Genomic DNA, 227919 nt, shown 5'->3' on the forward strand with positions numbered 1-227919 from the left:
TGCATTGCGGATGACAAATACCGCTTCCAGCACAGCATCAATGGAGGCGACATTGCTGAAATGGTCAACACGCCACTCCAGGATATCGAAGTCCGCGTCACGATAGGCCTGCGCTTCCGATTTAACACTGGCGATATCTTTCCCCATCAGCGAGACGATGATTTTGGGAGCTCCTTCGCCAATCACGAGATTTTTTACGCTTACCGTTTTCATTCAGTACCTCTTATTCAACGGTCTTTCAGGCTTCGAAGCCCATGACGTGTTTCACGTATTCCAGCGGAAACTCTTTACCGGTCCACAGTTTGAACTGTTCAGCCCCTTGCCACAGCAACATGCCGTAACCATCAATGGTTTTGCACCCGGCTTGCTGCGCCTGTTGCAACAGTTTGGTGATATGCGGGTTATACACGCATTCGGTGACCAGCAGACCCGGACGAAGCAGGCTGATATCGCTGATGAGGCTTTGATCATCCAGCGGTTTCATGCCGATTTTGGTGCCGTTAGTGAGGATGTCTGCGGTAGCAAGGGCAGCGGCAAACGCTTTCTGATCCGCAAGGTCTGTCACGGTTACCACGCAATCGGTGTTTTCGTTGACGCGACGGGCAAAGGCGACGGCTTTTTCGAAGAAATCATCCCGGCGGTTAAACAGTTTAATCTCTTTCAGCCCTTCAATGGCACCTTGTGCGCCAATCGCGGTTGATGCCCCTCCGGCACCCAGCAGTACCATGGTTTTGCCTTTGATGTCGAAACCGCTCTCTTTGATGGCGCGGATATGTCCGGTACCGTCGGTGTTGTAGCCGCGTAAATAGCCATCATCGTTGACAATGGTATTGATAGCGCCAACCAGTTTTGCCGCCGGGGTTAATTCATCCACATACTCGCACGCCAGTTGTTTATTCGGCATGGAGACGCCGGTGCCGCGCATTTTTAAGGCTTTCAGCCCGGCAATGGCATTGGCGAATGTCGAATTATCGACTTCAAATGCCATATAGGTAAAAGGCAGCCCGGCTTTTTCCAGCGCCTTATTTTGCATTTCCGGAGACAGACTGTGCCGGATAGGGTAGGCCATCAGGCCAATCAGTTCATATTTTGCAGTTACATCCATCATAGACTCCTTGAATATTTATCGTGAACGGAAGCTGTTTTTTGAAAATACCGTTCGCCGAACCGCACATCGTTTTTAGGAATATTGAAGACGCGGTAGTAACGGACGAAGACAATGGCGGCGGTGAGGAAGGCCAGCAGTGCGAAGAAGAAATCCAGCAAGATGATGTACTGCAGTCCAATGTTAGAGAGATACCCGGTAATCAGCGGGATAATAAAATTCGCCAGCCCGCCCATCATCATGTAGACGCTGGTGACTTTGGCTTTGCTCTTCGGGAAGAACTCAGACATCACCGACACACCCAGTTGCAGGATGCCGCCCGCTGCGGAAAAGCCGATAACAAACGCACCGGCATTGCACACCAGTGGCGACGGGAACAAATAGATAACAGCTGCTGTAATAGCCGCCAGCCCGGCGTTAAAGACGTTGGCCCAGACAGGACGTACTTTTGTCTTCAACAGTGCGGCGAAGATGAACACGCACAGCAGCGATCCCATGCTGTAGTAAGAGATGGTTTTTAGGGCGTCGGCTTCCGCCATTCCGGCAAATGCCATGGCATATTTCGGCATCCATACCACGATGACGTAAAAGGTGGAGAAGGCTGCAACGCCGAATAATACCGAGGCAATGCCTTCCAGCCACGGCAGCGGTTTGCTGTTCATCTGCGGCAGCGCTTTGGCGACGCTGGCATCGACCTGCTGGCCGGGGAAGCGGCTTTTCAACAGCATCAACGTGATCAGGACAAACAGAACGCCGGGAATAATGACGCTATAGCCGTACCAGATATCATTAAGCAGCATGTAGCTGACGATCATTGGGTAGAGCATCTGCCCGAAAGAAACCATCGCTTTTACCAGAATCACCGCCGAGCCGGACGCTGTCGGAAAACACTCCATCAACGCCGGGTAGCCTCCGGTATCGAGCGCCGAGTTGGCGACACCGACGCAGACAGCCAGAACAAAAGCCACCATCAGGTTCGGGCTGGAGGGGATGCCAAAGAAAAAGAGCATATACAATACGACGCCCAATAAAATAACGGCCCGGCGACCGAACTTGTCGGAAATAACGCCAAAGAACAGAATACTGACCAGACGACCCAGACCGATGCCCGAAATTAAATAAGCAATGCCCGCATTGTTGGTGGAAAATTTCGCCGCCAGAGATGTCATATTTTGCGCCAGCGTAATAACGCTAATGCCGTGCAGGAAATAACTAAGATAGATACAGATTACCGCCAGGATAAATGGGGTGCTGAAAGCCTTATTCTGAGACATTTTTCACAGCTCCGTGCAGATTTTAAATTTTTTCTCCCGCAGCGCTTACTGTGATATCTGGCCGCGAGTTTAGATATTACTTTACGTTCTTTCAACATTCGGCCATACATAGTATGGCGCTTAATTTACCAGGTTTATTGCATGATAAAATGTGAAGTGAAATGGCTTTTATATCGTTCTGAACGCTATCAATTGTGTCGCTAAATAACGTCCGTATTATTTTGCACAAGCGCATCAACAATATTGCATCGGGAGGATTATTCGGCGACAGGTGCCATATTCACCGAGCGCCTGGATGCCATACGGCTGCGTAAACCAATAAAAAGTGCCAGCAGAAAACCGATAGCCGCAATGGCAGTATCAAACCACATAATATCAGCAATACTGTGCTCAGAGAGGCGTGCCGTTATTAATGGGATGGTAAAAGTAGCAATGCTTCCCGCGCTGTAATAAATACCGGTCGCTTTTCCTTTGGCGTAAGGAAAACGGGCGGCCATCAATGTCAGGCCAATTTGTACGACGCCACCTGCGGAGGAGAAACCAATAACAAACGAAAAAATCACCACCATCCCAACGCTGGGATGCAGACATACTGTCAGCAAGGCAACAAACGAGATAAAAGTGTACAGCACTAATAACGCCATGGTTCTGGCGGTTTTCCGTACCAGTGGAGCGGTAATGAAAACGCAGAGCAGCGAACCGCAGGTGTAAACGCTGAGCAGTTTGATAGACTCGGTATACGACATGCCGACAACAAACTGACCGTATTGTGCAAGCCACTGACTGATAAGGTAAAACGTGGTCATTGAGATATAGCCATACAATGTGTAGCTGGCCAGATCGATAACGGAGCAGTGGTGTTTAAGCGTGCTGTCTGCGACCGGTGGCGATTTGCGCGCACGGTGAGGGGGAAAGGTGCAGCGGAGTAAAAACAGGCCGTTGAGGATCATAATGGCGGCGGCAACCAGAAAGGACCAGCCGAACCAGATTTCCGCCCATACCAGCAGGCTGATGATCATCGGTAATAAAAACTGCCCCGCAGAAATAAACGCTTTGATCAGCACATTCGCCGTGCCGGGGGAACGCGGAAATGCTTCCATCAGGCTGGGATAGGTTCCTGCGTCGAGGAAACTGTTGGCGATCCCGGCTAAAAAGCCAAACGCATAAGCCACAACAATGCTGTGTGTGTTGATGATGCCGAAAAAAAATGCGAGATAGCAAAGCATGCCGAGAATAATAAATGGTCGACGGCCAAATTTGTCCGACAATATTCCGGAGAAGAGCAAAACGCTTAGCCGGCCAATACCGAGTGAGGAAATAACAACAGAAACTCCTGCTGCATTGGTCTGCCACTGGAGTTCGAGCGAAGACATATTGAGGCTCATTAAAATGACCCCCATGCCGTGCACCAGGTAATTCAGATAAAGACCCAGGGCAGTCGAGAGATAGGTGTTTTTCATTTTATTTACGGCGTGAAGGTGAAATGGAGCGTTGGCGGTGTCATCAGACAAACGTCTTTAGCACAGATGTTCCAGATCATGCGCATAGAGTTCGGCGGCCACTGACTGATAAACCTTCCAGTCCAGATAATCCCCATCATGATATATCGTCCGAAACGCAGCCAAATCCACAAAAAAACGCATCGTATTATTGCCAATGCGATTGTTTATTCGTTGGATGAGAGCGTTAATATGCGATTGCCTTTTTTTTCTCAGCGCCTGCAATTTTTCAACAATATCCGCTGGGATAGCTTTTTCTCCCTTTTCCCATGCCTGCCACTCTGCTGCCGTATTATCCGGTGCAATCCAGGTTGCGCACTCTTCAATGCTCATCGCGAGAATATGGCGTAATGCCTGTAATTCATATGCGTTCATAATTTAATTGCTTCATATAAAAACGATTGTGCATAAATAACACTATTGCGCAGATTGCGGATTGAACAGAGTCACACTATTTTGTGCAATATTATTTGTTATCGGTCTGTAAAGCTCCTGCCTGAATTCTGCTGTCTGCGTGGGCAAGTCGCATTTCGAATGAAACCCGACAGAGGTTGATGTCACCGTTGTCTTGTGCGCGTGCGATCGGGGATCACTTCCGCTGTTTGTCGCTCCTGCCCAGGTTTGCCGATCGGTTTCTCAATGATGAGCACCCTTAGCGTTACGCGTTAGTCGTGTTATGTGTAGAAATAATTCCGGATGATATTTTCCCATTAATTATTTGTACAATAAATAACATGGTGTCTGAGAATATGTTTAGCGTCATGATGGGCTGAGTAGGATTATTCCCTGTTTTTCCTTAATTATCTGCGATGTCAGGTAATAAAAATGAGAAATATCGTAGGTATTCTGTTTTTACACGATGTGATTATGATTCGCGAACCATTGCAACCATTTGTTTTTAATGGTTATTTTAAATTTATGGTTTCTGTAAATTCAGGGGTTATTGGTATTGATGTTGGTTATTTTAATAAGAAGAAAAAAGTCCGACATATAAATATCGGACAAGTCAAACAGGAGCGACAGTAAAAAATAAAGAAAGGAAGGTGGATAACAAACGAGTCAGGATAATTACACAGTTTTTGTAATAAGAAAACTAATTTTTTAGCCTTAAATAAAACTAAAGCACTTTGTTTTTTTTATTCTGTTTATTTTTACGAACTTCTTTGCACCAAAACAGGGCGAGCTGACGTGTGACAGTAAAATATATAAATAAAGCTGATATATCTTTAAAATTCATTTTCTGGGGATATGATGTGAAAGTAGTCACATTCGTATTGAAAGAAGCTTTTCCTTTTCACCCTTAACAGCGCGGAAAACGACATTATGGAAGATAAAGCGAAACGAAGTCTGGGGGGAAAGCTGGCGTTATGGGTTTTCTGGATTTTTTGTGTCTGGTTTATCTGGAGCCTGTTGAACGATATCTGGTTGCCTGGACCGCCTTCGGGCAACGCGAATGGCGCAAGGGGCGCAGCCAGCGCGGATGGGTTCAACAGCTTCAGCAGCGTACTGGTGCTTGGCGTGGTGGGAGCGATACTCGGCGCGATTGCCTGGTATACTCGCCCACGCGATCCTGATGCCTGAAGATGTTATGGTAATGACTTTTCATCGACAGGACGCACAATGAATTTATCTGACTGGCAACACCGTTTCGATAAATGGGTGACGCAACACTTTAATCATGCTGATGCAGCCCATGATGTGTCGCACTTTCGCCGGGTGTGGAAAACCGCGCAGACGCTGATGCTGGGGCAGCAGGTTGATGGGCTGGTGGTGCTGGCTGCCTGCTATTTCCATGACATTGTCAGCTTTGCGAAAAACCACCCGCAACGCCATCAATCCTCGGTACTGGCGGCGCAAAAAACCGCTGAAATTCTGGCCAATGACTTCCCTGATTTTCCCGCAGGCTCGGTGCCAGCCGTGCGTCATGCCATTGAAGCGCACAGCTTTAGCGCAGGTATCGCACCGCTCACGCTGGAAGCCAAAATCGTTCAGGACGCGGACAGGCTGGAATCGCTTGGCGCGATTGGTCTGGCCCGCGTGTTTGCTGTCTCCGGTTCGATGGGCGCGGCGCTCTTTGACGGCAACGATCCCTTTGCCGCAGAGCGGGAACTGGACGACAAAGCCTACGCCCTCGATCATTTTCGCTGTAAGTTACTGAAGCTGCCTGCCACCATGCAGACAGCAAAAGGGCGGGAGCTGGCTGCGCATAACGCCGATTTTCTGGTGCATTACATGGCGAAACTGAGCGCGGAACTCCAGGGCGATCATCAACGGATTGATGATGAGGTGCTACGGCGCTTTCGTACCTCAGCAACTTAAGGGAGAAAAGAGATGGCGGATGTTCATGACAAAGCGACGCGCAGTAAGAATATGCGGGCAATCGCTACGCGCGATACGGCCATCGAAAAACGGCTGGCCGCCTGCCTGCAATCGCTGGATCTGGCGTTTCGCGTACAGGATGCCGCGTTACCAGGTCGCCCTGATTTTGTGCTGGATGAGTATCGCTGTGTGATCTTCACCCACGGGTGTTACTGGCATCGCCATAACTGCTATCTGTTTAAGATTCCGGCCACGCGTACGGATTTCTGGCTGGAAAAAATCGGCAAAAATGTGGCGCGTGATGCGCGCGACTGCGCATTGCTGCTTGAACAGGGCTGGCGGGTGCTGGTGGTGTGGGAGTGCGCATTGCGCGGCAAGCTGAAACTGAGCGATGGGGCACTGAGCGAGCGGCTGGAAGAGTGGATCTGCGAGGGGCAACAAACCGCGCAGATCGACACTCAGGGGATTCATGCGATGGCGATTACTTCTCCACGCAAGGCGTAACAGCCGGGCGCGGCGGGAAGAGATATTTGCCCAGCGTCACCAGTACCACAGCCAGGATAATGATCCCCAGCGCCAGCCATTCAACGGAAGAGAGATGTTCGCCGCCAAAGCCCGTGCCCAGCAGTACCGCCACCACCGGGTTCACATAGGCGTAGCTGGTTGCTAATGCCGGTGACACGTTGCGGATCAGATACATATAGGCACTAATAGCGATGATAGAGCCAAACAGCGCCAGATAGCCGACGGCGAAAAAGCCGGACAGCGGCGGTATGGCGCTAAGGTGTTCGCCGCTCAGAGCTGAGGCGGCCAGCAACACGATCCCGGCGGCCAGCATTTCAATCGCGCCCGCCATCATCCCACCCGGGAGTTCAATCCGCGAACCGTACACCGAACCAAACGCCCAGCTTAGCGAGCCGATGAGGATCATGACTGCGCCCCATGGATTACCGCTCAGGTTTCCGCCGCTATTCAGCAAAATGATCCCCGCCAGGCCAATAGCAATTCCAGCCCACTCAAGCTTTCGCGTCGCGATACCAAAAAAATGGCTAAAGCACAGCGTAAACAGTGGTACGGTCGCCACGACGACCGCAGCGATGCCGGAAGGGACATTCTGATGTTCCGCCACCGTGACAAAGCCGTTACCGACAGCGAGCAGCAATACGCCAATCAGCGCCGCATTGAGCATTGGGCGCAGCGGCGGCAGTTTATGGCCGCTCAGCAACAGAATGGTTATCAGCACGATACCCGCAGATAAAAAGCGGATGCCAGCCATCATGAAGGGCGGCCAGCTTTCGACGCCGACGCGGATAACAAAATAGGTAGAACCCCAGATGATGTAGAGCGCAAACAACGCTCCAATAAGCGGTAAAACTTGCCTGAAACGCATAAACCACCACAACAAAAGATACGAGGCTTATAGTAAACGTCAAAACTATACGTCTTGCGAGTGGTTAATTCGGCAGAAGCTGTTAAATTTTTGTTGACACTATGGGGTGATTCTCGCCATAGATTTTTTACTGCATACTGCACTTTATTTAGTGATAACTCTGAAAAGGAAGAAATTTTGGCAGGAAGTAGTTTATTAACATTGCTTGACGACATTGCCACCTTGCTGGATGACATTTCCGTGATGGGCAAACTGGCGGCGAAGAAAACTGCCGGTGTGCTGGGAGACGATCTTTCGTTAAATGCGCAGCAGGTAACCGGCGTTCGCGCCAACCGTGAACTGCCGGTAGTGTGGGGTGTGGCGCGCGGATCGCTGCTCAACAAGGTCATTCTTGTGCCTCTGGCTTTGCTGATCAGCGCATTTATCCCGTGGGCTATTACACCGCTGTTGATGGTCGGCGGCGCGTTTTTGTGCTTCGAGGGTGTGGAAAAAGTGCTGCACACCCTGGCTGCTCGTAAGCATAAAGAGACCCCGGAAGCCCGGCAGCATCGGCTGGAGGCGCTGGCCGCACAGGATCCGCAGCAGTTCGAAAAAGACAAAATCAAAGGCGCTGTCCGTACCGATTTTATTTTATCGGCAGAGATTGTTGCCATCACGCTCGGTATCGTGGCCGACTCGCCATTGCTCAACCAGGTGCTGGTTTTATCGGGCATTGCGTTGTTGGTGACCATCGGTGTTTATGGCCTGGTGGGGATTATCGTCAAGCTCGATGACATGGGTTACTGGCTGGCAGAACGGAAAGGCGCGCTGGCGCAGGGGATGGGCAAAGGGCTGCTTGTTCTGGCTCCCTGGCTGATGAAGACCTTAAGCGTGGTCGGCACGCTGGCGATGTTCCTCGTTGGCGGCGGTATTGTGGTGCATGGCATAACGCCGCTGCACCATGCGATCGCGAATTTCGCGGCCGGTCAGCACGCGTTGCTGCAGACCCTGATACCGGTTATCGCTAATTTGCTGTTGGGATTCGCCATTGGCGCGGTGGTCGTGGCCGTCGTTAAAGGGGTTACGCATCTGCGTGGTGCGGCGAAGTAAAATCTCGCCGCAGTGATTATGCAAAACCCGCAAACTTCGTCTAATGTGAAAAAGTTTCGCCCTGATACAGGAGGCAGTGATGGTCTTTTTGGTCAGCGATGAAGTAATACCAAAAGAGGGTGGTCCGCGCATGATCGTTACCGGCTACTCCAGCGGTATGGTGGAGTGCCGATGGTATGACGGTTACGGGGTCAAACGGGAAGCCTTTCGTGAAGATGAACTGATGCCTGGCGATAGGCAAAGGGCACACGAGCAGGTGTAACCCAGTAGAAACGCCCGGCTATTGCTGGGCGTTTTTATTGTTCTCCATTCGACGCCAGTGCTAAAGATCGACTGCGGCTATACAGACTGAATTCCAGGGAGCTCGTGTGCGGCAGAACAGCGTCGTGAAACAACCGAGGTCGTTTATTACTCTGAAGCGTTATTTTCTCCCGGCACGGGTGGTTAACCTTTGCTTTCTGATTGTCATGGTGTGCTCCACGATTTTGACCTGGCGAGAAGTGATCGTCCTGCAAGGAGCTTACGTCGCCAGCCAGCGCAGCGAGCTGGAAAATGTCAGTAACGCGCTGGACATGCAAATGCAGAGTGGTGTGGATCGGCTGCTTTTTTTTCGCAACGGCATGCAGGCCGCGCTACAAACGCCGCTCGGTTTTAAAGTACTGAATAATGTACAGCAGGAGTTCGGACTCCGGCGCACACAGTCGCAGTGGCAAATCGGCCTTGATAATACGCGCACGCTGCCCATTTATGGCGTATCCGATTATTTTGTTAATCAAAGCGATCTCCTCAACCGTGATGATGAACGCTTACCTGCGGAACTGACCGCGGCGATGGAGCTCGGCTATCTGTTCCGTCTCTCCGCTAATGCTTCCATGTTGCCGCGCCAGGCGTATTACGTTTCTCGCGCCGGTTTCTATATCTCGACAAACCCGGTGGAGAGTGAAGAAAAGATCGTTCCGACCTATTATCGCCTGCTGATGCGCCCCTGGTTTCGGGGACAGCAACAGCAGGAAAATCGGGCCCGTGGCGTTCGTTGGTATACCGATCAGGCGCGCCAGGGCAGCGTAACACGCGGGTTCGTCGCTGCCAGCGTGCCGCTGGACTATCAGCAATATTGGTATGGCGTGCTGGTGCTGAGCTTTCCTATTAGCGATATCAATCGTTTATTGGTCGAAGCGCGTGAAGAGCAGGAAGGGGGGCAATATCTGCTTTATGACAGCAGCTTTAATCTGCTGACTAGCACGCTGACGGAGCAGGGGGCTGTATTTAGTGTGAATGAACGCAATCAACTGTTGGCGGATATGGAACGCGATACCCTCGGTGGGATCCATCTCGGTACTCGCTATGTTAGCTGGCAAAAGCTGAAACAGTTTGGTGGCGTACTGGTGCGTATTCACACGTTGCGGGAGGGGATAACCGGCGATTTTGGGCGTATCAGTATCGCACTGTCGCTGTTGTGGTTGCTCTTTACCGGCATGCTGCTGTTCTCGTGGGGGATTATCCGCAGGATGGTGAATAATATGTACAGCATGCAGAACACGTTGCAGTGGCAGGCGTGGTTCGATCCGCTAACGCGTCTGTATAACCGCGGCTCATTTTTTGAACGGGCAAAAACGTTATCCGAACAGGCGCGCGTGAGTAATCTGCCCTTTGCCGTTATCCAGTTGGATCTCGATCACTTTAAAAGTGTTAATGACCGTTTCGGTCATCAGGCTGGCGATCTGGTGCTCTCTCATGCTGCCGGAATAATCAGCAATACTATCGGCGGGCAGGATGTCGCCGGGCGCGTCGGCGGGGAAGAGTTCTGTATTCTGCTGCCGGGCAGCTCGCTGGAGCAGGCTGCCCGGGTTGCCGAGCGTATTCGCGCGCGAATCAAGGGGAAAGAGATTCTGGTACAGAAAGACACCACGCTGCGCATTACGGTGTCGCTGGGTGTCAGCGATGCCTCTGAGAACGGCGATTACGATTTCGAATCCCTGCAATCTGTTGCTGATAGCCGCCTGTACCGCGCGAAAAACAACGGACGCAATCAGGTTTGCTCTACGGACGGTGCGCCAAAGAAATGATCCATCCCTTCGCGCCAGCCTCCCGCGCCTTCCTGCATTGTGTGATAAACCCGCTCGGGTGAATCCTGACGCAATTGTACGCCCTGGCGATTGAGGCCTTTCACCACGATAGCGTAATCGACGCTATCAAGCAGCGGCGCATCGTTAGGGCCATCGCCGAGGCCAAGCGTTAACATGCGCTGGCCCCGGTAGTGATGATACTGGCGCGTGAGCCAGTTAACGGCCTGATCTTTTCCACTGCGTTCATCCAGAACGTGCCAGAAGCGCGCACCCTGTACAAAGCGCAGACCGAGTTGCTGAAGGGTTTGATCGAAGGCGGACATCGCCTCGTCGCTGTCACGCCAGATCAGCGTTTCTGACGCCTCCTGGAGACGCGCAAGGTTTGCCTGCGCCAGAGGTAAACCGGTCACGTCTGCCAGCATATGCTCATCCAGTTCGCCAAACGTAGTGAATTTCCAGCCATGCTGCTGGCGCAGCCGGGCCAGTACGCTGGCAATATCAGCATGGGGCGAACCGTTGATAATACGTGGGTAATCCTCATGATCCTGCCACTGCGCATCAAGCTGAATGACGGCGCCGTTTTCGGCAATAAACGGCAGTCCCTGCAGTTGCAGCAATTTCTGAATGGCCATCATCTCTGCGGCTGTTTTACTGCTGCATAAAATGACCGGGATTGACTGCGCGCGAAGGCGGGTAAGCCATTCTGCTGCGGCTTGCCACTCGCCGGTATGGTTATCAAGCAGCGTGCCATCGACATCGGTAAATACCAGTAAGGGATCGTCCAGACTCGGCATTTTCGGCTCCTTATCATTCGGAAAAGGGCAGGCGGCGGAAGTATTGTATCCAACAGAATACAGTTGTATTTCTAATTATTCGCCTGATCAATAATTCTTGTCATCGTCCGTTTTTGTCGATAAAGTTGCGCTACATCAGATTCCCTGGTGTACGAATTTTAAGTGCTTCTTGCGAAAGCAAGCTTTATCCCGGCCGTTTTACGGCCGGGATGTTTCTTCAGCGATTCGCTTCCGTAATGCTGAAATCATGGACATCCAGTTCAAATGCCTCCGCCAGTTCCCGCCAGGTATGATATTCGCGACCATCAACGCTGACGCGCTGGCCCTCTTCATCTTCGACCCGATGAACTTCGCTTTCGCTAATTTCATTAATGGCCGCCAGTAGCGCATCCACGTCAATATCGACGTCGCGCTTGACGGTATTGCTGTACTCTTTTGCCGTTTTCATGCTGTCACCTCGTTGCAATGCCGTTCTTAAGTATAGACGGTAGAAAAAATCGCCAGCTAAACGGCGGGACGCTGCCAGCTCCGGCGTTTTGTTCTACACTGGCGTAAATGCGACAGGAGGGTAAATATGAAGGTTAACGATCGGGTTACAGTCAAAACGGACGGGGGTCCACGCCGTCCGGGTGTGGTATTGGCTGTTGAAGCATTCAATGAGGGTACGATGTACCTGGTATCACTTGAAGATTACCCGCTCGGTATTTGGTTCTTTAACGAAAAGGACCACCCTGATGGGATTTTTGTCGAGCGAGTAGAATAATATTTCGCCCTCCTGCCAGGGAGGGTGAAAAAAAATACTACTTTCTAACGCATATTAACAAATATACCTGTCGTGACATTGTCGGTAAGACGTACGACATGGTAAATAACTTGTTTATTATGTGTTTTTATTTTTCTTTTTATATTGCCTTTATGTGATGATACCGTCTTGGCTTTGATATTCATCTGATCCGATATTTGGATCGTATCTTGCCCGGACATCCACATTTTCAACATGCTGGACTCTGTACGGCTCAATGAAAGCGTGGGTAAATTAATGGTTCCGACGCTTTTTTTCTCCTTACTCAGATAATCTCCCAGAATATTGTCCAGCGACTCAGGCTTGATTGATTTAGAACTAATCAATAAATTTTTACGGACCAAAAGATATTCATCGAAATGAATATTGGCTATCGCCATAAACACGATAAACAGTGTTCGGGGATGTTGATTAATGACTTGCTTAATGTGTTGACTGCTGCTTGGGTCATGGATAAAGCAGTCTTCATTAATAAACACCACGGATGGCTGAAGTGTGGCGCAAGCTGATTCGAGTTCATCAACTGTTTGTACATCGTTGATTTCTCGTTTTTTTACCCCCCGGCTCGTCAGATACCCTGTTAATCCCAACCGGGTATAACTGCATAAATCCATAATAATCGTTGACATGGCATACCCTCACTCAATGCGTAACGATAATTCACCACCCGCCAGAAGCTTCCGAAGCCATACAGGAAAAACTTAATATTACTGAGGTGCAGGATGAAGACTTCAGGCGAATCCACTATCCCGTAAAGTTACGTATAATTTGCCAGGAATCATCTCAAAGTAAAGTAAATGTTGTGTTCTGTGAGACGGCTAAAAACAAATAAGCCGCGCCAGATATATGTTGGAAGATGTTTTGCAAATTTCACTTTAGGATTATCCTTATAAAGACAATACCAAAGCTACGGATTAGTATTCTGCGGCAGTTCGCTGACAATTTCCGCTAACAGATTGAAAAACTCGCTGAATAATCGTTCACAGAAAGGTGCAAGCAACGGCATCATCACCGCCATCAGCAAAATACCTACGCTTAATGTCACCGGAAAACCAATGACAAACACCGATAGCTGAGGAGCCATGCGGTTTAGCAAACCGAGTGACAGGTTAATGGTCAGTAGCAGGGTGATAACCGGTAATGCCAGCATCAGGCCATTGAGAAAAATCATTCCCGCCGAGCGGGTTAGCGCCAGATACGCGTTACTGTTTACAGGATTGCCGCCGATAGGCAGCGTGTGGAAGGTGTCCACCAGCATGGAAATCAGCCAAAGATGTCCATTGAAGGTGAGGAACAGCAGCATCGCCAGCATATCGAGAATACGCGCCAGCACTGGCATGTTTAGATGGCTGGTAGGATCGACAAAGGTGGCGAAGGAGAGACCCATCTGCAGGCCAATCAGTTCACCGGCGGTACGGATAGTGGCAAAAGCAAACTGCATGGTAAAACCGAGCGCGACGCCAATCAGAATTTGCTGTAACGCCAGCCACAGCGCTGGTGGTGAAAAAATGGCGACATCGGGTGTTGGTGGCAGTGTCGGTGCGATGACTACGGTAATGACAATCCCCAGCCCAACTTTAATGCGACGCGGGATACGTGTTTCACTGAGGATCGGCGCGGTCATAATCAGCGCCATCACGCGCAGCAGCGGCCAGAAATACATACTGATCCAGTGGAGCCACTGGTCGCTGGTGACGTTCAGCATAAGCGGGTTTACCCGATGATATAAGGAATGTTGTTGAACAGGGTGCGCACATAATCAAGCAGCAAATTCAGCATCCACGGCCCGGCAACCACAATCGCGATAAACACGGCGATGATTTTCGGGATAAAGGAGAGCGTCATTTCGTTGATCTGCGTTGCAGCTTGCAAAATACTGATCACCAGACCCGTGATCAGCGCAACCAACAGCAGTGGGGCAGCGAGCGCGAGAGCCACTTTCATCGCCTCGGTGCCCATCATCATGACCGATTCGGGTGTCATGCTTTACTCCTAACTGTAAAAGCTTTGCGCCAGCGAGCCGACGAGTAATTGCCAGCCATCCACCAGCACGAAGAGCATCAGCTTGAACGGCAGGGCGATGGTCGCGGGTGGCACCATCATCATCCCCAGCGCCATCAGTACGCTGGCGATCACCAGGTCAATAATCAGGAACGGGATAAAAATCGTAAAACCTATCTGGAAAGCCGTTTTCAACTCACTGGTCACATAAGCAGGCAGCAAAATCCGCATGGGTACGGCTTCCGGCCCCTGAATGGGTGGCTCATTGGCGAGGCGGGCAAACAGCGCCAGATCGGCTTGCCGGGTCTGGCGCAGCATAAATTCACGCAGCGGTTGCGCGCCGCGTTCCAGCGCCACATCCACGGAAATCTTGTTTTCACTGAACGGCTGATAGGCGTCGGTATAAATCTTGTCGATAACCGGCGACATAATGAAAAAGGTCAAAAACAGCGCCAGCCCAAGCAGTACCTGGTTTGGCGGCGCGGAGGGTGTACCCAATGCATTTCGCAGCAGGCCAAACACAATGATGATGCGGGTGAAGCTGGTCATCATCAACAAAATTGCCGGCAGGAAGGTGAGGGAGGTGATAAACACCAGCGTCTGCACCGGCAGCGACCAGCTCTGGCCGCCGTTAGCCAGCGGCTGGCTAATAAGGCCGGGCAGTTGAGCGAAAGCGGCAGGTGTAACCAGCCATAAACCAGCCAGCACAAGGGGTAACAAACGGCGCATCAGGATCTCCCGGAACGCTTAAGCAAATTCTTCATCACGGACTGGAAATCCGCATTTTTGTCGTTCACGTCTTCACTTTCAGCAGGCGCAGGAGGAAGTTTGTGCAACAGGTTTATTTGGGTGGGAGTCACGCCGAGCACCAGACGTGCATCTTCAACATCGACAATCACTACGCGTTCACGCGTGCCGACAGAAGCGCTGGCCGTCACTTTTAAGCCCCTGGCGCCGGCGGTTTTGCCGCCAAAGCCGAGGCGTTTTGCCAGCCACGCGGCGACAAGGATCACCGCGATAATGCCAAACAGTGCGCCGCTGACTTGCAGCAGCGGCGAACCGGAAATGGCAGACGGTTGGGAAACCGTGGCCTGTGTTTTCATGCTCGGCTCAACGGCTCAGACGACGCATACGCTCAGACGGGGTGATGATATCGGTAATACGCACACCGTATTTATCGGCGACGACAACCACTTCACCCTGCGCAATCAGATAGCCGTTAATCAGGATATCCAGTGGCTCGCCCGCCAGCCCGTCAAGGGCGACTACGGAACCCTGCGTCAGACGCAGCAGCTCTTTAATGGTCATCCGCGTACGGCCGAGTTCGACCGTCAGCTTGACCGGGATATCCATAATCAGGTCGATATCCTGGAGATTGCCGCCAACATCACCGCCGCCAAGCTGCTGGAACACGGCATCAGCCGCGCTTTTACTGCCAGTCGAGGTTTTTTGTTCGTTCAACGCGTCAGCCCACAGATCGTCCACTGCTCCGTTGTTGTCATCGGACGGATTGTTCATATCACTCATTTGGGCTGTTCCTCATTCAGCGAATTCAAAATCGGGTTTATCAGGTGCTCTACACGTAACGCATATTGTCCATTGACTGTACCGTACTGGCTGGTAAGAACCGGTACGCCGTCCACATGAGCGATAATGCGATCGGGTTTATCAATCGGCAGCACATCGCCGGGCTGGAGCTTAAGTATCTGCGACAGGCGCAGGGGAATATCCGCGAAATTGGCAATCAAAGTCAGCTCGGAGTGCTGAACCTGACGCACTAAATTGTCACGCCAGTTCTGGTCTTCGGTGCGTGAGTTTTCCAGCGGCGGGTTCACCAGCATCTCGCGCAGCGGCTCTATCATGCTGAAAGGCAGACAGATGTTGAATTCACCGGTCAGGTTGCCGATTTCCACGTGGAACGGCGTATTGACGACGATATCATTCGGCGACGTAGTAATGTTGGTAAACTTAACCTGCATTTCAGAACGTACATACTCTACGTCCAGCGGGTTAATGGCCTTCCATGCATCACTGTACGCTTCAAGCGCCAGTTTGAGCATGCGGTTGATCACGCGTTGTTCAGTGTGCGTAAACTCACGGCCTTCCACTTTCGTCGGGAAGCGTCCATCACCACCGAACAGGTTATCCACGGCGATAAACACCAGGCTCGGCGAGAAGACAAACAGGCCGGTGCCGCGCAGCGGTTTCAGGTGGATCAGGTTAAGGTTGGTCGGAACGGGTAAGTTACGCGCAAACTCGTGATAGGGCTGAATGCGGATCGCGCCAACGGTGATATCCGGGCTACGACGCAGCAAGTTGAACAACCCCATGCGAAACTGACGCGCAAAACGTTCATTGATGATCTCCAGCGCTTGCAGACGCTCACGCACCACGCGGCGCTGGGTATTCGGGTCATAGGGGCGAATATCGCTATCGCCGCCCATACCCGGTTTCGGATCATCACTCTTATCGCTGTCGCCATTGAGCAGCGCATCGATTTCGGCCTGAGAAAGAATACTATCGCCCATGTCTTTACCGCAAAATGAAAGCTGTATAAAGAACGTCAGTGACTTCCTGCTTCGGCTGTCCTGGCACTAACGGCGTTGCAAGCGTCTCTTTAATCGCGGTAGCAAGCGCCTGTTTACCCTCATCGGTTGCAAGCTGTTGTGCATTCTGACGAGAGAACAACAGTAACAAGCGGCTACGCACTTCCGGCAAATATTCACTCAGTCTGGCGCGCGTTGCGTCATCGTGCAGACGCAGCGTAATGCCCACATACAGCACACGATCGGCATCGCCCAGGTTCACAGTAAAGGTGTCCAGCGCGAAGAAAACCGGCGCTGGCGGGGGCGGAGCTTCCGCTTTTGCGCTTGCCGCAGGTTTCTGTTGCATACGCCAGTAACTATAGCCAGCTGTGGCGCATGCCGCGAGGGTGATTAACACCAGCAGCGGGATCCAGATAGAGCGCTTACGTTTTTTATTAATAGCGGAGTCAGTCATTAGATACGGGCTTCCTGTTAGTACTGCTTATGAGGTGATTATCCCGTGTCCTGCGCGCGTCAAAGCGCGGAAAAGACGGGGATAATCATGCTACCTCTGGCGTTTAGGCAAAGATGTCTACAGCGCCGTTACCGCGAGCCACAGACTGTAAGCTTGCTGGCGTCACGATGGCTGTATCATCGTCGGAACCAAAAACATCGCCGGAACCCGAACGTGAAGCGTGTTGCTGCTGTGAGGCCTGCTGTTGCTGCTGGCCGGTGAAGCTTTCGCTGCTGATGCTGCTCTGCCCAAGCTGAATACCGCTTTCAGCCAGAGACGTACGCAGCGTCGGTAACGCGGCTTCCAGTGCCTGACGAACGTGGCTGTGCGCCGAAACCATTTGCAGCTGCGCCTGGTTATCTTCCAGCTTGATGGAGATCTGCACCTGGCCCAGATCTTCCGGATGCAAACGCAGTTCAGCCGTCTGCTGGCCCTGGCGAGTGAACAGCGTGACGTGCTGGCTGATATTCTGCTGCCATTCATGGCTACCCAGCGGCGCGCTGACAACCGGTGCCGCCACAGGCGTGCTGGCCTGAGCCGCGCTGGCGCTGGTGGTCACCGGCGCCACGCTAACCGTGGTGTTGGTGGTTTGCAGCGCATTGTCGCTATCTTTCTTCGTGGCGCTGGCCGCGGCCAGTACTGCGGCCTGCTGTGAATTGTCAGCCACCTGGAAAGGCGTGTTCGCGCCCGGATCATTCTTCGCGGCGCTACGTGATAGATCGGTATCGGCTGCGGTCGAGAGTGAGCTGCTGTTCAGCGCGCGGTTAGCGGCTGCGGCAACATCCTGCGTGCTGACGCTGGTCGATTTCGCCGTCGCGGAAGCACTCAGCTGCGCAGTTTGCTGATGCGGCAGCATCGCCATCAATGCACTGAGGCCTGCCAGTTCGTCATCGGTTGCATCACTCTTCTCATCACCGCTTTGCGCCGTTTTGTTCAGCGCGGCGAGAACATCGCTTTTCGCGGCAGGCGTCAGGCCAGACAAGAGTTTTTGCATATCAGCAGTGGTGGCCGTACTTTCCGTCGCCCCGGCGGTGACATCGCGTTTGGCAATCTGACGCGCAAGCAGATCCGCGAGTTTCTGCGCGGGCGTTTGCGCATCTTCACCGGTGGCTGCGGTCAGGTTGCCTTTCGCCAGCTTGCCGCTTGCCAGCGCAGCCTGTAAATCAGCAAGCGTCAGCGGTTCCCCGTTCTCCTGGGTTTGTCCCTGCGTGCCGGACATCGCGCCGGTAAGCAGGGCGAGGAAATCTTGTGCCGAATCGCCGCCCGCTTTGCCTGTCTGCGCGCTGGTGGCGGTATCGGATTCAGTTACTACCAGTTTTGGCAAGGTGATCATTCTATTTTCCTCAGGGATGCGCGTTGTGCAAACTCATCCATTTTTTTCTGATCGAGGCGGTTTTCCGCCAGTAATGCTGCTGCGCTTTGCCGCTCTTGCAGCGTTTGCCAGGCCTGTAAGCGCTGTTTCTTCTCTCGCCAGCAACCCAGAGCGATATCGACTTTCTCGTTCCATTGCATCAATTGCTTACGATGCTGATCGATGGCTTTTTCCAGCGTCTGAATAAATTGCTGATAATTTTGCCAGCGCTGATTATCAATGCCCTGGCTCATGTTGTTATTCAGACTGTTGCGATACTCATGCTGATAGTCGATCAGCATTTTCAACTGCTCTTCCGCCTGCTGGCAGTTGCGACGCATTTCACCCAACTTCAGTGCCGCGTCGTCAACCTCTTTCTCAGCCAGATCTTTTAGCGTCGTTAATGCGCTGTTTTGCGTCATAAAGTCAGCTCTCCACTACCTTATACTGTCGGGAAGATCAGCTCTAAAGACTGTATAGAATCTTCCCACCCGGCACGTTCGAAGATGCCCTGTTGCAGAAAGGCTTCAAGCTGCGGCCACAATGCAATAGCTTTATCCAGCATTGGGTCACTGCCTCGCGCATACGCGCCAACGCTCACCAGATCGCGATTTCGTTGGAAGCTAGACAGCAACTGTTTGAAATTCCGGACCCTTGCGTAATGTTGTTCAGTAATTAGCGCGGTCATTGCACGGCTGATGGAGGCTTCAATATCAATCGCCGGATAATGACCGGCTTCCGCCAGACGGCGGGAAAGTACGATATGTCCATCAAGAATCGCGCGCGCAGAATCCGCGATAGGATCTTGCTGGTCATCCCCTTCGGTGAGGACGGTATAAAAAGCGGTGATCGAGCCGCCGCCGTGAATGCCGTTCCCCGCACGTTCCACCAGCGCCGGTAATTTGGCGAAGACAGAAGGAGGATAACCTTTGGTTGCTGGCGGTTCGCCGATCGCCAGCGCAATTTCACGCTGCGCCATGGCATAACGCGTCAGAGAGTCCATGATCAGAAGCACATGCTGACCGCGGTCGCGGAAATCTTCAGCAATGCGCGTGGCGTAGGCAGCGCCCTGCATACGCAACAATGGAGAAACATCCGCTGGCGCGGCGATCACTACAGAACGGGCGCGACCGTCAGCGCCAAGGATGTTCTCGATAAAATCTTTAACTTCACGGCCACGTTCACCAATAAGCCCCACGACAATCACGTCAGCCTGGGTATAACGCGCCATCATGCCAAGCAGCACACTCTTACCGACGCCGGAACCGGCAAACAGCCCCATACGTTGACCACGACCTACCGTCAGCAGGGCGTTAATGGCGCGCACGCCAGTATCAAGCACATGCTCGATCGCCGTACGTTGTAACGGGTTAAACGGCGGCGTCATCAACGCGCCCGTTTCCCCGGTATCGGGCGCAGGCAGGCCGTCGAGCGGTTTACCTGCACCGTCGAGCACGCGTCCCAGCAGGGCAGGGCCGAGCGGCAACTGTTTGCTGCTCTGTAGACCATCGCCCACCGCACCGCGTGCATAAACGCGCGCGCCGGGCAAAATCCCTTCGACTTCTTCCAGCGGCATCAGAAACAGGCGTTGACCGTTGAAGCCGACCACTTCACTTTCCACTTCGTGGGTTTCGCCGCCTTCCTGACGTTCAATGATGCAGGTTGCGCCCAGCGGCAACTGCAAACCGGTGGCTTCCAGCACCAGGCCGGTAGCGCGGGTCAGTCGCCCGTAACGGCGCACAGAAGGGAGCTGCACCATTTTGGCTTCAAAGTTATCAAGCGTTGTCAGCCAGCGGGTCAAGCGCGCAGTCATCAAATCACTCCCGGCGCCGCCAGACGGCACAGTTCCTGCCAGCGCGTTGCAACGCTGGCATCAAGATCGCCTTCATCGGCGGAAACTTTACAGCCGCCCGGATGCAGCGTTGGGTCGCCGCGCAGACGCCAGCCGTGCAGGCTTAACGTCGCGCCCAGCATCTCTTCTACCCGTTGCAGATCGTCCGGGTGAACGCGCAGTTGCGGCTTGCCGCTGAACAGCGGCTCCTGCTGCAACAGCAGTTGAATCTGTTTGATCAGCGCACTGTTATCGACACAGGGCGTTTGTCCCAGCACCTGGCGAGCGGCTTCCAGCGCCATCTGCATCAGACGGGAGGCAATCACGCTGTCGAGCGCATCCAGGGTGTACTGGAATTCACTGACCAGTTGTTGCATCCGCGCATGAAGTGGAGCCTGCTGCTGGCGAGCCAGATTCAGCCCTTGCTCCTGGCCCTGCGCCAGCCCTTCCTGGTAACCGACATCGTGTCCCGCTTTACGTCCTTCCGCGAGTCCAGCGTTGTAACCCGCGTCGTGAGCCTGCATCTGGATCTGTGCCAGTTGCTGCTGCTGTTTTTGCTCCTCGGATAAGACGTCTTCTTCCTCGTCGGCGTCTTCTGATGCACTCTCGTTCATCAGCAGGGGAGCGAACTCGGCAGCCTGCGGGAGTGCCAGATCGTCCGGCGTCCAGACTTTCCAGGGCAATTCGTTAGACATAGGTATCCTCGCCGCTGCCAATTACCATCTCGCCGGTTTCCGCCAGACGACGAACAATAAGCAGGATCGCTTTCTGTTCGTTTTCCACCTGAGACAGACGCACCGGGCCACGGTTGGCGAGGTCGTCGCGCAGGATATCGGCAGCACGCTGGGACATGTTGCGCAGGAACTTCTCGCGCAGCGGCTGCTCGGCGCCTTTGAGGGCGATAAGCAGGGACTCGGAGTCCACTTCCTGCAGCAGGCGCTGGATACTGCGGTCGTCCACGTCCACCAGGTTTTCGAACAGGAACATCTCGTCGATAATTTTCTGTGCCAGTTCGCCGTCGAACTCGCGAACCGCAGTAATAACCGCTTCTTCCTGCTGGGTTTTCATCAGGTTGATGATCTCGGCTGCCGTTCTCACGCCGCCCATTTTGCTGCGTTTGAGGTTCTGGCCGTCGAGCAGGTTGTTCAGTACTTCGGTCAGTTCCGCCAGCGCGGCAGGCTGTACGCCGCCGAAGGTGGCGATACGCAGCATCACGTCATGGCGCATGCGCTCGTCAAACAGCGCCAGAATATCTGCCGCCTGAGAACGTTTGAGGTGCACAAGAATAGTGGCGATGATCTGCGGATGTTCGTCGCGAATAAGGTCGGCGGCGCTCTGCGGCTCCATAAAGTTGAGCGTTTCGATGCCGCTGGTGGTATCGCGGGTTTCGAGAATATCTTCCAGCAGGCTGGAAGCACGCTCTTCGCCCAACGCTTTGACCAGCACCGAACGCAGGTAGTCGTTGGCGTTGATGTTCAGCGCCGCGAACTGTTCCGCTTCGTTCTCAAACTCCTGCAATACGTCCATCAACTGTTTGTTGGAGATTTGACGCACGCTGGCCATCGCGGTACTCAGATGCTGAACTTCGCGGGCAGAGAGGTGTTTAAACACCTCTGCTGCGCGGTCTTCGCCGATGGTCATCAGCAAGATGACACTTTTGTCTGTTCCGGAAAGATTATTGCTCATGTTCGTTATTCATCCACTGGCGAATGACCAGCGCCACGACGCGCGGATCGTTATCTGACATTTCGCGAATACGCTGGCTCATCACTTCTGCGCTCAGGCGCTGGTTAGAACGACGCTGCTGGTTCACTTCGTCTTTACTCAGGCGAACTTCCACCGACTCTTCAATTTCGGCTCGTGCCTGTGCAGCTTCCTGTGCAGCTTTCGCTTCTTCCTGGCGGCGCACCAGTTGCGGACGGACCGCTTTACGCCACAACAGCCAGGCAACAATCAGTACCAGTAACCAGCGGCCTGCGGACATCAGCTGGTCGATAAACGACTGCTGCTGCCAGAACGGGAGCTGACCACCGATATCGTCCGTTGCGTTAAACGGCGAGTTGACGACGTTGAGGGTATCACCGCGTTTTTCGGTGTAACCCATCGCCTCACGGGTTAAATCTTCAATTTGTTTCAGCTGATCGGCGGTCAGTGCGGCCGTTTTACCATCTGCCAGCGTGCGGTAGTTCACCACCACGGCAACGGAGAGACGTTCAATATCACCGACATTCATCTTGGTATGACGAATGGTGCGATCAACTTCGTAGTTGTTGGTTTCGTTATGCGTGGTGTTGCGCGGCCCCACATTGCTGCTGTTCGCGGTGGAGGTATTGGTGCCTTGCTGACCTTGCGCATTCTGCTGGTTATTCTGCGTCGTGATCGGCGCACTGTTCGCTGGCGCGGGCTGGTTAGAGAGCGCCCCCGGAACACCGCCAGGATACTGGCCGCCAATCTGTTCGCTGGTGTTTACCTGGCGTGAACGCAGAACCGCCTGCGCCGGATCGCCGCCGTTCGGGCTGTACTGCTCTTCCGTTTGCTCTTTATTGGCGAAATCGAGTTGAGCGGTAACCTGCGCGTGTACGTTGCCATTACCGACGATAGGGCCAAGGATGGCTTCGATACGGCGCTGGATACGGCCTTCAACGTCAGCGGTATATTTCAGCTGGGCGTCGTTCAGATCGCGACCGGCTGTCCCGGCCTGCGTTAACAGACGACCGCCCTGATCAACGACCGTTACGTTACCCGGCGGCAAACCTGCCACTGCGCTGGAAACCAGATGTACTATCGCGCTGATCTGGCCGTCATCCAGGGCGCGACCCGGTTGAAGATTAACGGTGACAGAGGCGGAAGGAGATTTTTGTTCGCGAACAAACAGCGATGGTTTCGGCATGGCGAGGTGCACGCGGGCACTTTTCACCGGGCCAAGTGTTTCGATGGTGCGGGCCAGTTCACCTTCCAGCGCACGCTGGTAGTTCACTTGCTCGCTAAATTGACTGATACCGAATTTTTCCTGATCCAGCAGTTCAAAACCCACTGCGCCGCCTTTCGGCAGACCCTGTTGCGCCAGACGCAAGCGCAGTTCATGCACTTTATCCGCCGGAACTTCAATCGCTCCGTTGCCATCGGCAAAGCGGTAAGGGATATTCATTTGGGTCAACTGCGTGACAATGGCTCCGCCATCCTGGTCGGATAAGTTGCTGAATAACGTCCGGTAATCCGGGCTCTTGGCCCACAGCACCATAGCAACAACGATGGCGACGGCTGCTGCGGCGGCCACCATTAAAGGGATTTTGGGGTTCGCGCGTAAGCGGTTAAGCCACTCAAGAGATTTATTCTGCGGTGCAGTTGTTGCAGTCGCACTCATTGCGCACCTCGTAACTCTGGGTGGATGTTGTTATTTGAGTTGAGAAACAAAACAGACTCCCGGGTCGGCAAACTCGACATTTATCCATTAACATGGCAATGCCATTATTTGATGATTCCCAATTTTCTATGCGCCAAATAACCTGGTTTTTTGTCGCTATTTACCGCCATTATCTCATTGACAAGCTGTTAACCTTGTCCAGTATCAAACCATCCGGGGAAAAATAATGGCTATACAGGGCATTGAAAGCGTCATCAGCCAGTTGCAGGCAACTGCCGGCGTTGCGCGCAATCAGAGCGTGGAGAGCGAACCGACAATCAGCTTTGCCGGGCAACTGCATGCTGCGCTGGATCGCATCAGCGACACGCAAAACGCAGCACGTGTGCAGGCAGAGAAATTCACACTCGGCGAACCGGGCGTGGCGCTGAATGACGTGATGACCGATCTGCAAAAATCGTCCATTTCGTTGCAAATGGGCGTTCAGGTGCGTAATAAACTGGTGTCTGCTTATCAGGACATCATGAATATGCAGGTTTAGTTTTTGTAATTTTACGATTTGTTAGGTAGTTACAGGTCTAAGCTTGGCGCGTGAGGCATTGGTGGGCCCTATCAGACACTTTGAGTGCGCCTGAAATTGGAAAGTATACGAAGCCTTTTTAGATTGGATAATAGCAAAAAACCCACTCAGTTGGGCTTTTTGCTACAGGTCTGACGGGCGAGGGACTTCTATAGAGTTACTATTGATAACTTTCTGATAATAACTTACGTCACATACGTACTCGCATTTCCCGTTGTAATCAACAACGATCCAGACAATCATTCTTTAATGAAGAGCAGACTGTTACCGTGCAGTCTGCTGCATTAGCCCAGTACAGTGTCAGTATTGATGGCATCCTGGCCGAATGTGCTACTGTTATTTCTGTCCCTGCCTGTTCTGCATGGGTACGAATCGCCATCTACGGTACCAACATACCAACCGAGACAACATCCACTCATTTATAGCTCAGAAGAGCCTCTTTGAGAAATTTAAGGGAAAGTAACTGCTGGCTCTTAATCGGAGCCAGCATTGGCATTAAATAGGCATGCCATATTTAGCATTCATCTCTCTGTCTGGCAGAATTTTGATCTCAATATTCCTCGGAATCAATCCGTTTGATTTAAGTGTCTCAGAAATAGCTTTTCCACGAGTAACCGGAAAAGGCCAGTTATCGTTATCATCACCTTTAGGAACATGCAATTCCATGGTTCTCTGATTGGCATTAACCGCTGTTTTTACCTGGTCGATCATATTCTGACTTATCGCATTAGCCACGGCAAACGGGACATTGCCATTATGCGATTCACGCAGCGAATGATTCTGATCAGTAGTTTTGTTTACCAGACAAAGAACAACGATCGGCACGATGTAGTTCACGGGCTTGAATACAGCAATCAGATATCCGATACCTATGCTTGCGACGATTATCAGATACATGAATGTGCCCCACATAACTACAGGTCGTGCGGCATAGTTGGTGCTTGCTTTCGCGCAGACAAGAATAAGAGCTACTGTAGTAATAAGACCCGAAAGGATGCACACCCAGAACACATAACGACCATTATTCGATTTTTCGTCGCTACCCTTCAGCAAATATACCGCACCAAAAATAACTCCAATTGCCATTACCACCATGAATGTTCTTTCAGAAAGTTTAAGGAGAGACGCGAAGGCATTGATAGTCGCTGAAATATTCATGTGACCTTTAGTCATCATTTCAGCTCGTCCGCCATTCATTTCAAATACAGCAGATATAACCCACATAACAATAGTTACGACATGAAAAGGGTACGCTTTAATTGTCTCTATAATTTTGTATCTGCGGCTAATGAGCTCCACAAACACTATCACACCACACAGAATTGCGAGAAAAACGCTGGCAAATATATTTGAGAGAACACACAGATAAATCGCAAAAACTAGCATTCCTGCAGTCACCCGATTCTCGCTAACAACTCTCAATGCATGAACTTCTTTTCTAAGGAAGTAAATTGCAAGAGAGCCGTTAATTAGCGCCGGAACGATGTAATGGTAATAGCAGGTAATGTTCTGTTCCCATAGCAAATATGGGCTATTGTTGTCCAGTGTGCGGAACATACCGAATAAACAAAGCAGATAAAAAATGACAAGCAAAGAGCTTACGTAAGCAGAGAAGTCCATCTTCTCCCTGAGAAGCATATAAAATTGATACAGGAATAAAACAGTAAGAGAAGCGACTAAAATGGCTGTAATGTATGCAACAGATTGCAGGAAAGTGAATCCCAGCGGCATAATAATTGATGATGCAATATTACCAAACAAAGGAAATAATACTTCAGGCACAACCTTTGTCGGGTTAAAGCCACTCCATTGAGGATAAGCCTGACGTCCTAGAGAAAGGTTGAACCAGTCATCACCTGATATGATGGTTAAAGGGTGAATAGCTGTAAAAAAAACTGTGATAACAACAAAAACAAAAATAAATAAAAGCCACTTAAGCGACGTTTCATTGTTGAAGTTATAATTATTCATGGTTACCCTTATCGACCTCATTTCCTTTCAAATTGATGTTTTACGATGTAGCGCGGTCGCCCTTTAACCTCAATGTAAATTCTTCCGATATATTCTCCTAAAACTCCAACCCCTATCAGTTGAACGCCCCCAAGAAACAATATCGAAACCAGTATGGATGGATAACCGCGTACTGGATTCCCGAAAGCTATGGTGTCGATTATCATCCATGCACCGTATAAAAAAGAAAGCCCGGCTACAAAAAGTCCTATATATGTCCACATACGCAGTGGGAACGTAGAAAAGCTGGTTATCCCCTCCAGTGCAAGATTCCACAACTTCCAACCATTAAATTTTGACGTCCCGGCTATTCGCGCGGATCGCGCATATTCCACTACGTCAGTTTTACCTCCCACCCAGCTAAGCACGCCTTTCATGAATAAATTTCGTTCTGGCATGTATTTAATATTTTCCACCACTTCACGAGACATCAAGCGAAAATCTCCGACGTTTTCTTCGATCTGCGGGTTGCTGATTTTATTGTGAAGTTTATAAAACCACTCCGCAGTTTTACGTTTCATCCTGCCATCTGAAGAGCGATCGGAGCGCTTTGCCAGCACCATATCTGCGCCCGCTTGATACTTTTCAATAAGGTGAGGGATGACCTCTATAGGGTCCTGGAGGTCTACATCGATTGGTATTACTGCATCACCTGTCGCATAGTCAAGGCCTGCAAAAAGCGCAGGCTCTTTACCAAAGTTACGTGTGAATGAAAGAGGGGTAACCAGCGGGTCAGCAACAGCGAGCGCATTGATGATTGATTCAGTTGCATCATTGCTGCCATCGTTGATAAAGACTATTTCAATCTCATGTTGTTTTAGTCCTTCAAATTCACGCACCGTTTTATAGAAAATTGGAATGGTGTCCTCTTCATTGAAGACCGGAACGACCAACGAGATTTTCATTTCGTATTCCTAAAGACAATGAGTTTTGAATAAATAAAACCGCACGCCAGGCTAATGGCGGAAAAAGCAGCAAGTGTAATCAAAGGAGGTACTTTCATCATGTCTGAGAGGTAGCCAGTTAAGCCTGCCATGAACCCCATAAACAAAACAAACATGATATATCCTGAGGAAGTGGCCCTGGCCTTGAATGTCCACCTTGCATTTGCAAAGAAACTGAAGGTTACCGCGACGCAGAATGCTATAAGGTTTGCCGTCGCCTGAGTCATTGATGCAAAGTGGATTAACAACCCGAAAACAAGCCAGTGAATTGCTGTGTTTACCACGCCAACAGATACATAACGGCTAAATAGATTTAACATTATTTGAATAACTTACTTAGGCAGGCATTTTCCCTGGCTTTGTCATAGCTGTATTCCATCTCTGGCCACAGAAAGGTGGCCAGACACTTAAGAGCACCTTTTGCCTGATCATCCCTTGAACGGCCTGTGACCAGCAAAAAAACAGAAGATGCCAGTTGACCAGACAAACCAAGTTATTGATAAAGAGAGCAATCGATGCGTCCTTTATCAAGACATTGTGATTTTGGATAACCACTATAAATGATTTCTGACAATTCATTAAGCCCGTAGGAGACTTCTTCTTGATCTTCAGGCATTAAAAACGAAAGTTCTCGTTCCGCTTGATTACAATCCCCAGTTGCTAATGCTGCATGTATGTACAGTGTATCTGGCGGTTTTGATCATGCTGTGGCGTTCTGGCATTATCCCTGCGTTTTACCCGGTTATCCACGTTGAGCCTTCCGACCGTCGTGTTGTCACGACAGGCGAGTTTGTACGTCAGCTCGCCGCCGTCAATTTCAACGGGTCGCAGGCTCAGGCCAATGACTGGATCAAATCCATACGCACAATTTCCGCCATACCACTTCGCACAATGCTCAGGATAAGCTCTGGTTTATGTTCAACCCCAACGGAGCTGATCATGGGCTTCGTTTCTCTCATACAGGACAACATGTATTTTTTATAGGATGCAACCAACAGTTAATTAATGCGCTTTTCGTGTGGCATGGGGGCAACGTAAGAACCTCGCTCTGGCGGGGTTTTTCTCTATGTGCGGCGGCAGGATTTTGTGCGGGTGTTAAAACCGGTCGTTAAATGCCGACCGGTATCCACTGAGGTTGCTGATTTCAGGCGTAAGCAGGTTTGTCTTGCTTGAAGATCTTGCTGCAATGGGGGCACATCAGTGCTGAACCTTTCTGGACTCGGGTGAAGCTATGTTCTGACTGCATAGCGCAGTGAGGGCAGGTACATTTGGTAAGAAAGTTGCGATTGTTTTTTGAATCTTTCCGTGGTGGCATAGAGTAATTCCTGATGAATGGGCTGCAACAATACACTATCCCAATACATATAGCCCGTAATGATTTCCCTGCGGGCAAAACGCTGGTACGAGGAATTACCGTAGCCCGGCGCTGATAACCGGTAATCTCTTTGAATGAAAAATACTCACTGGCGTTGCACCGGCAAATATTATGTCGTGCCCTGGGTAATGAGCGGCCACCTTCCGGCGTGCTTTTCGTAAATATTTATCCCGCTGAAATAATTAATTCTTGCCCTGTCTTAATGATCTTTACAAAAAGCTAACTTCAATTGCATACACTAGCAGCCCTAAAATTAGCTGACGCGGAGGGCAACTATGTACCGTAAAACTTGCCAGATTGACACTATTCTGGCCGATCTTAATTATTCTGTTGATGCCCATTATGACTGGCTGGTGAATATGTTTTCCTGTGTGGTAAATAATGCCTTTGAACAGCCAGATATTATTTATCCGTACGCGCATAAACACTGTCGTGTTGGAACCTGGCTGCATCATCACCAACCGATGGGAGAGGAGGAATCTTCATGTATTCAGGCGATTAGCGAGGCACATATGCGCATGCATGACAGTGGTCGCCAGATGATGCTCGCCATCCAGAATAAAACCGTGACGGCCGAACATTTCACCGACTTTAAACAGCATCTGGCTCTGTTTTCCAGCGCGGTGACAACCTATAAAAGTTATTTATTAAATATGCGTAGCGGGATCGATATTCTCACCGGCTTGCCAGGCAGAAGAATGCTGGATGAAACATTTGTACAGCAATTAATACGCGCCCCGGAACAAAATATTTACCTGTTATTACTGGATATCGATCGCTTTAAAAATATTAACGATACTTACGGCCATCTGATTGGCGATAGCGTATTGCGCGGTCTCGCGCAGCTATTACGCGACGGCATCCGCGATGACGATAATGCGTACCGCTATGGCGGTGAGGAATTTATCATTTTGTTGCGCGCGCCATCTTATAAAGAGGCGTGCCTGACCGGGCTGCGGCTGTGCAATACCATTGCCGACACCACCCTGCATTGTGACGATCAAGCACTGCATATTACGGTCACCGTTGGGTTAACCAAAGTCCAGGCCAAAGAGTCACTGGACGAGGCGGCAAAACGTGCCGATGCGGCGATGTATCGCGGTAAGCAGACCGGGCGCAACCGCTGCATGTTTATGGATGAGTGGGGCGAGATCCACCATTTCGTCGGTTGAGCGTTATCGGCTGCTGGCTCACCGTTTGCAGGTGAGCCAGCCTGTTGCGTTACTTCTGAATCAAGTAGCGGATGGTCGGGCCATCCTGCTGGATATCCAGCACGGTATAACCGTGGTTGCGGGCATCCAGCGGAATGTTATTGATTGACTGCGGGCAGTCGCTCACCACCTCCAGAATCTCCCCTTTTTTGAGTTGTGGCATCGCTTCGAGCGTGGCTACCGCCGGATAAGGACAGGGTTCACCGCTCATATCGAGGCGGTAATCGGGCACAATGTTCATGCAGTCTCCTTCACGGGCGCCGGTGTTTTGCGGCGAAAGAAATGTTTTTCCCAGCCAATGACAAACAGCAGCGCGGCCAGTAACAACGCATAGGTCACCAGCAGGCCGCCGAGCGGGCCAAAGGTGTTCAGCAAGTTGATTTTATCCCAGTGGGTGGCGAGGGAAGGGGATAAGTCATCCCAGAACCAGGCCAGGATCGTCGAGCCGATAACGTTGCCCAGCCCGACCCACCAGTAATGCACCTGACCTTCGACTGCGCGGTACATCCAGCCGGTTTCACAACCGCCTGCCAGCACAATCCCGAAGCCAAACAGCAGCCCGCCGAGTACCGCATTCGGCCCGGCCCACATGATTTTGGGTTCCATCCCCAGTTGCACATAGCTGAAGATGCCGATCGCGCTCGCCGCCATACCAAAAATAATCGCTTTTGCCATCATGGTACGCCCGGTGATCCACATATCGCGGAATGCGGAGGTGAAGCAGATTTGCGCCCGCTCAATCAGTAAACCAAAACCGACACCAAACAGCATCGCCAGCCCCAGTTTCGGCTGATTCATCGCCGTCAGCAGCGCCCAGCCCACCATGCCGATAAACACCAGCATACCGATGCGGAAGCGGCGTTTTGCCTGCTCCGGTTTTTGTGTCAGCGGTGAAGCGGCAGAAACTTTCTGCATCTTTACCGCAATGCGGAACATGGGCAGCAGCGTAAAGCGCGCGCCGAACCATGAGCCAATCGCCGTGGCAACGGCAAAGAACCAGGCATGCAGCGAAAATTGTGGAATGCCAGTGAAGAAGGCGGCAAGGTTACAGCCCATCGCCAGCCGGGCGCCGAAACCGGCAATAATGCCGCCAGCAATGGCCTGGGCGATGCGAATGCGACTGTGCGGAAAACGTAGCTTGACGTTATTCGCCCACAGCGCGGCGGCAAAACAGCCGCCAAACATACCGATGATCATCATGCCATCAATACGCGTCAGCGGCGTGCCGTCCAGATGGATCAATTTGAAGTATCCCCACTCTTCTGTATGAACGCCCGCCAGTTGCAACAACTGGCCGCCCCAGCGGGTGAATTCGCCCGTCACCGCCCAGAAAGTGCCAGTGATGCCGAAATAGTAGGTGGAGAGAATACCGGCGGCGATAACGGCCGGAATCGGGGACCAGAAGCGAATCAGGAAACGCTCCTTAAAGGATTGCCATGACATAGTGAAAACCTCTGAACTCAGAAGGCAGTAATTAAAGAAGGCGAATGATACACGTGGCAAATGACAAACTAACGCAAAAAGGGCGTAAACCCTGGTGCAGATCAAACTTCTTCGCACCGGAGAAGGGTGGCGATGATAATGCTTTAATGCCACAATATTTTTTTCTTCGCGATCGGGATAAATAATGAAAAAGCGAGTGATTATTGGCGCGGCGCTACTGCTCAGCGGCTGCGTACAGGTGGATGATTACAACGCGGTGGTAAAACAGCCTGCACCGGCAGGTCTGGCGGGTTACTGGCAATCGGCAGGCCCGCAGAGCAAACTGGTCAGCCCGGAAGCAATAGCCAGCCTGATTGTCACGCCCGAAGGGGACACGCTGGATTGCCGTCAGTGGCAGCGGGTCATTGCCGTACCGGGCAAACTGATGCGTGATGGCAGCACGTTATATAACGTGACGCAAAAACGGGATATTTACCCGCTCGACCACGAAGGTAATACACTGGAATTTGATGGCATGACGCTCAAACGCGTCGATAAACCGACGGTTGAGTGCCAGAACGCGCTGACTGCCGCCGGGCTGGACATCAGCAAATAAGGTAGCGCCGGGTGCTACTGCCCGGCACATTACGTCCCCTTCCTTTTTTCCCTACGCAGATATCGCGGATGTTTGTGGATTTTACGCACGGGATCACGCCTGCATTGGCGACAGCCTGCATTTTTAGTGGAAGGTAAAAACTGGGGGGATAGCAAGGAAAACCCGTTGCCATGTTCCTGAGACTCGGGAAACAGGGGTAACAGGAGAGAACAGTGCGGGCGAGGTGTTTAAAACGTCACCCGCCTGTTCTGAGATTAGATCTCATTCGGGAAGAGTATATTTCCAGAGAGGCGTCCATATGTCGAATGCAGGTTATGTTGTCGAGATGTCTGTCTAACCAATGTCCGCAGTTCATCCATTCGTTCGTTTAACAGTTCTTTCAGCACAACTTCGTTATCCAGAATTTGCTTCAGCAGCGGCCGAATTTGCGCCTGCAACTGAGGCGCAATTTCTCCGGCATCCTGGAACTGTGCTAACTTCTCCACAGCGTTAATGTACTTCACTTCATGTTCGATGAGTTCGTCCCAACGCCCTTCCTTCGCGAGGTTAAGCATGGTGCGGCTGGCGACCAACAGCTGCTGATAGTGGTGGAGCAACCCGAGATTTGCTTCCATTAGTAAGTGTCCCGCGAGTTTTGATTATTGGGGCCAATTTCTTTCCAGGCATCAGCGATGTTGCTCAACAACTTCGATACTTCATCAATGGCGGAGAGGTCATTGTGGAGATTTGCCTGTAAAAGACGTCGTGTCATGTAGTCATAAAGACTGTCCAGATTTGCGGAGATCTCACCACCGGCTTCGTGATTAAGACCGGCCCGCAAGCCGTTGGTAATGATATTTATAGCCTGTGAAAGCGCCCGTCCTTTACCGGGAATATCTCCCTGCTCAATCAGGATCGCGGCCTTTTTCATGGCGCTCAAGGCGCCATCAAAAAGCAACACCACGAGTTGATGTGGGCTGGCACTCAGAACGGCGCTTTCCACGCCGACCTGGGCATAAGCCTGAGTTCCCGATTTCGTATACATGTCAAACCTCAACTGATGGTTTATGCACTCATAGCATTGAACTGCTGGGTCAAATAGTTACCGGTTGTCGTCAGAGAAGAAACCAGCTGACTTAAACTGGTGAACTGTGTTTTGTAACGCGCCATGGTTGCGGTGATCTGATCATTGACCTGGTCATACTGATCGGACAGCTGTTTCAGGGTTTTGTTGATCCCGTCGGTCGCATTCTGCACGGTACCATCGGTACCTAAAAAATCGTCCAGCAGGTTGCTTGCCTGCGTGGCGAAGCCGGTGGTTTTACCGTCGCCGGACAGGAAAGAGATCACGTCCGCTGACTTTTCATTCAACGCTTTATTAAGTTTGGTGCTGTCAACGGTCAGCTTACCGGTCGTATCCTGAGTCACACCCAATTGCGACAGAATGGAGAAGCTTCCTCCGTCACTCTGAGAGGACGACAACATAGAGCGCAGACGCGTCTGAATGTTGCGCAGCGTACCATCGCCCAGCAGGTCGCCGTTCGAGCTGTCCTGCGAATCACTGCCCTGATCCACTGCTGTATATTTGGTCTGGTTAGCAATGGTCGTTTGCAGCGAGTTGTAGGCATCAACAAACGCCTGAATCGCGTCGGTCATCGGCTGGTTGTCTTTGGTTACCGTCAACGTTTCCGGGCTGCCAACGTTGGTTTTATTCAGCGTCAGCGTGACACCTTCCGGCGCATCTGTAATCGTGTTGCTGCTGCGGGTAATTTCAATCCCGTTAATTTTCAGCTTCGCATCAGACGCAGCAACCTGCTGTGTCATCACGTTGCTCGCGCTGCTGGTATTCGTCGAGTCATAGCTGATGTACTGTGCCAGTTGCGTATCATTCGTGGTGATCGTCATCTGGTTAGCCGTACCGCTGTCACGTGAAGTCAGTGCCAGGTAATAGCTGTTGTCATCTGCTTTAATAATGCTCGCAGTTACGCTGCCTTGCTGTTTGTTAATGGCATCGCGAATGTCCGACAGACTGGTTTGATCGCTGTTCAGCGTCACGGTCATCGGATTCGTTTGCCCAGGCTGAGTGATCGTAATGGTACGAGAACTCAGGCTGCTGTCGCCTAAATCAGTATCTTTGCTGGCCACTTTCGGGCTGAGCAGAGATTGAGAAGCTGCCAGCGAAGACACCTCGACCGAGTAAGTTCCCGCCGCGGCATCATTGGCCAGCGTAGCAGTGAACGCGGTGTTAGTGCTGGATACTTTTGTCGATGCGATGCTTGACGTATCTTTCAGCGCATTAGCAGCAGTTTGCAGCTTAGTCAGGGAGGTTTGCACCACGCCCCAGGCTGTCAGCTTGGCTTTATACGAAGTCTGCTGAGTGGTAATTGGCGTCAGCTTTGTTTGTTCAGCTGTCTGCAAATTGTCATACAACGTGTTCAGATCCAAGCTTGTGCCTGCGCCGAGCGAACTAATACTTGCCATATCTTCATCCTTCAGTTTTAGACAATCACTGTGTGGATTATCGGCAGCGACTGCGAAAAGATTAGAGGTTTTTTTTTAAAGCAATGGCGAAATAAAGCCAAAGAATAGCGGGCAGTTTGTGGCTTTAAAAAATTAAAGTTTTTCTCTAAAGGTTGGTCAGTGACGGTCGATAACCTGGAAGACGGTAAGAACGCCGTAGGCAGATGCCTGAATCTGATAACTTTTTTATTTAAAGGAATTACATCATGGCTGTTATTAATACTAACACCCTGTCGCTGACGACTCAGAACAACCTGACCAAATCTCAGGCTTCTCTGGGTACCGCTATCGAGCGTCTCTCTTCCGGTCTGCGTATCAACAGCGCGAAAGATGACGCTGCTGGCCAGGCGATTGCTAACCGCTTTACTTCCAACATCAACGGTCTGACCGTTGCTGCCCGTAACGCCAACGACGGTATCTCCCTGTCGCAGACGGCTGAAGGCGCGTTGAGCGAAATCAACAACAACCTGCAGCGTATCCGTGACCTGACCGTTCAGGCGCAGAACAGCTCCAACTCTGCTTCTGACATCGACTCCATCCAGGCTGAAGTTAACCAGCGTATGGAAGAGATCAACCGTGTTACCACCCAGACCGACTTCAACGGCATCAAAGTGCTGAACACCGGTTCCGGCTCCAGCAGCTACAACTTCCAGGTTGGCGCGAAAGACAACGAAACCATCTCTATCAGCCTCAGCTCTTCTGATTCCTACAACCTGTACAACGCCACTGGCGCAACCTTCCAGACCACCGGTCAGACCATCAACGGTACTGCCCGCGCCACTGCGGCTGAAGGTTTCGACGTACTGAGCGGTACTGTAAGCTCCGGTGGTACTGTCGACGGTAGCCCGCTGGCAGATATCGATGCGGCAATCAAAGCGGTTGACTCCCAGCGCAGCCTGCTGGGTGCGTCCCAGAACCGTTTCGAATCCACCATCACCAACCTGAACAACACCGTGAACAACCTAACGTCTGCCCGCAGCCGTATTCAGGACTCCGATTACGCGACAGAAGTATCGAACATGTCCCGCGCGCAGATCCTGCAGCAGGCCGGTTCTTCTGTTCTGGCTCAGGCCAACCAGGTTCCGCAGACCATGCTGTCCCTGCTGCGTTAATCGCAAAATTAGTAATAAAGAAGGGCGCCGCTTGTCGGCGCCTTTTTTTTTTGCGTTAAAAACCTGGCGCCGCAAAAAAATAAAAAAATCGCTAAAGAGTTTATTACCCCCGTCGATAACAATTTTGACGGTGATGAAGCCGCTGGCGCATACCGGAATATAAATTTCTCAATGAAGGATAATTATCATGGCTGTTATTAATACTAACACCCTGTCGCTGACGACTCAGAATAACCTGACTAAGTCTCAGGCTTCCCTGGGTACTGCGATCGAGCGTCTCTCTTCCGGTCTGCGTATCAACAGCGCGAAAGACGACGCTGCTGGCCAGGCGATTGCTAACCGCTTTACTTCCAACATCAACGGCCTGACCGTTGCTGCCCGTAACGCCAACGACGGTATCTCCCTGTCGCAGACGGCTGAAGGCGCGTTGAGCGAAATCAACAACAACTTACAGCGTATCCGTGACCTGACCGTTCAGGCGCAGAACAGCTCCAACTCTGCTTCTGACATCGACTCCATCCAGGCTGAAGTTAACCAGCGTATGGAAGAAGTTAACCGCGTTACCACCCAGACCGACTTCAACGGCATCAAAGTGCTGAACACCGGTTCCGGTACCAGCAGCTACAACTTCCAGGTTGGCGCAAAAGACGGCGAAACCATCTCCATCAGCCTGGATTCTTCGGATTCCTACAACCTGTACAACGCGACAGGCGCAACAGCGTCTACCGGTGGCGTGGTTAACGGCAACGCACGTGCGACTGCGGCTGAAGGTTTCGACGTACTGAGCGGTACTGTTGATGCCACTGGCGGCACCAACGGCGGCCCGCTGGCAGATATCGATGCGGCAATCAAAGCGGTTGACTCCCAGCGCAGCCTGCTGGGTGCATCCCAGAACCGTTTCGAATCCACCATCACCAACCTGAACAACACCGTGAGCAACCTGACTTCTGCTCGTAGCCGTATTCAGGACTCCGATTACGCGACCGAAGTATCGAACATGTCCCGCGCACAGATCCTGCAGCAGGCCGGTTCTTCCGTACTGGCTCAGGCCAACCAGGTTCCGCAGACCATGCTGTCCCTGCTGCGTTAATTCGCAACGGATTAAAAAAGGCATCTTCGGATGCCTTTTTTTATGTCCAATCGTCAGATATAGCGCCTTTTCTACTGGCTGTTTTTCCTCTCGATCTTTCCTTACTCCCCCACAATATTGCATAACGACAGAAACGCCCTTTGATAGCCCCGGCCAACAGGCCCGGCGTGCTGAGGATGAGAGATGCGAAGCCTATTAATTAGCGTTGATAAATTTGACGCCTTTACGCCCCATACCAACGAATTACTCGATATTGCCGATGTGCTGCTGGCACAGAACTGGCGGGTAGATGTCATCACCAGTAGTGCAGGAAAGGCACTGAACGCGGAGATCGATCGCCTGAAGGCGACAGGGCGCTTTGGGTTGGTGACCGACCAGCAGGGTGAGCCAGACACGCAATATGATGTTATCTGGATCTATCGCGGTTTCTTCAGCGATAAACTGCTCGATGCGATCGCTACTGAACGTCTCCGCGGCGCGATGATTTTCCGCCATTTCAACGACTATAACGATCTCTATATTCCCTGGGGCGTGGCGCTGGAAAACCAGTTCGCAGCGCTGACGCTTGATCTCTCGCCGCGCACTTCCGCGCTGCTGCTGCAAACCGGTGTGGAAAGCACTCAACTGAAAAACTTGCCGTGGACGGTTCCGGCGCGTTTCAGCCAGTATGTGCGCACCCGCGAATCGTCGACGCTGGCGCGCGCAGTCTACATTGCGCCGAAAATGTCGGCGGAGATGTACGAAGTACAGCAGCGTGCCCGCGAAGCTGGCGTTCAGATAGACTGGCTGGATCTTAACCAGCAAGCGCAGCGCATCGATCCGGCCTGGCTGGAACACTATGACGTCGTGATCGGCAATGATGATAGCGTGGCGAAAGCGTTGACGCTGGGGATCCCGCTGTTCCTGGTGAACGAGGGCTATGTCGAAGGCTATCTGAACGACGCGAACGTCGCCCGCCATGAAGCCGAGCATTTCTGTGCGCTGTCGCTGCGCAACTGCCCGGATGCCGATGAGTGGGTTGAGATGCTGCAAAGCGGCTACGCCAGCGCACTGGCGTGGACTCAGGCGCAGCGCGCGGATCTGGCGGCGAAATGGTCGCTGGAGACCGCGCTGGATGCCATCGTAAATGCGCCGCTGGTAGCGAAGACACGCCAGCTTGATGAAAAATCCCGCTATGCGCTTAATTTTCACAGTAAAGCGGTGCTGGCACAGCAGCAAACCTCCGATTACTCCTTTACCCGTTGGCTGGACGATCGCCAGATCAGCGAAGCGCGGCGGGAAGCACTGCTCACTTTTGCCCGGGCGTACCCGGATAAAGCCAGCATTGGCGTGATTATCCTTGGTGACAATCAGGCCAGCGCACGCACGCGGGCGTCGGTGGAAAGCCAGTCGCTGACGGCCGTCAGTCTTGATGTGATTGCCGATGATACCGCATGGCCTGCTGCGGCCAATGCGCTGCTGCAAGCGCGTAGCGCCGAAGCGATGTTGCTGATCCCCGCAGGTTTTACGTTGCGTGACGACGCGCTGCTGCGTTTTGCTGAGCAACGTATGAACCAGCAAAATGCCGGGCTGTTTTACTGTGATGAAATGACGCGGGCGGAAAACGGCGAACCGGTATTCACCCTGCGTCCAGGCGTCAATATCGATCTGTTGCGCGGTGTGCCTTATATCGGTCAGACGGTACTTTTTTCGCGGGAAATTGCCTTGCAGGTGGGTGGATTCAGCGGTCATTATCCCCACGCGGCGCATATCGATTTGCTGTGGCGCTTTGTCGAAGGGCAGGGTGCAGGCGCCGTGGGGCGTGTGGCGGAAGTGCTGGTGGAAAACCCGCATCCGGTAACCCACTGGAGCGAGGCCGCAGACGTGGTCGCTGAATGCGAGCAGGCGTTACTGGCGCATCTGCAACGGCTGGGGATTAACGCCACGCTGGAAGAGGGATTAGCGGAGAACATTAAACGCCTGCGCTATCAGTGGCAGGCGACGCCGCTGGTGTCGATCATTATTCCGACCCGCGATCGCTTTGCGCTGCTGAAGCGCTGCATTGAAAGTCTGATGGAAAAGACCCTCTATCAGCACTATGAGCTGCTGATCGTTGATAACCAGTCGGTGGAGGAGGATGCCTGCCGTTTCCTCAACGATCTGGCGGCGCTGGGGCTCGATCAGGTGCGCATTCTGCGCTACGACGCGCCCTTTAACTTCGCTGAAATCAATAATGCCGCCGCGCAACAAGCGCGTGGCGATGTGCTGGTATTCCTCAATAATGACTGCGAAATTATCGACGGTAACTGGCTGGATGCGCTGCTTGAACATACGCTGCGCCCGGAAGTGGGGCTGGTGGGCGCGCGACTGGAGTATCAGGACGGCCGCATTCAACATGGCGGCTATTTAGTCGGCGTGCAGCACGGTGTTGATGTCGCCTTCGATGGCGCTGACGGGCAGAGCAATGGTTTTCAGCACTTTCTGAAAACGCCGCGTAACCTGGCTGCGGTGAGCGCCTCCTGCATGATGGTGCGTAAAGAAGTTTTCTTCTCCTTAAACGGCTTTACCCAGGAGCGTTATCCCCTCTATTTCGCCGATGTGGATCTGGGGTTGCGCGCGCAGCAGCAGGGATATCTCAATGTCTGGACGCCTTACGCCCGCGTGAAACATATGGGCGGCGCGACACGTTTATTCGGCAACAAAATTGGCGTGCAGGAGCGTCCGTTGTTGCAGGACTATACGACGCTGCGCGGTGAGTGGCAGCAGGGGTTACTGAATGAACCTTCGTACCATCCGCTGATGCAGAAGATGGGCAAAGCCTTCACGCTGAGCGCAAGTATTGCGCGGTTGCACCAGCCGCTGCCTGGCCGCCCATTGCCGGTGGTGTTAGCCCATCACATCAACTGGGTCGGTGGCGGCCATCACCGGGTGATGCAACCGTTCAAAGCGCTGGAACGCCATTTGATGATCGAAGGCGGGCTGACGAACACCATTCCCGGCCTGATGGAAGCGGCGCAAATGCGGCCGGATGTCATTCTGCTTGAGCTGATCACCGGCAGCCGCTTCCCGGATATCATGAAGCAGTTACGCGATGTCAGCGGCGCGAAAATCGTGCTGGAATATGATGATTACCTGCTGAACGTGCCGATGAAAAACGGTAACCGTCAGCACTTCCCGCCGCAGATGCTGAAAAACTTCCGCAAAGTGATGGACACCGCCGACTGGGTTGTCGTTTCTACTGCGCCGCTGGCTGAAGCCTACAGCCGGTTCCACAGTGATATTCGCATTGCGCAAAACCGCCTGGCACCGAATCAGTGGGATCACCTGCTCAGCGCCCGTGGAACCGGGAAAAAAGTGCGCGTCGGTTGGGCCGGAGGCAGCTCGCATACTGGCGATCTGGAGATCCTGTTGCCGCTGATCAAAGAGCTGGAAGGGCAGGTGGAGTGGGTGTTTATGGGCATGAAGCCGCGCAACGTGCTTTGCGAATTCCACCCCGGTGTACCGTTTGAAATGTACCCGGAGAAACTGGCCAGCCTGAATCTCGACCTGGCGCTGGTGCCGCTGGAAATCAACCAGTTCAACGAATGTAAGAGCAACCTGCGTTTGCTGGAGATTGGCACCTGCGGCGTGCCGATCATCGCCACCGACATTGAGCCTTATCGCTGCAATCTGCCGGTGACGCTGGTGGCGAACCGCTTTAAAGACTGGATGAACGCGATTCAGGCGTACATTCACGATCCGGCGTTGCGCGAGCGGCAGGGTGATGCGCTGCGTGCCGCCGTGCGCAGCGACTGGTATCTGCGGGATGCCGGGCTCGATGACTGGCGTCAGGGCTGGTTACCGGCCGACAAGTAAAAGAAAAGGCGCTGCGAAGCGCCTTTTTTGTTGCCATCGGCTGTTATGCCCGGAGAAACATTAATCCGGTAACCAGAGTTGCGCCTGGCGCAGCAGGCTTTCGCCGTTCCACATACCGTTTTCCAGCACGTACAGACGCAAATTATCGCCAAGTTGTGCCGCCATCGCCGCATCAAGCAGATGGTTTTCAATGGCTTCGCGCCAGCTTCTTGCGCGATTTTCGACGCGCGTAACGCCAGCAATGCTCTGTGTGCTGATGATATCGCTGCAAATCACCGGCACACCGCAGGCGCCATATTCAAGCAGACGTACCGGGCTAAGCGCCCGGTTCCACGGCGTATCGGCCAACGGTTCCACGGCGAGATCGAGATTCAGGCTGGCCAGCTTTTTCGCAAAATGCTGCGGGCGAACCTGGGCATGGAATTCGCTGACCCACTCCTGAAGGGAAGGCGGACAGTAACCATAGAACACCCATTCAACCCGATCGGCTAACTGGCTGACCAGTTTATGAATTAGCTCCAGATCGCCGGTATTCGCCGCGGTTCCGCACCAGCCGATGCGCGGTTTCTTACCCATGCCACGCTGGCTGGATAACCCCGACCATTGCTGTGGCGAAAGTAGCGTTGGCATCACGCGGATGTCGCTGTGCAGCCCTGCGCACTGTTCGGCCAGCTCGTTACTGGCGACGATCAGGCGATCCACATGCGCCAGCGTACCGCGCAGCGCGGCGAAAATATCCTGTGGCAGATCGTTACGTTCCTCGGCATTGACCGGTAAGCCAGGCAACCAGCAATCCAGATCGAAGATTTTAAACACCGATGCTGCCTGCGGCAGACGACGCAACCACTCCTGCGCGCCATCACTGATTTGCCGATGGACGATCAGTGCATCTGGCGCAAAACGACTGATATCGGTATAGGTGCTGGGATGATAATTAATTTGCCCTTCGACGACTCCCGCGTTATTCAGTAATGCTAACGGCGCATCGAGGCGCAACCGGCTGCCGGGCTGGCTTTGCAATGGAAAGGCGATCAAACGTGGCAACGGCTTCCAGTGCAACGGCTGCCAGCTTTTATTACTGCTGGCTTCAAACTGGAATCCCGCGCCATCCAGCGACAGATTAGGGTTATAGGCCGGATCGTTGGCGATAAGCGGCATCCATTTGGCGTACATGGCGTCCTGCTCGGCCATAAAGCGCTGGCGTTTTTTCTCCTGCACGGTCTTATCGACCTTCTTCTGGCTAACGCTGCCTTCGTGCATTACCAGTGCATGCGGTGTCCACACTGTCAGATAGCCCGCTTCACGCACCTTCAGGCACAGATCGACATCGTTATAGGAGACAGTGAAGTTCTCTTCATCGAGCCCGCCGACCTGTTCATAGACTGATTTGCGGATTAACAGACACGCGGCAGTGACCACGTTGTAATTCTGGTCAACCAGCAGACGATTCATATAACCGGCGCGGTTGTTTTCGCTGCCGATAAAGGGATGATCCGCCGGGCCACGCAGCCCCAGCACCACGCCCGCATGCTGGACTTTACCGTCCGGGTAGAGCAGTTTCGCGCCGGTGATCCCCACTTCCGGGCGTAACCCATGATTCAGCATATGATCCAGCCAGTTTTCGCTGATCACTGCCGTATCGTTATTCAGCAATACCAGATATTCACCACGCGCTTCCCGTGCGGCCATATTGTTGATAGCGGAATAGTTAAACGGATGCGGATAGCGCAATACGCGAATGCGTTCAGGATCGATAGTTGAGATCCCCTCCAGCCACTGCAATGCTTCCGGGGTCTCGCTGTTGTTATCAACAATCAGCAGTTCGTAATTCCGGTAACGCGTCTTCTCCAGCAGGCTGGTGACGCAGGTACTCAGAATAGTAAGCTGATCTTTGGTCGGGATAATAATCGAGACCAGCGGTTGTTGCTGATGGTTATAACGCAGGGCATACAGCCCCGGATGCGTAGCCACTACCGTACCCTGTGCATAGCCGCGATTGTGCAGATGCTGGGTTAAAATCGCCTGTTCTTCCGGTTGGCTGACCTGCACTGGCGGATGGCCAACCACAAACGGTTCCGGCAGATGACCAGCAAAGCCCATCCCTTTTTGTTCAATCAGACGAACAATAAACTCGAACTGCCAGGCCTGCGGATACGTCGGGTTAAACCCACCCGCTGCCAGAATCGCTTCACTGCGGAAAATCCAGTGGCGAGCCATCTCTGCCGGGTAGCTGAGCAGTAAATCGAGGTTGAAATCCGGGCGCATCGCCGTGGTGACAATTTCGCCGTTCTGCATGTAGAACTCATCGCCATAAATCGCATCGCAGGCGGAGGCGCCATCCAGCGCCAGATCGAACATCAGCATGCCGCTCTCAAGCAGCACTTCACCAGCATCCATGAACATCACCCAGTCAGACGGCTGGCTGGCGATGTACTGATTGATGATACCAATCTGATTATCTTGTCGCACGATGAGCGTCGGCGCAGGAAGAGCGGCGCTCTGCTCCGTGATGACCACCGGATTTAGCGTCAGCCCAAACCCGGCGTAGCGTTGCAGGCTTTGCAGTGTTGACGTGACAGCATCAGGATGATGTCCGTACTGCGAGATAAAAACGGTTAACGTTTGCTGCGTGTTGCGCGCCTGTTGGAAAGCTTCCACCAGCGGCCGGAACTGCGGTTGCAGGCGGCGTTCGTCGAGCCATTTGTTGATTTTGTTGCTGTAGAACCGGCGCACGGAGACTTGTAGAGAGTTATGCAGTGCATGCAGCAGGTTTTCCGTCTGGAAACGCTGCTCGCCGTGCATCAGCGCGACTTTGACCTTTTCATTCTCTTCTTTATTACCGCTGTACCAGCCCAGTTCTCTGACAATTTGCGGCATTCGGGTATAGGTTCTGTTAATGACATCGCCATATTTCCCGGTATGCACGAGCTGGCTACTCTGGTTCTCTGAGACGCGGAAAGCCGAGAGCGTTTCGGCGACAAAGGCCAGGTTGCCGAGGCGCAGTAACTTCAGATACAGCGTCATATCGGTCAGGAAGTAGAGATTCTCGCCGAGCAGGGTAAAGAGGTCATCACCGAAAGAGATCAGATCCTCGCGATAGCACAGCACGGAACTGGGCTCACCGATAAAGTTCACCGGATGGTCGGCGAAAAACTTCACCACGTCCGGACCATCGAGAATCACATCGGCGGTAAAAGGGAAGGCGGTCGCCGTAATATCGACCAGCGGGGTGCCATCTTCATCAACGCGAACACGACGCGCGGAAGCCATGCTGTTGCCCGGGGAGGATTCCAGCGCTGCAACGAGCCGGGTGATAGCGTGTTCGAACAGAATGTCATCATCGTAGAGAAACTTAATGTACTTACCGCTGGCCTGACGCACGCCAGCCAGCACGTTGCCTTCTTCCCATAAACGGACGCTATTTTTGGTGTAGTAGATAGGCGTTTTGGTCGTTAATGCATAACGCTCGCAGGTGAGACGAATGGTGTCGTCGTTACTGTCGTCATAAATAATGACTTCGCAATTTGGCCAACTCTGATTGAGCGCGCTGGCGAGCGTTGTCGCGAAGAATTCGGGCTTGTAAGTCGGGATAACGATACTCACCAAAGCGTATTCGTTCATTTTTTTTCCGTTATGCGGGCAGCAGTTTGAGCGCATCAACGCGCGATGCGGCAACGAGGTGATGACGGCCTGGTTTCTCAGGCGTGAAATTTCACGGATTTTCTTTATCTCGGCCAATAATAGCAAAGGGAGGCTGGTGTCTTGCGGGCTTAATTGGCATGGGAAATGCCCCTTGTTTACCCAATAGATTCACTTTGGTGCCTGTAACATCAAAGTCATCTCTGGCTTGTTCAGGTTCATTTTATGGACAATAACATCTTCGTCACCAGCCCTCTGTTGCCGCCTCTGGAAGAGTTTATTCCCTATCTGGAAAAGATTTGGCAGAACCGCATCCTCACCAATGGCGGGACATTCCACCAGCAACTTGAAGAAGCGCTGGCGGAATATCTGGGTGTGAAATATGTCTGTCTGTTCGCCAATGGAACGCTGGCGTTGTTGACGGCACTCCAGGCGCTGCGTATCACGGGTGAGGTGATTACCACCCCTTACTCGTTTGTCGCTACCTCACATACCTTGCTGTGGAATGGCCTGACGCCCGTTTTTGCGGATATCGACCCGCTGACCTACAACATCAACCCGGAACGCGTTGAAGAGCTGATTACGCCGCAGACGACGGCGATCATGCCGGTGCATTGTTATGGCGTACCCTGTGACGTGGAGAAGATCCAGCAGGTGGCGGATGTTTACGGCTTAAAAGTGCTTTATGACGCCGCGCATGCATTCGGCGTGAAGAAAAACGGCGTCAGCATCCTGAATCACGGCGATCTTTCGGTACTCAGCTTCCATGCCACGAAAGTGTTTAACACCTTCGAAGGCGGCGCGATTATCTGCCATGACGCGCGGACGAAGCAACGCATCGACTACCTGAAAAACTTTGGTTTTGCCGGTGAAACCCGCGTGGTTGCGCCCGGCATCAACGCCAAAATGAATGAAGTGGAAGCGGCATTCGGTCTGTTGCAGTTAAAACATATTGATCAGGCGCTGGCCGAACGCCAGGCGCTGTATCAGTACTATCTTGAGCTGCTCGATGGTGTTGCAGGGCTTAGCCTGCTTAACGTCCCCGATGATGTGATCTGGAACCACGCCTATTGTCCGGTGCTGATTGAACCTGAGTTTGGCATCAGCCGCAATGCGTTATATGAAGCGATGAAAAACGAAGGCATCTTAACCCGTCGCTACTTCTACCCTCTAATTAGCTCCTTCAGCATGTATCGCGGTTTTGCGACCTCACAGAAAGAGCATTTACCCTGCGCGAACGATATCGCTGAGAAAGTACTCTGCCTGCCGATCTACCCTGGGCTTACGCGGGAAGATCAGCAGCGTATTGTGGATGTTATCCGCCGTATGGCGCTCCCTGTCGCAAACAATGTCGCTATGATTTCTGCGGGGGGCATATGAGCCAGCCAGCAACGGCGATGATCCTCGATGCCGGATTTGCGTCGCTACCTTTGCAGCAGGTGGTCAAAGCTGCGGGCTTTACCACACTGGTGTGCAGCGGCAAAGCGCAGGATGCGGGGATGAAGTTCGCTGATATTGCGCATGTGCAGAATTACGCAGACGCAGACGCAGTGCTGGCGGTGGCGCGCGAACAGAAGATTACGGCGATTTTGCCCGGCGTAACCGATGTCTCTTATCTGACCGGTAGCCGCGTGGCTGCCGAACTCGGGCTGGCCGGTTTTGATACGCCGGACGTCAGCGACACGCTGTTTCTTAAAGATCGTTTCCGCGCCTGGGCAGAGCTGAAAGGCTATCCGATTCCGCGCGCGGTTAACGAACCGGAAGCGGCGCGTGATTTGCCTTTCCCGCTACTGGTTAAGCCGATTGATGCCTATAGCGGGATCGGTATTACGCTGGTGCGCGAGGCGGGCGCCTTGCCGCAAGCGGTTGACCTGGCACGCAGCGCTTCCCGTAATGGCCACTGCGTCATCGAAACCTTCTGCGAAGGCGCGTTATACAGCCACTCGGCATTTATTCGCGGCGGTGAGATTGTCTGTGAATTTTTCGTCGACGAATATTGCACCGTTTATCCCTGGCAGGTGAACAGCAGTAGCCTGAGTCTGACGCTCGCTGAAGCGATGCGCGATCGCGTCAGCGAATGCATGCAGACGCTGGTGCGGGAATTGCAACTCGTTGATGGCTTACTGCATACCCAGTTCATTGCCAATGAACACGATTTTTGGCTGATTGAGTTAACCCGCCGTTGCCCGGGCGATCTCTATTCGCGTCTGATTGAATTATCCACCGGTGAAGCCTATTCCGCCGGATTTGTCGCTCCCTTTATTGGCCGCGAATCCGCATTCAGTGTGCGTCGGCCCGAGCATCAACGAGCCATCGCCCGGCATACCATTTCCGGCGATGCTGAAAGTCACTTTGTTGGCTATTGCTTTGCTCCGCTGGCGGCGCGAATTATTGAGACTATCCCGCTGAAGTTACCCGGCGATCCTCTGCTGCCCGCGCCGCGCGACAGGGCGGGGCTGGTTTTTGCCGAGTTTGAGGATTTCGCCGAACTGGCGCGGCTGACGCCACAGCTCAAAAACTATTTTTCTTTTAAAACGATTTAAGGACTGGATTATGGCCAAGCCTTTGCGCCTTGCATTCATCGGTGGCGGTATCAATTCCGCTATCGGCATGACACATAAAATCGCCAGCCAGATGGACGGGCACTTCCAGTTGACGGCGGGATGTTTCAGCCGTGATGAAAGCATCAATCAGCAAACAGGAGCCGCCTGGGGGCTGGAGAATCACGCGATTTATCAGGATGCGCTATTGATGCTGGAAAAAGAGCATCAGCGCCTTGATGCGGTGGTGGTGCTGACGCCGACGCCTGCGCACCGCGACATTTTGCTGGCGTGTCTGGAGTATCCATTGCCGATCATCTGCGAGAAGGCGATGGTGGCAACGGTAGGTGATGCGCAAGAGATTCAGCAGCGGGTTGATGAGGTTAATAGCCCGTTGTATGTGACGTTCAACTATACCGGCTATCCGATGGTGCGAGAACTGCGCCAGCGCCTGCTGAGCGGCGGGCTTGGGCGAATTCAGCAGGTGATGGTCGAAATGCCGCAGGAAGGTTTTAGCCGTTGTCGCAATGATGGCAGCGTGACGTTACCGCAACTCTGGCGTCAAGTGGACGGCGAAATCCCGACGGTATCGCTGGATCTCGGGGTTCATGTGCACCAGTTGGTGGAGTTTCTCACCGACAAACAGGCGCTGGATGTTTACGCCGTCAACAGTACGTTTGCGCGTGTGCCGAACGTGGTGGACACCGTCAATATCATCTCACGTTATACCGACGATATGGTGTGTAACTACTGGTACGGTAAAGCCGCGCTCGGTTTTCGCAACGGTTTGCGGATCCGCATTTATGGTACGGAAGGCAGCGCCGAATGGTTGCAGATGGAGCCGGAGTATCTGCGACTCGCTGATATTCACGGCAATGTGCGTATTGTCGATCGCACGGCGGGTGATAACACCATTGCCAATCTGGATCGTTACTGCCGCTTTAAAGCCGGTCACCCGGCCGGTTTTATTGAAGCTTTTGCCAACTACTACTGCGATATCGCCGCCGCTTTGCGTGGCGAAGCAAACGGCTATGCGATTGGCTCTGCCACCGCATTGCAGGGATTGTCATTCCTGGAAAGCGCGAACAGAAGTGCGATTGCGCAGCAAAAAATAGTGCTGTGATTGGCCTTTTAACGTCGCCCTGAAATCGCTTTTGTGTATGCATAATTGGCAAAGGCAAAAGCGATTTATAGATATTATCGATGAAATAGAGTGAATGTCCGCGTGCCGGATGATGACCTGCGGGTTATTTAGCGCAAAAAAGCGGAGACATTTTTGTTCCGTAAAAGCGAGACGGTCGATTATGAAGCAATAAAGGCGAAACCATGTCCTGCTGGTTATACGCTTTATGGTCATAATATCATCGAGTTAGATCGTGCGATGCAAAGAGATTTGCCTGGGAATTACATTCTGACTGTCTGCTATGCCCGCATCGAATTAGATGTGCGAGTAGTAAGAATGGAGAAAGTATTTTGCAGGGTGAATACTCATTGATTGATAGAAATATCGTTACGCTTTACGCCGCGGAATTTTGCCAGAAAAACAAACTGCTGCTGTGTGAATTTTGTCATTTTCCCGATGGCATAAAAGCCATGACAACCAGATTGTTTTTTACGCTTCAGGGTGTGGATGCGCTAAGGGAGATTTCTGGTAGATCTTTTTCTACAAGCCCTTGTTTGTCAGAAGGTTTAGCATTCCTACAAGGTGATGAAGCGTACGTTTATTATTGTGTTGATGCTGGTGAGACGTTTCTGATGATACCGGAAAGCAATATGTTAAAAACGCAGCGAAAATTGTGGTCATTGGGGCGCAAGCAGAGAATTTTGTCGGACGAGCAAAACACCGGCGTAAATCACAAAAGTAAAAAAACGATCGCGATGTTTCAATTTATCTACAATATTTCAGATGATTATCGATTTTTCCTGCGCGGACACCATCCGGCGCTGGCTTTTGAGCGAGTATTATATGCATTGCCGTCGAAACGTGGGGCGTTATAAAGGCAAATAACCCCCCATTTCACCCACTATTCATCCGATTAAAACCACTCCAGAATCGGATAATCATGCCGATAACTCAATTAACGCAGGGCTGTTTATCGTGAATTCACTCTATACCGCTGAAGGTGTAATGGATAAACACTCGCTGTGGCAGCGTTATGTACCTCTTGTGCGTCACGAAGCATTGCGCCTACAGGTGCGATTGCCGGCGAGTGTGGAACTGGACGACCTGCTACAGGCGGGCGGTATCGGTCTACTGAATGCTGTAGACCGATACGACGCTCTGCAAGGAACGGCATTTACCACTTACGCAGTGCAGCGTATTCGTGGGGCGATGCTGGACGAATTGCGCAGCCGCGATTGGGTGCCGCGCAGCGTCCGGCGTAATGCCCGCGAAGTGGCGCAGGCCATGGGGCAACTAGAGCAAGAACTGGGGCGTAACGCGACGGAAACAGAAGTGTCGCAGCGCCTTGGGATTCCTGTCGAGGAATACCGTCAGATGCTGCTCGATACTAACAATAGCCAGCTTTTCTCCTATGACGAATGGCGGGAAGAGCACGGCGATAGTATCGAGCTGGTGACTGACGATCATCAACAGGAAAACCCGTTATTCCAGCTAATGGAAAGTAATTTGCGTCACCGGGTGATGGAAGCTATTGAATCTCTCCCGGAGCGTGAACAACTTGTCCTGACGCTGTACTACCAGGAAGAGCTCAATCTCAAAGAGATTGGCGCTGTTCTTGAAGTAGGGGAATCGCGGGTAAGCCAGCTCCATAGTCAGGCTATTAAGCGCTTACGCACCAAGCTGGGTAAGTTATAGGTTGGTGATCCTGCATCGCCCCTGGTAAATGCCGAACAACGCATTGACAACCAGGAGTTATCATGACGGTGCAGCAACCTAAAAGACGGCCTCTAAGCCGCTACCTTAAAGACTTTAAACACAGCCAGACGCATTGCGCTCATTGCCATAAGTTGCTCGACCGCATCACACTGGTCCGCCGGGGCGAAATCGTAAACAAAATTGCGATTTCCCGGCTGGATATGCTGTTGGATGAAGCGGCCTGGCAACAAGAGCAAAAAGAGTGGGTTGCACTCTGTCGTTTCTGCGGGGATTTGCACTGCAAAGAGCAGAGCGATTTCTTCGATATCATCGGGTTCAAACAATATCTCTTCGAACAGACTGAGATGAGCCACGGTACGGTGCGCGAGTATGTCGTGCGTCTGCGCCGGCTTGGCAATCATCTGAGCGAGTTAAACATCTCCCGTGATTTGCTCAATGAAGGGTTCCTCGACGAAAACCTGGAGCCATGGTTACCCGCGACCAGCACCAATAACTATCGGATCGCTTTGCGCAAATATGCTCAGTTTAAGACGCAGATGCGTTTTACGCCGATGCAAAAAATGGCTGTCGGCGCGAGATCTGATATATATTAAAAAAGAATAACATGTGGCGAGTCATTGCTTGTGATTACGTTTTTCCAGGCAATGCACTGCTGCAGCCAATTCTTTTATCGGGGTAACTATGAAACTAGCACTTCTGGGACGTCGGGCGCTGATGGCCGTTATGGCCGTCACGCTGGTGGCGGGGGTAAGCGCGAAAACATTCGCCGCAGAAAACCTGCTGAATAAAGTCAAAGAGCGCGGCACGTTGTTAGTCGGTCTGGAAGGCACGTATCCGCCGTTCAGTTTCCAGGGCGATGATGGCAAGCTGACTGGTTTTGAAGTGGAATTTGCCGATGCGCTGGCGAAGCATTTGGGCGTGAAGGCCTCTCTGAAACCGACGAAATGGGACGGTATGCTGGCCTCGCTGGACTCGAAGCGCATCGACGTGGTGATCAATCAGGTGACCATCTCCGATGAACGCAAGAAAAAATATGATTTCTCCACGCCCTATACCGTCTCTGGTATCCAGGCGCTGGTCAAAAAAGGCAATGAAGCGGGCATTAAAACCGCAGCCGATCTGAAAGGGAAAAAAGTCGGCGTTGGCCTGGGCACCAACTATGAAGAGTGGCTGCGCAAGAACGTTCAGGGCGTCGATATTCGTACCTATGATGATGACCCGACGAAATACCAGGATCTGCGCGTTGGCCGTATCGATGCGATACTGGTGGATCGCCTTGCAGCGCTGGATCTGGTGAAAAAAACTAAAGATACTCTGGCAGTGGCTGGTGATGCGTTCTCGCGTCAGGAGGCCGGTGTGGCGCTGCGCAAGGGTAATGAAGATCTGTTGCAGGCAATTGATGCGGCAATCGCCGATATGCAAAAAGATGGCACGATGAAAGCGCTGTCGGAAAAATGGTTTGGAACAGATGTGACGAAGTGATCGTTCCTCGTTAAAAAAGGCGCTTAAAAAAGCGCCTTTTTTATTTCATCTCTGTAAATGTGCATAATAAAAACAATACACAACGTTATCCGGTCTTCGGAGGTTTTATGTCTTTGCACAACCTGACCCGCTTTCCGCGTCTTGAATTTATTGGCGCACCGACGCCGCTGGAGTACCTGCCGCGCCTGTCCGATTACCTTGGGCGCGAGATTTTCATCAAACGTGATGATGTGACGCCGATTGCGATGGGCGGCAACAAACTGCGCAAACTGGAGTTTCTTGCTGCTGATGCGCTACGTGAAGGCGCGGATACGCTGATCACCGCAGGCGCGATTCAGTCTAACCATGTGCGCCAGACCGCCGCAGTGGCGGCGAAACTGGGTTTGCACTGTGTCGCGCTGCTGGAAAATCCTATTGGTACGAAGGCAGAAAACTATCTCAGCAATGGCAACCGCTTGCTGCTGGATCTGTTCAATGCGCAAATTGAAATGTGCGATGCGTTGACCGATCCGGCTGCGCAACTGGAGGCGCTTGCGACGCGGGTCGAGGCGCAGGGCTTTCGCCCGTATGTGATTCCGGTCGGCGGTTCTAATGCGTTGGGTGCCATGGGTTACGTCGAAAGCGCACTGGAAATTGCCCAGCAATGCGAAGGCGCGGTCGCGCTGTCGTCGGTGGTGGTGGCTTCCGGCAGTGCCGGAACGCATGCCGGGCTTGCTGTCGGGCTGGAGCAGTTGCTGCCGGAGGTCGAGTTAATTGGCGTTACCGTTTCGCGCAGCGTGGTGGATCAAAAACCCAAAGTTGTAACCTTGCAGCAGGCGATCGCCCACGATCTGGAGATCAGCGCGAATGCCGATATTGTGCTGTGGGATGAATACTTTGCGCCGGGTTATGGCATGCCGAATGATGAAGGGATGGAAGCCGTGAAACTGCTGGCGCGTCTGGAAGGGATTTTGCTCGATCCGGTCTATACCGGTAAGGCGATGGCGGGTTTGCTCGATGGCATTGAGCAGAAGCGTTTTAAAGACGATGGCCCGATCCTTTTCGTTCATACCGGCGGCGCGCCAGCGCTCTTCGCCTACCATCCGCATATCTGATCCGCAGGCAGCATTCTGATGCAAGAGAGCTTACAGCTAGTTATCGATTCCGCCCCTTATCTGCTCAAGGGGGCCGTGTTCACGCTGCAATTGAGTATTGGCGGCATGTTTTTTGGTTTGCTGCTCGGTTTTGTGCTGGCGCTGATGCGAATGTCGCCGCTGCTGCCGGTACGCTGGCTGGCACGCTTTTATATCTCGATTTTTCGCGGTACGCCGCTGATTGCACAGCTTTTTATGATCTATTACGGCCTGCCGCAGTTTGGCATAGAGCTGGATCCCATCCCGTCGGCAATGATTGGGCTTTCGCTTAACACGGCAGCGTATGCTGCGGAAACCTTGCGAGCCGCCATCTCGTCTATCGATAAGGGGCAATGGGAAGCGGCCGCCAGTATCGGCATGACGTCCTGGCAAACGCTGCGCCGCGCGATCCTTCCGCAGGCTGCTCGCGTGGCGCTACCGCCGTTGAGTAACAGTTTTATCAGCCTGGTCAAAGATACTTCGCTGGCGGCAACTATTCAGGTGCCGGAGCTGTTTCGTCAGGCGCAACTGATCACCTCACGCACGCTGGAGGTGTTCACCATGTATCTGGCGGCATCGCTGATCTACTGGGTCATGGCGACTGTGCTTTCCACGTTGCAGAACTATTTTGAAAACCAGCTTAACCGTCAGGAGCGTGATGCAAAATGAGTGCTATCGACGTTAAAAATCTGGTGAAAAAATTCCACGGACAAACCGTCCTGCACGGTATCGATCTGGAGGTACAGGAGGGGGAAGTGGTGGCGATTATCGGCCCTAGTGGGTCCGGTAAAACCACCTTGTTGCGCAGTATTAATCTGCTGGAACAGCCGGAAAGCGGGACGATCCGCGTGGGGGCAATCACCATTGATACCTCTCGATCTCCAGGCGAACAGAAAAAGGCTATCCGCCAGTTGCGCCAGCATGTCGGGTTCGTGTTCCAGAACTTCAACCTGTTTCCACACCGTACGGTGCTGGAGAACATTATTGAAGGGCCGGTGATCGTGAAGGGCGAAGCGAAAGAAGAGGCTTGTGCGCGGGCGCGTCAGTTACTGGAAAAAGTGGGGCTGAAGGGGAAAGAAGAGAGTTTTCCGCGTCGTTTGTCCGGCGGCCAGCAGCAGCGCGTTGCGATTGCCCGCGCGTTGGCGATGCGTCCTGATGTTATCCTTTTTGACGAGCCTACCTCTGCGCTCGATCCTGAACTGGTTGGCGAAGTGCTGAACACCATTCGCCAACTGGCGCAGGAGAAACGCACCATGGTGATAGTGACCCACGAGATGAGTTTTGCCCGCGATGTCGCGGACAGGGCGATTTTTATGGATCAGGGGCGCATTGTGGAGCAGGGGCCGGCGAAACTGCTGTTTTCCCAGCCGCAACATCCACGCACCCGGCAGTTTCTGGAAAAATTCCTGATGCAATAAACACGGCGCGATTCCGCCTGCCTGTTTGCTGAATTGCGTTAATTGACCTTAACCTAAATTTTTTTTGGGCGGAATTAATGGCGTGCCGATGCTGCGGCTATTTTTCGCGTATATCCCTGCAATTATCCAATAGCCGCGCAGTTTTTCCTGTAGGTTGCCAGCGTTAAATCCGGCAGCCTCTGCAACTTATTTCCACATTAGCCGATATTTTATATTTATAATTAAGTTTTATGTGTTAGCTTAATGTATACATAATAATGATTATTAAAACCAGGGGTATTACCGGTCGGTATGCAGGACAAAGAATTTTTTACCTGGCGACGCGAAATGATGTCGCGCTTCCAGGAGATGACAGCGGCTAAGGACGTTTATACAGAGTTACAGCGGCAGACACAGCTGCTGGAGTTTGATTATTTCTCACTGTGCGTTCGCCACCCAGTGCCCTTTACCCGGCCGAGGATTAGCGTTGAAACGACGTATCCGCAGGCCTGGATGCAGCAGTATCAGGCGGAGAATTACTTTGCCATTGATCCGGTGCTTAAAGCCGAAAATTTCATTCAGGGACATTTGCCCTGGAATGACAAGCTCTTCCAGGATGCGATGGTATTGTGGGATGCTGCGCGGGATCATGGCCTGCGAAAGGGGATCTCGCAGTGTCTGATGCTGCCTAATCATGCGCTGGGTTTTCTCTCGGTTTCGCGTAGCAGCCTGCTTGGTAAAATGATGCCTGAGGATGAGATTGAACTGCGGTTGCAGACGCTGGTGCAGCTCAGTCTGCTGGCGCTGACTCGACTGGAAGATCAGATGGTGTTGACGCCGGAGATGCGCTTCAGTAAGCGTGAACGCGAGATACTGAAATGGACGGCGGAAGGCAAGACCTCTGCGGAAATCGCCATGATTTTGTCGATCTCTGAGAATACCGTCAATTTTCACCAGAAGAATATGCAGAAGAAATTCAATGCGCCGAATAAAACGCAGATTGCCTGTTATGCTGCGGCGACCGGAATGATTTGATTATTCACTGCGACGAATCAGAAAGCAGCCGGCTGTCAGGTTACCTGCCAGCCGGTTTTTTATTACTGGCGGTAAGCTTGTTTAATTTGCTTAACAGTGCTGGAAAATACCGCTGCCTGAGCTTCATTTTCCATTTGTTCAATTTGCTTTTCCATTTTAATGATGACGCGGCCCGCATCCGCCTGGCCCATTGCCTGCAACATCAGCGTCAACAATGATTTCAGGCAAGCGACTTCCTGCGCCAGATCCTTTGCATTTTCAGCAGTGGAAAAATCAGGTGTGCTCAATTTATTTTCCTCGTTATGTAGCCGCGCCGTTGCGCGACGGTCACTGTCAAAGCGGCGGAGTATACCACAACCCGGCCAAAAGAATGCAGTGGTTGTTTTTTGATCGTTATTGTCTGGTTTATTAGATTAAACTTTTTGCAATGAATATCAGAATTTTCTATTAGCCAGGAATATATGTTTAAACCGCGTTTAAGCGTAGTTAATTGTTGTTACATGTTGCTCAGATAATTCTTGTGAAAGTAAAAGCCTTTTTGGCAACTTTATGAAAAATGCCGTTTAGACTTTCTTACGCAACGCCTTGAGAACATGGAAACACTTTCCACATCTTGTACAGCTTAATTTCCAGAAACGAGAACAAAATCGAAAAGTGCGGGTTATTTTACCTTTCATTATTGGGTGAAAAACCGTTAATATACGTTTAATTAGCTTTCAGCAGCGTTATCCCTCTTTTCGGAGATACTCCATTGATCAACGTACTACTTGTTGATGATCATGAACTGGTGCGCGCAGGGATACGACGCATTCTTGAAGATGTTAAAGGCATAAAAGTCACGGGTGAAGTCAACTGCGGTGAAGATGCCATCAAATGGTGTCGGGCCAATTCCGTTGATGTCGTCCTGATGGATATGAGCATGCCCGGAATCGGCGGCCTTGAAGCCACGCGTAAAATTGCGCGTGCTAACGTCGACACCAAAGTCATTATGCTTACCGTTCACACGGAAAACCCTCTGCCAGCGAAAGTCATGCAGGCGGGTGCAGCCGGTTATCTGAGCAAAGGCGCCGCACCACAGGAAGTGGTGAATGCCATTCGCTCTGTGCATTCCGGACAGCGCTACATCGCCTCTGATATCGCTCAGCAAATGGCACTCAGCCAGATTGAACCTGAAAAAACGGACTCGCCGTTTGCCAGTTTGTCTGAACGAGAATTGCAGATTATGCTGATGATCACGAAGGGTCAGAAAGTGAATGAGATTTCTGAACAACTCCATCTGAGCCCCAAAACGGTGAACAGCTATCGCTACCGAATGTTCAGTAAATTGAACATTCACGGTGATGTCGAATTGACACACCTCGCCATTCGCCATGGTCTGTGTAATGCGGAGACGTTGTTAAGTCAGTGACTGAAGTTTTCGATTCAAAAGCCTTCCTCAAAACGGTGACCAGCAAACCCGGCGTTTATCGTATGTATGACGCCGGTGGTACCGTTATCTATGTTGGTAAAGCGAAAGATCTTAAAAAGCGCCTTTCCAGCTATTTCCGCAGCAATCTTGCCTCACGAAAAACCGAAGCGCTGGTCGCTCAAATCCAACAGATTGATGTGACGGTAACGCATACCGAAACTGAGGCGCTGCTGCTGGAGCATAACTACATCAAGCTTTATCAGCCCCGCTATAACGTTTTGTTGCGGGATGATAAATCTTACCCGTTTATTTTCCTCAGCGGCGATACGCATCCCCGTCTGTCGATGCACCGCGGTGCGAAACATGCGAAAGGGGAGTATTTCGGCCCGTTTCCGAACGGCTATGCTGTGCGTGAAACGCTGGCGCTGTTGCAGAAAATATTCCCCGTTCGGCAGTGTGAGAATAGCGTTTATCGCAACCGCTCCCGCCCGTGCCTGCAATACCAGATTGGCCGCTGCCTGGGGCCGTGTGTCGCAGGGCTGGTCAGTGAAGAAGAGTATGCACAGCAGGTTGAGTATGTTCGCTTGTTCCTTGCCGGAAAAGACGATCAGGTGCTGACGCAACTTATCACCCGCATGGAGAAGGCCAGCCAGGCGCTGGAATTTGAAGAAGCCGCGCGCGTGCGCGACCAGATTCAGGCGGTACGGCGGGTCACGGAAAAACAGTTTGTCTCTAACACCGGCGACGATCTTGATGTTATCGGCGTGGCGTTTGATGCCGGCATGGCCTGTGTACACGTGCTGTTTATTCGCCAGGGGAAAGTACTCGGCAGCCGCAGTTACTTTCCCAAAGTGCCTGGTGGTACGGAGCTGGGCGAAGTGGTGGAAACGTTTGTTGGTCAGTTTTATTTGCAGGGCAGCCAGATGCGAACCCTGCCTGGCGAAATCCTGCTGGATTTCAATCTCAGTGACAGAACGCTGTTGGCCGATTCACTCTCTGAGCTGGCTGGCCGCCGGGTTAATGTACAGACTAAACCGCGCGGCGATCGTGCACGCTATCTGAAGCTGGCGCGCACAAACGCTGCCACGGCGTTGAGCACCAGGCTTTCACAGCAGTCGACCGTTCACCAGCGTCTGGCCGCGCTGGCCAGCGTGTTACAACTGCCGGAAGTGAAACGGATGGAGTGCTTTGATATCAGCCATACGATGGGCGAACAAACAGTTGCGTCATGTGTGGTTTTTGATACCAATGGGCCATTACGCGCGGAGTACCGCCGCTATAATATCACCGGTATTACGCCCGGTGATGACTATGCGGCAATGAACCAGGTCCTCCGTCGCCGTTACGGCAAAGCGATTGAAGAAAGCAAGATCCCTGACGTGATCCTTATTGACGGTGGCAAAGGGCAACTGGGGCAGGCGAAGGCGGTTTTTGCCGAGCTGGATGTTCCGTGGGATAAGCACAAGCCGTTGCTGCTGGGTGTCGCGAAAGGCGCCGATCGCAAAGCCGGGCTTGAAACGCTGTTCTTTGAGCCGGAAGGCGAGGGGTTTAGCCTGCCGCCGGACTCTCCGGCGCTGCATGTTATCCAGCATATCCGCGATGAGTCGCACGATCATGCGATCAGCGGTCACCGGAAAAAACGTGCCAAGGTGAAGAGCACCAGCTCGCTGGAAACGATCGAAGGCGTAGGCCCGAAGCGTCGCCAAATGCTGCTGAAATATATGGGTGGATTGCAAGGGTTGCTCAATGCCAGTGTTGATGAAATCTCAAAAGTGCCGGGTATCTCGCAAGGACTGGCAGAAAAGATCTTCTACTCGTTGAAACATTAGGGGCTCTGTAGCACCATAGAGCGAAAATTTACGGACAACAGACAGTTAACGCCACTATGCGATTGAATATTCCTACGTTGCTTACCCTTTTTCGCGTCATCCTGATCCCTTTTTTCGTGCTGGCGTTTTATCTTCCTTTTTACTGGTCACCATTCGTTTGCGCGCTCATTTTTTGTATCGCGGCGATAACCGACTGGTTTGACGGTTATCTGGCGCGCCGCTGGAATCAGAGCACCCGTTTTGGTGCCTTCCTCGATCCGGTTGCCGATAAAGTGCTGGTCGCTATCGCGATGGTGCTGGTGGCTGAACATTATCATACCTGGTGGGTAACGCTGCCTGCGGCTACCATGATTGCCCGTGAGATCATTATTTCCGCTCTGCGTGAGTGGATGGCGGAGATGGGGAAACGCAGCCGCGTGGCGGTATCCTGGATCGGTAAAGTGAAAACCACCGCACAAATGATGGCGCTGGTAGGGCTGCTGTGGCGTCCAAATATCTGGGTTGAATATGCTGGTATTGCGTTGTTCTTCGTTGCTGCCGGGCTGACACTGTGGTCAATGCTGCAATATCTGAATGCAGCACGTGGCGATCTGCTTGAACCTTGATCGTATCGTCGTAATTTTCAGCAAACGATCCGGGTTTTGAAAAATATCGTTGACTCAGTGCGTCAGGTAAGTAGAATGCAACGCATCGGAAGGCAGCGTAGCTCGCCAGAAGATAGCAAAATCAAGTGATTAGAACAAAACTTGATAATGCGGGAATAGCTCAGTTGGTAGAGCACGACCTTGCCAAGGTCGGGGTCGCGAGTTCGAGTCTCGTTTCCCGCTCCAAATTAAAGCATCGGCTAAAACAGCGGGTGCTGGCTGAAAAGCATCAAGATTCACGGCGCGTTAGCAAAGCGGTTATGTAGCGGATTGCAAATCCGTCTAGTCCGGTTCGACTCCGGAACGCGCCTCCAATTTCTTCCCGAGCCCGGATGGTGGAATCGGTAGACACAAGGGATTTAAAATCCCTCGGCGTTCGCGCTGTGCGGGTTCAAGTCCCGCTCCGGGTACCATGGGAAAAAAAGAATAAAATCAATGATAAGCAGTGTCGTGAAACCACCGAAAGGTGGTTTTTTTGTGTCTGTTTTTCAGCGCCGATACTATTACCGAATTCAAGCGAAGCGATTTACATTGCCTGCGAAAATATTCAAAGCGTAATTGCTTCAGGGATTCTGAAATAAAGTTTGCTGGCCGTTTCGATATCATCCACTGCACAAAAAACCGCACGAATCTTATCGCGCGGTTTTTTTTTCAGGTTCATCCCACTTCAGGTAGCAGACCGGCGACGATAAAAAACTGAATGACGATAACCGCAATGCCACAGGCGAAAATCAGGCACAGTATGGGTTTACCGCCGGGAACACGATAACTGTGTTGCGAATTATGCTTCCGGCTTTGCCAGGCCAGCATTGACGGTAACAGAAGTGCCAGCACGGAAAGCGCGACACCGGCATAGCCGAGCGCCATCACAAACCCGCGCGGATAAAACAGTGCAAAGGCCAGCGGCGGCAGGAAGGTGATCATTCCGCTTTGCAGGCGTCCGGCAGCATTGTTACGCCGCTGAAAAAGATCCGCGAGATAATCAAATAATCCCAGCGACACGCCGAGGAAAGAGGTCGCCAGCGCCAGATCGGCAAACAGATGAACTGCCAGTTCCACATGCGGTGAGGCCACCACTTCGCGCAATGCTTGCAGCAACCCGTTTAATCCTGCCTGGCTGGCCAGCAGCCCCATAAACGTTGACGAATCAATACTGCCAAGCGTTGCGAGCTGCCAGAAAATATAGGCCACCAGCGGAATGGCGCTGCCGATGATAAATATCTTGCGCAATTTGCGGATATCGCCGCCCATATAACTGACAATGCTCGGTACGCTACCGTGAAAACCAAACGAGGTGAAGATCACCGGAATTGCCGATAGCGCCAGTCCTTTTTCCAGCGGCATGGTCAGCAAATTCGCCTGGTGGACGTGCGGCATTAACAGCGCCAGCATCACCACGAGGAAGAGGAGTTTGGCGCTGAAAAGAAAGCGGTTAAACAGATCGACAAGCGAAGTACCAGCGCATACGACACCACCGGCAACAAGAGTGAACAGCAGCACACCGGCGACTGGCGAAAGCGCAACGTTAAACCACTGGCTGATGCTGGACGCCAGCAACTCTCCTGCGCCGCTGATGTACGCTGCGGTCAGCGCGTACATTAAGAACATCATACTGAAACCTGTTATCCACTGCCCATAGCGCCCAAGATAACGCCTCGCCAGCGAGCCCAGACCGGTATCGGCAGGAACATGCTGATAAACCTCCAGCAAGAGCAGGGCGGTGTAACACATCACCGCCCATAGCGCGATAAGTAACCCGAAAGTGGTGGCAAACCCAACGCCAGCTGCTGCCAGCGGCATTGCCAACATCCCTGCGCCGATCGTGGTACCGGCGACGATAAAAACACTCCCAAGTGTTCGATTCTTCACGCTTTCCTCTGCAATAAAACACACTACCAGCCTAAACTGCGGCGCAGATTAAGATAATTCAGTAGTTTCGTCAAACGACCGTTACATAGAGTGTAACGATACATTTACGGTGTTTTTTGAGCCATCTGTACAAACGAATTCTGATGGTGAAACTTTGCCCAAGGGGTTAAAGGAAGATGAGTGGAGCATCGAAAACGGTGAGTAGTTAACCGATCTCTTTTCGATCATGGCATCGTGCTGGAAACGGAAAACTATCGCTACTGCTGTCAGGCTGTAAATAAGCAGGACTGGTGCTGGACCAGATGCATGTAAACCTGTCTTAACGCAACATCTACAGATAATGTTGTGTTTATGATGCACCTTTTGTGAGGAGGATTTATGGCATCAATACATGGTCATGAAGTACTGAATATGATGATTGCATCAGGCGAACATTACACCACAGAGAGTCTCGCTGCGGCCATTACGGTCCGCTTTGGGGAAACGGCGCGTTTTCATACTTGCTCAGCAGAGGGAATGACGGCGGCGGAATTAGTGACCTTTTTAGCGGCGCGCGGAAAATTCATTCCGGCTGAAGAGGGGTTTTCCACTCACGAAAGTAAAATCTGCAAACATTAATAAAAACGGCGGTAAAGAGTATTATTTACCGCCTGCGTAATTAGTTCTGCGTATCCAGCGTCGCCAGTTCTTTATCGATGAAATACAAACCTTCGCCGCTTTTACCCGCCAGCGTTAATTTATCGATAACCGATTTAAACAATTTCTCTTCTTCGTGCTGTTCGGCAACATACCATTGCAGGAAATTAAAGGTTGGATAATCCTGAGAGGTCATAGCAACGTGCGCCAGTTCATTAATTTTCTGCGTGATCAGTTGTTCATGTTCGTAAGTGGCGCGAAACAGCACATCCAGCGAGGCATAATCAGCAACCGGCGACTCGATAGTATTGATGCGCGGCAGGCTGCCGGTATCCGTAAGGTAATCAAACAGACGCTGCATATGCGTCATCTCTTCCTGCGCGTGGCGGCGCAGGAAAGCAGAAGCGCCTTCAAAGCTGTGGTAGCTGCACCATGCGCTCATCTGCTGATAAAGCAGGGAAGAAAACAGTTCCAGATTCATTTGCTCATTTAGTTTTTCAATCATCTCTGCTTTTAACATGGCGCGGCTCCGGAAAATATAAAAATAGAATAGTGGAGCGGCCACTATAATTTGTTATTTAATTATTTGCAAAAGGTTAAATGAAAAAACATTTATTCACGAAGTGAATGAGAATAACACGCATTGCAGCGGTTAATTAAATAAATGAGAATTGTTTTGATTATTAATAAATGTGCAGGCCAGCATGATTGCTGGCCCGGCAATTACCAACTGCCCGTGGTATGGGAAAAGGCCATGCCGCGGCACTGATATTGAATAGTGACTTTTGTATTCATGCAAACCGAACCGCTGATCAGGCTACACGTTTCGATCGGTTGGCCGAAAGGCACTGCTGTAGCATAACCCATCTGCTGGCACTGTTTGTTAGCCGTTCCTTGAGCGGTGTATTGGTCGTAATTCGCGGTTTGCATCATCGACTGGTTATAGCTCAGACGCACCAGTCCACTGGTGGTATCGACACTGCTGACTTCCGCCTCTTTGGTGAGGGTACAGCCAGCAAGCAGGAGCAGCGAGGCGGCAACAAAAATTTTCTTCATGAAATCACTCTGATTCATTTTGGCATGTTCTCATCTTAACGTGCGGATCGGAGGGCAATCGGCAGAATAACCCGTGGAACTGGCGCTACTAATCGCGACGGTGAAACGACGGGGGAGTGATGCAAAACTGTGAACCCGCTTTTGATTTTTAAAACCATTTTTCATTAAATTTGAAAGTATGTTTGGCAGATAGTATGGTTTATCCAACCTTTGCTATCTGAAGCATGTTCACAGGAGATCAAAAATGAAAATTGCACTGATGATGGAAAACAGTCAGGCGGCTAAAAACGCCATCATTCTGAAAGAGCTGAAAGCCGTTGCCGATGAAAAAGATTTTCCGGTGTTTAACGTCGGCATGAGCGACGAGAATGACCATCATCTGACCTACATCCACCTGGGTATTATGGCGAGTATTCTGCTGAACGCGAAAGCCGTGGATTTTGTCGTCACCGGCTGCGGTACCGGGCAAGGTGCGCTGATGTCGCTGAACATTCATCCGGGCGTGGTGTGCGGCTACTGTATTGATCCAGCGGATGCGTTTCTGTTTGCCCAGATCAACAACGGTAATGCGTTATCGCTGCCGTTTGCGAAAGGTTTTGGCTGGGGCGCGGAACTGAACGTGCGCTTTATTTTTGAGAAAGCCTTTACCGGTCGTAAAGGGGAAGGTTATCCGCCGGAGCGTAAAGAGCCGCAGGTGCGTAATGCCGGGATCCTGAACCAGGTGAAAGCCGCAGTGGTTAAAGACAATTACCTCGATTCCCTGCGCGCCATTGACCGTGAACTGGTGAAAACGGCCGTCTCCGGCGAGCGCTTCCAGCAGTGCTTCTTTGAACACTGCCAGAACAAAGAGATTGAGGCGTTCGTTCGCGAAGTGCTGGCCTGATAAACAACCGCCGCAGCTGGCCTGGCTGCGGCGGTCTCTTTACACTTTTTTCTTCTGCGATACGGCGCTTCCGGCATCTCTGGTCAGGCGCAACGTATCAAACATGCCAACCAGGCAGATCAGCGCGATAAACACAAATGCCAGCCGGAAACTGATCCCTTCAACGCCAGTGAGATGCAGCCACTTACTGACATGTTCACCAATACGAATACCAATTGCACCAAGGGTGATACCCAGGCCGACAGCCAGTTGTGTGGCGGTACTGAACAGCGTATTGGCATAACTCATTTGTGGTGACGGAACATCGGCAAAGGCGAGGGTGCTGACGCCGGTAAACTGTACCGAACGGAAGACGCCGCCCAGGAACAGCACCACAAAGGTAAGCCAGACAGGCGTTGCCGAGGTAAGAAAAGCGCAGGCCAGCAGCGCCAGCACATTCAGCGCGCCGTTAATCAACAGCAATTTTTTAAAGCCCAGCCAGCGAATCAGCGGCGTCGTGGCGGGTTTGATCGTCAGGTTACCGGCAAATACCGCCAGCACCAGCAGCCCTGCGTGGAAAGGATCCATACCAAAACCGACCTGGAACAGTAGCGGCAGCAGAAAAGGGACGGCGCTTATTGATGCACGAAACAGCGAGCCGCCGTACATCGTCACACGAAAGGTCGGCACCTGCAGCGCATCCAGCCGGATCATCGGCCATTGCGCACGCCGGAAATGGCGCAAGGTAAAGGCCAGTGTTAAACCGCCCAGTATCAGCAACCCGCTGGTCAGCACGCCTTGCGGCTGCTCTGCGCCTAAATCCTCCATGGCATAAACCAGGCTGACCATCGCCACCGACGTGGCGATAAACCCCGGTAAATCGAACGGGCGCCGCTCCTCTTCACGAATATTGGGAATGATGCGCAGCGCCAGCAAAATCGCCATAATTCCCAGCGGCACATTAATAAAGAAGATCCAACGCCAGTCAGCGTAATGCGTAATAAATCCCCCCAGCGGTGGGCCGATGATCGGCGCGACCAGCGCGGGCCAGGTGAGCGTGGCGATGGCGGTAATAAGCTGATGTTTTGGCGTGGTGCGCAGTACGGCGAGGCGCCCAACCGGCACCATCAATGCGCCGCCAACACCCTGTAAAATACGCATGCTGACAAACATCTCTACGCTGGTCGACAGCCCACACAATATCGATGCCATGGTGAAGATAGCCAGCGCCATGGAAAAGACATTGCGCGCGCCAAAGCGATCGGCAATCCAGCCGCTGGCCGGGATCAGCACTGCAAGGGTAATTAAATAAGCGCTGATACCGATGTTCAGCGCAACAGCTTCGACACCAAACGTTTTTGCCATATCCGGCAGGGCGGTCGCGATTACCGTGCCGTCGATAAACTCCATAAAGAAAGCGCCGGCTACCAGTAGCGCAGCGGGAGAAAGACCTCCAGTCTTCCGCAAAAGGGTGCTTTCAATCATTGTGGATCTGCCATTTGCAAAAATAATTGAGAATACTAAAGAAAATTTTAGTGCGCTAACTGCAGGATTTATAACTGAATTTTTAACAAAGCTACTGCATTTTCATTTTTTGAAACGTGATTTCTATCACGTGATGGTTGATTTTTGTGATGGAGGTCATATTATGTACGCATTGAGACGTAACACCTGCATAACAAATCGCCGGAGCAAAAATGAAACTGCGTAAAATTCTGAAGCATATGTTTGAAACCTATTGCAAAACATTCAAAGACGTACCGCCAGGCGCTATGTTCTGATGATAAAAAAACCTGCTGAAGCAGGTTTTTTTATGCCTGTCGTCCGCCTGCCAGGCCTACTCATACACATGAATTCCCGCTACTATGGCGCACTTTATTTAAGGAGCGCCTATGTCACAGAATCTCTCCACCGACCAGGAACTGGTATCCGATATCGTTGCCTGTCAACTCGTCATCAAACAGATCCTCGACGTTATCGACGTCATCGCGCCGGTCGAAGTGCGTGAGAAAATGTCTCACCAGCTTAAGAGCATCGATTTTGCTACCCACCCGGCAGCGGCCGACCCGGTTACCCGCCGTGCAATCCAGAAAGCTATCGCCTTAATTGAACTGAAATTTACCCCTCAGGGGGAAGCTCACTAAGGACTCTGCCTGGCAGGGATGTGACGCAGCGGGAATTATGAAACGCTGTTTTGATCAACAATAACCCCACTTTAATCAACCCACCTTCAACGTAAGGAGTCGGACATGAAAAAAGTGGCGGTGTTGTTGGCGCCCGGTTTCGAAGAAGCAGAAGCGATTATCACCATTGATATCCTGCGTCGCTTAAATATTGAAGTCGAAACACTGGCCTGCGCGGAGTCCCGCGCGGTGGTCAGTTATCACGCTATCCCGATGGTTGCAGACAGCACGCTGGCAGAGCGTCAGGCAAAGCTGTATGACGCCGTCGTCTTACCCGGCGGGCCGCAGGGCAGCGTGAATCTGGCTGCCAGCAAAGCGGTGGTGCAATTTATTGAACAGCATGACACAGCCGGCAAGTTAATTTGCCCTATCTGTTCCGCTGCTGCGCGCGTGCTGGGCGGCAACGGCTTGCTGAAGGGCCGCCGCTATGTCTGCTCCGGCGATCTGTACGAAACTGTCAATGATGGTGAGTATGTGGACGCGCCAGTGGTGGAAGATGGCAACCTGATCAGCGGTAAAGGCCTCGGGCTGGCTTTCAATTTTGCGTTGACGATTGCTGCGCGTTTGCAGGGGGACGAAACTGCAGCGCGAGATCACGCCGATCATATCTACTATAGTTGGTGATTTTTCTGCCCGGATGCGCCCTGCATCCGGGACAAGGATAAGCTGGCTGATGTTATGGATTATCCTGCTTTTACCCTTTCTATTTGTCTGACAAAATCGGCTGTTTTTATGTGCTATATCGCTGAATTTATGTACAGAATTACTGTAATTCTGCGGTGTGATGCCGCTCTCCTATGGAGAATCAATTTCCCGCTAAAACTACTTCCAGCACAGGTGTCCAGGGATGCGCGGACTCTAATGCCTTGTTTTATTAACTTTTAAATGAACCGGTAATTATTTTTCCCTACATAAAAGAAAGCTAAAGCTGGAGTTTACCATGCACAAATTCACTAAAGCGTTGGCGGCCATCGGTCTGGCTGCCGTTATGTCACAATCCGCTATCGCTGAAACGATGAAGCTCGGGTTCCTGGTTAAACAGCCAGAAGAACCCTGGTTCCAGACTGAATGGAAGTTTGCCGACAAGGCGGGCAAAGATTTAGGTTTTGAAGTGATTAAAATCGCCGTCCCTGATGGTGAAAAAACGCTGAACGCCATTGATAGCCTGGCGGCCAGCGGCGCAAAAGGATTTGTTATTTGTACTCCGGATCCCAAACTGGGCTCAGCGATTGTCGCCAAAGCGCGGGGTTATGACATGAAAGTCATTGCGGTGGACGACCAGTTCGTCAACGCCAAAGGCGAACCGATGACCTCGGTGCCGCTGGTGATGATGGCAGCGAGCGAAATCGGCGCGCGTCAGGGTGAAGAGCTCTATAAAGAGATGCAAAAACGTGGCTGGAATGTGAAAGAGACCGGCGTCATGGCGATTACCGCGAACGAGCTGGATACCGCTCGCCGCCGCACGACCGGTTCTATGGACGCGCTGAAAAAAGCCGGTTTCCCGGAAAAACAGATCTACCAGGTGCCGACCAAATCTAACGATATCCCCGGTGCATTTGATGCCGGTAACTCCCTGCTGGTACAGCATCCGGAAGTGAAACACTGGCTGGTGCTGGGCATGAATGACAACACTGTGCTGGGTGGCGTGCGTGCAACAGAAGGCCAGGGCTTTAAAGCGCCGGATGTCATCGGTATTGGTATTAACGGCGTCGATGCGGTAAGTGAGCTGTCGAAAGCGCAGGCAACCGGCTTCTTCGGTTCGCTGCTGCCAAGCCCGGACGTGCATGGCTATAAAACAAGCCAACTGCTCTACAACTGGGTTACCAAAGGCGTTGAACCACCGAAATTTACAGCAGTAACGGACGTGGTGCTGATCACGCGCGAGAACTTCAAAGAAGAGCTGGCGAAAAAAGGACTGTAATTCTCTGTTGATTGTGCTCCCCGCTTCAGGCGGGGGGCCAGACGTACAATGAACTGCTTTACGGAGACGTTATGCAACAGTCTACTCCTTATCTCTCTTTTCGCGGCATCGGCAAGACGTTTCCCGGTGTGAAAGCGCTCAGTGAGATCAGTTTTGATTGTTACGCCGGGCAAATCCACGCCCTGATGGGTGAAAACGGCGCAGGTAAATCGACACTGTTAAAAATCCTCAGCGGCAATTACGCGCCAACCACCGGTTCGCTGGTAATAAAAGGTGAGGAAGTCACCTTCGCGGATACTACTGCAGCGCTGAATGCCGGGGTGGCGATCATCTACCAGGAGCTGCATCTGGTGCCGGAAATGACCGTCGCGGAGAATATCTACCTTGGCCAGATCCCGCACAAGAGCGGCATTGTGAACCGTTCGTTGCTGAATTACGAAGCCGGTTTGCAGCTTCAGCATCTTGGGCTGGATATCGATCCGCAAACGCCGCTGAAATATCTCTCCATTGGTCAGTGGCAAATGGTCGAAATTGCCAAGGCGCTGGCGCGCAACGCCAAAATCATCGCTTTTGATGAACCCACCAGTTCTCTCTCGGCGCGTGAGATCGACAACCTGTTCCGTGTGATCCGCGAGCTACGTAAAGAGGGCCGGGTGATCCTTTATGTCTCCCACCGCATGGAAGAGATTTTTGCGCTCAGCGATGCCATTACCGTCTTTAAAGATGGTCGCTACGTGCGCACCTTTACGGACATGCGGCAGGTCAATCATGACCAGTTGGTGCAGGCGATGGTCGGACGCGAACTGGGGGATATTTATGGCTGGAAACCCCGGGAATACGGGGCAGAACGCCTGCGGCTGGAGCAGGTTAAAGCGCCAGGCGTACGAACGCCCATCTCTTTAAACGTGCGCAGCGGTGAAATTGTCGGCCTGTTCGGGCTGGTGGGCGCCGGGCGCAGTGAATTAATGAAAGGCTTATTCGGCGGGACGAAAATTACCGAAGGGCAGGTCTTTATCGACGGTGAGCAAGTCAATATTACTAAACCGGCGCATGCCATCCAGGCGGGCATGATGTTGTGCCCGGAAGATCGTAAAGCGGAAGGCATTATTCCGGTTCACTCGGTGCAGGAGAACATCAATATCAGCGCCCGGCGCAAATACATTCGCGCAGGTTGTCTGATCAATGATGGCTGGGAAAGTGAAAACGCCGAACACCATATTCGTTCGCTCAATATCAAAACGCCTGGTGCGGAACAACTGATTATGAATCTCTCCGGTGGCAACCAGCAAAAGGCAATTCTTGGTCGCTGGTTATCGGAAGAGATGAAAGTCATTTTGCTCGACGAGCCGACGCGCGGCATTGATGTCGGGGCGAAGCATGAGATCTACAACGTAATTTACGCGCTGGCTTCCCGCGGTGTTGCGGTGCTGTTTGCCTCCAGTGATTTGCCGGAAGTGCTCGGCGTTGCCGATCGCATCGTGGTGATGCGTGAAGGGGAAATCGCCGGTGAACTGCTTCACGGTCAGTGTGATGAACAGCGGGCGCTGAGCCTCGCGATGCCGAAAGTTAGCCAGGCTGTCGCCTGAGTGAGGAGAAAATGATGTCATCTTTAACTACGTCCCGCGCACCGAAATCCTCGCTCAGCTTTGGGCGAATCTGGGATCAGTTCGGCATGCTGGTGGTGTTTGCCGTGCTGTTTATCGGCTGCGCGCTGTTTGTGCCGAACTTCGCCTCTTTCGTCAATATGAAAGGGCTGGGGCTGGCGATCTCAATGTCCGGCATGGTGGCCTGCGGCATGCTGTTCTGCCTTGCGTCCGGGGATTTTGACCTGTCGGTCGCGTCGGTCATCGCCTGCGCCGGGGTAACCACAGCAGTGGTGATTAATATTTCGGAGAGTTTGTGGATTGGCGTATTTGCCGGTTTGCTGCTCGGCGTGGTCAGCGGTTTTATTAACGGCTTCGTGATTGCGCGTTTGAAGATCAATGCCTTGATCACCACGCTTGCCACGATGCAGATCGTCCGTGGGCTGGCGTATATTATTTCCGACGGTAAAGCGGTCGGCATCGAGGATGAACGTTTCTTCACCCTCGGTTACGCCAACTGGCTGGGGCTGCCCGCGCCGATTTGGTTGACGGTTGCCTGCCTGATTATTTTTGGCTTCCTGCTCAATAGAACCACGTTTGGCCGCAATACGCTGGCGATTGGCGGTAATGAAGAAGCGGCCCGCCTGGCGGGCGTTCCGGTGGTACGCACGAAAATCATCATCTTTGTGCTCTCCGGTCTGGTCTCAGCGGCAGCGGGGATTATTCTTGCTTCGCGTATGACCAGTGGCCAGCCGATGACGTCGATTGGCTATGAGTTGATTGTTATCTCAGCCTGTGTATTGGGTGGTGTATCGCTGAAAGGCGGGATTGGCAAAATATCGTATGTTGTTGCCGGGATCCTGATTCTGGGCACCGTCGAAAACGCCATGAACCTGCTGAACATCTCGCCATTCTCACAGTATGTGGTGCGTGGTTTGATCCTGCTGGCGGCGGTAATTTTCGACCGCTACAAACAAAAGTCCAAACGCACAGTTTAAGCCTTAACGCGTAATTTTTAGACATAACCTTATAGTTTATCCCTCCACCTTACCAGCCGCTAATCCGGCTGGTAAGTCATGCTTAAAATGGCGAGCAGCGTCACACTGTCTATACTTACATGGCTAATGATAATGAGATGTTAGTGAAGAACGGCTCTCATCAAAGACTGTAAGGAGGAAACCAGGGTGGAAGACGCATTATCTGTACCGCCTCTCTTTTCCGGGAATTTTGCCTTTTTTTTCGATTTGGATGGCACCCTCGCTGACATTAAACCGCACCCGGATGATGTCTCTGTTCCGGACGCTGTGCTGGCCAGACTTTCATTGCTTGCTGAGATGAACAACGGGGCACTGGCATTGATTTCAGGGCGCTCAATCGCTGAGCTCGAGCAACTCGCCAAACCCTGGCGTTTTCCGCTGGCTGGCGTGCACGGGGCAGAACGCCGCGACATCAAGGGTCATACCGAACGGGTGACATTACCGGAAAATATCGTACAACCGCTGGAGCGTTCGCTCCGGCACGAAGTGGCATCGCTTCACGGCGTGGAGCTGGAAGCGAAAGGCATGGCATTTGCTTTGCACTACCGTCAGGCGCCGCAGCATGAAGACGCGGTTTTTGCACTGGCAAAGCACATGGTCGCGCGCTACCCGCAGCTGGCAATGCAGCCAGGGAAATGCGTGGTGGAGCTTAAACCGTCTGGCATTCATAAGGGAGCGGCCATTGCGGCATTTTTAGAGACACCGCCTTTTGCTGGCCGCATACCGGTTTTTGTCGGCGATGATTTGACAGATGAGCATGGGTTTAAAACCGTGAACGCGCTGGGGGGCGAATCAATCAAAGTTGGTGCTGGCGAGACGCAGGCAAAATGGCGTCTGGACAGCGTAAATGAAGTTTATCGGTGGCTTGAACGTATCACTGACCATCAACAAGAAAAACAACAGGCGCTAACAAACAGGAGAGATGGCTATGAGTCGCTTAGTCGTAGTATCTAATCGTATTGCTCCGCCTGACAACAAAAAGGCCAGCGCTGGCGGGCTGGCTGTAGGGATTCTGGGAGCATTAAAAGCCACCGGCGGGCTGTGGTTCGGCTGGAGCGGTGAGCTGGGGGACGAGGACCAGCCGCTAAAAAAGGTGACAAAAGGGAATATCACCTGGGCATCGTTTACCCTCAGTGATGAGCATTACGAACAGTATTATTCGCAATTCTCCAACGCTGTTTTATGGCCTGCTTTCCACTATCGACTCGATCTGGTCAATTACCAGCGTGAAGCTTGGGAGGGTTATCAGCAGGTCAATGCGCTGCTGGCGGATAAGCTGCTGCCGTTACTGAAAGAGGATGACATTCTGTGGATCCACGATTATCACCTGCTACCGTTTGCCAGCGAACTGCGCAAGCGCGGCGTGAATAATCAGATTGGTTTCTTCCTGCATATCCCTTTCCCGACGCCGGAAATCTTTAATGCCTTGCCGCCGCATGCGGAACTGCTGGAAGCGCTCTGTGATTATGACCTGATGGGTTTTCAGACCGAAAGCGACAGACTGGCGTTCCTGGATAGCCTGTCAATGAAGACTCGTCTGACCACTCGCAGCGGTAAAGAACATGTCGCATGGGGGAAAAATTTCCGCACTGAGGTTTACCCGATAGGGATTGAACCAGACGAGATTGCCAAACAGGCTGCCGGGCCGCTACCGCCTAAACTGGCACAGTTGAAAAATGAACTTAAGAACGTTAAGAACATTTTCTCTGTGGAGCGGCTTGACTACTCCAAAGGCTTGCCAGAGCGCTTCCTTGCCTACGAAACGCTGCTGGAGAAATTCCCCCAGCATCACGGAAAAATTCGCTATACGCAGATTGCGCCAACCTCCCGTGGCGAAGTACAGGCTTACCAGGATATTCGGCACCAACTGGAAACCGAAGCCGGGCGAATCAACGGCAAATATGGTCAGCTTGGCTGGACGCCGCTTTACTATCTGAACCAGCACTTTGACCGTAAAGTATTGATGAAAGTCTTCCGTTACGCCGAAGTGGGCTTAGTGACGCCGCTGCGTGACGGCATGAATCTCGTCGCGAAAGAGTATGTTGCGGCGCAGGATCCGGCCGATCCGGGTGTGTTGATACTGTCGCAATTTGCCGGGGCGGCGAATGAGCTGACATCGGCGCTGATTGTGAATCCTTACGACCGGGATGATGTTGCTGCGGCGATGGACAGGGCGCTGAGAATGCCGCTGGCAGAGCGCATATCACGCCATGCAGAAATGCTTGAAATCATTAAGGAGAATGATATCAACCACTGGCAGCAGAGGTTCCTTCGCGATTTAAAGCGCATCACGCCACGTAGCGCACAAAGCCAGCTACAGCATAAAGTGGCGACCTTTCCGAAGCTGGCTTAACGTCAGCGGCGCTCCTGCGACAGCAGGAGCGCTTCACGCTCCTAAAGGCACCAATAAAACATCCACTTCACTGGCATGAACGATGCTCTTTGCCGCACACGCTGCGCGGGCGAGGAACGTTTGATTGTGATTGCCGCAGACCACTAAATCGATGCCCTGTGTACGGCAGGTATGCAGAATATGTTCGCTTAATGCGCCTGATGCGATGAGCGCCTGCTCGATAGGGTATCCGGCCTCGCTAATGAGTTGATCCAGAAATTGTTGCGTCTCTTCCTGCAACACTTCACGGACATTTTCCATCATCGGAGCGGCAAGCTGGTTATAGAGTTCAGGATCGGAAGCTAAGGTAATAAGGGAGATGCGGGCATTGAAAGGGCGGGCAATATCAATGGCTTTGGCCAGTAAACGCCGGCTTTCGGGCGTCACCGCAACAGCGACCAGAAGATGAGCATATTGCATTTCTCACTCTCCACGACAAATCAATTTTTTCTCACCATTACTCTGTTTCTGAACTCAGTGCAACCCAGGATTATTGCGGGGATGTGAAGGTTATCATAAATATTCATTAATTATTCTTATGCTAAGACTTTAATGCATATTCCTGCATTTAACCGATTTTAAAATCTTATCTAAAATTTAAAGAATTTAAGATCAAATTGTTAAACTATCAATCATAATGACTAACAATTTTGAAATGATTGCCCATAGTAATTAATTAGCGACCCTGAAAGCTTAATTTGTTGTTTTATATGCTTTTTTGATTGTATATCTGCAATAGAAACGTTTTGGTAACGATGAATGTTGCAAAACGTCACTCCTCAGACCAGTTGATGGCTGGAGCCGCAGTTTTGCATGAGTATTCGGCCAAATGGAATAAAAAAAGCGACTGACAGAACAAAAAAGCATCAAATCACAAGCGGGACTGATAGATTTATTACCCATAATCCGTTAAATTTTGTGACGCAGATCACAAAAATTTCAAATTTTTGTCCGGGTCAGATTGTATGTGTCAGCACCTACGAGTACAGTTGCGTCGAATTAGGAAAAATCTTAGTTCTTTGTAAGAAATGATTAAGCGCGTATCAAGGCCATTACATTTGAGCGAAGTGCCGCGAGTGCGAGATCCTAAGTCAGTTATGCATTTAGCCTTTCTTTTTTATACCGGTTTTTTCCGGCGACATCACGGGGTGCGGCTCAGCCGCATAAGATACAAGTTGGTTATTCGGGATGGGAAAAATGCATACATCCGAGTTGCTGAAACATGTGTATGACATTAACTTGTCGTATTTGCTTCTTGCTCAGCGTTTGATTAGCCAGGACAAAGCGTCCGCAATGTTCCGTCTTGGCATTAACGAAGAGATGGCGAACACACTGGGTGAATTAACCCTTCCACAAATGGTGAAACTGGCTGAAACCAATCAGCTTATCTGCCAGTTCCGTTTTGACAATCACCAGACTATTACTCGTCTGACCCAGGAATCACGCGTGGATGATTTACAGCAAGTCCACACCGGGATTTTACTTTCAACCCGCCTGCTGAATGAGTCTTCACAGACCGGCGATGCGGCAAGAAAGAAAAGGGCTTAACCATGGGCGAGAAAAGCATTGTTCAGGAAGCCCGCGATATTCAGTTAGCAATGGAACTGATTTCGCTGGGTGCACGTTTACAGATGCTGGAGAGTGAGACACAGCTTAGTCGTGGTCGTCTTATTAAACTCTACAAAGAGTTACGTGGTAGCCCGCCGCCTAAAGGCATGCTGCCATTCTCCACTGACTGGTTTATGACCTGGGAGCAGAATATTCATGCGTCCATGTTCTGTAACGCCTGGCAGTTTTTGTTAAAAACAGGCCTGTGCAGCGGCGTTGATGCAGTCATCAAAGCGTACAAACTCTATCTGGAACAATGCCCTCATAACGATGATGGGCCGCTGCTGGCGCTGACTCGCGCCTGGACACTGGTTCGTTTCGTGGAAAGCGGAATGCTGGAGTTGTCTCGCTGTAATTGCTGTGACGGTAATTTTATTACGCACGCACACCAGCCTGTTGGTAGCTTTGCCTGTAGTTTATGCCAGCCGCCGTCCCGCGCGGTAAAAAGACGTAAACTTTCCCGGGATGCTGCCGATATTATTCCACAACTGCTGGATGAACAGATCGAACAGGCTGTTTGACCGAAACAGGTGGAAAACACTCCAGCAGCGGTGCAGTAATGCCGCTGCTTTTTTTTGCCTGAAATTCGGTTTAACCCTCTGAAATGTTTATCCCGAGCCTTAGTCATTAGCAGAAGGATGATGTCGTGCTTATCGTATTAGGTTACCTGGTTGTTCTTGGTGCAGTCTTTGGCGGTTATATGATGACCGGCGGAGAACTTGGGGCACTTTATCAACCGTCTGAACTGATCATCATCGGTGGCGCGGGGGTAGGTGCATTCATCGTTGGTAACAATGGCAAAGCGATCAAAGGTACGATGAAAGCCATGCCTTTGCTGTTTCGTCGTTCGAAATACACCAAAAGCATGTATATGGATTTGCTGGCTCTGCTTTACCGCCTGATGGCGAAATCGCGTCAGCAAGGGATGTTCTCGCTCGAAAGAGATATTGAGAATCCGAAAGAGAGCGAAATTTTCGCCAGCTATCCACGTATTCTTGCGGATGCGACGATGCTTGAATTTATTGTCGATTATCTGCGCCTGATCATCAGCGGCAACATGAACACCTTTGAAATTGAAGCGCTGATGGACGAAGAGATCGAAACGCACGAAAGCGAAGCCGAAGTGCCGGCAAATGCGCTGGCGATGGTGGGCGATTCGCTGCCCGCGTTCGGTATCGTTGCGGCGGTGATGGGGGTGGTGCACGCGCTGGCCTCCGCCGATCGTCCGGCGGCTGAACTCGGTGCGCTGATTGCACATGCGATGGTGGGAACCTTCCTCGGCATCCTGTTGGCGTACGGTTTTATCTCCCCGCTGGCCAGCGTTCTACGCCAGAAGAGTGCGGAAACCGCCAAAATGATGCAGTGCGTCAAGATCACCTTGCTGTCGAATCTTAACGGTTATGCACCGCCAATTGCGGTCGAGTTTGGTCGTAAAACGCTGTACTCCAGCGAACGTCCGTCGTTTATCGAACTGGATGAACACGTCCGTGCGGTCAGAAATCCTAACCAACAGACCACGACCGAGGACGCATGAAAAACCAGTCCCATCCGATCGTCGTAGTCAGACGAAAAAAACATAAAGGTCATGGCGGTGGAGCGCACGGCTCCTGGAAGATTGCCTACGCCGACTTTATGACGGCGATGATGGCGTTCTTCCTGGTGATGTGGTTGATCTCCATCTCCAGCCCGAAAGAACTTATTCAGATTGCGGAGTATTTCCGTACGCCGTTAGCAACCGCAATTACGGGTGGGCAGCGAATTTCAAACAGCGAAAGCCCGATTCCGGGCGGTGGCGATGACTACACACAGCAACAGGGCGAAGTGCAAAAACAGCCCAATATTGACGATTTGAAAAAACGCATGGAGCAGTCGCGGCTGAGTAAGTTGCGTGGCGATCTGGATCAGTTAATCGAAGCCGATCCCAAACTGCGCGCGCTGCGTCCGCACCTGAAAATCGATCTGGTGCAGGAAGGGTTGCGTATTCAGATTATCGACAGCCAGAACCGGCCGATGTTTAAAACCGGCAGCGCGGAAGTCGAACCTTATATGCGCGATATTTTGCGTGCTATTGCGCCAGTACTGAATGGCATCCCTAACAAAGTGAGCCTTTCGGGCCACACCGATGATTTCCCTTACGCCAATGGCGAAAGAGGGTACAGCAACTGGGAACTTTCCGCCGATCGTGCAAACGCATCGCGCCGTGAGCTGGTTGCCGGTGGGCTGGATAATGGCAAAATTCTTCGGGTTGTAGGTATGGCGGCAACAATGCGCCTTGCGGACAGAGGTCCGAATGAAGCAATCAACCGCCGAATCAGTCTTTTGGTACTCAACAAACAGACTGAAGAAGCCATTCTGCATGAGAATGCCGAAAGCGAGAGTGCGCCAATAAGCGCGATTACACAGCCAGAACCTGCGGTCGGAGCAGCACCTGCATCCACACCGGCGGCTCCGGCAACAGTTCCCACATCGCCACAAGCCAATCCGAGGTGATAGCGTGAGCATGGATATTAGTGATTTTTATCAGACATTCTTCGATGAGGCCGACGAGTTGTTGGCTGATATGGAACAACATTTGCTGGATCTGGTGCCTGAAGCGCCGGATTCGGAACAGCTCAACGCCATCTTTCGTGCGGCGCACTCTATTAAAGGAGGCGCAGGTACATTTGGTTTTACCATCCTGCAGGAAACCACACACCTGATGGAGAACCTGCTTGATGAGGCCCGGCGTGGCGAAATGCAGCTTAACACCGACATTATCAACCTGTTTTTGGAAACCAAAGATATTATGCAGGAACAGCTCGACGCTTATAAAAGCTCGCAAGAGCCAGACGCCGCCAGCTTTGAATATATCTGCAATGCCCTGCGCCAACTGGCGCTGGAAGCAAAAGGAGAGGTCGTTGCTGCCCCTGCAAATGGTGCAAAACTCTCCGTTGTGGATACTGCGCTGGAGTCCGAAACCGCTGCTGCGCCAGCTGCCGAAAGCGACGGCAAACTGCGCATCGTCCTGTCTCGCCTGAAAGAGAGCGAAGTTGCACTGCTGGAAGAAGAGTTGGGTAACCTCGGAACGTTGAGCGACGTAGTGAAGGGGACTGATACCCTGAGCGTGACGCTTGATGGCGGCGTCAGCGAAGACGATATTATCGCGGTATTGTGCTTCGTCATCGAAGCCGATCAAATTGCGTTCGAAAAACCCACCGCAGAGACAGCCCCCGCGCCTGCAGCAGTTGAAGCGGTTGCGCAAGTGGTTGAAGCGCCAGCGCCTGTTGCGGTTCCGGCGGAGAAACCAGCGGCTCCGGCGCTGAAAGCGGTCGCGAAAGAACAACCGGCAGCTCGTGAAAAACCGGCGCGTGCCAGCGAATCAACCAGTATCCGTGTGGCGGTTGAAAAAGTTGACCAGCTAATTAACCTGGTCGGCGAACTGGTGATCACCCAGTCGATGCTGGCTCAGCGCTCCAATGAGCTGGATCCGGTCACACACGGCGATCTGATCACCAGCATGAGCCAGTTGCAGCGCAACGCTCGTGACCTGCAGGAATCGGTGATGTCCATCCGTATGATGCCGATGGAATATGTCTTTAGCCGCTTCCCGCGTCTGGTGCGCGATCTGGCGAGCAAGCTGGATAAACAGGTTGAACTGACTCTGCAAGGTAGCTCGACGGAACTGGATAAGAGCCTGATCGAGCGCATCATTGACCCGTTAACGCACCTGGTGCGTAACAGCCTCGACCACGGTATTGAAACCCCACAAAAACGTGTCGAAGCCGGTAAATCGCCTATCGGTAACCTGATTCTTTCGGCGGAACACCAGGGCGGAAATATCTGCATCGAAGTGACTGACGACGGTGCTGGTCTTAACCGCGAGCGTATCCTGGCGAAAGCGATTTCGCAGGGAATGGCGGTCAACGAAAACATGACCGATGAAGAAGTCGGCATGCTGATTTTTGCCCCGGGCTTCTCAACCGCAGAGCAGGTTACCGACGTTTCCGGCCGCGGCGTGGGCATGGACGTGGTAAAACGTAACATCCAGGAAATGGGTGGCCACGTTGAAATAAAATCCAAACAAGGCTCTGGCACGACGATTCGTATCCTGCTGCCGCTGACGCTGGCAATCCTCGACGGGATGTCAGTAAAAGTGAACAACGAAGTCTTCATTCTGCCGCTGAACGCGGTGATGGAGTCGCTGCAACCGCGTGAAGAAGATCTGCATCCGCTGGCCGGTGGTGAGCGCGTACTGGAAGTACGTGGTGAATACCTGCCGCTGGTTGAGTTGTGGAAAGTGTTTGACGTGATGGGGGCGAAAACTGAGGCCACGCAGGGGATTGTCGTTATTCTGCAGAGCGCAGGTCGTCGCTATGCGCTGCTGGTTGATCAGTTGATCGGTCAGCACCAGGTTGTGGTGAAAAACCTGGAAAGCAACTATCGCAAAGTGCCGGGTATTTCTGCCGCCACCATCCTGGGCGATGGTAGTGTTGCGCTGATCGTGGATGTGTCAGCGTTGCAGGGGTTGAATCGTGAACATCGTATGGCGCACACAGCCGCCTGATTAAGTAGAAGGTATAAAACATGACCGGTATGAGTAATGTAGCAAAACTGGCTGGCGAGCCGTCAGGACAGGAATTCCTGGTATTCACTCTGGGCGATGAAGAGTACGGCATCGATATTCTCAAAGTGCAGGAAATTCGTGGCTACGATCAGGTGACCCGTATCGCCAATACCCCGGACTTTATCAAAGGCGTGACCAACCTGCGTGGCGTGATCGTGCCGATTGTTGACCTGCGCGTGAAGTTCAGCCAGGGCGACGTCGAGTATGATGACAACACCGTGGTTATCGTCCTGAATCTGGGACAGCGTGTGGTTGGCATCGTAGTGGATGGTGTCTCTGATGTGCTTTCCCTGGCATCGGACCAGATCCGCCCGGCGCCGGAATTCGCCGTCACCCTGTCCACCGAATACCTGACCGGCCTCGGTGCGCTTGGCGACCGGATGCTGATTCTGGTGAACATTGAAAAACTGCTCAACAGCGAAGAGATGGCGCTGCTGGACATCGCGGCAACGCACGTCGCGTAACCGCCATACAAGAGCGGATGACTCACCGGTCATCCGCTTTTTTTATACACTTTTTTGTCGGTTATTTTGTTTATCCTTCATTACCACTGGACAACGCGTCCAATTCTTCTAATTCGTTATTTTTACTGACAAAAAATACCTCTTTTACATAGTCGTTTGTTTTGCGATTTCTCAGTCATTAAACCGCTATCGGTGCGACATTAACGTTAACTGACTGCACCTTACAACGCAGACCACGCCGCTGCAGGAAAGATCGAGTGATACCCTGACCGCGAACATTGCATTTCAAGTTACTATTTAATTCCCTTTCGCAAATGTAAAGTTCCCTGGCCGCATGCCGATAACACCATTAAGAACATATCGAAAAGGTGTTGCATGTTGAACCGTATCCGCGTCGTTACTCTGCTGATGAGTGTGCTGGCAGTGTTTGCCCTGTTGCAGCTCGTATCCGGGGGACTTTTTTTCTCTTCCCTTAAGCAAAACCAGCAGAGTTTTGCTGCTTCTAATGACCTGCGTATGCAACAAACTGAACTGGGAAAAGCCTGGGAATTAATGCTGCAAACGCGCATCAACCTGAGCCGCTCGTCGGCGCGTATGTTGCTCGACCCAGGCAACCAGCAGAGCAGCGCCAAAACCGACCTGTTGAACAGCGCGAAAGCCTCGCTGGCGGAAGCAGCAAAACATTACGACGCCTTTCATAACATGCCATCGCTGCCGGAAATGGATGCGGCGCGGCAGGCGCTGGATGAGAAATATCGTACCTATAATGCTGCGTTGACGGAGCTGGTTCAGTTTCTGGAGAGCGGCAATATCAACGCCTTTATGGCGCAACCGACTCAAGGGATGCAAAACGCCCTCGGTGACGCGATGGCAAAATATGCTGCACTGAGCGACAGCCTCTACCGTAATGCCTGGGAGCAGAGCGTCAGCGATTACACCTTTGCGAAATGGCAGATGGCGGTTCTGGCGCTGGCCTTGCTGATTGTACTGACCGGCGTCTGGTATGGGATCCGCCGTATTCTGTTGTCGCCATTGTCATCGGTCATCGCTCATATCCGCGAAATCGCGGGCGGTAACCTGACGCATACACTGACGATTGCCGGTCGCAGCGAAATGACCGAACTGGCGCAAAGCGTCGATCATATGCAGAACGCGTTAATCGATACCGTTACCAATGTGCGCCAGGGTTCGGATGCCATTTACTCCGGCACCAGCGAAATTGCTGCCGGAAATAACGATCTCTCCTCGCGTACTGAAGAACAAGCCTCGGCGCTGGAGCAGACCGCTGCCAGCATGGAAGAGTTGACGGCGACGGTTAAGCAGAACGCTGACAACGCCCGTCAGGCTTCGCTGCTGGCGCAAAGTGCGTCGGAAACCGCCGAGCGCGGCGGTAAAGTCGTCGATGGCGTGGTGAAAACCATGCACGATATCGCCACCAGTTCGCAGAAGATCGCTGACATTATTGGTGTGATTGACGGTATTGCCTTCCAGACCAATATCCTGGCGCTGAACGCGGCAGTAGAAGCGGCGCGCGCCGGCGAGCAGGGGCGCGGCTTTGCCGTTGTTGCCGGTGAAGTTCGTAATCTGGCCAGCCGCAGTGCCCAGGCGGCGAAAGAGATTAAAACCTTAATTGAAGATTCTGTTTCCCGCGTGGATACCGGCTCAGTGCTTGTAGAGAGTGCCGGTGAAACCATGTCGGACATTGTTAACGCCGTCACGCGTGTTAACGACATCATGGGTGAGATCGCCTCGGCATCGGACGAACAGAGCCGTGGCATCGATCAGGTTGCGCTGGCGGTATCCGAGATGGATCGCGTCACGCAACAGAATGCGTCACTGGTACAACAATCGGCAGCCGCAGCCGCTGCCTTAGAAGAACAAGCCAGTCGATTGACGATGGCGGTATCTGCTTTCCGCCTTTCTTCTGTATCCGGCAAACCGGCGCAGCGTGCCTTAACTCCGGCAGCAGGCAGCGCTAAGACCCCGGCGCGGAGTCGCCAACTTGCAACCGGACAAGAAGATAACTGGGAAACATTTTAGCAGTTCTTAACCGCGGACATTTTTCCGCCAGATGGGGCGTTAATGTTTAATCGTATTCGTATCTCGACAACACTTTTTTTGATTTTGATTGTGTGTGGCATTTTGCAGGTCGGCAGTAACGGATTGTCCTTCTGGGCTTTTAAACAAAGCACATCGCATTTACAGGAAGTAGCGAACAGCAACCATCAACGCAGCGCGCTGATGCAAATTCGGGCCACGCTGCTTGAAGCGAGCACATTGCTGAATAAAGCGGGTACGCTCACGGCATTAAGTTATCCGCCGGATGATATTAAAGCTCTGATGACACGGGCAAAAGCCAGCCTGAAGCTGGCAGATGAGAAAGAGAAAGAGTTTCTGGGCATTGCCGCAATAACGCCTGTGGGGCAGAAATTGCAGGACGGGACGAAAGCGACGTATGCCGCATGGCGCAGCGATCTGGAGCATCAGGCCACCTGGCTTGAAAATAACCAGCTATCAGATTTTATGACCGCGCCGGTGAAGGAGTCGCAGGACCAGTTTGACGCGAATTTTAACGCGTGGGAAAAGCACATTAACGAGTTTGCCGAGCAGGCACGGCAGGACAGCGAAAGTAATTATCACCGTTCGGCGGCCATTTTTATTGCGGTGGTGATCCTTGCGGCGCTGATTACCAGCATCGCGCTGTTCTGGTCGCGCAAGATGATTGTTCAGCCGCTGGCGATTATCAGCAGCCACTTTGACAGCATCGCAGCAGGCAATTTGGCGCAGCCGATTGCCGTTTATGGGCGTAATGAAATTTCGGCGATCTTCGCCAGCCTGAAAAAAATGCAGGCAGCGCTGCGTACTACGGTCAGCGATGTTCGGCAGGGCAGTTATGCTATGCATACCGGTATTTCGGAGATTGCTTCAGGCAACAATGATTTATCGGCGCGCACTGAACAGCAGGCCGCTTCGCTGGCGCAAACCGCAGCCAGCATGGAGCAGTTGACCGCGACGGTCGGGCAGAACGCCGACAACGCGCGTCAGGCTTCCGGTCTGGCGCAGAGCGCGGCGGAAACCGCGAGAAAAGGCGGGCAGCAAACCACCAGCGTGGCGAGTACCATGCAGGAGATTGCCGGCAGCTCGCAAAAAATCGGCGATATCATCAGCGTGATTGATGGCATCGCGTTTCAGACCAATATCCTCGCGCTGAACGCCGCAGTGGAAGCGGCGCGTGCGGGCGAGCAGGGCCGGGGATTTGCCGTGGTGGCAGGGGAAGTGCGTAACCTGGCCAGCCGCAGCGCCCAGGCGGCAAAAGAGATTAAAGGTCTGATTGAAGAGTCAGTATCCCGTGTTCAGCAGGGTTCAGCGCTGGTGGATACCGCCGCGCAGACGATGACGGAAATCGTCCGCTCGGTGACGCAGGTCAACGACATTATGGGCGAAATTGCCTCTGCGTCGGATGAACAGCGTCGTGGCATTGAGCAGGTTGCGCTGGCGGTCAGCCAGATGGATCAGGTCACACAGCAGAACGCGGCGCTGGTAGAAGAGGCCGCTTCCGCGACCGATCAACTGGCAAACCAGGCGGATAACCTGACCTCGTTAGTGGCTGTATTTAAGATTGAAGAGCACATTGCATTACCCGAAGTGGCACCGCCCAAAGCCGTGCCTGCTGCATCCTGAAATTAACCTGGTTGAGAAGGCGCTATGACATCATCACTGCCCACAGGGCAAACGTCATCAATACTGCAACAGATGACACAGCGCCTGGCGCTGTCCGATGCGCATTTCCGTCGGATATGTCAATTGATCTACCAGCGTGCGGGGATCGTTCTTGCGGACCATAAACGCGACATGGTGTACAACCGCCTTGTTCGCCGTTTACGCACGCTGGGGTTGGATGATTTTGGTCGCTATCTGAGCATGCTCGAAGCGAACCAGAACAGCGCCGAGTGGCAAGCGTTTATCAACTCGCTGACCACCAATCTCACCGCATTTTTCCGGGAAGCGCATCACTTTCCGGTACTGGCTGAGCATGCGCGTAAGCGCACGGGTGAATACCGCGTATGGAGTGCCGCGGCCTCTACCGGCGAAGAACCTTACTCGCTGGCGATTACTCTTGCCGATGCGCTGGGCATGGCGCCGGGTCGCTGGAAAGTGTTTGCCAGCGATATCGACACCGAAGTGCTGGAAAAAGCACGCAGCGGTATTTATCGCCAGGACGAGTTGAAGACCCTCTCGCCACAGCAGATGCAACGCTATTTTATGCGTGGAACCGGCCCGCATGCCGGGCTGGTACGTGTACGGCAAGAACTGGCGAATTACGTCGAATTCACCACGGTGAACCTGCTGGATAAGCAGTACAACGTGCCGGGGCCTTTTGACGCAATTTTTTGCCGTAACGTAATGATTTATTTTGATAAAACGACGCAACAGGACATTCTGCATCGTTTTGCTCCGCTGCTTAAGCCGGACGGATTACTGTTTGCCGGGCATTCGGAGAACTTCAGCAACCTCGTGCGCGAGTTCAGCCTCCGTGGGCAGACTGTTTATGCGCTGAGTAAGGATAAAGCATGAGTAAAATCAGGGTGTTGTCCGTCGATGATTCCGCATTGATGCGCCAGATCATGACAGAAATTATCAATAGCCACAGCGATATGGAGATGGTGGCGACGGCGCCAGACCCGTTGGTCGCCCGGGATCTAATCAAAAAATTCAACCCGGATGTCTTAACGCTGGATGTAGAAATGCCACGCATGGATGGGTTGGATTTTCTTGAGAAATTAATGCGTCTGCGGCCAATGCCGGTGGTGATGGTTTCCTCGCTGACCGGTAAAGGCTCGGAAGTGACGCTGCGTGCGCTGGAGCTGGGGGCGATTGATTTCGTCACCAAACCGCAAATCGGCATTCGTGAAGGCATGCTGGCCTACAGCGAAATGATTGCTGAGAAAGTGCGCACCGCTTCGCGTGCGCGTATTGCTGCGCATAAAACGATGGAAGCGCCGGCGCTGCTGAAGGCTGGCCCGCTGCTCAGCTCGGAAAAATTGCTGGTCATTGGGGCGTCAACCGGAGGAACAGAGGCAATTCGTCATGTACTCCAGCCATTGCCGCTCTCAAGTCCGGGTATTCTAATCACTCAGCATATGCCGCCGGGCTTTACCCGCTCATTTGCTGAGCGTTTGAACAAGCTCTGCCAGATCAGCGTCAAGGAAGCGGAAGATGGTGAGCGCGTTCTGCCGGGACACGCGTATATTGCTCCGGGCGATAAGCATATGGAGCTCGCGCGTAGCGGGGCAAACTATCAGATTAAGATCCACGATGGACCGCCAGTTAACCGGCACCGTCCGTCGGTGGACGTACTGTTTCATTCGGTCGCGAAACATGCGGGGCGCAACGCCGTAGGCGTGATCCTTACGGGGATGGGCAACGATGGCGCGGCGGGAATGTTAGCAATGTACCAGGCGGGAGCCTGGACCATCGCGCAAAACGAAGCAAGTTGTGTGGTGTTCGGCATGCCGCGTGAGGCCATCAATATGGGTGGCGTCAGCGAAGTGGTCGATCTTAGCCAGGTAAGCCAGCAGATGCTGGCGAAAATCAGTGCCGGACAGGCAATACGTATTTGAACCAGGAGTAATTTTTTATGGCGGATAAAGAGCTTAAGTTTTTGGTTGTGGATGACTTTTCCACCATGCGTCGCATTGTGCGCAACCTGCTGAAAGAGCTGGGATTCAACAACGTCGAAGAGGCGGAAGACGGTGTTGATGCGCTGAACAAATTGCAGACCGGTGGTTTTGGTTTTGTCATCTCCGACTGGAACATGCCAAATATGGATGGTCTGGAACTGCTGAAGACCATCCGTGCCGATAGCAACATGGCTTCCATGCCGGTGCTGATGGTGACGGCTGAAGCGAAAAAAGAGAACATCATTGCGGCGGCGCAGGCTGGTGCAAGTGGCTACGTGGTGAAACCGTTCACCGCAGCCACCCTGGAAGAGAAGCTCGGTAAGATCTTCGAGAAACTTGGCATGTGAGGACCGGACTATGTTGCAACCTTCAATAAAACCTTCTGAAGAGCATTCTCCCAGCGACATTATTGCCCGCATCGGTAGCCTGACGCGCATGCTGCGCGATAGTCTGCGCGAGTTGGGCCTGGATCAAGCGATTGCCGAAGCAGCGGAAGCGATTCCGGATGCGCGCGATCGCCTGGATTATGTGGTCCAGATGACGGCGCAGGCCGCCGAGCGCGCGCTGAACAGCGTGGAAGCCTCTCAGCCTCACCAGGATGAGATGGAAAAAAATTCAAAAGCGCTGAGCAAGCGCTGGGACGAGTGGTTCGAGAACCCAATTGAACTGGCAGACGCCCGTGAACTGGTGACTGATACCCGCAAGTTCCTCGGTGAAATTCCGGGTCATACCAGCTTCACCAACGCCCAGTTGTTGGACATCATGATGGCGCAGGATTTCCAGGATCTTACCGGTCAGGTGATCAAGCGCATGATGGACGTTATCCAGGAGATCGAACGCCAGTTGCTGATGGTGCTGCTGGAAAACATCCCGGAGCAGTCTGCGCGCCCGAAACGCGAAAACGACAGCCTGCTCAATGGCCCTCAGCTCGACGCCACCAAAGCGGGCGTGGTGGCAAGCCAGGACCAGGTGGACGACCTGCTGGACAGCCTCGGCTTCTGATTTGTCGGCACATTCACCTTCAGACAGCCTGAAGGTGAAGTCAGCGAACCCACGAAAAAGGGAAGGGAAACCTTCCTTTTTTTATTGCAGGAAGATATCGCCCACTGCGAAGAGATTCGACAGCGCATGCAGCACTATTGGTATCAGCAGCCCGCCTGTCCCGAGCCGGACAACACACAACAGCGCAGAAAAAATAAACAACTGAATAAAGGTGAGCGGCGCCTGATATTGCATATGAATGGCGGCAAACAATAAAGATGTCAGCACAATACCGACTTGTTGCGGCACTTTTCCCCATCCCAGGCTGGCATTGAGCAAAAAGCCGCGAAAAATAATCTCTTCACTCACCGGGGCTATCAGACAGGCGGTGAATACCCACGCCCAACGGGTTAACCCCGTATACCCTTCCAGGGAGTCCAGCCACGGCTCAGGCTGCTGGAACAGCTTTTCCATTACCAGCATCGCCAGCAGCGCCAGCAGCGGCGCGGCAAGGTTTTGCCACGCCAGCGTGCCGAAAGGCAGCAGCCCGTCATAGTGCCTTCCGTAATAACGCCACAGCAGCAACGAGCAGGGGAGCAACAGGGCGCCATGCAGAAACGGGCCGTCAAGGCCATTTTGGTAAAGACGCATAAAACCCGGAATGAAAATAGCGAAATAGAACAGGCTGTAATAGATAACAAACGCCGCGATGCACACCGCAGTATGCGATGTTCGGTCCGATTGTGCTGGCATAAAAAGTCACGTCCGTGCAGGGTTATATGCGAAGTCGACCATTATAAAGGAGATTACCTGCAATTCTGTTCAGTCGTTAACAATCAGGACAGGCCGACAAAAAACGGTGTTTAGGCAGGATTTTTCACAGGGTATTGCTGTTTTGTCCTCGTTTCGGGCGCGTGGATGAATCCTGAAGGGCAATTCAAATGGCGAAAACCCCTTGTTTTTATGCCTTACTCTGCCCATTAGATACCCTTGACTCTGGCAATATGTTGTCAAACCCGTAATCCGTGGATGCAGGCCGTGGCCTCTGAAGACAACGAAGACAAAACAGAAGCCCCCACAGCGCACCGACTAGAAAAGGCGCGTGAAGAAGGGCAAATCCCCCGATCAAAAGAGCTGACATCACTGCTGGTGATGCTGGTGGGTGTTTGCATTCTGTGGTTTGGCGGCGAGATGTTTGGTCGACGGTTATCGATGGCGCTCTCTTCCGGGCTGCGCTTCGATCATAAAATCATCAATGATCCGGGGCTATTTGTTGGGCAGGTGATCATGATGCTGAAAACGGCGCTGATGGGGATGCTGCCGCTGTTGACTGGCGTGGTGATTATCGCGCTGATTGCGCCGGTAATGTTGGGTGGGCTGGTTTTCAGCACCAAGTCGCTGGCGTTTAATTTTTCCAAGCTCAATCCGCTGAGCGGTCTTGGACGTCTGTTTTCCTCCCAGGTTGGCGCTGAACTGTTTAAAGCGTTAATGAAAGCCCTGCTGATGGGCAGCGTCGCCGGGATATTCGTCTGGCATCACTGGCCGGATATGATGCGCCTGATGAGCGAATCGCCGTTAACCGCCATGGCCAGCGCCCTTAATCTGGCCGGGTTGTGTGCGCTGCTGGTGTCGCTGAGCATCATCCCGATGGTCGGTTTTGACGTTTTCTGGCAGATCTACAGCCATATGAAAAAATTGCGCATGTCACGCCAGGACATTCGTGACGAATTTAAACAGAGCGAAGGCGACCCGCATATCAAAAGTCGCATCCGCCAGATGCAGCGAGCCGCCGCTCGCCGCCGCATGATGGCCGATGTACCGAAAGCCGATGTGATTGTCACCAACCCGACGCACTATGCCGTCGCGCTGCAATATGACGAAAATAAAATGAGCGCGCCGAAAGTGGTGGCAAAAGGCTCCGGTCTGGTGGCGCTGCGTATTCGCGAGTTGGGTACGGAAAATCGCGTACCGATTCTGGAAGCACCGCCACTGGCGCGTGCGCTTTTCCGTCATGCGGAAATTGGACAGCAGATCCCAGGTCAGCTTTATGCGGCGGTAGCCGAAGTGCTGGCGTGGGTATGGCAGTTGAAACGCTGGCGACTGTCAGGCGGACAACGACCTGTTAAACCTGAGAATCTTCCGGTGCCTGAAGCGCTGGATTTTATGAACGAGAAGGACACTGATGGCTAATCTGGTAGCAATGCTGCGTCTGCCCAGCAATCTGAAATCGACCCAATGGCAAGTGCTTGCCGGGCCTGTGCTCATTTTGCTTATTTTGTCGATGATGGTGCTGCCGCTGCCGGCGTTTGTCCTCGACCTGCTGTTTACCTTTAATATCGCGCTGTCGATCATGGTGCTGCTGGTGGCGATGTTCACCCAGCGTACGCTCGAATTCGCTGCTTTCCCGACCATTCTGCTGTTTACCACTTTGCTGCGCCTGGCACTCAACGTCGCCTCCACGCGTATCATTTTGATGGACGGGCACACCGGTGCCGCCGCCGCAGGGCGCGTGGTTGAAGCCTTCGGCCACTTCCTGGTCGGCGGTAACTTTGCCATTGGTATCGTGGTGTTCGTCATCCTCGTGATCATCAACTTTATGGTTATCACCAAAGGTGCAGGACGTATCGCGGAAGTGGGCGCGCGCTTCGTGCTCGACGGGATGCCCGGTAAGCAGATGGCGATCGATGCCGACCTTAACGCCGGGATCATCGGTGAAGATGAGGCGAAACGCCGTCGTTCGGAAGTGACGCAGGAAGCCGATTTCTACGGTTCCATGGACGGTGCGAGTAAGTTCGTTCGTGGTGATGCCATCGCCGGTATTCTGATCATGGTGATCAACGTCATCGGTGGTCTGCTGGTGGGTGTGCTGCAACATGGCCTGTCGATGGGCGATGCAGCGGAGAGCTATACGCTGTTGACTATCGGTGATGGCCTTGTCGCGCAGATCCCGGCGTTGGTTATTTCAACCGCCGCGGGCGTTATCGTTACGCGTGTCAGCACCGACGAAGATGTCGGCCAGCAGATGGTTGGGCAACTCTTCTCGAACCCGCGCGTCATGTTGCTGAGCGCCGGTGTCCTCGGTCTGTTGGGGATGGTGCCTGGCATGCCGAACTTTGTCTTCCTGCTGTTTACCGCCGCGCTGCTCGGGCTTGCCTGGTGGTTGCGCGGACGTCAACAGGAGGCACCTGTCGACGCGGTACCAGTGAAAGCCCCGGAAAACACGCAGGCCGTAGAAGCGACCTGGAATGATGTGCAACTGGAAGATTCCCTCGGTATGGAAGTGGGTTACCGCTTGATCCCGATGGTGGATTTCCAGCAGGACGGCGAGTTGCTGGGACGTATCCGCAGTATTCGTAAGAAATTTGCTCAGGACATGGGCTTCCTGCCGCCGGTGGTACATATTCGCGACAACATGGATCTGCCGCCCGCGCGTTACCGTATTCTGATGAAAGGGGTGGAAATTGGCAGCGGCGAAGCCTATCCGGGCCGCTGGCTGGCGATTAACCCAGGTACGGCAGCCGGTTCGCTGCCGGGCGAGCAGACTGTCGATCCGGCTTTTGGTCTGGCAGCAATCTGGATCGAAAGTGCGTTGAAAGAGCAGGCGCAAATCCAGGGCTTTACCGTGGTGGAAGCGAGTACCGTGGTAGCCACGCACCTCAACCACCTGATTGGTCAGTTCTCGGCGGAACTGTTTGGCCGACAGGAAGCGCAGCAACTGCTTGATCGCGTAAGCCAGGAGATGCCGAAGCTGACCGAAGATTTAGTGCCGGGCGTGGTGACGCTGACCACGCTGCACAAAGTGTTGCAAAACCTGCTGGCGGAGAGAGTGCCGATTCGCGATATGCGCACCATTCTCGAAACGCTGGCGGAGCACGCGCCGCTGCAAACCGACCCGCACGAACTCACCGCGGTGGTGCGCGTAGCGCTCGGCCGTGCGATTACGCAGCAGTGGTTCCCGGGTAATGATGAAGTGCAGGTGATTGGCCTTGATACGCCGCTGGAACGTCTGCTGCTGCAAGCACTGCAGGGCGGTGGTGGCCTGGAGCCGGGGCTGGCCGACCGTTTACTGGAGCAGACTCAGGAAGCGCTGGCGCGTCAGGAGATGCTCGGCGCGCCTCCGGTGCTGCTGGTCAACCATGCCCTGCGTCCGTTACTGGCGCGTTTCCTGCGTCGTAGCCTGCCGCAGCTGGTGGTGATGTCGAATATGGAGATGTCCGACAATCGCCATATCCGCATGACCGCAACCATCGGGGGTAAATAATGCGTTATCTCATCCTGCTGATCGTCGCGCTGCCGTTGTTCGCCTGCGCGGCGGGTGAAGGTGCCTGGCAAGCCAGCAGCATTGGCATCCGGCTGGATAACCGGGGCGTAGCGGCGTCGTCACGGCCATTAGGGCCAACGCAGCCGGTCGATGGTCTGATAACGGAAGTCTCCTGGCGCTATGAGCTGAACGGCCCGACGCCAGCGGGATTGCTGGTGCGTCTCTGTTCGCAGACGCGCTGCGTGGCGCTCGATGGCCAGAGTGGTTCAACGCGAGGTTTGGCGGATGTACCCGCTGCTGAACAATTGCGTTTTGTCTGGGAAGTACCGGGCGGCGGGCGTTTGTGGCCGCCGCTGAACGTCCGCAGTAACCAGGTCATTGTGAATTACCGTCAGCCTGCCAAAAGCTAGCCGCTTCGCTGGCAATAAACTCAATCGCTTAGCTGTTTTTTTAGCCTTCGATCCCGCCATCAGAGCGGGATTTTGCTATCTGCCACTCATTTTTGACCACGCCTTTTGAAGCATTAGAAACGCTGTTTTATAAATCAGTGATGCGCGTATCGACACTCTTTGCATTTTTGCCAGTTACGCCTTTTTGCTGGCAGAAACAGAAAGGTTTCCTGTTGCACATCCTCTTACTTTAGCCGTGTAAGAAATTCCTTTGGCTAAGCCGGATTGTCAAAGGTCCCCAATAATGAACAGGGTTGACGGCAATGAAAACACGTAAAATTGGACTGGTTAATTACCTCGCCTACGGTTCTGGCGATTTTCTGGGAGCGGGCACGACCGCGTTGACCGCAGCATGGTTACTCTATTTCTACACAACCTTTTGTGGTCTGACACCGATCGAAGCGACATTTATCTTTGCAGCCGCAAGGGTGCTGGATGCAGTTGTGAGTCCGCTGATGGGCTTTTTGACCGATAACTTCGGTACGACCTGGCTGGGTAAGCGCTTTGGTCGCCGCAAATTCTTTATCCTGCTGGGTATTCCTTGTGTGTTCAGCTACTCAATCATGTGGGTAGGGGACATGAGTTTTTGGTATTACCTGCTGACCTATCTGCTGTTTGATGTGGTCTACACCATGATTCTGGTGCCCTATGAAACGCTGGTGCCAGAAATGACCGATGACTTCAAACAGAAAACCAAATTCTCCGGCGCGCGCATCTCAATGGCGCAAATGTCAGCGATTCTGGCGTCATTCCTGCCGGGGATCCTGTTGACGCATTTCGGCAAGGACAACCCGATCTCTTTCTTCTATGCCAGCCTGGTGTTCTCGGTAATGTGCGCGATGATGCTGACGTTTGTCTGGTGCTTCACCTGGGAGCGCCCGCGTGAAGAGTGGACAGAAGCGGCGCTGCGCGCGGAAGCGGAGAAGAAACATCTTACTCTCGGCCAGAGTCTGAGCCGCCTGTTTGTCGAACTGAGCTCAACGCTGCGTATCAAAATCTTCCGCCAGCACCTGGGCATGTATCTCGGCGGCTATATCGCGCAGGATGTGTTCAACGCCGTATTCACTTACTACGTGGTGTTCGTGTTGATGCAGGAAGCCTCGGTGGCATCCAGCCTGATGGGCACCATGGCGATATTCCAGTTCATTGCGGTTATCGCCATGATCCCGCTGTGTATTCGTTTTGGGCCTGCACCGTCTTACCGCATGGTGGTGGTGCTGTTCGGTCTGAGTGCCGCGTCTTACGCCGTGCTTTATTACACCGGTTTGAGCGATGTGTACTCGCTGTTGCTGCTGGTTTCTGCCGTTGCAGGGCTGGGGCGCGGCGGTATCAACTATGTGCCGTGGAATACCTACACCTATATCGCTGACATTGACGAAGTGGTCACTGGTCAGCGTCGTGAAGGGATTTTCGCTGGCATCATGACGCTGACGCGCAAAGCCTCGCAGGCCGGTGCGGTGATGCTGGTGGGGATCGTGATGCAGGCATCCGGCTTTGTCTCCGGGCAGAAAACCCAGGCGGCGGAAGTGAGCCATACCATTCTGCTGATCATGTGCTTTGGCACTATCGCCGTGCTGTGCTGCGGTTTCCTCGTTTCCTTGCACTTCAGGCTGAATCTGAAAACGCACAGCGTGCTGCGTGAAGAGACGGCAAAAATGCGCCAGAGCGGCCGTGCGATGCCGGAATGCATTACCCCGCAGGCGCGGGAAACGGTCGAGATGCTGGCGGGAATGCCATACGAATCCCTGTGGGGCAATAACAATATCGGCTATCTGAATCGTAATAAACCTGCCGCGCCCTCCCTGAAAGACGCGTCACTGAAATCGACTTACAACTGAGGTTAAGAATATGAAGGTTTGGCCTGTCAAACACAGCCCGTTACTGCGGCAGCCGGAGCGTTTTATCGCCCGTGATGAACTGAAGGCGTTGATTCGCAAGGTTACCCACAATCTGGTCAACATTCACGATACCAGTGGCGAATTTTTACTCCGGCTGGATGATGGCCGCGTGATTGACACCAAAGGCTGGGCTGGCTGGGAGTGGACGCACGGCGTCGGGCTGTACGGAATGTATCAGTATTACCGCCAGACCGGAGATGAGAGCGTTCGCGAGGTGATTGATAGCTGGTTCGCCGACCGTTTTGCAGAAGGCGCAACTACCAAAAACGTCAACACCATGGCGCCGTTCCTGACACTGGCGTACCGCTATGAAGAGACGCGCAATCCAACGTACTTGCCATGGCTGGAGAGTTGGGCGGAGTGGGCGATGAACGAGATGCCACGCACCGATCACGGCGGTATGCAGCATATTACGCTGGCGGAAGAGAATCACCAGCAGATGTGGGACGACACCCTGATGATGACGGTACTGCCATTGGCGAAGATCGGTAAACTGCTCAATCGTCCGGACTATGTGGAAGAGGCGGTCTATCAATTTCTGCTGCATGTGCAAAATTTGATGGATCGGGAAACCGGGTTGTGGTTCCACGGCTGGAACTACGAGGGGCTACATAACTTTGCCAAAGCGCGCTGGGCGCGCGGCAATAGCTGGCTGACCATCGTGATCCCGGATTTTCTTGAGCTGGTGGATCTGCCGGAAAATAACGCGGTGCGCCGCTATCTGGTGCAGGTGCTGAATGCGCAAATCGCCGCACTGGCGCAGTGTCAGCATGAGAGCGGGTTGTGGCATACACTGCTGGACGATGCCGATTCCTATCTGGAGGCGTCGGCTACCGCAGGGTTTGCCTACGGTATTCTGAAAGCGCTGCGTAAACGCTATGTCAGTGCTGATTATTCTGAGGTGGCAGAAAACGCGGTCAAAGCGATCGTTGGCAATATTTCGCCGGAAGGGGAGCTGTTGCAGGTTTCGTTCGGTACCGGCATGGGCAGTAATCTGGAGTTCTACCGCCAGATCCCGCTCACCTCTATGCCCTATGGTCAGGCGATGGCCATGCTCTGCCTGACGGAATATTTGCGTAAATATTTCTGAGTTCGTTATGCGTAAAATAAAAACCGCTCCTGCTTATGGTGAGCGGTTTTCTATCTGGAATAATCCGATCATTTTTTCATATTGCGAATAATTAATCTGAATGCAATTAATAAAAACATTCACCGTGTGAATAATGACATTATTTATTCGTTATTAATAAAAATGTGATTAAGCACACACTGTATGGATTCTGTATCGTCTACTTTTAATTTGTGTTTGAGATTTATCTAATACGTAAAACAAGGAGGTGGAAATGGGTGAAATAGTGGGTGGCTATATTATTGACCCTGCGGTGAACATCAATGAAAAGGGAATGACGAAAGATCAGGTATCCCGGTTTATAACGGCGTTTGAAGGGATCGTCGGAGCGAAATATTTGCCGCTAATGTATATTGGCAGTCAACTGGTTGCTGGCCATTTGTACGCTTATATTGCTCAACGCACTTTTATTCATTCCCAGTCAGTAGAGGTTTCCCTGGTCAAGGTCGTTATATATGAGTCATTTGACAATGAATTAGCTATCCACTCGATTAGTGAGATCTGAACCATATTATCGTCATGATAGTGATTGCTCTTTGAAATAAACATCCTGTTATTGTTAACTCTGTCATTTATTGTATATGCGCGTCTGTTCAATCTTAGCCAGATTGTAACAAACAGTCCGCCTCCGTTGAGGCGGACGATTTTTTTTACATTCTGTCGACGGTTTCAATACCCAGCGTATCCAGCCCCAGCTTCAGCGTTTTCGCCGTCAGCAGCGCCAGTTTCAGACGGCTGTTGCGCACCTCTTCATCCCCGGCGGAGAGAATCGGGCAGTGCTCATAGAAACCGGAAAACAGACCGGCCAGATCGTACAGGTAGGCGCACATCACGTGCGGTGTCCCTTCACGAGCCACAACATTCAGCGTCTCTTCAAATTGCAGCAGGCGGGCTGCCAGTTGTGATTCGCGCTCTTCGCCGATGGTAACCGGTGCATTCTCCAGCACGCTCTCTTCAAGACCCGCTTTGCGGAACACGGAGAGTACGCGCGTGTAGGCATACTGCATATACGGTGCGGTATTGCCTTCAAATGCCAGCATGTTATCCCAGTCGAAAACGTAGTCGGTGGTACGGTTCTTTGACAGATCCGCGTATTTCACCGCGCCGATGCCTACCGCGTTGGCCAGTTTTTCCAGCTCGTCTGCCGGCATTTCCGGGTTTTTCTCGGCAACCAGACGACGGGCACGCTCCAGCGCTTCGTCCAGCAGATCGGCGAGTTTCACCGTACCGCCAGCACGTGTTTTAAATGGTTTGCCATCTTTGCCCAGCATCATGCCGAACATATGGTGTTCCAGCGGCACGGAATCCGGCACATAACCGGCTTTGCGCACGATAGTCCACGCCTGCATCAGATGCTGGTGCTGACGGGAATCAATGTAGTAGAGCACGCGATCGGCATGCAGCGTTTCATAACGGTATTTGGCGCAGGCGATATCGGTGGTGGTGTAGAGGTAGCCGCCATCCTTCTTCTGGATGATGACGCCCATCGGTTCGCCTTCCTTGTTTTTGTACTCATCAAGGAACACCACGGTAGCGCCTTCACTTTCTACCGCCAGGCCTTTAGCTTTCAGGTCGGCAACGATGCCAGGCAGCATCGGGTTGTAGAGGCTTTCGCCCATCACATCTTTGCGCGTCAGGGTAACGTTTAAGCGCTCATAGGTTTGCTGGTTCTGACTCATGGTGATGTCAACCAGCTTGCGCCACATTTCACGGCAGTATTCATCGCCGCCCTGCAGTTTTACGACATAGCCGCGCGCACGCTCAGCGAAGGCGGCATCTTCGTCGTAATGTTTTTTCGCTTCGCGGTAGAAACCTTCCAGATCAGCCAGCGCCATTTCTCCGGCATTTTCCTGCTGCTTTAGCTCAAGATACGCAATCAGCATGCCGAACTGCGTGCCCCAGTCACCAACGTGGTTCGCGCGAATAACGTTGTGGCCGAGGAATTCCAGCGTACGTACGGAGGCATCGCCAATAATGGTTGAGCGCAGATGGCCAACGTGCATCTCTTTCGCCACGTTTGGCGCAGAGTAGTCAATCACAATGGTCTGCGGCTGCGGCTGCGTTACGCCCAGGCGTTCAGATTTCAGTGCCTGGTTAACTTCCGCGGCGAGAAATTCCGGCGCGAGGAAGATATTGATAAAACCCGGCCCGGCGATTTCAACTTTGTTGGCAATCCCGTCGAGTGAGAGATGAGACAGAACCTGCTCAGCCAGTTGTCGCGGCGCCATGCCCAGTTTTTTAGCCACTGCCATTACACCGTTAGCCTGATAGTCGCCAAACTGGACTTTTGCTGACTGACGAACCTGAGGTTCGCAATCGGCGGGCGCGCCTGCCGCGATCATAGCCTGACTGACTTTTTCTGAGAGAAGAGCCTGAATATTCACCGGGATACCTTACGTTTAGGACGCGACACATGCGGGCGCGTCCGGGTGTTCATTAAAGGCGGGAGTATACTGCAATTGCCCGTTGGCGTCAGCACCGCGTCGCGCGTGGTCTGTGCAGAAAATCATCCACCGGCGCGCAGAAAGCCTGGGAGTTGGTGAGCGTCGCATAACAAGGTAGATTATGCGCTTTGCGACGACATACGGGTACGGCTTATGAACAACTGGCAAGAAATTGAAGAGTTGCAGGATATTGTCGCGGATCTGCCGCGTTTTCGCGACGATTTGCAGTCGCTAATCACGCGATTAGGGCTGGCGATTGCGCCACTTCATGCCGACCATATTTCCCTGCGCTGCCACCAGAACGCCACGGCGGATCGCTGGCGACGCGGATTTGAACAGTGCGGTGAATTGCTGTCGGAAAATATCATTAACGGGCGCCCGATCTGTTTGTTTAAATTGCATCAGCCACTGCATGTGGAGCACTGGGCATTTACGGTGATTGAACTGCCGTGGCCGGGCGAGAAACGCTATCCGCACGAAGGCTGGGAGCATATCGAAATTGTCCTGCCAGGCGCGCCGGAAACCCTGAATGCCCGCGCGCTGGCGCTACTGGCTGATGAAGGGTTAAGCCAGCCGGGCATCGCCGTGAAAACCAGCTCGCCAAAAGGAGAACGCGAGCGTTTGCCAAATCCAACGCTTGCGGTAACCGACGGCAAAGTGACGGTGAAATTTCATCCGTGGACCATTGAAGAGATTGTTGCCAGCGAGCAGTGACGCTTGCAGGTGTGAGGGCGCGCAGATTCGCAATTATATAAGCGTGCCATGATGAACAAAGGGAGGAGCTATGGCCTTACTGGAAATCTGTTGTTACGGCGTTGATGACGCGGTGATCGCTCAGCAGCAGGGGGCAGATCGCATCGAGTTTTGTGCGGCACCGAAAGAGGGCGGGTTAACGCCTTCCACCGGTGCGCTGAAAAGCGTCCGTCAGCGAGTGACGATTCCGGTGCATCCGATTGTTCGCCCACGCGGCGGCGATTTTTGCTACCGCGCCGATGAATTTGCCGCCATGCTGGAAGATATCCGGCTGCTGCGCGAACTCGGTTTCCCCGGTCTGGTAACGGGTGTACTAAACGAAGACGGTCAGGTCGATATGCCGCGCATGCGGGAAATTATGTCGGCGGCGCAGGGGATGGCGGTGACCTTTCATCGCGCCTTCGATATGTGCGCCAACCCGCAGCAGGCCTGCGATGCGCTGGCAGAATTAGGCGTTGTTCGTATTCTCACTTCCGGCCAGCAGGCGTCAGCGGAAAAAGGACTTTCATTAATTAGGGAACTTAATGCCCGCTCTGGCGCTCCAATCATTATGGCCGGTGCTGGTGTGCGTCCGCAAAACCTGGAAATATTCCTGGCGGCGGGAGTCAAAGAGGTGCACAGCTCAGCAGGACGCTGGTTCGCGTCGCCGATGCGTTATCGCAATAGTGGATTATCGATGTCGTCGGATGCCCAGGCGGATGAATATGCCCGCTACGGTGTTGACGGCCCGGCAGTGGCGGAGATGAAGCAGATTATTGCGCTTCACCGCCCGTAACAGTTTTTACCGCGCATCATGTCGCCCAATATGATGCTTGCTCGTACCAGGCCCCTGCCATTAACAGGGGCCTTTTTTTATCTTATGGTTTACGGGCAATCAGTACGGCGCGCAGCGGCGCCGGATAGCCTTCGACGGTTTTCGTGCTGTCATGTGGATCGAGGAAATCTGCCAGCGATTCGGTCACCATCCACGGCGTCCGACGCTGCTCCTCGGTGCTGGTAACGCACATATCGGCGATACGCACATCGACAAAACCACACTTCTCAAGCCAGTTTTTCAGCGCCAGCGCTGAAGGAATAAAGTAGACGTTGCGCATTTGCGCATAGCGATCGCCCGGAACCAGAACCGTGTGTTCATCACCTTCAACCACCAGTGTTTCCAGAACCAGCTCACCCTCTTTCACCAGTTGATCTTTCAGTTGCCACAGATGCTCCAGCGGCGAACGGCGGTGATAAAGTACGCCCATCGAGAATACCGTGTCGAACGCGTTCAGCGCCGGAAGTTGCTCAATCCCCAGCGGCAACAGGTGTGCGCGGCGATCGTCGCCCAGCAGCTTACGTACCGCTTCGAACTGGCACAAAAAGAGTTGCGTCGGATCGATCCCGACTGCCAGCGACGCTCCGGCGCCAATCATGCGCCACAGGTGATAACCGCTGCCGCAGCCGACATCGAGGATGGTACGTCCGCGTAAGTCCGACAGGTGCGGCAGCACGCGATCCCACTTCCAGTCGGAGCGCCATTCAGTATCAATATCAATGCCATACAGAGAAAACGGCCCTTTGCGCCACGGCATCAGGTTACGCAGCAGCGTTTCCATGCCCTTGAGCTGACCGGCGCTCAGCGGCTCATCACTTTGCGCCGTCACGCCATTGAGCAGGTCCAGCTTTGCTGGCGTAAGCTGCGGCAGAAATTCGACCGCATTGTTCCACTGTTTAAACTGCCCGTGCAGAGCCTCGCGCTGCCAGGCGGAAATCTGCGGCGGCAGCGTGTCGAGCCAGTGAGCTAATGGGCCAACGGCAATTTGCTGATAAAAACGGCCAAACTCGATCATGCCTTCTCCGCTTTCAGTGCGACCAGCGAACCGAAGTTAAAGCACTGGAACCACAATTCACTGTGTTCAAACCCGGCGGTATGCAGGCGCGCTTTATGCGCCTCGACGGAGTCTGTCAGCATGACGTTTTCCAGCATGCTGCGTTTCTGGCTGATCTCCAGCTCGCTGTAACCGTTGGCGCGTTTAAAGTCGTGATGCATATTGAACAGCAGTTCGCCGACAGTGCTGTCTTCAAAACTGAATTTTTCCGACAACACCAGCGCACCGCCCGGATTCAGCCCCTGATAGACCTTTTGCAGCAGCTTCAGGCGATCGTCCGGCTCGAGAAATTGCAGCGTAAAGTTGAGCACCACCATCGAGGCATTTTCGATCTGAATATCGCGAATATCGCCTTCGATCACCTCAACGGGCGTCGGCGCTTTGTAGGCATCGATATGGCGACGGCAGCGTTCGACCATCGCCGGCGAGTTATCCACGGCGATAATTTTGCAGCCATCCTGATGAATGTTGCGGCGTACCGACAGCGTGGCGGCACCGAGTGAACAACCGAGATCGTAAACCTGCGTGGCGGGCTGCACAAAGCGCTCCGCCAGCATGCCGATCATCGAAATAATATTGGAGTAACCCGGTACGGAACGCTGGATCATATCCGGGAAGACTTCGGCTACCCGTTCATCGAAAGTCCAGTCGCCCAGGCTGGCGATAGGCGCAGAAAAAAGCGTGTCGCGGTGAGACATAGTGTAAATATCCGGGAAAACAAAGGGGCGTATTGTGCGCTAATGCAGGGAGAAAACCAACTCCCAGGGCATATACCACAGATTGGCCAGCACCATCAGCAACAGCGAACAAAACGTTGCGCCCATACCAGAACGACGCCAGCGAACCAGCCGGTGGTGGTATCCGTAATAATGCATCAGGCGGCCGACAATCAACATCAGCCCGCAGATATGCACCATCCAGGTTTCTGCGCCGTCCATCTCCATGAACAGCAATAGCAGCAGCGCGACAGGAATATATTCCACGGCATTACCATGGATGCGTATCGCGCTTTGCAGTTCACTGAACCCGCCGTCGCCATAACTGACGCGATACTGTGAACGCAGGCGGATAACATCAAAGGAAAACTTCAGCAGTAATAATGCACCCAGCACGGCGTAGAGCGCGCTAACCATACTAACTCCCTTTACGATGATGGCGATGGCTTCTCAATGATAGGTGCTTCACTCAAAAAAGAGAAGATTGCAGCGGCAGGGAAGGTGCCGCGCCAATAGCGGGGATGGCGGCGTAAAGATCCTGCCACAGCGTTTCAACCAGTTCGGGCGCCTGGGCGATATCCGGGGTATGCAGGAAAAGATACGGTGTGGTGGTTTGCTCCCATAGCGGCAGCTTTTCCAGCCAGGCGGCGAAAAGCTGCCGATTCTGCGCCATATTGTCGCTACCAATGAAGCGCACCATGGGATGACGGGCGGTGACCAGCGCATGTACCGGCACTTTCGGTTTTTTGCGCTGGGCTTCAATCACAGCTTCACTGTGCGCAATTGCGCTGTGCACCGGACGGCTGTCAAGGATCACGCGGTTGACGCCGCGGGCATGCAAACCCTGATTAAGGGCTTTTTCTTCTTCGCCTTTGGCGAAAAAGAGCGGGTGGCGCACTTCAACACCGTAGGTAAATTCCCCGGGAAGCGCATCAAGAAATGCCCACAGCGCAGGCAAATCGCGCGGTGAGAAAACGGCCGGAAGCTGTAACCAGTACTGGCCTATTCTCCCTGCTAACGGCGACATGCGGCTGAAAAACTCTGCTGTCAGATCGTCGCAATTTCGCAGCGCCGCCTGGTGCGAAATGGTGGCCGGAAATTTAAAACAGAAGCGAAAATCATCGTTGGTCTGCGCGTACCAGCGCGCGACGACCTCCGCTTTGGGAAGGGCATACAGCGTGGTGTTGCCTTCGACACAGTTGAAGTGGCGGGCATACGCCTCAAGACTGTCAATGCCAAGGCGCACCCATTTCGGGTGCGCCCATTGCGGCAGGCCGACATATATCATAACGCGCTGAGGATCTCGTCCGTGCTGCGCACGCGGCTGATCCGCGGGAAGATATTTTTCATGCTGCCCTGATGCTGTTCGGCATTCGCCGCGCTGCACGCATCTTCAGCAAGCACCAGCGAGAAGCCCAGTTCCCAGGCATTACGGGCGGTGGATTCCACCCCGATATTGGTGGAAATGCCGCACAGCACAATGGTGTCAATCCCGCGACGGCGCAGTTGCAGTTCCAGATCGGTGCCGTAAAAGGCACCCCATTGACGTTTGGTTACTTCGATGTCGCTCTCTTTTTTCCCTAACGCCTGCGGGTAAGTCCACCAGTTATCCGGCAACGCATGCCCGCCTGTCGCGGCATCAACCGGTTGTTTCAGCGCTTCGGCGAAATCAGCTGACCAGCCTACGCGCACCAGTACAACAGGCGCACCGTTGGCACGAAATTTTTCCGCCAGGGCAGCAGCGCGTTTTACCACGTCCTGTGCCGTGTGAGGACCACCGGCGAAAGGCAGGATCCCTTCCTGTAAATCGATCACTACCAGAGCGGTTTTCTCAGCATTGAGCTTCAGCATCATAACTCCTGAAAAATGAATGACGTCGGTGGATACCTTACGCGTTATGTACGCCAGCGCGGTGTGGAAATTTTGTTAAATTTTGTGAGAATGCGCAATAAGCGCGCAGCAAACGTGCGTACAGTCAGTAGCGGGCTTATCGTTGGTCAGAATTTCCAGTATAATAGCCCCCTTTTTTCATCCAGTAGTGACATACGAAAATAGCTGCCACCAGAATGCCTGCCGCGCAGGTGCCAGGTCGCGCGCAGCTAATTTAAGGGATATCTCATGCGTACAGTATATTGCGGGCAGCTCAATCAGTCCCATGTGGGACAGCAAGTAACGCTTTGTGGGTGGGTCAATCGTCGTCGTGACCTCGGTAGCCTTATCTTTATTGATATGCGCGATCGTGAAGGCATCGTGCAGGTGTTTTTCGACCCGGACCGTCAGGATGCGTTCCAGCTCGCCTCTGAACTGCGTAATGAGTTCTGTATTCAGATTACCGGTACCGTTCGTGCCCGTGACGCGAAAAACGTCAACAAAGATATGGCTACCGGCGAAGTTGAAGTGTTCGCCACTAAGCTGAACATCATCAACCGTTCCGACGTGCTGCCGCTGGATTCCAACCACGTCAACACCGAAGAAGCGCGTCTGAAATATCGCTATCTCGATCTGCGTCGTCCGGAAATGGCGCAGCGCCTGAAAACCCGTGCGAAAATCACCAGCTTCGTGCGTCGCTTTATGGACGATCATGGTTTCCTCGATATCGAAACGCCGATGCTGACGAAAGCCACGCCGGAAGGCGCACGCGACTACCTCGTACCTTCGCGCGTGCATAAAGGCAAATTCTACGCGTTGCCGCAGTCTCCTCAGTTGTTCAAACAACTGCTGATGATGTCCGGTTTTGACCGTTATTATCAAATCGTCAAATGCTTCCGTGACGAAGACCTGCGCGCTGACCGTCAGCCGGAATTTACCCAGATTGATGTCGAAACCTCTTTCATGACTGCGCCGCAGGTGCGTGAAGTGATGGAAGCGTTAGTGCGTCAGCTGTGGCTGGAAATCAAAGGTGTTGATCTGGGTGATTTCCCGATCATGACCTTTGCTGAAGCAGAGCGCCGCTATGGTTCTGATAAACCGGATCTGCGTAACCCGATGGAACTGGTGGACGTGGCAGACCTGCTGAAAGCAGTCGAATTTAAAGTCTTCTCCGGCCCGGCAAATGATGCAAAAGGTCGTGTTGCCGCGCTACGTGTGCCAGGTGGCGCACAACTTAGCCGTAAACAAATTGACGACTACGGCAAATTTATTGAAATCTACGGCGCGAAAGGCCTGGCGTACATCAAGGTCAATGAAGCGGCGAAAGGCCTGGAAGGCATCACCAGCCCGGTGGCCAAGTTCCTGAATGCTGATATTGTCAGCGCGATCCTTGAGCGCACGGGCGCGCAGGACGGCGACATGATCTTCTTCGGCGCGGACCACAAGAAAGTAGTTGCCGATGCACTGGGCGCGCTGCGTCTGAAGCTCGGCAAAGATCTGAATCTGACCGACGAAGCGAAGTGGGCGCCGCTGTGGGTTATCGACTTCCCGATGTTTGAAGATGACGGCGAAGGTGGTCTGACAGCGATGCACCATCCGTTCACCTCGCCGAAGGACATGACCGCTGCTGAGCTGAAAGCGGCACCGGAAGATGCGGTGGCTAACGCCTATGACATGGTGATCAACGGTTACGAAGTGGGCGGTGGTTCTGTCCGTATCCACAGCGGTGAAATGCAGCAGACCGTGTTCAGCATTCTGGGGATTAACGAGCAGGAACAGCGCGAGAAGTTCGGCTTCCTGCTGGATGCGTTGAAATATGGTACGCCGCCGCATGCGGGCCTGGCATTCGGTCTGGATCGTCTGACCATGCTGCTGACCGGCACTGATAACATCCGTGACGTTATTGCCTTCCCGAAAACCACGGCGGCAGCCTGTCTGCTGACCGAAGCGCCGAGTTTCGCTAACCCGGCCGCGCTGGCGGAATTGGGCATTGCGGTGGTCAAAAAGCCTGGCGCTGGTGAAGCAAAGGTTCTGGGGAACGAATAAGATGCCATTCAAGCATCCCGTTTCCGTGCTGGTGGTGATTTACGCGCAGGACACGAAACGGGTGCTGATGTTACAGCGACGCGACGACCCCGATTTCTGGCAGTCGGTAACCGGCAGCCTGGAGGCGGGGGAGAGCGCAACGCAAGCCGCTCTGCGTGAAGTAAAGGAAGAGGTCGAAATCGATGTTGTCTGTGAGCAACTGACCTTAGTCGACTGTCAGCGCACGGTGGAGTATGAAATCTTTAGTCATTTACGTCATCGCTATGCGCCGGGCGTAACGCACAATACCGAATCCTGGTTTTGTCTTGCGCTGCCCCATGAACGTCCGATTGTTTTTACCGAACATCTGACGTACCGCTGGCTTGATGCCCCCGCAGCGGCGGCATTAACCAAATCATGGAGCAACCGGCAGGCGATTGAAGAATTTGTTATTAACGCCGACTAAATTTCCCCGGAATTTTGGTTCTCAGGAAGGCGGCAAACCCGGACGTCGCCAGAAGCTTACTTCGGTGAGTGACTGGTGCGGATGGGCTGCCAACGCACCTGAGGGCTGAAAGGCGAAGGGAAATGGCTTTATTGGAGAGTTTTTTATGGCAGGTCACAGTAAATGGGCCAACACCAAACACCGCAAAGCAGCACAGGATGCCAAGCGCGGTAAGATCTTTACCAAAATCATTCGCGAGCTGGTTACGGCTGCCCGTCTGGGCGGCGGCGATATCGGTTCCAACCCGCGTCTGCGCGCGGCGGTGGATAAAGCGTTGTCCAACAACATGACCCGCGACACCTTAAACCGTGCTATCGCGCGCGGCGTGGGCGGCGATGACGACGCGAATATGGAAACCATCATTTATGAAGGTTACGGCCCTGGCGGTACCGCGGTAATGGTTGAATGTCTGAGTGACAACCGCAACCGTACCGTTGCCGAAGTGCGTCATGCTTTCAGCAAATGCGGTGGTAACCTGGGGACTGACGGTTCCGTAGCTTATCTGTTCAGCAAAAAAGGGGTGATCTCCTTTGAAGCTGGCGACGAAGACACCATCATGGAAGCGGCGCTGGAAGCCGGTGCTGAAGACGTGGTGACCTTTGATGACGGCGCTATCGACGTCTATACCGCGTGGGAAGAGATGGGGGCCGTGCGCGATGCGCTGGAAGCGGCTGGCCTGAAAGCGGACAACGCTGAAGTGTCGATGATTCCGTCTACCAAAGCAGATATGGATGCAGAAACTGCGCCGAAACTGCTGCGTCTGATCGATATGCTGGAAGATTGCGACGACGTGCAGGAAGTCTACCATAACGGTGAGATCTCCGATGAGGTTGCGGCGACGCTGTAATGTCGCTGACTAAATCACCCCTGGCCGGAGGCGCATAATGGCGATTATTCTCGGTATTGACCCGGGTTCGCGCGTCACCGGTTACGGTGTGATCCGCCAGACAGGAAGGCAATTGACCTACCTCGGTAGCGGCTGCATCCGCACGAAGGTCGAGGATTTACCGTCGCGCCTCAAGCTCATTTACGCAGGCGTGACGGAAATCATCACCCAGTTTCAGCCGGATTTTTTCGCCATCGAACAGGTGTTTATGGCGAAAAATGCCGATTCAGCGCTAAAACTTGGACAGGCTCGCGGCGTGGCGATCGTTGCCGCCGTCAATCAGGATCTCCCCGTTTTTGAGTATGCTGCCCGTCAGGTTAAACAGACGGTTGTCGGTATTGGCAGCGCGGAAAAAAGCCAGGTGCAGCACATGGTGCGAACCTTGCTGAAGCTTCCGGCCAATCCGCAGGCGGATGCCGCGGATGCGCTGGCGATTGCCATTACGCATTGCCATGTCAGTCAGAATGCCTTACAGGTGAGTAGTACGCGGCTTAATCTTGCTCGCGGGAGATTACGCTAACAAGCGCCAGTTAATGGCGCTTTTTTTATAATAACGAGCGGATTTTCTGCGCATCCTCTTCCTCCGATGGGTTATAAACCACCATCGTCAAATCGGGTTGTCCTTCAACAGAAAAACTCGAATATTCCAGCGACAACTTGCCGACATTCCCGTGCAGCAGAATTTTGGTGCCTTCTCCCATTCCGCCAATATCATTGCTTTGCCATAACTCGGCGAATTCAGGAGAGGCCGAACTCAGCTCTTCGACCAGAGGGCGGATCTCCGCCGACGCACCAGCACGGGTCGCATCGGCACGGAACGCCGCCACCAGATAGCGCGCTAACGCGTACCAGTCGCTTTGGGCTGCGCGAGCCTGCGGATTAAGGAAAATGCGGCGCAGAATATTGCGCTCCTGTGCGGGTAATGTGGGGTAATCGGATAGAACCACGGTGGCGGCTTTGTTCCATGCCAGCACATCCCAGGTGGCGTTACGGATCACCGCCGGGCTGATGGGCATACAGTCCAGCACCTTTTGCAGCCGTTCGGTCACTGTGCCGGTTGCTGCGTAATGTATGCCCGGTGCGCGCCCGAGAGCCAGATGAAAAACATGCTCCCGTTCTCGTTCGGAAAGGCGCAGCGCCTGGCAAATTCTGTCCAGCACTTCTGCCGAGGGTGTGCCGCCGCGCCCTTGTTCGAGCCAGGTATACCAGGTGGCGCTAATACAGGCCAGATGCGCGACTTCTTCCCTCCGCAGCCCCGGCGTGCGTCGGCGTGCGGTGTGAAATCCCAGCGCGTTGGGATCCAACTGCGCGCGGCGGGATTTCAGGTAACTGCCCAGATCTTTTGGCTGAGTAACGCTCTGCATCCTGTTAGTCCTTATACCACGATAAAGTCACTACTTTTCTCTATCACGGATATTTATAAGGATAACGGCGCGAGTCAACATCAGGAGGCACACGCATGCATGTTTTTCTGACTGGCGCGACCGGATGGGTCGGCGCAACAGTGGCGGCAGAGTTACTGGCCGCCGGACACCAGGTAAGTGGTCTGGCGCGAAATGCAGACAAGGCGCAGGCACTGCTTGCCGCCGGCGGGCAAGTGGTTCACGGGACGCTGGATGATCACGACGTTCTTTTTGCGGCAGCGGCAAAAGCTGATGCCGTGATCCATACCGCGTTTAATCATGACTTCTCGCGCTTTGCACAGAATTGCGCGCAGGATCAACGCGCAATTGAAGTACTGGGAGAGGCATTACTTGGCTCCGATCGTCCACTATTGGTGACGTCAGGGCTGGCAAGGCTGGTGCAGGGACGCCCGGCAACGGAATCAGACAAACCAGCCGAAGGGCCGGACTATCTTCGTCGTTCCGAACAGGCGGCACAGGCGCTGGCTGAAAAAGGCGTACGCACGGCGAGTATTCGCCTGGCACCCACCGTGCATGGCGTCGGCGATCACGGCTTTGTACCCATTCTGATCGCACTGGCAAAACAAACCGGCGTTGCCGCCTGGCCTGCAGAGGCGAACAATCACTGGGCGGCGGTACACCGCATTGATGCAGCGAAAGTCTACCGGCTGGCGCTGGAATGCGGCGCGACACAGTCGGTTTACCATGCGGTCGCGGAGGAGGCGATTGCCATGCGCGATATCGCCATTGCCATCGGCAAAATGCTTGGTTTACCAGCTGAACCGCGTGAAGCCGCACATTTCGGCTGGTTCGCTAATTTTTCGGCCGGGGAGATGTCAGCATCAAGCGAGCAGACCCGCCAGGTGCTGGGCTGGCAGCCAACGCAGCGTACGCTGTTAGCCGATCTGAGCGATGAGGCGTATTACGCCAATTCCTGAACCGCCCTCGCGCTTTTCTTTCTATATTCGGCTGGATATCTATCCAGCCTTTTTTTATGATACAGCATTACACCTTAGCCCATAGCGCAGGAGCGTCACGTGATAGGCAGACTCAGAGGCATTATTGTAGAAAAACAACCCCCGTTGGTTCTGCTGGAAGTGGGAGGTGTGGGTTATGAAGTGCACATGCCGATGACCTGTTTTTATGAATTGCCGGATGCCGGTAAAGAGGCGACGGTTTTCACCCAGTTTGTGGTGCGTGAAGATGCGCAGCTACTGTACGGTTTTAACAATAAGCAGGAACGCACGCTGTTTCGTGAGCTGATTAAAACGAATGGCGTCGGGCCGAAGCTGGCGCTGGCGATTTTGTCCGGTATGTCGGCACAGCAATTTGTTAGCGCCGTTGAACGAGAGGATCCGGCTGCGCTGATCAAACTGCCAGGTATCGGTAAAAAGACCGCCGAACGCCTGATTGTTGAAATGAAAGACCGCTTTAAAGGTCTGCATGGCGATCTCTTCACCCCGGCGGCCGATCTGGTTCTCACCTCTCCGGCCAGCCCGGCGACAGATGACGCAGAGCAGGAAGCGGTTGCTGCGCTGGTGTCGCTGGGATATAAACCTCAGGAAGCCAGCCGGATGGTCAGTAAGATTGCCCGCCCGGATGCCAACAGTGAAACCCTGATCCGTGAAGCGCTGCGCGCGGCGTTGTGAGGTAGAGGATGATTGAAGCAGACCGTCTGGTGGCCCCTGCCAGTACTGATGTGGAAGAGGTTGTGGATCGCGCTATTCGCCCGAAAATGCTCAATGAGTATATCGGCCAGCCGCAGGTTCGTTCGCAGATGGAGATTTTTATCCAGGCGGCAAAACTGCGCGGCGACGCGCTCGATCATCTGCTGATTTTTGGTCCTCCCGGCCTTGGAAAAACCACGCTGGCGAATATTGTCGCCAACGAATTGGGCGTTAATTTACGCACCACTTCCGGCCCGGTGCTGGAAAAGGCGGGAGATTTGGCGGCGATGCTCACCAACCTCGAACCGCACGACGTACTGTTCATCGATGAAATTCACCGTCTTTCGCCGGTGGTGGAAGAAGTGCTCTATCCGGCGATGGAAGATTACCAGCTCGATATTATGATCGGTGAAGGTCCGGCGGCGCGTTCCATCAAGATCGATCTTCCACCATTTACGCTGATTGGCGCGACAACGCGAGCGGGGTCGCTGACTTCGCCACTGCGTGACCGTTTTGGCATTGTGCAGCGACTGGAGTTTTACCAGGTGGCCGATTTGCAACATATTGTCGGTCGCAGTGCCCGCTATATGGGGCTGGAGATGAGCGAAGAGGGCGCGCTGGAAGTGGCGCGTCGTTCTCGCGGTACGCCGCGTATCGCCAACCGCCTGCTGCGGCGCGTGCGCGATTTTGCCGAAGTGAAACATGATGGCGACATCACGGCTGAAATCGCGGCGAAAGCGCTGGATATGCTGAATGTTGATGCGGAAGGGTTCGACTATATGGATCGTAAACTTCTGCTGGCAGTGATTGATAAATTCTTCGGTGGTCCCGTCGGGCTGGATAACCTCGCGGCGGCAATCGGCGAGGAGCGGGAAACCATTGAGGATGTGCTGGAACCGTATTTGATTCAGCAAGGTTTTTTACAGAGGACTCCGCGCGGACGCATGGCGACGGTGCGGGCCTGGAACCACTTCGGCATCACGCCCCCGGAAATGCCATAAACAAAAAGGCCGGTAAGCGTCTGCTTCCGGCCTTTATGTCAGTGGCGGTTGCGGATGGTCTCATCCGGCTGTGCCCGATATAGTTAGCTAACGGGTTTCTTTGTCATGCTGAAGACAAACAGCAGCGCCGCACACAGCACGACTGACGGGCCTGCTGGCGTATCGTAGAAGGCGGAGAAGGTCAGACCGCCGGTCACCGCAATCATCCCGACGCCGACGGCAACCGCCGCCATTTGCTCTGGCGTTCGCGCGAATCGACGTGCTGTCGCGGCCGGAATAATCAACAGCGAAGTGATGATCAGCGCGCCAACAAATTTCATGGCGACGCCAATAGTCAGGGCGGTAACCAGCATCAGCAACAGCTTGACGCGTTGCAGTTTCACACCGTCAACAAATGCCAGCTCCGGGCTGATGGTCATCGACAGTAAGTTGCGCCACTGCCAGAGCAGGATCGCCAGTACCAGCACCACGCCAAGAGCAATGATCATCAGATCGTCCGGCGTCACCGCCAGCAGATCGCCAAACAGATAAGCCATCAAATCGACGCGAATGTTTGACATCAGGCTGACCACGACCAGACCGAGAGAGAGCGCACTGTGCGCCATAATGCCGAGCAGAGTATCGATCGCCAGTTGTGGACGTTTCTCCAGCCACACCAGACCCGCAGCCAGCAGCAACGTCACGGCAATAACAGCGTAGAATGGATTCACATCCAGCAGGAGACCAAATGCAACGCCAAGTAAAGAAGCGTGCGCCAGAGTATCGCCAAAATAGGACATCCGTCGCCAGACGACAAATGAGCCCAGCGGCCCGGCAGCGCAGGCGAGCATAACCCCGGCCAGCCAGCCGGGCAGTAATAATTCAATCATGAGTGTCCATTACCCTGGCGCAGAACAATGCGGCCCTGCAGATCGTGGCGGTGGTTATGGTTATGACGATAAATGCCAAGCTGTTCCGCACCGCGATGCCCAAACATAGAGATAAATTCCGGATGCATGGAAACCACTTCTGGCGTACCAGAACAGCAAATATGGTGATTAAGGCACAGGACTTCATCCGTTTTCGCCATTACCAGATGCAGATCGTGGGAAACCATCAGAACTGCACAGTTGAGCTCTTTACGCAGTTGATCTATCAGGTTGTAGAGCGCGACCTGGCCATTAACGTCGACACCCTGGGTGGGTTCATCCAGCACCAAAAGCTGCGGGCTGTTAAGCAGGGCGCGCGCCAGTAAAACACGCTGCGTTTCGCCTCCGGAAAGTTTTTGCATCGGAGCATCAACCAGATGTGCGGCCTGTACGCGTTTCAGCGCCGGAATAATGCCGTCTTTGCGGGTGCCGGGGCGTAAACGCATAAAGCGGCCTACTGTCAGCGGCAAGGTGGCGTCAAGATGCAATTTTTGCGGCACATAGCCGATACGCAGGTTCTTTTCACGCTTGATCATCCCTGCATCCGGTGCTACCAGGCCCAGCACTGCGCGCACCAGTGTGGATTTACCCGCGCCATTGGGGCCGAGCAATGTTAAAATTTTTCCTGCGCGTAAGTTGAGCGAAATGTCAGACAGGACGCGCCGTTGGCCAAAAGCAACGGTGACATTTTCGAGCGTTACAAGATTCGTCATAGCATTTAACAGGTTGCACAAGTTGTCGGATGTTATAATATCACACCCCACATACTCATTACGATGAACAGTCGCATTATGTTACATAAAAATACGCTTCTTTGCGCAGCGCTATCTGCTGCTCTTCTCGCCGGTACAGCACAAACCGCTAATGCTGCTGTGGTGGCTTCCCTCAAACCATTAGGGTTTATCGCTTCTGCCATCGCCGACGGGGTGACGACTACCGAAGTGCTGCTGCCAGATGGCGCATCCGAGCATGATTATTCACTGCGTCCTTCAGATGTAAAACGCTTACAAAACGCGGACTTAGTTTTTTGGGTCGGCCCGGAAATGGAAGCCTTTATGGCGCGTTCCGTACAACAAATCCCTGAGCAGAAACGGGTGACAATGGCCGGGCTTGCCGGTGTAAAACCGCTGCTGATGAAAGGGGGCGATGAAGATGAGCATGAGCATGGTGATGACCACCACGACGGCGAAAAAAGTGACGAACATCACCATCACGGCGATTACAACATGCATCTGTGGCTTTCCCCAGAGATTGCGCGGCTGTCGGCGGTTGCAATCCACGATAAATTAGTGGAAGTTATGCCGCAAAGTCGAGCCAGGCTTGACGCCAACTTGCAGGCCTTTGAGGCATCATTAACTCAGGCGGATAAGCAAGCTGGTAACGAGCTGGCACCGCTGAAAGGGAAGGGGTATTTCGTTTTTCATGACGCCTACGGCTACTTCGAAAGACACTACGGGCTGACCCCATTGGGGCACTTTACCGTCAATCCCGAAATTCAGCCTGGTGCGCAGCGTTTACATGAAATCAGAACACAGTTGGTTGAGCAAAAAGCCATGTGCGTTTTTGCTGAGCCACAGTTCAGGCCAGCGGTCGTTGAAGCTGTTGCCAGAGGGACATCCGTTCGAATGGGAACGTTGGATCCACTTGGAATCAGTATCAAGTTAGGCAAAGAGAGCTACCCGCAGTTCCTTGCCCAACTGACTCATCAGTATGCGAGCTGCCTGAAAGGAGAATAACGAGGAAGTGAATACGTGCAACAGATAGCCCGCTCTGTCGCTCTGGCATTTAACAGTCTGCCCCGACCCCACCGTGTCATGCTGGGGTCGCTTACAGTTCTTACACTCACGGTCGCCGTCTGGCGGCCTTACGTTTATCATCCTGAAGCCACAGCCCCGATCGTGAAAGCGATTGAGCTGCCGAAAAATGAAATCCGCTCGTTGCTGCCGGAAGCCAGCGAACCTATCGATCAAACCACTTCTGATGATGTGGATGATATCCCGCAAGATGAACTGGATGATAAAACCGCCAATGAAGTTGGCGTTCACGAATATGTGGTTTCTACCGGCGATACGCTCAGCAGTATTCTCAATCAGTACGGCATTGATATGGGAGATATCAGCCAGCTAGCCGCCGCCGACAAGGAACTGCGTAACCTGAAGATCGGTCAACAACTTTCATGGACGCTCACCGCCGATGGCGATCTGCAACGCCTGACGTGGGAGATGTCCCGTCGCGAAACCCGCACGTATGACCGCGTCGATGGCGGTTTTAAAATGAGCAGCGAGATGCAGCAGGGCGACTGGGTGAATTCGGTGATGAAAGGCACGGTTGGCGCCAGCTTCGTCGCCAGCGCCCGTGAAGCCGGTTTAACCAGTGCTGAAGTTAGCGCGGTGATCAAAGCAATGCAGTGGCAGATGGATTTCCGTAAGCTGAAAAAAGGCGATGAGTTTTCCGTGCTGATGTCTCGCGAAATGCTGGAAGGTAAGCAGGAACAGAGCCAGTTAGTCGGCGTTCGACTGCGTTCTGACGGCAAAGATTACTACGCCATTCGTGCCGAAGACGGTAAATTTTACGATCGCAATGGTAGCGGGCTGGCAAAAGGTTTTATGCGCTTCCCGACTGCGAAACAGTTCCGCGTCTCGTCAAACTTTGATCCGCGCCGTCTGAATCCGGTTACCGGACGCGTTGCGCCGCACAAAGGCGTCGATTTTGCGCTGCCGCAGGGCACGCCGGTGCTTGCTGTCGGCGATGGTGAAGTTGTGGTGGCGAAACGCAGTGGCGCGGCGGGGAACTACATTGCTATCCGCCACGGTCGTACTTACACAACCCGTTATATGCATCTGCGTAAGCTGCTGGTAAAACCGGGTCAGAAAGTGAAGCGCGGCGATCGCATCGCCTTGTCGGGTAACACTGGCCGTTCCACCGGGCCGCATTTGCATTATGAAATGTGGATCAACCAACAGGCTGTCAACCCGTTAACGGCAAAACTGCCGCGCACCGAAGGGCTGACAGGTTCGGATCGTACGGATTATCTGTCGCAGGTGAAAGAGGTTATTCCGCAATTGCGTTTTGACTGATTCGCTTAACAAATATGCGTTCGAAGCCGGTGCCTGCTGCGCGCCGGCTTTTTCTTTTGTGTGAAAGATAACGCCTCGCTACACTATCTCCTTATCCTGAGTGACTTGATTTCTGGCCTGCGGACGATGCATGGAAACGAAAAAAAATAACAGTGAATATATTCCGGAGTTCGAAAGTGAATTCCGTCACCCGCGCAACTGGGGCGCGTGGCTGGGCGTACTGGCATTTGCCGGCGTAGCGCTGGTTCCTCCGTCGGTACGCGATCCCCTGCTGGGGAATCTTGGTCGTCTGGCCGGAAAATTTGGCAAAAGCGCGCGTCGTCGCGCACAGATCAATTTGCTCTATTGCTTTCCTGAAAAAAGCGAAGCCGAAAGGGAAGCCATCATTGATGAGATGTTCGCTACTGCGCCACAGGCAATGGTCATGATGGCGGAGCTGGCGATTCGTGGGCCGGAAAAGGTATTGCCGCGCGTCGACTGGCAGGGCAAAGATATTATCGATGAATTGCAGCGTAACAACGAGAAAGTGATTTTCCTCGTGCCGCACGGCTGGGGCGTGGATATTCCGGCGATGCTGATGGCTTCGCAGGGGCAGCAGATGGCGGCCATGTTCCATAATCAAGGTAACAAGGTCTTTGATTATGTCTGGAATACCGTGCGTCGCCGCTTTGGCGGGCGTTTGCATGCGCGCAACGATGGCATTAAGCCTTTTATCCAGTCGGTGCGTCAGGGCTACTGGGGTTACTATCTGCCGGACCAGGATCACGGCGCGGAGCACAGCGAGTTTGTCGATTTCTTTGCCACCTACAAAGCAACGCTTCCGGCCATTGGCCGCCTGATGAAAGTCTGCCGTGCACGTGTTGTACCGTTGTTCCCGGTCTATGACGCCAGAACGCATCGTCTGATTATCCAGGTGCGGCCGCCGATGGATGATCTGCTGACAGCGGACGACAACACGATCGCCAGGCGTATGAATGAAGAGGTGGAGGTATTTGTCACGCCTCGTCCGGAGCAGTACACCTGGATCCTGAAGTTGCTGAAAACGCGCAAACCTGGTGAAACAGAGCCTTATAAGCGCAAAGAACTGTTCCCGAAGAAATAAAAAAAGGCCTCTCCAGCGAGAGGCCTTTTGCTTTTCTGGTTGCCGGTTATTCGACGGTCAGAATACGCGTGGTATTGGTGGTGCCCACGGTGCTCATCACATCACCCTGAGTCACGATCACCAGATCGCCGGAAAGCAGGTAGCCTTTGTCACGCAGCAGATTAACGGCATCGTTAGCGGCGGCAACACCTTCGTTAACGCTGTCGAAATAGACCGGCGTTACGCCACGATAGAGCGCTGTCAGGTTAAGGGTGCGCTCATGGCGGGAGAGGGCGAAAATCGGCAGGCCGGAACTGATACGTGAGGTCATCAGGGCGGTGCGGCCGGATTCAGTCATGGAGATGATAGCGGTTACACCTTTCAGGTGATTGGCCGCGTACATCGCCGACATCGCGATCGCTTCTTCTACGTTGTCGAACTGAATATCCAGGCGGTGTTTAGAAACGTTGATACTTGGGATCTTTTCCGCACCCAGACAAACGCGCGCCATTGCCGCTACGGTTTCAGATGGATACTGACCGGCGGCGGTTTCCGCAGAGAGCATCACGGCATCGGTACCGTCGAGCACGGCGTTAGCGACGTCCATCACTTCCGCGCGGGTTGGCATCGGGTTGGTGATCATCGACTCCATCATCTGCGTGGCGGTGATCACCGCACGGTTCAGCTGACGGGCACGGCGGATCAACGCTTTCTGAATACCGACCAGTTCCGGATCGCCGATTTCAACGCCGAGATCGCCACGGGCCACCATCACGACATCAGAAGCAAGGATCACATCGTCCATCGCGTCCTGATCGCAAACGGCTTCCGCACGCTCGACTTTCGCTACGATCTTCGCGTCGCAACCTGCATCGCGTGCCAGGCGGCGGGCGTAGTTCAGGTCTTCGCCGCAGCGCGGGAAAGAGACAGCCAGATAATCAACGCCGATCAGCGCCGCAGTAACGATATCCGCTTTGTCTTTCTCTGTCAGGGCTTCAGCGGAGAGACCGCCGCCCAGTTTGTTGATGCCTTTGTTGTTAGAGAGCGGCCCGCCGACAGTCACTTCGGTGAACACTTTCATGCCCTGAACTTCGAGCACTTTCAACTGTACGCGACCATCGTCGAGCAGCAGGATATCACCCGTCACCACATCGGCTGGCAGGCCTTTATAGTCGATGCCGACTTTTTCTTTGTCGCCTTCGCCTTTACCCAGGTTAGCGTCAAGCAGGAATTTATCGCCAACGTTCAGGAAAACTTTGCCTTCCTTGAAGGTGGAAACGCGAATTTTGGGGCCCTGCAAATCGCCAAGGATAGCAACATGACGTCCCAGTTTTGCCGCAATCTCACGCACCTTATCCGCACGTAATTTATGATCTTCAGGTGTTCCGTGTGAGAAGTTCATACGCACCACGTTAGCGCCAGCAGCGATAACCTTCTCAAGGTTGTTATCGCGGTCAGTGGCCGGGCCTAAAGTGGTTACGATTTTGGTCCTGCGAAGCCTTCTGGACATGTAATACTCCGTTGACTGAAACAACTTGGTGTTGCGTGAACATGAATTCGGCCATTTAGCGCCCCGCTGTGAAGGGCAATGCGCCTGACCGAACAGCGTAAGAGGTTACTGCTTTGTTATTAACTATTAGTGGTTATCACTTTTGATAAGTAGCTCCTTATCAAAGCGCGATTCTTTCAGGGCTTCTTTGACTCGCTTCAAGTTATCCCTGAATTTTGCGCCTCGGCGCAAGGTAAAACCGGTGGCCAGCACGTCAATGACGGTCAGTTGCGCAAGTCGGGAAACCATGGGCATATAAATGTCAGTATCTTCCGGTACATCAAGCGTGATAGCAAGCGTAGCCTCGCGCGCAAGCGGCGTACCCGCTGACGTCAGGGCAATGACCATGGCGTCGTTTTCACGCGCCAGTTGCGCAAGTTCAACGAGGTTTTTTGTTCTTCCGGTATGGGAAATCAGCACAACTACGTCATCATCGCTACAATTCATACAACTCATGCGTTGCAGCACGATGTCGTCGGAGTAAATCACCGGTACGTTGAAGCGGAAAAATTTGTTCATGGCGTCGTGCGCAACGGCGGCAGACGAGCCGAGACCGAAAAATGAGATTTTTTTCGCCTGGGTCAACAGATCGACGGCGCGATTGACGGCGGCCATATCCAGCGACTGGCGGACGTGATCGAGGCTGGCCATTGCCGACTCAAAGATTTTTCCGGTATAGGCTTCTACGCTGTCATCTTCGTCAACATTTCGATTAACATAGGGCGTGCCGTTGGCGAGACTTTGCGCGAGATGCAACTTGAAGTCCGGGAAACCACGAGTATCAAGGCTGCGGCAAAAACGGTTCACCGTCGGTTCACTGACATCTGCTTCCTGTGCCAGCGCAGCGATGCTGGAGTGGATGGCCTGGTCCGGAGCGGCGAGGATGACTTCCGCGACCTTCCGTTCGGATTTGCTAAGGTGTTCCAGCCGTGACTGGATTTTTTCCAGCATATTCATGGGTGATAAAGCGCTCATGGTGAAACGATTACACTGATAGATGGAATCGTGATGCGTTTTAAACAGATATTACCCCCGCGGGAAGCAGAAAGGTAAGTGATGATGAGAAATGATGTTGTTTTTTTTCATTACATGATCAGAGTCAGATTTTATCGTCTGTTTCCAGGGCAAATAACCGGCTTTTTCAGGGCGAAAAAACAGATTTTTTGTCACAACAAAATAACGCACGTCCTGACAATGCGTAACAGTTTCGGGAATTACGTAAACGCAGTACAGTGTACTGTAATAAAATTACAACTAAGGCCTGGCTAACGCTCCAGGACAGCCAACTGAGGAGATTGACATGGCGGTAGTACAAACAGCCCAGGCGTGTGACCTGGTCATTTTCGGCGCGAAAGGTGACCTCGCACGCCGGAAGTTGCTGCCTTCACTGTACCAACTGGAAAAAGCGGGGCAGATCCATCCGGATACACGTATCCTGGGGGTCGGTCGCGCCGAGTGGGATAAGGAAGCCTATACCAAGGTTGTTCGTGAAGCGCTTGAAACCTTTATGAAGGAAAAAATTGACGAAAGTCTGTGGGATAAGCTGAGTGGCCGTCTGGATTTTTGCAATCTGGATGTTAACGAAACCTCCGCATTCAAACGTCTCGGTGCGATGCTGGACCAGAAGAATCGCACCACTATCAACTACTTTGCCATGCCGCCGAGCACCTTTGGCGCCATCTGTAAGGGGCTGGGTGAAGCAAAACTGAATGCGAAACCGGCGCGTGTCGTGATGGAAAAGCCGCTGGGGACATCGCTTGCGACATCACGGGAAATTAACGACCAGGTGGGCGAGTTCTTCGAAGAGTGCCAGGTATATCGCATCGACCATTATCTGGGTAAAGAGACGGTACTTAACCTGCTGGCGCTGCGCTTTGCCAACTCCCTGTTTGTTAACAACTGGGACAACCGTACCATCGATCACGTGGAAATCACCGTGGCGGAAGAGGTCGGTATCGAAGGCCGCTGGGGCTATTTTGACCAGGCCGGGCAGATGCGCGACATGATCCAGAACCACCTGTTGCAGATCCTCTGCATGATTGCCATGTCGCCGCCGTCCGATCTGACTGCGGACAGTATTCGTGATGAAAAAGTGAAAGTGCTGAAATCGTTGCGCCGTATCGATCGCACCAACGTGCGCGAAAAAACCGTGCGTGGTCAGTACACAGCCGGGTTTGCGCAAGGCAAAAAAGTGCCGGGTTACCTGGAAGAAGAGGGGGCGAACAAATCCAGTAATACCGAAACATTCGTCGCTATTCGTGTCGATATCGATAACTGGCGCTGGGCTGGCGTGCCGTTCTATCTGCGCACCGGTAAACGTCTGCCGACCAAATGTTCAGAAGTTGTAGTCTACTTTAAAACGCCTGAGCTGAACCTGTTTAAAGAGTCCTGGCAGGATCTGCCGCAGAACAAACTGACCATTCGCTTGCAGCCGGACGAAGGTGTGGATATTCAGGTACTTAACAAGGTTCCTGGTCTGGATCATAAGCACAACCTGCAAATTACCAAACTCGACCTCAGCTACTCCGAAACCTTTAATCAAACGCATCTTGCTGATGCTTACGAGCGCCTTCTGCTGGAAACCATGCGTGGTATTCAGGCCCTGTTCGTGCGTCGTGACGAAGTAGAAGAAGCCTGGAAATGGGTCGATTCCATCACCGAAGCGTGGGCAGCCGACAACGATGCGCCGAAACCGTATCAGGCAGGTACCTGGGGACCGGTTGCCTCGGTGGCAATGATCACCCGCGACGGCCGTTCGTGGAACGAGTTTGAGTGATTCTCTGGCGGCAAATGTTATTTCATTTTACCGGTAACATGATCTAGCACAGATATCAGAATAATTTTTCACCTTTCAGGCCCCGACTGGATTCACCAGCGGGGCTTTTTTTATTACACTGGCTGAAGCGATTTTGCCTTTGGGGCGCGGCGTTTTGGTGTTTACAGTCTGATAACTATGGCTTATGGCATTGTTGACGCGGTCCCCCGGACAGATAAATTTCAGGAGCCTTTATGAACTCAACAATGTTACGCGTAACAAATCGCATTATTGAACGTTCGCGCGAAACCCGCTCAGCCTATCTCGCACGCATCGAACAGGCGAAAACGAACACCGTGCGCCGTTCCACACTGGCCTGCGGTAACCTGGCACACGGATTTGCAGCCTGCCAGCCTGACGACAAAGCCTCCCTCAAAAGCATGTTGCGCAACAATATTGCCATTATCACCTCCTACAACGACATGCTTTCTGCTCACCAGCCCTACGAAGTCTATCCGGAGATTATCCGTAAAGCGTTGCATTCGGTGAACGCGGTAGGTCAGGTAGCGGGGGGCGTTCCGGCAATGTGCGACGGCGTAACCCAGGGGCAGGACGGTATGGAACTTTCCCTGCTGAGCCGCGAAGTGATTGCGATGTCGGCAGCGGTAGGGCTTTCTCACAATATGTTTGATGGCGCGCTGTACCTTGGCGTGTGCGACAAAATCGTCCCGGGGCTGGCCATGGCGGCGCTGTCATTTGGTCATTTACCGGCGGTGTTTATCCCGTCTGGTCCGATGGCGAGCGGTCTGGCGAATAAAGAGAAAGTACGCATTCGCCAGCTTTATGCAGAAGGCAAAGTCGATCGTATGGCGCTGCTCGAATCAGAAGCCGCGTCATATCATGCGCCAGGCACCTGTACGTTTTACGGCACCGCAAACACTAACCAGATGGTGATCGAGTTTATGGGTATGCAACTGCCTGGCTCATCGTTCGTCCATCCGGATGCACCTCTGCGCCGTGTACTGACTGAAGCGGCAGCCCGTCAGGTGACCCGCCTGACCGGCAATGGCAACGAGTGGATGCCGCTCGGTAAAATGATTGATGAAAAAGTTGTGGTGAACGGTATCGTCTCGCTGCTGGCGACAGGCGGCTCCACCAACCACACTATGCATCTGGTGGCGATGGCGCGCGCAGCAGGGATCATCATCAACTGGGATGACTTCTCCGATCTTTCTGATGTGGTTCCGCTGCTGGCGCGTCTCTACCCGAATGGCCCGGCGGACATTAACCACTTCCAGGCGGCCGGCGGTGTGCCGGTGCTGATGCGTGAACTGCTGAAAGGCGGTCTGTTGCATGAAGATGTTCACACCGTGGCGGGCTTTGGCCTGACGCGCTACACCCAGGAGCCGTGGCTCAATAATGGCGAACTGGACTGGCGTGACGGCGCGGCTGCATCGCTGGATGCCGACGTCATTGCGACCATCGAACAGCCATTCTCGAAACATGGCGGCACCAAAGTGCTGAGCGGCAATCTGGGGCGCGCAGTGATGAAAACCTCGGCAGTACCGGTTGAAAATCAGGTTATTGAAGCGCCAGCGGTGATTTTTGAAAGCCAGCATGATGTTTTACCGGCCTTCGAAGCAGGCCTTCTGGACCGTGATTGCGTGGTGGTTGTTCGTCACCAAGGGCCAAAAGCGAACGGCATGCCAGAATTACATAAACTCATGCCGCCACTTGGTGTATTATTGGACCGCCGTTTCAAAATTGCATTAGTTACCGATGGACGGCTGTCAGGCGCATCAGGTAAAGTGCCGTCGGCGATCCACGTTACACCAGAAGCATACGATGGCGGATTGCTGGCGAAAGTGCGTGATGGCGATATTATCCGGGTAAACGGGCAGACAGGCGAGTTAACGCTGCTGGTTGATGACAACGAACTTGCCGCACGTCAGCCGCATATTCCTGACCTGAGCGCGATGCGCGTGGGCACAGGCCGCGAATTGTTCGGCGCGCTGCGGGAGAAACTCTCCGGTGCGGAGCAGGGCGCAACCTGTATCACTTTTTAAGACGATAAGATTTAGTTCTGGCGAGAGAAAAACTCTGATGAAAAACTGGAAAACGAGTGCAGAAGCAATTCTGAAAACAGGTCCGGTAGTGCCGGTGATTGTAGTGAACAAACTGGAACACGCTGTGCCGATGGCAAAAGCGCTGGTTGCTGGTGGCGTTCGCGTACTGGAAGTCACCCTGCGTACGGCTTGTGCAATTGATGCTATCCGCGCTATCGCAAAAGAAGTGCCCGACGCAATTATCGGTGCCGGTACGGTACTGAACCCGCAGCAGCTGGCGGAAGTCACCGCTGCTGGCGCGCAGTTCGCTATCAGCCCGGGTCTGACCGAGCCGCTGCTGAAAGCCGCGACCGAAGGTACTATCCCGCTGATCCCGGGCATCAGCACCGTTTCTGAGTTGATGCTGGGCATGGACTACGGTCTGAAAGAGTTCAAATTCTTCCCGGCGGAAGCAAACGGCGGCACTAAAGCGTTGCAGGCGATTGCGGGTCCGTTCTCTCAGGTTCGTTTCTGCCCGACTGGCGGGATCTCCCCGGCTAACTACCGTGATTACCTGGCGCTGAAAAGCGTACTGTGCATCGGCGGTTCCTGGCTGGTGCCGGCAGATGCGCTGGAAGCGGGTGATTACGATCGCATCACCAAACTGGCGCGCGAAGCGGTAGAAGGCGCGAAACAGTAATCTCGCGGGCGGGTGTTTACCCGCCTTGTGCAGAAAAGCCCGGAAAGCGATGAGCGCCTCCGGGCTTTTTTTAGCCTTTAACCTGAACTGCCGCGGCGGCGGCAACTGCGCGCTCTACGGCCATTTCGACATTTTCTGCCACAGCCAGCGCAACGCCCATGCGGCGGGAGCCGTCGATTTCAGGTTTTCCAAAAAGACGCAGTTGCACACCGGCGGCGAGCGCATTTTGCACGTTATCGAAGGTCACATTCTGGCTGCGCAGGCGCGGCAGGATCACTGCCGAAGCAGCCGGGCCGTACTGGCGGATGTCGCCAATCGGTAAACCGAGGAAAGCACGGACATGCAGCGCGAACTCCGAGAGATCCTGTGAAATCAGCGTTACCATCCCGGTATCATGCGGGCGAGGAGAGACCTCGCTGAAAATCACTTCATCGCCGCAAACGAACAGCTCAACGCCAAACAGCCCATAGCCGCCCAGCGCCAGTACGACTTTGCTGGCAATCGCCTGCGCGCGTTCCAGCGCCAGCGGCGACATCTGCTGCGGCTGCCAGGATTCGCGATAATCACCCTCTTCCTGGCGGTGGCCGACCGGCGCGCAAAAATGGACGCCATCAGCGGCGCTGATGGTCAGAAGCGTGATTTCAAAATCAAAGTTGACCACGCCTTCGACAATCACCCGCCCGGCACCCGCACGGCCGCCCTGTTGGGCGTATTCCCAGGCTTTCGTCAGTTGCTCTGCGCTTTTAATAAAGCTCTGGCCTTTACCGGAGGAGCTCATCACCGGTTTTACGATACAGGGCAAACCTATCTCAGCGACGGCATCGCGAAAAGCCGCTTCACTGTCGGCAAAGCGGTAGCTGGATGTCGGTAACTGCAACTCTTCCGCCGCCAGGCGACGAATGCCTTCACGGTTCATGGTCAACTTTGTGGCACGGGCGCAGGGCACCACATGCTGGCCTTGCGCTTCCAGTTCCAGTAGCGTGTCGGTGGCGATAGCTTCGATTTCTGGCACGATAAAATGCGGTTTTTCTTGCGCGACCAGCGCCTTCAGCGCATCACCATCAAGCATATTGATCACATGTGAACGGTGCGCCACATGCATGGCGGGCGCATCGGCGTAGCGATCAACCGCGATCACTTCAATGCCCAGTCGTTGACATTCAATGGCCACTTCCTTACCCAGTTCGCCAGAGCCGAGTAACATCACGCGAGTAGCTGCAGGGCGCAGCGCAGTACCTAAAAGAGTCATAGCATCTTACCGTTGGGGAAAAAAACTGGGCGCAGTATAAACGAAAACGTTTGCGTCTGTCTTTTATCCCTTGCGATGCTTTTTTCATCGCGCTACTATACTGTATAAATACACAGTTGAATGAGGCTGCATCATGGCGGTAGAAGTTAAATACGTAGTCATTCGTGAAGGTGAGGAAAAAATGTCTTTTGCCAGCAAAAAGGAAGCTGATGCTTACGATAAAATGCTCGATCTGGCGGAAGTGCTGGGCGACTGGTTAGGTACCGGCCCGGTAGCGCTGGAAGATGAGATGCGCGATCAAATGGCGCTGTGGCTTGCCGAACAGAAAGATGCGCTGAGCGGTATTCTGAAATCCGGCAAATTGCCAGGCGCTGAATCGGAAGAACCTGCTGCAGCGGCTACTTCTGATGATGCTGAACCGACAGACGCAGTGGATATTAAAAGCGCGCAGAAGCGCGCGAAAGTCGCCTGATCTTGCGCTGCCAGCAATTTGTACCATGCTTTTGACTGGACAAGTAAGTACCAGGAGATAAGCATGAAAATAGCAGGAGTTTTTACAGGTCTGCTTTTGCTGGCAGACAGTACCATGGCGCACGCTACAACGGATAAATCGGTAAAGTTTCCTTCTTGTGAAGGTCTTGATGCTGATGGGATCGCGGCCAGCGTTAAGCGTGACTATCTGCAAAATCGCATTGTGCGCTGGGCTGAAGATCAGAAAAAACTGGGGCAGGCCGATCCGGTTGCCTGGGTGAATCCGAAAGAGATCGTTGGCAAGCGTGATAAATGGACGGTACCGCTCACGGTTCGCGGTAAAAATATGGATATTCACTACCGCGTGGCCGTCGATTGCAAAGCGGGTACGGCAGAGTACCAGCCACAGCCGTAACGCAATAATTTTCTCATCTTTTGCCGCTACAGACACTTCCTGACATCCCCCTCGCTTACTCTGGGCAACCACACATAGATAAGCGAGGGCATTATGAGCTGGTTGAATCAAATACAGTCGTTGCTGGGTTCGAAAGATAATGCGGATCCCTCATCTTCAGGCGAGCAGAGGTTACATAACCTACTGGCGCCGGGCGCTCTGGGTGGCCTTGCCGGGCTGCTCGTTGCCAGTAAATCCTCACGTAAGTTTCTTGCTAAATACGGTACCAGCGCACTGCTGGTTGGCGGCGGCGCGGTCGCCGGTACGGTGCTGTGGAATAAATACAAAGACCGTATCCGTAACGCGCATCGGGGAGAGCCGCAATACGGTCAGCAGCAATCTCCGCTGGATGTGCGCACGGAGCGGCTGATCCTGGCCCTGGTTTTTGCGGCGAAAAGCGATGGTCATATCGACGACAAAGAACGAGCTGCTATCGAGCAGCAACTTCGTGAAGCCGGGGTGGAAGAGCAGGGGCGGCAGTTGGTTGCGCAGGCAATTGAACAACCGCTGGATCCCGCACGCCTGGCGCAGGGCGTACAGAATGAAGAAGAGGCGCTGGAACTCTGGTATCTCAGCTGTGCCGTTATCGATATCGATCACTTTATGGAACGCAGCTATCTGAATGCATTGGGTGATGCGTTACAGATCCCGCAGGCAGTTCGTGAGGAGATAGAAGAGGATATAAAGCAGCAAAAACTTACCGCTTGATTCTGATTACAGTGTGGTTTCGCTTGCATCACGCGCGGGTTTTGCCAACCTTACAAGTGTGTTAAACAAAAAAGAACAATACTATGCCGCCGAAAGCAAAACTGATCCCACACGCAATCACCACGCATGGCGATACGCGCGTTGATAACTATTACTGGCTGCGGGACGATACCCGCTCGCAGCCAGAGGTGCTTGACTATCTGCGTCAGGAAAATGATTACGGCCGCAAAATGATGTCGTCACAACAGGCGTTACAGGATGAGGTGCTGCAGGAGATCATTTCACGCATACCGCAACGTGAAGTTTCCGCGCCCTATGTCAGAAATGGTTATCGCTATCGGCACATTTACGAACCGGGTAATGAGTATGCAATCTACCAGCGTCAGTCGGTACTGAGCGCCGAGTGGGATGAGTGGACGGTGCTGCTGGATGCCAACCAGCGCGCATCACACAGCGAATTCTATACGCTCGGCGGCCTGGAAGTCTCGCCAGACAATGCCATCATGGCGATAGCCGAAGACTTTTTATCGCGCCGCCAGTATGGTTTGCGTTTTCGTAACCTTGAAACCGGCAACTGGTACCCGGAAGTGCTGGATAACGTCTCACCGGATTTTGTCTGGGTTAATGACTCCGAAACGCTCTACTATGTGCGCAAGCATGCAACCACGCTGTTACCTTATCAGGTGTGGCGCCACACCGTCGGAGAACCGGCGCAGCAGGATGAACTGGTGTACGAAGAGCAGGATGAGACCTTCTATGTCGGTTTGGGCAAAACGACCTCGCAGCACTACATCACAATCCACCTTTCCAGCGCTACCACCAGCGAAGTGCTGCTTCTCGACGCAGAGCTACCTGATGCGCAGCCGCTCTGTTTTTTGCCAAGACGCAAAGAGCATGAGTATAACCTTGACCATTTCCAGCACACTTTTTACCTGCGTTCTAACCGCGAAGGCAAAAACTTTGGCCTGTATCGCACCAAAGTGCGCGACGAAAGACGCTGGGAAGTGCTGATTCCGGCGCGCGAACAGGTGATGCTGGAAGGGTTTACGCTCTTCAGCGACTGGCTGGTGGTTGAGGAGCGGCAACGTGGTTTAACCAGCCTGCGGCAGATCAACCGTAAGACTCGGGAAGTGGTAGGCATTGCGTTTGACGATCCGGCCTATGTCACCTGGCTGGCATATAACCCGGAACCTGAAACCTCGCGTTTACGCTACGGCTACTCGTCGATGACCACGCCGGATACGCTTTTTGAACTGGATATGGATACCGGCGAGCGGCGCGTGCTGAAGCAGGTTGAAGTCGCTGGTTTCGATGCCAGCCACTATCGCAGTGAACACCTGTGGATCCACGCCAGAGATGGCGTCGAAGTACCGGTTTCGCTGGTCTACAACCACACCTTATTCCGCAAAGGTGAAAATCCGCTGCTGGTCTACGGGTATGGATCCTATGGCGCCAGTATGGATGCAGACTTTAGCAGCAGCCGCCTGAGCCTGCTCGATCGTGGCTTTGTGTTTGCCATTGCCCACGTACGCGGCGGCGGTGAGCTGGGGCAATCGTGGTATGAAGAGGGAAAATTCCTCAACAAGAAAAATACCTTCAATGATTTTATCGATGTCACCGATTCGCTGCTGGCGCAGGGATATGGTTCGCCGCTCTTCTGCTACGGCATGGGGGGAAGCGCTGGCGGTATGCTGATCGGCGCAGTCATCAATCAGCGTCCCGCGCTATTTCATGGCGTTATTGCCCAGGTGCCCTTTGTTGATGTTGTGACCACCATGCTGGATGAATCTATTCCGCTGACCACCGGTGAGTTTGAAGAGTGGGGGAATCCGCAGGATGAAACGTACTATCACTACATCAAAGGCTACAGCCCTTATGACAACGTCGAGGCTCACGATTACCCGCACATGCTGGTAACGACCGGGCTGCATGATTCGCAGGTGCAGTACTGGGAACCGGCGAAGTGGGTGGCAAAACTGCGTGAGTATAAAACGGACAATAATTTGCTGCTGCTCTGTACCGATATGGATTCCGGGCACGGAGGAAAATCCGGGCGTTTTAAATCCTATGAAGGCGTGGCGCTGGAGTATGCTTTTCTGATTGCCCTGACGCAGGGCACCTTACCCGGACACGAGGTACATTAATCGTCGCCGAGATAGTGCTTTAACGTCAGTCGCAGTTCCGGGCTCATGCGCTCCAGGTTATTGAACAGCCAGCGCAGGTAACCCGGATCGCGGTCGGCAATCTCAGACACCGCTTTGCCGCGGTATTTGCCAAATGTGAAGGTGGCGACCAGCGCCGGGCGGCCGGTCACAGTCGCCATCTGATCCGGCGTCCAGCCGGAAACCTGCATAATGTCGATCAACAACGCGGCGGTGATATAGCAGTCGTATAACGCCCGGTGATGATGCAGCCCCGGCGGCGTCTGTACGCTCAGTTTGCGGGATTTATACAGCGCCATGTTGCTGTATTTGATTCCCGGCCAGAGACGGCGCGCCAGCTTCATGGTGCAGATCCATTCGCCCGGCATTTCTGGCAGCACGCGGCGGTCAAAACTGGCGTTATGCGCCACGTACCAGTTACTGCCATAGTAGTGCGGCACAATCTCTTCAATCCACGGCTGATTAGCCACCATCGATTCTGTTATGTGATGGATGGCCATCGCCTGCGGGCTGATAGGGCGATCGGGCCGGACCAGATGGCTCATCGGATTGACTATCTTTCCGTCAACCACGTCAACGGAGGCAATTTCCACCACCCCGCCTTGCAGGTCGCAGGTTTCGGTATCGATAACACGTAACATAACCGGCTCCGTTATTTAGCTTTAGGCTCATAAGGCAGACGTGAAAGCGAAACGGAAGCCAGACGATGAGCGATTAAACGCTCGCGAAACCAGTTACGCAGGTGCTCCGGTTGTTCACGCTCCACGGCTTCCGCAATCACCGGCATGTTGTAGCGTTCTTTAAAGGCAACGCCCGCGGCAGCAAGATCGACATTGACCTTGTCCATCTCATCCTGTTCAAGCTGCGCAAGATTGGTAATCATGATTTTCTCCTGGGTTCACGCGGCAAAAGTTACTAAGCCTGTCGCAGAAAGACAAGTACACCGGCAATGATACTCGACGCGAATATTGTACAGGGTTATTCTTTCCCCTAAATGTATAACAAAAAGGAATGAACTCTATGTCCATCTCTTCTTACGCACACTGGCGAACAGCGGTGCTCATCGCCAGCCTTTTTACGGCACCTGCAGTGCTGGCACATGCGCATCTCAAGGGGCAATATCCGGCCGCCGATGCGGCGGTAACCGCTGCGCCGCAGGCGCTAACGCTGAATTTCTCGGAAGGTATCGAACCGAAATTCAGCGGCATCTCGGTAACCGGTGCGCAGCAACAAATTATCAGGACCGGCACAGTAAAGCGCAATGAGAATGACAAAAAGCAGATGATCGTTCCGCTGGAGCAACCGTTGACGCCGGGCGATTATACCGTTAACTGGCATGTGGTTTCCGTTGATGGGCACAAAACCAGCGGCCAGTATCACTTTTCTGTGAAGTAACAAATGCTGGAGACCGCTTTTGTTGGGTTGCGATTTGTGCATTTCGCTGCCCTGATGCTTTCGTTTGGCTGCGCGCTGTTCAGCGCGTGGCTGGCTCCGCGCAGCCTGGAGCATCTGATGACCCGCCACTTTCTTCCTCTTCTGCGTGGATGTTTATGGCTGAGCGCCCTTAGCGCGATCCTGATGTTTGCTTTCCAGGGGGGGCTAATGGGGGAGGGATGGGGAGATGTCTGGCAACCCTCGACCTGGCTGGCGGTAGCGGCGACCGGTTTTGGCACAATCTGGGCATGGCAAATTATTTTTTCCCTCCTGACGCTGATAAGCCTGTTCCTTCAGCCTCAACAACAGCGGCGCATCTTCGTGCTGCTGGCGATCCAGTTTCTGCTGGCGGCGGGAGTCGGACACGCTGCAATGCGCGAAGGGGCGATGGGTGTTCTTCAGCGTGGCAATCATGCGCTGCATCTGCTTTGCGCAGCGATGTGGATCGGCGGATTGCTGCCGGTACTGTTTTGCATGCGCCTGGCCCATGGGCAGTCACGCCCGGCGGCCATCTCGGCCATGCTGCGTTTTTCCCGCTATGGCCATTTTGCGGTCGCGGGCGTGCTGGCCACCGGTGTGGTTAATACACTGTTGATCGAAGGCGTAGCGCGCCCCTGGCAAAATGACTGGGGGCGGATGCTGTTGCTGAAATGTGCGCTTGTGGCGCTGATGGTGGTAATTGCCCTTGTGAATCGGTATGTTCTGGTGCCGCGTCTGAATCGGCATAATGATGCCGCGCGGCAGCGATTTATCGTCCTGACCTGGGCCGAACTGGGGTTGGGCGCGCTGGTGCTTGCCGCAGTGAGCCTTTTTGCGACATGGGAACCTTTTTGACTGAACCTGGCGGAAAGAATGAAAAAGAACTTATTAGGATTGTTAATGCTGACATGTTCAGGTGTGGCACTGGCTGCACCGCAGGTGATCACCGTCAGCCGCTTTGAAATTGGCAAAGACAAATGGGCATTTGATCGCGAAGAGATCATGCTGACCTGCCGTCCCGGACACGCGCTTTATGCCATCAATCCCAGCACGCTGGTGCAATACCCACTGAATGATGTGGCGGAAAAGCAGGTCGCCAGCGGTAAAGCCAGTGGGCAGCCGATCAGCATTATTCAGGTTAATGATCCCGCAAAACCCGGCGAAAAGATGAGCCTTGAACCGTTTATCGCCCGGGCTGAGAAACTTTGTTAACTGGCTACATTAGAAGCCTGATATTTAATAAAAAACCGCAAGCCTGTCTGAGCAAGTCTTGCGGTTTTTGCATTTTTTAGCGTGACGATTAGCTAATTTTTCTGACCACTTTTGTCGCGGACTGGAAAAGCTGACGCCGTCATCTATTCTTAAAGTGCCAGGCGACTTAGCCTGCATTAATGCCAACTTTTAGCGCACGGCTCTCTCCCAAGAGCCATTTCCCTGGACCGAATACAGGAATCGTATTCGGTCTTTTTTTATCTGTATGGAATGTAAAGAGTTTTTGTATTTCGTCCCGAAATTTCCCGAAAAAATTCCGAAAACCCTATATCCGGCTCAAACCATAACATACTCTGCACCGCGCGCGTCCAGGTATTTTTTTGTCATTGCGATGTTTTTATGACCAAGCAAACGTTGCGCAAATTCCTCTCCATACTCCACTTCATAAAGTCTCCCAGCCAGACTTCTTATCTCGTGAAAAGAAGGAGGGTTTGGGCCGAACCTTAAGCCGCAGGAATCACGAAGATCGGAAAATGCCTGAGTTAGCCCGTCAGGGGTTAATGGCCCCGGCTTTCTGCCGCCGCGACGCACCGATGAATAAAGCATAAAATCAGACGGGTTATTCACCCTGCAACGTTCAATCACATCCTGCAATAACAAGCTTGCAGCACCCAGTCTCAAATTGAGGGAGATTGCCAGCTTGTGACCCGTTTTTTCCTGCGTCACAAAGAGCCTGCCATCTCTGATATCACTAAACCTGAACAGAGAAACATCCTCCCGTTGCTGACCAGTGGCAAGGGCAAGGTCACATGCATTTGCCGCCCACTCTGGATGAGATAAAGCTGCCTGACGAATCACCGTAAAGTGTTCAAGCAAAAGCCGCTCTCGTTTCACTTTCGGGGTAGGCGTTCTTGTTGGCTCTGCCGGGTTCCTGTCGATATGTCCCTCCACCATTACCTCCCTGAAAATATCCATCATTACTGATCGAAGACCGGAAGCCATGCTCTTTTTATCACATTGAATATATAACTCCAGAAACGAGGCGATATCCTTTGTGGTGACTGAGGCAAGTGGTAGCTTTCCGAACTCGTCCTTAATGGTAGAGATCTGGTTTCGCCTGACCTTCATTGTATTGGGCTTTAGCTCGCGTCGCTCAAGAATCACTTCATACCGCTCCAGCCATGCAGCTACCGTGAACGTAGGCGCGTCTTTTAATGCGCTCAAGGAGTGATGACGGCAGGTAGTTTTGGTCGATGTAGTTGTTTGCCTCGATGGCCTATGCCACTGCATCGCGCCGTGAAATACGCCTAAGGGAAACTTCTTGGCCGGTAACCTTCACTTCGCAGTCGCGCTTATCGCGTAGCTGTCCGCACATATCGCAGCGCACCGAATTGAGATATTGCGTCGTGGTTTGCAGGAAGATTTTCTCTTCAAAACTGCCATTCACGCCGCGTGAGTCGGTGTATTCAATGATGGTTTCAGTGCGCCCGGCGGCATTAACAAGCGTTCCTCTCCCGACAAGTTTAACGATTTGACCGCCGAACTTGATGCGGGTACCGGGAGGAAGAGAGGCGAGTTTTTCAGGGGTTAAACGGGGTAATACGTCCATTGGTCACCTCGAAAAGGCTGTGCAAATCCGGCCCGTGTAGTGCCAGGCAGATTCATTGAATAGTGGATTAGTGCTGGATAGGGCTGCCGTGTCCGTCCATGAGGATGTCGATAACGCAGTCACTGAGGCGGATGATCTCTGCATCGGTGTGCAGGTACACCCATTTACGCTCCTGAATGACTGCTGAGACGCGATAAGTGCGCCCTTGATGCATAGCCATCATGCCGGGAGTGATGCATTGCCGGATGTATTGTGTAACGGCCTTATTGAGTGTATTGGTGGTTTCCACAGTTTCACCGTGAAATGCCAGAATCTTAGCGCTGATCGCGTTAAGGCGCATGGTCAGTATGGGGACGGTTATATTTTCAAATCAGATGGAACGGGTTCGGTCTGCGCTGGTATTCGTATTAACTCGTTAACGTGTGGACATATAAATGCAGCAGAATATAGCTACAGTTCTTGTGGTGGCCTTATAGACCCCGCTGATGATGTTGGCGTAGACAGAATAATTATCGGAAATCTTTTTATTCAGAATGCTACATGGGGTCTTGTTCCTACTTCAACAGGAACTGGTTACATTACAAACATTTTTATTGGTAATTATACTTGTATTGGGACATACGGTAATTATTTCTCACTTTTTTTAATGCCAAATGTGTTAATGCAGTAATTGGGAAACACCTTTGCCAAAACGTATCTGGCGGCATTGAAGTCCACTACAACGCTGCTTACGTTCATATGGGAAATGGCGTTGTTACCGGGTCTTCTGTTGCTGGTTATAAATTTGGCGGGAATACAAACTCGCATGGGCGTCTAATTGCTAGTGCTAACGGCACCTATGGCGTTGAATATACACAGGGTATGGGTTTTGACCCGTCAAATGTGATTGGTTACGGTAACTCATTAGGTAATTTCAGTGCACTGCCAAGTGTGCTGAGTGGCTCTGTTTTAAATGGATGGACAACACAGACAGATTTTAAAGCCGTGCCAAACGGCCACCGTGTATTTATCAGCGGCTCTCTTACCAAAGGAACAGTAGCTAACGCTTGGCTTATTGCAACTAACCTTCGCCCGGCAGTCGATACCCCGATATCCGCGTGGGGAGTCACTAGTGGAGGGACCATGGTTCCCGTCGAAGCATACATTCGTGCTACAGGATACCTTGAGATCACCGGCTATGCATCATTAGGCGCATCGCAGGCGGTGAGGCTCAACGGATCATACCTGATGGCATAGAATAATTACTTAAATGACGAAGCGCCAGTGTTCTATTACTGGCGCTTTTCATCTTGTTATTATTTTACACGCTGAAGCGAGTACGATTCAAAACAGACATCTGAGCCTTTTTGAACAAAAAGCTGTATTTCTGCAGATGGCATATCTTTCTTTATTTCGAAAACATATGAACCATTCTTGTATTTTTCCTGAGACATCTTAATTTTTACACCTGTTACATAGGAGAAAATAGACGCTTCATATTGATCTCCATGTGCATTTATCTTTAGAGAGTACCAGCCCCGACCAAGGGTTTTATATGGCCCATATGCAAGCATTCCCTTTGCACCCGCATTACATATCTGATTCTTATCCCCAGCCTTGAAATCGCTTTTCACTGTATCTGCACTTCCTTGCACATCGCCTTCATCGATATTGACAGGGTGACTATAAACCATAATAGGCGAATTCCACACCATATACGTCAATTCTGGCTTTCCATACAGCTCCTCTATAACCTGCCGTTGCTGCTCATTGTCAACAATAAAAAAATTATTTCCATTGTTAAAATAAGACGTTTTTGTTAACCAAAAAGAAGGCGTCACTTTTTTATTTGCAACGTCTATGTTAATAGGTCCTATACTGAATTCTTTTTCTACGCTTGTTGCTGCTGCATTCCAGAATGTAGCATAACCGTTAGTTAGGTTATGCTTAGTCAAAAAATCAGATATTAGTCTGTATTTTGATGTTGATCTATCCCTACTAAATGAAAAATCAGGTTGGTTAATATACGTCAAAGAATACGCGGAAATAAGAATGGCAAAGACCCATAAAATGATATTTGATTTCTTTGTTATATTAATGTTTCGGCACAAAAATATTGAGCCAAAAATAATAACAGGGATCAAATATCTTGTTGTACCTGTATCAACTGGCTTATCGCTTAATGCATACGCAGGGATCATGATAAGAGACGCTATCAATAGCGCGGCATCAACCAGTCCAAGCTTTCTTATTTTTATAAGCGAAGGAATCAAAAGAACAAAAAACATAACTAATGATGCAAACTTTAATGAAGAAAACACCCCGTCAGGGGAGCTAATTACTTTGCCAAAAAAATCAGCGTTGAATAATATTAAAAGACCTTTAAAAAGAAGCGAGATGTTGAATGATAACTTGTCATAACTAACAAATGTAGGCGATCCAACTCCGGGTAAATAAAAGAATTCAGGTGAGTTAGTAAAATATAAGATCACCTTGAATAAAATATATGAGAAAACCAAAAACAAAAATACAACAGATTTATCTTTTGTATTTGCATTCGATATAAAACAACCGATTGCAACTGGCAAGAAAAATAAATATGTTGTTATGTCATCGCTAAATATTGTTAAAGATGCAATTATTGATGCTAATAATAAATAGAGCTTGTTTTGTCTTTTGCAATAAAACTCAATTAATATATATGAAAGAAGAATATAAGCATATGTAGGAACATGTATTATCGCAACAGAAAGCATGTAACTAACTGCTGTACCCGGGAAAAAAAGGAACAGTAGTAAAGGCCATGCTTTTTTGTAGCCGGAACTTGTTCCAAGAGCGTAGCATGAGGCGATAAGGCCACCCGCCATTAATCCAGGTATGACGTATGTTATCCACTCAGAATAACCAAAAAGCTTTATGGCAAGCGCAAACCAGACTAAGTCAGTAAAATAAAAAGTGACTGTTGATAAATACCATCCTTTCAGCGCAAAGTTACCTTTAGCAATATCAGCGGCCTCCAGAATGCCGCTCATGCTGTCAGAGCTTGGGGTGAACTTATAGCTTAATGCACTAAAAATATAAGAAAATATTAAAAAAACTAATAATGTTGAAATTCCCTTTTTAGTCATTTTTTAAAATCCTTAAGCAAATATTTAGGGCGTCTTTTAGTTTCAATGTAAATTCTGCCAATGTATTCTCCAAGCACACCGATTCCTATCAATTGAACACCTCCAAGGAAAAGTATTGAAACAAGCAGTGACGGATAACCTCGTACCGGGTTTCCAAAAGCCAGCGTATCTAAAACCATCCACGCGCCATAAATAAAAGCCATCCCTGCGACAACAAGACCGATATACGTCCACATCCGCAAAGGGAAAGTGGAAAAGCTGGTTATGCCTTCAATCGCCAGATTCCATAACTTCCATCCGTTGAACTTGGTGCTGCCTGCCACGCGTTCAGCGCGTATATATTCCACCACATCAGTGCATCCACCAACCCAACTCAGGACGCCCTTCATGAACAGGTTACGCTCAGGCATCAGCTTGATGTTTTCGACTACCTCGCGAGACATCAGGCGGAAGTCACCAACATTTTCTTCGATCTTGGGGTCGCTGATTTTGTTATGCAGCTTATAAAACCATTCGGCAGTTTTACGTTTAAGGCGCCCATCAGTAGAGCGATCAGTTCGTTTTGCCAGTACCATATCAGCACCGGCTTGCCATTTTTCTATAAGTTGAGGAATAACCTGAATAGGGTCCTGTAGGTCAACGTCAATCGGGATTACTGCGTCACCTTTTGCATGGTCAAGTCCTGCAAAAAGCGCCGGTTCTTTCCCAAAATTACGCGTAAAGGAGAGCGGGACTACAAGAGGATCGCTAACAGCAAGGGCTTTAATAATCGACTCTGTGGCATCTTTGCTGCCATCATTGATGAACACGATTTCAACTTCGTGATCTTTTAGCTCATCAAACTCCCTCACGGTTTTATAAAAAATGGGTATTGTATCTTCTTCGTTGAAGACTGGAACGACCAGAGAAATTTTCATTTCGCATCTCTAAATACAATGAGTTTTGAGTAAATAAAGCCTGCTATCAGGCTAAAACCGGAAAATGTGGTCAGGGTTAATACTGGCGGAAATTTCATGGCATCTGATATATAACCCATCAGAGCAGCCATAGCGCCCATAAAAACAACGAACGCAATATAGCGGCCAGATGTCGCCCTGGAACGGAATGTCCATTTAGCGTTAGCAAAAAAACTAAACGTGACAGCTATACAGAAGGCGGCCAGATTTGAAACAGCCTGGCTTGCGCCGAAATGCAGAAACATCCCGAAGCATACCCAGTGTAGAGCAGTATTGATTACGCCAATTGAAACGTATCGACTAAATAGCTTTAACATTATAAAAATCAGTAAATTCTGAAAGGGGCAAAGTTTAGCACCAGTCAGTGACTTGATCGACCTGATAATTACACGAACTGTATATACATACAGTGTAGTTGGGGGCCGATATAATGCCAAGAAAATCAGATGTCCGTTTCGCATTCACACTTGCGATACAGAAAAACCCGAAGGGGTACCAGTGCCTGCGCACAGACGACTTCATCAGGGAGTTGGGTAAGCTTAACTGGCACTTCAGCCAGGCAGATGCCAATGAATGGATAGAGCGCTATCAGCCTGACTTTGTCGACAGGACGCCAGACTTCAGCGGGAACCGGCTCTGGATGCTCCGGGCTATGGGGAGGATTCACTAATGGGCTTTCCTTCTCCTGCGTCTGATTACATAGAGCGCACGCTCACGCCTGAAATTCTGTGTCGCATCGACGCCAATTGCCATGTGATCGAGACAAACACCGGTTATGCGGTTATTGATCGCTCACTCAGGCCAGCAAACAGTGATCTGGTGCTGGCTATATATGATGGCCGCAGCCGGTTCGCTAAAGTGATGGGGAAATCTCTGATAACGGATGACGGAGAGGCGATAAAGGGAGAGGCGCTGGATGGTGTTACGGTGTTCGGCGTGCTGACGCATACGATCAACAGCTTGTATGATGATAGCGGGGTGGTGTGAATTTCAGTTCAATACGATACCGAAATTTTCCCGAATGGAGCCCGAAAAACTCAGCAAGTATTTGATGATAAATAAACGCAATGGTAAGTGTTGATAAGTGCTTTTTACTGACTTTAGCGACTTAACTTATTAATATAAAAATATTTATCGACATGCACCATAAACAGGAATCGTATTCGGTCTTTTTTTATCTGCATGTCCTCCATGGAATCTACCCGTTCATTCTGAAACATTCACCAAGTCCATGCATACAGCCAAGCGATAACATACTCTGCACCGCGCACGTCCAGGGATTTTTTTGTCATGGCGATGTTTTTATGACTGAGCATCGGCCAGGCACGCGTAACGCTATCGCTGAGCGATTGCTGTATTTAAAACAGCAATCGCACTGGTGCTTTTTTGCTTTTAGGCTGTTTTAAATACTAATCTTTTCATTTTTGTACTATAAAACAGCACTAATAGAGGACCCAAAATACCGCAAAATAGATACAACATCTTTGCGAGAAGTCCAACACCTGGGGCAGTTCCAAGTGTATGCAGGGAATTTTCATTCAGGATATTGTTTCTTATCAGGATAAATGAACCGACCTTAAAGAACAGGAAATGCAGTGCTAATATATGAACAGTATTTTCGCCGATGTACTTCAGGAAATTTACCACAATGCTTGTTTTAATATAATGTGATGCACCAATGACAACGGCAATGCTTATAAGCGATAAAAATATAAACAAGAAAGGATCAGTTTCTCCATATAAATAAAGTGCTGGTCTTAAATAAATATAGGTCAGTAACATTATCGTAAGACATGGCACCAGAATGTTTTTAGATTTCAGGAGTGAGAGTCCATAATCCTTAAATAAATAACCAATGTAAAAAAAAGGAAGATACACAAAGAATTGTGCATTCGGTATGTTTCTGTATAGGTTAATATTGTCTGATATATACTTGCTTTTTACCAACCACCAGCCAAAGAAAAATAAAAACACTATCAGGATAGTTGGTAACAGGTTGCTGTTCGTGAAAGTTTTGCTTGCCTTGTTGATGGTGTAAAAAATAATCTGCATTATTACCAAAACAGGTATAAACCACATCGCACCCAAAAGAGGTTCTGACGGGATAGTTATTGAATTGATAAATGCCAACATCATATCGCTGGTGGTATACTCTACCGCGTTTTCCGGCAGTATGTTCAAACTAACAAAGTGATTATGCAATAAAATAAACAATAAAGAGTAGCTAAAATATTGGGTTAATATTTTCTTTCTGCTAAAAATAAATGATATAAAACTATTGGCGTATTTATCGTAATTGAAGAAAAAACCAGATAATAGAAAAAAACCCGCTACATGGTAGTAGTAAAACATTTCAGCAAAAGGGAAATATGCGATATGCCCTGCGACTACAGAGGCCATTAATAACCCCTTGGCAACATCTAAACTTTTGTCTCTCACAATTTCTTTCTTCTGTTCCGCAACAAAATCGTTAACTGTTGATTCCATTTTTTATCAATTATGAATTTTTAATAGAGTTTTAATGCTAACATGTAAAAAAAAATTTATAAAGATTCTCTCGTTTGGCTCCACGTGGCTATTGCTACGGTGTATGTACAACCGATCAATGACGGATTGCATATGCGTACCTTTACGATGGACAACAGCGTCCCGGAGTATAGTTAAAATCTATACAATCGATAAATTCTGTCCAAATTTTGACAAAAATTATTTTGATTACTATTTTATTTCAATTGGTTATAGGTCGCTTCCTTAAGCGATTTATCAGCGAGAATAGATAAAACAGAAGCCCGGTATCCACGCACACTTGATGCTGCAGAGAAAAGGAGCGCACATGAAATTCTGGCCTGTTTTGACCGGCGTAGCGGTTGCACTGACGCTGGTGGCTTGCAAGTCGCCCACTCCGCCGAAAGGCGTACAGCCCGTCACCGGCTTTGATGCCAGCCGCTATCTTGGCAAATGGTATGAAATCGCACGGCTGGAAAACCGCTTTGAACGCGGCCTGGAGCAGGTTACCGCGACCTATGGCCAGCGTCGCGACGGGGCAATCAGCGTGCTGAACCGGGGTTACGATCCGCAAAAGCAAAAGTGGCGTGAGAGTGAAGGCAAAGCCTTGTTTACCGGGTCGCCGACGACCGCCGCGCTGAAGGTCTCGTTCTTTGGCCCGTTCTATGGCGGCTATAACGTTATTGCTCTCGATGACGACTATCACTACGCGCTGGTGAGTGGGCCAAACCGCGATTACCTGTGGATCCTCTCACGCACGCCGACCATTCCGGATGCCGTGAAGCAACATTATCTCGCGGTTGCGCAGCGTCTGGGTTTCCAGGTCAATAAACTCCATTGGGTTGTGCAAAGCGACTAGTGCGGGGAACCCGCTCTCCGGAGGTTGCAGAAAAGCCGGAGAGCGGCTTATGTCCATAATGGCTGCGGCATCAGAGCAAAGCGGGCAGGTTTGCCTTTCTGAACCCTCTAGAAGGTATAAAGAATGGCCAACACGCCAGTACCTTCATTACGGCGCTGCACCAGCGGGCTGTCTGCGGCATGGTCGCTTAACCAACTATAACCGACACTGATCATTGCTCCCCAGTGTTCATCAAATTGATGATTCCACGTCAGGTCACTGTTCACCCCATAGAACCCCGCCGCCGCCGCATAGCGAGCGTATCCACTACGCAGACTTTGCTCTCTGCTGACGCCATAAAAAGTGTTCATATATCGGCTATCGCCAAACAGCGCGGCAGACTGAAAAGCCAACGTATCGCTGGTGGTTTGCAGCGGGATTAACGCCAGCGATGTCTGGTATTGCACGCCCTGGCCGTCGGTCAGGGGAAGGGTGGCTTTGCCTTCAATGTTAAGCCACGGGGTAATGCTCCAGCCGACAGCCATGGCCGTATTGAGGGTGGCATCAATATTACCCATCCCTTTTAAATTGTTTGCGCCATCGCGCCAGCCGGAGTTGCTATCAGCACGACCCAGACCATAACCGAGCGTATGTTCGAAATAGAGACCGTTATCGGCCTGTAAGTCGTAACCCAGCCCCTTTTGCGAATCAAAAAAAAGCGCATTCCAGCGTGCCTGTATCACCGGAACCATTTGCAGGCGTTGTTTGTCTGAGCCACTGTAGCGAGGGGCATATTGCCCCCCGATGCCCAGGGTGAACGCATTTTGCGCGGCAGTATCGTCATCAGCATGGGCTGAAAATGCGAAGGCGGCCAGTAATGGGCTGCTCCTGTACAAGGCGGTTTTTATCGATATCATCATCACATCTCGCTTATTGGGGAACATGCTGTTGCGGCAGGGTTTTACCATCTTCTGAGCGCGGAATATATCCGGCTCATATCAATAAACGGTCAGGAAAGTGTTAAGAAACGGTCAAGGTGAGCAAATGCTGTCCCGGAAAATTCTTGTGATCGAAGACGATGTCGATGCGGCAAACGTGCTGGAAGCCTACCTGCGTCGTGAAAATTACGATGTATCGTTGACCGTCGATGGCCTTAGCGGGCTTGAGCTGGCGCAACGCTGGAAGCCCGATCTTATCCTGCTGGATGTGATGTTGCCGGGAATGAATGGTACAGAAGTGCTGGCGGCTCTGCGTCGCAAAAGCGATGTGCCAGTGATTATGGTGACGGCGATGGGAGATGCGCCCGATCGTATCGGAGCGTTACGTTACGGCGCGGATGATTACGTCGTGAAGCCCTACCATCCCGGCGAAGTAGTGGCACGCGTTCAGGCGGTGCTGCGACGCGCTGGCCGCACAGAAACGCGTGAAGAGATCCTGCGCTGGCATCATCTGGAAGTGAACACTACCGCCATTACGGCGGCGGTCATCCAGCCGGATAACAGCGAGCGTTTTCTCGAACTGACGCCAGCCGAGTTTTCGATTTTAACCACTTTGCTGCGCCATCCGACGCGACCTTTCTCACGCCAGTTCCTGCTTGAGCAGTGCCTGCCGGAAAGCGAGGCGCTGGAAAGGGTCGTCGATACCCACGTTTATAATTTACGCAAAAAACTTGAAAGTGCGGGCGTAACGGGCGTTTTAGCCAATGTGCGCGGGGTCGGCTACAGGTTCCGGCAGCCATGAAAAAATCGGTTTATCAGTCGCTCTGGCGCTGGATTTGCGGGCGTATCCTCGCGCTGGCGATCGGCTCTGTCATCATCATCGCGTTATGTATGTGGTTGCGTTACGCCGTGCAGAATTTCTGGGTGCTGCATCATATGCCCGCCCCGGTGCGCGGCGAGTTTCTTGCCCTGAAAGAGAACCCGCAACTCAATCCGTCGCGCTTCCACGATATTGTCGACACATGGTGGGGGCTGAGCTATTCCACGCCCTCAATTGCCTCTGCGGACTGGATAATGGTCGCAGTGCTGGTGCTGGTGATGATCCCCTTCATTGTCATTATGGGGCTTCGCTATGTGCGGCCGCTGGCGCTGCAATTCAGCCGTCTGCGGGATGCGGCCGACGAAGTCTCGCACGGTCAGTTTGGTAGCCAGGCGGAGCTGGTAAAAGAAGCGCCTGAGGAAATGGTGCGATTCGCCAGCGACTTCAACAGCATGACGCGCCAACTGGCGAGATATGAACGCGAGCTTCGGGCTTCGCATGTGGCGATGGCACATGAACTGCGCTCGCCGCTGACGGCCGCCATTGGTCGTTTGCAGGGTATGTTGGATGGGGTGTTTGAACCCAGCGAAGCGCAGCTGGGAATGGTGATGAAGCAGTTGCAGTATCTCAGCCGGCTGACGGATGAACTCCACCTGTTATCGCTGGCTGATGCGGGACAGCTTACGCTTACGCTCCAGCCGGTGTCTCTGGCGGAACTGTTAAATGAGCGTGCGGCATGGCTGAAACCACTGGCGGATAGCGCCGGTCTGGCGATTACCGTTACCGCAAGCGCACCTTCGATGTTCATCGGCGACGCGTTCCGCCTGGGGCAGGTTTTTACTGTCTTGATGGAAAATGCGCTGCGCTATGGTCGGCGGGACGGCCATTTATCCATCGTTCTTCAGCAACAGCATAATCTCTACCGGATTGATTTTGAGGATGACGGGCCGGGCGTGACGGCGGATTTTCTGCCGCTTATATTTGAGCGCTTCACCCGCGCAGAAACGTCGCGGGCGCGACATTCCGGAGGCAGCGGTCTTGGACTCTCCATTGCTCGCGCCATCTGCCACGCGCATGGCGGCAGCATCAACGCTTCATTACCGGAAAAAGGCGGCCTGAAAGTCAGCATCTCGCTTCCTACAGACGCGACGGGGTAATTCACACGCTCTTGATGGATTCTTGACGAAAACTGGAACGAATCTCGACGCAAGCCGGATTTAATGGCGCCATTACCGATTCGGAGTGGCGTTATGTCAGAACAGTTTAGTGATTATCTGCGTCAGGGCCTGCATCATCTTTTTACTGTTGCACGCACGGTTTCCCTCTTTTCTCTGCTTCCGCTGCTGCTTCTCGCGGGGGTACTGCCATTGTTGACGGGGTGCGGAGATAAACCGACAGAAAAACCCGCACCGCCAAGACCCGTTCGTTATCAGGTTATCGGGGCGGCATCCGCGCATCCGGTGACAGTGCGCACCGGGGAGATCCGCGCCCATGATGAAACGGCGCTGGCTTTCCGCCTCGACGGGCGAATGGTCAGCCGCCTGGTCGATATTGGCGAACGGGTGCATGCCGGACAGGTACTTGCTGCAATTGAAAGTGAGACCGGGAAAAACCAACTGACCAGTGCCACCGCAGATGTGGAAAGCGCCCGCGCCGCCGAACGCGTTGCGGCGCTTAACCTGAGCCGAATGCAGAAGCTCATGCCTTCCGGGGCCATCGCCCGCACTCAGCTTGATAGCGCTCGCGCCGACTGGCAGGCGGCCGCATCCCGCCTGCAAAGCAGTATCGCCGCATTGCATACTGCGCAGGAGAATCTGGGCTGGACCCAACTGACAGCGCCTGCCGATGGGATCATCACTCGCGTCAGCGCCTCGGCGGGGCAAGTGGTCAGCGCAGGGCAGACGATCTTCACGCTGGCGACCAGCGATGCGCGAGATGTGGTTTTTGATATCGCCGATCCACAGCTTTTGCCTGCATCATCGTCAAACACACTACGGTTTCCGGTGGCTTTGCTGGCAAACCCGGCTATCCGCGCCAGCGGAAAATTGCGCGACATCAGCCCGCAGGCCGATCCGCAGACCCGCACTTGGCAGGTCAGGGTGACTTTAGAGGCCCCGCCTTTGGCGATGGCGCTGGGAGCCAGCGCGACCGTTGAGATACCGTCAACAATGCCTGGCGGCTATACCGTACCGGCGTCAGCACTCAGCCGCATCGGCGATCAACCGGCGGTGTTTATTATCGACGGGCATGGACAAGCGCAATTACGCGCGGTCGCGCTTGCCGGTTACTCTGCAACATCCGCCGTGATTGCTTCAGGCGTGGGCGTCGGCGACAAAGTCATCACCGCAGGCGTAAGCAAACTGCGCGCCGGTGAACCGGTAATTGTCGGGGAGCCGCAGCCATGAAGCCTGTTGAACCACGCTTTAATCTTTCTGCCTGGGCGCTGGCACATCAGCAACTGGTAAGCTTTTTTATGCTGCTTATTATCGCGACCGGCGTGCTGTGTTACGAAAATCTGCCGCGTAATGAAGATCCAGCCTTCACCATCAAGACGGCGGTGGTCTCTGCCCAGTGGCCTGGCGCTACGGTTGCGGATACCACGCGGCTTGTTACCGATGTGCTGGAGAAGAAACTCCAGGAGATCCCGTGGCTGGATTATATCGAAAGCGAAACCCGGGCTGGCAGCGCCGTTATCTATGTCAATCTGCGCGACGATACGCCGCCGCGGCAGGTGCCGGACATCTGGTATCAGATCCGCAAAAAGATGCAGGACATTGCCCCTTCGCTGCCTCAGGGCGCGCAAGGCCCGGCGGTGAATGATGAGTTTGATGACACCTTTGGCACAATTTATGGCTTCACGACGGAGGGCTATAGCGCGCGTGAACTGCGCGATCGCGTAGAGGAGATCCGCCGTGGCCTGATGTCGCTGCCGGACATGGGCAAAATGACCCTGCTGGGTGAACAGCAGGAGCAGATAGTGATCGCCTTTTCGCCCCGACAACTGGCGGGGATGGGGCTGGATATCCAGCAGGTGAGCGATGCGTTGGCCGCGCAAAATGCCGTCGAACCAGCCGGGACACTTCGTACCGGCAAAGATAATGTCGCGCTGCGCGTCAGCGGCGGGCTGACCAGCGAGGAGAGCCTGCGGGCGGTCACCCTGCATATCAACGACCGCTATATTCCGCTGACCGATATTGCCACGGTAAGCCGCCAGATTGCCGAGCCGCCTGCGCCGGTATTTCGCGTCAACGGCCAGCCTGCGATCGGGTTAGCCATTTCGATGGCTGCCACCGGTAATATGCTGCGTTTCGGCCAGGCATTGAATGCAAGAATGGCTGAAGTTGCGGCGCAGTTGCCGCATGGTATTGAGATGGTGAAGGTGGCAGATCAGTCGGCGGTGGTGAGCGACGCGGTCAGCGGTTTTGTCCGGGTGCTGGTTGAGGCTGTGCTGATTGTGCTTGCCGTCTCTTTTGTTTCGCTGGGAATGCGGGCGGGGCTGGTGGTTGCCGCCGCGATACCGCTGGTACTGGCGATGACCTTTGCCGGGATGATGCTGGCTGGCATTGGGTTGCAGCGCATTTCTCTGGGCGCGCTGATCATTGCGCTGGGGCTGCTGGTGGATGACGCGATGATCACTGTCGAAACCATGGTAGCCCGGCTGGAAGCTGGCGAGTCACGCAAAAGTGCCGCCACCTATGCATTCAAAACCACGGCATTTCCTATGCTCACCGGAACGCTGGTGATGATCGCCGGTTTCATCCCCGTTGGCTTTGCCGCCAGCAGCGCCGGAGAATACTGTTTCTCCCTGTTTGCCGTGGTGTTGATGGCCTTACTCTGCTCGTGGGTGGTCGCCATACTCTTTTCTCCCCTGACGGGCGCATGGTTGCTGCCAGCCCACATCAACGGGCACCAACGCGGCGCAGGACGGCTGGCGCGTGCATATCGGGCTTTGCTGGCGTGCGTGCTGCGCCACCGTTTATCGACCCTGGCGATTGCCGTTACTGCACTGGCGCTGGCGGCGATCGGTACGCGCTGGATGCAGGGCGAGTTTTTCCCGGCCTCGGATCGCCCGGAGCTGCTGGTCAGCCTGGCTCTGCCAGCGAATGCCTCTCAGCCTGAAACAGAGCGGCAGGCGGAACGCCTGGAAAGGGCGCTCAAGGGGAATACGGATATCGATCACTACACCACGTATGTCGGTTCCGGCGCGGTCCGTTTTTATCTGCCGATGGATGTGTTGCTGGATAATGAAAACACTGCACAGCTGGTGGTGGTGGCGAAAAATCTGGCGGCGAGGGATCGCCTGCGCCAGCAACTGACGACGCTGCTGGCCAGCCAGTTCACCGATCTGACAACCCGTGTTTCACCGCTGGAGTTAGGGCCGCCCGTGGGCTGGCCGGTGAAATACCGGGTGAGCGGGCCGGATTATGCGCAGGTGCAACGGCTTGCGCATCGCCTGGCGGCAGAAATAGGCACGTCATCACTGACTCGCGAAGTGAACCTGACCGCTGGCGAGCCAGAGAGAACGATCTCGCTTCAGGTCAACCAGACGGCAGCGCGGGCGGCAGGGGTTTCATCAGAGAGCATCGCGCAAATGCTGAATACCGTCTGGTCCGGCAGCACGGTGACCACGGTACGGGATAACGATCGTCTGGTCGGGGTGGTGTTGCGCGGCAACGATCGCGAACGGCTGGATTTTGGCACGCTGTCGACGTTGATGTTACCGACGGCAAAGGGCACAAAAATTCCGCTGAGCGAAGTCGCCACGCTGGCCTGGGGCGTGGACGATCCGGTTATCTGGCGTCGCCAGCGACTGCCTTTTATCACGGTTCAGACCGATCTGGCGCCCGGCGTGCGCGCTGAAAGCGTGTCGGCTGGCCTGCGTCCAGCAGTGGATAAACTGCGCGCGCAACTGCCTGCCGGATACCGAATCGAAGAAGGCGGGACGGCGGCTGAATCCGATAAAGGAAACCGCTCGGTGTACGCTGTGTTACCCGTGACGCTCATTGTCATGCTGACGTTGTTAATGCTTCAGTTGCAGCGTTTTTCCCGCATGCTGCTTGCGCTGCTGATGGCCCCTTTCGGTCTGCCGGGGATTGTCATGGCAATGTTGCCGACGGGAACGCCGATGGGCTTTGTGGCATTGCTGGGGGTGATTGCGCTGGCGGGGATGATTATTCGCAACGCGGTCATTTTGATTAGCGAAGTGGACAACAATCTGGCGCAGGGGATGGCCGCAAACGAAGCCATTGTGGCGGCGACGGAGCACCGGGCGCGGCCTATTATGTTGACCGCCTGTGCCGCGATTCTCGGGATGATCCCTATCTCGCATCAGGTATTCTGGGGGCCGATGGCCTACGCGATTATTGGCGGGTTGATTGTGGCCACGCTGGTCACGCTGACCGTGTTACCCGCTGCCTTCAGCCTGCTGCTGAGTTGGCATAAAACCGCGGGCGGGACGGAAAACCGCCATTAGCCCATTCAGGCTATCAGGGAACATCTGGCCGCTAGCTGAAAACCGGCATATGCCGGAAGCGGAGTGGGCCGGGTGAAAACAGAGAATTGCTCTCTTTATTTTACCCGCAGGCTGGCGGGGGCTTTGCCGCCCCCGTTCAGCCGCGCGGCCGTGAGCCTGACTGCAGGCGAAAAAAATCGATCAGTAAGCGCATTGCTGGCGCCATAAAAGCGTTGCGCGGATAGTAAAGAAAGAATCCCTCTTCATGTCTATGCCACTGCGGCAGGACGTGAATCAGCGTTCCCGCTTCGATGGCGGCGTGGACTTGCTGTTTTTCCAATAACGCCAGCCCGACGCCCGATTCAGCGGCAGCCAGTTGCACATTGATATCATTGACGGTTAATGCCGCATCGACGGCAACCTCGACTTTTTCATTACCGCGTTGCAGTTTCCAGCGATACTGCGCGCCATTCTCGCTCCAGCGATAATTAATCAAGCGATACTGGCTGAGGGCTTCAGGCCGCGTGGGCAGAGGCTGCTCGCGGAAACAGGAGGGCGCTGCGACAATCACCATTTGCAGATCGTCTGTCATGCGCGCTGCAATCATGTCTTTTGGCACGCGGTCTCCGGTGCGGATCCCGGCATCAAACCCGGCGGCCACCACATCTTCAAGATGATCATCAATGACCAAATCAAGCTGGATGCCGGGATAAAGCGACATGAAGCGTTGCAGCTTCGGCAGAATGGCGCGCTGCGCGGCCAGACGTGACAGATTGATGCGCAGCTTGCCCCGCAGCGCCGGCCCCGTTTCGCTGACGGACTCAACTGCGCTCTCCAGCGCCTGCATCGGCGCAGAGAGTCGGGCAATAAAATCCAGCCCGGCTTGCGTCGGTGAAACGCTGCGCGTGGTGCGATTGAACAGGCGAACCTGCAATCGGGTTTCAAGCGTGCGAATGGTATGACTCACCGCTGACGGGGATAACCCCAGTCTCCCCGCGGCGCGGCGGAAGTTTTTCTCCTCGGCGACCGCCAGAAAAGCGACCAGTTCCGTGTATTCGGTTCCTTTCACATTGTTGCCCCTCATTCACCAGTTCATGCGGATTATAAGGTATTAATTCGCAATCCCGGCGCTGTCAGAATGCAAAACAGATCAATAACCGAGGAAAAGAAGCGATGCAGACCATGAAACGCTGGGAAATGAACCAGACAGGGCGTGACGCGTTAGCGCTGAATCATGTTGCCCGGCCACAGCCCGCAGCGGATGAAGTGCTGGTAAAAGTGATGGCAGTTGCCCTCAATCATCGGGACCTGATGGTCATCGAAAATGGGCGCGGTTTACCCCTGCGTTTTCCTTTTACACCTGGCTCCGATCTTTCAGGTTGTGTGGTGGCTACCGGCGCGAATGTGACCCGCTTTGTGCCAGGCGATAAGGTGATTTCTGTCTTTACGCCGGAGTGGCAGGACGGGCCACGGCCGGGTAATGCGCGTGAAATGTCTTACCGGACGCTGGGCGGATTCTATCCGGGCGTGCTGGCGGAGTATGTCGTAATGAAAGAGAACTGGCTGGTACGCAAACCGGTTTCTCTGGATCATGTGCAAGCCAGCACTTTACCTTGCGCTACGCTCACGGCCTGGTTCGCACTGGTCGAACGCGGCAATATCCAGCCCGGAGAAACGGTGCTGATAGAAGGAACTGGCGGCGTGGCGCTCGCCGCACTGCAGCTTGCCTGCATGAAAGGGTCGCGCACCTTGCTGGTGACCCGAAGCAGCAAATGTGAACAGGCGAAACAGTGGGGCGCGGATGAGGTGATCGATCGCCAGCAGGATGTTGTGGCGACGGTTCTGGCATTAACCGCCGATCGTGGGGTGGATCACGTGCTGGAGCTTGTCGGTGGCAGCCATCTGGGTCAGTCCGCCGCAATGGCGGCGGTGGGTGGAAAAATTTATCTGATTGGCGCGTTGGCGGGTTTCGAGGTTTCTTCGCCGCTGGAACCGTTGCTGTTTAAAGATCTGCATATTTATGGCATTGGCACCGGACACCGACGGGCGCTTGAAGATCTCTGCGTTGCTGTCGACCAACAGGGATTCGCTCCGGTGATAGACCAGCTTTATCCGCTGGAAGCGCTGCCAGCGGCGCTGGCACATCTGGAGCGTGGGCCGTCAGGCAAGATAATTATCACCATGGAAAATAAGACAATCAGGTGATCGCGTCTTGCGGAATTATTATTCGGCAATGATGTTTTTGTTGTAAAAAATATAAACGGGCAGGGTAAATCACCGCCCGTTTATATTTATTTCAGCACCAACGCATGCATTTTTTCTGCAACATCATCCAGTAACTGAAAACGACGGCGATATTCTGCGCGTTTTTTACTGGCGATACTTTCCAGCGACTTACGTGAAAAAATTAGCGGCAAACGCCAGCGCCAGGTATTATCTTTTGCCCCTTCAATCGACGCCCAAAATTCATCATAGCTGGCATGGAAATGTCGTCCTTTGCTCAGGCGATAACGCAACGCACGGAACACATGCCCGTTATCACTTACGCCATAGATTGCCGAAATACCGGTCAGTGTGGCGAGCTGGCTCAGTACTTCAAGGGCGATTTTTTTCGGGAAAATGCCGTGGCAGGCGCGGGTCGCCAGTTTAATGACCTCATGGCTGACCTCTTTGCGCGGGCCTTGCAGACCACCAATGACCAGAATTTGCTGCCCCTTTTCGCTGATCACGCTGAACGTTGCGCTGGCCAGTAACGTATTGTCGCCATCGCACAACCAGAGTGTGCTTTCCCCTTCGCGTTCCGCTTTGCTGGCGTTAGAAGCATACACCGTGAAATGCGTATCATCTTTCCCCATAAAATCAATAATCTGTGTGGGTTCTGTCGCGCTGAGGGCCGCGGCCAGTCGCGGTGATACGTTGTTATCAAGCCAGTGGTAGTGGTTGATAATGGCATCGGCACGCTGTGAGGCATGTAAACCGCGCGTCAGATACTGACGGTGCGATTTACTCGGCAGTGTGATTTGGGTCGCCAGCAGCCGGTCGAAATCCGGGCGGCGGGAAAGGGCATTAAGCATGCGGTTGGTGGCAGACCAGAACAGCAGCGAACGCAGCAGAAACTTAAGGCGATACTCGCGCTTTTTCCAGATGGGGCCAGGCACGAGGCGACCACTCACCAGATCACCAATAATGTGTGAATTATTATTTTGTTTAAGTTCTGTTGATTGACTAATATTCGACACGGTGAATGGCCTCTAATTAATATATTGATATTTTAGAGGTCTGGAAAATACAAATTAATAGGCGCCTTTGTTTTATTTCGCTTTCATTTAACCTTTATTTAATTAACAGGCTGAGCGCAATTATTACTCCATCTGTCAAGGATTTTCCTATACTCAAAAAAGGGAGGGAAATTATGTATCAACGTCTTGATGGAGAGCGCTGGCGGCATATCTGGCTGGTTGGCGATCTGCACGGTTGCCACCAGCGTTTAATGCAGGCGCTACGCGCACGCCAGTTTGATCCGTACCAGGATCTGCTGGTGTGCGTGGGGGATTTAATCGATCGCGGGCCGGATAGCCTGCGCTGCCTGGCGCTGCTCAAAAAACGCTGGTTTAAGACCGTGCGCGGTAATCATGAGCAGATGGCGATTGACGCCCTGCGTTTTGGCGATATGGCGATGTGGCAACTCAATGGTGGTAGCTGGTTTAGTGCCCTCAGCGAGGCGGAACAGCAAGAGGCGCTGGCCGCGCTGCGCACCTGCGCTGAATTGCCTTATATTCTGGAGATACGCTGCGGCGGCGCGGTGAACGTCATCGCGCATGCGGATTACCCGGCTGAAGAGTACCAGTGGGAACAAGCCGTGGACGGTGAATCGGTGCTGTGGCGCCGCGACAGGCTCAACCAGTGGCTGGCAGGAAAAGGGCAGCGTATTGCGGGCGCCGATCATTTCTGGTTTGGTCATACGCCGCTGAAAGCGCGCATTGACAGACAAAACCAGCACTACATCGACACCGGAGCTGTCTTCGGCGGTGAATTAACGCTGGTGCAGTTACAGTAGCTAAAAATCGCTGAATTCATTGGCCGGGTGCCAGAAACCATCAATAAACTCTTCGACGGGAAAACAGCCGCCATAGCGTATGCGTTGATTGTCCATGGCAACAAGGCACTGCTGCTCCGTATTAAACACATCGACTACGATGTCGTCACATCCACCGTCCAGGTAGCAAACGAATAAGACCAGCGCGAACATTCCATCCCTCAGTTCCGTACAACGTAACGATAAGTGTAGGGGATGAATTCAGGCAGGGGAAATCAGGCGGGTAAATAACCCGTCTTACGGACGGGTTTCCATTGGATCAGGCAAGGCGCATAACCCAGGTATCAGATTGTTGATCGTAATGCTCGCGATAAAGGACCGAATGTTCGCCGTTAAGGAGCGCGGGAATGCTGGTGTCCGCGTCCCAGGCATCAAGTTGCATGCATAAATCTGGATCGGAACTACAGGGGATATGTAACGTTCGCTCCCCCTGGTTCTCTCCCTGCAACTCGGCATCATCGATTTCGAATGCGCCAATGCGCACGCTGGTTTTCGTCATAATGCTCTCCGTTGAACGTTGAAATGTGGTACGACCAGTGTAGCCGTCCAAATTTCAGCCTGGTACAACATGGAGAAAGATGCCAGTCAGAATGTGCGCTTTTTTTGTGCGGCATCACGCATTACTGGCAAACAATCGGCCATCACGCACCAGTTCACGCGGATAACTGTTCTTCAGCCGCGATCCCACTTTTTTCGCCAGACCCAGCGGTTGCCCCTGGAAAGTGACAATCACATCGTCACGCGCGGGCAGTGTTTGCGGGTAAATATCGCGTCCGCGATACCACTCTTCCGCCTCGGCGAGCGCCAGGGAAAACGCCAGCGGGTTATCCTGGCCCGCCAGCGCAATCACCGCTTCGTGCTGCCAGCGATACCCTTTGTTGTGCGTTTCCGCCAGACGCAGGCCAATGCGCGAGAAGCGGACTTTGCCGATTAACGGCTCGATTTCGGTCGGAAACAGCCACAGCTCTTTATCGCGCTGCCACAGGCGCAGGCTGTCGTCCCAGCGTAAGCCTACGGCAGTAGCAGCCGTTGCGACCTGGGACGCCTCTTTTGCTTTGAGCGGCGTGAAAGGGAAATTGCCCACTTTGTACGTCGGTGCAGGCAAAGGCTCGACCGCCGCCGTTTTACGCAGACGGGCGACAAAAAAACCTTCGCAGTCGTAAATTTGCGGGAATACGTGCAGGAAACCTTCCGCTGTTATAGCGCGAGCGGCATCGGCAAACAGCCCATCCAGCGGCAGAAATTCGACGGCATCCGGGTACTGTTCCCGCAACCAGTGGCAGATGGCTTCATTTTCGTCGCGGTTGAGCGTGCAGGTGGAATAGACCAGCGTGCCACCGGGACGCAGCGCGTGAAAAGCGCTATCAATCAGTTCACGCTGCGTGGCCGCAATTTCCAGATTGCTGGCGACGGACCAGTTTTTCAGCGCATCCGCATCTTTACGCACTACACCTTCGCCGGAGCAGGGCGCATCAAGCAGAATAGCGTCGAACATCTCGGGCAGCGCAGGGCCGAATACGCGGCCATCAAAATGTGTCATGGCCACATTGCGGATGCCATTGCGGCTGATATTCGCGTGCAACACTTTGACGCGGCTGGCGGAAAATTCGTTGGCAAGAATGGCGCCGGAATTATTCATCCGCGCGGCGATCTGCGTGGTTTTGGAGCCCGGTGCGGCGGCTACGTCCATCACGCGCTGCGGCATTTCGCCATCGGCAAACAACGCGGCAACGGGCAACATTGAACTCGCTTCCTGAATATAAAACATCCCGCTCAGGTGCTCAGCAGTACTGCCCAGCGGCAGCGCTTCTTCATCATCGCGCTCGATCCAGAACCCTTCCTCGCACCACGGTACCGGCGTCAGTTGCCAGCCATAAGGGGCGACAAGGGTGAGAAAATCGGCGACAGAGATTTTCAGCGTGTTAACGCGAATACTGCGGCGCAGCGGGCGCTGGCAGGCAGCGATAAACTCATCGAAAGAGAGATGTTCCGGCATTGCCAGGCGCATTTGCGCGAGGAATTCCTCAGGGAGGTAGACAGCGTTTTGAGCCACGGGGCGCACCACAAGGAGAAAAACAGGCGCGCAGTGTAGCATAAAGGCTCCGGCGCAAACACGCCGGAGCAGGCAGGGTTAGCGGGGAAGGGCAGTGCCCCATTCGCGCCACTCTTTTGGCTCGCTTTCCAGCAGCAGGAAGTGTTTACCCGGCTGCGCTTTCGGTGCCAGCGGCGTTTCCGGCGGCGTGGCGAAAGCAATACCACCGCGAATGAACTGATTGAATGTGCCGGTTTTGACGACGCCGCCGACCAGACCGAAATCCAGCGTATAACCGGAAGCCAGCCAGAATACCGTGTTGTTACGCACCAGATGCTGATAGTTTTTGCTGATGCGCATGGCCACCATAACGCGATCCGACAAGGTGCCCAGCGTCATTCCGGTCACTGTACCTACCTCGATTCCGCGGAACAGCACCGGCGTGCCGATATTCATTGAGCCCACTTCCGGCGCTTCAACGATAATGTTCAGCCCATCGAGATAGCGGGAGTCGGTGATCGTCGCTTCTGAAATTTCAAAGTCGCGGCGCATATCGCCCCGGCCCGGTTCGACGTTGATATAAGGCTGCAACAACGTATCCAGATGCTCGACGCCCGCCGCCGATATTTGTGGAGTGATCACCGAGAAACGCGAACCGTTGCGCGCAAAGTTGCGTACATATTCCGGATAGAGTACCGCGCTGGCCTGCACTTCATTTTTATCGGTGATCAGGCGCAGATCCTGGACCTGGCCGATATCGATGCCCAGATAACGGATCGGCATGCCCGCCGCGAGTTTCCCGGCATCATATGCATGCAGCGTGATTTGCCCGCCGACAGCGCGAGCCGCGGTTTCTGAGGCATAAAGCTGACGCTTCTCGCCCTTTTTCAGTTCCCGGTTCGCGCCGCTCAGGTTGTCAAAGCTGATGGCGCCTTTGATGGCTCGGGAAAGGGGAGAAGCCTGAACCGTCAGCCCGCTGCCATTAAGCTGCACTTTCGCACCGCCCTCTGCCCAGAAGACGCTGTTGCTGGTCAGCAAATCGCGATATTCCGGTTTGATATGCAGATCGATATCAAAGGCATTGGCGCGCGGGCGTACGGTAATCACTTCACCGACTTCAAACTTGCGATAGAGAACGACCGAACCGGCCTGTACGTCCGGCAGGGTGTCCGCTGTCAGCGTCAACGTCGTGGTGGGCAGATCGCTGAGGCTGTTTTCCAGTGCTTTATCGAGGTTAGCAAACAGCGGATAGCTCTTTTTCATTTCGCCTTTCACGCCGGGCAAAATGCGGATGCCTCCGTTTATCCACTCGTTGGCGCTGGCAGCGAGAAACTCAACGCCATCCAGCCCGACTTTGACATCGATGCGGCTGTTCACCACGAATTTACTGTCGCCGTGGACCAGGTCGCCATATTGCGGATCGATAGCGATGGCAAAGGTTACGCCCTGATTCGTCAGTTTACGCTCCAGCACCTGGCCGATTTTGACACCATGCAGCACCAGCGGTTGCCCGGCATCGATGCCATAGCTTTCCGGCGCGGTAAGTGTCAGGGTAATCACCCCCGGCTCCTGCAACAGGTTTTTATCCGCTGGCAACACGACAAATTGATTGCGCGGCTGGCCTTCGCCTGGTATCAGCTCCAGCGTACTGCCGGTCAGCAGCGAGCTGAGATTGGTATCGCTGAGCGAAATTTTGGGGTTACGCATTTCGATACGGGTATTGTCGCGCAGCAAATTGACCACGCTCGGATCGACGGTCATTTCACCGCTGACCGTCCCTCCCGGATTGAGGTCGATTTTAGTCAACTGACCCACTTCCAGCCCCTGATACATCAGCGGTGTCGATCCGGCCTTCAGCCCCTGGCCGCCTGGCAGGTCGAGCTTCACCAGCACGCCGCGTTGGCTGTGCGCTAAATCTTCGTATAAGCCGTACTCATCATCCTGAACCGCTGGCTGTGATTCATCCGGAGAGTCAAAAGCGATCGCGCCGTTGACCAGCGCCGCCAGGCTTTCAAGCTGCACTTTCGCGCCGCTCAGGCTGACGTCGGCTTTCACGCCGGAGACATTCCAGAAGCGGCTGCCTTTTTTCACCAGATTGGTGAAGCGACGCTCGATCAGCACGTCGATGGTGACGCCCTGTTTATTGGTGTTGATCGAATAGTCGTAAACGCGGCCGACCGGGATTTTGCGGAAATAGACCAGCGAACCGCTGTTCAGCGCCCCGAGATCCGGCGCGTGCAGATGAATCATCAATTCGCCGTTGTTCAGCCGGTATTTCGGCTGGGTATCCAGCGCGGTGAAGTGATCCTGCGGATCGCCCTTGCCTGGCATCATGCCGATATAGTTGCCCCCGACCAGCGCATCAAGGCCGGAAATTCCCGCCAGCGAGGCTTTGGGCGTGACCAGCCAGAACTGCGTTTCGTTGCGCAGCGCATCCTTCATATTCGATTTGATACTGGCGCGCACTTCGATTTTTTTCAGATCGTCGCTGAGACGAATGTCCTGGACAGTCCCGACCTCGACGCCCTGATAGCGCACCGGCGTGCGCCCGGCGACAATGCCGTCAGCCGACATAAAATCGATGGTAATGGTATTGCCGCGATCTTCGTAGCTGCTCCAGATAAGCCAGCCTGCAATCAACAGGGCGATAACCGGTAACAGCCAGAACGGCGAAACACGCCGTTTCGTTTTAATTCGCGCTTCAGTCGGCGAAGCGGGGGTTTCCTGACTCATGTGCATCCCAAAGTAAGCGGCTGTCCAGCCATTCCACAGCAAGAATAGTCAAAATTACCGCCGCGCCGAAATAAAACGCGGCTGGTCCCATGGTAAAAGCGAGTAGCTGGTCGCGATTAATCAGTGACATCATCAGTGAAATGACAAACAGATCGAGCATCGACCAGCGCCCAATCCACGTCACGAAACGCAGTAACAGAATGCGAGTGCGTAACCCCTGTTCAAATTTAAAATGGATGCTGACAAGCAGTGTAAACAGCACAATCACCTTGGTAAACGGCACCAGAATACTGGCGATAAATACCACGCCAGCCACCGCGACATTGCTGTGTGCGAGCGAAATAATGCCGGAGAGAATGGTATCCTCCTGACGAGAACCATTCACGTAAATTATTGAAATCGGCAGCAGGTTCGCCGGGAACAGCAAAATAAGAGAGGCAATCAGCGACGCCCAGCATTTTTGCAGGCTCTGCTTGCGTCGATGGGTAAGCGGAATGTGGCAACGTGGGCAGCGCCCCCGAATATCAGGGAAACCGGTGAAATGGCAGCCCAGACACACTTCCAGCTTCGGATCCGGCCGTTTTGCGGGCCGTTGAGGATAGAACCGCTCCCAGAGTTGCTCCACATTGAGATGGATTAACGTCATGATGCTGAGAACGACCAGAGAGCCAAAAGCAAACAGCCCAATCCCTGGCTGCAGGAAGGCGTAATCCTGCACTTTGATGGAGGCGACACCGACGCCGACCAGATAGATATCCAGCATGACCCACTCTTTGAGCTTCTCCAGCATTAATAGCACCGGGCGCAGGTTCATTCCCAGAATGTTGCCAAGCCATAAATAGGCGATAGCTGTCACCAGTACCAGCGGCGCGCCAACGCTGCAAAAAAGCACCATGGCAGCGGTGAGCGGCGAGCCCTGCATAGTCATTTGCCAGATCCCCTGCAGCAGGTTGGCATCGATACGCACACCGAGTAAGTAGAGATGCAGTAGCGGTTCGCCCCAGGCGAAGGGCATCAGTAAAATCATCGTGATGGCCATGGCGCCGAGGCGGGTTAATGACCAGTCGCGACCGTCGCGGACTTTCGCATCACAGCAGGGGCAAAATGCACTTTGGTGCGATTTCATAACCGGTAACGCAAAAAGCGTATCGCATTGCGGGCAGCGCTGATAATGTGCGCGGGGCAGAGCTTCACCGACCTGATGAACGGCAATTTTTTTGGCAGGTGTGATGCGTTGTATCTTGAGAGCCATTGCATGCTTCAGAAAAGGTTTGAATAAAACTATCTTAACTCATGAATGGAACATCTTGAGCATCAACGCATTTAATGCTTATTTTAATAGGCTAAGCAGTTTCTCAAAGTTAGACAGCAAAATGGTCAGGTAATGAACAAAACAGAATTTTACGCGGATCTTAATCGCGATTTTCAGGCGTTAATGGCAGGTGAAACCAGTTTTTTAGCTACGCTGGCGAATACCAGTGCGCTGTTGTTTGAACGTCTTGAAGGCGTGAACTGGGCCGGTTTTTACCTGCTGGAAGGCGACACGCTGGTGTTAGGGCCGTTCCAGGGCAAAATCGCCTGCGTTCGTATCCCGGTCGGTCGGGGTGTTTGCGGAACGGCTGTGGCGCAAGCGCGTGTGCAGCGCGTGGAAGATGTTCATCAATTTGACGGACACATTGCTTGTGATGCCGCCAGCAACGCCGAAATCGTACTGCCTGTCACGGTGAATAATCAGATTATTGGTGTACTGGATATCGATAGCGTCGTCTTCTCTCGCTTCACGGCTGAGGATGAACAAGGGCTGAGCGAGCTGGTTTCACATCTGGAAAATGTCCTCGCGGCGACCGATTATCAAAAAATCTTTGCCACCGTCGCAGGATAATCAGCGGATAACGTAGCATTTACTGAATGCGTCATTATAATGACGCCTGTTCATGCCTGCGCTTGTTGGCAACGTCCGTTGTAATCAGGAAATTTCATGGAAAATCAACCTAAGTTGAATAGCAGTAAAGAAGTTATCGCTTTTTTGGCCGAACGCTTTCCTCACTGTTTCAGTGCTGAAGGTGAAGCACGTCCCCTGAAAATTGGTATTTTTCAGGATCTGGTTGAGCGCGTTGAGGGTGAGATGAATCTCAGCAAAACCCAACTTCGTTCTGCTTTACGTCTTTATACTTCAAGCTGGCGTTACCTGTACGGTATCAAAGCCGGCGCGGCTCGCGTCGATCTCGACGGCAACGCCTGCGGCGTGCTGGATGAGCAACACGTAGAGCACGCTCGCAAGCAGCTTGAAGAAGCCAAAGCGCGTGTTCAGGCGCAACGCGCTGAACAGCAAGCTAAAAAACGAGAAGCTGCCGCTGCTGCGGGTCAGGAAGACGCACCGCGTCGCGAACGCAAAGCCCGTCCGGCTCCGCGTCGTAAAGAGGGTGCCGAGCGCAAACCTCGCGCTGATAAACCTGTCGCGAAAACGCCGCGGGTGCAGCAGCAGGAAGAGCGCCATACTCCTGTTTCGGATTTATCTGTACTGAGCGTGGGCCAGAACCTGAAGGTGAAAGCGGGGAACAATGCGATGGATGCTACGGTGCTGGAAATCACCAAAGATGGCGTTCGCGTACAGCTTAGCTCGGGTATGTCGATGATCGTACGCGCAGAACATTTATTGTTCTGAAACGGAGGCCTGGCCTGGCATGAACACTTTGTTTAAGCGCACAGCGTTAGCGGGTCTGTTATTCGTAACAGGCCATGCACTGGCTGTGGAAGATATCACCCGTGCCGATCAAATTCCGATTTTGAAGGAAGAGACTCAGCACGCGACGGTGAGTGAACGGGTTACCTCACGTTTTACCCGTTCCCACTACCGCCAGTTCGATTTGGATCAAGCTTTCTCCGCGAAGATCTTTACCCGTTACCTCAACCTGCTCGACTACAGCCACAATGTGCTGCTGGCCAGCGATGTTGAGCAGTTTTCGCAAAAGAAAGGCGTGCTCGGCGATGAGCTGCGCAGCGGAAAACTGGACGTCTTCTACGACCTGTACAATCTGGCGCAAAAGCGTCGATTTGAACGTTATCAGTACGCGTTGAAAGTACTGGAACGTCCGATGGATTTCAGCGGCAACGACACCTTCAACTTAGATCGCAGCAAAGCGCCGTGGCCGAAAGATGAGGCGGAGCTGAACGCGCTGTGGGACAGCAAAGTTAAGTATGATGAGCTGAGCCTGAAACTCACCGGGAAAGATGATAAAGAGATCCGTGAGACGCTGACTCGTCGCTATAAATTTGCGATTCGACGCCTGGCGCAGACCAATAGCGAAGATGTGTTCTCGCTGGCAATGACCTCATTCGCCCGTGAGATCGATCCGCATACCAATTACCTCTCACCGCGTAATACTGAGCAATTCAATACTGAAATGAGCCTCTCGCTTGAAGGTATTGGCGCAGTGTTGCAGGGCGACGATGATTACACCGTCATCAACTCGATGGTGGCGGGTGGTCCGGCGGCGAAAAGCAAAGCGATTACCGTTGGCGATCGCATTGTTGGTGTCGGCCAGACAGGGCAGAACATGGTCGATGTCATTGGCTGGCGTCTTGACGATGTGGTGGCGCTGATTAAAGGGCCAAAAGGCAGCAAAGTGCGCCTCGAAATCTTGCCAGCAGGTAAGGGGACGAAGACGCGCATTGTGACGTTGACGCGCGAACGCATTCGTCTGGAAGACCGGGCGGTGAAAATGTCCGTGAAGACGGTCGGCAAAGAGAAAGTGGGCGTACTGGATATTCCGGGCTTCTATGTTGGGCTAACTGATGATGTTAAAGCGCAACTGCAAAAACTGGAAAAACAGAACGTCAGCAGCGTGGTTATCGATTTGCGCAGTAATGGCGGCGGTGCGCTGACGGAAGCGGTGTCGCTTTCCGGCCTGTTTATTCCGTCCGGCCCGATTGTGCAGGTGCGCGATAATAACGGCAAAGTGCGCGAAGACAGCGATACGGACGGCGTGGTCTATTATAAAGGCCCGCTGGTGGTGCTGGTTGACCGCTTTAGCGCCTCGGCATCGGAAATCTTTGCGGCGGCGATGCAGGATTATGGTCGCGCGTTGATTGTTGGCGAACCGACTTTCGGTAAAGGCACCGTTCAGCAGTACCGCTCGCTTAACCGTATTTACGATCAGATGCTGCGTCCTGAGTGGCCTGCGTTGGGTTCGGTGCAATATACCATCCAGAAATTCTATCGCGTTAACGGTGGCAGTACGCAGCGCAAAGGCGTGACGCCGGATATTATTATGCCGACCGGCACGCAGGTGACGGAGACCGGGGAAAAATTCGAAGACAATGCACTGCCGTGGGACAGCATCAATGCTGCCACCTTTGTGAAGTCCGGTGATTTGAAACCGTTCGGACCGACGTTGCTGAAGGAACATGAAGAGCGTATTGCGAAAGATCCTGAGTTCCAGTACATCATGAAGGACATTGCGCGTTTCAATGCCCTGAAAGATAAACGTAATATCGTATCGCTCAATCTGGCGCAGCGTGAGAAAGAGAACGCCGAAGATGATGCAATTCGTCTTTCGCGCCTCAATGACCGCTTCAAGCGAGAAGGTAAGCCGTTGCTGAAAAAACTGGATGATCTGCCGAAGGATTACCAGGAGCCGGATCCGTACCTCGACGAGACGGTACATATTGCTCTTGACCTGGCTCATGAGGAAAAAGATCGGCCAGCGGAAGACCCAGCCCCCGCGAAGTAATCTCCATACAGGCACAAGAAATTGTGCCTGTTTTTTTAACACATCCTTACTGGCGTAAGCATTATGCTACAAAATGTAAAGTTGTGTCTTTCTGGTGACTTACAACACCCTGATGCTTGAAAATGGCGCGTATACCCATACGATGTGGGTAACCGCATTGTGCGTTTTGTTAAGTTGAGGTTAAAAGAAAATTATGATGCGAATCGCGCTCTTCCTGTTGACTAACCTGGCCGTGATGTTGGTGTTCGGCCTGGTGCTTAGCCTGACGGGCATTCAGTCGAGCAGCGTTCAGGGCTTGATGATTATGGCGCTGCTGTTTGGTTTTGGTGGCTCGTTCATTTCGCTGTTGATGTCGAAATGGATGGCGCTGAAATCTGTAGGTGGTGAAGTGATCGAACAGCCGCGTAACGACATGGAACGCTGGTTGATGGATACCGTGGCGCAACAGGCTCGCCAGGCGGGCATCGCCATGCCTCAGGTCGCCATTTATCACGCACCGGATATTAACGCCTTTGCGACCGGCGCGCGCCGTGATGCTTCACTGGTGGCAGTCAGCACCGGGTTGTTGCAGAACATGAGCCGCGACGAAGCTGAAGCGGTGATTGCCCACGAAATTAGCCATATTGCCAACGGTGATATGGTGACAATGACACTGATTCAGGGGATCGTGAACACCTTCGTGATCTTCATTTCGCGTATTATCGCCCAGGTCGCAGCCGGGTTTCTCAGCGGCAATCGTGATGATGGCGAAGAGAGCAACGGCAATCCGATGATCTACTTCGTGGTCGCAACCGTACTGGAGCTGGTGTTCGGTATTCTGGCCAGCATTATTACCATGTGGTTCTCTCGCTATCGCGAGTTCCATGCCGATGCCGGTTCTGCAAAACTGGTTGGCCGCGAGAAAATGATTGCTGCGTTGCAGCGTCTGAAAACCAGTTATGAGCCGCAGGAGGCGAGCAGCATGATGGCGTTTTGCATCAACGGTAAATCTAAATCGCTGAGCGAGCTGTTCATGACGCACCCACCGCTGGACAAACGTATTGAAGCGCTGCGTTCTGGTGAGTATCTGAAATAACGCAGCGGCAGGAACTACAAAGCGCGCCAACTGGCGCGCTTTTTTTATCATCCCTCAACCCCTGGGGAGATGATGATTGATTACTCTGCTTTCGGCTGTGAGATCCGCAGTCCGCTGATGATGGCCGCTACGGTAGCCAGCGTCCCTGCCAGCAACAATGAAACATGCGTGCCGTGGGTGTTAAACATGTTGAACATTAATGCCACCAGCGCGGCACCGGAGCTTTGTCCCAGCAACCGTGCCGTACCGAGCATCCCACTAGCGCCACCGCTGCGCTGACGCGGCGCAGCGGTGATAATTGTGTGGTTGTTTGGCGACTGGAACAAACCAAAACCGGCACCACACAGCGCCATACGCCAGATGATATCGATATCTGCCGGTGATCCCGGGAGAAGCGCAAGTGCGAAAAGCCCGCATGCCATCATCACCAGCCCTAAAGCACCCAGTAACCCGGCATGCACGCGCTCAATCAGGTAACCGGCCAGCGGCGCCATAACCATCGTTGCCAGCGGCCATGGCGTCAGCAACAGGCCTGTTTCTACTTCACTACGCCCAAGTACGGTTTGCAAAAAGAAGGGCAGGGACACCAGCGCCAGCATTTGCGCGCAGAACGAGCAGACTGACGTGCCGATAGAGAGCGAAAAAAGTGGAATGCGCAGTAAGTCGACTGGCAGAAGTGGCACTGGCAGCCGCAGTTGTCGGCGTACAAAGAACCCGCCGATGATCAGCAATGCTACAATCTCGGCCGCCACGAGTGTGGTTGATTGCCCCTGAGCAAAACTGCTCAGCGCGGTAATCAATAAGCCAAATGTTAATGCATTCATTACAGCGCTTGGCAGATCGAATTTGGGCTTTGAAGTGCGAGCTGCATTCGGTGGTAAAAATTTAATTGCCAGCAGTAAAGCAATAATGCCGAGCGGTACGTTAATCAGGAATAACCACTGCCAGGAAGCCACGGAGAGAATGGCGGCGGCGATTGTCGGCCCCGCCGCCGATGAAACCGCCACCACAAAAGAGTTGATCCCCATACCGCGCCCGAGGCTACGGTGCGGGTAGATGAGACGAATGAGCGCAGTATTCACGCTCATCAGCGCCGCACCGCCAAACCCTTGCGCCACACGCGCCAGTGTTAATGTCAGTAATGAGTCAGAGAGTGCGCAGAGCAGGGAAGTGAGAGTGAACAGTACCAGGCCACACTGATAAACCCGACGGTAACCAAACATGTCGCCGAGAAAAGAGAGTGTGAGCAGGGAGACCACGATCGCAATCTGGTAAGCGTTAACAATCCAGATAGAACTTGCGGGTGAAGCGTTGAGATCGCGTGCAATGGTTGGCAACGCGACGTTAGCAATAGCCCCATCAAGCACTGCCATAGCAATACCAATAACAATGGTCAACACTGCGCCGTAGCGCAGTGGAACGGGGAGCCCGTCCAGAGGTGATTTATCCATAAAAATTTCAGGGTTAATGTCACACAGTTATTTGTATAATGATTCTATCATCTGCATTCCGGCTTTATGTCGCAGATTTGTAACGGGCTTTATGTCGCAGAATTGTAACGAAGTTGACAAACGTGCATTGCGGCGACTGAGCGACGAATTTATAATAAAAACCGATTCTGAATTTTATAAAACACACGCGATGAGGTGATTAATGGCTATCGCAGATTTGGACAAGCAGCCAGATTCTGTCTCTTCAGTATTGAAGGTATTTGGCATTCTGCAGGCGCTCGGCGAAGAGCGTGAAATCGGCATCACCGAGCTGTCGCAGCGTGTCATGATGTCGAAAAGCACCGTCTATCGCTTTTTGCAAACAATGAAATCATTGGGCTATGTTGCGCAGGAAGGGGAATCTGAAAAATATTCCCTGACGCTTAAGCTGTTCGAGCTTGGCGCACGAGCTTTGCAAAACGTGGATCTGATCCGCAGTGCGGATATCCAGATGCGTGAGCTCTCTCGTCTGACGAAAGAGACCATCCACCTCGGCGCACTTGATGAGGACAGCATTGTTTACATCCATAAAATTGATTCGATGTATAACTTGCGCATGTACTCTCGCATTGGTCGCCGCAACCCGCTGTACAGTACCGCTATCGGTAAAGTGCTGCTGGCATGGCGCGATCGTGAAGAGGTTAAGCAGATCCTTGAAGGGGTTGAATATAAGCGCAGCACCGATCGTACGATTACCAGCACCGAAGATCTCCTGCCGATGCTGGATGTTGTGCGTGAACAAGGCTACGGCGAAGATAATGAGGAACAGGAAGAAGGCCTGCGCTGCATTGGTGTACCGGTTTTCGACCGTTTTGGCGTGGTTATTGCCGGTCTGAGTATCTCTTTCCCGACGCTGCGTTTCTCTGAAGAGCGCCTGCATGAATATGTGGCCATGCTTCATCAGGCTGCACGCAAAATTTCAGAACAGATGGGTTATAACCAGTATCCGTTCTGACAAACGAAAGAAAAAAACCGCCGACATGGCGGTTTTTTTGTCCCGATGCTAGCCGTTGTCGATAACGGTGTCGCTTTTACGTATCAGAGGGCAATTTGCCAGCCCGAAAAAACCATTGTCTGAATGTACATATTGTGCGGTACTGGTGCCACGCGCTGTTACATATTTACATTGTAATCCCAGCCCACCAGCATTTTCGTGACTGCTAATCAGCACACCATAACCGCTCAGCAGAAGCCCAATCCACAGCAGCGCAACAACGATAACGGCGCGAATAAGTGTTCGCATATCAGCTCCTTGCTTCACACTAAATCATATCTTAAAGCTACCTGATTTACTGACTGAAACAAGTCATGCATTCCGAAAAATCGCGAATAGAGATACAGTTAGTCGCGGTTTAATGTTGCCATGCTAACCTGGTTACACCTGACAATGTACTGGAGAGTGGAGTGAGAAAATATAAGTGGCTGATCCTGATTGTCGTGCTGGTAGGCTGCCTGCTGCTCTGGACTCAAATGCTTAACGTGATGTGCGATCAGGATGTACAATTTTTCAGCGGCATCTGCATCGTCAATAAATTCATCCCCTGGTAATGAATGGTAATTTCTCAGTGAATGATTTCCTTCCTTGACGCCAGTGGTAAAATGTCGCGTCAACATGAGGTGGTGAAATGAACGAAGTCATAAATTCGGGCGCGCTTAATATTGCGTCTATTGTTGTTTCTTTGGTGGTTCTGCTGGTCGGGCTGGTTCTTTGGTTCTTTATCAATCGCGCCAGCTCGCGTACAAATGAGCAGATTGAGCTGCTTGAAGCGCTGCTGGATCAGCAAAAACGGCAAAATGCATTGTTGCGCCGTTTGTGTGAATCTAACGAGCCCGAAAAAGAACCGCAAACTGCGCCTGCCAAAGAGCAGGAAAAAGAAGAGGATGAGGATTTCATCCGTCTGGTGGCTGAACGCTAACGACGCAGGAGGATGAGATGGTCTGGAAAAACCCCTGGTATAATCCTGCACTTTCTCATCACTCCCCTGATGGGTTCATCAATACGACGCCCGTCGAACATCAACCCGGTGACGTTAAGCGCTGGCGCAATGAGCGCAAAGCTGCCGGGCTTCCCCGTCCTCCCGCTGATGGCTATGCCCGTTTTATCGAGCAGTGGTGGCAAAAAGTGGAAATCACTGGCGACAGCGACGGTTTGTGGTGGCTGGGTCATGCCAGTATTTTGTTACGCCTTCAGGGGCAATACCTTCTGACCGATCCTGTCTTCTCCCACCGTGCTTCTCCTGTCCGTTTTGCCGGCCCGCAGCGACGTACGCCGCTTGCGCTTGCCATTGAAGATGTTCCACAACTGGATGCGATCCTGATTTCCCATAATCATTATGATCATCTGGATACGTGGACGCTGCGCGCGCTTTTGCGCCGTTTCCCTGACGTGCAGTTCTTCGTCCCGCTTGGGTTGGCAGTGCTGATCCGCCGCCTGGGCGCAAGACACGTAACGGAACTGGACTGGTGGCAAAGTGTGACATTTCAGGGAATGGTCTATACGGCAGTGCCTGCACAACATTGGAGCATGCGAACACTATGGGACCGCAACCGTTCATTATGGTGCGGTTGGGTGGTTGAATCAGCAAAAGGGCGGTTCTGGTTTGCAGGTGATACGGGATACACTCCGGAGTTGCTCACTATTCCACAGCGTTTAGGTGCGCTGGATGTCGTCGCATTACCGGTAGGCGCTTATGCGCCGCGCTGGTTTATGTCGATTAACCATATGGATCCGCAAAGTGCTGTCGCGCTATGGCAACAATTGGGCAGTCCGCTGGCATTTCCAGTCCATTGGGGCGTGTTTGAACTGGCTGATGAATCCCTGGATCAACCGGTAAAGGAATTGCAGCTGTCATTAAGCGAAGCGGCAACGGATAATGATAACTTTAGAATCCTGAAAATCGGTCAGTATTTATCCCTCGGTTAATACACCCGCTTCGTTCCAAAAGTATTGTGTTTTTTAAATGACATTGTTTTATTTTTATCGAAACGTTTTTATTGCCTTTTTATGAGGCAATGTCATCATAAATTCATTATTTTGGTGCAGGGCAAAGCTTATTTGCACAACAACTATCCAGAGTAAACCAGGTAAATAGTTTCCTCTGTTGTCTTAATAGTTTAAGAATCGTCCTGGACGATAAAAAAAGCATAACTATGCGTAAAAAGTTCTTATGATATACGCTATATGCATAGACATATTGTGGCTCGTTTGAGCACATGGAACCTATTGAGCAATGGTGAAAAATCAGCTATTGTCGATGCATGAGGATAAGGGCCTGGTGACTGCTATAGCGTTCATCGTAATGCATAAAAGTGCAGAAGAAGCTTTGATAACCTTAGAATTTGTGCGGCGGATCCAGACATGTTTAAAAATGGCTTGCCATAATTTACATATTGTGTGATAACACGTTTTGGGTCAATCGAGGTACAGTTCTGTTTATGTGTGGCATTTTCAGTAAAGAAGTCCTGAGTAAACACGTTTCGTTGAATACAGCTTCTCTGCCGAACCTTATATTAGTGCCTCAAGCAGTAATGTCTCAGTTTTCTCAGTCAATGCCTGCGGGCGAAGTATATACATTAAGGAATTTTGCAAATGGCAAAGATTAAAGGTCAAGTTAAGTGGTTCAACGAGTCTAAAGGTTTTGGTTTCATTACTCCGGCAGACGGCAGCAAAGATGTATTCGTACACTTCTCTGCAATCCAGGGTAACGGCTTCAAAACTCTGGCTGAAGGCCAGAACGTTGAGTTTGAAATTCAGGACGGTCAGAAAGGCCCGGCTGCAGTTAACGTAACTGCTATCTGATTTCGACACCTCTGAGCTTGTACGCGCTTCGCGCGTTAAAGTCAGCCATAAAGCCTCGCACTTGTGCGGGGCTTTTTAATTTCCTCGTGCGACAAATGGCGGTACACTTTCGCCCTTTGAGAAATACCCTCCGGAGTTTTTATGCCTTTCAGTTGCCCGCTCTGTCACTCGCCTTTACAGCGTCGCGAGAGTGCCTTCGTTTGTCCGCAGCGTCATCAGTTCGATCTGGCGAAAGAAGGTTATGTGAATCTGTTGCCGGTACAGCATAAACGTTCCCGCGATCCCGGCGATAGCGCAGAGATGATGCAGGCGCGTCGTGCATTCCTGGATGAGGGGCACTATCAGCCGCTGCGGGATGCCATCGGCGTTCTGTTACAGGCCAGATTGCCAGAGCAGGCCGACGCGATACTGGATATTGGCTGCGGGGAAGGGTATTACACTCAGGCCTTTGCTGCGATAGCCAGACACCACGGCGCAAAAACATTTGGGCTGGATGTCTCCAGGGCCGCGATCCGCGCGGCGGCAAAACGCTATCCGCAGGTTATGTTTTGTGTGGCTTCCAGCCATCGTCTGCCGTTTGAAGATAAGAGCATAGACGCTCTGGTTCGCATCTATGCTCCCTGTAAAGCGGAAGAACTGGTGCGTGTAATCAAGCCCGGTGGTGTTGTTATTACTGCTGCTCCTGGGCCTCGTCATTTGCTGGAACTGAAAGGGTTAATCTACGACGAAGTAAAACTACATGCTGAAAACGCGGGAGCAATGGAAGGGTTTAAAGTAGTAGAAACTCGCGCGCTGGCTTATGAGATGAGCCTTACCGGTCAGGAAGCGGTGGCTTTGCTACAGATGACGCCATTTGCATGGCGGGCGAAGCCGGAAGTATGGGAAAAATTAGCGGCAACGGAATGCTTCCGCTGCCAGACGGATTTCAGTATTCACTGCTTACAGCGGGAAGATTAACCGGCGAAGTGGCTCCACAGGATCTGTGTGCCAATGCCAATCAGCACAATACCGCCAAGAATTTCGGCCCGTTTGCCCAGCAGTGGGCCGATAAAACGACCAACCATCATCCCGAGCGTCGACATAATCAGCGTTGCACAACCAATCGCCAGCGCGGTGGCGATAATATTAACCTGCAGGAAAGCCAGACCGACGCCCACAGCCATTGCGTCCAGACTGGTGGCAATGGCTGTCGTGACCAGCAGCCAGAAACCATGACGATGCGGCGTTTCCACTTCGCAACCGTCATCGCCGCGCACGCCTTCAATAATCATGCGCCCGCCAAGAAACACCAGCAGCACAAACGCGACCCAGTGATTCCACTCCAGCACAAACTGGGTTGCCAGCATACCGAGGCCCCAGCCGATGAGCGGCGTCAGCGTTTCAATGGCGCCGAAAATAAGACCCGTGCGCAGAGCTTCAGAGAATTTAGGTTTATGCAGCGTCGCGCCTTTGCCGATGGAAGCAGCAAAAGCATCCATGGACATGCCAAAAGCGAGAAGAAGAGTGGCGGAGAGATTCATCGTGACGTCCTGACCGGGAATTCCATAAACACATCACTGCCCCCAGTAAACAGCAGTTAATGTGCCAATGGTCTCGCCTGACTGAAACAGACTCAGTCCGTACGCGCCACGTTTTGCAACGAGTATGTTGACACGTACATTTCCGGATAAGCAGAAATCGGCTACTCCCCAACGACGGACGAACCTTAACATATTTTGAGAATATAAAACAACAACCGAAAAATATAATCCCGGTAACTAGTTGATAACGATTTGCATTTAGATTTATAGGTGAAAATAACGTTAATAAATATAAGTACATTTTCACCTGAATATAGCAATGGCTATAAATTAGCTTATTTTTTATGCGGGTAAATATAGATTTTGCTATATCTTAACTTATTGAGTATTAACGATAACCTTATAGATTTTCTCAAGGTCGTCGATATTTCGCACGCGGATAAGCAAGCGTCGCTGTTCTAATTGCATGACCAACACACCATCTTCCGATAAATTCATCTCTTTAATACGGTTATATTCGATCCAGGCATTGGCAAAGAAAAAGCCGCACTCTTTAAAGATGATTTTCGGTGAGCGGATCCAAAAAAGATAAATACCGAGCAATGCCAGCGCAGATAATAACCACAACGTTAAAGAGGAACCGCCATTAATCGTGTTGTTATAGATCAGGATCGCCAGCAAGCCGACGAAAATAGCGCCATCAGTGCGGCTTCTGCGTAGCAGGGGAACGGTCAGTAGCGATGTGCCCTGACGACGTGGCATAACGAATTCGTCATAGATGGCGAAAGCAAACAGGGCGGCGACAAACGCCAGCAGAACGCTATCCGTAACGGTCATTGTTCCTCCTTAAATAAAAACCGGGGGCGGTAAGCCCCCGGTTAACACATACCCGGTTACAGGCCCAACAGGCCAATCGCGTAACCTACAATCCCGATGATAAAGAACCCGACGATAATCCACAGCGGGTTTACTTTCTTACGCAGCAGCCACATACAGGCGAAGGTTAACAGCAGAGGCACCAGACCCGGCATCAACTGGTCGAGAATGGTCTGTACAGTAGTCACCGTCGTTTTACCGGTCTGGTCGGTGATCTGCGATACAACCATTGGAATGTTAACGTGTGTCCACTTGTTCACCAGGGCGCCCATGACAAACAGGCCGAGGATTGACGCCCCCTCGGTCAGTTTCTGCAGGAAGCCGCCACCCATATCTTTAACGATGTCGATACCTTTACGGTAACCGTACGCCACGCCGTAATAGCGTGTCGCCAGGCGGACAATATTAAAGAGGACAAAAAACAGCAATGGCCCGAGCAGGCTGCCGCTCATGGCAATACCCGCGCCCAGTGCCGCAAATACCGGACGTACGGTTCCCCAGAAGATCGGGTCGCCCACACCGGCCAGCGGCCCCATCAGACCCACTTTAATACCGTTGATCGCACCATCGTCGATCTCCGCGCCGTTAGCACGCTGCTCTTCCATTGCCAGCGTAACGCCGAGTACCGGCGCGGCCACGTACGGATGGGTGTTGAAGAATTCGAGGTGACGCTTAATTGCCTGGCGGCGCGCTTCGTTATTTTCAGGGTAAAGGCGTTTAATAGCCGGTACCATTGAGAAACAGAAGCCCAGCGCCTGCATACGTTCGAAGTTCCATGAACCCTGGAACAGGTTAGAACGAATGAACACACCACGAATGTCACTCTGGGTGAGTTTTTTCTCAGTCGGAGTTTTAGTCATATCAACCATGTCGTTCACCTGTTAATCCAGTTCGTTATCAAGATCGTTATTACCCGCCGCCGGAGCAGGGCCACCTGCGGAGCGGTTATATTTCGGGCTGAGCTGAATGTAGAGAATCGCCATTACCGCACCGATAACACCCAGCGCTACCAGGTTGAAGTTGGTAAAGGCGGCGGTTACAAAGCCGAGGTAGAAGAACGGCATCAGGTAGCCTGCACGCATCATGTTGATGACCATTGCATAACCTACAACCACAATCATGCCGCCGGCGATATTCAGACCGCTGGTCACTACTTCAGGAATGGCGTTCAGCATGCTTTGTACTTCACTGGTGCCGACAGAGATGGCGACAATTACCGCCGGAATGGCGATACGCATGGCTTGCAGGAACAGGGAAGAGACGTGGATCCACGAGAGCGCGGTCAGGTTGCCGCTTTCAGCCGCCTTATCCGCCGCATGCTGGAAGCCTACGGTGATGGTACGAACGATAATGGTCAACACCTGGCCCGCAGCGGCCAGCGGGATGGCCAGCGCGATACCGGCCCCGATGCTCTGATGCCCGCCAATGACCAGAATGGTTGAAATGATGGACGCCAGCGCGGCATCGGGGGCAACCGCGGCACCGATGTTCATCCAGCCCAGCGCGATCATTTCCAGGGTACCACCGATGATGATACCCGTTTTCATATCACCCAGGACGATACCCACCAGCGTACATGCCACCAACGGACGGTGGAACTGGAATTCGTCCAGTATCGACTCCATACCGGCGATACATGCAACCACGAACACCAGCACAATCTGAAGAGTGGTAATCTCCATTGTACTTCTCCTATAGCTAAATCAGACGTAAGTGTGAAAACTGAGTTAATCAGGCCGCCGCGGTTAGTTCGCCACTTTGCTGATCAAATCCATCATTTTCAGTTTCGGATCGTTTGAAACTTTACGGACTTCCAGTTCGATGCCGCGTTCGTTCAGTTTTTTAAATGCTGCGATATCTTTCTCATCGACCGAAACAGCGTTGTTCACCTGGGTTTTGCCCTGGCGATACGCCATACCGCCAATATTGACGCTGGTGATTTTCACACCGCCTTCAACAACGCGTTCCACATCGGTCGGGTTAGTGAATAACAACATGACGCGTTGACCCGCATATTTTGGGTTGTTGTAGACGCGCAGCATTTTTGCGACATCCACGACATGCGCAGTTACGCCGGGAGGGGCAACCTGGGTTAACAGGGTCTTACGTACGGTATCCGCTGCCACTTCATCACTGACGACGATAATGCGCGTGACGTTGGTCTCTTTGGTCCAGCGAGTTGCCACTTGGCCGTGGATCAGACGGTCATCGATGCGCGCAAGGCCGATAACCATGTAATCATTCGGACCCATTGGCTTCGCAGGCGCTGCTGCTTTTGCCGCCGCAGGAGCAGAAGCAGGAGTCGGTTTTTCAACAGGTTGCGCTTTCAGGGCTTTCACCCCCTCACGTCCTGTTTCGACGGCTAACGCCACCAGTTCGTCGAAGGTCGGGTTATCGTCCCTGGCCATCAGTGTTTCCACCAGCATCGGAACGTTTACGCCGGCAATGACTTCGTAATGCTCTTTATCGACGACAATACGGCTGGCAGCGTTAAACGGACTACCGCCCCATGTATCGACGAGAAATAGCACGCCTTTGCTGGTTTCCAGTTTCTCCAGTTGCGCGTTGTACTTTTCGATTAACGTTTCCGCATTTTCACCGGGAACGAAATCAATCCAACCGACGTTATCCTGCTCGCCCAGCAGCATTTCGGCGGTTTTCAGCAGTTGTTCCGCGGCCCAACCATGTGTGCCTATAACAATAGCAATGGTCACTTGCTACCTCCTTCTTCTTGTCGTTAACACACCGTTAATAGGTGTATTGTGGAATCTGTCCCGGTAAACCGAATCGATTCAGATATAAGGGTTAAAGCAAAAGACTAATTTCCGTCGTGAATTATTTTAGATAGTGAAAAAATAATTTATGTGATGAAGATCCGTAATTTAGGTTTCGTGTTGATGAAATTTCGGAGCGCAAAATATCCACATAATTTGCAAAGTCTGGTAAATCTTTGCCAACAATAAATGCTCTCTGTTATGTTTACCGTTCGTTTAATTAGTCAGGAGTAAAGGGCCGTAGCCCACCGTATGGACCGTCACCGACGTCAGTTCACCTTAAGGCCTTTCAGTGCCGCGCATTCCGGCGTTTTCCGCCACTTTCCTAATATGTTCAATGCCATCATGCCTGTGCATACTCGCACATCATTGAGTCGCGTTTGTTGCAGGAGCCTGTCATGGAATTCTTAATGGATCCCTCGATATGGGCGGGATTGTTAACGCTGGTTGTTCTGGAAATCGTACTGGGTATTGATAACCTGGTGTTTATTGCCATCCTTGCCGACAAACTACCGCCCAAACAGCGTGATAAAGCACGCCTGCTCGGTTTGTCGCTCGCGCTGGTAATGCGCCTTGGCCTGTTGTCGCTGATCTCATGGATGGTGACCCTGACCCAACCGCTTTTCTCGGTGGGCAGTTTCAACTTCTCCGGCCGCGATTTGATCATGCTTTTTGGTGGTGTGTTCCTGCTGTTCAAAGCTACAACGGAGCTGCATGAACGGCTGGAAAACCGCGAACATGATGGCGGGCACGGAAAAGGCTATGCCAGTTTCTGGGTGGTGGTCCTGCAAATTGTTATTCTTGATGCCGTTTTCTCGCTGGATGCTGTTATCACCGCTGTTGGTATGGTGAACCATTTGCCGGTTATGATGGCGGCGGTTATTATCGCGATGGCGGTGATGCTGCTGGCATCGAAACCGCTAACGCGTTTTGTTAACCAACATCCGACGGTCGTCGTGCTCTGTCTGAGCTTCTTGCTGATGATCGGCCTGAGTCTGGTGGCCGAAGGCTTTGGTTTCCATATTCCGAAAGGCTATTTGTACGCCGCGATTGGTTTCTCCATCATCATTGAGTTTTTCAACCAGGTTGCCCGACGTAACTTTATTCGCCATCAGTCGAATTTACCGCTGCGTGCGCGTACAGCCGATGCCATTTTGCGTCTGATGGGCGGTCGTCGCCAGGCAAGCCCGCAAATCGAAACCGATAGCCAGGCCACGGTGCCGGTGCCGGAAGGCGCATTTGCTGAAGAAGAACGTTATATGATAAACGGCGTGTTGACGCTGGCGTCCCGTTCGCTGCGCAGTATCATGACGCCGCGTGGTGATATCAGTTGGGTGGATGCCAACCTGAGTGTTGATCAGATCCGTCAACAACTGCTCTCGTCACCGCACAGCCTGTTCCCGGTATGTCGTGGCGAGCTGGATGAAGTCATCGGTATTGTTCGCGCGAAAGAGATGCTGGTGGCGTTGGAAGAGGGGGCTGATGTCGCCGCTATCGCTGCGGCCAGCCCGGCAATTGTGGTGCCGGAAACGTTGGATCCTATCAAACTGCTGGCGGTGTTGCGCCGGGCGCGCGGCAGCTTTGTGATTGTAACGAACGAGTTTGGTATGGTGCAGGGGCTGGTCACGCCGCTGGACGTGCTGGAAGCGATTGCCGGTGAGTTCCCTGATGCGGATGAAACGCCGGAAATCGTGGCTGATGGCGACGGTTGGTTGGTGAAAGGCACCACCGATTTGCATGCGTTACAGCATACGCTCGGCATTGATAACCTGGTCAATGACGACGAGGATGTTGCGACAGTGGCCGGTCTGGTTATCTCCGCCAAAGGGCAAATCCCACCGGCGGGCGAAGTGATGGAAATCGCGCCGTTACACATTACCGTCGTCGAAGCCAACGACTATCGTGTGGATCTGGTACGCATTGTTAAAGAGCAGCCAGAACACGACGAAGAGGAGTGATCCTCAGCCCGGCGTGAAAGGCAAAGCATGACCGTTTTGCCGCGTTGATGGGGTCTCCCTGTGCCCCGCCAGCCAAGCCGGGAATGCCTTGATGGGCATTGGCTCGGCGTAGAGAAAACCCTGCAAGGTATTTACCCCCCGCTGCCGCAGATGCTGCGCCTGTAGCGGGGTTTCAACCCCTTCGGCCACCAGTTCAATATTCAGTCTCTGCCCTAACGCGATGATCATATCGGTGACCGTCGAATTAATGGCATCGGTACCGATGGTTTTGGTGAAGGATTTATCAATTTTCAGCACGTCGGGATGCAACTGTTCCAGCCAGGCCAACGAGCTGTTGCCAGTGCCAAAATCATCTATCGCAATTTTTACCCCCCGGCGCCGAAGATCCTGCACCATTCGGGAATCCATTTCGAACAAAACATCGCGTTCCGTTAGTTCGATAATTAATTGCTGCATCGGATGGTGATTAAACCAGAGCTGATTTAAGTCCCGCAGCAATTCGCCGTTGCGTAAATGGCTCGGTGCCGCGTTAATACCAATATGGAAATGGACATCGTCGGGGAAAAAATGCAGTTGCTGTTGAATCTCTATCAGTACGTAGCGTGTCAGCGGCGCGATCAGGTTATGTTCTTCCGCTATCGAAATAAACACTTCCGGCGAGATCCAACCCTGGCGCGGGTTATGCCAGCGCAGCAAGATCTCTACGCCATCACACTCTAATGTGCGCGCTTTCAGCAACGGCTGACAGAACAGCTCAAATTCGCGTCCGGCAATCCCCAGGTTGATCTCGCGGGAAAAACTCATGCGGCTGGCGGTCGCAAACCAGGCGATAAAGCCGGTCAGCAGACTCATCATCAGCGCCAGTGGCAGTTGCGACGGCAGATGCAATAATGCGAGTTTCGCCGCGCCCGGACCGCTCACGCTGACGCTGAAAGGGAAATGCGTTGATACGCGCTGGTACGCTCTTTCATCTCCCAGCGGTGGTAAGGTGGTCATGATGCCTTTGCCATGCACCAGATGTTTGCCGCTTACGCTCAGCACAGCGTGCGTGATCAGCGGCGCCTGCGGTTCCAGAACTAAATCACTCAGCAGATCGATATTGACCGCTTCAATGACGCCATCCTGTCCGTCTTCAGAGGTGGGGTACCACATAATCAATACCGGGCGACCCTTCAGCAATGTCTGGTCTGTCGAGAGCATCAACAGGGGTTCCCGGGTGGGAAGGAACGGTTGCACATGTTTTATTGGCACATCGCGGTAGCCAAAAATACTGGAACAATAAAGAATACCGTCTTGGATTAACGCAACAGCACGCACGGTTTGCAGGCTGGCCGCCTGTTTACGTAATTGCAAATGCACGCTGGCGCAGGGTTGACCAACCAATGGAATCAACGTATGGCTGCCCGCCGCCAGCGGCAGCAATAATTGATCAAACGTATTTACAGCATGTTGGGTAAACGCGGTTATACGTTGGTGATTTAAATTCCGCTCCGAAATAAAACGGAAAGCCAGGGTAAAAATTAGCGCGACAATAGCAACCGACACGGAGACAATAGCGCGCCGCCGTCGATATCGTTTAATGATCCGTTGAGCCGTTTGCATGCCATTGTCGCCTGTGAACTCCCCGACGTGAAATCCTTGCCAGGACACTGAAAGTGTAGTGGGGAATTAACGCAGCGACGACAAATCGGAGAAATATCATTCCGCTGGCGCAATAGCGCAAAAAAAACGCCGTTCAGTTGAACGGCGCGGATTTATTTAATCACACTGTACTTTGATGGCCAGACCGCCGCGTGATGTCTCACGGTATTTGGCGTTCATATCCTTGCCGGTCTCGTACATCGTTTCTATCACCTTATCGAGGGAGACGCGCGGCGCGCTGGTGCGGCGCATCGCCATCCTGGAGGCGTTGATCGCTTTCACCGAGGCAATCGCGTTTCGCTCAATACAGGGAACCTGTACTTGCCCGGCTACCGGATCGCAGGTCAGACCAAGGTTATGCTCCATACCGATTTCCGCCGCCACGCAAACCTGCTCCGGGCTTGCGCCAAGTAGTTCAGCCAGACCCGCCGCTGCCATGGAACAGGCTACGCCAACTTCGCCCTGGCAACCGACTTCCGCCCCGGAAATGGAGGCGTTCATTTTATAGAGCGTGCCGATGGCGCCGGCAGCCAGGAAGTAACGAATGTAGATATCCGGGCTGACGGATTCAATAAAGTGATCGTAATAGGCCAGCACGGCGGGCACGATACCGCAGGCGCCATTTGTTGGCGCAGTCACCACGCGGCCCCCGGCAGCGTTCTCTTCGTTCACCGCCAGCGCGAACATGTTCACCCAGTCGACCACGTTCATCGGATCGTGGGAGAGTTTATCGCTGGCGACCAGCAGACGGCGCAGCGCGGAAGCCCGGCGCGGTACGCGCAGCGGCCCAGGCAGCACGCCTTCGGTGTTCATGCCGCGATCGATACAGGCGCGCATGGTTGCCCAGACGTTACCGAAATAGTCTTCGATCTCTTTTTTCGAGTGCAGCGCCAGTTCGTTCTGCATCACCATGCCGGAGAGGGACAAGCCCGTCTCTTTGCAATACTCCAGCATCTGAGTGGCGGATTTGAAGGGCCAGGGCACATTGACGGCGCTGACCGTCTCCTGACCGAAATGCTCTTCATCGACGATAAAACCGCCGCCAATGGAATAGTAGGTTTTGCTGTACACCACATTATCGCCATTCCACGCTGAGATGCGCATACCGTTTTCATGCAGCGAGAGGTTATCACTGTGAAAACGCATTCCGTCATCCTGCGGGAAATCCACTTCGTGGCGGCCCTGCGCCAGCAGCAGACGACCACGAGTCTCTACGTCGCGGATAAACGTGGGGATAGCGTCGATATCGACGGTGGCAGGCTCATTACCTGCGAGACCCATAATGATGGCGATATCGGTATGGTGACCTTTCCCTGTGAGGGAAAGTGAGCCGTAAACGTCCACCGCAACGCGAGTAACGCTTTCCAGCAATCCTTTTTCGACCAGATCATCGACGAACTGCTTCCCGGCCTTCATTGGGCCAACAGTGTGGGAAGATGAGGGGCCAATCCCCACCTTAAACATGTCGAATATACTAATCACATTAACGCTCCTGACAGGGTTACCGGCGTTCCAGTAACGATGTAATAACTGCGCATAGTGTAAGAGGGATGCCAGCCGTCAGCTTAACTATTCACATGAATTAAACTAATGGCTAACCCTGATATTACTAATAGCGCGCACGCTGTCACAAAAATGTTATGTGTAAAGTATAGTCAAGGCTTGCGGCCAATTTGCAGCGCCAGCGAACGAATAATTCCGGCCGTCATGCCCCAGACAAAATAATGCTGATACCAGGAGAGCCACACGCGATGCGCGTTACCGTGGCGATGGATGTCGAGCGGATGGTAGCGCCCAAGCCGCAGCGCTTCGGCCAGCGGCATTTCGAAAACCGCCGCCACTTCATCTTCGCTGGCATGGTAGTGAAGATCCGGCGGAATAATGCCCACCACCGGCGTGACCTGAAAGCCGGTGACACTATCGACCGGCGGCAGAACGCCGATGACTTCCACCGCCTCGGGAGGGATCGCCACCTCTTCCTGCGCTTCCCGCAGCGCGGCGGCAATCAGCGATGTATCGGTACTGTCGACCGCGCCACCGGGAAAAGCAACCTGACCGGCATGTTTACGCAGCAGTGGAGAGCGCTGCGTCAGTAGCAGACCCGGCTGCAGGCGCCGCACTACAGGTACCAGCACGGCGGCCTGGCGTGTATTCATCACCGCCGGGTTGAGCTGGGGGCGTAACAGTTGAAAACGTGACAAAAAATCATCCAGAGTTAAAGCCGCTTGCTCCACGAATCATTTCTCCAGTTGTCGCAGGATACGATTAACTTTATCAAAAGTTTCCTGATACTCCGCTTCTTCCAGGCTGTCAGCGACAATCCCACCGCCCGCAGAGCAGTATATTTGCCCGTCACAGGCGGTTAACGTACGGATGGTAATGCTGGTGTCCATATTGCCGCAAAAGCTCAGATAACCGATGCTGCCGCACCAGGCATTGCGTCGCTGTGGTTCCAGAGTATCAATAATTTCCATGGCGCGAACTTTGGGTGCGCCGGTAATCGAGCCGCCAGGGAACGCGGCCCGCAGCAGATCGCTGGCGTGGCGACCCTCCGGCAGTTCTGCCGTGACGGTACTGACAAGGTGATGGACGGCGGGGAAGGGTTCGACGACAAACAGTTCCGGCACGCGTACCGAACCCGGCGTCGCCACGCGGCCAATATCATTACGCATCAAATCGACAATCATCAGATTCTCGGCGCGATCTTTCGGCGAGGCGGCGAGTTTCTGCGCCTGCTGCGCATCCGCTTGTGGATCGGCCAGCCTTGGCAGCGTACCTTTGATCGGCCGCGTCTCGATGTGCGAGCCATCAAGACGAATAAAACGTTCCGGAGAAAGGCTTAATATGGCGCCCTGCGGCAGGCGTAAAAACGCACTGAATGGCGCGCGGTTTTCGCGGTTAAGGCGGGTAAATGCCTGCCACTCATCGCCCGCATAGTGTGCCTGAAAACGCTGAGCGAGGTTAACCTGGTAACAGTCGCCGCTGTGCAGCCACTCCTGCACCTGGCGGAATTTTTCACCGTATTCGGCGCGGCTCATATTTGCCTGCCACGGCGACGTCAGCCGGAAATCGTCCTGCTGCGGCGCGCGTTGTGCCTGCAGCCAGGCCAGCCGGGCATCGACATCGGCATGGCTCAGCAGCGTAACCCGCTGCAATCGGTGGTCAACGACCAGCGCCCAGTCATAAATGCCAACGGCCATATCAGGTAAGGTAATATCCGCCTGTGCCCGTTGCGGCAGTTTTTCGAAGCGGCGGCCTAAGTCGTAGCCAAACAGACCGAGTGCGCCGCCCTGAAAGGGCAAATCCGGGTTGTGTGCCGGATGCAGATTGTGCGCATCCAGCTGTTGTTGCAGCAGTTGCAATGGATCGCTTTGGCTTTCACGCCTATCGTTAAGCGAGGTTATTTCGCCGCGGGTCGTGATCGTGGTTAGCGGATCGGCAACCAGGATATCGAAACGGTTATGCGGGTGCTCGGCGAGACCAGAGTGCAGCAACATCGCCCAGGGCTGCTGGCTAAGTGGCGCAAAGTAGTATTCGGCTGCATCGCGGCGCCACGGTAACGTAATAACGGCGGGGGATAACGTCTTCATTGATCCTCATCTGCGTCTTCAGCTGGTGAATTGTGCGGACGCATGAAATAATTAGCGCCCATAATTTAGCAGGAGTTCACGATGTTTGCAGGTTTACCTTCCCTCAGCCACGAGCAGCAGCAAAAAGCCGTGGAGCGTATCCAGGAGTTAATGGCCGGCGGCATGAGCAGCGGCCAGGCGATTACGCAGGTTGCTGAAGAGTTGCGCGCCAGCCACACGGGCGAACGGATCGTGGCGCGCTTTGAAGACGAAGAGGACGAGTAATTACAGCGCGGCGATGATTTTGATTTCCACTTTATAGTGCGGATTCATCAGCTTTGCCTGCACGGTGCAGCGCACAGGCGCATGGCCCGCAACAACCCACGCGTCCCACGCTTTATTCATCGCGGCGAAGTCGTTGCTATCGGGCAGAAAAATAGTGGCATCGAGGATGCGTGATTTGTCACTGCCTTGCTTTGCCAGCACAGCATCGATTTGCGCCAGCGTATTTGCTGTCTGCTCAAACGCATCGGCGTCCAGGTTTTCCGGCACCCCGGTGTAATAAAGGGTCTGGTTGTGGATCACCACATCAGACCAGCGCTCCGCCGCGTCAATACGCACAATTGTCATAATACACCTTCTTATTTTCCATACAGTCGCGGGCAAGAGTGCCACAAAAACCCGGCTGGCGTAAATCCGCCCACCCTGACATAATCACTGTCGATTTAACCAGGGGGTAGTGTGACGGACGATTTTGCAACAGACGGCCAACTGGCCAAAGCGATACCGGGATTCAAACCGCGTGAACCGCAGCGCCAGATGGCGCACGCCGTGATGCAGGCCATCGACAACACTCAGCCGCTGGTGGTGGAAGCCGGTACCGGCACCGGGAAAACTTACGCCTATCTCGCTCCCGCCTTACGCGCCGGTAAAAAAGTGATTATCTCCACCGGTTCAAAAGCATTGCAGGATCAGCTCTACAGCCGCGATCTGCCCACGGTAGCCAACGCGCTGGAATTCACCGGGCGTACTGCACTGCTGAAAGGCCGCTCTAACTACCTCTGTATTGAACGACTGGAACAGCAGGCGCTGGCTGGCGGCGATCTGCCGGTACAAACCCTGAGTGATGTGATTCTTCTGCGCTCCTGGTCAAACCAGACTACCGATGGCGATATCAGCACCTGCGTCAGCGTAGCCGAGGATTCGCAGGCCTGGCCGCTGGTCACCAGCACCAACGACAACTGCCTGGGCAGCGATTGCCCGATGTACAAAGATTGCTTTGTGGTCAAAGCGCGGAAAAAGGCGATGGATGCTGACGTGGTGGTGGTGAACCATCATCTGTTTCTCGCCGATATGGTGGTGAAAGAGAGCGGCTTCGGTGAGCTTATCCCGGAGGCTGACGTGATGATTTTCGACGAGGCGCACCAGCTTCCGGACATCGCCAGCCAGTATTTTGGCCAGTCGCTCTCCAGCCGCCAGTTACTGGATCTGGCGAAAGATTTCACCATTGCTTATCGCACCGAATTAAAAGATACCGCGCAGCTGCAAAAATGCGCCGACCGCCTGGCGCAAAGCACGCAGGATTTCCGTCTGCAACTTGGTGAACCCGGTTATCGCGGTAACCTGCGTGAATTGCTGGCCGATGCCAATATCCAGCGCGCGCTGCTGCTGCTCGATGATGCGCTGGAATTGTGCTACGACGTGGCGAAACTCTCTCTTGGACGCTCGGCGCTACTTGATGCCGCTTTTGAGCGGGCGACCACTTACCGCGCGCGGCTCAAGCGTCTGAAAGAGATTAATCAACCTGGTTACAGCTACTGGTATGAATGCACCTCGCGCAACTTCACCCTTGCGCTGACGCCGCTGACGGTGGCGGATAAGTTCAAAGAGGTGATGGCGCAGAAAAAGGGGAGCTGGATTTTCACTTCGGCGACGCTTTCCGTGAATGACGATCTGCATCACTTTACGGCGCGTCTCGGGATCGACGAGGCGGAATCGCTGCTGCTGCCGAGTCCTTTCGATTATCAGCATCAGGCGCTGCTGTGCGTGCCGCGCAATCTGCCGCAGACCAACCAGCCCGGTTCAGCCCGGCAGCTGGCGGCTATGCTGCGCCCAATGATTGAAGCCAACAATGGCCGCTGTTTTATGCTCTGTACTTCGCATGCCATGATGCGCGAACTGGCAGAGCAGTTCCGCGCCACGATGAGCCTGCCGGTGCTGTTGCAGGGCGAAACCAGTAAAGGCCAACTGCTGCAACAGTTCGTCAGCGCCGGTAACGCGCTGCTGGTGGCAACCAGCAGTTTCTGGGAAGGCGTGGATGTGCGCGGCGATACGCTGTCGCTGGTGATCATCGATAAACTGCCGTTTACTTCGCCGGAAGATCCGCTGTTAAAAGCGCGCATGGAAGATTGCCGTCTGCGCGGCGGCGATCCGTTCGATGAGGTGCAACTCCCGGATGCGGTCATTACGCTGAAACAGGGCGTCGGGCGTTTGATCCGCGACATCGACGACCGCGGCGTGCTGGTGATTTGCGATAACCGCCTGGTGATGCGGCCCTATGGCGCGGTGTTCCTCGCCAGCCTGCCGCCCGCGCCTCGCACACGGGATATTCGCCGCGCCGTTGAATTTCTTGCTGCGCGCCCGGCGCAGTAATTTGCCGGGGACTGTGGTAAGATGCGCGCCATTTTGTTTTTCATGGACCGCTATACCCATGCGAATTCTGGCTATTGATACCGCCACAGAAGCCTGTTCTGTCGCCCTGTGGAACGATGGTACTACCTTCGCTCATTTCGAACTTTGCCCACGTGAACATACCCAACGCATCCTGCCACTGGTCAGGGATGTGCTGGGTGACGCCGATCTTAAATTGACACAACTTGATGCGCTGGCTTTTGGCCGCGGGCCGGGGAGTTTTACTGGCGTGCGCATTGGTATTGGTATTGCGCAGGGCCTTGCGCTGGGCGCCGAACTGCCGATGATTGGCGTTTCAACGCTGGCAACAATGGCGCAGGGCGCATGGCGTAAAACTGGCGCAACTCGCGTACTTGCCGCGATTGATGCACGTATGGGGGAAGTCTACTGGGCGGAATACCAGCGTGACGAGCAGGGCGTCTGGCACGGCGAAGAGACAGAAGCGGTGCTCAAACCGGAAGCAGTGAGCGCTCGTCTTCAGCAACTTGAAGGTCAATGGGCAACGGTCGGTACCGGCTGGCCGGCATGGCCGGAGATGGGTAACGGTAATGCGCTGACGCTGACAGACGGTGAAATTCTGCTCCCGACTGCAGAAGATATGCTGCCGCTTGCGCAACAACTGTTCGCAGCAAAGAAAACCGTTGCCGTCGAGCACGCTGAACCGGTTTATTTACGTAACGAAGTGGCATGGAAGAAACTTCCTGGCCGGGAATGAATCTCAGTAATAACAACTGAGTGAAGGAGTCGCATCATGGCGGGTCAAAAAAGAGTTATGCGCTGGTTGCTGACAGGATTGGCAACGGCGGTGTTGAGTGGTTGTGTTTCTGTGCCTGACGCGATTAAAGGAACCAGTCCCACGCCGCAGGACGATTTAGTCCGGGTGATGAGTGCGCCGTCGCTGTACGTCGGCCAGGAAGCCCGCTTCGGCGGCAAAGTCGTTGATATCCAGAATCAGCAGGGGAAAACCCGTCTGGAGATCGCCTCCGTACCGCTCGACAGCGGCGCCCGTCCGGTACTGGGCGAGCCGTCGGTCGGGCGAATTTATGCGGAAGTTAACGGCTTCCTCGATCCGGTTGATTTCCGTAATCAGCTGGTCACAGTGGTTGGACCGATCACCGGCACTGCGGATGGTAAAATCGGTGACGCCCCTTACAAATTTATGGTGATGCAGGCGACCGGCTATAAACGCTGGCATCTGACCCAACAAGTGATGATGCCGCCTCAGCCGATAGACCCGTGGTTTTGGGGGCCGCCTGGCCGACACGGATGGCGAACAGGTTATCCTGGCTGGGGCTGGTACCCGCCAGAACCCGCCCGTGTAGAGACCATCGTGACAGAGTAATCTCTTGTTTTATTGAATAAATGAGACAGCGGCTAAGCCGCTGTTTCTGTCTGTGGCTGTGTATAACAAAAATAATTAGTGACGGGCTTCGCAACCTTCAATTCGCTTAATTAATAAACTGGTACGCTGAGTTAATATTATGTTAACGGCTTGTTTATTAAATGGGGTTGTGATGACCAAAAATACTCATTTCAGAGGTGATTCATTGAAGAAGGTTTGGCTTAACCGTTACCCCGCCGATGTTCCGGCGGAGATCAACCCCGACCGTTATCAATCCCTGGTAGAACTTTTTGAACACTCCGTCGCGCGTTACGCCGATCAACCCGCCTTCATCAACATGGGCGAGGTGATGACCTTCCGCAAGCTGGAAGAGCGTAGCCGGGCATTTGCCGCTTATTTACAGCAAGGACTGGGGCTGAAAAAGGGCGATCGCGTTGCGTTGATGATGCCAAACCTGCTGCAATATCCGGTCGCGTTGTTCGGCATTTTGCGCGCGGGCATGATTGTGGTGAACGTGAATCCGCTTTACACCCCGCGTGAACTTGAGCATCAACTGAATGACAGCGGCTCTTCCGCGATTGTGATTGTCTCCAACTTTGCGCATACCCTGGAAAAGATCGTTGAGAAGACGCAGGTACGTCACGTCATTCTGACCCGCATGGGCGATCAACTCTCTCCGGCGAAAGGCACGCTGGTGAACTTTGTCGTCAAATACGTGAAACGCCTGGTACCGAAGTATCACCTGCCGGATGCCATCTCTTTTCGTCGCGCGCTGCAAACCGGCTATCGCATGCAGTACGTCAAGCCGGAAGTTGTCGCCGGGGATTTGGCGTTTCTGCAATATACCGGTGGTACAACCGGTGTCGCAAAAGGGGCGATGCTCACTCATCGCAACATGCTGGCGAACCTGGAGCAGGTTAACGCAACTTACGGGCCGCTGTTGCACCGCGGCAAAGAGCTGGTTGTCACAGCGCTACCGCTATATCACATTTTCGCGCTGACCATGAACTGCCTGCTGTTTATTGAACTCGGCGGGCAGAACTTGCTGATCACCAACCCGCGCGACATTTCGGGGCTGGTCAAAGAGCTGAGCAAATATCCGTTCACTGCAATGACCGGTGTGAACACATTATTTAACGCGCTGCTGAACAATGAAGAGTTCCGCTCGCTGGATTTCTCCTCGCTGCATCTTTCCGCTGGCGGCGGTATGCCGGTGCAACAGGCCGTTGCCGATCGCTGGGTGAAACTGACCGGTCAGTATCTGCTTGAAGGCTACGGCCTGACGGAATGCGCGCCGCTGGTGAGCGTCAACCCGCACGATATCGATTATCACAGCGGCAGCATTGGCCTGCCGGTGCCGTCGACTGAAGCCAAACTGGTAGATGACAACAACAACGAAGTGCCGCCGGGCGAGCCTGGTGAGCTGTGCGTAAAAGGGCCGCAGGTGATGCTGGGTTACTGGCAGCGCCCGGATGCCACGGATGAAATTATCCGCGACGGCTGGCTGCATACCGGTGATATTGCGGTGATGGACGAAGAGGGATTCCTGCGCATTGTCGATCGCAAGAAAGATATGATCCTCGTCTCCGGCTTTAACGTCTATCCGAATGAAATCGAAGATGTTGTCATGCAGCATGCCGGGGTACTGGAAGTGGCCGCCGTAGGGGTTCCGTCCGAAAACAGCGGCGAAGCGGTGAAGATCTTCGTGGTGAAAAAAGATGCGTCGCTGAGCGAAGATGCACTAATCGCCTTCTGCCGTCGCCAGCTCACCGGATATAAAGTGCCGAAGCTGGTCGAATTTCGCAATGAACTGCCAAAATCGAACGTTGGCAAGATCCTGCGGCGAGAATTGCGTGACGAAGCGCGCGCCAAAGTGGACAATAAAGCCTGAGCTATGCGTTAGTCGCCTGAACGCCGGTTAAGCCGGCGTTTTTTATGGGCGCAAACTAAAGAGATGATGATTTGAATTACCAGATGATAACGACGAATGACGGGCTGGCTACGCTGTGTGAAGCCGCCAGCGCGTTCCCGGCCATTGCCCTGGATACCGAATTTGTCCGTACCCGTACCTACTATCCGCAACTCGGTCTGATCCAGCTTTTTGATGGCGAACATACGGCACTGATCGATCCGCTGACCATTACCGAGTGGGCGCCGTTTCGCGATCTGCTGATCAACACCCAGGTAATCAAATACCTGCATGCCGGCAGTGAAGATCTGGAAGTGTTCCTCAACGCATTCGGCGTACATCCGCAGCCGATGATTGATACCCAGATCCTCGCCGCATTTTGCGGTCGTCCGCTGTCATGGGGATTTGCCGCGATGGTGGAAGAGTTTACCGGCCTGACGATTGATAAAAGCGAATCCCGCACCGACTGGCTAGCGCGGCCGCTGACGGAGCGCCAGTGTGATTATGCTGCCGCTGACGTCTGGTATCTGCTGCCGATAGCCGACAAGTTGATGGCGGAAACCCGCGCGGCCGGGCGGCTGGAAGCGGCGCTGGATGAGTGTCGCCTGATGATGCAGCGCCGCCAGGAAGTGCTGGCCCCGGAAGAGGCGTGGCGCGAGATTGGCAACGCCTGGCAGTTGCGTACGCGTCAGCTGGCCTGCCTGCGCCTGCTGGCAGACTGGCGTCTGCGTAAAGCCCGTGAGCGTGATCTGGCGGTTAATTTTGTGGTGCGCGAAGAGAACCTGTGGGCGGTGGCGCGCTATATGCCTTCCAGCATGGGCGAACTGGACAGTATCGGCCTTTCCGGCAGTGAGATCCGTTACCACGGGAAAACGCTGCTGGCGCTGGTCGCGCAGGCGCAGGCTCTGCCGGAAGAGGAATTGCCGGAGCCGCTGCTCAATCTGATGGATATGCCAGGTTATCGTAAAGCATTCAAAGCGATCAAAGCGCTGGTGCAGACCATCAGCGAAAGCCACAATATCAGCGTTGAGCTGATGGCTTCCCGTCGGCAGATTAATCAGTTACTGAACTGGCACTGGAAGTTAAAACCGCAGAATACTTTGCCGGAATTAATCAGCGGCTGGCGCGGGGAATTGATGGCCGATCAACTGAAATCATTATTAGTGGAATACCCGAATTAATAGCTGTAAATAATTACAGTGTTTCGCTGAAATAAACAAAAAGGCAGAATTTCTTCTGCCTTTTTTAATGCCTGGAAAACGGGAGTGTTATTTCGTTTCTTCCGTTTCCGGCAGGGTAACGTTAAGTTCCAGAATGGAAATATCGTCCCCTTTTTGTTCCAGCTGCACGGTTACCATTTCCGGATCGATTTGCACGTACTTGCAGATCACTTCCAGAATATCCCGCTTGAGCTGCGGTAAATAATGGGGTTCCGCGTCACTACGACGACGTTCCGCAACAATAATCTGCAGACGCTCTTTCGCAATGCTGGCGGTATTCTTTTTTCTGGAGAGAAAAAAGTCGAGTAATGCCATAACTTATCCTCCGAACAGGCGTTTGAGGAAACCTTTCTTCTCTTCTTCGATGAAGCGGAAAGGGCGTTCTTCTCCCAGCAGACGGTCGACGGCATCGGCATATGCTTTACCGGCGTCAGCGTTGGTATCCAGAATCACAGGCTCACCCTGGTTCGACGCGCGCAGCACGGATTGATCTTCCGGGATCACGCCAACCAGTTTGATACGCAGAATTTCCAGCACATCTTCCATGCTCAGCATGTCGCCACGGTTCACACGACCGGGGTTATAGCGGGTCAGCAGCAGATGCTCTTTAATCGGCTCTTCACCATTTTCCGCGCGGCGCGACTTGGAAGCCAGAATGCCGAGGATACGGTCAGAGTCGCGTACAGACGAGACTTCCGGGTTGGTAGTAATAATTGCTTCATCGGCGAAATAGAGCGCCATCAGCGCACCGGTTTCGATGCCCGCCGGGGAGTCGCAGACGATAAAATCGAAGTCCATTTTCTTCAGATCTTCGAGCACCTTATCTACCCCATCGCGGGTGAGGGCGTCTTTGTCGCGAGTCTGCGACGCCGGGAGAATATAGAGATTCTCAGTGCGCTTATCTTTAATCAGCGCCTGGTTCAGCGTGGCATCGCCCTGAATGACGTTCACGAAATCGTACACGACGCGGCGCTCGCAACCCATGATCAGGTCAAGGTTACGCAGCCCAATATCGAAATCGATAACCACGGTCTTTTTGCCCTTCTGGGCTAAACCAGTAGCGATGGCCGCGCTGGAGGTGGTCTTGCCAACGCCCCCTTTACCCGAAGTAACAACAATAATGCGTGCCATAGGAGTTCCTTGTTAAAAGGGCTTAATTTAAGGGTTGAATTGTCAAAGCGTCGTTAATTAACTGCAAACGCGCTGCTTTGCCATAAAATTCGGCCGGGATTTTATCGCTCAGCCAGTATTCTCCCGCGATGGAGACCAGCTCCGGCGTGAGATGTGTGCAAAATATTTGTGCGTCTTTATCACCGCTGGCACCCGCCAGTGCGCGTCCGCGCATCATGCCGTAGACGTGGATATTGCCGTCGGCAATTAACTCAGCGCCTGCGCTAACGTGGCTGGTGACAATCAGATCACAGTGTGGTGCATAAATGCGCTGACCGGAACGAACGGGCATATCAATCAAGCGTGTTTTTGTGACCGGAGTAACAACCGGTACGGGTTCCGGGGCGCTGACCTGACGCGGCGCTTTCTCTTTGCCTTCTGTCAGTAAGGGAAGCCCGGCACGTTCGATTTCTGCTTTCAGTTCGGTATCTTTACAACCGCTGATGCCGACAACGCGTAGCCCGGTTGCGGCAATAGTCTTTTGTAACTGGGGCCAGTTAACGGGGCCTTCCAGCGCAGAGACATTAACAACCACGGGGGCATGTTGTAGAAAAGCAGGAGCCTGAGCGATTTTGTCTTCTAACGCCTGACGAATAACCTCGGGTTTTGCATCATGCAAGTGAACCACTGATAAGGTAAAACTACTGCCTTTTAGCTCGATGGGCGTGTTTGACATCCTGACCTTACTCATTTTGCTATTATCGCTCGCATACGGAGCAATATTCCGAAGACTATCAGGCATGTTATAGTCACTATTATATTCAGGCAAGTAACCACCCGCTAATTCCGAGTATAAAGTATGTTTTGTGTGATCTACCGAAGTACCCGACGCGATCAGACTTATCTGTATGTCGAAAAAAGAGACGATTTTTCCCGCGTGCCGGAAACTTTAATGCAAAGTTTTGGTCAACCGCAGCTGGCAATGATTTTACCCCTCGACGGGCGTAAAAAACTGGCCGGTGCCGATTTGGAAAAAGTAAAAGAGGCGCTGACCACTCAGGGCTATTATTTGCAATTACCGCCACCGCCGGAAAATTTACTCAAACAGCATCTTGCTGATAACGACAAACAATAATCTCCCCCCACAGCGGCAGAATTTTCTGCCGCTGCTTATTTTCCTTGCGGCAAAAGCCGTAACATATTGAGATTTGACAAACTGTCAGACGGCGCGGATAGTCATTTTTCGCTCATGTTCAATGTGTTACTTAGGGGAAAAACATGTATCAACATCATAACTGGCAGGGCGCACTGCTGGATTACCCGGTGAGTAAAGTGGTTTGCGTTGGCAGCAACTATGCGAAACATATTCAGGAGATGGGGAGCGCCACCCCTGAAGAGCCGGTGCTGTTTATCAAACCAGAAACCGCGCTGTGCGATATTCGCCAGCCGCTGGCTCTGCCGCAGGATTTTGGCTCTGTGCATCACGAAGTAGAGCTGGCCGTGCTGATTGGCGCGACATTGCGCCAGGCAACGGAAGAGCACGTCAAAAAAGCGATTGCCGGCTACGGCGTTGCGCTCGATCTTACGCTGCGCGATCTGCAAGGCAAAATGAAGAAAGCGGGGCAACCGTGGGAAAAAGCCAAAGGCTTTGACAACTCCTGCCCGATCTCCGGTTTCATTCCGGCGGCGGAATTTACCAGCGATCCGCAAAATACGCCGCTCGGGCTGAAAATCAACGGTGAAGTGCGCCAGCAGGGCACCACGGCGGATATGATCCACAAAATCGTACCGCTGATCGCTTATATGAGCCGCTTCTTTACGCTGAAAGCGGGAGATGTGATCCTGACCGGTACGCCGGACGGCGTTGGTCCGCTGCACAGCGGCGACGAGCTGGAAGTCAGTTTCAACGGTTTTTCCCTGTCGACCCGCGTTCTGTAAGGCAATTTGCCGCCTTAATCCGGCGGCAAAACTTGCATCCGCATGCCAGACTGGTTATAAGGTGCACCCTGGATTTCAATGGCGGATTTCATCATGAGCGACACTCCTTTCTGGCAAAGCAAAACTCTCGAACAAATGACGGACGCGGAGTGGGAATCGCTGTGCGACGGCTGCGGTCAGTGCTGCCTGCATAAACTGATGGATGAAGACACCGACGAGATCTACTTCACCAACGTTGCTTGCCGTCAGTTGAATATCAAAACCTGCCAGTGTCGCAACTACGAGCGGCGCTTCGAATACGAACCGGACTGCATTAAGCTGACGCGCGAAAATCTGCCCACCTTCGAATGGCTGCCGCCGAGTTGCGCTTACCGCCTGCTGGCTGAAGGGAAATCGCTGCCGCTGTGGCACCCACTGCGTACAGGTTCGAAAGCGGCAATGCATGCGGAGCGTATCTCGGTACGGCATATTGCAGTGAAAGAGTCGGAAGTCCAGGACTGGCAGGACCATATCCTCAATAAACCTGAATGGGCGGATTGATCTGCCGAAGCCTCTGTCACGAAAATAAAGCGTTAATTTATTAAGCAGCAATTAATTGCTCTTCACCTTCACGTTTTATATATCGTCGAAATATCACCTGAGATTTTCAGTGAAATTAATGGTGTACGCAGTCAATTAAATCTGAAGCGAAGCGTCAGACGATCTTTAGCTGTTGAGGCTGGTAATGCAGTGAGTCATTGCCGCGCCTGAAAGCAGAATGGATACATTGACTGCCCGCCTCCACGGCTCTTTTTTATACTAAATCGCAAACAGTTCGCCGTTGTTTTTTCAACGACTGACGCTGATAACTGCCACGGTTTTGCGCCCGGTAGGTGAGGCATAAAAAAACGCTCCCGAAGGAGCGTTTTTTTAGCGACCGAACAGATCGCGTTTTTTCGGTTTGAACGGCTGGGCGATCAGCACCAGCAGAGCGACAATCAGATAAGCAACAAAAATACCCAGCAGCCATTGCGGCATGTCCAGCGTCAGAAACTCCCACTGACGTTCTGCACAATCACCTGTAGCAACAAACACTTGCGGTAGCCATTTATTGAGAGGTAGCCACTCAGGAAAACGCGCGGCGAAATCGCAGGTCATAAACGGCGAAGGGTGCAACTGAATCATCGTATGCTCCCAGGCGAGCTGGATACCGCGAAAAGCGCTGTAAATCCAGATAACCAGAGCGACATAGCGGAGCGGCGTTTTAGGTGCAATGGCTCCCACAATACCTGCGCCCATCACGCCAAATAGCGCACAACGTTCATAAATACAAAGCACGCAGGGTTTCAGCAGCATCACATGCTGGAACCACAGCGCGACCATTTCAAGTGCAAACGCAGTGAGTGCCATAAGAATCCAGGCACTGCGCCCACGCGAGCACTCATTTAAATATCGCAACATAATCTTTTCCCTGGAGATGCGTAGACAACGCAGTGTAAACGAAATCATTGTAGAGGCCACTAGCAGGCATCAAAATAATACGTAATCGAATGTTTATCATGCGGAATGTCAAATTGGGAATAAACTTGCTGCTATTTTGCGCGAAACAAAATATTGATAGATTCTGGTTTGTTTCAAATGAAAGGCCTGCTTAAAACAGGGTTAAGCCTTGTAAAATCACGAAAATGGAGATGCGATCCCTTTTTTTCTTCTTGCCGTACGCTACCTGCCCCGGACGGGGTCTGGTATGATGAGTGTCCTTTGCTTAGCTGTGTAATGGAAATTTGTCTATGGTCATTAAGGCGCAGAGCCCGGCGGGTTTCGCGGAAGAATACATTATCGAAAGTATCTGGAATAGTCGCTTTCCGCCAGGATCGATTCTTCCGGCTGAACGCGAACTCTCTGAACTGATCGGCGTCACTCGTACCACGTTGCGCGAAGTGTTGCAGCGTCTGGCACGTGATGGCTGGTTGACGATTCAGCACGGCAAACCCACGAAAGTGAATAATTTCTGGGAAACATCGGGGCTGAATATTCTCGAAACACTGGCGCGTCTGGATCACGAAAGCGTTCCTCAGTTGATCGATAATCTGCTGTCGGTGCGTACCAATATCTCAACGATTTTTATTCGTACGGCATTCCGCCTGCATCCGGATCAAGCGTTGCAGGTATTGGCCAAAGCGCGCGAGGTGGAAGATCACGCCGATGCGTTCGCCGATCTCGATTACAACGTTTTCCGTGGGCTGGCGTTTGCCTCCGGCAACCCGATCTATGGGCTGATCCTCAACGGCATGAAAGGGCTGTACACACGCATCGGGCGTCATTACTTCTCCAGCCCGGAAGCCCGCAGCCTGGCGCTGGGTTTTTATCACCAGCTTGCCGAAGTGTGTGAACAGGCGCAGTACGAAAAAGTCTATGAGCTGGTGCGTCGTTACGGCCATGAAAGCGGTGAAATCTGGCACCGTATGCAAAAAACGATGCCTGGCGATTTAGCGTTGCAGGTCCGTTAAGCAAAAAAACCCTCTGCGTACAGAGGGTTTTTTCGTTACAGGCTGCTCTGGCGGGGCGGGCATCTTTCCAGCAGTTCCACGCTGCCATCTTCATTTTGCTGCTCCAGCAGCACATCAAACCCCCACAGGCGATGCACGTGTTTCAGAACTTCGCGACGGCCTTTATCCAGCGGCGCGCGGTTATGCGGAATATAACGCAGCGTTAATGAGCGATCGCCGCGCAGATCGACATTCCAGACCTGAATGTTGGGTTCCAGGTTGCTGAGGTTGTACTGCGACGACAGGCGCGAGCGAATTTCCCGGTATCCCTCTTCATTATGGATTGCCGCGATCTCCAGGTAGTTATTGCGATCGTCATCCAGCACGGTAAAGAAGCGGAAATCACGCATGATTTTCGGCGACATAAACTGGCTAATGAAGCTTTCATCTTTAAAATCGCGCATGGCGAAATGCAGCGTGTCCAGCCAGTCGGAACCGGCAATATCCGGGAACCAGTAGCGATCTTCGTCCGTCGGCGACTGGCAAATACGCTTAATATCCTGGAACATGGCAAAGCCAAGTGCATACGGGTTAATCCCGCTGTACCACGGGCTGTTATAGGGGGGCTGGAACACAACGTTAGTGTGGCTGTGCAGGAATTCCAGCATAAAGCGGTCGGTCACTTTCCCTTCGTCATAGAGATGATTAAGGATGGTGTAATGCCAGAAAGTCGCCCAGCCTTCATTCATTACCTGCGTCTGTTTTTGCGGGTAGAAATACTGGCTGACTTTACGCACGATGCGCAGGATCTCACGCTGCCATGACTCCAGCAACGGCGCGTTCTTCTCCATAAAATAGAGCAGGTTTTCCTGCGGTTCAGACGGATAACGGCGCGCTTCGGCGATGGTTGGCTCCTCTTCGCGTTTCGGCAGCGTACGCCACAGCATATTCACCTGGCTTTGCAGATACTCCTCGCGGCTTTTCTGCCGGGCTTTCTCCTCCTGCAACGAGATTTTTTGCGGACGTTTATAGCGATCCACTCCGTAGTTCATCAACGCATGGCACGAATCGAGCAGCTTTTCGACTTCATCGACGCCGTACCGCTCTTCGCAGTCGGTAATGTATTTCCGCGCGAAAATAAGGTAATCGACAATCGAACTGGCGTCGGTCCAGCTACGGAACAGGTAGTTATTCTTAAAGAAAGAGTTGTGCCCGTAGCAGGCATGCGCCATCACCAGCGCTTGCATGGTGATGGTATTTTCTTCCATCAGATAAGCGATACACGGGTTGGAGTTAATGACAATCTCGTAAGCCAGCCCCTGTTGCCCGTGTTTATAGAGCCGTTCGGTTTCAATGAATTTCTTACCAAACGACCAGTGAGGGTAGTTGATTGGCATACCGACGCTGGAGTAGGCATCCATCATCTGTTCTGAAGTAATGACTTCAATTTGATGCGGATAAGTATCCAGGCGATAAAGTTTTGCCACCCGGTCGATTTCGGCCAGATAGACATCCAGTAGATCAAAAGTCCAGTCGGGTCCATCACTCAGACGAATAGAGTCCTTATTCATTGAGTCAATCGTAGCCATTAGCGCGCCCTCATTGTTAGAACACTCTCTGTATGGAGCGTCTCATTTCAAGCATAGAACACGCAATCAATTCTGTACGTCATGGCACTTTTTTTGTTCGCGATTTTTGATCCTGTCACCGGCCTTAATCGCTGCTTTTGCAAAATTTTATACTGCGGCGAAATGTCGCGCAGCAGGAGATGCTAAATAATCGCAGGCCTTGTGATACGGCGAGGCTGTGAGGAATGTCACCATAAAAAAGCCATATGTTGAATAATATTTTCATCTGGGTTATCAATTTGTAATTAGACGATTGTGCTTTACTCACAGGAGAGGGATATGCGAGTTGTTGTATTGGGAAGCGGCGTTGTGGGCGTCGCCAGTGCCTGGTATTTGCGTCAGGCGGGTCATGATGTCACGGTCATTGACCGCCAGCCTGGTCCGGCACAGGAAACCAGCGCCGGTAATGCCGGGCAGATTTCCCCCGGTTATGCCGCGCCCTGGGCCGCGCCGGGTGTGCCGCTGAAGGCCATCAAATGGATGTTCCAGCGCCATGCACCGCTTGCTATCAGCCTTGACGGCACCTCATCGCAGCTGAAATGGATGTGGCAGATGCTGCGTAACTGCGACGCCCGGCACTATGCAGAGAACAAAGGGCGTATGGTGCGGCTGGCAGAGTACAGCCGCGACTGCCTGAAGTTGCTACGTGAGACAACCGGTATTCAGTATGAAGGGCGGCAGGGCGGTACCTTGCAGCTCTTCCGCACCGCTGCACAGTATGAAAACGCCACCCGCGACATTGCCGTGTTGCAGGATGCAGGCGTTCCTTACCAGTTGCTGGAATCCGCACGTCTGGCTGAGGTAGAGCCTGCGCTGGCGGAAGTGGCGCACAAATTAACCGGCGGCCTGCGTTTGCCAAATGATGAAACCGGCGACTGCCAGCTTTTTACTCAGCAACTTGCCAGCATGGCAGAGCAGGCCGGGGTGGTCTTTCGTTTCAATACTCCGGTGGATCGTCTGCTGTATGAAGGCGAAAACATCTATGGCGTGAAGTGCGGCGAAGAAGTGGTAAAAGCCGATGCGTATGTGATGGCCTTCGGCTCCTGGTCAACCGGGCTGCTGAAAGGCATCGTTGATATTCCGGTATACCCGCTGAAAGGCTACTCACTGACGATCCCTGTCGCGCAGGAAGACGGCGCGCCGGTTTCCACTATCCTCGATGAAACCTACAAAATCGCCATTACGCGCTTTGATAAGCGTATTCGTGTCGGCGGCATGGCGGAAATTGTCGGTTTCAACACCGAGCTGCTGCAACCGCGTCGCGAAACGCTGGAAATGGTGGTACGCGATCTCTTCCCGCGCGGTGGTCGCGTTGAAGATGCGACATTCTGGACCGGCCTGCGTCCGATGACGCCGGACGGTACGCCGGTTGTTGGCCGTACGCCGTATAAAAATCTGTGGCTCAACACTGGTCACGGTACGCTGGGCTGGACGATGGCCTGTGGTTCCGGCCAGTTGCTCAGTGATTTAATGTCCGGCAAAACGCCTGCTATTGCGGCTGACGATCTCTCCGTTGCCCGCTATTTACCCGGCTTTACCCCGGCACGCGCACAGCATCTGCATGGCGTTCATAACTGATAAATATAAGGAAAAATGATGTCTCGTCCGATTATGGCCTCGCTGGACTTGCAGGCGTTGGGCAATAACTTACAGGTCGTGCGTCGGGCTGCGCCAACAGCTAAGGTCTGGTCAGTGGTCAAGGCGAATGCATATGGTCACGGTATCGATCGTGTCTGGCGTTCGCTTGCCAGCACGGATGGTTTTGCGATGCTGAATCTCGAAGAGGCCATTTTGCTGCGTGAACGCGGCTGGAAAGGGCCGATTCTGATGCTGGAAGGTTTTTTTCACGCCGATGAATTACCGCTATTCGATAAATACCGGCTGACCACCAGCCTGCACAGCAACTGGCAGATTAAGGCGCTACAAAATGCGCAACTGCAAGCGCCGCTGGATATCTATCTGAAGATTAACAGCGGCATGAATCGCCTTGGCTTTATGCCGGATCGCGTGCATACCGTGTGGCAGCAACTGCGGGCGATTAACAACGTAAGCAGCATTACCCTGATGTCGCACTTTGCCGAAGCTGAACGCCCGGACGGCATCGCCGGGCCGATGGCGCGTATTGCGCAGGCGGCGGAAGGGCTGGATGCGCCGCGATCGTTGTCCAACTCTGCGGCGACGCTATGGCATCCTGAAGCGCATTTCGACTGGGTGCGTCCGGGTATTGTGCTGTATGGCGCATCGCCTTCCGGTCAATGGCAGGATGTCGCCAACAGCGGTATTCGGCCGGTGATGACGCTCAGCAGCGAAATTATCGCGGTGCAAACGTTAAAAGCGGGCGAAACGGTCGGTTATGGTTGCCGCTATCGCGCGAGCGAGGAGCAGCGTATCGGTGTGGTCGCCTGCGGCTATGCCGATGGTTATCCGCGCATTGCGCCTTCCGGCACGCCGGTACTGGTCGATGGAATTCGCACCGGCACGGTCGGCGCGATTTCGATGGATATGCTTACGGTCGATTTAACGCCTTGCCCGCAGGCCGGTATCGGTACGCCGGTTGAACTGTGGGGCAAGGAGATAAAAATCGATGAAGTCGCTGCGGCGGCAGGCACGGTTGGGTACGAACTGATGTGCGCACTGGCGCCGCGCGTGCCTGTTGTGACGGTGTAACTTACTGCGGGGCGGTTATTCCGCCTCGTCTTCTGCTACTCTGACGCCCACTTTTAACACCGCGTTGTCGGCTTTTTCGGCCACAGTCCAGATCATTCCGGCAAACTCAACCTGGTCGCCTACCACCGGTGCTGCGCCCAACAGTTGCTGTACGATATCGCCCAGCGTTTGCTGATTATCGCGGTGCTCAAGCCCTTCCTCCAGGCCGTAAATAAGTGCCACGTCGGCGAATTTGGCATCGGCTTCAAGGATAAAATCGCCAAAGAAACGCTGATCCAGCGCGACCGGCGGCGACTGGCTAAACAGCTTGCCGAGCGCAGGGAGATCCCGCTCGCGCCCAATGACACACAGTACATCGCCTTCCCGCAACCGCGTGCTGCCGGTCGGATGCAACAGACTGTTACCGCGAAACAGCGCCGCAATACGCGTCTCTTCCGGCATGTGCAAATCACGCAACGCCGCGCCCACGCACCATTTATCGGCGCTGAGCTGGTAGACGAACTGCTCGAAGGGATTATCCGGATGAATATCCAGCCCCACGCGAGAAACAGGCCAGCCGACCGGCGGCACCACCACCTTGGCTTTTTTCGCTGCCCAGGTGAGCGAGGTCCCCTGGAACAGCAACGAGATCAGCACCACGAAGAAGGCAACGTTAAAGAACAGCCGCGCATTATCCAGCCCGGCCATCATCGGGAAGGTAGCGAGAATAATCGGCACGGCGCCGCGCAGCCCCACCCAACTGATAAACACGCGCTCACGCAGATTGAAACCGCGGAACGGCAGCAGGCTGGCGAACACCGACAGCGGACGGGCGATAAAAATCATCCATGCGGAGAGGATCAGGGCAGAGACGGCAATCGGCAGCAGATCGGACGGCGTGACCAGCAGGCCCAGCACGAGGAACATAGCGATTTGCGCCAGCCAGGCCAGACCATCGAAGTTTTGCAGAATCCCGTAACGATTGCGGATCGGCCGGTTGCCCAGCACAAAACCACATAAATAAACGGCCAGAATGCCGCTACCGTGCAGGGCCGTCGTCAGGGAAAAAACCAGAATACCACCGCTGAGCGCCAGTAGCGGGTAGAGACCTGGCGGCAGGGCGATACGGTTGATCATCTGTTGCAGCAGGTAGCCGCCCGCACCGCCCAGCAGAATGCCGAGACCAAACTCCTGCACGATATGCACCAGGAACATCACATCGAGATCGGCTTTGTGCTTCTGGATCATCTCAATCAGCGTGATGGTCAGGAAAACAGCCATCGGATCGTTACTGCCCGACTCGATCTCCAGCGTGGAGCCAACGCGTTCGTTCAGCCCTTTGCCCCCCAGCAGCGAGAACACCGCCGCCGCATCGGTGGAGCCGACAATCGCGCCAATCAGCAGGCCTTCCATCAGGTTGAGCTTGAACAACCACGCAGCCATCATACCGGTAAGGCTGGAGGTGACCAGCACACCAACAGTAGCGAGCGAAAGCGCAGGGCCGAGCGCAACACGAAAGGAACTGGCGCGGGTTCGCATGCCGCCATCCAGCAAAATGATCGCCAGCGCGAGGTTACTGACCATATAAGCCAGCGGGTAGTTATCGAACGGGATCCCGCCGATACCGTCAATGCCGGCTAACATACCGATGACCAGAAAAATGACCAGGATAGGAATACCAAGGCGGGAAGAGAAAGAACTCAATAAGATGCTACAGGTTACAAGAACAGAACCCAGAATAAACAGACTAATTATCGCCTCAGCGTCCAATGTGGTGCTTCTCCTTAATCCTCGCCAGTGGGAATCCCCCGGGCCGGAAACCCGTGGTTGGTAACTTCACTTCATAATAACGGCAGAAACAGTGTTTTAATAAGAACATTAAGCACTTTTTTTACCCGGAGATCACAGGATGACCGGTCAGCGTCAGGCGTGTTTTATCAGTATGTTGCAGCTGAGCAAACGCGCCTAACGGCAGGGTTACCGTTTGCGGCTCATGGCCGAAGGCCAGCCCGCTAATGACCGGGATAGTCAGCTGTGAACGCAGGTAATCCACCATCTTTGTAAGATTGTAGCCCGCATCATAATCGTTAGGTTGCGCGTGGGAGAAACTACCGAGAATGAGCGCCTGCTGCTGCGCCAGAATTCCGGCGTGCAGCAGTTGCAAAAGCATTCGCTCAACGCGGTAAGGATGCTCATTAATATCTTCCACCACCAGAATGCCGCCCGGCATTGACGGCAACCACGGCGTGCCGATAAGTGAAGTCAGCATCGCCAGATTCCCGCCCCACAGCGTGCCTTCAACATGGCATCGTGGGCCAACGCCGTTCCACTCGATGCTGAAGGTCGGGTTGGTCAACGCGCGCCAGAAGTGCTCCTGCGTGAAGGCATCCAGCGTGTCTGCGCCGAAATTACCCGCCAGCATCGGCCCGCTAAAGGTAATCACCTTGCCGGTTGCCAGCAGACCAAGCTGGATAGCCGTAAAATCACTGTGGCCGCATATCAGCAGCGGTTGTTGTTGCTGACGCGCTGCGATGCCCTGCCAGTCGATATCAGCCAGCAAACGGCTGGCGCCATAGCCGCCGCGCACCGCCATCACAATCGTATTATTGCCCGCCAGGGTTGCCAGTGCGTTGATATCGGCCAGACGCTCTTCATCGCTGCCGGCAAACCGCTCGCTGCGCCGGGTGATGACGGATGGATTGGCAATGTGATGCCCCTGCTGCGTCAGACGTTCGACGGCAAGTGCCGCCGCGTGCTGATTAATGCAATAACCGGAAGGGGCAATCAAATGGATGGTGGACATGGCATTTCCTTGCTGACATCTATAGGGAAACAGTTATCATGCCGCTAACCTGTATCGTTGTCATCCGCAGTGATGAGCCCCTCGAAGAAGGATTTGTTGGCGTGAAATTAAGATGGTTTGCTTTTTTAGTGGTACTTTTGGCCGGATGTAGTTCAAGACAAGATTACCGCCAGCCGGACTGGAATCCGGAAGTGCCGGTGAAACGGGCGATGCAATGGATGCCGATCACCGAAAAGGCGGGCGCGGCGTGGGGTGTCAGCCCACGGCTGTTGACGGCGATGATTGCCGTGGAATCCGGGGGAAACCCGAACCTGGTGAGTAAATCCAATGCGGTGGGGCTGATGCAACTGAAAGCGTCAACCGCCGGACGTGAAGTCTACCGCTATATGGGATGGAGCGGTCAACCCTCCAGCAGTGAACTGAAAAATCCCGAACGCAATATTTCCATGGGCGCGGCCTATTTAAGCATTCTCGAACACGGGCCGCTGGCGGGGATCCGCAACCAGCAGGTGATGCAGTACGCGCTGGTGGTCTCCTACGTTAACGGCGCCGGGGCATTACTGCGGACGTTCTCGTCGGATCGCGACGAAGCGATTGATGAGATCAATGATTTGAGCGCTGACGCTTTTCTGAAACACGTGGCGGAAAAACACCCCGCGCCGCAAGCGCCGCGCTATATCTGGAAAGTTCAAAAAGCGATGGATGCGATGTAATCAGCGCACCCGGTTGGCGCGTTCGCGCGCCTCGCGCTCCAGGGCGAAGATAATGCGCTGGAGCTCGCGCTCAACGCCGGGGCTGACATTCAGAAAGCGGAAGCTCAGGCGTGGCGTAACGATGGTGCTGTTTTTCCCGTCCACCACTTTGCGCTCGCCGACCGCAATCAGCTGTGCGTCAAAATAAAATTGCCCCCAGGACGCCATGTCCAGTTCCACCTGCGAAAAGCGCATGCCCGGTTGCAGTGCTGCGGGTAATTCGCCATCCAGCAGGGCGCCCATTCCTCCCAATGAGAGATCGAACAGGCGAAAGCGGATCTCGCTTTTGTCCGGCATCAACGCTTTACAAAAATAAGCCGGATGGAGCGGGGCGCTGATGCGGAAATATTCACGGCGCTGAATAAACCACAGCGAATCCGGCAGCGAGGTAATAAATGCCGGCAGCGCCTGGAAATCACCGGCTGCGAGCCCGGGCAGTGTAAATTCAACCTTGGCGCCTTGTGTTTCAGCGGTAATGGTCACTTTCCCTGCACGCTGCACTGCGTTGTTCTCATACTCCTGGCTACCAAAATCCATCACCAGCTCTTCCGGATTGACTTCCAGTATCTTACTGATGAACTGACCGCTGCCCCAGGTAATGCAGACAGGCACCTGGTTTTTTTGCAGATCGCGCAAAACACCCAGTACGGCCAGAGGATTCTGTTTCAGGAACTGCTCACTGTAATTGCTCACGCCGAATGGCTCCTTGATGACTGACACACCGTCGTTGGGTTATCGGCAATTTCAGACAGAACTTAATACAAATATTGCGAAAAATTTTCCCTGAAGAGTGGGATTAAGTCTGTGAGATGAAAAAGTTTTGTCGCCGACAACTATACTGTAGCTAACGCGCCGCCATTGTGGTGCGTGCATGTAAACGAAACAAGCAGAAGGAGAGAGTAAAATGGGCATTCTCGCGTGGATTCTTTTTGGTTTGATTGCTGGCATTATTGCTAAATTAATCATGCCCGGACGGGATGGCGGCGGATTTATTCTGACTTGTATTCTGGGGATTGTGGGGGCGGTGGTTGGGGGCTGGCTGGCTACAACGTTTGGTTTTGGCGGCGATATTACCGGCTTTAATCTGCACAGCTTCCTTGTCGCGGTCGTCGGCGCTATTGTCGTGCTGGCAGTGTTCAGGCTGTTGCGCAGAGATTAAAACTTACGCTTCAGTAAAAAGGCCGCAATTGCTGCGGCCTTTTTCATGTTTACTGCGCGGCTTTTTGTTCGGCAGGCGCAGGTTGTTGTGAGGCGGATGCAGGTTGCGTTTGCGGCACGTTGTCGCAGGGTTTCTCTTTCGGGCACACCAGATCCAGCATTTTCAGCGTGACGCCGTTAGTCCAGCCAAAGCCGTCCTGCAGCGGATACTCTCCACCGCCGCCGCCTGTACCGGTGGTGCTGACATCATATTTTTCCACCAGTTTTTTCTCACGGTCGTAGGTGTGCTGAACATTGGTCAGGAAGCGCCAGCTCACTTCCTGCGAAAGTTTCTGCTGCTGGTAATTTTGCAGCCCCTCGGCGGCAACCCATTGCAGTGGTGCCCAGCCGTTAGGCGCATCCCATTGTTGCCCGCTATTCACGGTAGTTGTGGTGATGCCGCCGGGTTTCAGCAGTCGCGCTTGCGTGGCGGCAGCGACTTTATCCGCACGATCCTTCGCCGCCGCGTTGACAAACAGCGGGAAGAGCGCCGCTGCCGTAAGCTGGTTTCTGACTTTATGGGTTTTCAGATCGTAATCGGCGTACCAGCCCTCTTTTTCATTCCACAGATTGGCTTCAATACCTTTCTGCCGAGCGGTGGCAAGGGCTTCATAGTGACTGGCCTTTGCGGCATCACCGGAAACCTGATAGCCGCGGGCAAGCATTTTTTCCATTTTGAACATCAACGCGTTCAGATCCACGGGCACAATGCTGGTGGTTCGAATGGTACCGAGCTGCTGCGGGTTATCCATCCAGCGCGAGCTGAAATCCCAGCCCGAGGCGGCAGCGGAACGCAAATCGCGATAGATCTCCGTGGCGGGGCGGTTAGGGTTATTTTTCGCCGTAGTGACATCATCAAGCCACGATTCCGGACGCGGCGTATCGCGGTCGTCCCAGTAACGGTTTAACACGGTTCCGTCATTCAGCTTTACCACGCGCTGGCTGGCCTGACCCGGTTGCAGGCTATCGACGCCTTCCATCCAGTAGCGATGTTCTTTTTCCATCTGCGGCAGCCAGGTTTTCAGCGCCTCATCGCCATCATGGGTAGCCAGCAGTTCGACCATTAAGGCGAAAAACGGCGGCTGGGAGCGGCTCAGATAGTAGGTGCGGTTACCGTTGGGAATATGTCCCCAGGTATCAATTTCGTGCGCGAAGTTGGTCACCATATCGTTGATCTTGTCCCAGTGTCCGCTTTCAGCGAGGCCCAGCATCGTAAAGTAGCTGTCCCAGTAATAGACTTCGCGGAAACGACCGCCAGGCACAACATAAGGTTTTGGCAGCGGCAGCAGGGAATCCCATTTACCGGCGCTATCGGTTGTGCGTGTCAGCACGGGCCACAGGCCGTCGATATGCTCGCGCAGGCTTTGGCCTTCAGGCGGAACATAGGCTTCGCCTTCTTTCGGTAAGGTAAAGTTAACATCAACGAAGTGGCGCAAATCGAAACTGGTCTGGTTACGCTGCATACGATAATCCGCGAGGATCATCAGCGGATCGCCTTTGGGTACAGCATCTGCAAAGGTTTTTTGATCGGGAAAGAGTTTGGCGCTTTGCACATCATTAAACAGCGGGCCGAGCAGGATATCTGGTGATTGCTGCGCATTCGGGGCGTCTGCGGACAGCGCCTGAGGAACAACAGCAAGTAATGCTCCACCTAAAACGACGTGCATTGCCAGCAACAGCGAGCGCGGCTGGCGCATAACAGGTTTTATCATCAATCATTCTCCTTGAGCTGGCGCATCACGGCACCGCTGACATCAATCTTGTCCAAACCTTAGTCGAATATCAGATAAATCGCGTGCTCCGTTTGGCATTTTGTACGATTCCAGACTATTTCCCCGTCTGGTTACGACGAAAATGCGGTTTTTTTCCGCAGAAGTGTGACGAAGGTTGATCAATACAGCTGGGTTATTTTTAGCGATCAAATATGCAGAGAGCAAAAAATAGACAATATTGCGGCAAATCGACATGGCTGAAAGGTTTCATTTAATGTGGGTTCAGAAGCGGTTAAGCACCGCTAAATAATTTCATACAAAGAATGTTCTCGCGCGAAACAATCCGCGGTACCGCTATGAAATAGTTTTGTACGTGACTATATATGCCCGGTAAATAGATGCTTTTTGCTCAATATATTTCGCCAATACTGACAAAAGAATCCGAAATAGGGCGTGAAAGCTCTTAAACCCTGCATTTAATCTGGAATTGAGGCTACCAGATATTGTAGTATTTATTCGTGTATTTATGCTTTTAGGATTACTCTTATCACATTATTTTCAGTATATGCTAAGAAAAGAATAATAGGTATTATCTATTTAATTTCAGTGGGTTATGGATTTGCATTTTAATAAACTGGCGTTATGGACAGCTATCTTTAATAATTCTCTCCTCAAGTGAAATTTTTTCTTGAGAATTGTCCTAATTTGCAAAAAAATTAAATAATCCTATTTCAACAGGTCGGAGATCATATTGAATTGAATAATCCTATCTGTAAAATCGTGTCATGATAGTCAATGAAAAGTAATAATATTGCGGCCTTGCTTTGTGCAGGCTCGTGCGGTAGCTATGCCTTTTATTCATTATCACGGCGTTTTGTTGGAGAAGGATGAAGTTATTTAGAGCGATTTAACTGCTACTTTCCGAAACGCTCCAGGTCAACACAGTAATATATTTGCAATGGAAAAAACTCTATGAACATGCGAATGGTCTTGGCTCTTCTTTTTGTCTTTGGCGTTAGTGGGTGTAAAGCGCCACCGAAACCGGCTCCAGGCGACGACACCATTGTTACCAGTGAAGTGAATGGCGTTACCTTAACTCACCGTTATGCAGTGCTTGCTCCAACCGAATTTACTGCCATTAACCAAAACTATCGCGCGCTTTATCCGGCTTCCGTTATGAGCAAACCGGATTTCGGCGGCAAAGTGATCCGCCAACTTGAAGCCGGTAAAACCTATGTTGTTCTGGGACAGGTAGAGCACTTCTGGATGGCGCTGGCCGATGAAGGAAAGGAAGAACTGATTGGTTATGTGCCGATGCGTGCCGTAGTGAAAAGCGAGCTGTACGACAAAACGCTGCGTGAAGACCGTCGTCGCAGAGTCGCGCCGAAAAAACAGACCTGCGTGACGGTAGACGGCAGCGGCAAAGCCTGCAAAAACGCTAACTCAGGAACCTGGATCATCGATTAATCCAGCCGTGACGAGTGCCAGATATGAATAATAATGCTGTTGTGCGCCAGTTCTGTCTGGTGTTTTTCTTTGTGCTGGCCACCCTGGCCAGCGGTTGTGGATCTTCTTCACACAGCGTACCTACCAGCTATAACCTTCAGTTCAGGGCTCATCCGCAAATCAATGAGTCCGCTCCTCTTAAAGTCAGGGTTTTGCTGTTGAAATCGGACGCCACGTTTATGTCTGCCGATTTCTGGTCGCTGCAAAATAACGCTGACAGCGTGCTGGGTGCCAACCTGCTCAACAGTGATGAATTTTTCCTGATGCCCGGCCAGTTGTCGAAAACGCTGAGTGGCAAAAGCGCGCCGGAGGCGCGTTACATAGGCGTGATCGCGGAATATCAGGCTCTGGATGGCAAGAAATGGCGTATCTCCCTGCCGCTTCCGGTGCAGGGTGAGAGCCACTTCTACGAATTCTGGAAATCCTCTGCGGACGAACTGGAAGCGAATCTTTTCCTCGACATCAACGGAATTCGCGTCATTTCCAAATAGCGCCAGCCTAAACAGGAAAACAGTATGAATAAAGCAGAAAAGGTCATATGGACCGAAGGTATGTTTCTGCGTCCTCATCATTTTCAGCGTGCGGAAAGTTACCTGCAACATCACATTCGTGAGTGGGGGACACTGCAACGCCCGTACCTTTGGGGCTACCTGGATCTTGAACTGGATGACGCGATGTTGCGTCAGGGCTGTATCGCCCTGAGCTCTGCCAGTGGTTTACTGCCGGACGGCACTTTTTTCTCTTTCCACGATGCACGCCAGGCGCCAGCGCCGTTGGCTATCCCGGACAACACCAACAATGAGCGCGTGGTGCTGGCGTTACCGGTGCGGCGCGGCGGACGGGATGAAGTCATTTTCAGCGAAGAGAAAGATTCGCTGGCGCGTTACGTCACCTGGGAAAGCGAAGTGGATGATGACAACGCCATGTCCGTCGGACCGGCTGCCGTGCAGTTTGGTCGCTTGCGGCTAAAACTGATGCTGGAAAAAGATCTGAGCGCCGAATGGACGTCCATCGGCGTGGTGCACGTGCTGGAGAAGCGTAACGATAATCACGTTCGCCTCGATACGCGTTATATCCCGCCGGTACTCAATGCTATCAATAATCCGCTGCTGTATGGTGCGCTCAAAGATCTGCAAAGCTTGCTGGTGCAGCGTAGCCAGCAAATAGGTCAGCGTTTGCGTCAGCCGGGGCGTTTTAATACCTCGGAAATGGTGGAATTTACGCTGCTGGCGCTGATCAATCACCATCTTGGCGAGGTGGCGCATTTGAAAACACTGCCGATGATCCACCCGGAAGAGCTGTGGCGAAGCTGGCTGCCGTTCGCCACGGAGCTGACGACCTGGACCGCTACGCGTTCGCCGGAAGAGGCGCTGCCGGTTTATGACCATGACGATCTCGCGGGCTGCTTCAGCAAACTGCAATTGATGCTGCGCCAGGGGCTGTCGCTGGTGATGGAAGAGCACGCTATCCAGCTTCCGCTCACCGAACGCACTCACGGCCTGAATGTCGCCACGCTGCCGAATACCAGCATGGCGCGCGAGTTCGGCTTTGTGCTGGCGGTCAAGGCCAGCGTGCCGGGCGAAATCCTGCAAACCCATTTCCCGGCGCAGATGAAAGTCGCCCCGGTCACCAAAATCCGCGATCTGGTACAGCTCCAGTTGCCTGGCATGATGCTGCGCGCCATGCCGGTCGCGCCGCCGCAAATTCCGTGGCATGCCGGTTACAACTATTTCGAGCTGGAAAAAGGCGGCGAACTCTGGAACGAAATGGAGAAATCGGGGGCTTTCGCACTGCATCTGGCGGGCGAATTCCCGGGTCTTGATATGGAGTTTTGGGCCATCCGTAGCCCGACTGAATAAGAGAGCGAGCGCACAATATGCAGGAACAAAACGCCGCCGGCAGTGATGCCGCTCTGGCAGGAGCCAGTGGTAACAATCCTTTGGTCGCAGCGGCAAACCCGCTACTTAATGCGATACCGCAAATCCGCTATTCGGTCTCTCATGACGATCAAAGCGGTTTGCGTCAGCATTTAATTGATGAAATCCGCCGTTTTGAAGTGCGCTGTCAGCAATCCGGGCTGGCCTACGAGGTGATCGTGGGCGCGCGCTACTGCCTCTGTACCGCGCTGGATGAAGCCGCAGCGCTAACGCCGTGGGGCAGCCGTGGCGTCTGGTCCGGCAGCGGTCTGCTGGTGACATTCCACAACGAAACCTGGGGCGGGGAGAAGTTCTTCCAGCTGCTGGCGCGGCTGTCGCAAAACCCGCGCGAGCACATCGCGTTGCTGGAGCTGATCAACTTCTGCCTGCTGCTTGGCTTTGAAGGCCGCTACCGGGTGATGGACAACGGCCGTACGCAACTGGAAACCATCAAACAGCGCCTGTGGCAGATGATCCGTGGCGTGCGTGGTAACTATCCGCCGCCGCTTTCGCCGCACCCGGAAGATCAACCGGTGATGCGCAAGCTCTGGCGTCCGGTGATCCCATTATGGGCCTGCGTCGGGCTGGCGGGCTTCCTCGCCTGTCTGTTCTATATCGTGCTTAACTGGCGGCTTGGCGATAACACCAGCCCGGTGCTGGCGAAAATCTATCAAACACAGCTGCCGGAAGCGGCTATTGCCCAGCCAGCAGTGAGTGCGCCGCCAGTGCTTAATCTGCGCGCCTTCCTGCGCCCGGAAATTCAGCAAGGGCTGGTGGCGGTGCGCGATGAAGCCGATCGCAGCGTGGTGACCTTAAAAGGCGACGGGCTGTTTGCTTCCGGTTCAACGGTGGCGCGTGACAGCTACGAACCGGTGATCGACCGCGTCGCCCAGGCGATGAACAACGTCAGCGGCCGCATTCTGGTGGTCGGCTTTAGCGATAACGTGCCGATCCGCAGCGCGCGATTCGCCTCTAACTACGAGCTCTCTCTGGAGCGCGCGCGCTCGGTACAGTCGCTGCTGCAAAAACATCTGTCGCAGCCGGAACGCGTGAAAGCGGAAGGGAGAGGGGAGATGAACCCGATCGCGCCGAATAACACGCCGGAAAACCGCGCCCGCAACCGCCGCGTAGAGATTACTTTGCTGGTGTCGCCGGAAAATACGGCCGCCGAGCTTAACGGACTGCCGCAAGGAAACTAAAGGATGAATATGTTGCTTTCATTGCTGACCAACCGCATTTTGTGGGGTTTCCTTGGCGTGACGGGGCTGGCTGCCGTGATCTGGATGATCGGCCCGCTGCTCTCCGTCGTCGACTCCCGCCCGCTTGAGTCAGAGCAAAACCGCATGATCACCATTGCGGTGATGTACCTGATTTGGGTTCACAGCCACATTGTGCCGCGCCTCTATAATGCCTGGCTCAACCGTAAGCTGATGGACAACCTGAAAAGCGAAGAAGCCAAAGATCCGGTCGAGCGCAAACGCCTGAACAGTGAAGAACAGGTGCTTAATGAGCGCTTTGAAGAGGCCGCACAGGTACTGAAAAAAGCCCACTTTAACCAGCCGGGCCAGCGCGGACAGTGGACTCAGCGCTTCAGCACTCAGTATCTGTATCAGTTACCGTGGTATGTGATCATTGGTGCGCCGGGTTCCGGGAAAACCACTGCGCTGGTGAACTCCGGCCTGCAATTTCCGCTGGCGGATCGCTTTGGTAAAACCGCGCTGCGCGGCATTGGCGGAACGCGTAACTGCGACTGGTGGTTCACCAACGAAGCGGTGCTGCTGGATACCGCCGGTCGTTACACCACGCAGGAGAGCGAGCAGGTTCAGGATGCCAGCGAATGGGCGAAATTCCTCGGTCTGCTGCAAAAATACCGCCGTCGCCAGCCGATTAACGGCGTGATTGTGACGATCAGCATCGCCGATCTGCTGACGCTATCCGCAGAAGCCTCCCGCGAACAGGCGCTCAATTTGCGCCAGCGGCTGACCGAGTTGCATGAGCAGTTGGGCATTCGTTTCCCGGTTTATGTACTGGTAACCAAAGCCGACTTGCTGAAAGGTTTTCGCGCCTATTTTGCCGGTTTTGATAAAGCGCAGCGCGACCAGATCTGGGGTTTCACCTTCCCGTGGGAAAAAGCCAGACTGGCGGATTTTGACTTGCAGGGCAGTTTTCTGCAGGAATTTGCCCTGTTACAGCAGCGGCTGGATGCGGCGCTGCCGGATACGCTGTTGCGGGAAAGCGATGCGCAGGCACGCGCGGAATGTTTCCTGTTTCCGCAGGAGTTCGCCGCACTTCGCCCGCTGCTGTCTGACTACCTGAACACGCTGTTTGCCCGCTCTAATTTCGAAACCGAATTCTCGCCGCGCGGTATCTACTTCGCCAGCGGTACGCAGGAAGGCTTGCCTTTCGACCGCGTGATGGGTGAACTCAGCCGGGCGCTCTCGCTACCGCAGGGTAAAGCCGGAGATAACTGGGATTCGGTGAGTAAAGATGAGCCGGTACCGGGCGGGAAAGGGCAGAGCTTCTTTATCAAGCATGTGCTGCAAAACGTCATCTTCCAGGAAGCGGGTATTGCCGGGCAAAACCGCTGGTGGGAGCTACGCAGCCGGGCGGTGATCTGGTCCGGTTATGCGGCATTGCTGGCGCTGCTGATTGTTATCAGCGCCTTGTGGCTGACCAGCTACGGCAATAACAAAGATTATCTTGATGAAGTGCAGGCCAAAGTGCCGGCGCTGGATCAGGAGATCAAAGCGCTGCGTAACCGCCAGCAGGGCGATCTGTTTGCCATGCTGCCGCTGCTGAACGGGCTTGCCGCGCTGCCGCAGAGTGACGCCTTCGACATCAACAATCCGCCGATCACCCGCCGTATGGGATTGTATCGCGGTAACGATGTGGCTGACGCCTCGCAGACGCTGTACCAGAAAGCGCTGCAACAGATGCTGTTACCGGAAGTGGCGATGCGCATTACCACCTGGCTGCGCAACGATAACGGCAGCGATGTGGAATACAGCTACGAAGCGCTGAAAGCCTACCAGATGCTCTATCAGCCGAAACATTACGATGGCAAATTCCTGCACTCGTGGGTGATGCTCAATCTGGAGCGCAATCTGCCGCAGAACGTCACCAAAGCGCAGATCCGCCAGCTTGAATGGCATCTGACGCAGTTGCTGGAGCCGCAAATTCAGTCGTCGCCGTACGCCAAAGATGAGGCGTTAATCAGCCGCGAGCAGGCAATGATTAACCAGCAGCCGCTCTCCACGCGCGTTTATGGTCGTCTGAAACGTCTGCTGGAACATGATGACAGCCTGAAGCCGGTTTCACTGGCTTCACTGGGCGGACCGCAAAGCGAGCTGGTCTTTTCGCGCAAAAGCGGCAAACCAGTGAGTGAAGGTCTACCGGGGCTGTACACGCCGGACGGCTACTGGAATACCTTCAACGCAAAGATCGCACCGGTCACCGCTTCCCTGCATGAAGATGATAGCTGGGTACTGGGCGCGACCACGCAGCCGGAAGATAAACAACAGACGGATAACGCGGTGCGCCAGCTCTACGCCCGCGACTTTATCGCTCTGTGGGACAGCTTTTTAAGCGACATTCAGCTTAATAACAGTGCCGATCTGAATCAGCGCATCAATACGGCGCGCTTGCTCTCCGGCAACAACTCACCGCTGCGTCGGCTGGTGCTCAACCTGAGCCAGCAACTGAAACTGACGCGGGATGAGCCGGAAGACGCTGAAAAAGCGAAAAATGCTGGTAGTACTAACCGTGGTACGCAGATGCTGGAAACCCTGTTCAGTAACCACGACGGCGCAGAGCAAACCACCAATGCTGCGGCCAGCCAGACGCCGGAACAGCGTGTAACCGAACACTTCGCGCCGATTATCGAACTGGCGCAGCCGCTGGAAAAAGGCGGGAAAACCATCGTCTTTGATGATTTTCTCAAGCAGGTTGATGAGCTGTACCGCTATCTGACCGCCGTTCAGGATGCTGCCAACAGCGGGATGCCACCGCCGGGGGGAGAAGCGATCAGCCGTTTACAGGCCAGCGCCGGACGTCTGCCCGGCGGTCTGCAAACCATGTTCAGCAACATGGCCGTGGGAGCCAGCAGCGATACACAGCGCCGGGATCTGGAAAATGTTCGCAAGCGTATCAGCGTTGAAGTGGGCAGCTTCTGCCGTCAGGCCATCGCCGGGCGTTATCCGCTGGTGCGCTCAGCCAGCAGCGAAGTGACGCCGGACGATCTGGCGCGCATGTTCGCGCCGGGCACCGGTCTGATGGATACCTTCTTTCGCGATAACCTGACCAATAAAGTCGACACCACGCAGTCCACCTGGCGCTTTATGCCAGGTATCGACGGCAAAACGCTGCCGGGCAGCGAAGGTTTGCTGGTGCCGTTCCAGCAGGCGCAGTCTATCCGCGATGCTTTCTTTGCCAATGGCAGCACCACGCCGTCGTTTCGCACAACCGTGCGCACGGTTCGTATGGATAACAGCATCCTGACCATGACGCTGGATGTGGACGGGCAAATTCTGCGTTACAGCCACGGGCCGCAGGCGGTACAAATCGTTAACTGGCCGGGATCGGGCGGAACCAACCAGGTACGGATGCAGCTCGGTCTGGCCAGCGGCACAACCGCGACGCTGGTCACCAACGGCGCGTGGGCACTGAATCGCTTTTTCGATAAAGCCCGCGTCAGCCCCGGCAGTAGCAGCCTTAGCCGCCAGGCGACATTCACCATTGACGGGCATCAGGTGACGCTGGAGTTTGCGCCGAACAGCATCCGCAACCCGTTCCAGCTTCCCCGTTTCGCATGTCCTTGAACTGCAAAGGAACGCCAATGACGATGACTTCAGCAATCAGCTGGTACGGAAAACTGCCGAGTGCCGGTGATTTTTTACAGCGCCGCTTTCCCGATGCGCTGCAACGGCAGTGGTCCCACTGGTTCCAGGTGGGGTTGATGAACTGGCAAAAAGAGGAACAGCGTGCCAGCGATCGCCAGTTCGGCAATGCGCCGGTATGGAATTTTGTTGTCCCGCCTATGCTTGGCGGACAGCAAGTGCAGATGGGCTGTCTGCTGCCGGGGCGCGACAGCGTCGGGCGCCAGTATCCGATTTGCGCGCTGATGGCGATTAACCCGCTGGAGTGGACGCCGCGCCATCTGGCGCAGGCGGGCGACTGGTATCAGCAACTGGGCCGCACGCTGCTGCACGCTATCCGCAATGGCTACTCGCCGGAACAGCTCGATCAGGCGCTGCTGTCGATTCCGCCCGTGCAGTTGGTTGCGCCGGAATCGCGCTCGGAAATTCTTGATGTGATCGGTTACGAAGGCGACGGCGAATCGACCATTGGCTGGAATCAGGCCGCCGAATGTTTCGACCCGCTGCGCCAGATCAGTTTCTGGTGGACCAACCGCAGCGACGGCTATCCGCTTTATACACACGTACATAGCGGCAATTTTACCGGGCAGCTCTTTACGCTGCTGTTTGACCCGGCGGGGGGCGCTAGACCCGGTCGCCACGGTCTTTACCCACCGATGTTTGAATAAGCAGGTTGCGGATGACGATTGACTCTTTACTGGCTCCGGTCACGCCGGAGCAACCGTGCGGCGAGAATCTGGAGTATGACGCCGACTTCCAGGCGATGGAGCAGGCCAGCCTCGGTAAAGCCGAGCAGCAGTTCGGCAACACGATCATTCCTGCCGAACCCGCCGACTGGAACCGCGTGGAAAAACTGGCCACCTCGCTGCTGGAACGCACGAAAGATATTCGCGTCATGCTGGCGCTAACCCATGCATGGACGCGTCGCCGCGGGCTGGAAGGTTACGCCGACGGTTTACTGCTGCTGGGCCAGGCGCTGGCGCTGTACTGGGATCATCTCTGGCCGTCGCTTACCGATGGCGGTGAATTCGATCCCTTCTACCGTATTAATGCGCTGGCTGCGCTGAGCGACAAATCCGCGCTCACCACCACGCTGCGCCAGTCGATACTGTTACGCAGCAATGGAGATGAGCTGAATGTGCGCGATGCACAGGCGCTGCTGGATGGCAGTAAAACCGAATGCGCGGGTTACCCGGGCGGTCGGGTGCGTTTGATAGATGAACTGGTACGCGGCGGCCAACCCGGTATTGAAGCTATCGGGCAGATTGAAGGGCGCCTGCAAACCATCCGTACATGGCTGCTGGAACAACTGGGCGAAAGCGGGGTGCCGGAAATGGAACAGTTACTGAAAACGGTCAGCATGATTGCCGGAGCGAGCCGCGCTTCCCGTGGCGATGAGCCGCCTGCGCCGTCCGCAGGGGAGGAGCAAAAAGCCCCTGCGCCACAGCCGGTTGCCGCACCGCTCGCAGCGCATACCGACTGGCGCACGGCGCAGGTAACGACGCGCGCCGACGCACAGTTGATGCTGGAGAAAGTGAAGCAATACTTTACTCAGCATGAACCGAGCCACCCGGCACCGCTGATGATCGATCGCGTACAGCGGTTAATCGAACTCGATTTTATGGAAATTATTCGCGATCTGGCGCCCGACGGCGTAAGCCAGTTGCAAAACATCTTTGGGCGTCAGGAGTGACGCGTACCGTGTTATGACGACAGGCGCGTCGCCAGTCGTCAAACCTTCACCGCGCATATTCGATGGAGAACATCATGCCAATAAGTAACAGTGGTCAAAAATTTATCGCCCGCAACCGCGCGCCGCGCGTACAGATTGAGTACGACGTGGAAGTTTATGGCGCTGAGCGCAAAATCCAGCTTCCGTTTGTGATGGGCGTTATGGCGGATCTGGTCGGGAAACCGGTGGAGAACTTACCGTCTATTGAGGAGCGTAAATTCCTCGAGATCGATGTCGACAACTTCGATGAGCGTATGAAAGCGCTGAAACCGCGCGTCGCCTTCAACGTGGATAACACGCTGACGGGCGAAGGCCGGTTGAACGTCGATCTTACCTTCGACAGCATGGATGATTTCCTGCCGGATGCCATCGCCCGCAAAGTCGAGCCGCTGAACAAACTGCTGGAAGCCCGCACGCAGCTTTCCAACCTGCTGACTTATATGGACGGAAAAAACGGCGCGGAAGAGCTGATCGCCAAAGTGTTGCAGGATCCGACGCTGTTGAAATCCCTTAGCCAGTTGCCGAACAGCGACGAGAACGCGCAAGGTAAAGAGGAGTAAACCATGAGCAATCCCTCGCAACAACATGAACAGCAGGGCGCCCAGGCCTTCAGCCAGGATGAATTTAGCTCACTGCTGAACAAAGAGTTCCGCCCGAAAACCGACCAGGCGCGTTCGGCGGTAGAAAGCGCGGTGAAAACGCTGGCGCAGCAGGCGCTGGAAAATACCGTAACCTTCTCCAACGACACCTACCGCACCATTCAGAACCTGATTGCCGGTATCGATGAGAAGCTGTCGCAGCAGATTAACCAGATTATCCACCACGAAGAGTTTCAGAAACTGGAGAGTGCCTGGCGCGGCCTCAGCCATCTGGTGAATAACACCGAAACGGATGAGATGCTGAAAATTCGCTTTATGAGCATCTCCAAGCAGGAACTGGGCCGTAACCTGAAGCGTTTTAAAGGCGTCGGCTGGGATCAGAGCCCGATCTTCAAAAAAATCTACGAAGAAGAGTACGGTCAGTTCGGCGGCGAACCGTTTGGCTGCCTGGTGGGCGATTACTACTTCGACCACAGCCCGCAGGATGTTGAGCTGCTCGGCGAGATGGCGCGTATCGGCGCGGCGGCGCACTGTCCGTTTATCACCGGCACCGCACCAAGCGTGATGCAGATGGAGTCCTGGCAGGAGCTGGCGAACCCGCGCGATCTGACGAAAATCTTCCAGAACACCGAATACGCCGCCTGGCGTTCTCTGCGTGAATCGGAAGATGCTCGTTACTTAGGCCTCGTAATGCCGCGCTTCCTCTCCCGTCTGCCGTACGGCATTCGCACGAACCCGGTGGATAGCTTCGATTTTGAAGAAGAGACCGACGGCGCGAACCACAACAACTACACCTGGGCAAACGCCGCTTACGCGATGGCGACCAACATCAACCGCTCCTTTAAAGAGTACGGCTGGTGCACCTCGATTCGCGGCGTTGAATCCGGCGGGGCGGTGGAAAATCTGCCGTGCCACACCTTCCCGAGCGACGATGGCGGCGTGGACATGAAGTGCCCGACCGAGATTGCCATCAGCGATCGCCGTGAAGCGGAACTGGCGAAAAACGGCTTTATGCCGCTGATCCACCGTAAAAACTCTGACTTTGCCGCCTTTATCGGCGCGCAGTCGCTGCAAAAACCGACCGAGTACCACGATGCCGATGCCACCGCCAACGCGCGTCTGGCTTCCCGTCTGCCGTATCTCTTCGCCTGCTGCCGTTTTGCGCACTACCTGAAGTGCATTGTGCGCGACAAAATCGGCTCCTTCCGCGAGCGCGACGAAATGGAGCGCTGGCTGAACGACTGGGTGATGAACTACGTCGACGGCGACCCGGCCAACTCCTCGCAGGAAACCAAAGCGCGTAAACCGCTGGCCGCGGCCGAAGTGCAGGTACAGGAGATCGAGGACAACCCTGGCTACTACGCCGCGAAATTCTTCCTGCGTCCGCACTACCAACTGGAAGGTCTGACCGTGTCGCTGCGTCTGGTGTCAAAACTGCCGTCACTGAAAACCAAAGAGGCGTAAGCAGAAGGTGCCGCAGGCAGGATGTGCCTGCGGCATGAAGGATTTCATAACAGAAGGATATGCGATGAATCTATATCGAATAGCTGTTAGCAGTCTGCTGGTTTTCTCAACCCTGGTTTTAGCAGAAACACAAACTTATCAATACCCTCGGGCCCAATCATTACCGGAAGATGATACCTCTGTATTTCCACGCGATCCGTCTCTGTTAACCGGGCACGATGTGAATTTGACTGCCGAACGTTTTTTTAATGCCTGGAGCAATAAAGATAACGAGCGAGAACGTATCAAAGCGGATATGTATTTTCTCGGGGTGTTGGATGCAACGGAAGGGAAAGCGTGGTGTGGGTATAAGAAGATACTGCCGGGTTCTGCCCATGAGCACGTTTTCTCGCGTCTGGCAAAGCTGAGTACTGAACAGCGTAAACAACCTGCCGCCAACTTTATTGTTGAGTCGATGAAGGAATTTCTGCCTTGCAAAAAAGGGAGCCAAAAATGAGACCGTTATACGAGCAATTAAAAAAGCAGCATTACTCATCAAATGATACCCGCGCAGGATATGTTGCTCCCGATGTTTTATTTTCGGAAATTGGCTATGACTATAACGATTTAATACGGCAAGGCGAGCAATATAAGAATACCTGTGCCGTAAGAATGAGTTTGGCTCTGCTGAAATGTAACATCGAATTTGCGGGGCGTTTTACAATAAAAAATGGCCCGTATAAAGGCAAGAAATTTGAAATGGGTGCCAAATTGCTGGCCGACCAATTAAATCGGGCTGATGTTTTTGGTAAAGCGGAAATCTACACCGATAAAGTCCAGGGCGGGCGAGCACTGTTAAAACGCCGGGGTGTAGTATTCTTTAATAAAATTGAGGGGTACGGTGGGGGGCATATCGATATGCTGGAACCGCTGACCAGCAACTCTTTTCTCTGTAATTCGGACTGTTATCCGTATTGTCAGGAAATCTGGTTTTGGGAATTAAAATAGTTGCTATTATTGCCGCATCCATAGCGATTTACGCCGTCGCGGAAAAAATAAAATCGAAGATTTAATTTTTCCGGTAAAACTTAATAGAAAAGGTAAAGGCAACAATCACGACGAGTAAAAATACCGCCTTGCCGAAGAGGGTTCCTGTGGCAGCAAGTGTGAAAGTTTCATAGCGGGCGACATTAAACACTGACTCAATAATATCAATAAAAGTGTAGATGCCGACGACCGCGAAAAGGCAGATCAATAATAGCGCAATACCCTTTTTCATTTTATGACTATCCAGGTTAATAGAAGACAAAAGGGGGATTTTAGGTAGCGCTGTCAGCATTGTCTAGTGCTATGCGGACAACAACAGTGACGAGTTTTCAATTTCCTGCAATACGCGGGAAAGTGAAAAACTGTACGGCTCCCGGCTGTACAGCAACGAGGCAGAGGTAAAATATGGACGGTTTTATTCGGCCCCATGCTTACCCGTTTGCCATATAAGCGCTTTTTCGAAAGCAATATTTATCATTAACGAAGAGTAAATATTATGGCTATTGATATGTTTCTGAAGGTCGATGGAGTTACGGGTGAATCTAAAGACTCTAACCACACCGGCTGGACTGATATCACATCTTTTTCCTGGGGTGCTTCACAGCCAGGGAATATGAGTGTTGGCGGTGGCGGCGGTGCCGGTAAAGTCAATTTCAACGACCTTCACGTAAATGCACTCATTGATAAATCCACGACGGCTATCCTGAAACACTGCGCCAGCGGTAAGCACCTGACCAAGGTTGAGCTTTCCGTCTGCAAAGCCGGTGGTCAGCAGGTTGAATACGCACGTATCACGCTGGAAGATGTGCTGGTGACGTCTGTTCAGTACACCGGTGCGGATAACGGCGACACCGTGGGTGTGACCTATGCATTCCAGGCTGCGAAAGTGAAACAGCAGTACTGGGAGCAGTCTTCTTCCGGCGGTAAAGGTGCTGAAACCAGCGCTGGCTGGAACATCAAGGAAAACAAAGAAGCGTAATGCTGCTCTCTTTTTGACGCGCATTACGGCAGGCACAGAGCAGCGGCTCTGTGCCTGTATCCGCAAAAAGACATTATTGAGCCTGATGGTAAACAGAAATATATTATCGTGCTTGAGTTAATTCTTAAGCGTTACCGGGGCAGGAAAGCCTGGTTATGAATAAAATAGCGTTGACGAGCCTGGTGTTAATCACGCTGAGCGGTTGTCAAAGCCATCCGCCGCAATATGCTTCTGCGGGGGTGGAAATAAAAGATAACCAGCCGTGCTTCAGTATGACACCCTCGTCCTCCACGGCGCCTGTTGCCACAGCGCCCACCATTAATAAACTGAATGGCAGCGAATGGCAGACGATGACATCACCCGCAAACTGGCAACCAACACGCGTTATTTCTGCCAGCCATTGCACCGTCTGGCCTGACATCAACTGGCAGGCAGGTATTTACGATGTGGTGTTTAAAGTGAGTGATGGCAATAACGCAACGCGTTATGCAACCCGTTTTATGTTGACCCGCTCCGCGCAAGGTGAGCTTACGGTGCAAAAACAAGAATAAACGAGCGAAGTTTTGCTCCGGTGGGCTGCTCCGGGGCCACTGAAATCATATTCAGGTATTCAAACGCAGCCGCTTTATGGAAAACGGCGCCGTTTGAGTGCACATAACTCCAGCAGGAATATGCTATGCGATTCACGATTATTACCAGTAAACCCGGTCATCAGCCGCCGCAAAGCCGCTGCGACTTTTATCCGCCTGGCGGCACTATCGGCCGCGGCACTGATAACAACCTGGTGCTGCCGGATAACGACCGCTCCATCTCTCGCTTACAGGCGATTGTTCATATCGCTGGTAATGGCGAGTGTCGCATTACCAATCGCGGCAATGTGACCCGCGTAGTGCTGAATGATATTCCCCTGGAACGTGGCCGTCAGGTCGAATTGCAGGATGGCGATATTCTGGGCATTGATGAATACCGTATCGAAGTTACCGAGCTGATTCAGGATACGCAGCCGGTAAGCCGTATGGCGGAGGAGATGTATCCGAAGCACGTTCAGCCGCAAGTGGCCAAACCTGCGCCCGCGCCGACACCGAAAAGCGTAGCGGAAAACGCCCCGGCGTCAGTGCCAACGGAAATCTGGGACAGCCTGATGCAGGAGTTCTCCATCTCCGACAGCATCTCCAGCAACCGGGCGAAAACGCCGGAAGCGCAAAATCTGAACCCTTTTGCCGCGCCGAAAGAGCCGGAACGTAACCCGGAAGATCCGCTCTCGCTGTTGAATAACAACGAGCCGCTGGTGACGCCGAAAACGCTCGCTTCCGATCAGCTGTTTAACGATGAACAGCTCTTTAAAAATGACAGCATCTTTAACGACGTCACGCCATCCGCACTGGTGCCCCCGGTTGATCGGGCTGCGCAAAAACCTGCGCCGGAAGCGGATGAACTGGATCCGCTGGCGCTGTTTGGCGGCGGCAGCACGTCGGCGGCACGCAGCGACGATCCGCTTGGGCTGTTAAGCGGCGCAGTGCCGCTGGCGCATGCGGATGAGATTGTTCCGGCGAAACCCGCCGGGCCAATCATCACCGATCCGCACAGCGTGACGCCGCCGCAACAGCCGCAGCCGATCATCACCGAACTGCGCGCGGAAGATCTCAGCGGCACGCCGCTGTTCGTCGATGATGAGCCGGAACCGGTGTCGGAGCCGCAGGATTATGCGGGTATCACGCTGCCGACGCCGCAAGCGGTACAGCGCAGCGCGGCGCAAACGCCGAAAGGGCGTCTGCGTATCGATCCGCTCCAGAGCAACAACGAAGTGCGCAGCGCGCCAGCCGCTGGCAATGGCGACAGCAGCGATGTGCTGAAAGGCGAGCTGCTGGACGCGTTACTGGAAGGTATGGGGCTTGGCGATATGCAGCCGGTGCCGCAGTTCGATAAAGAGAACATGCGTCAGCTCGGCCAGATGCTGAGCATGTTTTCCCAGGGCACCGTTGCGCTGCTCTCCTCGCGCTCGATTCTGAAACGCGGCGTTAAAGCCGATATGACGATGGTGCTGGATGACGCCAACAACCCGTTCAAGCTGCTGCCGTCGGGCAAAACCGTGCTGATGCAGATGTTTGGTACGCGGATGCCTGGCTTTATGCCGCCGAAAAAATCGGTGCGCGATGCGTTGATCGACTTACAGGCGCACCAGTTAGGTATGATTTCCGGGATCCGCGCGATTATCGCCGCGATGTTGCAGTCGTTTAACCCGGAACAACTGGAAGATGACGCTAAACGCGACGGCGCCACCGCGCGTCTCGGCGTACTCTCGAACCGTAAAGCCGCTCTGTGGGACTACTTTGTGCGCACCTACGCGCAAACGGCGGGTGAAATTGACGATGACTTCCATACCCTGTTTGGCGAAGCGTTCCTCCACGCTTATGACATGGAGGTTAACCAGTACAAAGACTCACAAAGCGGATCGGAAGAATGAATATCAGCACGGCCTCCATATCCCGACAGGGCGAACGTGCCAGTAATCAGGATCAGACCGGGGAGAACATCGGCGAGCGTGCCGCCTGCTTTGTGGTATGTGACGGCATCGCCGGGTTACCCGGCGGCGACGTAGCGGCCGCACTGGCGCGTAATACCATCATCAGCCGGTTTGATGGCGATGAGCACCTGAATGCCCAGTACATTCGTCAGTACGTCAACGATGCTAACCGCGCTATCCGCGAGGAGCAGAAAGCGGTGCAGGATTATCACCGTATGGGCACGACCATGGTAAGCCTGTTTATCGACCGGGATTATCAGCTTGCCTACTGGGCACACGCGGGCGACAGCCGCCTGTATCTCTTTCGTCGCGGCTGGCTCTATCATGTCACCACCGATCACAGCCTGGTGCAGCAGATGAAAGATGCCGGGCATCAGACCGAAGGCATCAACGGCAACTTGCTCTACTTCGCGCTGGGTCTTGGCGAAGATGAACGCGAGCCAAGCTACAGCGATGTGGTGCCGATCGAAGATGGCGATGCCTTTTTGCTCTGTACCGATGGCTTCTGGCACGGTGTCAGTGAAGAGCAGATGCAACAGTCGCTGCATATGGTGAATACGCCGGATGAGTGGCTGACGCTGATGAATCAAATCCTGCTGAAAAACAGTGTCGGGGCGCAAACCCAGCAGGACAACTATAGCGCCGTAGCGGTGTGGATGGGCACACCTCAGGAGACGACGCTACTGCATACGCTCTCTGAAGCCGCCCAGTTTTTCCCTCTTCGTGATTGATACAGCTTACAAGGACTTTTATGAAACTTTGGCTACCGGGTTTGGCTCTGCTGGCGGTGTGTGGCAGCGTACAGGCAGAAAACTACCGCATCGTGCAGTCGCCTTCGCAAAAACTGGATGTCTGGATCGATAACATTGCGGATAACACGCCGAAAAGCTGGTGCAGCAAAACGTTGCCGCTGCGTATTGTTGCCAGCGGCGATAAAAAACCTGCCGTTCTGAACAACTTCTTACCGCGCCTTGGCGCGCTGCTGGAAAACCAGTGCGGTACGCTGACGCAGGTGCACTGGAAATTGACTGACCCGCAGGGCGCGACTCTGGCTGAAGGGACGGCCGATAAAGCGAAAGAGTGGGCGCCGGTCGTCACCTCAACGGGCGCAACCGCGGCCGCTTCAACGTCCACATCCGCCGCCCTGACGCCGCCAACCGAGCGTGCTGAAGATCTCTCCCCGGCCGCTAACCGTACGCCGTGGCAGGAATTTACCCTGCAGGACGGCTGCCATCTGCGCACCTTCTGGCAGGGCGATGCCAGCGCGCCAGCGCTGTTTATTCCGGCGAAAGAGGATGGCAAATGTGAGAAGGGCGGTTGGCTGAACGGGCGCAGCGAAGTGACGCAGATCAGCAACGGCAGCGAGAAAAAGATCACCATGACCTTTGTCCACGGTTTCCCGGTGAGCGGCCTGAGCGACAGCGTTGACGCCGATCGTCTGCTGATCACCACCGTTAACAACGAGCGTATGGTCGTCAGCGAAGGCAGCCTGGCGCAGAGCTGGATGATCCTGCCCTACGTCAACAGCCTCAACGGCTGGCAGGCGAACGGCACAGTGGCGGTGGAAATCTCCCGCGATGTCGCCAGCGATGCCACTCGTTTGCAGGCGCGCCTTGATGAAGTGCGCAAAGCCTGGACGCCGTGGTTTGAACCGGGTACGCACCTTAATATTCTGCTGATCGATTCGTTGCACCCGCAGCTGCGCGATCCGGCGGTCGGGACTTACAAGACCCTGAACTAAGGAGCGGCGATGAACACCTTGTTGCAACAACTGGCAGGCGAATCCCTGCAGGAGAGCCTTGCCCGGCTGGAAAGCCGCATCCGTACCCAGCCAGGCGATGCCGATCTGCGTGCGGCTTTTGCCCAGCTTCTCTGCCTTGACGGTAACTGGCCGCGCGCGCTGGCGCAACTGAAAAGCTGGCAGGCGCTGAAACCGCAGGCGCAACCGACGGTGACGCTGCTGGAGCAGGCGATCAACGGTGAACGCCAGCGTGCCGACGTGATGGCTGGTCGCGCCCGTCCGGTAGCGCCAGATCGGCAGTGGCCGTGGCTGGCAGCGATGGTCAGCGCGCTGGACCCGGAATCCACCGAACCTGCCGCGCACCGTGAAGCCGCACTGGAGAACGCCGAGGCGAACCCCGGCCAGCTGACAACTCAGGATGGCGAAACGCACACTTTCGACTGGCTGATGGACGGTGATTGCCGCTTTGGTCCGGTCTGCGAAGCGATCGTCAATGGCCGCTATTTCTGGCTGCCGTTCAGCGCGATTGCCTCTATGCAGTTTCAGCCGCCGGCCAGCGTCACCGACCTGGTGTGGCGCCATACGCTGGTGCGTTTGCAGGATGGCAGCGAACAGGTGTGCCAGATCCCGGCGCGTTATCCGCTGGATAGCGAAGCCGAAGACCGCTTTAAACTTGCCCGCGTCACCGAGTGGCAGGCGTTACCGGGCGATGCGCCACACTTCCTGGGCCACGGGCAAAAAGTCTGGCTCAACGACAGCGCCGAGTTCTCGCTGCTCGATCTGGTCACGCTGAGTTTCGATACGGCCGTTGCAGATGAGTAATTCCGCCCACGATGAAGAGAGCGATCTGCTGCGCAGCGGCTGGCGCTCGCGACGCGGCAAAGAGACCGTCGGCGCACGCGACAAAATGCAGCCGTCGCTACTCGATCGCCTTACCGATGACGCGCCGGACAAAGTTCAGGAGCCGCTGAACAGTAATCTGGTCTCCCATGCCACGCTGCGACGCCACGTACTGCGTGATTTGCAGTGGTTGTTCAACACCATCAACAACGAAGCGCAGCAGGATCTGAGCGGCTTTGACGAAGTGCGCCGCTCGGTCGTCAATTTTGGCGTGTCGCCGCTGGCGGGCAAGCGGATGTCGGACATCGAATGGCAGGATATCCAGCGCAAGCTGACCAACGCGATTTTGCATTTTGAACCGCGCATTTTGCCGCAGGGCTTACAGGTTCGCTGCATTTCCGATACCCAGTCGCTGGATCTGCACAACGTGTTGTCGATTGAGATCAAAGGGCGTTTGTGGTGTGTGCCGTATCCGCTGGAGTTTCTGTTCCGCACGGATGTGGATCTGGAAAACGGGCATTTCGAGCTGAAAGACGCGGGGTAATCATGGACAGCAAATTACTGGAGTACTACAACCGCGAACTGGCCTGGCTGCGCGAAATGGGCCAGGAGTTTGCCGGGCGCTATCCGAAAGTGGCCGGACGCCTCGGTATGCGCGGCATGGACGTTGCCGATCCGTATGTCGAACGCCTGATGGAGGGCTTTGCCTTCCTGACCTCCCGCGTACAACTGAAAATGGACGCCGAATTTCCCCGCTTCTCCCAGCGTCTGCTGGAGATGGTGGCACCCAACTATCTCGCGCCGACGCCGTCGATGGCGATTGCGGAGCTGACGCCGGACAGCGCGAAAGGGGATCTGAGCAATGGCTTTGTGGTGCCGCGCGGTACCATGATGGACAGCCAGGTGATGAAGAAGAATGGCGTTACCTGTAGCTATACCACCGCGCATGATGTCACGCTGTTACCGCTGAAAATCAGCCAGGTGGAACTGGGCGGCGTACCTGCCGATCTGCCGCTGGCGAAAGTTGGCCTGAGCCAGCGCGGGGCGCAAAGCGCGCTGCGTATTCGTGTGAGCTGCGATGGCCCGGTCAACCTCGGCCATCTCGATTTCGATCGCCTGGAACTGTTCCTCAGCGGCCCGGATATGCAGGCGCTGAAACTGCTGGAACTGCTGATGGGCCACCAGGTGGGCATTGTTTGCCAGTCCAACAGCGCCGGTGCGCCGTTGCAGGTGCTGGCCGATGACGCATTGCAGCAGGAAGGCTTTGCTGCCAGCCAGTCGTTGCTGCCGGACGATCTGCGCAACTTCGATGGTTACCGTCTGTTGCAGGAGTATTTCGCCTTCCCGCAACGCTTCCTGTTTATCAGCCTTCAGGGGCTGCGTTCAATGGTGGCGCAAAGCGGCGATGCCACCTCGTTCGATATCATCATTCTGCTGGATAAAGCCGATGGGCAACTGGAGCGGGTAGTGGATAAAAACCACCTTGCGCTGCACTGCACGCCGGTGATTAACCTGTTCCCGAAAGTGGCCGAAAGGCAAAAGTTGAGCGAAAACCAGCACGAATACCACCTGGTGGTGGATAACATTCGCCCGCTCGATTACGAAATCTACGCGGTGCGCAAAATCCACGCCAGCGTCGATGGTCAGCGCGATGAGCAGACGTTTCGCCCGTTCTGGAGTAGCTGGAGCCAGGACGAAGGCAACTACGGCGCTTACTTCTCCGTGCGCCGCGAGCAGCGTGCGTTATCGGAACATGCGCAGCGCTACGGTACCCGTACCGGTTATATCGGTTCCGAAGTGTTTGCCTCGCTGGTCGATGAGCAGCATGCGCCGTGGCGCGAAGATTTACGCTATATCACCGCTGAAGTGCTGTGTACCAGCCGCGACTTACCGCTGATGTTGCAGCAGGATATGGGGCAGTTCGTGATGCCGGATTCGCTGCCGGTGAAATCCCTGCACCTGCGTAAAGGCCCGACGCCGCCGCGCCCGGCGCTGGCGGAGGGGCTAAGTACCTGGCGGTTGATCAGCCAGTTGCAGATGAACTATCTCAGCCTGATGGACGGTGATGATGGTGAAGGCGCGGCCGCGTTGCGCCAGCTTCTGGGCCTGTACACGCGACTGGCGGAAGCGCCGGTAGCGCGCCAGATCGACGGCGTGCGCCACTGCGTGCTGGAGCCGGTGCATCGCCGCGTGCCGGAGCCGGGGCCGATTGTGTTTGCTCGCGGTATTGGCATTACGCTGACGGTCGATGAGCAGGCGTTTTCCGGCTTCAGCCCGTGGCTGTTCGGCAGCGTGCTGGAGCGCGTTTTCGCCCGGCTGGTGGGTATGAACAGCTTTACCGAGTTCACCCTGAAAAGCCAGCAGCGCGGTGAAATCGGCTACTGGCCGCCGCGCATGGGCAAGAGGGCGCTGATATGAGCGAAGCCCTGACCAGCGCGCCGCAGATTGTCCGTGCCAGTTCGCTGCCGGAGACATTCTGGCAGAACGTGATGGCCACGCCGTGGCGCTACGATCTGTTCAGCCTGCTGCGGCGTATTGACGCCCGTGGCGGGGAACGTTACCCGCTCGGGCGCGCGCCGCTGCCGCGTTTTGAATCGGTGCGCATCGGGCAAAAACCGTCGCTGGGCTTTGCGCCGTCGACCCTTGCCGACGTGCGTAAGCGCGACGGTTCGCCGCTGTACGATATCTCCATTCTCAGCTTCGGGTTGTTCGGCCCGAACGGTCCGCTGCCGATCCATCTGACGGAATATGCCCGCGAACGCATCGATCACCACCAGGACGATAGCCTCAGCGCCTTTGCCGATCTGTTTCACCACCGGCTGTCGCTACTGTTTTATCGCGCATGGGCCGATGCGCAGCCGACGGTATCGCTCGACCGGGGCGACAACAAACGCTTTGAACAGTACATCGCCTCGCTAATCGGCATGGGCCTACCGGGGCAACTGGAAAAAGGCAGCCTCAGCCCGCATGCGCGTTTTGCGCTGGCCGGGCATCTGACGCGCAATGGACGCGATCCAGAAGGGCTGGAGAAGATCCTGCGCTGCTATTTCAATGTGCCGGTGTCCATTGTCGAAAACGTGCCGCAGTGGATGCCACTAAGCGAACGTGAACGTGCGCGTTTGCAGGGCGGTCGCCATGCGCCACGCCTTGGGCAGTCGGCCTTTTTGGGTAAAGCCGTGCGCGATGTGAGCCATAAGTTTCGCATCGAAATTGGCCCGCTGTCCGCCGATAGTTACCGGTGTTTCTTGCCCGGCGAAAAAGCCGTGACCGAGATGCGCGACTGGGTGCGCCAGTATCTTGGCATCGAATATGAGTGGACGCTGCGCGTGATCCTGCGCCATGAAGATGTCGCTGGCGCCACGCTTGGCGGCACGGGTCGTCTTGGTTACAGCGCCTGGCTTGGCGCTCAGCCGCAGCCGCAGCCGCGCGGAGATTTGGTATTCAGCCCGGAAGGATAACCTTTCGTCTTATTCATCTGACGTGACAACTAATGGAATTTACAATGTCGGAAATTAGCCGCGCCGTCCTGTTCGGCAAACTCGATACGCTGTTATTTACCTCGCTGGAAAGCGCCACTGCGTTTTGCAAACTGCGTGGCAACCCCTACGTCGAGCTGGTTCACTGGCTGCACCAACTGATGCAACAGTCAGAGGGCGACCTGCAACAGGTGATCCGCCACTTTTCGCTGAATGAAGAGGCGCTGACGCGGGATATCGTCGCCGCGCTCGATAAACTGCCGCGCGGTGCAAGTTCAGTCTCCGATCTCTCGGAACATATCGATACCGCCGTTGAGCGGGCGTGGGTTTACGGTTCGCTGAAATTTGGCGTCACGCGCATTCGCGGCGGCCATCTGCTGGCGGGGATCCTGAAAACCTGGAGCCTGGCGACCGTGCTGAAAGGCATTTCGTCACAGTTTGAGCGGGTGAGTGCCGATGCGCTGCTCGACAACTTCGAGGCGATTTTCGCCAACAGTAAAGAGACGCAGCAGACGGCAACCGCCGTTGGCGATACCGCCGCCGCGCCGCAACAGCAGGGCACGCTGGCGCAATACGGACAGGATCTGACGGCCAGAGCGCGCGACGGCAAAATCGATCCGGTGGTGGGCCGCGACGAAGAGATCCGCCAGATGGTCGATATTTTGATGCGTCGCCGCCAGAACAACCCACTGTTAACCGGCGAAGCCGGGGTCGGAAAAACGGCGGTAGTGGAAGGGTTAGCGCTGCGCATTGCTGCAGGCGATGTGCCGGAACCGCTGGCGAACGTGCAACTGTGGCTACTGGATATCGGCATGTTGCAGGCGGGCGCGGGCATGAAAGGCGAGTTCGAAGCGCGGCTGCAAGCGCTGATCAACGAAGTGCAATCCAGCCCGACGCCGATCATTCTGTTTATCGACGAAATTCACACCCTGATTGGCGCTGGCGGCCAGCAGGGCACTGGCGATGCCGCCAACCTGCTGAAACCGGCGCTGGCGCGCGGACAGTTGCGCACCATCGGCGCGACCACCTGGGCGGAATATAAGAAATACATTGAGAAAGATCCGGCATTAACCCGTCGCTTCCAGACCGTGCAGGTTGCCGAGCCGGATGAAGAGAAAGCGGTATTAATGCTGCGCAGCACGGTTTCCGCGCTGGAGAAACACCATCGCGTGTTGCTGCTTGATGAAGCGGTTGTCGCCGCCGTGAAGCTCTCTCACCGCTACATTCCGGCGCGTCAGTTGCCGGATAAAGCCGTGGCGCTGCTCGATACGGCCTGCGCCCGCGTCGCCGTCAGCCAGAGCGCGCCGCCGCCGCAGCTGGAGGATTGCCTGCACCGCATTGCTGCGCTGGAGGTGGAGATTGAGATTGCCAACCGCGAAGCGAAAATGGCGGCTGGCGACAGCGGGCGGGTAGAGAAATTAACCGCCGCGCGTCAACAGCAGGAACAACTGCGCAATGAGCTGACGCAGCGTTGGCAGCAGGAGCAGGCGCTGGTTGATGCCATCATCGCGCTGCGCGCACAGTTGCATACCGCAGCGGAAGAAGAGCTGGCCGCTTTACGTGATTCGCTGGCGCAGCAGCAACAGGCGCTTAAAACATTGCAGGGCGACGCGCCGCTGCTGTTCACTTCGGTTGATGCCAACGTGGTAGCTGCGGTGGTCTCCGACTGGACCGGCATTCCGCTGGGACGGATGGTGAAAAATGAAATCGATGCGGTGCTGAAACTGGCGGATACGCTGAATGAACGCGTGATCGGCCAGCGCCACGGTTTGGAGTTGATCGCCAAACGCGTGCGCACCTCGCGCGCCCGCCTCGACGATCCGAACAAACCGGTCGGCGTGTTTATGCTCTGCGGTCCTTCCGGCGTGGGCAAAACCGAAACTGCGCTGGCGCTGGCGGAATCGCTGTATGGCGGCGAGCAGAACGTTATCACCATCAATATGAGTGAGTTCCAGGAAGCGCATACCGTCTCGACGCTGAAAGGCGCACCTCCGGGCTACGTCGGTTATGGCGAAGGCGGCGTGTTAACCGAAGCCGTGCGCCGTCGCCCTTACAGCGTGGTGCTGCTGGATGAGATCGAAAAAGCGCATCCGGACGTGCATGAAATCTTCTTCCAGGTGTTTGATAAAGGCTGGATGGAAGATGGCGAAGGCCGCCATATCGATTTTCGCAATACCATCATCATTCTGACCTCGAATGTTGGCACCGAGTTGATTACCGGCATGTGCGCCGATCCGGAACTGATGCCGGAACCGGACGCGCTGCGTGATGCACTGCGTCCGCCGCTGCTGCAGGTTTTCCCGCCCGCGTTGCTTGGGCGTTTGCTGGTGGTGCCTTATTTCCCGCTCAGCGACGAGATGCTGGCGCAGATTGTGCGTTTGCAGCTTAAGCGTATTCAGCGCCGTCTGGAGGAGAACCACGGTATTGCCTCGGAAATCGATGACAGCGTGGTCGGGCAGATTGTGGCACGCTGTACCGAAGTTGAATCAGGCGGCCGTATGGTGGACGCCATCCTTACGAACACTCTGCTGCCAATGATGAGCCAGCTATTACTCGACGCCAGTGCGCGGGACGAGCAATATAAGCGCTTACGTGTCACGCTCGAGCAGGGTGAGTTTCACTGTCAGTTTGCGGCGTAAAGCCATTATCAAGAGAGTTTTCCACTATGACGGATCACGATAACAACCGGAGTGTACCGAATGCACTGCCGCCAGGATATCGCTTCAACGAGTTCGAAATTAAAGAAGTGATTGGCGGTGGTGGTTTTGGCATCGTCTATCGCGCCTGGGATCATCAGCTTGAACGTACCATCGCGATTAAAGAGTTTATGCCCTCTTCACTGGCTGTACGCAACGACGACATGACGCTGGTGCTGCGCAGCGAGCGTTTTAGCAAAGCTTTTACCGCCGGGCTTAACAGTTTTATCCAGGAAGCACGTCTGCTGGCACGTTTTAACCACCCGAACCTGCTGCACGTGCTGCGTTTTTGGGTGCAGAACGATACCGCTTATATGGGCACGGTGTTCTACAGCGGCACCACGCTTTCCCGCCTGCGCGAGAAAAACCCAACGCTGATTAACGAAGCCTGGATCCGCCGCATGCTGCCGATGCTGCTGGGCGCCATCAAAACCATCCATGACGAAGGGTATCTGCATCGCGATATCTCGCTGGATAACATTCAGATCCAGGATAACGGCTTGCCGGTGCTGCTCGATTTCGGCTCCGCGCGCCGCAGTATTGGTTCTGTTTCGGACGAAACGGAAACCATGCTGCGTCCGGGCTACGCGCCGATCGAACAATACACCGACGACAACGAAAGCGAGCAGGGGCCGTGGACTGATATTTACGCCCTTGGTGCGGTGCTGCATACGCTGATTATCGGCTCGCCGCCGCCGGTCAGCGTGGTGCGCAGCATTCAGGACACCTATATGCCGCTGGTACAGCGCAACCTGCCGGGGTACACCCCTTCGCTGTTGCAGGCGGTGGATCGCGCGCTGGCGTTGAAGATGGAAGATCGTCCGCAGACTGTGGATGAATTCGCTGCGCTGATTGAGATGCCGGTTGCCGGGCTTGGCGATGTGATGAGCGTTAAACAGCCGGGCACCATGCTGGTACCGGTTGAAGAGGCAGACGAAAAACCGGCGGCACCGGGCTGGCAACGCTACAAATTGCCAGGCCTGGTGGCGGCAGGTGTGATTGTCGGGATAATCGCCGGGGCAATGTTGTTTGGCGGCAGTTCAGCGCCGGAAGACGCGGCGCAGACCGCCAGCGTGACGCCGGAAGAACAACCCGCACAGCCGGTACAGCAGCCTGCGCGGGAAGCACCTGCTGTGCAGACGCCGCCAGCGCAGACCGCAGCGCAAAGCGCCGAGTCGGTGGTCAGCCAGACGCCTGTCGCGCAACTTTTTGTGCGCATGAAAGAGGGCGAAAAACTGAGCCTTAATGGCGAAGCGCAGTCGGTTTCTCCGGCGACCAATGGTTTTGCCTCACTGAAACTGCAACCCGGTCGTTACGAAGTGCTCCTGCAGGGGAATGGTCAGAGCCGCAGTCAGACCATTACTATTGCTAAACCGGGTACCTGGTTAATTAATCCACAACCTTAACCAACACTATTTCGCCGGGTAATATTGTGCCCGGCAAAACGCGGGGAGAATTATCTCCCCCACATCTCTCTCGCATTACAAATAATGTGATGTCGTCCTGTTTCGATCGTTACGGTTGTATTGCCCGACATATTAAAAAAGACAGAGCCATGAATTTATTAACACACAGCAACAACGGTGACAGTGAATTTACGTTTGTCGTGTCTCGATCCAGTGCTCAACCCGATGATAAAGTTCATACCGTCGCCGCAAAAAAAACACGTGAGCTGGAAATAACCCTCACAGATTTTCATCTTGAATCTTCACAAATGCTGGAAGTGGACGGTTATCCCGCCGTCGAACTTTTTTATCAATTCAAAAATGATAACCGCGTTATTTATCAGCGTCAGACGCTAATTTTGCTGGATGATGCGGTTTCCGGGAAAAAGATGGTCAGCTATGTAGGCACCTGTCCAGGTGAATTCAGTGAATATCATCAAAAACAATACCAGGAAATTATCCAGAGCATTAAATTTCATCGCGCAAAATAAAACATATCAGTGATGCAGTTATTATCGCTGAGATAAACTTAATTACGGATGCAACGTTATGGTGAACAGAATATCGGTCAGGCTGCCCGTGGAGGGGCTGCTTTTCTGGAAACTCTCCGGGCGCGAGGCGCTGTCGGAGCCGTTTACGCTGGCGCTGACGGTCCTGGGGACGGATGCGCGTATCGACCGCAGCAAATTGCTGGGCCAGCCGGTGACGGTGACGGTCCCGACGCAGACAGGCACGCGTTACTTCAACGGGAAAGTGACCCGTGTGGCGGTGAGCGCGACGGAGCTGTCGGGCACGCGCTATGCGGTGTACCAGCTTACCGTCGAGCCGGATGTGTGGCCGATGAAACGCGACCGCAACCTGCGCATCTTCCAGGGGCAGACGGTGCCGCAGATTGTGAAAACGCTGCTCGGTGAATACCAGGTCAGTCTGGAAGACCGGCTGACCGGCAGTTACCGCGTCTGGGATTACTGCGTGCAGTACCAGGAGAGCAGCTTCGACTTCATCAGCCGGCTGATGGAGCTGGAGGGGATTGCCTACCACTTCAGGCATGAGGCCGACAGACACACGCTGGTGCTGACCGACGACGCCTC

The 227919-nt window shown here is 53.4% G+C and carries 226 protein-coding genes, 3 tRNA genes, 1 pseudogene and 1 riboswitch (2 of these 231 cut by a window edge); of the genes and pseudogenes, 140 read left to right on the forward strand and 90 right to left on the reverse strand.

Features of this window, described 5'->3' with window-relative positions:
- From aroD to CWM66_RS10145, 5 genes are all read right to left on the reverse strand, one after another.
- A protein-coding gene (gene aroD, locus CWM66_RS10125) for a type I 3-dehydroquinate dehydratase (RefSeq protein ID WP_035890259.1) crosses the window boundary here: on the reverse strand, positions 1-213 show its beginning. Its footprint begins 546 nt before the window's first position; 213 of the gene's 759 nt are visible here — the first part of the coding sequence; its start codon is at positions 211-213; the stop codon falls past the left edge of the window.
- A gap of 25 nt (positions 214-238) precedes the next feature.
- Positions 239-1105 (reverse strand): quinate/shikimate dehydrogenase, encoded by an 867-nt coding sequence (gene ydiB / locus CWM66_RS10130; RefSeq protein WP_007371466.1) that lies wholly within the window; start codon positions 1103-1105, stop codon positions 239-241.
- The gene (locus tag CWM66_RS10135) at positions 1105-2379 is read right to left on the reverse strand and encodes an MFS transporter (protein ID WP_035890257.1); all 1275 of its coding nucleotides are present in this window, start codon (positions 2377-2379) and stop codon (positions 1105-1107) included. Before CWM66_RS10135 ends, ydiB begins: the two co-directional genes overlap by 1 nt.
- A gap of 257 nt (positions 2380-2636) precedes the next feature.
- Entirely contained in the window at positions 2637-3839 is a 1203-nt protein-coding gene (locus CWM66_RS10140; RefSeq protein WP_007371469.1) for an MFS transporter, read from the reverse strand.
- Between the two features lie 57 nt (positions 3840-3896).
- Positions 3897-4253, reverse strand: a complete 357-nt coding sequence (locus CWM66_RS10145; protein WP_090396599.1) for a YdiL family protein — start codon at positions 4251-4253, stop codon at positions 3897-3899.
- Positions 4254-4703: 450 nt separating this feature from the next.
- Here CWM66_RS10145 and CWM66_RS10150 point away from each other — a divergent pair, with 450 nt between their 5' ends.
- From CWM66_RS10150 to CWM66_RS10165, 4 genes are all read left to right on the forward strand, one after another.
- Complete coding sequence (locus CWM66_RS10150) at positions 4704-4904, forward strand: hypothetical protein (RefSeq protein ID WP_071921000.1); 201 nt, start codon at positions 4704-4706, stop codon at positions 4902-4904.
- A 297-nt stretch (positions 4905-5201) separates the two neighbouring features.
- Positions 5202-5459, forward strand: a complete 258-nt coding sequence (drpB, locus tag CWM66_RS10155; protein WP_007371474.1) for a cell division protein DrpB — start codon at positions 5202-5204, stop codon at positions 5457-5459.
- Between the two features lie 39 nt (positions 5460-5498).
- Positions 5499-6197, forward strand: a complete 699-nt coding sequence (locus tag CWM66_RS10160) for a phosphohydrolase (RefSeq protein WP_035890253.1) — start codon at positions 5499-5501, stop codon at positions 6195-6197.
- Positions 6198-6209: 12 nt separating this feature from the next.
- Positions 6210-6701, forward strand: coding sequence for a very short patch repair endonuclease (locus CWM66_RS10165; RefSeq protein ID WP_007371477.1), 492 nt, complete (start codon positions 6210-6212; stop codon positions 6699-6701).
- On the opposite strand, the gene yedA is transcribed toward CWM66_RS10165, so the two are convergent.
- Complete coding sequence (yedA, locus tag CWM66_RS10170) at positions 6679-7587, reverse strand: drug/metabolite exporter YedA (protein ID WP_035942225.1); 909 nt, start codon at positions 7585-7587, stop codon at positions 6679-6681. The two genes, CWM66_RS10165 and yedA, sit on opposite strands and share 23 nt — an antisense overlap.
- Positions 7588-7764: 177 nt before the next feature.
- Here yedA and CWM66_RS10175 point away from each other — a divergent pair, with 177 nt between their 5' ends.
- From CWM66_RS10175 to dgcQ, 3 genes are all read left to right on the forward strand, one after another.
- Positions 7765-8676 (forward strand): DUF808 family protein, encoded by a 912-nt coding sequence (locus CWM66_RS10175; RefSeq protein ID WP_071920998.1) that lies wholly within the window; start codon positions 7765-7767, stop codon positions 8674-8676.
- 79 nt (positions 8677-8755) lie between these two features.
- A complete protein-coding gene (locus CWM66_RS10180) occupies positions 8756-8938 on the forward strand; it encodes a YodC family protein (protein WP_007371481.1) in 183 nt (60 codons plus the stop codon).
- Between the two features lie 106 nt (positions 8939-9044).
- The gene (dgcQ, locus tag CWM66_RS10185; RefSeq protein WP_051644091.1) at positions 9045-10742 is read left to right on the forward strand and encodes a cellulose biosynthesis regulator diguanylate cyclase DgcQ; all 1698 of its coding nucleotides are present in this window, start codon (positions 9045-9047) and stop codon (positions 10740-10742) included.
- On the opposite strand, the gene CWM66_RS10190 is transcribed toward dgcQ, so the two are convergent.
- Together CWM66_RS10190 and yodD are read right to left on the reverse strand one after the other, a co-directional pair.
- Positions 10706-11536 carry a mannosyl-3-phosphoglycerate phosphatase-related protein gene (locus tag CWM66_RS10190; RefSeq protein ID WP_035890246.1) on the reverse strand — a complete coding sequence of 277 codons (831 nt, stop codon included), beginning with the start codon at positions 11534-11536 and terminating at the stop codon, positions 10706-10708. The genes dgcQ and CWM66_RS10190 overlap by 37 nt on opposite strands.
- A 217-nt stretch (positions 11537-11753) precedes the next feature.
- Positions 11754-11984 (reverse strand): YodD family peroxide/acid resistance protein, encoded by a 231-nt coding sequence (gene yodD / locus CWM66_RS10195; RefSeq protein ID WP_007371484.1) that lies wholly within the window; start codon positions 11982-11984, stop codon positions 11754-11756.
- 126 nt (positions 11985-12110) lie between these two features.
- Between yodD and dsrB the strand changes: the two genes are divergently transcribed.
- A complete protein-coding gene (gene dsrB, locus CWM66_RS10200) occupies positions 12111-12299 on the forward strand; it encodes a protein DsrB (protein WP_007371485.1) in 189 nt (62 codons plus the stop codon).
- Between the two features lie 44 nt (positions 12300-12343).
- Here the strand turns inward: dsrB and rcsA are convergent, their stop codons facing one another.
- The 14 genes from rcsA to fliF form a co-directional block, all read right to left on the reverse strand.
- The gene (gene rcsA / locus CWM66_RS10205) at positions 12344-12967 is read right to left on the reverse strand and encodes a transcriptional regulator RcsA (protein WP_007371486.1); all 624 of its coding nucleotides are present in this window, start codon (positions 12965-12967) and stop codon (positions 12344-12346) included.
- A 278-nt stretch (positions 12968-13245) separates the two neighbouring features.
- Positions 13246-14043: a flagellar biosynthetic protein FliR gene (fliR, locus tag CWM66_RS10210; protein ID WP_007371487.1), complete on the reverse strand. Its 798-nt coding sequence runs from the start codon at positions 14041-14043 to the stop codon at positions 13246-13248.
- Between the two features lie 8 nt (positions 14044-14051).
- Positions 14052-14321 (reverse strand): flagellar biosynthesis protein FliQ, encoded by a 270-nt coding sequence (gene fliQ / locus CWM66_RS10215; protein WP_007371488.1) that lies wholly within the window; start codon positions 14319-14321, stop codon positions 14052-14054.
- A gap of 9 nt (positions 14322-14330) precedes the next feature.
- The gene (gene fliP, locus CWM66_RS10220; protein WP_007371489.1) at positions 14331-15068 is read right to left on the reverse strand and encodes a flagellar type III secretion system pore protein FliP; all 738 of its coding nucleotides are present in this window, start codon (positions 15066-15068) and stop codon (positions 14331-14333) included.
- Positions 15068-15442 carry a flagellar biosynthetic protein FliO gene (gene fliO, locus CWM66_RS10225; RefSeq protein ID WP_007371490.1) on the reverse strand — a complete coding sequence of 125 codons (375 nt, stop codon included), beginning with the start codon at positions 15440-15442 and terminating at the stop codon, positions 15068-15070. Before fliO ends, fliP begins: the two co-directional genes overlap by 1 nt.
- Before the next feature lie 7 nt (positions 15443-15449).
- Positions 15450-15866: a flagellar motor switch protein FliN gene (fliN, locus tag CWM66_RS10230; RefSeq protein WP_007371491.1), complete on the reverse strand. Its 417-nt coding sequence runs from the start codon at positions 15864-15866 to the stop codon at positions 15450-15452.
- A complete protein-coding gene (gene fliM / locus CWM66_RS10235) occupies positions 15863-16867 on the reverse strand; it encodes a flagellar motor switch protein FliM (RefSeq protein WP_007371492.1) in 1005 nt (334 codons plus the stop codon). Before fliM ends, fliN begins: the two co-directional genes overlap by 4 nt.
- Positions 16868-16871: 4 nt before the next feature.
- Positions 16872-17339: a flagellar basal body-associated protein FliL gene (fliL, locus tag CWM66_RS10240; RefSeq protein ID WP_007371493.1), complete on the reverse strand. Its 468-nt coding sequence runs from the start codon at positions 17337-17339 to the stop codon at positions 16872-16874.
- Positions 17340-17442: 103 nt separating this feature from the next.
- Positions 17443-18711: a flagellar hook length control protein FliK gene (gene fliK / locus CWM66_RS10245; protein WP_079517739.1), complete on the reverse strand. Its 1269-nt coding sequence runs from the start codon at positions 18709-18711 to the stop codon at positions 17443-17445.
- Positions 18708-19151, reverse strand: coding sequence for a flagellar export protein FliJ (gene fliJ, locus CWM66_RS10250; protein WP_007371495.1), 444 nt, complete (start codon positions 19149-19151; stop codon positions 18708-18710). The genes fliK and fliJ overlap by 4 nt, the downstream gene beginning before the upstream one ends.
- 20 nt (positions 19152-19171) lie before the next feature.
- Positions 19172-20542 (reverse strand): flagellar protein export ATPase FliI, encoded by a 1371-nt coding sequence (gene fliI / locus CWM66_RS10255; RefSeq protein WP_007371496.1) that lies wholly within the window; start codon positions 20540-20542, stop codon positions 19172-19174.
- Entirely contained in the window at positions 20542-21255 is a 714-nt protein-coding gene (gene fliH / locus CWM66_RS10260; protein ID WP_007371497.1) for a flagellar assembly protein FliH, read from the reverse strand. The genes fliI and fliH overlap by 1 nt, the downstream gene beginning before the upstream one ends.
- Positions 21248-22246, reverse strand: coding sequence for a flagellar motor switch protein FliG (gene fliG, locus CWM66_RS10265; RefSeq protein ID WP_007371498.1), 999 nt, complete (start codon positions 22244-22246; stop codon positions 21248-21250). Before fliG ends, fliH begins: the two co-directional genes overlap by 8 nt.
- Positions 22236-23924, reverse strand: a complete 1689-nt coding sequence (fliF, locus tag CWM66_RS10270) for a flagellar basal-body MS-ring/collar protein FliF (RefSeq protein WP_007371499.1) — start codon at positions 23922-23924, stop codon at positions 22236-22238. Before fliF ends, fliG begins: the two co-directional genes overlap by 11 nt.
- 226 nt (positions 23925-24150) lie before the next feature.
- On the opposite strand from fliF, the gene fliE reads away from it, so the two are divergent.
- A complete protein-coding gene (gene fliE / locus CWM66_RS10275) occupies positions 24151-24462 on the forward strand; it encodes a flagellar hook-basal body complex protein FliE (RefSeq protein WP_007371501.1) in 312 nt (103 codons plus the stop codon).
- A gap of 534 nt (positions 24463-24996) precedes the next feature.
- On the opposite strand, the gene CWM66_RS10280 is transcribed toward fliE, so the two are convergent.
- From CWM66_RS10280 to CWM66_RS29250, 4 genes are all read right to left on the reverse strand, one after another.
- Positions 24997-26472, reverse strand: coding sequence for a sodium/proton-translocating pyrophosphatase (locus CWM66_RS10280; RefSeq protein ID WP_146159926.1), 1476 nt, complete (start codon positions 26470-26472; stop codon positions 24997-24999).
- Positions 26473-26489: 17 nt separating this feature from the next.
- Positions 26490-27416: a glycosyltransferase family 2 protein gene (locus CWM66_RS10285; RefSeq protein WP_107146608.1), complete on the reverse strand. Its 927-nt coding sequence runs from the start codon at positions 27414-27416 to the stop codon at positions 26490-26492.
- Positions 27413-27775, reverse strand: coding sequence for a GtrA family protein (locus CWM66_RS10290; RefSeq protein ID WP_107146609.1), 363 nt, complete (start codon positions 27773-27775; stop codon positions 27413-27415). Before CWM66_RS10290 ends, CWM66_RS10285 begins: the two co-directional genes overlap by 4 nt.
- An 824-nt stretch (positions 27776-28599) precedes the next feature.
- Positions 28600-28770, reverse strand: a complete 171-nt coding sequence (locus CWM66_RS29250) for a YnfU family zinc-binding protein (RefSeq protein WP_216637202.1) — start codon at positions 28768-28770, stop codon at positions 28600-28602.
- A 335-nt stretch (positions 28771-29105) separates the two neighbouring features.
- Between CWM66_RS29250 and CWM66_RS10300 the strand changes: the two genes are divergently transcribed.
- Positions 29106-30002, forward strand: coding sequence for a diguanylate cyclase (locus tag CWM66_RS10300; RefSeq protein WP_107146610.1), 897 nt, complete (start codon positions 29106-29108; stop codon positions 30000-30002).
- Between the two features lie 49 nt (positions 30003-30051).
- On the opposite strand, the gene yedF is transcribed toward CWM66_RS10300, so the two are convergent.
- Both yedF and yedE read right to left on the reverse strand, forming a co-directional pair.
- Positions 30052-30282, reverse strand: coding sequence for a sulfurtransferase-like selenium metabolism protein YedF (yedF, locus tag CWM66_RS10305; RefSeq protein ID WP_035890239.1), 231 nt, complete (start codon positions 30280-30282; stop codon positions 30052-30054).
- Positions 30279-31484, reverse strand: a complete 1206-nt coding sequence (yedE, locus tag CWM66_RS10310; protein ID WP_007371506.1) for a selenium metabolism membrane protein YedE/FdhT — start codon at positions 31482-31484, stop codon at positions 30279-30281. Before yedE ends, yedF begins: the two co-directional genes overlap by 4 nt.
- Before the next feature lie 184 nt (positions 31485-31668).
- Between yedE and yedD the strand changes: the two genes are divergently transcribed.
- Positions 31669-32079 carry a lipoprotein YedD gene (yedD, locus tag CWM66_RS10315; RefSeq protein ID WP_072440223.1) on the forward strand — a complete coding sequence of 137 codons (411 nt, stop codon included), beginning with the start codon at positions 31669-31671 and terminating at the stop codon, positions 32077-32079.
- A 254-nt stretch (positions 32080-32333) separates the two neighbouring features.
- On the opposite strand, the gene fliT is transcribed toward yedD, so the two are convergent.
- From fliT to fliD, 3 genes are read right to left on the reverse strand one after another with little or no spacing between them, the layout of a single operon-like run.
- Positions 32334-32693 carry a flagella biosynthesis regulatory protein FliT gene (gene fliT / locus CWM66_RS10320; RefSeq protein WP_007371510.1) on the reverse strand — a complete coding sequence of 120 codons (360 nt, stop codon included), beginning with the start codon at positions 32691-32693 and terminating at the stop codon, positions 32334-32336.
- The gene (gene fliS / locus CWM66_RS10325; protein WP_007371511.1) at positions 32693-33103 is read right to left on the reverse strand and encodes a flagellar export chaperone FliS; all 411 of its coding nucleotides are present in this window, start codon (positions 33101-33103) and stop codon (positions 32693-32695) included. Before fliS ends, fliT begins: the two co-directional genes overlap by 1 nt.
- 20 nt (positions 33104-33123) lie before the next feature.
- The gene (fliD, locus tag CWM66_RS10330; protein WP_007371512.1) at positions 33124-34539 is read right to left on the reverse strand and encodes a flagellar filament capping protein FliD; all 1416 of its coding nucleotides are present in this window, start codon (positions 34537-34539) and stop codon (positions 33124-33126) included.
- Positions 34540-34784: 245 nt separating this feature from the next.
- Here fliD and CWM66_RS10335 point away from each other — a divergent pair, with 245 nt between their 5' ends.
- The 3 genes from CWM66_RS10335 (at position 34785) to CWM66_RS10345 (ending at position 40614) form a co-directional block, all read left to right on the forward strand.
- On the forward strand, positions 34785-35690 hold the full coding sequence (locus CWM66_RS10335) for a flagellin (protein ID WP_107146611.1): 906 nt from the start codon (positions 34785-34787) through the stop codon (positions 35688-35690).
- A gap of 187 nt (positions 35691-35877) precedes the next feature.
- Positions 35878-36780, forward strand: a complete 903-nt coding sequence (locus CWM66_RS10340; protein ID WP_107146612.1) for a flagellin — start codon at positions 35878-35880, stop codon at positions 36778-36780.
- A gap of 183 nt (positions 36781-36963) precedes the next feature.
- Positions 36964-40614: a glycosyltransferase gene (locus CWM66_RS10345; RefSeq protein ID WP_107146613.1), complete on the forward strand. Its 3651-nt coding sequence runs from the start codon at positions 36964-36966 to the stop codon at positions 40612-40614.
- Between the two features lie 60 nt (positions 40615-40674).
- Here CWM66_RS10345 and CWM66_RS10350 read toward each other — a convergent pair whose 3' ends face one another.
- Positions 40675-44235: a glycosyltransferase gene (locus tag CWM66_RS10350; RefSeq protein ID WP_158262944.1), complete on the reverse strand. Its 3561-nt coding sequence runs from the start codon at positions 44233-44235 to the stop codon at positions 40675-40677.
- A gap of 243 nt (positions 44236-44478) precedes the next feature.
- Between CWM66_RS10350 and CWM66_RS10355 the strand changes: the two genes are divergently transcribed.
- From CWM66_RS10355 to sdiA, 11 genes are all read left to right on the forward strand, one after another.
- A complete protein-coding gene (locus tag CWM66_RS10355; RefSeq protein ID WP_007371518.1) occupies positions 44479-45633 on the forward strand; it encodes a DegT/DnrJ/EryC1/StrS aminotransferase family protein in 1155 nt (384 codons plus the stop codon).
- Entirely contained in the window at positions 45630-46796 is a 1167-nt protein-coding gene (locus CWM66_RS10360) for an acetyl-CoA carboxylase biotin carboxylase subunit family protein (RefSeq protein ID WP_107146615.1), read from the forward strand. The genes CWM66_RS10355 and CWM66_RS10360 overlap by 4 nt, the downstream gene beginning before the upstream one ends.
- Positions 46797-46806: 10 nt before the next feature.
- Positions 46807-47916: a Gfo/Idh/MocA family protein gene (locus tag CWM66_RS10365; RefSeq protein ID WP_107146616.1), complete on the forward strand. Its 1110-nt coding sequence runs from the start codon at positions 46807-46809 to the stop codon at positions 47914-47916.
- A gap of 350 nt (positions 47917-48266) precedes the next feature.
- On the forward strand, positions 48267-48791 hold the full coding sequence (locus tag CWM66_RS28745; protein WP_139201252.1) for a hypothetical protein: 525 nt from the start codon (positions 48267-48269) through the stop codon (positions 48789-48791).
- 100 nt (positions 48792-48891) lie between these two features.
- Positions 48892-49611, forward strand: coding sequence for an RNA polymerase sigma factor FliA (locus CWM66_RS10375; RefSeq protein ID WP_007371523.1), 720 nt, complete (start codon positions 48892-48894; stop codon positions 49609-49611).
- Positions 49612-49673: 62 nt separating this feature from the next.
- On the forward strand, positions 49674-50225 hold the full coding sequence (gene fliZ / locus CWM66_RS10380) for a flagella biosynthesis regulatory protein FliZ (protein WP_007371524.1): 552 nt from the start codon (positions 49674-49676) through the stop codon (positions 50223-50225).
- Between the two features lie 88 nt (positions 50226-50313).
- Entirely contained in the window at positions 50314-51114 is an 801-nt protein-coding gene (gene tcyJ / locus CWM66_RS10385) for a cystine ABC transporter substrate-binding protein (protein ID WP_035887547.1), read from the forward strand.
- 107 nt (positions 51115-51221) lie between these two features.
- Positions 51222-52208 carry a D-cysteine desulfhydrase gene (gene dcyD, locus CWM66_RS10390; RefSeq protein ID WP_107146617.1) on the forward strand — a complete coding sequence of 329 codons (987 nt, stop codon included), beginning with the start codon at positions 51222-51224 and terminating at the stop codon, positions 52206-52208.
- An 18-nt stretch (positions 52209-52226) separates the two neighbouring features.
- Positions 52227-52895: a cystine ABC transporter permease gene (gene tcyL / locus CWM66_RS10395; protein WP_007371527.1), complete on the forward strand. Its 669-nt coding sequence runs from the start codon at positions 52227-52229 to the stop codon at positions 52893-52895.
- On the forward strand, positions 52892-53644 hold the full coding sequence (tcyN, locus tag CWM66_RS10400) for an L-cystine ABC transporter ATP-binding protein TcyN (RefSeq protein WP_007371528.1): 753 nt from the start codon (positions 52892-52894) through the stop codon (positions 53642-53644). The genes tcyL and tcyN overlap by 4 nt, the downstream gene beginning before the upstream one ends.
- A 291-nt stretch (positions 53645-53935) precedes the next feature.
- Positions 53936-54658 carry a transcriptional regulator SdiA gene (gene sdiA, locus CWM66_RS10405; protein WP_007371529.1) on the forward strand — a complete coding sequence of 241 codons (723 nt, stop codon included), beginning with the start codon at positions 53936-53938 and terminating at the stop codon, positions 54656-54658.
- 62 nt (positions 54659-54720) lie between these two features.
- Here the strand turns inward: sdiA and CWM66_RS10410 are convergent, their stop codons facing one another.
- Entirely contained in the window at positions 54721-54945 is a 225-nt protein-coding gene (locus CWM66_RS10410; protein WP_007371530.1) for a DUF2594 family protein, read from the reverse strand.
- A gap of 464 nt (positions 54946-55409) precedes the next feature.
- Between CWM66_RS10410 and uvrY the strand changes: the two genes are divergently transcribed.
- The 6 genes from uvrY (at position 55410) to CWM66_RS10440 (ending at position 58952) form a co-directional block, all read left to right on the forward strand.
- Complete coding sequence (gene uvrY / locus CWM66_RS10415; protein ID WP_007371531.1) at positions 55410-56066, forward strand: UvrY/SirA/GacA family response regulator transcription factor; 657 nt, start codon at positions 55410-55412, stop codon at positions 56064-56066.
- Positions 56063-57895 carry an excinuclease ABC subunit UvrC gene (gene uvrC / locus CWM66_RS10420; RefSeq protein ID WP_007371532.1) on the forward strand — a complete coding sequence of 611 codons (1833 nt, stop codon included), beginning with the start codon at positions 56063-56065 and terminating at the stop codon, positions 57893-57895. Before uvrY ends, uvrC begins: the two co-directional genes overlap by 4 nt.
- Positions 57896-57951: 56 nt before the next feature.
- Positions 57952-58500: a CDP-diacylglycerol--glycerol-3-phosphate 3-phosphatidyltransferase gene (pgsA, locus tag CWM66_RS10425; RefSeq protein WP_007371533.1), complete on the forward strand. Its 549-nt coding sequence runs from the start codon at positions 57952-57954 to the stop codon at positions 58498-58500.
- A gap of 149 nt (positions 58501-58649) precedes the next feature.
- Positions 58650-58725: transfer RNA gene (locus tag CWM66_RS10430), tRNA-Gly, on the forward strand.
- 54 nt (positions 58726-58779) lie between these two features.
- Positions 58780-58853, forward strand: a tRNA-Cys gene (locus tag CWM66_RS10435).
- 12 nt (positions 58854-58865) lie between these two features.
- Positions 58866-58952: transfer RNA gene (locus tag CWM66_RS10440), tRNA-Leu, on the forward strand.
- 244 nt (positions 58953-59196) lie between these two features.
- On the opposite strand, the gene tyrP is transcribed toward CWM66_RS10440, so the two are convergent.
- Positions 59197-60408 (reverse strand): tyrosine transporter TyrP, encoded by a 1212-nt coding sequence (gene tyrP / locus CWM66_RS10445; protein WP_107146618.1) that lies wholly within the window; start codon positions 60406-60408, stop codon positions 59197-59199.
- A gap of 378 nt (positions 60409-60786) precedes the next feature.
- On the opposite strand from tyrP, the gene CWM66_RS10455 reads away from it, so the two are divergent.
- Positions 60787-61026 (forward strand): YecH family metal-binding protein, encoded by a 240-nt coding sequence (locus CWM66_RS10455; RefSeq protein WP_035887543.1) that lies wholly within the window; start codon positions 60787-60789, stop codon positions 61024-61026.
- A 40-nt stretch (positions 61027-61066) separates the two neighbouring features.
- Here the strand turns inward: CWM66_RS10455 and ftnA are convergent, their stop codons facing one another.
- Positions 61067-61564 carry a non-heme ferritin gene (gene ftnA, locus CWM66_RS10460; protein ID WP_035887540.1) on the reverse strand — a complete coding sequence of 166 codons (498 nt, stop codon included), beginning with the start codon at positions 61562-61564 and terminating at the stop codon, positions 61067-61069.
- 203 nt (positions 61565-61767) lie between these two features.
- Entirely contained in the window at positions 61768-62100 is a 333-nt protein-coding gene (yecR, locus tag CWM66_RS10465; RefSeq protein WP_035887566.1) for a YecR family lipoprotein, read from the reverse strand.
- A gap of 244 nt (positions 62101-62344) precedes the next feature.
- Between yecR and CWM66_RS10470 the strand changes: the two genes are divergently transcribed.
- Positions 62345-62983 (forward strand): RpiB/LacA/LacB family sugar-phosphate isomerase, encoded by a 639-nt coding sequence (locus CWM66_RS10470; protein ID WP_035887538.1) that lies wholly within the window; start codon positions 62345-62347, stop codon positions 62981-62983.
- Positions 62984-63022: 39 nt separating this feature from the next.
- Here CWM66_RS10470 and CWM66_RS10475 read toward each other — a convergent pair whose 3' ends face one another.
- A complete protein-coding gene (locus tag CWM66_RS10475; protein WP_107146619.1) occupies positions 63023-64447 on the reverse strand; it encodes an MFS transporter in 1425 nt (474 codons plus the stop codon).
- A 212-nt stretch (positions 64448-64659) separates the two neighbouring features.
- Here CWM66_RS10475 and azuC point away from each other — a divergent pair, with 212 nt between their 5' ends.
- The 8 genes from azuC (at position 64660) to otsA (ending at position 72039) form a co-directional block, all read left to right on the forward strand.
- A complete protein-coding gene (gene azuC / locus CWM66_RS10480) occupies positions 64660-64743 on the forward strand; it encodes a stress response protein AzuC (protein ID WP_017458329.1) in 84 nt (27 codons plus the stop codon).
- A 111-nt stretch (positions 64744-64854) separates the two neighbouring features.
- A complete protein-coding gene (locus CWM66_RS10485) occupies positions 64855-65106 on the forward strand; it encodes a DUF2766 family protein (protein WP_007371540.1) in 252 nt (83 codons plus the stop codon).
- Positions 65107-65211: 105 nt separating this feature from the next.
- Entirely contained in the window at positions 65212-65769 is a 558-nt protein-coding gene (locus CWM66_RS10490; protein WP_007371541.1) for a DJ-1 family glyoxalase III, read from the forward strand.
- Positions 65770-66085: 316 nt separating this feature from the next.
- On the forward strand, positions 66086-67066 hold the full coding sequence (locus CWM66_RS10500) for an arabinose ABC transporter substrate-binding protein (protein WP_007371542.1): 981 nt from the start codon (positions 66086-66088) through the stop codon (positions 67064-67066).
- Between the two features lie 71 nt (positions 67067-67137).
- Positions 67138-68652, forward strand: coding sequence for an L-arabinose ABC transporter ATP-binding protein AraG (gene araG, locus CWM66_RS10505; RefSeq protein ID WP_107146621.1), 1515 nt, complete (start codon positions 67138-67140; stop codon positions 68650-68652).
- A 14-nt stretch (positions 68653-68666) separates the two neighbouring features.
- Positions 68667-69647 carry an L-arabinose ABC transporter permease AraH gene (gene araH / locus CWM66_RS10510; protein ID WP_007371544.1) on the forward strand — a complete coding sequence of 327 codons (981 nt, stop codon included), beginning with the start codon at positions 68667-68669 and terminating at the stop codon, positions 69645-69647.
- 186 nt (positions 69648-69833) lie between these two features.
- Entirely contained in the window at positions 69834-70640 is an 807-nt protein-coding gene (gene otsB / locus CWM66_RS10515; RefSeq protein WP_035887531.1) for a trehalose-phosphatase, read from the forward strand.
- A complete protein-coding gene (gene otsA / locus CWM66_RS10520; protein ID WP_107146622.1) occupies positions 70615-72039 on the forward strand; it encodes an alpha,alpha-trehalose-phosphate synthase in 1425 nt (474 codons plus the stop codon). Before otsB ends, otsA begins: the two co-directional genes overlap by 26 nt.
- 33 nt (positions 72040-72072) lie before the next feature.
- Here the strand turns inward: otsA and uspC are convergent, their stop codons facing one another.
- Positions 72073-72498, reverse strand: a complete 426-nt coding sequence (uspC, locus tag CWM66_RS10525; protein WP_007371547.1) for a universal stress protein UspC — start codon at positions 72496-72498, stop codon at positions 72073-72075.
- 777 nt (positions 72499-73275) lie between these two features.
- On the opposite strand from uspC, the gene flhD reads away from it, so the two are divergent.
- The 12 genes from flhD to cheZ all read left to right on the forward strand — a co-directional run bounded on the left by flhD (position 73276) and on the right by cheZ (position 85436).
- Positions 73276-73626, forward strand: a complete 351-nt coding sequence (gene flhD / locus CWM66_RS10530; protein ID WP_007371548.1) for a flagellar transcriptional regulator FlhD — start codon at positions 73276-73278, stop codon at positions 73624-73626.
- Between the two features lie 2 nt (positions 73627-73628).
- Positions 73629-74207: a flagellar transcriptional regulator FlhC gene (gene flhC, locus CWM66_RS10535; protein WP_007371549.1), complete on the forward strand. Its 579-nt coding sequence runs from the start codon at positions 73629-73631 to the stop codon at positions 74205-74207.
- A 125-nt stretch (positions 74208-74332) separates the two neighbouring features.
- Positions 74333-75220: a flagellar motor stator protein MotA gene (gene motA / locus CWM66_RS10540; protein WP_007371550.1), complete on the forward strand. Its 888-nt coding sequence runs from the start codon at positions 74333-74335 to the stop codon at positions 75218-75220.
- The gene (gene motB, locus CWM66_RS10545; protein WP_007371551.1) at positions 75217-76176 is read left to right on the forward strand and encodes a flagellar motor protein MotB; all 960 of its coding nucleotides are present in this window, start codon (positions 75217-75219) and stop codon (positions 76174-76176) included. The genes motA and motB overlap by 4 nt, the downstream gene beginning before the upstream one ends.
- Before the next feature lie 4 nt (positions 76177-76180).
- The gene (gene cheA, locus CWM66_RS10550; protein WP_071920983.1) at positions 76181-78229 is read left to right on the forward strand and encodes a chemotaxis protein CheA; all 2049 of its coding nucleotides are present in this window, start codon (positions 76181-76183) and stop codon (positions 78227-78229) included.
- A 20-nt stretch (positions 78230-78249) separates the two neighbouring features.
- Positions 78250-78753, forward strand: a complete 504-nt coding sequence (gene cheW, locus CWM66_RS10555; RefSeq protein ID WP_007371553.1) for a chemotaxis protein CheW — start codon at positions 78250-78252, stop codon at positions 78751-78753.
- A gap of 375 nt (positions 78754-79128) precedes the next feature.
- Positions 79129-80793: a methyl-accepting chemotaxis protein II gene (gene tar / locus CWM66_RS10560; protein ID WP_007371555.1), complete on the forward strand. Its 1665-nt coding sequence runs from the start codon at positions 79129-79131 to the stop codon at positions 80791-80793.
- A 42-nt stretch (positions 80794-80835) separates the two neighbouring features.
- Positions 80836-82434: a methyl-accepting chemotaxis protein IV gene (tap, locus tag CWM66_RS10565; protein WP_107146623.1), complete on the forward strand. Its 1599-nt coding sequence runs from the start codon at positions 80836-80838 to the stop codon at positions 82432-82434.
- A 24-nt stretch (positions 82435-82458) separates the two neighbouring features.
- Positions 82459-83328 carry a protein-glutamate O-methyltransferase CheR gene (gene cheR, locus CWM66_RS10570; protein ID WP_007371557.1) on the forward strand — a complete coding sequence of 290 codons (870 nt, stop codon included), beginning with the start codon at positions 82459-82461 and terminating at the stop codon, positions 83326-83328.
- On the forward strand, positions 83325-84374 hold the full coding sequence (locus CWM66_RS10575; RefSeq protein WP_007371558.1) for a chemotaxis response regulator protein-glutamate methylesterase: 1050 nt from the start codon (positions 83325-83327) through the stop codon (positions 84372-84374). Before cheR ends, CWM66_RS10575 begins: the two co-directional genes overlap by 4 nt.
- A 17-nt stretch (positions 84375-84391) precedes the next feature.
- Positions 84392-84781, forward strand: a complete 390-nt coding sequence (gene cheY, locus CWM66_RS10580) for a chemotaxis response regulator CheY (protein ID WP_007371559.1) — start codon at positions 84392-84394, stop codon at positions 84779-84781.
- A 10-nt stretch (positions 84782-84791) separates the two neighbouring features.
- On the forward strand, positions 84792-85436 hold the full coding sequence (gene cheZ / locus CWM66_RS10585; RefSeq protein ID WP_007371560.1) for a protein phosphatase CheZ: 645 nt from the start codon (positions 84792-84794) through the stop codon (positions 85434-85436).
- 81 nt (positions 85437-85517) lie between these two features.
- Here the strand turns inward: cheZ and CWM66_RS10590 are convergent, their stop codons facing one another.
- Positions 85518-86168, reverse strand: a complete 651-nt coding sequence (locus CWM66_RS10590) for a CPBP family intramembrane glutamic endopeptidase (RefSeq protein WP_199200040.1) — start codon at positions 86166-86168, stop codon at positions 85518-85520.
- A gap of 276 nt (positions 86169-86444) precedes the next feature.
- On the opposite strand from CWM66_RS10590, the gene flhB reads away from it, so the two are divergent.
- The 6 genes from flhB (at position 86445) to CWM66_RS10620 (ending at position 93657) form a co-directional block, all read left to right on the forward strand.
- Entirely contained in the window at positions 86445-87605 is a 1161-nt protein-coding gene (gene flhB / locus CWM66_RS10595) for a flagellar biosynthesis protein FlhB (RefSeq protein ID WP_202626125.1), read from the forward strand.
- On the forward strand, positions 87598-89676 hold the full coding sequence (gene flhA, locus CWM66_RS10600) for a flagellar biosynthesis protein FlhA (protein ID WP_007371563.1): 2079 nt from the start codon (positions 87598-87600) through the stop codon (positions 89674-89676). The genes flhB and flhA overlap by 8 nt, the downstream gene beginning before the upstream one ends.
- The gene (locus tag CWM66_RS10605; RefSeq protein ID WP_007371564.1) at positions 89676-90086 is read left to right on the forward strand and encodes a flagellar protein FlhE; all 411 of its coding nucleotides are present in this window, start codon (positions 89676-89678) and stop codon (positions 90084-90086) included. Before flhA ends, CWM66_RS10605 begins: the two co-directional genes overlap by 1 nt.
- Before the next feature lie 302 nt (positions 90087-90388).
- A complete protein-coding gene (locus tag CWM66_RS10610) occupies positions 90389-91963 on the forward strand; it encodes an MFS transporter (protein WP_007371566.1) in 1575 nt (524 codons plus the stop codon).
- A gap of 10 nt (positions 91964-91973) precedes the next feature.
- Entirely contained in the window at positions 91974-93113 is a 1140-nt protein-coding gene (locus tag CWM66_RS10615) for a glycoside hydrolase family 105 protein (RefSeq protein WP_007371567.1), read from the forward strand.
- A gap of 253 nt (positions 93114-93366) precedes the next feature.
- A complete protein-coding gene (locus CWM66_RS10620) occupies positions 93367-93657 on the forward strand; it encodes a hypothetical protein (RefSeq protein ID WP_007371568.1) in 291 nt (96 codons plus the stop codon).
- A 145-nt stretch (positions 93658-93802) separates the two neighbouring features.
- Here the strand turns inward: CWM66_RS10620 and argS are convergent, their stop codons facing one another.
- Entirely contained in the window at positions 93803-95536 is a 1734-nt protein-coding gene (gene argS, locus CWM66_RS10625; RefSeq protein ID WP_007371569.1) for an arginine--tRNA ligase, read from the reverse strand.
- A gap of 213 nt (positions 95537-95749) precedes the next feature.
- Between argS and CWM66_RS10630 the strand changes: the two genes are divergently transcribed.
- Together CWM66_RS10630 and cutC are read left to right on the forward strand one after the other, a co-directional pair.
- A complete protein-coding gene (locus CWM66_RS10630) occupies positions 95750-96310 on the forward strand; it encodes a VOC family protein (protein WP_007371570.1) in 561 nt (186 codons plus the stop codon).
- A gap of 70 nt (positions 96311-96380) precedes the next feature.
- A complete protein-coding gene (cutC, locus tag CWM66_RS10635; protein ID WP_007371571.1) occupies positions 96381-97124 on the forward strand; it encodes a copper homeostasis protein CutC in 744 nt (247 codons plus the stop codon).
- Positions 97125-97206: 82 nt separating this feature from the next.
- On the opposite strand, the gene cmoB is transcribed toward cutC, so the two are convergent.
- The 5 genes from cmoB to CWM66_RS10660 are packed head-to-tail and all read right to left on the reverse strand — an operon-like array spanning position 97207 to position 100784.
- On the reverse strand, positions 97207-98178 hold the full coding sequence (gene cmoB / locus CWM66_RS10640) for a tRNA 5-methoxyuridine(34)/uridine 5-oxyacetic acid(34) synthase CmoB (protein WP_007371572.1): 972 nt from the start codon (positions 98176-98178) through the stop codon (positions 97207-97209).
- A complete protein-coding gene (gene cmoA / locus CWM66_RS10645) occupies positions 98175-98915 on the reverse strand; it encodes a carboxy-S-adenosyl-L-methionine synthase CmoA (RefSeq protein ID WP_007371573.1) in 741 nt (246 codons plus the stop codon). Before cmoA ends, cmoB begins: the two co-directional genes overlap by 4 nt.
- Positions 98916-98954: 39 nt before the next feature.
- A complete protein-coding gene (locus CWM66_RS10650) occupies positions 98955-99350 on the reverse strand; it encodes an MAPEG family protein (RefSeq protein WP_007371574.1) in 396 nt (131 codons plus the stop codon).
- A gap of 52 nt (positions 99351-99402) precedes the next feature.
- On the reverse strand, positions 99403-100221 hold the full coding sequence (locus tag CWM66_RS10655) for a DUF72 domain-containing protein (RefSeq protein WP_107146624.1): 819 nt from the start codon (positions 100219-100221) through the stop codon (positions 99403-99405).
- Positions 100218-100784 carry a hydrolase gene (locus CWM66_RS10660; protein ID WP_007371576.1) on the reverse strand — a complete coding sequence of 189 codons (567 nt, stop codon included), beginning with the start codon at positions 100782-100784 and terminating at the stop codon, positions 100218-100220. The genes CWM66_RS10655 and CWM66_RS10660 overlap by 4 nt, the downstream gene beginning before the upstream one ends.
- 267 nt (positions 100785-101051) lie before the next feature.
- Here CWM66_RS10660 and aspS point away from each other — a divergent pair, with 267 nt between their 5' ends.
- The 4 genes from aspS to ruvC all read left to right on the forward strand — a co-directional run bounded on the left by aspS (position 101052) and on the right by ruvC (position 104738).
- Positions 101052-102848, forward strand: a complete 1797-nt coding sequence (gene aspS / locus CWM66_RS10665) for an aspartate--tRNA ligase (RefSeq protein ID WP_071920979.1) — start codon at positions 101052-101054, stop codon at positions 102846-102848.
- 1 nt (position 102849) lies between these two features.
- On the forward strand, positions 102850-103293 hold the full coding sequence (nudB, locus tag CWM66_RS10670) for a dihydroneopterin triphosphate diphosphatase (protein WP_007371579.1): 444 nt from the start codon (positions 102850-102852) through the stop codon (positions 103291-103293).
- A 145-nt stretch (positions 103294-103438) separates the two neighbouring features.
- Entirely contained in the window at positions 103439-104179 is a 741-nt protein-coding gene (locus CWM66_RS10675; RefSeq protein ID WP_007371580.1) for a YebC/PmpR family DNA-binding transcriptional regulator, read from the forward strand.
- Between the two features lie 37 nt (positions 104180-104216).
- Positions 104217-104738, forward strand: coding sequence for a crossover junction endodeoxyribonuclease RuvC (gene ruvC, locus CWM66_RS10680; protein ID WP_007371581.1), 522 nt, complete (start codon positions 104217-104219; stop codon positions 104736-104738).
- Positions 104739-104763: 25 nt separating this feature from the next.
- Here the strand turns inward: ruvC and CWM66_RS10685 are convergent, their stop codons facing one another.
- Positions 104764-105582, reverse strand: a complete 819-nt coding sequence (locus CWM66_RS10685; protein WP_007371582.1) for a helix-turn-helix transcriptional regulator — start codon at positions 105580-105582, stop codon at positions 104764-104766.
- A gap of 95 nt (positions 105583-105677) precedes the next feature.
- Here CWM66_RS10685 and CWM66_RS10690 point away from each other — a divergent pair, with 95 nt between their 5' ends.
- The 3 genes from CWM66_RS10690 to ruvB all read left to right on the forward strand — a co-directional run bounded on the left by CWM66_RS10690 (position 105678) and on the right by ruvB (position 108289).
- Positions 105678-106559: an SDR family oxidoreductase gene (locus tag CWM66_RS10690; RefSeq protein ID WP_107146625.1), complete on the forward strand. Its 882-nt coding sequence runs from the start codon at positions 105678-105680 to the stop codon at positions 106557-106559.
- Positions 106560-106658: 99 nt separating this feature from the next.
- A complete protein-coding gene (gene ruvA / locus CWM66_RS10695) occupies positions 106659-107270 on the forward strand; it encodes a Holliday junction branch migration protein RuvA (protein WP_035887502.1) in 612 nt (203 codons plus the stop codon).
- 8 nt (positions 107271-107278) lie between these two features.
- Positions 107279-108289, forward strand: a complete 1011-nt coding sequence (ruvB, locus tag CWM66_RS10700; protein WP_007371585.1) for a Holliday junction branch migration DNA helicase RuvB — start codon at positions 107279-107281, stop codon at positions 108287-108289.
- Positions 108290-108372: 83 nt separating this feature from the next.
- Here the strand turns inward: ruvB and znuB are convergent, their stop codons facing one another.
- Both znuB and znuC read right to left on the reverse strand, forming a co-directional pair.
- Positions 108373-109158, reverse strand: coding sequence for a zinc ABC transporter permease subunit ZnuB (gene znuB / locus CWM66_RS10705; protein ID WP_107146626.1), 786 nt, complete (start codon positions 109156-109158; stop codon positions 108373-108375).
- A complete protein-coding gene (gene znuC / locus CWM66_RS10710) occupies positions 109155-109910 on the reverse strand; it encodes a zinc ABC transporter ATP-binding protein ZnuC (protein ID WP_107146627.1) in 756 nt (251 codons plus the stop codon). Before znuC ends, znuB begins: the two co-directional genes overlap by 4 nt.
- A 78-nt stretch (positions 109911-109988) precedes the next feature.
- On the opposite strand from znuC, the gene znuA reads away from it, so the two are divergent.
- The 3 genes from znuA to lpxM all read left to right on the forward strand — a co-directional run bounded on the left by znuA (position 109989) and on the right by lpxM (position 113376).
- Positions 109989-110933 (forward strand): zinc ABC transporter substrate-binding protein ZnuA, encoded by a 945-nt coding sequence (gene znuA, locus CWM66_RS10715; RefSeq protein WP_107146628.1) that lies wholly within the window; start codon positions 109989-109991, stop codon positions 110931-110933.
- A 15-nt stretch (positions 110934-110948) separates the two neighbouring features.
- Positions 110949-112274 (forward strand): murein DD-endopeptidase MepM, encoded by a 1326-nt coding sequence (gene mepM, locus CWM66_RS10720; RefSeq protein WP_071531997.1) that lies wholly within the window; start codon positions 110949-110951, stop codon positions 112272-112274.
- Between the two features lie 130 nt (positions 112275-112404).
- Entirely contained in the window at positions 112405-113376 is a 972-nt protein-coding gene (gene lpxM, locus CWM66_RS10725; protein WP_071920974.1) for a lauroyl-Kdo(2)-lipid IV(A) myristoyltransferase, read from the forward strand.
- 46 nt (positions 113377-113422) lie between these two features.
- On the opposite strand, the gene pyk is transcribed toward lpxM, so the two are convergent.
- Positions 113423-114865: a pyruvate kinase gene (gene pyk / locus CWM66_RS10730; RefSeq protein WP_007371591.1), complete on the reverse strand. Its 1443-nt coding sequence runs from the start codon at positions 114863-114865 to the stop codon at positions 113423-113425.
- Positions 114866-114991: 126 nt separating this feature from the next.
- A complete protein-coding gene (locus CWM66_RS10735) occupies positions 114992-115861 on the reverse strand; it encodes a MurR/RpiR family transcriptional regulator (protein ID WP_007371592.1) in 870 nt (289 codons plus the stop codon).
- A 343-nt stretch (positions 115862-116204) separates the two neighbouring features.
- Here CWM66_RS10735 and zwf point away from each other — a divergent pair, with 343 nt between their 5' ends.
- From zwf to kdgA, 3 genes are all read left to right on the forward strand, one after another.
- Positions 116205-117680, forward strand: a complete 1476-nt coding sequence (gene zwf, locus CWM66_RS10740) for a glucose-6-phosphate dehydrogenase (protein ID WP_007371594.1) — start codon at positions 116205-116207, stop codon at positions 117678-117680.
- Between the two features lie 233 nt (positions 117681-117913).
- The gene (gene edd / locus CWM66_RS10745) at positions 117914-119725 is read left to right on the forward strand and encodes a phosphogluconate dehydratase (RefSeq protein WP_007371595.1); all 1812 of its coding nucleotides are present in this window, start codon (positions 117914-117916) and stop codon (positions 119723-119725) included.
- 37 nt (positions 119726-119762) lie between these two features.
- Positions 119763-120404: a bifunctional 4-hydroxy-2-oxoglutarate aldolase/2-dehydro-3-deoxy-phosphogluconate aldolase gene (gene kdgA, locus CWM66_RS10750; RefSeq protein ID WP_007371596.1), complete on the forward strand. Its 642-nt coding sequence runs from the start codon at positions 119763-119765 to the stop codon at positions 120402-120404.
- A gap of 70 nt (positions 120405-120474) precedes the next feature.
- Here the strand turns inward: kdgA and purT are convergent, their stop codons facing one another.
- Positions 120475-121653 (reverse strand): formate-dependent phosphoribosylglycinamide formyltransferase, encoded by a 1179-nt coding sequence (gene purT / locus CWM66_RS10755; RefSeq protein ID WP_107146629.1) that lies wholly within the window; start codon positions 121651-121653, stop codon positions 120475-120477.
- Positions 121654-121786: 133 nt separating this feature from the next.
- On the opposite strand from purT, the gene CWM66_RS10760 reads away from it, so the two are divergent.
- From CWM66_RS10760 to ptrB, 4 genes are all read left to right on the forward strand, one after another.
- Positions 121787-122125: a YebG family protein gene (locus CWM66_RS10760; RefSeq protein ID WP_071920972.1), complete on the forward strand. Its 339-nt coding sequence runs from the start codon at positions 121787-121789 to the stop codon at positions 122123-122125.
- Positions 122126-122188: 63 nt separating this feature from the next.
- Positions 122189-122539 carry a protein YebF gene (gene yebF, locus CWM66_RS10765; RefSeq protein WP_107146630.1) on the forward strand — a complete coding sequence of 117 codons (351 nt, stop codon included), beginning with the start codon at positions 122189-122191 and terminating at the stop codon, positions 122537-122539.
- 90 nt (positions 122540-122629) lie between these two features.
- On the forward strand, positions 122630-123286 hold the full coding sequence (locus CWM66_RS10770) for a tellurite resistance TerB family protein (protein ID WP_199200044.1): 657 nt from the start codon (positions 122630-122632) through the stop codon (positions 123284-123286).
- An 83-nt stretch (positions 123287-123369) separates the two neighbouring features.
- Complete coding sequence (gene ptrB / locus CWM66_RS10775; RefSeq protein ID WP_007371601.1) at positions 123370-125430, forward strand: oligopeptidase B; 2061 nt, start codon at positions 123370-123372, stop codon at positions 125428-125430.
- On the opposite strand, the gene exoX is transcribed toward ptrB, so the two are convergent.
- A complete protein-coding gene (gene exoX, locus CWM66_RS10780; RefSeq protein WP_071920971.1) occupies positions 125427-126089 on the reverse strand; it encodes an exodeoxyribonuclease X in 663 nt (220 codons plus the stop codon). The genes ptrB and exoX overlap by 4 nt on opposite strands.
- 11 nt (positions 126090-126100) lie before the next feature.
- Positions 126101-126331, reverse strand: a complete 231-nt coding sequence (locus CWM66_RS10785; protein ID WP_007371603.1) for a DNA polymerase III subunit theta — start codon at positions 126329-126331, stop codon at positions 126101-126103.
- A 137-nt stretch (positions 126332-126468) separates the two neighbouring features.
- On the opposite strand from CWM66_RS10785, the gene yobA reads away from it, so the two are divergent.
- The 3 genes from yobA to CWM66_RS10800 are packed head-to-tail and all read left to right on the forward strand — an operon-like array spanning position 126469 to position 128073.
- A complete protein-coding gene (gene yobA / locus CWM66_RS10790) occupies positions 126469-126843 on the forward strand; it encodes a CopC domain-containing protein YobA (RefSeq protein ID WP_007371604.1) in 375 nt (124 codons plus the stop codon).
- Between the two features lie 3 nt (positions 126844-126846).
- Entirely contained in the window at positions 126847-127716 is an 870-nt protein-coding gene (gene copD, locus CWM66_RS10795) for a copper homeostasis membrane protein CopD (RefSeq protein ID WP_107146633.1), read from the forward strand.
- Between the two features lie 18 nt (positions 127717-127734).
- Entirely contained in the window at positions 127735-128073 is a 339-nt protein-coding gene (locus tag CWM66_RS10800) for a YebY family protein (protein WP_035887479.1), read from the forward strand.
- Between the two features lie 336 nt (positions 128074-128409).
- Here CWM66_RS10800 and CWM66_RS10805 read toward each other — a convergent pair whose 3' ends face one another.
- The 3 genes from CWM66_RS10805 to CWM66_RS10810 form a co-directional block, all read right to left on the reverse strand.
- Positions 128410-129297 (reverse strand): tyrosine-type recombinase/integrase, encoded by an 888-nt coding sequence (locus CWM66_RS10805; protein ID WP_233218380.1) that lies wholly within the window; start codon positions 129295-129297, stop codon positions 128410-128412.
- A gap of 52 nt (positions 129298-129349) precedes the next feature.
- Positions 129350-129682: a hypothetical protein gene (locus CWM66_RS29255; RefSeq protein ID WP_233218381.1), complete on the reverse strand. Its 333-nt coding sequence runs from the start codon at positions 129680-129682 to the stop codon at positions 129350-129352.
- A 67-nt stretch (positions 129683-129749) separates the two neighbouring features.
- Positions 129750-129905 carry a cell division protein FtsZ gene (locus CWM66_RS10810; protein WP_107146744.1) on the reverse strand — a complete coding sequence of 52 codons (156 nt, stop codon included), beginning with the start codon at positions 129903-129905 and terminating at the stop codon, positions 129750-129752.
- A gap of 515 nt (positions 129906-130420) precedes the next feature.
- On the opposite strand from CWM66_RS10810, the gene CWM66_RS28750 reads away from it, so the two are divergent.
- On the forward strand, positions 130421-130918 hold the full coding sequence (locus CWM66_RS28750) for a hypothetical protein (RefSeq protein ID WP_146159928.1): 498 nt from the start codon (positions 130421-130423) through the stop codon (positions 130916-130918).
- A 59-nt stretch (positions 130919-130977) separates the two neighbouring features.
- On the opposite strand, the gene CWM66_RS10815 is transcribed toward CWM66_RS28750, so the two are convergent.
- Genes CWM66_RS10815 through CWM66_RS10825 form a run of 3 tightly spaced genes read right to left on the reverse strand, consistent with a single transcriptional unit; the run spans position 130978 to position 134062 of the window.
- Positions 130978-132789 (reverse strand): hypothetical protein, encoded by a 1812-nt coding sequence (locus CWM66_RS10815; RefSeq protein ID WP_107146634.1) that lies wholly within the window; start codon positions 132787-132789, stop codon positions 130978-130980.
- On the reverse strand, positions 132786-133706 hold the full coding sequence (locus tag CWM66_RS10820) for a glycosyltransferase family 2 protein (protein WP_107146635.1): 921 nt from the start codon (positions 133704-133706) through the stop codon (positions 132786-132788). Before CWM66_RS10820 ends, CWM66_RS10815 begins: the two co-directional genes overlap by 4 nt.
- Complete coding sequence (locus CWM66_RS10825; protein WP_107146636.1) at positions 133703-134062, reverse strand: GtrA family protein; 360 nt, start codon at positions 134060-134062, stop codon at positions 133703-133705. The genes CWM66_RS10820 and CWM66_RS10825 overlap by 4 nt, the downstream gene beginning before the upstream one ends.
- A gap of 352 nt (positions 134063-134414) precedes the next feature.
- On the opposite strand from CWM66_RS10825, the gene CWM66_RS10835 reads away from it, so the two are divergent.
- The gene (locus CWM66_RS10835; protein WP_107146638.1) at positions 134415-134732 is read left to right on the forward strand and encodes a hypothetical protein; all 318 of its coding nucleotides are present in this window, start codon (positions 134415-134417) and stop codon (positions 134730-134732) included.
- A 405-nt stretch (positions 134733-135137) separates the two neighbouring features.
- Here CWM66_RS10835 and CWM66_RS10840 read toward each other — a convergent pair whose 3' ends face one another.
- Positions 135138-136232 carry an acyltransferase family protein gene (locus CWM66_RS10840; RefSeq protein ID WP_107146639.1) on the reverse strand — a complete coding sequence of 365 codons (1095 nt, stop codon included), beginning with the start codon at positions 136230-136232 and terminating at the stop codon, positions 135138-135140.
- A 346-nt stretch (positions 136233-136578) separates the two neighbouring features.
- On the opposite strand from CWM66_RS10840, the gene CWM66_RS10845 reads away from it, so the two are divergent.
- Positions 136579-137109 (forward strand): lipocalin family protein, encoded by a 531-nt coding sequence (locus tag CWM66_RS10845; RefSeq protein WP_007371608.1) that lies wholly within the window; start codon positions 136579-136581, stop codon positions 137107-137109.
- A gap of 107 nt (positions 137110-137216) precedes the next feature.
- Here CWM66_RS10845 and CWM66_RS10850 read toward each other — a convergent pair whose 3' ends face one another.
- Positions 137217-138005, reverse strand: coding sequence for a MipA/OmpV family protein (locus CWM66_RS10850; RefSeq protein ID WP_071921860.1), 789 nt, complete (start codon positions 138003-138005; stop codon positions 137217-137219).
- A 127-nt stretch (positions 138006-138132) separates the two neighbouring features.
- On the opposite strand from CWM66_RS10850, the gene CWM66_RS10855 reads away from it, so the two are divergent.
- The 4 genes from CWM66_RS10855 to CWM66_RS10870 all read left to right on the forward strand — a co-directional run bounded on the left by CWM66_RS10855 (position 138133) and on the right by CWM66_RS10870 (position 144319).
- Positions 138133-138828, forward strand: a complete 696-nt coding sequence (locus CWM66_RS10855) for a response regulator (protein ID WP_007371610.1) — start codon at positions 138133-138135, stop codon at positions 138826-138828.
- Complete coding sequence (locus tag CWM66_RS10860; RefSeq protein ID WP_035887478.1) at positions 138825-140003, forward strand: cell wall metabolism sensor histidine kinase WalK; 1179 nt, start codon at positions 138825-138827, stop codon at positions 140001-140003. Before CWM66_RS10855 ends, CWM66_RS10860 begins: the two co-directional genes overlap by 4 nt.
- A 93-nt stretch (positions 140004-140096) precedes the next feature.
- Positions 140097-141251, forward strand: coding sequence for an efflux RND transporter periplasmic adaptor subunit (locus CWM66_RS10865; protein ID WP_035887558.1), 1155 nt, complete (start codon positions 140097-140099; stop codon positions 141249-141251).
- Positions 141248-144319 (forward strand): efflux RND transporter permease subunit, encoded by a 3072-nt coding sequence (locus tag CWM66_RS10870; RefSeq protein WP_107146640.1) that lies wholly within the window; start codon positions 141248-141250, stop codon positions 144317-144319. The genes CWM66_RS10865 and CWM66_RS10870 overlap by 4 nt, the downstream gene beginning before the upstream one ends.
- Before the next feature lie 136 nt (positions 144320-144455).
- Here the strand turns inward: CWM66_RS10870 and CWM66_RS10875 are convergent, their stop codons facing one another.
- On the reverse strand, positions 144456-145367 hold the full coding sequence (locus tag CWM66_RS10875) for a LysR family transcriptional regulator (protein WP_035887474.1): 912 nt from the start codon (positions 145365-145367) through the stop codon (positions 144456-144458).
- Between the two features lie 104 nt (positions 145368-145471).
- Here CWM66_RS10875 and CWM66_RS10880 point away from each other — a divergent pair, with 104 nt between their 5' ends.
- Positions 145472-146503 carry an NAD(P)-dependent alcohol dehydrogenase gene (locus CWM66_RS10880; protein ID WP_107146641.1) on the forward strand — a complete coding sequence of 344 codons (1032 nt, stop codon included), beginning with the start codon at positions 145472-145474 and terminating at the stop codon, positions 146501-146503.
- Between the two features lie 86 nt (positions 146504-146589).
- Here the strand turns inward: CWM66_RS10880 and CWM66_RS10885 are convergent, their stop codons facing one another.
- Positions 146590-147537, reverse strand: coding sequence for a VirK/YbjX family protein (locus CWM66_RS10885; RefSeq protein WP_035887470.1), 948 nt, complete (start codon positions 147535-147537; stop codon positions 146590-146592).
- Between the two features lie 173 nt (positions 147538-147710).
- Between CWM66_RS10885 and pphA the strand changes: the two genes are divergently transcribed.
- Positions 147711-148355, forward strand: a complete 645-nt coding sequence (pphA, locus tag CWM66_RS10890; protein WP_007371617.1) for a protein-serine/threonine phosphatase — start codon at positions 147711-147713, stop codon at positions 148353-148355.
- Here pphA and CWM66_RS10895 read toward each other — a convergent pair whose 3' ends face one another.
- The 5 genes from CWM66_RS10895 to yebS all read right to left on the reverse strand — a co-directional run bounded on the left by CWM66_RS10895 (position 148356) and on the right by yebS (position 154411).
- On the reverse strand, positions 148356-148547 hold the full coding sequence (locus tag CWM66_RS10895; RefSeq protein WP_007371618.1) for a YebW family protein: 192 nt from the start codon (positions 148545-148547) through the stop codon (positions 148356-148358).
- A gap of 106 nt (positions 148548-148653) precedes the next feature.
- The gene (locus tag CWM66_RS10900; RefSeq protein WP_007371619.1) at positions 148654-148893 is read right to left on the reverse strand and encodes a YebV family protein; all 240 of its coding nucleotides are present in this window, start codon (positions 148891-148893) and stop codon (positions 148654-148656) included.
- Positions 148894-149007: 114 nt separating this feature from the next.
- Positions 149008-150447, reverse strand: a complete 1440-nt coding sequence (gene rsmF / locus CWM66_RS10905) for a 16S rRNA (cytosine(1407)-C(5))-methyltransferase RsmF (RefSeq protein WP_199200041.1) — start codon at positions 150445-150447, stop codon at positions 149008-149010.
- Positions 150448-150525: 78 nt separating this feature from the next.
- Entirely contained in the window at positions 150526-153159 is a 2634-nt protein-coding gene (locus CWM66_RS10910) for a PqiB family protein (protein WP_072440795.1), read from the reverse strand.
- Positions 153128-154411: a membrane integrity lipid transport subunit YebS gene (gene yebS, locus CWM66_RS10915; RefSeq protein WP_007371622.1), complete on the reverse strand. Its 1284-nt coding sequence runs from the start codon at positions 154409-154411 to the stop codon at positions 153128-153130. Before yebS ends, CWM66_RS10910 begins: the two co-directional genes overlap by 32 nt.
- 132 nt (positions 154412-154543) lie before the next feature.
- Here yebS and CWM66_RS10920 point away from each other — a divergent pair, with 132 nt between their 5' ends.
- From CWM66_RS10920 to htpX, 4 genes are all read left to right on the forward strand, one after another.
- On the forward strand, positions 154544-155041 hold the full coding sequence (locus CWM66_RS10920) for a GAF domain-containing protein (protein ID WP_007371623.1): 498 nt from the start codon (positions 154544-154546) through the stop codon (positions 155039-155041).
- A gap of 96 nt (positions 155042-155137) precedes the next feature.
- Entirely contained in the window at positions 155138-155824 is a 687-nt protein-coding gene (gene proQ / locus CWM66_RS10925) for an RNA chaperone ProQ (RefSeq protein WP_007371624.1), read from the forward strand.
- Positions 155825-155843: 19 nt separating this feature from the next.
- Entirely contained in the window at positions 155844-157892 is a 2049-nt protein-coding gene (gene prc / locus CWM66_RS10930; RefSeq protein WP_007371625.1) for a carboxy terminal-processing peptidase, read from the forward strand.
- Between the two features lie 193 nt (positions 157893-158085).
- Positions 158086-158967 (forward strand): protease HtpX, encoded by an 882-nt coding sequence (gene htpX / locus CWM66_RS10935; RefSeq protein WP_007371626.1) that lies wholly within the window; start codon positions 158086-158088, stop codon positions 158965-158967.
- Between the two features lie 80 nt (positions 158968-159047).
- Here htpX and CWM66_RS10940 read toward each other — a convergent pair whose 3' ends face one another.
- Positions 159048-160418 (reverse strand): MFS transporter, encoded by a 1371-nt coding sequence (locus tag CWM66_RS10940; protein ID WP_007371627.1) that lies wholly within the window; start codon positions 160416-160418, stop codon positions 159048-159050.
- Between the two features lie 202 nt (positions 160419-160620).
- Here CWM66_RS10940 and kdgR point away from each other — a divergent pair, with 202 nt between their 5' ends.
- The gene (gene kdgR, locus CWM66_RS10945; protein WP_007371628.1) at positions 160621-161412 is read left to right on the forward strand and encodes a DNA-binding transcriptional regulator KdgR; all 792 of its coding nucleotides are present in this window, start codon (positions 160621-160623) and stop codon (positions 161410-161412) included.
- A 48-nt stretch (positions 161413-161460) separates the two neighbouring features.
- Here kdgR and CWM66_RS10950 read toward each other — a convergent pair whose 3' ends face one another.
- Complete coding sequence (locus CWM66_RS10950; RefSeq protein ID WP_007371629.1) at positions 161461-161700, reverse strand: YobH family protein; 240 nt, start codon at positions 161698-161700, stop codon at positions 161461-161463.
- Positions 161701-161861: 161 nt separating this feature from the next.
- Here CWM66_RS10950 and mgrB point away from each other — a divergent pair, with 161 nt between their 5' ends.
- From mgrB to rlmA, 6 genes and pseudogenes are all read left to right on the forward strand, one after another.
- Positions 161862-162005: a PhoP/PhoQ regulator MgrB gene (mgrB, locus tag CWM66_RS10955; protein WP_007371630.1), complete on the forward strand. Its 144-nt coding sequence runs from the start codon at positions 161862-161864 to the stop codon at positions 162003-162005.
- A 77-nt stretch (positions 162006-162082) separates the two neighbouring features.
- The gene (locus CWM66_RS10960; protein ID WP_035887465.1) at positions 162083-162373 is read left to right on the forward strand and encodes a YebO family protein; all 291 of its coding nucleotides are present in this window, start codon (positions 162083-162085) and stop codon (positions 162371-162373) included.
- Between the two features lie 17 nt (positions 162374-162390).
- Positions 162391-163380, forward strand: a complete 990-nt coding sequence (locus tag CWM66_RS10965; protein ID WP_035887463.1) for an MBL fold metallo-hydrolase — start codon at positions 162391-162393, stop codon at positions 163378-163380.
- Positions 163381-163892: 512 nt separating this feature from the next.
- Positions 163893-164034, forward strand: a pseudogene (locus tag CWM66_RS10975) (DUF2627 domain-containing protein).
- A gap of 12 nt (positions 164035-164046) precedes the next feature.
- A complete protein-coding gene (cspE, locus tag CWM66_RS10980) occupies positions 164047-164256 on the forward strand; it encodes a transcription antiterminator/RNA stability regulator CspE (RefSeq protein WP_001062678.1) in 210 nt (69 codons plus the stop codon).
- A 141-nt stretch (positions 164257-164397) separates the two neighbouring features.
- A complete protein-coding gene (gene rlmA / locus CWM66_RS10985) occupies positions 164398-165213 on the forward strand; it encodes a 23S rRNA (guanine(745)-N(1))-methyltransferase (protein WP_007371633.1) in 816 nt (271 codons plus the stop codon).
- Here the strand turns inward: rlmA and mntP are convergent.
- The 5 genes from mntP to manX all read right to left on the reverse strand — a co-directional run bounded on the left by mntP (position 165210) and on the right by manX (position 169366).
- A complete protein-coding gene (gene mntP / locus CWM66_RS10990) occupies positions 165210-165776 on the reverse strand; it encodes a manganese efflux pump MntP (protein WP_007371634.1) in 567 nt (188 codons plus the stop codon). The genes rlmA and mntP overlap by 4 nt on opposite strands.
- Before the next feature lie 79 nt (positions 165777-165855).
- Positions 165856-165958: riboswitch (yybP-ykoY riboswitch) on the reverse strand.
- Positions 165959-166154: 196 nt separating this feature from the next.
- Positions 166155-166613 carry a DUF986 family protein gene (locus CWM66_RS10995; RefSeq protein ID WP_007371635.1) on the reverse strand — a complete coding sequence of 153 codons (459 nt, stop codon included), beginning with the start codon at positions 166611-166613 and terminating at the stop codon, positions 166155-166157.
- Between the two features lie 56 nt (positions 166614-166669).
- Positions 166670-167521, reverse strand: a complete 852-nt coding sequence (locus tag CWM66_RS11000; protein ID WP_007371636.1) for a PTS mannose transporter subunit IID — start codon at positions 167519-167521, stop codon at positions 166670-166672.
- Between the two features lie 12 nt (positions 167522-167533).
- A complete protein-coding gene (locus tag CWM66_RS11005; RefSeq protein WP_007371637.1) occupies positions 167534-168334 on the reverse strand; it encodes a PTS mannose/fructose/sorbose transporter subunit IIC in 801 nt (266 codons plus the stop codon).
- A gap of 63 nt (positions 168335-168397) precedes the next feature.
- Positions 168398-169366 carry a PTS mannose transporter subunit IIAB gene (manX, locus tag CWM66_RS11010; protein ID WP_007371638.1) on the reverse strand — a complete coding sequence of 323 codons (969 nt, stop codon included), beginning with the start codon at positions 169364-169366 and terminating at the stop codon, positions 168398-168400.
- Positions 169367-169824: 458 nt separating this feature from the next.
- Here manX and yoaE point away from each other — a divergent pair, with 458 nt between their 5' ends.
- Complete coding sequence (gene yoaE, locus CWM66_RS11015) at positions 169825-171384, forward strand: CNNM family cation transport protein YoaE (RefSeq protein ID WP_107146644.1); 1560 nt, start codon at positions 169825-169827, stop codon at positions 171382-171384.
- 3 nt (positions 171385-171387) lie between these two features.
- On the opposite strand, the gene CWM66_RS11020 is transcribed toward yoaE, so the two are convergent.
- From CWM66_RS11020 to pabB, 4 genes are all read right to left on the reverse strand, one after another.
- A complete protein-coding gene (locus CWM66_RS11020) occupies positions 171388-172986 on the reverse strand; it encodes an EAL domain-containing protein (RefSeq protein WP_107146645.1) in 1599 nt (532 codons plus the stop codon).
- Between the two features lie 156 nt (positions 172987-173142).
- Positions 173143-174507, reverse strand: coding sequence for an L-serine ammonia-lyase (gene sdaA, locus CWM66_RS11025; RefSeq protein ID WP_007371641.1), 1365 nt, complete (start codon positions 174505-174507; stop codon positions 173143-173145).
- 173 nt (positions 174508-174680) lie between these two features.
- Positions 174681-175259: a CoA pyrophosphatase gene (locus CWM66_RS11030; protein ID WP_007371642.1), complete on the reverse strand. Its 579-nt coding sequence runs from the start codon at positions 175257-175259 to the stop codon at positions 174681-174683.
- A gap of 3 nt (positions 175260-175262) precedes the next feature.
- Positions 175263-176615 (reverse strand): aminodeoxychorismate synthase component 1, encoded by a 1353-nt coding sequence (gene pabB / locus CWM66_RS11035; RefSeq protein WP_107146646.1) that lies wholly within the window; start codon positions 176613-176615, stop codon positions 175263-175265.
- 81 nt (positions 176616-176696) lie between these two features.
- Here pabB and CWM66_RS11040 point away from each other — a divergent pair, with 81 nt between their 5' ends.
- Entirely contained in the window at positions 176697-176879 is a 183-nt protein-coding gene (locus CWM66_RS11040) for a YoaH family protein (protein WP_035887444.1), read from the forward strand.
- On the opposite strand, the gene CWM66_RS11045 is transcribed toward CWM66_RS11040, so the two are convergent.
- Positions 176880-177224: a RidA family protein gene (locus CWM66_RS11045; RefSeq protein ID WP_007371645.1), complete on the reverse strand. Its 345-nt coding sequence runs from the start codon at positions 177222-177224 to the stop codon at positions 176880-176882.
- A 111-nt stretch (positions 177225-177335) separates the two neighbouring features.
- On the opposite strand from CWM66_RS11045, the gene CWM66_RS11050 reads away from it, so the two are divergent.
- The 5 genes from CWM66_RS11050 (at position 177336) to rnd (ending at position 183717) form a co-directional block, all read left to right on the forward strand.
- On the forward strand, positions 177336-179246 hold the full coding sequence (locus CWM66_RS11050; protein ID WP_035887442.1) for an ATP-dependent DNA helicase: 1911 nt from the start codon (positions 177336-177338) through the stop codon (positions 179244-179246).
- Between the two features lie 58 nt (positions 179247-179304).
- Complete coding sequence (gene tsaB / locus CWM66_RS11055) at positions 179305-180000, forward strand: tRNA (adenosine(37)-N6)-threonylcarbamoyltransferase complex dimerization subunit type 1 TsaB (RefSeq protein WP_007371647.1); 696 nt, start codon at positions 179305-179307, stop codon at positions 179998-180000.
- Positions 180001-180036: 36 nt separating this feature from the next.
- Positions 180037-180627 carry a Slp family lipoprotein gene (locus CWM66_RS11060; protein ID WP_007371648.1) on the forward strand — a complete coding sequence of 197 codons (591 nt, stop codon included), beginning with the start codon at positions 180037-180039 and terminating at the stop codon, positions 180625-180627.
- 205 nt (positions 180628-180832) lie between these two features.
- Entirely contained in the window at positions 180833-182518 is a 1686-nt protein-coding gene (gene fadD, locus CWM66_RS11070) for a long-chain-fatty-acid--CoA ligase FadD (RefSeq protein WP_146159929.1), read from the forward strand.
- 83 nt (positions 182519-182601) lie between these two features.
- Positions 182602-183717: a ribonuclease D gene (gene rnd / locus CWM66_RS11075; RefSeq protein WP_146159930.1), complete on the forward strand. Its 1116-nt coding sequence runs from the start codon at positions 182602-182604 to the stop codon at positions 183715-183717.
- An 87-nt stretch (positions 183718-183804) separates the two neighbouring features.
- On the opposite strand, the gene minE is transcribed toward rnd, so the two are convergent.
- The 3 genes from minE to minC are packed head-to-tail and all read right to left on the reverse strand — an operon-like array spanning position 183805 to position 185602.
- Complete coding sequence (minE, locus tag CWM66_RS11080; RefSeq protein WP_007371651.1) at positions 183805-184071, reverse strand: cell division topological specificity factor MinE; 267 nt, start codon at positions 184069-184071, stop codon at positions 183805-183807.
- Positions 184072-184074: 3 nt separating this feature from the next.
- Entirely contained in the window at positions 184075-184887 is an 813-nt protein-coding gene (gene minD / locus CWM66_RS11085; protein ID WP_007371652.1) for a septum site-determining protein MinD, read from the reverse strand.
- A 22-nt stretch (positions 184888-184909) separates the two neighbouring features.
- A complete protein-coding gene (gene minC, locus CWM66_RS11090) occupies positions 184910-185602 on the reverse strand; it encodes a septum site-determining protein MinC (protein WP_007371653.1) in 693 nt (230 codons plus the stop codon).
- A gap of 123 nt (positions 185603-185725) precedes the next feature.
- Here minC and CWM66_RS11095 point away from each other — a divergent pair, with 123 nt between their 5' ends.
- The 3 genes from CWM66_RS11095 (at position 185726) to CWM66_RS11105 (ending at position 187344) form a co-directional block, all read left to right on the forward strand.
- Positions 185726-186001 (forward strand): YcgL domain-containing protein, encoded by a 276-nt coding sequence (locus CWM66_RS11095; protein WP_035887435.1) that lies wholly within the window; start codon positions 185726-185728, stop codon positions 185999-186001.
- Between the two features lie 143 nt (positions 186002-186144).
- The gene (locus CWM66_RS11100; protein WP_007371655.1) at positions 186145-186804 is read left to right on the forward strand and encodes a fumarylacetoacetate hydrolase family protein; all 660 of its coding nucleotides are present in this window, start codon (positions 186145-186147) and stop codon (positions 186802-186804) included.
- Between the two features lie 93 nt (positions 186805-186897).
- Complete coding sequence (locus CWM66_RS11105) at positions 186898-187344, forward strand: YcgN family cysteine cluster protein (protein WP_007371656.1); 447 nt, start codon at positions 186898-186900, stop codon at positions 187342-187344.
- A 369-nt stretch (positions 187345-187713) separates the two neighbouring features.
- On the opposite strand, the gene dsbB is transcribed toward CWM66_RS11105, so the two are convergent.
- A complete protein-coding gene (gene dsbB, locus CWM66_RS11110; protein WP_107146648.1) occupies positions 187714-188244 on the reverse strand; it encodes a disulfide bond formation protein DsbB in 531 nt (176 codons plus the stop codon).
- Positions 188245-188573: 329 nt separating this feature from the next.
- On the opposite strand from dsbB, the gene fadR reads away from it, so the two are divergent.
- Entirely contained in the window at positions 188574-189293 is a 720-nt protein-coding gene (gene fadR, locus CWM66_RS11115; RefSeq protein WP_007371658.1) for a fatty acid metabolism transcriptional regulator FadR, read from the forward strand.
- A 35-nt stretch (positions 189294-189328) separates the two neighbouring features.
- Here fadR and CWM66_RS11120 read toward each other — a convergent pair whose 3' ends face one another.
- Positions 189329-190861 (reverse strand): SpoVR family protein, encoded by a 1533-nt coding sequence (locus CWM66_RS11120; RefSeq protein WP_035887431.1) that lies wholly within the window; start codon positions 190859-190861, stop codon positions 189329-189331.
- 318 nt (positions 190862-191179) lie between these two features.
- Between CWM66_RS11120 and CWM66_RS11125 the strand changes: the two genes are divergently transcribed.
- Both CWM66_RS11125 and dadX read left to right on the forward strand, forming a co-directional pair.
- Complete coding sequence (locus tag CWM66_RS11125) at positions 191180-192478, forward strand: D-amino acid dehydrogenase (RefSeq protein WP_007371660.1); 1299 nt, start codon at positions 191180-191182, stop codon at positions 192476-192478.
- Between the two features lie 18 nt (positions 192479-192496).
- Positions 192497-193567 carry a catabolic alanine racemase DadX gene (gene dadX / locus CWM66_RS11130; RefSeq protein WP_007371661.1) on the forward strand — a complete coding sequence of 357 codons (1071 nt, stop codon included), beginning with the start codon at positions 192497-192499 and terminating at the stop codon, positions 193565-193567.
- A gap of 15 nt (positions 193568-193582) precedes the next feature.
- Here dadX and CWM66_RS11135 read toward each other — a convergent pair whose 3' ends face one another.
- Both CWM66_RS11135 and ldcA read right to left on the reverse strand, forming a co-directional pair.
- Complete coding sequence (locus CWM66_RS11135) at positions 193583-195316, reverse strand: potassium/proton antiporter (RefSeq protein WP_007371662.1); 1734 nt, start codon at positions 195314-195316, stop codon at positions 193583-193585.
- 121 nt (positions 195317-195437) lie between these two features.
- Entirely contained in the window at positions 195438-196349 is a 912-nt protein-coding gene (ldcA, locus tag CWM66_RS11140; protein ID WP_107146649.1) for a muramoyltetrapeptide carboxypeptidase, read from the reverse strand.
- Positions 196350-196450: 101 nt separating this feature from the next.
- Here ldcA and emtA point away from each other — a divergent pair, with 101 nt between their 5' ends.
- Positions 196451-197062, forward strand: a complete 612-nt coding sequence (gene emtA / locus CWM66_RS11145) for a membrane-bound lytic murein transglycosylase EmtA (RefSeq protein WP_007371664.1) — start codon at positions 196451-196453, stop codon at positions 197060-197062.
- On the opposite strand, the gene CWM66_RS11150 is transcribed toward emtA, so the two are convergent.
- Positions 197063-197794, reverse strand: coding sequence for a flagellar brake protein (locus CWM66_RS11150; protein ID WP_007371665.1), 732 nt, complete (start codon positions 197792-197794; stop codon positions 197063-197065).
- 211 nt (positions 197795-198005) lie between these two features.
- On the opposite strand from CWM66_RS11150, the gene CWM66_RS11155 reads away from it, so the two are divergent.
- On the forward strand, positions 198006-198260 hold the full coding sequence (locus CWM66_RS11155) for a GlsB/YeaQ/YmgE family stress response membrane protein (RefSeq protein WP_007371666.1): 255 nt from the start codon (positions 198006-198008) through the stop codon (positions 198258-198260).
- Between the two features lie 49 nt (positions 198261-198309).
- Here CWM66_RS11155 and CWM66_RS11160 read toward each other — a convergent pair whose 3' ends face one another.
- Positions 198310-200010 carry an alpha,alpha-trehalase gene (locus tag CWM66_RS11160; RefSeq protein WP_107146650.1) on the reverse strand — a complete coding sequence of 567 codons (1701 nt, stop codon included), beginning with the start codon at positions 200008-200010 and terminating at the stop codon, positions 198310-198312.
- A gap of 972 nt (positions 200011-200982) precedes the next feature.
- Between CWM66_RS11160 and CWM66_RS11165 the strand changes: the two genes are divergently transcribed.
- The 11 genes from CWM66_RS11165 (at position 200983) to CWM66_RS11215 (ending at position 213088) form a co-directional block, all read left to right on the forward strand.
- Complete coding sequence (locus CWM66_RS11165) at positions 200983-201477, forward strand: hypothetical protein (protein ID WP_007371668.1); 495 nt, start codon at positions 200983-200985, stop codon at positions 201475-201477.
- Positions 201478-201500: 23 nt separating this feature from the next.
- Complete coding sequence (gene tssJ, locus CWM66_RS11170; protein ID WP_007371669.1) at positions 201501-202007, forward strand: type VI secretion system lipoprotein TssJ; 507 nt, start codon at positions 201501-201503, stop codon at positions 202005-202007.
- Between the two features lie 24 nt (positions 202008-202031).
- Positions 202032-203375, forward strand: a complete 1344-nt coding sequence (gene tssK, locus CWM66_RS11175; RefSeq protein ID WP_007371670.1) for a type VI secretion system baseplate subunit TssK — start codon at positions 202032-202034, stop codon at positions 203373-203375.
- A gap of 17 nt (positions 203376-203392) precedes the next feature.
- Positions 203393-204631: a DotU family type VI secretion system protein gene (locus tag CWM66_RS11180; RefSeq protein WP_035887419.1), complete on the forward strand. Its 1239-nt coding sequence runs from the start codon at positions 203393-203395 to the stop codon at positions 204629-204631.
- A gap of 3 nt (positions 204632-204634) precedes the next feature.
- Positions 204635-208249 carry a type VI secretion system membrane subunit TssM gene (gene tssM, locus CWM66_RS11185; protein WP_107146651.1) on the forward strand — a complete coding sequence of 1205 codons (3615 nt, stop codon included), beginning with the start codon at positions 204635-204637 and terminating at the stop codon, positions 208247-208249.
- A 17-nt stretch (positions 208250-208266) separates the two neighbouring features.
- Positions 208267-208974, forward strand: a complete 708-nt coding sequence (tagF, locus tag CWM66_RS11190) for a type VI secretion system-associated protein TagF (protein ID WP_007371673.1) — start codon at positions 208267-208269, stop codon at positions 208972-208974.
- Between the two features lie 11 nt (positions 208975-208985).
- Positions 208986-209999 (forward strand): type VI secretion system protein TssA, encoded by a 1014-nt coding sequence (gene tssA, locus CWM66_RS11195; RefSeq protein WP_007371674.1) that lies wholly within the window; start codon positions 208986-208988, stop codon positions 209997-209999.
- Between the two features lie 74 nt (positions 210000-210073).
- The gene (tssB, locus tag CWM66_RS11200; RefSeq protein WP_007371675.1) at positions 210074-210598 is read left to right on the forward strand and encodes a type VI secretion system contractile sheath small subunit; all 525 of its coding nucleotides are present in this window, start codon (positions 210074-210076) and stop codon (positions 210596-210598) included.
- Positions 210599-210601: 3 nt separating this feature from the next.
- Entirely contained in the window at positions 210602-212101 is a 1500-nt protein-coding gene (gene tssC, locus CWM66_RS11205) for a type VI secretion system contractile sheath large subunit (RefSeq protein WP_007371676.1), read from the forward strand.
- Between the two features lie 34 nt (positions 212102-212135).
- Positions 212136-212597: a Rap1a/Tai family immunity protein gene (locus tag CWM66_RS28900; protein WP_233218382.1), complete on the forward strand. Its 462-nt coding sequence runs from the start codon at positions 212136-212138 to the stop codon at positions 212595-212597.
- On the forward strand, positions 212594-213088 hold the full coding sequence (locus CWM66_RS11215) for a T6SS effector amidase Tae4 family protein (protein WP_107146652.1): 495 nt from the start codon (positions 212594-212596) through the stop codon (positions 213086-213088). Before CWM66_RS28900 ends, CWM66_RS11215 begins: the two co-directional genes overlap by 4 nt.
- 61 nt (positions 213089-213149) lie before the next feature.
- Here the strand turns inward: CWM66_RS11215 and CWM66_RS11220 are convergent, their stop codons facing one another.
- Complete coding sequence (locus CWM66_RS11220) at positions 213150-213359, reverse strand: hypothetical protein (RefSeq protein ID WP_035887412.1); 210 nt, start codon at positions 213357-213359, stop codon at positions 213150-213152.
- A 264-nt stretch (positions 213360-213623) separates the two neighbouring features.
- Between CWM66_RS11220 and CWM66_RS11225 the strand changes: the two genes are divergently transcribed.
- The 13 genes from CWM66_RS11225 to CWM66_RS11285 all read left to right on the forward strand — a co-directional run.
- Positions 213624-214106 (forward strand): type VI secretion system tube protein Hcp, encoded by a 483-nt coding sequence (locus tag CWM66_RS11225; protein ID WP_017457017.1) that lies wholly within the window; start codon positions 213624-213626, stop codon positions 214104-214106.
- Between the two features lie 155 nt (positions 214107-214261).
- Positions 214262-214657, forward strand: a complete 396-nt coding sequence (locus CWM66_RS11230; protein WP_083566007.1) for a putative T6SS immunity periplasmic lipoprotein — start codon at positions 214262-214264, stop codon at positions 214655-214657.
- 125 nt (positions 214658-214782) lie between these two features.
- On the forward strand, positions 214783-216570 hold the full coding sequence (gene tagH, locus CWM66_RS11235) for a type VI secretion system-associated FHA domain protein TagH (RefSeq protein ID WP_035887407.1): 1788 nt from the start codon (positions 214783-214785) through the stop codon (positions 216568-216570).
- The gene (locus CWM66_RS11240; protein ID WP_007371684.1) at positions 216567-217361 is read left to right on the forward strand and encodes a PP2C family serine/threonine-protein phosphatase; all 795 of its coding nucleotides are present in this window, start codon (positions 216567-216569) and stop codon (positions 217359-217361) included. Before tagH ends, CWM66_RS11240 begins: the two co-directional genes overlap by 4 nt.
- A 20-nt stretch (positions 217362-217381) precedes the next feature.
- Complete coding sequence (locus tag CWM66_RS11245) at positions 217382-218371, forward strand: hypothetical protein (protein WP_007371685.1); 990 nt, start codon at positions 217382-217384, stop codon at positions 218369-218371.
- Between the two features lie 9 nt (positions 218372-218380).
- Positions 218381-219193: a type VI secretion system accessory protein TagJ gene (locus tag CWM66_RS11250; protein ID WP_107146653.1), complete on the forward strand. Its 813-nt coding sequence runs from the start codon at positions 218381-218383 to the stop codon at positions 219191-219193.
- A complete protein-coding gene (gene tssE / locus CWM66_RS11255) occupies positions 219186-219755 on the forward strand; it encodes a type VI secretion system baseplate subunit TssE (protein WP_035887401.1) in 570 nt (189 codons plus the stop codon). The genes CWM66_RS11250 and tssE overlap by 8 nt, the downstream gene beginning before the upstream one ends.
- A gap of 2 nt (positions 219756-219757) precedes the next feature.
- Complete coding sequence (gene tssF, locus CWM66_RS11260) at positions 219758-221629, forward strand: type VI secretion system baseplate subunit TssF (RefSeq protein WP_007371688.1); 1872 nt, start codon at positions 219758-219760, stop codon at positions 221627-221629.
- Positions 221626-222669 carry a type VI secretion system baseplate subunit TssG gene (gene tssG, locus CWM66_RS11265; RefSeq protein WP_107146654.1) on the forward strand — a complete coding sequence of 348 codons (1044 nt, stop codon included), beginning with the start codon at positions 221626-221628 and terminating at the stop codon, positions 222667-222669. Before tssF ends, tssG begins: the two co-directional genes overlap by 4 nt.
- Positions 222670-222713: 44 nt before the next feature.
- On the forward strand, positions 222714-225326 hold the full coding sequence (tssH, locus tag CWM66_RS11270; protein ID WP_107146655.1) for a type VI secretion system ATPase TssH: 2613 nt from the start codon (positions 222714-222716) through the stop codon (positions 225324-225326).
- Positions 225327-225352: 26 nt separating this feature from the next.
- Positions 225353-226789 carry a serine/threonine-protein kinase gene (locus tag CWM66_RS11275; RefSeq protein ID WP_107146656.1) on the forward strand — a complete coding sequence of 479 codons (1437 nt, stop codon included), beginning with the start codon at positions 225353-225355 and terminating at the stop codon, positions 226787-226789.
- Positions 226790-226938: 149 nt separating this feature from the next.
- Positions 226939-227319, forward strand: coding sequence for a DcrB-related protein (locus tag CWM66_RS11280; protein WP_107146657.1), 381 nt, complete (start codon positions 226939-226941; stop codon positions 227317-227319).
- Positions 227320-227377: 58 nt separating this feature from the next.
- Positions 227378-227919, forward strand: partial view of a type VI secretion system Vgr family protein gene (locus CWM66_RS11285; RefSeq protein WP_107146658.1) — the start only. Its footprint extends 1693 nt past the window's final position; the window shows 542 of its 2235 coding nt (coding positions 1-542); it begins with the start codon at positions 227378-227380; its stop codon lies off the right edge, out of view.

The organism is Kosakonia sp. H7A, assembly GCF_003028445.1.
In the GTDB taxonomy this organism is placed as follows: Bacteria; Pseudomonadota; Gammaproteobacteria; order Enterobacterales; family Enterobacteriaceae; genus Kosakonia; species Kosakonia radicincitans.

Bases quoted from the DNA above. Each gene is read 5' to 3' on its own strand.
- flhC (WP_007371549.1), top strand. From the start codon at position 73,629: ATGGGCGAGAAAAGCATTGTTCAGGAAGCCCGCGATATTCAGTTAGCA.
- pphA (WP_007371617.1), top strand. From the start codon at position 147,711: ATGTATCAACGTCTTGATGGAGAGCGCTGGCGGCATATCTGGCTGGTT.
- CWM66_RS11230 (WP_083566007.1), top strand. From the start codon at position 214,262: ATGAATAAAATAGCGTTGACGAGCCTGGTGTTAATCACGCTGAGCGGT.
- CWM66_RS10940 (WP_007371627.1), bottom strand. From the start codon at position 160,418: ATGGATAAATCACCTCTGGACGGGCTCCCCGTTCCACTGCGCTACGGC.
- tssJ (WP_007371669.1), top strand. From the start codon at position 201,501: ATGAATAATAATGCTGTTGTGCGCCAGTTCTGTCTGGTGTTTTTCTTT.
- tssF (WP_007371688.1), top strand. From the start codon at position 219,758: ATGGACAGCAAATTACTGGAGTACTACAACCGCGAACTGGCCTGGCTG.
- CWM66_RS10820 (WP_107146635.1), bottom strand. From the start codon at position 133,706: ATGAAAATTTCTCTGGTCGTTCCAGTCTTCAACGAAGAAGATACAATA.
- CWM66_RS11240 (WP_007371684.1), top strand. From the start codon at position 216,567: ATGAATATCAGCACGGCCTCCATATCCCGACAGGGCGAACGTGCCAGT.
- fliS (WP_007371511.1), bottom strand. From the start codon at position 33,103: ATGTATACGAAATCGGGAACTCAGGCTTATGCCCAGGTCGGCGTGGAA.
- fliL (WP_007371493.1), bottom strand. From the start codon at position 17,339: ATGACTGACTCCGCTATTAATAAAAAACGTAAGCGCTCTATCTGGATC.
- pabB (WP_107146646.1), bottom strand. From the start codon at position 176,615: ATGAAGACGTTATCCCCCGCCGTTATTACGTTACCGTGGCGCCGCGAT.
- araH (WP_007371544.1), top strand. From the start codon at position 68,667: ATGTCATCTTTAACTACGTCCCGCGCACCGAAATCCTCGCTCAGCTTT.
- znuA (WP_107146628.1), top strand. From the start codon at position 109,989: ATGTTACATAAAAATACGCTTCTTTGCGCAGCGCTATCTGCTGCTCTT.
- CWM66_RS11250 (WP_107146653.1), top strand. From the start codon at position 218,381: ATGAACACCTTGTTGCAACAACTGGCAGGCGAATCCCTGCAGGAGAGC.
- ptrB (WP_007371601.1), top strand. From the start codon at position 123,370: ATGCCGCCGAAAGCAAAACTGATCCCACACGCAATCACCACGCATGGC.
- CWM66_RS10455 (WP_035887543.1), top strand. From the start codon at position 60,787: ATGGCATCAATACATGGTCATGAAGTACTGAATATGATGATTGCATCA.
- yobA (WP_007371604.1), top strand. From the start codon at position 126,469: ATGTCCATCTCTTCTTACGCACACTGGCGAACAGCGGTGCTCATCGCC.
- znuC (WP_107146627.1), bottom strand. From the start codon at position 109,910: ATGACGAATCTTGTAACGCTCGAAAATGTCACCGTTGCTTTTGGCCAA.
- ruvC (WP_007371581.1), top strand. From the start codon at position 104,217: ATGGCGATTATTCTCGGTATTGACCCGGGTTCGCGCGTCACCGGTTAC.
- CWM66_RS10650 (WP_007371574.1), bottom strand. From the start codon at position 99,350: ATGGTTAGCGCGCTCTACGCCGTGCTGGGTGCATTATTACTGCTGAAG.
- CWM66_RS11040 (WP_035887444.1), top strand. From the start codon at position 176,697: ATGTTTGCAGGTTTACCTTCCCTCAGCCACGAGCAGCAGCAAAAAGCC.
- CWM66_RS10735 (WP_007371592.1), bottom strand. From the start codon at position 115,861: ATGAATATGCTGGAAAAAATCCAGTCACGGCTGGAACACCTTAGCAAA.
- CWM66_RS11095 (WP_035887435.1), top strand. From the start codon at position 185,726: ATGTTTTGTGTGATCTACCGAAGTACCCGACGCGATCAGACTTATCTG.
- dadX (WP_007371661.1), top strand. From the start codon at position 192,497: ATGTCTCGTCCGATTATGGCCTCGCTGGACTTGCAGGCGTTGGGCAAT.
- CWM66_RS11245 (WP_007371685.1), top strand. From the start codon at position 217,382: ATGAAACTTTGGCTACCGGGTTTGGCTCTGCTGGCGGTGTGTGGCAGC.
- fliI (WP_007371496.1), bottom strand. From the start codon at position 20,542: ATGACTGCGCGCTTGACCCGCTGGCTGACAACGCTTGATAACTTTGAA.
- CWM66_RS11275 (WP_107146656.1), top strand. From the start codon at position 225,353: ATGACGGATCACGATAACAACCGGAGTGTACCGAATGCACTGCCGCCA.
- CWM66_RS10655 (WP_107146624.1), bottom strand. From the start codon at position 100,221: ATGATATATGTCGGCCTGCCGCAATGGGCGCACCCGAAATGGGTGCGC.
- otsA (WP_107146622.1), top strand. From the start codon at position 70,615: ATGAGTCGCTTAGTCGTAGTATCTAATCGTATTGCTCCGCCTGACAAC.
- tsaB (WP_007371647.1), top strand. From the start codon at position 179,305: ATGCGAATTCTGGCTATTGATACCGCCACAGAAGCCTGTTCTGTCGCC.
- cmoA (WP_007371573.1), bottom strand. From the start codon at position 98,915: ATGTCTCACCGCGACACGCTTTTTTCTGCGCCTATCGCCAGCCTGGGC.
- CWM66_RS10615 (WP_007371567.1), top strand. From the start codon at position 91,974: ATGAAGGTTTGGCCTGTCAAACACAGCCCGTTACTGCGGCAGCCGGAG.
- tagH (WP_035887407.1), top strand. From the start codon at position 214,783: ATGCGATTCACGATTATTACCAGTAAACCCGGTCATCAGCCGCCGCAA.
- CWM66_RS11125 (WP_007371660.1), top strand. From the start codon at position 191,180: ATGCGAGTTGTTGTATTGGGAAGCGGCGTTGTGGGCGTCGCCAGTGCC.
- yedF (WP_035890239.1), bottom strand. From the start codon at position 30,282: ATGAACATTGTGCCCGATTACCGCCTCGATATGAGCGGTGAACCCTGT.
- tar (WP_007371555.1), top strand. From the start codon at position 79,129: ATGTTGAACCGTATCCGCGTCGTTACTCTGCTGATGAGTGTGCTGGCA.
- flhA (WP_007371563.1), top strand. From the start codon at position 87,598: ATGGCTAATCTGGTAGCAATGCTGCGTCTGCCCAGCAATCTGAAATCG.
- ftnA (WP_035887540.1), bottom strand. From the start codon at position 61,564: ATGTTAAAAGCAGAGATGATTGAAAAACTAAATGAGCAAATGAATCTG.
- CWM66_RS11120 (WP_035887431.1), bottom strand. From the start codon at position 190,861: ATGGCTACGATTGACTCAATGAATAAGGACTCTATTCGTCTGAGTGAT.
- CWM66_RS11005 (WP_007371637.1), bottom strand. From the start codon at position 168,334: ATGGAGATTACCACTCTTCAGATTGTGCTGGTGTTCGTGGTTGCATGT.
- CWM66_RS10675 (WP_007371580.1), top strand. From the start codon at position 103,439: ATGGCAGGTCACAGTAAATGGGCCAACACCAAACACCGCAAAGCAGCA.
- CWM66_RS10690 (WP_107146625.1), top strand. From the start codon at position 105,678: ATGCATGTTTTTCTGACTGGCGCGACCGGATGGGTCGGCGCAACAGTG.
- uspC (WP_007371547.1), bottom strand. From the start codon at position 72,498: ATGCAATATGCTCATCTTCTGGTCGCTGTTGCGGTGACGCCCGAAAGC.
- motB (WP_007371551.1), top strand. From the start codon at position 75,217: ATGAAAAACCAGTCCCATCCGATCGTCGTAGTCAGACGAAAAAAACAT.
- rlmA (WP_007371633.1), top strand. From the start codon at position 164,398: ATGCCTTTCAGTTGCCCGCTCTGTCACTCGCCTTTACAGCGTCGCGAG.
- fliF (WP_007371499.1), bottom strand. From the start codon at position 23,924: ATGAGTGCGACTGCAACAACTGCACCGCAGAATAAATCTCTTGAGTGG.
- CWM66_RS10960 (WP_035887465.1), top strand. From the start codon at position 162,083: ATGAACGAAGTCATAAATTCGGGCGCGCTTAATATTGCGTCTATTGTT.
- CWM66_RS10995 (WP_007371635.1), bottom strand. From the start codon at position 166,613: ATGACCGTTACGGATAGCGTTCTGCTGGCGTTTGTCGCCGCCCTGTTT.
- CWM66_RS11180 (WP_035887419.1), top strand. From the start codon at position 203,393: ATGCAGGAACAAAACGCCGCCGGCAGTGATGCCGCTCTGGCAGGAGCC.
- CWM66_RS10895 (WP_007371618.1), bottom strand. From the start codon at position 148,547: ATGTTCGCGCTGGTCTTATTCGTTTGCTACCTGGACGGTGGATGTGAC.
- fliG (WP_007371498.1), bottom strand. From the start codon at position 22,246: ATGAGCAATAATCTTTCCGGAACAGACAAAAGTGTCATCTTGCTGATG.
- rnd (WP_146159930.1), top strand. From the start codon at position 182,602: ATGATAACGACGAATGACGGGCTGGCTACGCTGTGTGAAGCCGCCAGC.
- CWM66_RS10350 (WP_158262944.1), bottom strand. From the start codon at position 44,235: ATGAACGAATACGCTTTGGTGAGTATCGTTATCCCGACTTACAAGCCC.
- tap (WP_107146623.1), top strand. From the start codon at position 80,836: ATGTTTAATCGTATTCGTATCTCGACAACACTTTTTTTGATTTTGATT.
- tssK (WP_007371670.1), top strand. From the start codon at position 202,032: ATGAATAAAGCAGAAAAGGTCATATGGACCGAAGGTATGTTTCTGCGT.
- CWM66_RS10910 (WP_072440795.1), bottom strand. From the start codon at position 153,159: ATGAGTCAGGAAACCCCCGCTTCGCCGACTGAAGCGCGAATTAAAACG.
- araG (WP_107146621.1), top strand. From the start codon at position 67,138: ATGCAACAGTCTACTCCTTATCTCTCTTTTCGCGGCATCGGCAAGACG.
- azuC (WP_017458329.1), top strand. From the start codon at position 64,660: ATGAAACTGCGTAAAATTCTGAAGCATATGTTTGAAACCTATTGCAAA.
- dsbB (WP_107146648.1), bottom strand. From the start codon at position 188,244: ATGTTGCGATATTTAAATGAGTGCTCGCGTGGGCGCAGTGCCTGGATT.
- yebF (WP_107146630.1), top strand. From the start codon at position 122,189: ATGAAAATAGCAGGAGTTTTTACAGGTCTGCTTTTGCTGGCAGACAGT.
- tcyN (WP_007371528.1), top strand. From the start codon at position 52,892: ATGAGTGCTATCGACGTTAAAAATCTGGTGAAAAAATTCCACGGACAA.
- CWM66_RS10815 (WP_107146634.1), bottom strand. From the start codon at position 132,789: ATGACTAAAAAGGGAATTTCAACATTATTAGTTTTTTTAATATTTTCT.
- aspS (WP_071920979.1), top strand. From the start codon at position 101,052: ATGCGTACAGTATATTGCGGGCAGCTCAATCAGTCCCATGTGGGACAG.
- CWM66_RS10660 (WP_007371576.1), bottom strand. From the start codon at position 100,784: ATGCTGAAGCTCAATGCTGAGAAAACCGCTCTGGTAGTGATCGATTTA.
- CWM66_RS10850 (WP_071921860.1), bottom strand. From the start codon at position 138,005: ATGATATCGATAAAAACCGCCTTGTACAGGAGCAGCCCATTACTGGCC.
- CWM66_RS11165 (WP_007371668.1), top strand. From the start codon at position 200,983: ATGAACATGCGAATGGTCTTGGCTCTTCTTTTTGTCTTTGGCGTTAGT.
- CWM66_RS10825 (WP_107146636.1), bottom strand. From the start codon at position 134,062: ATGTTAAAGCTATTTAGTCGATACGTTTCAATTGGCGTAATCAATACT.
- fliP (WP_007371489.1), bottom strand. From the start codon at position 15,068: ATGCGCCGTTTGTTACCCCTTGTGCTGGCTGGTTTATGGCTGGTTACA.
- mntP (WP_007371634.1), bottom strand. From the start codon at position 165,776: ATGAATCTCTCCGCCACTCTTCTTCTCGCTTTTGGCATGTCCATGGAT.
- yecR (WP_035887566.1), bottom strand. From the start codon at position 62,100: ATGAAGAAAATTTTTGTTGCCGCCTCGCTGCTCCTGCTTGCTGGCTGT.
- dcyD (WP_107146617.1), top strand. From the start codon at position 51,222: ATGTCTTTGCACAACCTGACCCGCTTTCCGCGTCTTGAATTTATTGGC.
- tssH (WP_107146655.1), top strand. From the start codon at position 222,714: ATGTCGGAAATTAGCCGCGCCGTCCTGTTCGGCAAACTCGATACGCTG.
- fliQ (WP_007371488.1), bottom strand. From the start codon at position 14,321: ATGACACCCGAATCGGTCATGATGATGGGCACCGAGGCGATGAAAGTG.
- flhD (WP_007371548.1), top strand. From the start codon at position 73,276: ATGCATACATCCGAGTTGCTGAAACATGTGTATGACATTAACTTGTCG.
- CWM66_RS10950 (WP_007371629.1), bottom strand. From the start codon at position 161,700: ATGCGAACACTTATTCGCGCCGTTATCGTTGTTGCGCTGCTGTGGATT.
- tssM (WP_107146651.1), top strand. From the start codon at position 204,635: ATGAATATGTTGCTTTCATTGCTGACCAACCGCATTTTGTGGGGTTTC.
- CWM66_RS10610 (WP_007371566.1), top strand. From the start codon at position 90,389: ATGAAAACACGTAAAATTGGACTGGTTAATTACCTCGCCTACGGTTCT.
- pyk (WP_007371591.1), bottom strand. From the start codon at position 114,865: ATGTCCAGAAGGCTTCGCAGGACCAAAATCGTAACCACTTTAGGCCCG.
- CWM66_RS10500 (WP_007371542.1), top strand. From the start codon at position 66,086: ATGCACAAATTCACTAAAGCGTTGGCGGCCATCGGTCTGGCTGCCGTT.
- tssC (WP_007371676.1), top strand. From the start codon at position 210,602: ATGAGCAATCCCTCGCAACAACATGAACAGCAGGGCGCCCAGGCCTTC.
- CWM66_RS11160 (WP_107146650.1), bottom strand. From the start codon at position 200,010: ATGATAAAACCTGTTATGCGCCAGCCGCGCTCGCTGTTGCTGGCAATG.
- CWM66_RS10835 (WP_107146638.1), top strand. From the start codon at position 134,415: ATGGGCTTTCCTTCTCCTGCGTCTGATTACATAGAGCGCACGCTCACG.
- CWM66_RS10180 (WP_007371481.1), top strand. From the start codon at position 8,756: ATGGTCTTTTTGGTCAGCGATGAAGTAATACCAAAAGAGGGTGGTCCG.
- CWM66_RS10190 (WP_035890246.1), bottom strand. From the start codon at position 11,536: ATGCCGAGTCTGGACGATCCCTTACTGGTATTTACCGATGTCGATGGC.
- CWM66_RS10800 (WP_035887479.1), top strand. From the start codon at position 127,735: ATGAAAAAGAACTTATTAGGATTGTTAATGCTGACATGTTCAGGTGTG.
- CWM66_RS10490 (WP_007371541.1), top strand. From the start codon at position 65,212: ATGAAAAAAGTGGCGGTGTTGTTGGCGCCCGGTTTCGAAGAAGCAGAA.
- ruvB (WP_007371585.1), top strand. From the start codon at position 107,279: ATGATTGAAGCAGACCGTCTGGTGGCCCCTGCCAGTACTGATGTGGAA.
- CWM66_RS10590 (WP_199200040.1), bottom strand. From the start codon at position 86,168: ATGCCAGCACAATCGGACCGAACATCGCATACTGCGGTGTGCATCGCG.
- CWM66_RS10630 (WP_007371570.1), top strand. From the start codon at position 95,750: ATGAACAACTGGCAAGAAATTGAAGAGTTGCAGGATATTGTCGCGGAT.
- cutC (WP_007371571.1), top strand. From the start codon at position 96,381: ATGGCCTTACTGGAAATCTGTTGTTACGGCGTTGATGACGCGGTGATC.
- CWM66_RS10605 (WP_007371564.1), top strand. From the start codon at position 89,676: ATGCGTTATCTCATCCTGCTGATCGTCGCGCTGCCGTTGTTCGCCTGC.
- rcsA (WP_007371486.1), bottom strand. From the start codon at position 12,967: ATGTCAACGATTATTATGGATTTATGCAGTTATACCCGGTTGGGATTA.
- CWM66_RS10785 (WP_007371603.1), bottom strand. From the start codon at position 126,331: ATGATTACCAATCTTGCGCAGCTTGAACAGGATGAGATGGACAAGGTC.
- CWM66_RS10290 (WP_107146609.1), bottom strand. From the start codon at position 27,775: ATGTTAAATCTATTTAGCCGTTATGTATCTGTTGGCGTGGTAAACACA.
- dsrB (WP_007371485.1), top strand. From the start codon at position 12,111: ATGAAGGTTAACGATCGGGTTACAGTCAAAACGGACGGGGGTCCACGC.
- htpX (WP_007371626.1), top strand. From the start codon at position 158,086: ATGATGCGAATCGCGCTCTTCCTGTTGACTAACCTGGCCGTGATGTTG.
- fliM (WP_007371492.1), bottom strand. From the start codon at position 16,867: ATGGGCGATAGTATTCTTTCTCAGGCCGAAATCGATGCGCTGCTCAAT.
- yedD (WP_072440223.1), top strand. From the start codon at position 31,669: ATGAAAAAGCGAGTGATTATTGGCGCGGCGCTACTGCTCAGCGGCTGC.
- CWM66_RS10165 (WP_007371477.1), top strand. From the start codon at position 6,210: ATGGCGGATGTTCATGACAAAGCGACGCGCAGTAAGAATATGCGGGCA.
- tssE (WP_035887401.1), top strand. From the start codon at position 219,186: ATGAGTAATTCCGCCCACGATGAAGAGAGCGATCTGCTGCGCAGCGGC.
- CWM66_RS10355 (WP_007371518.1), top strand. From the start codon at position 44,479: ATGGACAATAACATCTTCGTCACCAGCCCTCTGTTGCCGCCTCTGGAA.
- CWM66_RS10685 (WP_007371582.1), bottom strand. From the start codon at position 105,582: ATGCAGAGCGTTACTCAGCCAAAAGATCTGGGCAGTTACCTGAAATCC.
- ydiB (WP_007371466.1), bottom strand. From the start codon at position 1,105: ATGGATGTAACTGCAAAATATGAACTGATTGGCCTGATGGCCTACCCT.
- drpB (WP_007371474.1), top strand. From the start codon at position 5,202: ATGGAAGATAAAGCGAAACGAAGTCTGGGGGGAAAGCTGGCGTTATGG.
- yedA (WP_035942225.1), bottom strand. From the start codon at position 7,587: ATGCGTTTCAGGCAAGTTTTACCGCTTATTGGAGCGTTGTTTGCGCTC.
- tssA (WP_007371674.1), top strand. From the start codon at position 208,986: ATGACGATTGACTCTTTACTGGCTCCGGTCACGCCGGAGCAACCGTGC.
- cheR (WP_007371557.1), top strand. From the start codon at position 82,459: ATGACATCATCACTGCCCACAGGGCAAACGTCATCAATACTGCAACAG.
- CWM66_RS11155 (WP_007371666.1), top strand. From the start codon at position 198,006: ATGGGCATTCTCGCGTGGATTCTTTTTGGTTTGATTGCTGGCATTATT.
- CWM66_RS10870 (WP_107146640.1), top strand. From the start codon at position 141,248: ATGAAGCCTGTTGAACCACGCTTTAATCTTTCTGCCTGGGCGCTGGCA.
- CWM66_RS10300 (WP_107146610.1), top strand. From the start codon at position 29,106: ATGTACCGTAAAACTTGCCAGATTGACACTATTCTGGCCGATCTTAAT.
- CWM66_RS11225 (WP_017457017.1), top strand. From the start codon at position 213,624: ATGGCTATTGATATGTTTCTGAAGGTCGATGGAGTTACGGGTGAATCT.
- edd (WP_007371595.1), top strand. From the start codon at position 117,914: ATGAACTCAACAATGTTACGCGTAACAAATCGCATTATTGAACGTTCG.
- fliH (WP_007371497.1), bottom strand. From the start codon at position 21,255: ATGTCTAACGAATTGCCCTGGAAAGTCTGGACGCCGGACGATCTGGCA.
- CWM66_RS10365 (WP_107146616.1), top strand. From the start codon at position 46,807: ATGGCCAAGCCTTTGCGCCTTGCATTCATCGGTGGCGGTATCAATTCC.
- CWM66_RS11000 (WP_007371636.1), bottom strand. From the start codon at position 167,521: ATGGTTGATATGACTAAAACTCCGACTGAGAAAAAACTCACCCAGAGT.
- cheY (WP_007371559.1), top strand. From the start codon at position 84,392: ATGGCGGATAAAGAGCTTAAGTTTTTGGTTGTGGATGACTTTTCCACC.
- minE (WP_007371651.1), bottom strand. From the start codon at position 184,071: ATGGCATTACTCGACTTTTTTCTCTCCAGAAAAAAGAATACCGCCAGC.
- sdiA (WP_007371529.1), top strand. From the start codon at position 53,936: ATGCAGGACAAAGAATTTTTTACCTGGCGACGCGAAATGATGTCGCGC.
- CWM66_RS10855 (WP_007371610.1), top strand. From the start codon at position 138,133: ATGCTGTCCCGGAAAATTCTTGTGATCGAAGACGATGTCGATGCGGCA.
- CWM66_RS10160 (WP_035890253.1), top strand. From the start codon at position 5,499: ATGAATTTATCTGACTGGCAACACCGTTTCGATAAATGGGTGACGCAA.
- CWM66_RS10760 (WP_071920972.1), top strand. From the start codon at position 121,787: ATGGCGGTAGAAGTTAAATACGTAGTCATTCGTGAAGGTGAGGAAAAA.
- CWM66_RS29255 (WP_233218381.1), bottom strand. From the start codon at position 129,682: ATGGACGTATTACCCCGTTTAACCCCTGAAAAACTCGCCTCTCTTCCT.
- CWM66_RS10345 (WP_107146613.1), top strand. From the start codon at position 36,964: ATGCGAAGCCTATTAATTAGCGTTGATAAATTTGACGCCTTTACGCCC.
- yedE (WP_007371506.1), bottom strand. From the start codon at position 31,484: ATGTCATGGCAATCCTTTAAGGAGCGTTTCCTGATTCGCTTCTGGTCC.
- CWM66_RS11220 (WP_035887412.1), bottom strand. From the start codon at position 213,359: ATGAAAAAGGGTATTGCGCTATTATTGATCTGCCTTTTCGCGGTCGTC.
- prc (WP_007371625.1), top strand. From the start codon at position 155,844: ATGAACACTTTGTTTAAGCGCACAGCGTTAGCGGGTCTGTTATTCGTA.
- CWM66_RS10900 (WP_007371619.1), bottom strand. From the start codon at position 148,893: ATGACGAAAACCAGCGTGCGCATTGGCGCATTCGAAATCGATGATGCC.
- fliE (WP_007371501.1), top strand. From the start codon at position 24,151: ATGGCTATACAGGGCATTGAAAGCGTCATCAGCCAGTTGCAGGCAACT.
- fliO (WP_007371490.1), bottom strand. From the start codon at position 15,442: ATGAAAACACAGGCCACGGTTTCCCAACCGTCTGCCATTTCCGGTTCG.
- fliN (WP_007371491.1), bottom strand. From the start codon at position 15,866: ATGAGTGATATGAACAATCCGTCCGATGACAACAACGGAGCAGTGGAC.
- cheZ (WP_007371560.1), top strand. From the start codon at position 84,792: ATGTTGCAACCTTCAATAAAACCTTCTGAAGAGCATTCTCCCAGCGAC.
- fliT (WP_007371510.1), bottom strand. From the start codon at position 32,693: ATGGAAGCAAATCTCGGGTTGCTCCACCACTATCAGCAGCTGTTGGTC.
- fliK (WP_079517739.1), bottom strand. From the start codon at position 18,711: ATGATCACCTTGCCAAAACTGGTAGTAACTGAATCCGATACCGCCACC.
- fliJ (WP_007371495.1), bottom strand. From the start codon at position 19,151: ATGACGCAAAACAGCGCATTAACGACGCTAAAAGATCTGGCTGAGAAA.
- tssG (WP_107146654.1), top strand. From the start codon at position 221,626: ATGAGCGAAGCCCTGACCAGCGCGCCGCAGATTGTCCGTGCCAGTTCG.
- CWM66_RS10470 (WP_035887538.1), top strand. From the start codon at position 62,345: ATGAAAATTGCACTGATGATGGAAAACAGTCAGGCGGCTAAAAACGCC.
- CWM66_RS10360 (WP_107146615.1), top strand. From the start codon at position 45,630: ATGAGCCAGCCAGCAACGGCGATGATCCTCGATGCCGGATTTGCGTCG.
- CWM66_RS10840 (WP_107146639.1), bottom strand. From the start codon at position 136,232: ATGGAATCAACAGTTAACGATTTTGTTGCGGAACAGAAGAAAGAAATT.
- CWM66_RS10145 (WP_090396599.1), bottom strand. From the start codon at position 4,253: ATGAACGCATATGAATTACAGGCATTACGCCATATTCTCGCGATGAGC.
- yebS (WP_007371622.1), bottom strand. From the start codon at position 154,411: ATGGCTCTCAAGATACAACGCATCACACCTGCCAAAAAAATTGCCGTT.
- yoaE (WP_107146644.1), top strand. From the start codon at position 169,825: ATGGAATTCTTAATGGATCCCTCGATATGGGCGGGATTGTTAACGCTG.
- minC (WP_007371653.1), bottom strand. From the start codon at position 185,602: ATGTCAAACACGCCCATCGAGCTAAAAGGCAGTAGTTTTACCTTATCA.
- fliR (WP_007371487.1), bottom strand. From the start codon at position 14,043: ATGCTGAACGTCACCAGCGACCAGTGGCTCCACTGGATCAGTATGTAT.
- CWM66_RS11100 (WP_007371655.1), top strand. From the start codon at position 186,145: ATGTATCAACATCATAACTGGCAGGGCGCACTGCTGGATTACCCGGTG.
- CWM66_RS10475 (WP_107146619.1), bottom strand. From the start codon at position 64,447: ATGATTGAAAGCACCCTTTTGCGGAAGACTGGAGGTCTTTCTCCCGCT.
- flhB (WP_202626125.1), top strand. From the start codon at position 86,445: ATGCAGGCCGTGGCCTCTGAAGACAACGAAGACAAAACAGAAGCCCCC.
- ldcA (WP_107146649.1), bottom strand. From the start codon at position 196,349: ATGTCCACCATCCATTTGATTGCCCCTTCCGGTTATTGCATTAATCAG.
- yodD (WP_007371484.1), bottom strand. From the start codon at position 11,984: ATGAAAACGGCAAAAGAGTACAGCAATACCGTCAAGCGCGACGTCGAT.
- cheW (WP_007371553.1), top strand. From the start codon at position 78,250: ATGACCGGTATGAGTAATGTAGCAAAACTGGCTGGCGAGCCGTCAGGA.
- CWM66_RS10340 (WP_107146612.1), top strand. From the start codon at position 35,878: ATGGCTGTTATTAATACTAACACCCTGTCGCTGACGACTCAGAATAAC.
- CWM66_RS10280 (WP_146159926.1), bottom strand. From the start codon at position 26,472: ATGAATAATTATAACTTCAACAATGAAACGTCGCTTAAGTGGCTTTTA.
- fadR (WP_007371658.1), top strand. From the start codon at position 188,574: ATGGTCATTAAGGCGCAGAGCCCGGCGGGTTTCGCGGAAGAATACATT.
- CWM66_RS11215 (WP_107146652.1), top strand. From the start codon at position 212,594: ATGAGACCGTTATACGAGCAATTAAAAAAGCAGCATTACTCATCAAAT.
- pgsA (WP_007371533.1), top strand. From the start codon at position 57,952: ATGCGATTGAATATTCCTACGTTGCTTACCCTTTTTCGCGTCATCCTG.
- CWM66_RS10880 (WP_107146641.1), top strand. From the start codon at position 145,472: ATGCAGACCATGAAACGCTGGGAAATGAACCAGACAGGGCGTGACGCG.
- tcyJ (WP_035887547.1), top strand. From the start codon at position 50,314: ATGAAACTAGCACTTCTGGGACGTCGGGCGCTGATGGCCGTTATGGCC.
- cspE (WP_001062678.1), top strand. From the start codon at position 164,047: ATGGCAAAGATTAAAGGTCAAGTTAAGTGGTTCAACGAGTCTAAAGGT.
- minD (WP_007371652.1), bottom strand. From the start codon at position 184,887: ATGGCACGCATTATTGTTGTTACTTCGGGTAAAGGGGGCGTTGGCAAG.
- CWM66_RS28900 (WP_233218382.1), top strand. From the start codon at position 212,136: ATGAAGGATTTCATAACAGAAGGATATGCGATGAATCTATATCGAATA.
- purT (WP_107146629.1), bottom strand. From the start codon at position 121,653: ATGACTCTTTTAGGTACTGCGCTGCGCCCTGCAGCTACTCGCGTGATG.
- CWM66_RS10140 (WP_007371469.1), bottom strand. From the start codon at position 3,839: ATGAAAAACACCTATCTCTCGACTGCCCTGGGTCTTTATCTGAATTAC.
- CWM66_RS10575 (WP_007371558.1), top strand. From the start codon at position 83,325: ATGAGTAAAATCAGGGTGTTGTCCGTCGATGATTCCGCATTGATGCGC.
- kdgA (WP_007371596.1), top strand. From the start codon at position 119,763: ATGAAAAACTGGAAAACGAGTGCAGAAGCAATTCTGAAAACAGGTCCG.
- CWM66_RS10485 (WP_007371540.1), top strand. From the start codon at position 64,855: ATGTCACAGAATCTCTCCACCGACCAGGAACTGGTATCCGATATCGTT.
- exoX (WP_071920971.1), bottom strand. From the start codon at position 126,089: ATGTTACGTGTTATCGATACCGAAACCTGCGACCTGCAAGGCGGGGTG.
- CWM66_RS11105 (WP_007371656.1), top strand. From the start codon at position 186,898: ATGAGCGACACTCCTTTCTGGCAAAGCAAAACTCTCGAACAAATGACG.
- CWM66_RS10865 (WP_035887558.1), top strand. From the start codon at position 140,097: ATGTCAGAACAGTTTAGTGATTATCTGCGTCAGGGCCTGCATCATCTT.
- CWM66_RS11020 (WP_107146645.1), bottom strand. From the start codon at position 172,986: ATGCAAACGGCTCAACGGATCATTAAACGATATCGACGGCGGCGCGCT.
- tagF (WP_007371673.1), top strand. From the start codon at position 208,267: ATGACGATGACTTCAGCAATCAGCTGGTACGGAAAACTGCCGAGTGCC.
- CWM66_RS10965 (WP_035887463.1), top strand. From the start codon at position 162,391: ATGGTCTGGAAAAACCCCTGGTATAATCCTGCACTTTCTCATCACTCC.
- kdgR (WP_007371628.1), top strand. From the start codon at position 160,621: ATGGCTATCGCAGATTTGGACAAGCAGCCAGATTCTGTCTCTTCAGTA.
- CWM66_RS11280 (WP_107146657.1), top strand. From the start codon at position 226,939: ATGAATTTATTAACACACAGCAACAACGGTGACAGTGAATTTACGTTT.
- CWM66_RS10285 (WP_107146608.1), bottom strand. From the start codon at position 27,416: ATGAAAATCTCGTTGGTCGTTCCGGTCTTCAATGAAGAGGACACCATT.
- CWM66_RS10150 (WP_071921000.1), top strand. From the start codon at position 4,704: ATGAGAAATATCGTAGGTATTCTGTTTTTACACGATGTGATTATGATT.
- fliZ (WP_007371524.1), top strand. From the start codon at position 49,674: ATGACGGTGCAGCAACCTAAAAGACGGCCTCTAAGCCGCTACCTTAAA.
- proQ (WP_007371624.1), top strand. From the start codon at position 155,138: ATGGAAAATCAACCTAAGTTGAATAGCAGTAAAGAAGTTATCGCTTTT.
- CWM66_RS28750 (WP_146159928.1), top strand. From the start codon at position 130,421: ATGGGAAATGGCGTTGTTACCGGGTCTTCTGTTGCTGGTTATAAATTT.
- tssB (WP_007371675.1), top strand. From the start codon at position 210,074: ATGCCAATAAGTAACAGTGGTCAAAAATTTATCGCCCGCAACCGCGCG.
- fliD (WP_007371512.1), bottom strand. From the start codon at position 34,539: ATGGCAAGTATTAGTTCGCTCGGCGCAGGCACAAGCTTGGATCTGAAC.
- CWM66_RS10860 (WP_035887478.1), top strand. From the start codon at position 138,825: ATGAAAAAATCGGTTTATCAGTCGCTCTGGCGCTGGATTTGCGGGCGT.
- tcyL (WP_007371527.1), top strand. From the start codon at position 52,227: ATGCAAGAGAGCTTACAGCTAGTTATCGATTCCGCCCCTTATCTGCTC.
- CWM66_RS10135 (WP_035890257.1), bottom strand. From the start codon at position 2,379: ATGTCTCAGAATAAGGCTTTCAGCACCCCATTTATCCTGGCGGTAATC.
- nudB (WP_007371579.1), top strand. From the start codon at position 102,850: ATGCCATTCAAGCATCCCGTTTCCGTGCTGGTGGTGATTTACGCGCAG.
- copD (WP_107146633.1), top strand. From the start codon at position 126,847: ATGCTGGAGACCGCTTTTGTTGGGTTGCGATTTGTGCATTTCGCTGCC.
- zwf (WP_007371594.1), top strand. From the start codon at position 116,205: ATGGCGGTAGTACAAACAGCCCAGGCGTGTGACCTGGTCATTTTCGGC.
- cmoB (WP_007371572.1), bottom strand. From the start codon at position 98,178: ATGATCGAGTTTGGCCGTTTTTATCAGCAAATTGCCGTTGGCCCATTA.
- CWM66_RS10620 (WP_007371568.1), top strand. From the start codon at position 93,367: ATGGGTGAAATAGTGGGTGGCTATATTATTGACCCTGCGGTGAACATC.
- CWM66_RS29250 (WP_216637202.1), bottom strand. From the start codon at position 28,770: ATGCCACCACGGAAAGATTCAAAAAACAATCGCAACTTTCTTACCAAA.
- znuB (WP_107146626.1), bottom strand. From the start codon at position 109,158: ATGATTGAATTATTACTGCCCGGCTGGCTGGCCGGGGTTATGCTCGCC.
- CWM66_RS10920 (WP_007371623.1), top strand. From the start codon at position 154,544: ATGAACAAAACAGAATTTTACGCGGATCTTAATCGCGATTTTCAGGCG.
- CWM66_RS11045 (WP_007371645.1), bottom strand. From the start codon at position 177,224: ATGACAATTGTGCGTATTGACGCGGCGGAGCGCTGGTCTGATGTGGTG.
- CWM66_RS10335 (WP_107146611.1), top strand. From the start codon at position 34,785: ATGGCTGTTATTAATACTAACACCCTGTCGCTGACGACTCAGAACAAC.
- CWM66_RS11060 (WP_007371648.1), top strand. From the start codon at position 180,037: ATGGCGGGTCAAAAAAGAGTTATGCGCTGGTTGCTGACAGGATTGGCA.
- CWM66_RS10845 (WP_007371608.1), top strand. From the start codon at position 136,579: ATGAAATTCTGGCCTGTTTTGACCGGCGTAGCGGTTGCACTGACGCTG.
- lpxM (WP_071920974.1), top strand. From the start codon at position 112,405: ATGGAAACGAAAAAAAATAACAGTGAATATATTCCGGAGTTCGAAAGT.
- CWM66_RS10810 (WP_107146744.1), bottom strand. From the start codon at position 129,905: ATGATGGCTATGCATCAAGGGCGCACTTATCGCGTCTCAGCAGTCATT.